The organism is Streptomyces nogalater, from assembly GCF_039532885.1.
Lineage (GTDB): Bacteria > Actinomycetota > Actinomycetes > Streptomycetales > Streptomycetaceae > Streptomyces > Streptomyces nogalater.
Genome location: NZ_BAAASM010000037.1, coordinates 1 through 220,939 on the forward strand (window position 1 = coordinate 1; position 220,939 = coordinate 220,939).

Genomic DNA, 220,939 nt, shown 5'->3' on the forward strand with positions numbered 1-220,939 from the left:
GGACGCCGCCGAACAATTTTTAGGGAAAACCCCCGCATCGTATGGTGCGGGGGTTTTCTGCGTTACGGGCCCAGGGGATTGGTCTACGGTGGCCGCATGACCGCTGTCACCAGGAACGACTATGTCGTTCGCGCCATACGTCCCGACGACTGGGAACGGGTGAAGCAGCTGCGGCTGGACGCGCTCCGGGACCCCGTCGCGCACCTCGCCTTCCTGGAGACCTACGAGAACGCCGCGAGCAAGCCCGACTCCTTCTGGCGGGACCGGGCCGTCGGATCCGGTACGGGCTCCGACACCGCCCATCAGTTCATCGCCGAGGCACCCGACGGGACCTGGGGCGGCTCCGTCACCGTGCTCCTGGAGGAGCCCGGCACCCGGGACTGGGCCGGCAACCCGGTTGAACGGCGGCAAGGACACGCGGTGGGCGTCTTCGTACGGCCGGAGCACCGGGGCAACGGACTGATCGAGGCACTGTTCACGGCCGGCCTGGCCTGGGCGTGGCAGCAGGACGCCGAGCGGGTGCGGCTGTTCGTCCACGAGGACAACACCCGGGCCCAGGCCGCCTACCGCAGGATCGGGTTCGCGCCCAGCGGACTCATCGTGTCCTTCGCCCAGGACGAGACCGCGAACGAGCTGGAGTTCGTCCTGGAGCGGCCGTCCTAGACGGGCAGTTCCTGGTGCGGCCAGCGGGCGCGGGCCTGTTCGCGGGAGCGGAGCAGGGCGAGCGTCGGCAGGCCCTGGTCGGCTCCGGTGGCCAGCAGGCCGGGCAGCTCCGGGAGCGGAGCCACGGCCGCGATGTCGTCCAGGACCAGGGTCAGTGGTGGGTCGAGCCGACCGGAGGATGACCGTTCGGCCATGCGCCGGCCGCGCTCGACCACGCTGGAGACGAGGGCCGTCAGGAGCGGCATCGCGCCCGGATTGCTCCGTGGGTCCTCGATGGATGCACCGACCATATAAAGCGTGCCCCCTTCATGGACGAAGGAATCCAGGGCGAGGGCATCGGTTCGATGGGGCGTGCACGCCTCCCGGATGTTCACCGTGAAGAGCGCCGACAGGGCCCTGCTCGTCAGCTCCTGCGCGATGTCCCGGCGTTCGGGATGCGCGGTGAGTGCCGCCTCCAGTTCGCCGGCGGCGCCGGGCGCGGCCTTGGGATGGGTGCGCAGGGTGCGCACGGCGTCCTGGACCTGGGTGCCCTGCGACCAGCGGTGCACATGCCGGATGGTCCGGTTCTCCAGGGCGGCGGCGTGCAGGTAGCTGCGCAGGAGGATGGTCGCGGTGTCGGCCACCGCCTGATCGTTCCGGGCGGTGGGCCGTACGGGGGCGAGCAGTGCCGTCGCCCGGTGCAGTGCCGTCTGTCTGTCCTCGCAGCCAGCCGTGGGGGACCAGTGCAGGCGGGCCGGGGTGTCGCACAGGTGCGTGGGGTCGTAGAGCAGGGTGGGGCCCAGCTTGGCCCGGATGTCCTTGGTCTCCGCCCACAGCGCCGGGTTGGAGGTGACGAGGACGACGGGGCCCTCGGCGTCCCGTACGGCCTGGGCCGCGGCCGTCTGCCGGCCCTCCCTGGGCGCGAGGAGGACCTTGTCCCAGCCGCCCGCCCGGTCGCCGTCGGCGGGGAGGGGAAGGGGAGGAGGAGGCGGCGGCGCCGTCTGCCCCGCGGGCTCCACCGGGTGCGGCTCCGCGCGCGGCACGGGAACCTCGTGGCGGGGCTCCGGGACGTCGTAGCGGGGGTCCGGGGCCTCGTAGCGCGGCTGCTGGGCCTCGTACCGCGGCTCGGTGGGCGCGGGGTTCCGCAGGGCGTCCCGGGTCGCGGTGGCCCGTCGTGGCCTGGCCGCCCGCCACCGGGCCACCGTGCCCATCGCGAACACCGTGAGGACGAAGAGGATCATCAGCTGGCCGAGGAACAGGCCCCAGAACAGGCCCCAGCCGGGCAGCTGGGCGGGCGGGGTGTCCGGCCAGGCGCCGGGGAGGTCGTGCGGCCGGCCGATCAGGTGACGCATGGCCAGGGGAGTGCGGGTGAAGGTGACGCCGTCCGGCCAGGCGCCCTGGGCGAACCGGGCGGCCAGGCCGGTGGCCGTCCACACCAGGACGGTCATGCCGAGGAGGAACGCGAGGATGCCGATCAGCAGGCCGTCGGGGATGCCGCCCTGGCGCTCCCGGCGGATGTCACGGCGATCGTCCGGTCTCACGCTGTACTCCCTCTAGGCCACCGTCGACTCGGAGTCGCCCAGGTGCTGTTCCACGAAGGCCGCCGCCCGCTGCTCGGCCTCCAGCTCGGCCGCGCGCAGGGCGTCGTCGGCCGCCAGGTCGCTGGCCGACTCGGTCATGGCGCGGTCGGTGAAGACCAGCGGCCGTTCCGTCTCCGTGACCAGGTGTTTGACCACCTGGACATTGCCGTTGACGTCCCAGACCGCGATACCGGGCGTCAGCGTGGGGATGATCTCGACCGCCCAGCGGGGCAGGCCCAGGACCCGGCCGGTGGCTCTTGCCTCGTCCGCCTTCTGGGCGTAGATCGTCCTGGTCGAGGCCATCTTCAGGATGGCCGCCGCCTCCTTGGCCGCCGCCCCGTCGACCACGTCGGACAGATGGTGGACGACCGCGACGAAGGACAGGCCGAGCCGGCGCCCGAACTTCAGCAGCCGCTGGAACAGCTGGGCCACGAACGGGCTGTTGATGATGTGCCAGGCCTCCTCGACGAGGAAGATGCGCTTCTTCCGGTCGGGGCGGATCCAGGTGTGCTCCAGCCACACACCGACGATCGCCATGAGGATCGGCATGGCGATGGAGTTGCGGTCGATGTGGGAGAGGTCGAAGACGATCAGGGGTGCGTCGAGGTCGATGCCGACCGTGGTCGGGCCGTCGAACATGCCGCGCAGGTCGCCGTCGACCAGGCGGTCCAGGACCAGGGCGACGTCCAGGCCCCAGGCCCGTACGTCGTCTATGGCGACGTTCATCGCCTCCGCCGACTCCGGCTCGGGGTGCCGTAGCTGCTCCACGATGTCGGAGAGGACCGGCTGGCGGTCGGTGATCGTCTCGTTGACGAAGGAGTGCGCGACCTTCAGGGCGAAGCCGGCCCGCTCGTCCAGGCCGTGGCCCATGGCGACCTCGATAATGGTCCGCAACAGGGCGAGCTGCCCGGTCGTGGTGATCGCCGGGTCCAGCGGGTTGAGCCGGATGCCGTGATTGAGGGCGGCCGTCGGGTCGAGCCGGATGGGGGTTATCCCCAGCTCCTCGGCGATCAGGTTCCACTCGCCGACGCCGTCCTCGCCCTGCGCGTCCAGGACGACGACCTGGCGGTCCTTGAAGCGGAGCTGGCGCAGGACGTACGTCTTCTCCAGCGCCGACTTGCCGTTGCCGGACTCGCCGAGGACCAGCCAGTGCGGGGCCGGCAGCTGCTGGCCGTACAGCTGGAAGGGGTCGTAGATGTAGCCCTTCCCGGAGTACACCTCGCGGCCGATGATGACGCCGGAGTCGCCGAGGCCGGGCGCGGCCGTGGGCAGGTAGACCGCCTGGGCCTGGCCCGTGGAGGTGCGCACCGGCGGCCGGGTCGTCTCCACCTTCCCGAACAGGAAGGAGGTGAAGGCCTCGGTGAGGACGGACAGCGGATCCCGCATCGGAGAATCAGCCCCTACCTTCGGATGCCGGTGGCGAACGGAAGTGTGTTCACGAAGGCGCGGTGGTGCTCTCGGTCGCACCACTCCAGCTTGAGGTACGACTTGCCGGCGGAGGCCCTTATCGTGCGCTTGTCGCGGTTGAGGGCCTCCGGGGAGCGGGCGGAGACGGTGATGTAGCCGACCAGGTTGACGCCGGCGGCGCCGCTGGCGAGGTCCTCGCCGCGCTGGTCGAGCCGGTTGTGGGCGGCGATGTCCCGGGGGTCGACGGTCCGGTTCATCTTCGCGGCGCGGGACGCCTCGGCCTCGTCGTTGGTCTTCTCGGTCAGCATCCGCTCGATGGCGACCTCGGTGGGTTCCAGGTCCATGGTCACGGCGACCGTGCGGATGACGTCCGGGGTGTGGACGAGGAGCGGGGCGAGGAAGTTGACGCCGACGGGGGTCATCGGCCACTCCTTCACCCAGGCGGTGGCATGGCACCAGGGGGCGCGGGTGCTGGACTCGCGGGTCTTGGCCTGGAGATAGGTGGGCTCCACGGCGTCCAGCTCGGCCGGCCAGGCGTTGCGCTGGGTCATCGCCTGGATGTGGTCGATGGGGTGGTCCGGGTCGTACATGGAGTGGATCAGGGAGGCCAGCCGGCCCTGGCCGAGCGGCTGGCGGACCCGGATGTCGGCCTCCTGGAGCCGGGAGCAGATGTCGGTCAGCTCGCGGGCCATGACGACGGCGAGTCCGGCGTCCCGGTCCACCTTGCCGCGGGTGCGGGTCGCGCGGGCCATGGCGTGCGCCTCGGTGGCCAGTTCCCGGCTGTAGTGCATGCAGGCGACGAGGTAGGCGCGGTGCTGCTCGCTGCTGGTGGAGACCATGGACTGAAGCTGGTCGTAGGAGCTCTGGAGCCAGTCGGGGGAGCGGTCGTCGCCGCGCACGGCGACGTCCTTGGCGTGCGCGTCGGGGTCGGCGGGCAGGGTGCGGGCGAGCATCTGCAGCCGGGTGACGAAGCCGTCCCCGTTGGCGACGTGCTTGAGCAGCGTGCCGAAGCGGTCGACCAGGGCCTCCTGGTCCTCGGAGTCGCGCAGGCCGACGCCGGGGCCCTCGATCTCGATGGCGGCGGTGACCGTCTTGCGGTCGGCGTGCAGCAGGACGGCGATCTCGTCCGGACCGAAGGGCGCGGCGAGCCAGGTGATGCGGCCGATGCCGGGCGGCGGGCCGACCTCGATCTCCCGGCCGTCGAGCCGGGTGCCGGCCTCCATGGCGCCGGACCGGTAGACGGCCGCGCGCTTGACGGTCCGCTTGTACGAGCGGTTGATCTCGAACCACTTGTAGAAGGTGCGGTGCTTGTACGGCACGTAGACCGCGGCGAGCGCGAGCAGGGGGAACCCCGTCAGCAGCGCGATGCGCAGGGGCAGGACCGGTACGAGGAGGCCGCACATCATGCCGAGGAACGCGCCGGCGATGATCAGGGCGATCTCGCCGGATTCACGGTTCCGGCCGATGATCGCGTTCGGCCGGGCGCGGCCGATGAGATACGTACGGCGGGGCGTGACCGGATGGGACAGGTGGGACTCGGTCGTCAACGCCCTTCACCTCCCGAGCGGTTGTTGCGGGTGTTGCTGGCGTGCGGGGTGTTGACCGGGCTGGCCGCGCGGGGCGCGGGCGTGGCGGAGGGGACGGTTCCGCCGCCGTTCCCGGCCGGGGTACGGCTGCTGTGGGCGGCGACGCCGCCGGAGGCGGGGTTGGACTGGCGCGGGGTGCTGCTCGACTGGCCGGCCGCCGCGTTGCTGTCGGCGCGGGTGCTGTGGGTCTTGATGCCCTGCGCGACGAGGGTGGCGGGAGAGCTGATGACGGCGGCGGCCTTGCCCTCCGCGCCCCGCATGATGCGGTTGTTGCGGCCGCTGGCGATCTCGTCGCCGAAGCCGGGGACGAAGCGGTAGATCATCGCGCTGGCGAAGATGGCGAGCAGGATGATGGCGAGGCCGGAGACGACGGCGGAGAAGGCGTCGGGGCCGTTGTCGCCGGACAGGGCGCCGGCCAGGCCGAGGACGATCACGATGACGGGTTTGACGAGGATGACGGCGATCATGATGCCGGCCCAGCGGCGGACGTGGCCCCACAGGTTCTTGTCCACGAGGCCCGCGTAGACGACGGTGCCGAGGAGGGCGCCGACGTAGAGGAGAGCGGCGCGGATGACCAGTTCCAGCCAGAGGACGCCGGCGGCGAGGATGCTGACCAGGGAGACGACGATCAGCATGATGGGGCCGCCGCCGATGTCGTCGCCCTTCTTCAGGGCGCCGGAGAAGGTGCCGAAGAACGTGTCGGCCTGGTCGCCGGTGGCTTTGGCGAGGACGTCGGTGACGCCGTCCGTGGCCGAGACGACGGTGTACAGGATCAGCGGGGTGAAGGCGGAGGCCAGCACGGTGAGCCAGAGGAAGCCGACGGCTTCGGTGATCGCGGTGGTCAGCGGCACGCCGCGCACCGCGCGCTTGGCCACGGCGAGCAGCCACAGCAGGAGGGTCAGGATGGTGGAGGCGGCGAAGACGATGGCGTACTGCTTCAGGAACGCCTGATTGGTGAAGTCGACGGTAGCGGTCTCCTTGACGGCCTTACCGAGCTTGTCGACGGTCCAGGAGGCGGCCTCGGCGCAGCCCTTGGCCAGCGAGGAGAGGGGGTCGAGGGTGTCGGCGAGGGGGTTGTCGGGGCCGGAGGGGGAGGTGCCGGAGGAGCCGTTTTCCCTCTCGCACTGGTCCCGGGCGGCGCCAGGCACCAGGTCACAGGCGCCGGTGCTCTTCGTGGCCGTCGGGGTCGGCGTCGGGGACGGCGAGGACGGGTCCGTCGGCGTAGGCGTAGGGGCGGCGAAGGCACGCGCGGCCATGAGAACGGCGGCCGTCTGAACGGTCGCGACGGCGCCGGCCAGCGTGAGTACGCGGCGGTTAGCGCGCATAGGTGAACCCTCCGTACTCATCGACGGCCTTCGACATCTCATCTGAGCTGGAGGCCCTGTCATCGCCGGGGACGGGCGCTGGGCCCTCTTTCTGGGAGTGCGTGACGATCTTCCAGTCACCGGCGACCCAATCGAGCTTCATCGTGATGGTGAACCAGCTGTTGGTGACCGGGTTCGTGGACTTCTCGCCCGCGAGACCGAGTAGGCCGCTGCACCAGACCTCGACCGTCGCCGTGTTGTCGGTGGTCTCGGTGAGCTTCGTGCCGATGGGGCTCGTGCGTGACACGAACGTGTAGCCCTGCGGAGCGGTGCCGTCATCGTTCAGGCCGAGGGCCTTGGCGAAGGCGGGGGTGTACGCCTTGTCCAACGCCGCCTCGAATCCGGCTGCCTTGGACGGGGTCATCAGGGCCTGAATGATGGCGTCACGGCGGGGTTTGTTGAACATGTCGGCCGACCCCAGTGCCACCGCGTAGTTCGCCGCCGCGCTCTGGGCGCCCTGGGGGGTGTGGGGGAAGCCGGAGGGGATGGTGCCGGGGGGTGCGTTGACCGGCTTGGTTCCGGTGGGGGCGGTGGCGGCGGCCTTCGGCTGGTCGCTCTTCGTCGTCGGGTCCGGGTTTGTTTCTCCGTTGCCCCGGTTCGCGAAGGCGATGGCGGCGATGAGGAGGACCACCACGCCGACCACCGTGATCAGGCTCCTGGAGGAGGAGCGCTGGGGGCGGCGGGGGGCGCCGCCGTAGGGGTCGGGGTCGGGGAGGCGGGTCCGGGTCTGGCCCGGCGACGGGTGGTCGCCGTAGCCCTGGTAGTCGCGGTAACCCTGTTCGTCTCCGGGACTCATGCCGCGTACGCCCCCTCCACCTCGTAGACATACGACGGTAGCCGTGCTGGTTCCCGCGCGGGCGCGGTGTGGTGACTCGACATCAGGGAAACGCAACCTCAGCCGGTGGGCACGACGGACGGGTGGGGTGGAGGGGACAGCCGTGGCCGGGCGTGCCCGGGACGGGCGGGGCTACACCGCCATGCCGTACACGATGGTGAACAGTGTGCCGAGGGAGCCGATGATGAAGACCCCGGTGAGGCCGGCGATGATCAGGCCCTTGCCCTGCTCCGCGCTGAAGGTGTCCCGCAGGGCCGTGGCACCGATACGCTGCTTGGCCGCGCCCCATACCGCGATGCCGAGGCAGAGCAGGATGGCGACGGCCATGACCACCTCGATCATCACCTTGGCTTCGTTGCCCAGGCTGCCGAAGGGGCCCCAGTCCGGAGCGATCCCGCCGATGATGGTGTTGATGTCTCCCTTGTCGGCCGCAAAGAGCATGTAAGTCACCGCCCCTGGTGGGTAGTTCCGCGAGCCCCTGCGGGCGCAGAGGTCAGGCCTCATTGTCGCCGACAACCTCGCCAACGTATGTCGACTTGGCGTCATTCACTGGCAGGTTTCGTATGCGCGGCACCTACCGTCACTCTGTGTATCACGGCAGGTCACGCCGGGCAATGAGGTCGGAGCGGAACCTGGTGTGTGGTTCCGTCGTTGACCCCCTTACGACCTGCTCGGTGGTGACGGCCGGCCGGGTGAGCTGTCGTCTCGATGTTCTCACGGGCGCACTTTGGGGGGCCGCGCGGATTCACAGGGAAATCTCAGGGAACTCGTGGTCGCCTTCTCACCTTTGACGGTGAGACTGGAGACCGATGAAGCGCATCTCACGTGGCTCGGTCACCTCGCGTCCCGCGCTGCTCGGCGCCGTGGTGCTGCTCGCGCTGACCTCGGCCTCCGTGGCGTCCGCCGACGACGGGACGGGGCCGTTCGGGGTCACCGTGGACGCCGCCGCGAACCGGTGGAGCGCGCGGGTGGGCGCGCTGTTCGCCGCGGACGGGGCGGGCGGGCCGGCCGGCGGTCACTTCTGCACCGCGTCGGTGGCGCACAGCCCGCACGGCGATCTGATCGTCACCGCCGCCCATTGTCTGGACGACCCCGATCGCGGCCTGGTGTTCGTGCCGGGCTACCGCGGCGGGCGGGCGCCGTACGGGGTGTGGAAGGTGACGCGGCGGTTCCTGCCCGGCGGATGGGCCCGGGACCGGGACGAGGACAGCGACCTCGCCTTCGCCGCCGTGGCCGGGCGGGACGGGGGCCGGGTGGAGGACGTGGTGGGCGGCTACCGGTTCAGGCCCGGCGTGGCCACCGGCGCCACCGCGGTGACCGTCACCGGTTATCCGGGCTCCCGCGAGGTCCCCGTCACCTGCACCGACAAGCCGGTGCCGCACAGCCGTACCCAACAGCGCGTCGACTGCCCCGATTTCACCAGTGGCACCAGCGGCAGTCCCTGGGTGAACGGGGACCACGAGATCGTCGGTGTCCTCGGCGGTCACGAGGAGGGCGGCAGCACGCCCGGGACCTCGTACAGCGTGGTGCTGGGGTGCGCGGCGGCGGAGCTGTACGCGGAGGCGGCCGAAGGTTCCTGACCCGCCTCGCCGGTGCCGGTGCCCGGTGCCGTGGCGACCGCGGCGGCCTCATGTGCGCGGAGGCGGGCGCGAAATGACGCCACATCATGAGAAGGGGCTCCAGGATCTGGCCGGTATGGGGGAAAGTTGAACCGTGCGGAAGTCATGGGTGATCGGTGGGGCGGCCGTCGCGCTCGGCGTGAGCTTCGTGATGCTGCTGGTCGTCGGTGTGTACATGGTGGCCGGAAACCTGGTCAACGGGGTGACGTCGGGGAGCCGGGGGCTGGCGAAGGGGGCGGTGCCGGCCGCCTACAAGTCGTTGGTGCAGCGGTGGGGCAATCTGTGCCCGGCGCTCACGCCCGCGCTGCTCGCCGCGCAGCTGTACCAGGAGAGCGGGTGGAACCCGACCGTCGTCAGTCCGGCCGACGCGCGCGGTATCGCGCAGTTCATCCCCAGCACCTGGGCGACGCACGGCATCGACGGCGACGGCGACGGCAAGCGGGACATCTGGGACCCGGACGACGCCATTCCGTCGGCCGCCTCGTACGACTGCGAACTGGCGAAGTACGTCGAGGACGTGCCCGGCGACGTCACCGACAACATGCTCGCGGCCTACAACGCGGGCGCCTACCGGGTGATCCGGGCGGGCGGGGTGCCGGCCATCAGCGAGACGCGGAACTACGTCAAGCGGATCCGCAGCCTGGAGAAGAGCTTCGCCGCGCCGGTCAGCCGGCTCGACCCGTCCCGGCAGGCCGCCGGTGCCATCGCCTTCGCGCAGAGCCGGCTCGGCACGCCGTACCTGTGGGGCGGCAACGGCACCCCGGAGCAGGGCGGGCGCTTCGACTGCTCGGGGCTGACCAAGGCCGCGTACGAGAAGGTCGGGATTCCCCTGCCGCGTGTGGCCAACGACCAGTACAACGCCGGACCGCACCCCTCGCGGGACGAGCTGCTCCCCGGTGACCTGGTGTTCTTCTCCGACGACCTCACCAACTCGCGGGCCATCCGGCACGTGGGGATCTACGTCGGCGGCGGGTACATGATCGATGCCCCGCGCACCGGCGCCGTGATCCGCTTCGACCCGATCGACACCCCGGACTACTTCGGCGCGACACGGGTAACGGAGGAGGGCGCGCAAGCACTTCCCACGGCGGTGTGAACGATGCGTGAAGCTGTTCCCTGAGCTGCGGTGACGAGTCTCTCTTCGATAACGTCTGCGTGATCATTCAGTGGAGAGTGGAACGTATTCATGGTGCCCGTGCGTTCCTGTTGACGTAGCCGAGCGGACGTCAGTGCGGCAGTGCAGCGGAAGCGGATCTACGAACCACGGGGGGCTGGAGCGACGCACACCCGGTGCGTCCGGACGAACGACGAAGGGGCCGCAGCACCATGGCTGTACTCGCCGAATCCGGATCGAACCCCGACGTCGGCCTGCTGTACGACATTAACGGCCTGGCCAAGGACGCGCCGCACTGGTTCGACCGGGTCATGGAGTTCGTCGGCGAGTACGGACTGCTGCTCGCCATGGTGCTGCTGGTCCTGTGGTGCTGGTGGGGCGTGCGGCGCCGGGGTGGCGAGGAGGCGGCGCCGTCGGTGGCCGCGCTGGTGTGGGCGCCGCTCGCGGCGGGCATCGCGGTGCTGGTGAACATCCCGATACGGGGCTTCGTGGAGCGCCCCCGCCCCTTCCGGGACCATCAGGGCCTGGACGTCCTGGTCTCCGGCAAGGACGACTTCTCCTTCGTCAGCGATCACGCGACGCTCACGATGGCGCTCGGCGTCGGCCTCTTCGTCGCCAACCGCCGCTTCGGCCTCGCCGGCATCGGCCTGGCCCTGCTGGAGGGCTTCTGCCGGGTCTATATGGGCGTGCACTACCCGACGGACGTCGTGGGCGGTTTCGCGCTGGGCACGGCCGTCGTGCTGCTGCTGTCCCCGCTGGCCATGGCGCTGCTCACGCCGCTGATGCGGGCGGTGGAGCGCTCGCCCCGGGCGGGCCGGCTCATACGGCGGCGGACGGCGCCGGGTGTCCCGGTGCTGCCCGGTGCGCGCCGCTCGGCGGAATCCGGGGAACGCGACCTGGCCGCGTAGCCGGCGGCGGCCGGCCCCTCCTCGGCGAAGGGCCGGCCGTGACCGTTCCTACAGCCCCTGCGGGGACGAGAAGAACCTCGTGGGGTCGTACTGCTTCTTCACCTTGCCCAGCCGCGCGGCCGCGTCCCCGTAGTACGCCTTCTTCCAGTTCTTCAGCGTGGGGTCGGTGTAGTTCTGGTAGGCCGCGCCGGAGGCGTACGGCGCCATCGCCTTGTGCGCCGACGTCAGCCAGGACTGCGCCGTGGCACCGGTGGCTCCCGCGCCCCAGGAGGCGAGGTACTGGGCCAGCATCCGCGAGCGCCGGTGGACGAACGCGGTGGCGGTCGGGGAGACCCGGTTGACCGCGCCGCCGAGTGCCGTGAAGGCGATGCTGCCGCCACCGCCGCGCACCGCGGCGATCTGCTTCAGCACGGTCTGGATGCCGGCCGCGGACAGCGAGCGGTCGAAGAAGTCGGAGCGGGCGGCGTACGTCTCCCGGCCGAGCCGGCCCTGCGGGGAGCGGCCCGGGGTGGAGCCCGGCAGATGGCACTGGGCGTCGGTGGCGAAGGAGGAGCAGCCGGCGTAGATCTCCATGGCCTCCTCGTAGCCGCGGCGGCGCAGGGAGACGGAGCGGGCGTTGGCACCGGCCAGGTGGGCCAGGCGGTCCACGGCGTTCTGCAGCTCGCGGTAGGTGCCGAGGGAGAAGCAGGAGACGGAGACGGTGGGGGTGCGGCCCGGCGAGCAGGCCAGGTGCAGGGAGGACCAGATCTCGTCGGGCTGGGACGGTCCCCACTCCTGCCAGGCCTTGAGTACCTTGGCGGCCTTGGACCACGGCCAGGTCAGGTAGGCGGTGACGGCCTGCGGCGCGGTGTGGGTCCTGAAGTGCAGTTCGGTGACGATGCCGAAGTTGCCGTTGCCCGCGCCGCGCAGCGCCCAGAACAGGTCGGCGTGGTGGCGGGTGTCGGCGGTGAGCTGGGTGCCGTCGGCGGTGATCAGGGTGGCCTGGGTGAGGCTGTCGCAGGTCAGGCCGTAGGCGCGGGAGGCGACGCCGTGGCCGCCGCCGAGCACCAGGCCGGAGACGCCGACGCTGGGGCAGGAGCCGGCGGGTATGGTCACGCCCTTCGCGGCGAGCGCGCGGTAGACGTCGATCAGCTTGGCGCCGGCGCCGACGACGGCCTGGCCGCCGCTGACCCGGATCCGGTTCAGCCGGGACACGTCGACGATCAGCCGCTGGTCGCCGGAGGAGTAGCCGGCGTAGGAGTGGCCGCCGTTGCGGATGGCGACCTTGACGCCGTGCGCCCGGGCGTACGCCAGGGTGGTCCGGATGTCGGCGGGGTGCGCCACGTAGGCGACCGCGGCCGGTTTCAGGCTGTCGAAGCGGGTGTTGTAGAGCTGGTGGGCGGTCTTCCAGGAGGCGTCGCCGGGCCGTACGAGGGTGCCGTCCAGGTCCCGGGCGAGGGCCGTCCAGTTCGCGGCGGCCCTGGCCGAGCCGGTGGTCCGCAGGGCGCCGAGGGAGACCGCGCCCGTCAGCGGTGCCGTGGGCGTGGCGGAGCCGTCGCCCGCTCCGCACGCGGTCAGCGCGGTTGTCGCCAGGGCGGCCGCGCCGCCCGAGATGAACGTACGCCGTTCCATGTCCGTCGCCCTTTCGTCGGCCCTCGTGGAACGAGACGGTGCCCCGCGCCCTGGGGTTCCGCCGAACGGGTGAGGAACGGCGTACGCGTGTGCGGGTGACCGTCTCGTCGGAACCTCCATGTGCTCTCCCCGTGAGCATTCCGTGACCTAACCAGGCCGACGGCAGGGGTTCACTCTGCGTTCATTTCTGGCCATCGGCGGCTTCACCTGTTCTGCCTAATTTCGGCCGTACCCGGTGCGGAGTGCGGCATGGATTGCGTTCGCGCGCACCGCACTCGCTTATCTCGCGCGCCGCCCGATCGCGGCGGCTCCTGGAAGGAACTCCCGAAAGTGAAGCTTCAGCGCAAGAACCGGCTGCGCGCCCTCTCTCTCGGTGCTGTCGCCGTCTCCAGCGCCCTGGCCCTGACGGCGTGCGGCTCCGACGACAACGGCAGCGGCAACGCCTCGGGGGGCACGTCCGCCGCCGCGAACACCGGCTCCATCAAGTGCGGCGACGCCAAGGGCCAGCTGCTCGCGGACGGCTCCTCCGCGCAGAAGAACGCGATCGACGCCTGGGTCAAGGCCTTCTCCCAGGCCTGCAAGGTGCAGATCAACTACAAGGGCGCCGGCTCCGGCGCCGGTGTCACCTCCTTCACCCAGGGCCAGATCGCGTTCGCCGGTTCCGACTCCGCGCTGAAGCCGGAGGAAGTCACCGCCTCCCAGAAGATCTGCAAGGGCGGCCAGGGCATCGACCTGCCGATGGTCGGCGGCCCGATCGCCCTCGGCTACAACGTCCCCGGCGTGGACAACCTGGTCCTGGACGCCCCGACGATCGCCAAGATCTTCGACAGCGAGATCAAGAGCTGGAACGACCCGCAGATCAAGAAGCTCAACCCCGACGCGAAGCTTCCCGACCTGAAGATTCAGGCCTTCCACCGCTCCGAGGACTCCGGCACCACGGACAACTTCACCAAGTACCTGCTCGCCACCACGCCCGAGAACTGGAAGTACTCCGGTGGCAAGGCCTGGCAGGCGCAGGGCGGCCAGGCGGCCTCCGGTTCGGCCGGCGTGGCCCAGGGCGTCAAGCAGAACTCCGGCGCGATCGGCTACTTCGAGCTGTCCTACGCCAAGGGCATCGACACCGTCGCCATCGCCACCGGCGCCAAGACCCCGGTGAAGCCGTCCACCGAGTCGGCCACCGCGGGCATCGCCGCGGCCAAGGTCGTCGGCACCGGCAAGGACCTGGCGCTCCAGCTCGACTACAAGACCAAGGCCGAGGGCGCCTACCCGATCACCCTGGTCACCTACGAGATCGTCTGCGACAAGGGCAACAAGGCCGACACCCTGCCCGCCACCAAGGCGTTCCTGCGCTACATCGCCGGCGAGGACGGCCAGAAGGTGCTGACGCAGAACGACTACGCCCCGATCCCCGACGAGATCATCGCCAAGGTCCGCACCACCATCGAGGGCCTGAGCTGACCTGATCCGTGAGTGTGCGGCCCGGCGCCCGCCCGGGCCGGGCCGCACCGTCCGGTGCACCGCCGCCACGAGCCGCGCCCCCGGCGGGGGCCGTGGCTTAGCAGACCGGAGAACCCGATGGACATATCGACGACAACCGACGTTCCTCCCCCCGCCTCCCAGCCCTCGCTCGCCGAACGCAAGCGCGCGGCCCGCGGCGCCACCCGGCCCGGCGACCGCATCTTCCTCGGCCTGTCGCGCGGCTCCGGCATCCTGCTGCTGGTGATCATGGCCGCGATCGCGGTCTTCCTCACCTACCGCGCCTCCCTCGCGATCAGCAAGGACCACGGGAACTTCCTGACCACCTTCGAGTGGAACACCAACCTCAACCCGCCGGTCTTCGGCATCGCGGTGCTGGTCTTCGGCACCATCGTCTCCTCGGTGATCGCCATGGTCATCGCGGTCCCGATCGCCGTCGCGATCGCGCTCTTCCTCACCCACTACGCCCCGCGCCGGCTGAGCGGCCCGATCGCCTATGTGATCGACCTGCTCGCCGCCGTGCCGTCCATCGTCTACGGCCTGTGGGGCGCCCTGATCCTGGTGCCGCACCTGCGCGGCCTGTACGGCTGGCTGGACACCTACCTCGGCTGGACCGGGATCCTCGCCTGGGAGGAGGGCGCTCCCCGGACCATGCTCGCCGTCGGCATCCTGCTGGCGATCATGATCCTGCCGATCATCACCAACGTCAGCCGCGAGGTGTTCCGGCAGGTCCCGCGGATGCACGAGGAGGCCGCCCTGGCCCTCGGCGCCACCCGCTGGGAGGTCGTCCGGATGTCCGTCCTGCCCTTCGGCCGCTCCGGTGTGATCTCCGCGTCCATGCTCGGCCTCGGCCGCGCCCTCGGCGAGACGATGGCCGTGGCCACCGTGCTCTCCCCGGACTACGACATCCACGCCAGCCTGCTGAACCCCGGCGGCGGCACCTTCGCCCAGAACATCGCCAGCAAGTTCGGCGAGGCCACCGAGCAGGGCCGGGACGCGCTGATCGCCTCCGGTCTGGTCCTCTTCGTTATCACGCTGCTGGTCAACGGCGCGGCCCGCGCGATCATCGCCCGCCGCAAGGAGTACTCGGGGGCCAACGCATGAGCACCGCAGCCGTCACCGACAAGCGTCCCGGGTCGCTGAGCGGCGCCCGCCTGCCCAAGTGGTCCCCGTGGGCCATCGCCGCCGGGTCCGTCGCCGTGGCGGTGGGCATCGGCCTCGGCGCGGGCCTGGACAGCGAGATCCAGTGGGGCCTGCTCGCCGCGATCCTGTTCATCCTCGGCACCTACGGCATCGCCGCCCGGGTGGAGGGCCGCCGGCAGGCCAAGGACCGGATCGCCACCTCGCTGGTCTGGGTCGCCTTCCTGCTCGCCGTCGTCCCGCTGGTCTCCCTGGTGTGGACGACCGTCTCTCGCGGCGTGAAGGTGCTCGACGTCCACTTCCTCACCCACTCCATGGGCATCGTCGCCGACACCGAGACCGGCGGCGGCATCTACCACGCCCTCATCGGCAGCCTGGAGCAGGTCGGCCTCGCCACCCTCATCGGCGCCCCGATCGGCGTGCTCACCGCCATCTACCTGGTGGAGTACGGGCGCGGCCGGCTCGCCCAGGCGGTGACCTTCTTCGTCGACGTCATGACGGGCATCCCGTCGATCGTCGCGGGCCTGTTCATCCTCAGCCTGATGCTCATCCTCGACCTGGAGCCGTTCGGCTTCGCCGGGTCGCTGGCCCTGGCCATCCTGATGATGCCGGTCGTCGTCCGCTCCACCGAGGAGATGCTCAAGCTCGTCCCGAACGAGCTGCGCGAGGCCTCCCTGGCGCTCGGCGTGCCCAAGTGGCGGACCATCCTGAAGGTGGTCCTGCCGACCTCCATCGGCGGCATCACCACCGGTGTCATGCTCGCCGTCGCCCGGATCGCGGGCGAGACCGCGCCGGTACTGCTGCTGGTGTTCGGCAACCCCTTCATCAACAACAACCCGTTCGAGGGCGCCCAGGCGTCGCTGCCGCTGTACATCTACCAGCAGTACGCGGCGGGCAACGACGCGGCGTACGACCGCGCCTGGGCGGCGTCCCTCACGCTGATCGCCTTCGTGATGATCCTCAACCTGGTGGCCCGCGGCATCGCCCGCTGGAAGGCCCCGCGCTGATTCCGTGCGGCCACCGCCGCCTGGCCGGCCGCCGACGCGGCCCCACAGCGACCGAGCTTGAATTCCTGGAAGTGAAGCAGACATGGCCAAGCGAATCGACGTAAGCGGGCTCACCGCCTACTACGGCTCCCACAAGGCGATCGAGGACATCTCGATGACGGTCGAGCCGCGCTCGGTGACGGCGTTCATCGGCCCCTCCGGCTGCGGCAAGTCGACGTTCCTGCGCACCCTGAACCGGATGCACGAGGTCACCCCCGGCGGGCGCGTCGAGGGAAAGGTGCTCCTGGACGCCGAGGACCTGTACGGCGCCGGGGTCGACCCGGTGTCCGTGCGCCGCGAGGTGGGCATGGTCTTCCAGCGCCCCAACCCGTTCCCCACGATGTCGATCTTCGACAACGTGGCGGCGGGCCTGCGGCTGAACGGCGATTACAAGAAGAGCGAGCTGAACGACATCGTCGAGAAGTCGCTCAAGGGCGCGAACCTCTGGAACGAGGTCAAGGACCGGCTGAACAAGCCCGGCTCCGGGCTCTCCGGCGGTCAGCAGCAGCGCCTGTGCATCGCGCGGGCCATCGCGGTCGAGCCGAAGGTGCTGCTCATGGACGAGCCGTGCTCGGCCCTGGACCCGATCTCCACGCTCGCCATCGAGGACCTGATCGGCGAGCTGAAGGAGCGGTTCACGATCGTCATCGTGACCCACAACATGCAGCAGGCGGCGCGGGTCTCGGACCGTACGGCGTTCTTCAACCTGGCCGCCGTGGGTCAGCCGGGCCGGCTGGTGGAGATCGACGACACCGAGCGGATCTTCTCCAACCCCTCGGTCCAGGCCACGGAGGACTACATCTCCGGCCGCTTCGGCTGACCGGCTCCCCGCCCCGGCCCGGTCCGGGGCGGGAGGGACCCCTCGCGGTGCTGCATGGCGGTGCCACCGCGAGGACGCAGAAGGGCCCGCCCCAGCTCCCGGGGGCGGGCCCGTCGCGTTACGCGGGGCGGGGTCCTACAGGGCCACCAGCTTCACGATGCCGAAGGCCAGGGCCGCGACCAGGGCCGCCGCCGGCATGGTGATGAACCAGCCCAGGACGATGTTCTTGGCCACGCCCCAGCGGACCGCGTTGACCCGCTTGGTCGCGCCCACGCCCATGATCGCCGAGGTGATGACATGGGTGGTGGAGATCGGTGCCTTGAAGATGAACGCGGTGGTGAACATGATCGACGCGCCGGTGGCCTCGGCCGCGAACCCCTGAGGCGGGTCCAGCTCGATGATCTTGCGGCCCAGGGTGCGCATGATCCGCCAGCCGCCGGCGTACGTGCCCAGGGACAGCATCACCGCGCAGACGATCTTCACCCAGACCGGGATCGGGTCGCCGAACGTCTCGTGGCCGGAAATGACCAGGGCCAGCACCACGACACCCATCGTCTTCTGGGCGTCCTGGAGACCGTGGCCGAGGGCCATGCCGGCGGCGGAGACGGTCTGGGCGATGCGGAAGCCGCGCTTGGCCTTGTGCGGGTTGGACCGCCGGAACAGCCACATGATCGCCGTCATGACCAGATAGCCGACGATCAGGCCGACGAACGGGGAGACGAACATCGGGATGACGACCTTCTCCAGCACCCCGCTCCAGAGCACGTCGGTGCCGCCCGCCAGCGCCGCTCCCACCATGCCGCCGAACAGGGCGTGCGAGGAGGACGACGGCAGGCCGAAGTACCAGGTGACCAGGTTCCAGACGATCGCGCCGACCAGGGCCGCGAAGAGGATGCCCATCCCCGTCGAGCCGCGGGGCGTCTCGATCAGGCCCTCGCTGACCGTCTTGGCGACGCCGGAGCCCAGGAAGGCGCCGGCCAGGTTCATCACGGCCGCCATGGCGAGCGCCGCCCGCGGGGTCAGCGCCCGCGTCGACACCGAGGTGGCGATGGCGTTCGCCGAGTCGTGGAAGCCGTTCGTGTACGTGAAGAAGAGCGCGACCGCGACGGTCGCGATCAGGGCGAAGGTGTCCATCGACGCCTCAGGACTCCTTGACGGCGATGGTCTCCACCGTGTTCGCCACGTGCTCGAACGCGTCCGCCGCCTCTTCGAGGACGTCCACGATCTGCTTGAGCTTCAGCACCTCGATGGCGTCGTACTTGCCGTTGAAGAGGTGGGCGAGCAGCTTGCGGTGGATCTGGTCGGCCTGGTTCTCCAGCCGGTTGACCTCGATCCAGTACTCGGTGAGGTTGTCCATGGTGCGGAGGTTCGGCATGGCCTCGGCCGTCAGCTCCGCCGCGCGGGCCAGGACCTCGATCTGCTGCTCGACGCCCTTGGGCAGTTCCTCGACGTTGTAGAGGACGACCAGGTCGACGGCTTCCTCCATGAAGTCCATGATGTCGTCCAGGGAACCGGCGAGGGCGTAGATGTCCTCCCGGTCGAACGGCGTGATGAACGAGGAGTTCAGCTGGTGGAAGATCGCATGCGTGGCGTCGTCACCTGCGTGTTCCGCGGCCCGCATACGCTCTGCGATCTCGGCCCGGGCGGAGGAGTCCGCCCCGAGCAGTTCCATCAGGAGTTTCGAGCCCGTGACGATGTTGTCCGCGGACGCGGCGAACATGTCGTAGAAGCTCGTCTCCCTGGGGGTCAGACGAAAGCGCACGTGGGGTCCTCGGGGTGCTTCGGTTTCGGTCAGGCTGATGCTAGGCGCATCATCCGGCCACGGCTAACGGGCCGCATCCCAGTGTCGCCCATCGACCGCGGTGATGAGCACAGGGGCGTACGAAGGCCCCCTTACCCCGCAAAGTTCGTTACCATATACCCAGTAGGGGTATGTGTCCCTTTTGTCCGCAGCTCGTCCCGAGACGGAGGCCCGCGATGACGACGACGACCGAGGCCGGCGCCACGCACGGCTACCACAAGCAGAAGGACGAGCACCTCAAGCGGCTGCGCCGCATCGAGGGGCAGATCCGCGGCCTGCAGCGGATGGTGGACGAGGACACCTACTGCATCGACATACTCACGCAGGTCTCCGCCTCCACCAAGGCCCTGCAGTCCTTCGCCCTCCAGCTGCTGGAGGAGCACCTGCGGCACTGCGTGGCGGACGCGGCCGTCAAGGGCGGCGACGAGATCGACGCGAAGGTGGACGAGGCGACGAAGGCGATCGGCCGCCTGCTGCGCACCTGAGCGGTCCGGCGGCGCGGGCCGCGCTCAGTCCGGATCCCGCTCCTCGGCGACGCGCAGCACGGCGTCGATGCTCTCCAGGCTGAGCCGGTCCTCGGCGGCCGAGGCCGCGATGATCAGCTCTCCGCAGAGTTCGATCTCGGCGAGGGCCACGTGGTCCTGAACCGCCGTGCCGCCGACCGGAGCCACCCGCCTCACCTCTTCCCTGCCGTCACCGCCTCCTAGGGTAGGCAGTGGTCTACACACCGCGCATGGCACGGACGGGCTACTTACTCAAGGACGTCTGGGACTAGTGACTGGCCGGAATCAGCCGCTCTCGCCGGTCTCGTCCCCGGAGACCCGGCCCGTATAGATGTCCGCCGGGGCCGGCAGCCGGATGTCCGCGGGCGCGCCGAAGCCGTACAGCAGCAGGGTGGAGGCGACCGCGACGGTGGCCTTGGCGTGCCCGTTGGAGAAGCTGAAGCGCTGCCGGAGCTTGCGGATGCGGCCCTCGTCGTCCAGGTAGGCGTCGAACGGCACCCGGGCCGTGGCGAACCCTTTCGCCGCCGCGGCCAGCGCCGCCCGGTTCTCGGCCGAGGCGTACCGGGCCGCGTGGCCCAGGTCGGCGGTGCCCCGGTAGTGGCGTACGGCCGTCCCCGCCACCTCGGTGTGGCCCACGAAGACCGCCTCGCGGGTCCCGCGCAGCAGCTCGGCCGCCACGTACGGGTCGGTGGCGCCGCCGGTGACCAGATTGCCGTCGGACAGCGTCGCGGTCTCCACCCGCACCCACTTGTCGGCGGGCACGCCCGCGCCCCGGTTCTTCATGTACAGCGCGCCCGGGGTGAGGAGTTCGGTGATGGGCCGGTGTCCGGCGGCGCCGGTGGGGTCCGCGGGGAGCATCACGGTGAGCCGGCCGAGGCGCCGACGGTAGTCGTAGACGCCCCGGCCCCGGATGGTGACGCGGGTGCCGCCGGTGGCCATCTCCATGGCGGTGCCGGCCTTGGAGCTGCCCGCGTCCCGCAGCGCCCGCGCGGCCCGGTGCAGCGCGCCGACGGGGTCGCCCGCGCCCTTGACGTCGTCGGCGGCGGCCCCGCCGCCCAAGTGGCCGCAGGCGCCCGCCGCGAGGCCGAGGAGGATGACCGTCGCGGCGACCGTCCCGCCCGCGCGTCTGTGCTGCCGCCGATCCATCGCCTGCCTACCCCCAGCCGGTGTGTCCGTCACGGGCCCCCCGTCGTCCGGATAACGACGGCTGGGGAGCACCGTCACGCGCCGCCGGGCGCGCTGGGTACGGTGGTCGGTGTGGCAGTCACCTCGGGGCAGCAGGACGGGCCGGAGCACCGCACCACGACGACCGAACAGGGCCGCTTCTGCGTGGCCCGCTGCACCTGCGGCTGGCGCGGCCCCGCCCGCCGCGCCCGCAGCCAGGCCCGTACGGACGCGGAGACGCACACGGCGGCCGGCTGACCGCCGGGGCCCCGGTGTCTTCCGGCGGCCGCCCCGGTGTCTTCTCGGGTGAGCGGCGGCCGGACAGGGCGGGAGCGACCTGGCCCCGCCGGTCCGCCCCGGCCGGGCGGCCGTGGGCCGCCGTCCGTCTCGGCCGCATCGTCCCACCGGGAGGGCTCGGGGTCAGGTGCGCCGTTCCCCGTGGCCGGACGGCAAGCCGAGTGCGTCCACCAGGTCCCGGTCGCGAGGCTGGGTCAGGCGGGCCCGGGCCGCGTCCGGGGTGAGCCACAGGATGCGGTCCACCTCGCTGTTCGGGGTGAAGTGGCCGGAAACCGCCTCGGCGGCCCAGTACCGCACCCGCTTGAACCTGCCGTCGGCCGCGTAGCAGACGGCGGGCAGCTCCCCGCCGGGCTCGGCGGTGTACCCGGTCTCCTCCGCGACCTCGCGCAGCGCCCCGGCGAGGGGGTCCTCACCCCGCTTCAGCTTGCCTTTGGGGTGCGACCAGTCGTCGTACTTGGGCCGGTGCACCAGACAGATCTCCAGGGCACCGGTGAGCGGCGAGCGGCGCCACAGGACGCAGCCGGCCGCCTGGACCACGGTGTCTCCCACGCCGTCTCCTTCCGGCTCAGGGCGCGTTGACGGTCTGCTTCTGCCAGGCCTGCTGGAACGCGAACCGGGCCGCCTCCACCTCGTGCCGCTGGTCGGCGTGGAGCACGCCGAGGGCGTAGGCGGTGGCCGGGGTGATCCGGGGCGTACGGGCCGCCTGGGCCGCCGCCGCTGCCGCCTCCGCGGCGTCCCGGTGCCGGTTCAGCGCCTGCCCGGCCGTCAGCAGCCGTACGTCCAGCGGGGCGTTGCCGCCGTGCAGCACCTCGCGGGCGTACCGGTACAGCCGAAGCAGCAGCCGGACCTGGTGCCAGGGGCCGTCCTGGGGGTGCGGGGACGGCTCCGGGGACAGTCCGTGGACCAGCGCCTCCGCGTTGTACGGGTGGCCCGCGGTGACCAGGGGCAGCGCGGTGACGGCGTCCGTGAGACGTTCCTCGGCGGCGGCGGCCAGCGGGCCCAGCCCGGTGCCGGCCGCGGCCGGGGTGAGGGGGACCTCGCTGGCCAGCACGGCGACCTTGTCGGCCACCGCGTGGAAGCGGGAGGAGCCGAGGGCCTGGAGCGCCGTGGAGTGGGCCCGGGTCCGGGCCAGGGTGAGCTGGCGTTCCAGCAGGGCACCGGCCTTGGCCGCGCCGACGGTGAGCGTGCCGCGCTCCGGCGGTGCCGTGGCGTACGCCGGCCCGCCGGCCGCCTTCCCGGGCAGACCACGGCCGCCGGCCGTCATCGCGTCGACCGTCGGCACGGGCAGCGCCGTCACCCCGGACAGGCGGTGCAGCGCCAGCAGCAGCCGCTCCAGACGGGCCTGGCAGGCGTGCTCCAGGCCCAGCGTGCCGGACAGCCAGGCCAGTTCGGGGCGGATCTCCTCGGACCAGTCGGGGTCGAGGAGCGGGCGGAAGGTGTGCAGGCTGCCGCTGATGCGGCGGGCCGAGCGGCGCAGGGCGCGCGCCGCGTCGACGGACTCCTCCGGGCCACCGCCCGCCACGCCCGTACCCGCGCGCGGGAGAGCGCTCCCGTTGCCGCCGGTCTCCCGGTGCAGGCGCAGGGCGCGGAGGAACTCCGTGGCCTGGGCGCGCAGGTAGTCCGCGAGGACGTCACCCGCCGCCGCCTCGGCCGTGGAGTCGGTCTGGTCAAGGTGTTGCTGTGCCACGCCGGCGCCTCCGGGCGTCTATGAGCATCTCCTGGACGTTGCGCAGGGGCCCGCCGTCCCCGTCGGTCGCGTGCCGCGTCCACTCGCCGTCCGGGCCGAGGTGCCAGGAGGCGGTGGAGTCGGACATGCCGGTGTCCAGCAGCCGGTTGAGGGCTGCGCGGTGGCCGGGGTCGACGACCCGGACCAGGGCCTCTATCCGGCGGTCGAGATTGCGGTGCATCATGTCGGCGCTGCCGATCCACACCTCCGGCTCGCCTCCGTTGCCGAAGGCGAACACCCGGGAGTGTTCCAGGAAGCGGCCGAGGATCGAGCGGACCCGGACGTTCTCCGACAGGCCGGTGACGCCGGGGCGGATCGCGCAGATGCCGCGCACCCACACGTCCACCGGCACGCCCGCCTGGGAGGCGCGGTAGAGGGCGTCGATGACCGCCTCGTCCACCATCGAGTTGACCTTGATCCGGATGAAGGCCGGCCGGCCCGCGCGGTGGTGCTGGATCTCCTTGTGGATACGGGAGACCAGACCGTCACGCAGTGACTTGGGCGCCACCAGCAGCCGGCGGTAGGTCTCCCGGCGGGAGTAGCCGGACAGCCGGTTGAACAGGTCCGAGAGGTCCGCGCCGACCTGTGGGTCCGCGGTGAGCAGGCCGAGGTCCTCGTAGAGGCGGGCCGTCTTCGGGTGGTAGTTGCCGGTGCCGACATGGCTGTAGCGGCGCAGGGTCTCGCCCTCCTGGCGGACCACCAGGGACAGCTTGCAGTGGGTCTTCAGCCCGACCAGGCCGTAGACGACGTGGCAGCCGGCCTCCTCCAGCTTGCGCGCCCACTTGATGTTGGCGTGCTCGTCGAAGCGGGCCTTGATCTCGACCAGGACGAGGACCTGCTTGCCGGACTCGGCGGCGTCGATGAGGGCGTCCACTATGGGGGAGTCGCCGGAGGTCCGGTACAGGGTCTGCTTGATGGCGAGGACGTCCGGGTCGGCGGCGGCCTGCTCCAGGAAGGCCTGCACGGAGGTGGAGAAGCTGTCGTAGGGGTGGTGCAGGAGCACGTCCCGGGCGCGCAGCGCGGCGAATATGTCGGGCGGGGACGCCGACTCGACCTCGGCGAGGTCGCGGTGGGTGCCGGCGATGAACTTCGGGTACTTCAGCTCCGGCCGGTCCAGCGAGTGGATCCGGAACAGGCCGGTGAGGTCCAGGGGGCCCGGCAGCGGGTACACCTCGGCCTCGGAGATCTTCAGCTCGCGCACCAGCAGGTCCAGCACCTCGCGGTCGATGGACTCCTCGACCTCCAGGCGCACCGGCGGGCCGAAGCGGCGCCGCATGAGTTCCTTCTCCAGGGCCTGGAGCAGGTTCTCGGCGTCGTCCTCCTCGACCTCCAGGTCCTCGTTGCGGGTGATCCGGAAGGCGTGGTGCTCCAGGATCTCCATGCCCGGGAACAGCTCTTCCAGGTGGGTGGGGGCGGCGATGACGTCCTCGATGGGGACGTACCGGCCCGGGGAGGCCTCCAGGAAGCGGGACAGCAGCGGGGGCACCTTCACCCGGGCGAAGTGCCTGTGGCCGCTGACCGGGTTGCGTACGACGACGGCCAGGTTCAGCGAGAGGCCGGAGATGTACGGGAAGGGGTGCGCGGGGTCGACGGCCAGCGGGGTGAGGACGGGGAAGATCTGGTTCCGGAACAGCGTGAAGAGGCGGGCCTGCTCCTTCTCGGTCAGCTCCTGCCAGCGGACCAGGTGGATGCCCTCCCCGGCGAGCGCCGGGGCGACGTCCTCGTGGTAGCAGGCGGCGTGCCGGGCCATCAGCTCGCGGGAGCGGGCCCAGATCATCTCCAGCACCTCGCGCGGCTGGAGGCCGGAGGCGGAGCGGGTGGCGACGCCGGTGGCGATGCGGCGCTTGAGACCGGCCACCCGGACCATGAAGAACTCGTCCAGGTTGCTGGCGAAGATGGCGAGGAAGTTCGCCCGCTCCAGCAGGGGGGTGTCCGGGTCCTCGGCCAGTTCCAGGACCCGCTCGTTGAAGGCGAGCCAGCTGCGCTCACGGTCGAGAAAACGTCCCTGGGGCAGGGGCGCGCCGTCGGCCTGGGCCTCCTCGTACGCGTCGAGGTCCGCGTCGAGGTCGGGCGCCAGACCGGAGACGGCGGGGGCCACGGCGCGCTGCCGGTGCGCGGCGATGGAGCCCACGGGGGGCTGCGGCGTGTGCGGGGCCTCGGCCTGGGTCTCGTGCTGCCTCATGGACCCATTCTTCCCCGTCGCGGGTGACACGGGCGCGTCGGAACGCGCGGGCGGGAGCCGCACGGTTCCGCTCTCCGTGGCGGACCCCTCCGGGGGCGGCGAAGGCTCTGGCACGACGGGTGTCATTGGCCGAGCGTCGCAAGCCAGGCTGAATCAATGGTTACGGCGACATGACGTGTGGGATAGCGGGGGGAGGCCCGAAGGAGACCCGGACGGGGCCGGACGGCCGCGTCCGGGGGCCGGGCCGGACCCGTCGCTCCTCGGTCCGGCCCCGGCTCGTTGCCCCGCCGTATCCGGTCCCGGCCCGTTGCCCCCTGCATCCGGTCCCGGCCCGCGCCCCTCAGTATCGGTTCCGGCCCCTCGGGCCGCCGTGACCCGGCAGGCGTGGCCCGGGGCCTGTCTGCTCTGCTGGGTGGTCCGTGTCTGCTGGGTGGTCCGCGCGGGGTGCGAGGGGATTCCCGGAAACCGACCGTGACCGGTGTGAACCATTCGGCCGGTCCCGTCCGATGAGGAGATGTGAGCGAGACGAGAAGCGACGCGGAGCTGCTGCGGGCCATCGCGGCGGACCGCGACCGGCACGCCTTCGAGGAGCTGTTCCGGCGGTACGCGCCCTGGCTGACCGCACGGCTGCGCGGGCGCTGCGCGGACGCCGGGGTCGTGGACGACATCGTCCAGGAGACCTTCCTCGCGATCTGGCGGGGCAAGGCCCGCTACCGCGAGGAGGGCGACGTGGCCGGCTGGCTGTGGCGCATCGGCTCCCGCCGGCTCGTGGACGCCCAGCGCGGCGACGGGGCCCGCGGCCGGCTGCGGCAGGCGCTGGCCCGGCTGCGCCACCGGGACGAGGTGTCCGCCGAGGACCGGGTGCTGGCGGGCGTGGAGCACGGGGACCTGGCCGGCGCGCTCGTCCGGCTCTCCCCGGAGCTGCGCGCGGTGCTCCAGGCGACGGTCATCGACGGGCTGACCACCCGGGAGGCGGCCGTCCTGCTCGGGATTCCGCCCGGCACGGTCAAGACACGGGCGATGCGGGCCCGGAAGCAACTGCGGGAGGCACTGGCATGACGGAACGAGGACCGGCGGGGGTGTCGGCATGAGCTGGCACGTCACCGAGGAAGACCTGCGGGCCTACGCCCGCGGGGAGCTTCAGCCGCCGCTGCTGTGGTCCGCCGACACGCACCTGGCCGGCTGTGCCGAGTGCCGGGCGGTGCTGGCCTCGGCCTGGGACGCCGGGACGCTGGACGCGGCCTGGACGCGGCTGGACGCCGAGCTGGACGCGCCCCGGCCCCGCCCGTTCGAGCGGCTGCTGCTGCGGCTCGGAGTGGCCGACCACACCGCGCGGCTGCTGGCCGCGACCCCGGTGCTGCGCCGCTCGTGGCTGACGGCCGTGGCACTGGTGCTGGTGATGTCCGTGCTGACCGCCCGGGCCGGCCACTCGACCACCCTGTTCCTGGCGCTCACCCCCCTGCTGCCGCTCGCCGGGGTCGCCCTGTCGTACGGGCCGGTGGTCGACCCGACGTACGAGATGACGGTCGTCTCCCCGCTGCACGGCTTCCGCCTGCTGATGATCCGCACGGTCGCCGTGCTGTCCGCCGCCCTCGCCCTGACCGGTCTGGCGGGCCTGGCCCTGCCCGGGTTCGGGCTGAGCGCGTTCGCCTGGTTGCTGCCCGCGCTGGCGCTCACCGCGACCGGGCTCGCGCTGACCCCCCGGCTGGGGCCGGTCACCGGGCCCGCCCTGGCCGGCGGCGGCTGGGTCGTGCTGCTGCTCCTCGCCCAGGCGTTCCGCAACGGCGGCGACCGCGTGCTCGCCCCGTTCACCGCCGCCGGGCAGGGCGTGGCCGCCGGGGTCGCCGCCCTCGCCGCCGGCCTGCTCTTCCTCGCCCGGGACCGCTTCGACCAGTCCACCGGGGGCGTCCGGTGAGACCCGTGTCCGGTGAGCCCCGTGTCCCACGGAGGCGCCCGACGAGCCCCCTGCCCCCGCCCTCCCACAGGAGCCCCGCATGACCACCACCGTCTCCGCCGCCGGACTCACCCTCCGCTACGGCGGCACCCGCGCCCTGGACGACGTATCGCTGCGGCTCGGCCGGGGTGTGACCGGGCTCCTGGGGCCGAACGGTGCCGGGAAGACCACGCTGCTGCGGGTGCTGGCCACCGCCGTACCGGCCGACCGGGGCGCCTTCACGGTGCTCGGGCACGACCCGGCGACCGCGCGGGGCCGTCAGGAACTGCGCCGGCACCTGGGCTATCTCCCGCAGACCCCCGGCTTCCACCCCGACTTCACGCCCTTCGAGTTCGTGGACTACGTCGCGATCCTGAAGGAGCTGACCGACCGCGCCGCCCGGCACCGGGAGGTGCGCCGCGTCCTGGCCGAGGCCGACCTGGAGGACGTGCGCGGCAAGCGCATCAAGAAGCTGTCCGGCGGCATGCGGCAGCGCGTCGCACTGGCCGCCGCCCTCGTCGGCGACCCGGGCTTCCTGGTGCTGGACGAGCCGACCGTCGGCCTCGACCCGGAACAGCGGATGCGCTTCCGGGAGGTGATCGCCCGCGCCGGAGAGGACCGCACGGTGCTGCTGTCCACCCACCAGACCGAGGACGTGGCGATGCTCTGCAACCGCGTCCTGGTGATGGCGGGCGGCCGGATCCGGTTCGCCGGCACCCCCGCCGAACTGACCGCGCGGGCCGCCGGCCGGGTGTGGAGCAGCGGCGGACGCGATCCCGGGGCGAAGGCGGGCTGGCGCACCGGTACGGGCACCTTCCGCAACGTGGGCGATCCGCCGCCCGGCGCCGAACTGCTCGAACCCACCCTGGAAGACGGCTACCTGCTCACCCTCGACGGCGAGCCGGCGGAGGTGACGGCATGACCACGTCCGTACGGGAGAAGGAAGCGCAGGCCGCCCCGGCCGCGCCCGGCACCCCCTCGGCGGCCGTGCTCGCGCTCGCCCTCTTCGAGGCGCGCCGGCTGCTGCGGCGCCTGCCCGTCCTGCTCGCCCTCGCCGGTTACACGGCCTGGCTGGTGTGGCACAACCTCCAGCCCTGGGACGAGTTCCCGGCGCTCCAGGACGCCGACCGCGCCACCCAGGGCGGTCCGCTGTTCGTCGGTCTCGCCGCGCTGCTGTGCGCGAACCAGGCCGTGCTGCGCTCGCGCCGCCGGGACACCGAGCGCCATTTCGCGGTGCTGGCGCTGTCCCCGGGGCAGCGCACGGTGGCGCACGCGCTGTCCGTCGTACCGCTCGCGCTGCTGGTCGCCGTGGGGGTGACCGCCCAGTTCACCTGGGAGGCGGTCAAGCCCGGTGCGGTCGGGCACGGTTCGGTGTTCGAACTGCTGGTCGGACCGCTGACGGTGCTGCTGTTCGGGGCGCTCGGTGTGCTGCTGGCCCGGCTGGTGCCGTCGACCGTCGCGGCGCCGCTGCTGGTCGTGGTGTTCTTCCTGATGTTCGTCGGGGCCGCGTTCCCGTTCGGCGGCGAGACCGGCACCGCCTGGCTGGCCCCGGTGGTGGGCACGGCCAACAAGTACCCCTTCCCGTCCGGTCTGCTGGGCCGCCCCGCCGCCTGGCACGCCCTCTACCTCGCCGGGCTCGCCGTGACGGCCGCGCTGCTCGCCGTCCTGCTCTCCGGCTCCCGCGGCCGGAGAGTCCAGGCGGCCGTCGCCGCCGCGCTGGCCGTGACCGTGCTGGGCGGCGCCGCCCAGACCCGCGATGTCCCGGAGACGACGGCGGCGGCCCGGCAGCGGGCCTCGCTCACCCCGGAGAAGGAGCAGACGTGCGTGCGGCGGGGCACCTCGGAGTACTGCGCGTTCCCCGAGTGGGCGCCGCGGACCGCCGAATGGGAGCGGGTCGTGCGCGGGGTGCAGTCGCTGGCGGGCGGCCCCGCGCAGGGGCAGCGACTGCTGGTCCGGCAGCGGCTGGAGGCCCGCTACGGCCTCGACACCGACTCGGCGCTGCCTCCGTCCGCCACTCCCCACCAGGTCACCGTGGGCACCGCCTGGGGCGGCAACCGGGTCCCGGAGTTCTCCACGGCCGTGGCCGCCGTGCTGGTCGCGGGCGACGAGAAGTCGGCGGCCAGGCTGTGCGACGGCCGGATGGTGACCGTCATGTGGCTGTCCCTCGCCTGGCAGGACGACCCCGAGTCGCAGCTCAGGCACGTCCGGCTCGACGACAGCCTCAGCGGTGAGGCGGTCGTCCTCTCCCCGACCGACCCGCTCACCATGACGGCCGGACAGACCGAGGTCGTCCGCGCCCTGCTGGACCGGCCGCTGCCCTCGGTCGTCGGCCGGGTCAAGGCGCACTGGGCGGAGCTGACCTCGCCGAAGCTGACCACCGCCCGCGCGGCCGAAGTGCTGGGCGTGCCCGTCAAGGTGGGGCCGGACCGGTGCGGGGAGTGATCCCGGCGCTGGCCGTCCCGGTCTGGCGGGCGCTGCCGTGGCGGACGCTGGGCGCGGCCGGCGCGGTCGGCCTGCTGATCCCGGGGCTGCCCCGGCTGTCCGGCGCCGAGCCGGCCGAGTGGGTCACGCTGTTACTGCTGCGCGCCGCCGCTCTCGTCCTCGCGCTGGGCCTGGCCTTCCTGCTGGACGATCCCGCCCGGCACGGCACCACCCCGGTGCCGACCGGGCGGGCGGTGCGGACCGCGCTGCGGGTGGCGCTGGTGGCGCCGTTCGCCGCCGCGTGGTGGACGGCCGTACTGCTGCTGGCGCCCGGCGCGCACCGCCCGCCGGCCGGGGACGTCACCCTGGAGGCCGGGGCGGTCTGCGCGCTGGCTCTGGCCCTGGCCGCGCTCGCCGCGCGCCACTCGGACGACCCGCACCCGGGCCGGCCGGCGGCCACGGCGCTGCTGGCCGCCGCCCTGCTCGCCCCGCTGCTGCTGCCGGACGACTGGCCCCTGTTCGTGCCCGCCCAGGACCCCCGCTGGGACACGGCCCACGACCACTGGGCCTGGCTGCTGGCGGCGGCGGGCGCGATATGGCTGCTGACCCTCCGCGAGCCCCTGCGACGCCCCTTCCGGCGCAGGGCACCCAGGCCCCGGCGCTCGGGCTGAAGCCGTGCTCAGGTCTCCGTGCGGTACATCAGGTCCGTCTCGTGGACGGTGAAGCCCAGCCGCTCGTACACCGTCACCGCGGCCTTGTTGTCGGCGTCGACGTAGAGCATCGCGGTCGGCAGCTGCTGGGCGGCCAGGTGACGCAGCCCGATCGTGGTGAGGGCCTTGCCGAGGCCGCCGCCCTGCTCGCCGGGGCGCACCCCGAGGACGTAGACCTCGCCGAGGCCCTCCTCGGCGTGCGTCTTGGTCCAGTGGAAGCCGATCAGCTCCCCGCGCCGCTCGGCGAGGAAGAACCCGGCGGGGTCGAACCACGGCTCGGCCTTGCGGTCGTCCAGGTCCCGCTGGGTCAGGGAGCCCTGCTCCGGGTGGTGGGCGAAGGCGGCGGCGTTCACCGCGAGCCAGGCCGCGTCGTCCTTGCCGGGCACGAAGGGGCGCACGCTCACGCCCTCCGGCAGTACCGGCTCGGGCAGCTCCAGATCGGTCAACGACCGCCGCATCTGGCGCAGTTCCCGGAACAGGGTCAGACCCAGCACCTGGGCCAGGTGCCGGGCGGCGGGGTGCCCGCCGTGCGCCCACACCCGCAGCCGCTTGCCGGAGGCGGCGAGCAGGGCCGAGCCGAGCGCCCGCCCGTGCCCGTGCCCGCGCTGCCCGGGGTGGACGACGAGTTCGGCGGCCGGCGGCTCCACCGGGTCGGTGTCCTCCAGCTGGGCGTAGCCGACGAGTTCGCCGCCGACCGTCAGCAGCAGGTGTGAGACGCCTTCGCGGGAGCCGCCGCGCAGGTGCAGCCGGCCCTGCTCGGACACCGGCTGCTGCCCGTCGGCCCGGGCGGCCTCGCCGAGCAGGCGCAGCACGGCCTCGCCCTGGTCCGGGGTGAGCGCGGAGTAGGTCTCGATGGAGCGGGCGGGAAAGCCCCGTACGGTGTCGTCGCTGCTCATGCGTACGAGGGTACGGGGCGCCCGGGGCGAAGTCCCGGCACACCGGCGGCGGAGGCACCGGTTCGGACATCCCTGAAGGGAGACCAGGATGTGATCTGAACCCTCTGTCGCGCTACGCGCGTTGACTTTAGGCTGCGCCGAGCACCACAGCCGACCCACAGGGGGGTTTTCATGCCATCCGCACCCCGGCGCACCAGACGCCGTACCTACGCCTTCCTCGCGTCCGCGGCCGGTCTCGCCACGGCGGCGGCGCTGGCCACCGCGCTGCCGGCGGACGCGCGCGAGAACCACCACCCCCACCGCCCGGGCCGCTACCAGGACGTCCAGCTGCTGTCCTTCAACGACCTGCACGGCAACCTGGAGCCCCCGTCCGGCTCCTCGGGCCGCGTCACCGAACTCCAGCCGGACGGTACGACGAAGACGGTCGACGCGGGCGGCGTCGAGTACCTCGCGACGCACCTCCGCAACGCCCGCGAGGGCCACCCGTACTCGGTGACGGCGGCCGGCGGCGACCTGGTCGGCGCCTCCCCGCTGCTGTCCGGCCTGTTCCACGACGAGCCCACCATCGAGGCGCTGAACAAGCTGGACCTGGACGTCACCTCGGTCGGCAACCACGAGTTCGACGAGGGCGCGCGGGAACTGGCCCGCCTCCAGAACGGCGGCTGCCACCCGAAGGACGGCTGCTACACGGACAAGGAGTTCGAGGGCGCCGGCTTCCCGTACCTGGCCGCGAACGTCCAGGACGACACGACCGGCAAGCCGATCCTGAAGCCCTACTGGGTCTGGCAGAAGAACGGCGTCAAGATCGGCTTCATCGGCGTCACGTTGGAGGGCACCCCGGGCATCGTCTCCGCCGAGGGCGTCAAGGGCCTGACCTTCAAGGACGAGACCGAGACCATCAACAAGTACGCGAAGGCGCTCCAGCGCCAGGGCGTGCAGTCCATCGTGGCCCTGATCCACGAGGGCGGTTACCCGGCCTCCGGCTCCTACAACTACGACTGCGACTCCCCGGGCGCGGGCGACGGCATCTCCGGCCCGATCGTGGACATCGCCAAGAGCGTGACCCCGGCGGTGGACGCGCTGGTCACCGGCCACACCCACCAGGCGTACGTCTGCACGGTCCCCGACCCCTCGGGCCGCCCCCGCATGGTCACCTCGGCGTCCTCCTTCGGCCGCCTGTACACCGACACCACACTCACCTACGACCGCCGGACGGGCGACATCGTGCGGACGGCGGTGAACTCCGCCAACCACGTGGTCACCCGGGACGTGCCCAAGGCGGCGGACATCACCGACCTGATCGGCAAATGGAACACCCTGGCCGCGCCCATCGGCAACCGCCCCGTCGGCTACATCTCCGGCGACATCGGCAACACCGGCACGGAGTCCCCGATGGGCGACCTGGTCGCCGACGCGCAGCTCGCCTACGGCCGTGAGCTGGACCCGAGGACCAGCCTGGCGCTGATGAACCCCGGCGGCGTCCGGGCGGGCCTGACCTACGCGGCGAAGGGCGCCGAGGGCGACGGCGTCGTCACCTTCGCCGAGGCCTTCACGGTCCAGCCGTTCGCCAACACGGTCAACCTCGTGGACCTCACCGGCGCCCAGCTCATCCAGGCGCTCAAGGAGCAGGTCAGCGGCCCCAACGAGGCGGCCCCGCGCATCCTCCAGCCCTCGGCCGGCCTCACCTACACCCTGGACCTCACCAAGTCCGGCGCGGACCGCGTGCTCACCGACTCCATCCGCCTGAACGGAACGCCCGTCGACCCGACGGCCACCTACCGCGTCGCCCTGAACGCCTTCCTCGCGGGCGGCGGCGACGGCTTCCCGTCTCTGGGCCAGGGCAGGAACACGGTGGTCGGCACGGACGACCTGGCGGCCCTGGAGAAGTACCTGACGGCGAACTCCACGCCGACCTCCCCGCTCGCGCCTCCGGCGGCGAACCGCGTCACGATCATCAAGTAGGCCTTGTGGACTGCTCCTCTGGCCTTGTCCACAGCTGTGGACAAGGCCAGAGGTTCGCGTCCGCGTGGTCGTGGGTCACGGGGGTGTCAGCGCTCGTACGCGGGGATGCGGGCGCCCCTGCTGTGGGCGATGCGGAGGACCTCCTCCAGGGACTCGCCGGCCCGCGTCAGCGCGAAGCGCACGGCGCGTTCGCCCGCCGCCCGGTCCGCGAGCACGGCCCTCGCCCCGGCCAGCACCTGCTCCCCCGACCGCAGCTGCGCCGCCTCCACGTCGTCCGCGAGGCGGGACAGGCGGCTGTCGTCGTGGTCGGCACTCAGATAGCAGGGCTTGCCCTCGGGGCTCGTCCAGGGCAGCAGGCGCAACTCGGCCATGCGAAGTCTCCGTTGTGGCTCGTGATGATTACGGTTCGTGCCCCGATCGTCACGTACGGCGAGAACGCTGCGGAAGAGCTGCTGTGTTGTCCGTGAGCGGGGACAACAGGGAGGGGTTACGTGGGCGAGAGCGTTGACCCGGGGCCGGTGTCCGGACGGGCCATCCTCGGACAGACCCTGAAGGTACTGCGCGACAAGGCCGGCAAGTCCCTGGGCCAACTGGCCGAGGACACCGGCTACGACAAGAGCTACCTGAGCCGTCTGGAGTCCGGCGAGCGCCTGTCCAAGGTCACGGTGATGGAGGACCTGGACAGCTACTACGGCACGGGCTCCTTGCTGGTCGGCCACTGGAAGGCCGCGCGCCTGGACGCCTTCAAGGACCAGTACAAGGAGTTCATGAAGCTGGAGGCTACGGCGCGGATCATGTGGAAGTTCTCGCCGGGAGTGCCTGGGCTTCTTCAGACTGAGGACTTCGCCAGGGAGGTGCTGTCCGGTCCCCAGACGATGCTGGAGGGGGACGACTGGATCGAGGAGCAGGTCGCGGCACGCGTCGGACGGCAGTACCTGTTGTGGCAGAAGCCAGAGCCCAGCGTCCGCATCATCATGGATGAGTACGCGTTCCGGCGCCCTGCGGCCGTTCAGAAGACCTGGAAAGAGCAGCTGATCCGCATAGAGTCCGTCGCGATGCTGCCGAACGTGACGCTTCAGGTGCTGCCCTTCGCCGCCGGGCTCCATCACCACATGCACGCGTCGCTGACCTTGTTGTGGCAGAAGGACGCCAGTGGTGTTGCCTACGTAGAAGGCAGCACACGGGGCGAGTTGACCGAGGAACCAGACGGTGTTCTGCGACACAGACTGTCCTACGATCGCCTCCGAGACATGGCGTTGTCCCCGTCGGACTCGCTCGCCTTCATCAGGGACGTACTGGAGGAGCACGGATCATGAACCGCACCCTCGACCTCAGCACCGCGACCTGGCGCAAGTCGAGCTATAGCGACGGCGGGGACAACAACTGCGTTGAGGTGGCCGACGGTTACCTGGAGGGCGTCCCGGTCCGCGACAGCAAGGTCCCCGCAGGCACCACCCTGATCTTCGGCACCGCGTCCTGGTCGGCGTTCGTAGCGGGCGTGAAGGAGTCCCTGTGACCCCCGACCTGTCCACCGCCTCCTGGCGGAAGTCGAGTTACAGCGACGGCGGGGCCAACAACTGCGTAGAAGTCGCAGACGGCTACCCCCACCTGGTCCCCGTCCGCGACAGCAAAACCCCCGCCTCCCCGCCCTTGGTCCTCTCGGCCGCTTCCTGGGCCGGGTTCGTGGACGGGATCAAGCGCGGGAGGGGCGAGCACACGTTCGGGTGATGTGGGGCGGAAGCCCTGCGTGTCGGGTCGGGCATGCCCGCATGGTTGGTCTCCCGGTCGAATGGACGGCCGGGCACGAACTACCGATGCGGAAGGTACCCAGGCGGTTATGGTCGTAGACACGACGCGTCGAAGGAGGACATCGATCATGGCCACCCATGCCAGCGACCTCGATCCGATCATCCCTCCCATGCCCGAGCGGAACCCCAAGGCGCTGCGCCAGGCCATCGCCCAGCACACGCCCGACCTCCTTCCCGACTTCGAGGAGCACTGGAAGTGGGCGATCGCTGACGCGTATGACCCGACTCCTGCGGAAGCGTTCATGGTTCGCTGGTGGAGTGCGTACGCCATCGCCCGTGACCCCAAGCTGGACGCGCACGTACGGGAACTTGAGCACCGGGCAGCCTACGAGTGCACCGATATCAACGAGGCCAAGGCTCTTCTCGAAGAGGCATCGAAGATCTACTACCGGGTGCGAGAGCTGGAGCCCGGGGAGTGACCGAAGGTTTCATGGGGCCGCCCTGGCAGATGGACTGGCGGCTCAGTGCTCTTGCCGAGCTCGAAGCGCTGCCTGCGGACGTGCGGGACATCGTCTACGTCGTCCGTAGTGAACTGATCACTGCCAAGGATCCCTATTTCCGTGGGATCGACACCGATAAGTGCCTTCCCGACGGCATGAAGGTACTGCCGGACCGGTCCTCCGATCCGAAGGGGCGCCACATCTGCTTCTTCGACGATGGGAACGGCTGGCTCAGGTACGTCTTCGTACGGCGGATGGAAGAGCCCCAGATCGTGGTGGAGGAACTCTTCTGGATGGGTGCCGAACCGGACGAGGCGCCGCCAACGGAGGAGTAGGAAACCGGCCGCCGCTCCGCAGGACGAGGCGGCGGCCGGAGTGCCCCAAGCTCAGGAAGCCGAAGGAGTCCAGTCGCCCAACCAGTCACCGATCTCCTGGCCGGAGGCCTGCGCGTCGGTCAGGTGGGGGCGGTCCGGGCTCGCCGCACCCGCGCCCGCGCCCGTGTTCTTGTACTCGGCGAAGCGGTCGTCCTTCCAGGAGAAGCCGCTCATGTCGGTCCAGGGGGTTGTCTTGATCGCGGCGCTCAGGGTCGTGTTGCGGACCGTGGTCTGCGGGTCCAGCGTGGCGTCGCCGCCGGCGTGCCAGGGTCGGCCCAGGTAGAAGGTGCGGTCGGAGACGTCACCGTTGATCGTGGAGTTGGCGATCAGGATGCCCTTGCGGTTCGCCGCCGTGGACGGGGCCGTGACGTAACCCGCCGACGTGCCGTTCCACCGCTTCTTCAGGGTGATGACCGACTTGTCGATCACCGCCGTGGCCCGGCCGAAGATGAAGTCGACGTTCCCGATCACGTACGAGTTGGTCATGTAGACCCGGCCGAGGCGGTCCTTCGACGCCGTGTCCAGGAGCAGGGTGTCCTGGTCGCCGGACACGATCACCCCGTCCAGGAAGACCTTGTCGGACGCCGTGCGCAGGGCCACCGCCTGCTGGGCGATGTCCTGGTGGGCGGCCTCGTCGAAGTCGTTCGTGATGCTGAGGTTGCGCGCCTGGAAGTCGTCGGCCTCCACGGCCACGGTGGCGCTGCCCCCGGTGCCGTACGTGCCCGAGCCGTCGGGCTTGGGCGTGCCGGACGCGTTGTTGTAGACGATCACCGTGTCCTTGCGGCCGGCGCCCGTGCCCTGGAGGGTGACGTGCGGTTTGTTCGACGGGATCTTGACCGTCTCCCGGTACGTGCCGGGCTTGACCGCGATGACCACCCGGGACGGGTTGTTCGCCGGGACCGCGTTCACGGCCGCCTGGACGGACGTGTACTGGCCCGAGCCGTCCTTGGCGACCGTGAGCGTGGTCGCGGCCGCCGCCTTGGCGGACGTAGTGGTCGTGCCCAGGGAACTCCTCGGGCCCGCGCCCGACTTCACCACCGACGGGACGTCCGCCGCCTTGTCCGGCGTGTACGCGTAGTAGCTCCTCGGGTCCCACGACCCGCCCGCGCCGCCGCTCTCGTTGCGGCCGCTGGTGCCCGAGAAGAGGTTGCCGCGCTGGACGAGGGTGGCCGTCGCGTCCCTGATCACCGGGTTGGCCAGGCCCTGGAAGTACGAGTTCTCCAGCAGCATGTTCGTCCTGCCGCGCGCGTAGTTGCCGTAGGACGCCGTGATGGCCGTGCCCGGCTCGTCCACCAGGTAGTTGTTGTACAGGTGGGCGTGGGCCACGTTGTCCGTGGACGGGTTGCGCTGCTCGGTCTCGCGGATCCAGTTGTGGTGGATCGTGATGTCCGCCGTGGTGTTCTCGGTCCAGCCGATGCCGAACGCCTTGTTCTCCTGGCCGAGCCGGTTCCAGGAGACGGTCAGGTACGTGGTGTCCTTGCGGCTGTCGATCAGCCCGTCCGCCATGTGCCGGATATCGTTGTGGTCGATCCAGACGTGGTGGGCGCCGTCCATCTGGATGCCGTCGTAGTCGTGCTCCTTGTCGTTCCAGACGCCCTGGTAGGCGTCCCGGATGGTCAGGTTCCGGATGATCACGTTGTGGACGCCCTGGCCGAGGAAGAAGCCTCCGCCGACGATCTGGCCCGAGGTGCCCGCGCCGATGATGGTCTTGTCGGACCGGACCTTGATCTCTTTCCCGACGGGGTCCATTTTGATCGCGGCGGCCACGACGATGATGTACGGCTTGTCGGCGGTGGCGTACTTCTCCAGGTCCGCAAGGGTCTTCACGGTGACGATCTCGCCGCCGCGCCCGCCGTACGTGCCGTTCTGCCCGAGCGCGTTCACCGAGGCGAACCCGTCGGCGGCCTGCGTGGCCCACGCCGGTACGGCGGTCGCGGCCGACGCGTGCGACGAACCGCCGGGGCCGAGCAGGCCGTAGCCGAGTCCGCCCGCCGCCGCGAGCGCGAGCGGCAGCCCGGCCGCGATCGCGGTACGGCTCCTGCGGTGACGGGGAGTGCGAGTGCTCATGAGCGACTCCAGGTGTGGTCCGTGTGGGGATGCCACACCAAAGTCGCCGCGGGACGCGGAAAGGTTGCCGGGCGGTCAGCCGGCGATGTGCAGGCCGAAGCCCGAGCGGCCCGGGAGTTCCAGGCCCTCGCGCAGCCGCATCGACGGCATCTCGTAGTCGCCGTAATTCTGGGGGCGGTACGGGACCGGGTCGGTGTCCTCCAGGGTCAGCAGCCGCTTCTTCCACTGCTCGGCCGCGTCCGCGAAGGCCTCGGCGGACATCCGTACCGTCCGGTGCAGGACGAACGGCGGCAGCACGTCCATGCCGGGGTGGAAGAGGATGCCGTGCTGGATCGGGAACAGCAGGTCGTCGATGGGGCCGTTGATGCCGCGGTCGGAGTACTGGGACTCGGGGCCGCCGATCGTCACCGACAGCATCGCGCGCCTGCCCTTGAGGGTGCCGTCGCCGAAACGGTCGCCGTACCGGGTCTCGTTGTGCTCGCCGACGCCGTACCCGAAGCCGTAGGTGTACACCCGGTCCACCCAGCCCTTGAGGATCGCGGGCATCGAGTACCACCACAGCGGGAACTGGAGGATCACGGTGTCCGCCCACAGCAGCTTCTCCTGCTCGGCGCGGATGTCGGCGGACAGCGCGCCGGACGCGAAGGCCCGCCCGGAGTCGTGGACCACGTCCAGCGGGCTGGAGGCGTCGCCGCCGAAGTCGTCCGCGTCGACGGTGGGCTTCCAGCCCATCGCGTACAGGTCGCTGACCCGCACCTCGTGCCCCGCGCCGGTCAGCGTCTCCACCGCGATGTCGGTGAGCGCGCCGTTCAGCGACCGCCGCTCGGGGTGGGCGTGCACGATGAAGACCTTCATGTCTGCTCCTGCTCCTTGGGTCGAGGTGCCTTCGATCCTGGTGGGATCCGGCGGTGCGATTCAGGGGCGCCTCCTCCGCAGGACCGGACTTCCTGGTACTGGCGGGGCCACCCAACCGGAGGGCCTGGCACGGATACTGGAGCGATGGACGATCTGGCTGACTTCCTGCGCACCCGCCGAGCCCGGGTCCGCCCGGAGAGCGTCGGCATCCGCGCCGACTCGCGGCGCCGGGTGACCGGGCTGCGGCGCGAGGAGGTCGCGCACCTGTCGGGCGTGAGCGTCGACTACTACGTCCGGCTGGAGCAGGGGCGGGCGCGGCAGCCCTCGGTACAGGTGCTCGACGCGCTCGCGCGGGTCCTCGGCCTGGACGAGGTGGAACGCGAGCATCTGCACCGGCTCGCCCGGCGGACGGTGGGCGAGCCCCGGCGGGCCACCGCGGCATGGCCGCGCCCCGAACTGCTGCGGGTGCTGGAGCTGATCGCCGACGCCCCGGCGTTCCTCATCGACCACCGGCTGACCGTGCTGGCCGCGAACCGCCTCGGCGACCTGCTCTACGGGCGGCCGGTGGAGGGCCTGAACATCGCCCGGCACGTCTTTTTGACCGAGGAGGGGCGGGCGCTGTTCGGCGACTGGGAGAACTGCACCCTCGACATCGTGGGCCATCTGCGGCTGGCCGCCGGCCGCTGCCCCGGCGACCGGGAGCTGGCCTCCCTCATCGGCGAACTCGCCATGCACAGCGAGCGCTTCCGGCAGCTGTGGGCGCGTGCGGACGTCCGCACCCGCACCCACGGCCCCAAGGCGTACCACCACCCGGTGGTCGGCCACCTGGAGCTGCACCAGGAGAACTTCGCCCTCCCGGACGTCACCGGCGCGGAGCTGATCGTCCAGTCGGCCGCCCCCGGCACCGCCGCCCACGACAGCCTGCGCCTGCTGGCCAGCCTCGGCGCGACGGACCGGCGAGCCCCGGTCGCAGGCCTGCCCGAGCGGGCGGGGGACGGCGCCTGACCCAGCCGGTCGCGGCGCCGCCGCCTGCGGCAGTCTGCGCCTGCTGGCCGGCCTCGGCGCGACGGACCGGGTGGCCCCGGCCGCCGGCCTGCCCGAGCGGGTGGGGGCGGCGTCTGGCTCGGCGGGTCGGTCTCGGCGCGACGGACCGGCAGGCCCCGGTCGCCGGCCTGCCCGAGCAGGCGGCGGGCGGGGCCTGACTCAGCCGGCCGCCGTCTGCGGGGCCTCCGGCGGCGGGGTCGGGGCCCCCGGCAGGCGGACCGTGGCGACCGTGCCGGTGCCCTCGGCGCGGGCCAGGGTGACCTCGCCGCCCGCCTGCTGGACCGTACGGGCCACGATGGACAGGCCGAGACCCGAGCCGGGCAGCGCGCGGGCGTCGGGGGAGCGCCAGAACCGGTCGAAGACGTGCGGGAGTTCGTGCTCGGGGATGCCGGGACCGTGGTCGCGGACGGTCAGCACGCCCTCGTGCAGCCCCACCTCGATCGTGCCGCCCTCGGGACTGAACTTCACCGCGTTGTCCAGGATGTTGACCACGGCCCGCTCCAGCGCGGACGGCTCCGCCCGCACGTACCAGGGCTCCAGGTCGGCGGTGATCGACAGCTCCGGGCCGCGCAGCCGGGCCCGGCGCAGGGCCGCCTCCACGGTGTCCCGGAACGAGACGACCTGCACCCGCTCACCGCGCTGCCCCTCCGAACGGGACAGCTCCTGGAGGTCGCCGATCAGCGCGGCCAGCTCCGTCATCTGCGCCTTCACCGAGGCGAGCAGCGCCTTGCGGTCCTCGGGCGGCAGCGGCCGGCCCGTCTCCTCGCTGCGGGTCAGCAGTTCGATGTTGGTCCGCAACGACGTCAGCGGCGTCCGCAGTTCGTGGCCGGCGTCCGCGATCAGCTGCTGCTGGAGGTCCCGGGAGCTGGCCAGCGAGGCGGTCATCGAGTTGAACGACCGGGACAGCCGGGCCACCTCGTCCTCGCTGTCCTCCTCCACCGGGATGCGCACGCTCAAATCCTCGGTGCGGGCGACGTGCTCCACGGCCTCCGTGAGCCGGTCCACCGGCCGCAGCCCGACCCGCGCCACCGCGAGCCCCGCCGCGCCGGCGCCGAGGACCCCGACGGCCGACACCAGCAGCAGGATCAGCGCCAGGTCGTTGAGGTTCTGCTGGGTGCTCTTGAGCGGCATGGCGACGAGCACGCCGACGTTGGGCCCGCGCTCGCCGGTCGACGACGCGGTGGCCAGCAGAGGCCGGGTGAGCACCCGTACGTCGTTGCCCTCGCTGTCGGTGCCGTTGCGGAAGTACAGCGTGCCGACGTCCAGGTTCCGGATCTCCGACTTGTCGGCCTCCGTGACATTGATCTTCACGGAGGCGCCCCCGAACAGACAGACCTTGCCGTCCTCCGTGACCACCTGGGAGTACCGGTCACGGAAGGGGTTGTCGGAGGGCGGGGTGTCCGTGCAGCGGGCGAGGGCCAGCAGCACCTGGTCGGGCTGCGTGGTGTTCTTCAGCGACTTGCGCAGGTCGTCGTCCACCTGGTCGTACAGTTTGCGTTCCACGATGAACCAGCAGGTCATCGACACCGCCGCCACCGCGAACGCCACCGCCGCGGCGACCAGCATCGCCAGCCGTGCCCGGATCGGCAGCGCCCGGTACCGGCGCAGCAGACGTTTCACTCGGCGCCGCCCTGCCTGAGGACGTAGCCCACGCCCCGCACGGTGTGCACCAGGCGCGGCTCGCCGCCCGCCTCGGTCTTGCGGCGCAGGTACATCACGTACACGTCCAGCGAGTTGGAGGACGGCTCGAAGTCGAAGCCCCACACCGCCTTCAGGATCTGCTCCCGGGTGAGCACCTGACGCGGATGGGCCATGAACATCTCCAGCAGGGTGAACTCGGTGCGGGTCAGCTCCACCGGCCGGCCGCCCCGGGTCACCTCCCGGGTGGCCAGGTTCATCCGCAGGTCGGCGAAGGCGAGCGCCTCGTCCTGCCGGGCCTCGGCGGACACCCCGGCCGCGTAGGAGCTGCGGCGCAGCAGCGCCCGGATCCGGGCGAACAACTCGTCCAGCTCGAACGGCTTGACCAGGTAGTCGTCGGCGCCCGCGTCCAGGCCGGTGACCCGGTCGCCGACCGTGTCGCGGGCGGTGAGCATCAGGATCGGGGTGGTGTCCCCCGCGCCCCGGATGCGGCGGGCCGCCGTCAGGCCGTCCATGCGGGGCATCTGGATGTCCAGCACGACCAGGTCCGGCCGGTAGGCGCCCGCCTTCTCCAGGGCGTCCGCCCCGTCGACGGCGACCTCGGTGGCGTACCCCTCGAAGGCGAGGCTGCGCTGCAGCGCCTCGCGCACGGCCGGCTCGTCGTCGACGATCAGGATGCGCTGGGGGTCACGGTCGCCTTCGGCGGGGCTCATCGCTCGCGGTTCCTCGGGGTGCGGTGGGGCGGGATGCGGACGTCTCTCAGCGTGCCACGTCACGCGGGCCGGCGAGGGACGCGCGGGCCGGTCAGGCCCGGACCGTGCTCAGCCGGTGCAGCGGAACCTTGCGGCGGTGCCGGCGGACGGCGGAGGTGCGCAGGCCCATCAGCTGCGGAACCGGGTTCACGGCCCGGGGAGCCACCTCCGGGGCGCGAGGCGCCGGAACATCGGGCACATGATGCAGCTCGGACACGATGGACAGGGCCAGGGTGAGGCCGGCGGGGCCGCGTTCGGCCATGCGGTGGGGAACGTGCTTGATCATGACCTGCTCCTTGCTGACTCGTGCGCCGGCTGGGCGCGTGAGTGGTCTAGCTGGTGCCGCCGGACCGCAGTGCGGCCAGGTCGGACTTGACGGTGTTGACCGGGATGGCGAAGCCGAGGCCGATGCTGCCCGCCGCCGAGGACGACGCCTGCGTACCGGACGAGTACATCGCGGAGTTGATGCCGATGACCCGGCCGTTCGCGTCGAACAGCGCGCCGCCGGAGTTGCCGGGGTTCAGGGACGCGTCGGTCTGTATCGCCTTGTAGGTGGTGGTGGACGAGCCGGTGTCGCCGTTGAACTCGCGGCCGCCGAAGCGGAACGGCCAGTCGCCGTCCTGGTCCTGGCTGTCGTCGGTGGAGACGGTGACGTCCCGGTCGAGGGCGGAGACGATGCCGCTGGTCACCGTGCCGGTCAGGCCTTCGGGGGAGCCGATGGCCACGACCGGGTCGCCGACCTGTATGGCGTCGGAGTCGCCGAGCGCCGCCGCCTTCAGTCCCTTGGCGCCCCGCACCTTGATCAGCGCGAGGTCCTTGGAGCTGTCGGTGCCGAGCACCTCGGCGGTGTAGCTCTTTCCGTCGCTGGTGCGCACCCTCACCGAGGAGGCGCCGGAGACGACGTGGTTGTTGGTGACGATCTCGCCGTCCGCGTCGACGATCACGCCGGAGCCGGTGGAGGAGCCGCCCGGGAGGGTCGCGTTGATCTCGACCACGCTCGGGCTGACCGCGGCGGCGATGGCGGCGACGTCGCCGCGCTTGCCGGTCGGTACCGCGGGGGCGCCGACGGCGGTGGTGGCGTCCTTGCCGGTCAGCTCCTGGACGGTGTAGGCGGTACCGCCGCCGACCGCCGCCGCGACGATGGCGACGGCCGCGAGGAGGGCCAGCGGTCCGCGGGTCCGCTTCTTCCCCGGCTCCGGCTCCGGCTCCGGGGCGGGCCCCGGCCGGTACGGCGGCGGGGGCGGCCACTCGGGGTGGACGGAGGAGGCGGGGGAGGAAGGGTACGGCTGCTGGTGAGTGCCCTGGCTCTCGGTCATGACAAAAGAGTCCCCCGCGACCATGAGAGCTTCCTGAGTGCACGCTGAGAAGCCCGGCAGAACCGTGTTTGCCCCATATAAAGACGGGGACCGGCGCCCTGCGGAGGGGGACCGGCGCGGTGTCGGGGCGCTACACGCACCCGCAGCTCGTGCGCACCACCAGCCGGGACGGGAACGTCTTCAGCCGCTCCCGGCGCGAGCCCGCCACCCGCAGCCCGTCGTCCAGGACCAGGTCGACCGCCGCCCGGGCCATCGCCGACCGGTCGGAGGCCACCGTGGTCAGCGGCGGATCGGCCAGCGCGGCCTCCTTGATGTCGTCGAACCCGGCCACCCCCAGCTCGCCCGGCACGTCGATGCGCAGCTCGCGCGCGGCCCGCAGCAGGCCGATCGCCTGGTCGTCGGTGGAGCAGAAGATCGCCGGGGGGCGCCGGGGCCCGGAGAGGATGTCCAGGGCGACGCGGTAGGCGTCGTAGCGGTTGTACGGCGCCTCGAACAGCCGGCCCTCGATGGGCAGCCCGGCCTCGGCCATGGCCCGCTTCCAGCCCTCGACGTGATCGGAGACCGGGTCGCCGACGGCCGGGGTCTCGGCCGTGCCGCCCATGCAGGCCACGTACTCGTAGCCGTGCTCCAGCAGGTGCCGCACCGCGAGCTGGGCGCCGCCGAGGTCGTCCGTCACCACGGCCACGTCGTCGATGGCCTCCGGCCGCTCGTGCAGCAGCACCACCCGGGCGTCCCAGGCGTCGATCTCGGCGGCGGCGAGGTCGTTCAGCGCGTGGGAGACGAGGATCAGGCCCGAGACGCGCATCCCGAGGAACGCGCGCAGATAGTGCACCTCGCGCTCGCCGATGTAGTCGGTGTTGCCGACCAGCACCATCTTCCCGCGCTCGGACGCGGCCTGTTCCACCGCGTGCGCCATCTCGCCGAAGAACGGCTGACGGGCGTCCGGGATGATCAGCCCTATGAGGTCGGTGCGCCGGGACGCCATGGCCTGCGCCACCCGGTCGGGCCGGTACCCCAGTTCCTTGATCGCGGCGAGGACGCGCTCGCGCGTGGCCGGGGCGACCGGCCGGGGTCCGTTGTTGATGACATAACTGACGACGGCGGTGGAGGTCCCAGCCAGCCGTGCCACGTCATCCCGAGTCACCTTGGCCACGCGCGGAGTCTACGCGGATGGACCCCTCCTGGGCAGGGCGTATCACCGGGCATCCCGGGCCGGAGAGCGCGGTGCCGGGGCCGGTCAGGCCTCGGCGTGCACCTCCGCGCCGGCCGGCACGGCGGTTGCGTCCGCATCTTCCGCCTTTGCCCGGGCGGCCTTGCCCTTGGCCTCGTCGGCGGACCGGTCGGTCTTCTCGGGCGTAACGAATCGATAACCCACGTTCCGGACGGTGCCGATCAGCGACTCGTGCTCCGGGCCGAGCTTGGCCCGCAGCCGCCGCACGTGCACGTCGACGGTCCGGGTGCCGCCGAAGTAGTCGTAGCCCCACACCTCCTGGAGCAGCTGGGCGCGGGTGAAGACCCGGCCGGGGTGCTGCGCGAGGTATTTGAGCAGCTCGAACTCCTTGAAGGTCAGGTCCAGGACCCGGCCCTTGAGCTTGGCGGAGTAGGTGGCCTCGTCCACGGACAGGTCGCCGTTGCGGATCTCCATCGGCGAGTCGTCGTTGACGATCTGCTGGCGGCCCATGGCGAGGCGCAGCCGGGCCTCGACCTCCGCGGGACCGGCGGTGTCGAGCAGGACGTCGTCGATGCCCCAGTCCGCGGTGACGGCGGCGAGGCCGCCCTCGGTGACGACGAGGACCAGCGGACAGCCGGGGCCGGTGGAGCGCAGCAGCTGGCACAGGCTGCGCACCTGGGGCAGGTCGCGGCGGCCGTCGACGAGGATGACGTCGGCGCCCGGCGTGTCGACCAGCGCGGGGCCCTCCGCCGGGGCCACCCGCACGTTGTGCAGGAGCAGGCCGAGGGCGGGCAGTACTTCTGTCGACGGCTGGAGGGCGTTGGTCAGGAGCAGCAGAGAACTCATATGTCTGGTTCCTCCTCGGTCCCTGCGAGGACGCTGTGCGGACGGGCACTGCTCTGCGATCCCGAAGGCCCCGTACACCCGCGGTCACCTGAGGTTTCCCGCTTCGTATACAACGCTTCCGAAAGCACAAAAGGACCCGGGGGCTACGCTGCCCGAGTCCTCTGCCCAGCAGAATAGCCCACATGAGCAAGCGACCGGCAGGTGATGTGGCACGATCCACCGTCCGTCCGAAGGGTGAGATGGGCGGAGGCGGTCCTATGCGGACTTTTCTGCGCACGGCCGACGGTGTTCCGGTCGAATCCGTATACGATCCGGGCGCCGCCGTATACGAAGGCTTTGCCGACCCTTTGGCAGCCTCTTCTTCGCCCTGTCGTGACCTGGTGTTCGTGATCGCCCACGGCTTCACCGGGGACGTGGACCGGCCGCACGTGCGCCGGGTGGCCGGCGTGCTGCGCCACCACGGCGCGGTCCTCACCTTCTCCTTCCGCGGCCACGGACGCTCCGGCGGCCGGTCCACCGTCGGCGACAAGGAGGTGCTGGACCTCGCCGCCGCCGTGGAGCGGGCCCGCCGCCTCGGGCACGCGCGCGTGGTGACCGTCGGCTTCTCCATGGGCGGCTCGGTGGTCCTGCGGCACGCGGCGCTGCGCCCCGGCTCGGTGGACGCCGTGGTCTCGGTGAGCGCGCCCGCCCGCTGGTACTACCGCGGCACGGCCCCGATGCGCCGGCTGCACTGGCTGGTCACCCGCCCCGAGGGCCGCCTGGTCGGCCGCTACGGCCTGCGCACCCGCATCCACCACCGCGACTGGGACCCGGTCCCGCTCTCCCCGGTGCGGGCCGTCCCGCGGATCGCCCCGACCCCGCTGCTCATCGTCCACGGCGACCGCGACGGCTACTTCCCGCTCGACCACCCCCGGACGCTCGCCGAGGCGGCCGGCGGCCACGCCGACCTGTGGATCGAGGCGGGCATGGGCCACGCCGAGCATGCGGCGGACGACGCCCTGGTGGCGCGGATCGCGGACTGGGCGGTGTCGGCGGCGGGCTAGCCTGACTCACACTGTCTTTGACTTTTCTTGTTCTTGCCGTCGATTGAGGATTCAGATGCCCAAGGTCACGGTGCGCTACTGGGCCGCCGCCAAGGCCGCGGCCCGGGTCGCCGAGGAGCCGTACGAGGCGGACACGCTGGCCGGCGCGCTGGCCGCCGTCCGTGAGCGCCACCCCGGTGAACTCACCCGCGTGCTCCAGCGTTGCTCCTTCCTCGTCGACGGCGACCCCGTCGGGACCCGCGCGCATGAGACGGTACGGCTGGCCGAGGGCGGCACGGTCGAGGTGCTCCCGCCGTTCGCAGGAGGGTGAGCATGACCGACCAGCCGTACCAGGGCGGCCCCCACCAGGGCTACGACCCCTATCAGCAGCCTCAGCAGCAGTGGCCCGGACACGAGGAGCAGTACGGCCACGACCCCGAGCTGACCCAGCAGTGGCAGGGCCAGACCTGGGAGACCCAGACGCACCCGGCGGTGCCGGCGGAGGAGACGTCGTACCCGCCGCGGCAGGAGCAGCAGCAGGCGTATCAGCAGCCGCAGGCGTACTACCAGCAGGCGCAGCCGCAGTACCGGCAGCAGCCCGAGTACCAGCAGCCGCAGTACCAGCAGCCTCATCCGCAGTACCAGGAGCCGGGGTACCGGCAGGGGCAGCAGCCTCGGCAGCCTCAGCAGTACGCCGATCCGTACGCGGGAGCGTATGAAGGGGCGCACGCCGGGAACCCCGGCGGTTCCTACCCCGGGGTGTACACGCCGGCTCAGGAACCCGAACCGGCCCCCGCTCCCGCCCCGGTCCCTGCCCCGGCGCCGACCCCGGCCGGCCCCGCGGACTCCGGCGGCTCCGGCGACTCCGGTGACGAGCCCGCCTACGGCCCCGCCACCCTCGCCGGCAACGCGCGGATCACCGACGCCCAGCGGGCCCGCCTGGAGGGCCGGTCGCCGATCATCGAGCCCGGCATGCAGCCGGCGGCGCTCACCGCGCTGCTGGGCCTGCTGCTGGCCGCGGCGGCGCCCATCGCGTCGTACGCCCTGGTCGTGCCGCTGGTGGTGCTCCAGGCGGTGACGGCCGCGGGCTGGTTCCGGCTGAACGGCATGTGGCCCGCCCGGCAGGGCATCGCGCTGGCCTTCGCGGGCGCGCTGACGTCCGACGTGGCGGTCCTGGCGGCCGGGCCCGACCACGCCCTGGTGGCCATCCTCGGACCGCTCGGCCTGTGGGTCCTGCTCTCCCTCGTACTCCAGCTGCGCTCGCACGCCTCGCCGGACGAGCGGATGTACGGCCTGATGGCGACGGTGGTCTCGGCGGCCCTCGCGGTGCTGGCCACCGGCTATCTGGCCGCCGGCTCCCACGAGGTGTCGGTGGGCGCGGCGGCCGTCGCGGTGGCGGTCGTGGCCCGCGCCCTGCCGCTGCCGGGCCCGGCCCGGGTCGTGGTCGCGCTGCTCGCCGCGGCGGGCGCGGGCGTCGTGGTGGGCGGCATGACCGGCTTCGGCACCAAGGGCGCCGTCCTCGGTGCGGCGGCCGGGGTGTGCGCGCTGATCGGCCACCGGGTGGCGAGCTACGACTACCCCTCCCGCTTCGTGCACTTCACGGCGGGCGTCGCCCTGCCGCTGTCGGCGGCGGCCCCGGTGGTGTGGGTGCTGGGCCGCGCGCTGGGCTAGCCCCGCCCGCCTTGCCGAGGGCATATGGGGGCCGGACGCATCGGGCCAATCAACCCGGTCACACGGCCCCCTTCCGCCCCACGAGTACCGACTGTTCGGTCGGGCCGGCCCTCCGTGAGAACTTCCCCGGTGCTCCCTGTCCCCGCCGTCGGCCCGCCGGCCTGCGCTTTTCCCGGTCACCGGGGTTCGTGCCGACGCTCTTGGCCATAAAACGCGCTCTTGGGATCACCACCCGTTGATCAGGCTCTGGGCCGTATCTAGCCTCTTCAGGAGTCTTCACCGGGCCCAGACGCGCGTCGTCTTCGCCGAACACGAAAATCCCCAGCCGAGCATGGGAGATCACCGTGAGCAGCAATGGGCAGGAAAGCACTGTCGTCAATCCCCTGGAGCAGAGCGCACTGCGCCGTATGGCGCATCACTACCACCGGTACGGCATCGTCACCGTCACCGATCTGATTCGGGAAGACGTCCGCAAAAACGTGCGGGCCGAGGCGGACCGGCTGCTGGAGAAATACGCCGAGCGGCGTGACCTCCGCCTCCAGACCACCGGATACACCCGCCGCTCGATGTCCGTGGTGCCGAGCGAGACGATCGCCGGCAACAGCGAGCTGGTCACCTCGATCTACGCGAATCCGGAACTCCTCGGCGCGCTGGAGCGCATAGCCGGCGAGAAACTGCACCCCTGCCCCAAGGCCGACGAGGAATTCCTCATCACCCGGCAGGAACGGAGCGGGGACACGCACGGCTGGCACTGGGGCGATTTCAGCTTCGCCCTCATCTGGGTCCTCCAGGCCCCGCCCATCGAAATCGGCGGCATGCTCCAGTGCGTCCCGCACACGGAATGGGACAAGTCCGATCCGAGGATCCACCAGTATCTCGTCGACAACCCCATCCACACCTACCACTTCCTGTCGGGCGACGTGTACTTCCTGCGCACCGACACCACGCTCCACCGCACCGTTCCGCTGCGCGAGGACACCACCCGCATCATCCTGAACATGACCTGGGCGGGCGACCGGGACCTGCGGCGCGAGCTGGCGGGCGACGACCGCTGGTGGGAGGACGCCGACGTGCCGGCGGCCGCCGCGCTGGACGACTGACCGGCCACCGCACCCGCGCCCGGCAAGGGCCCGACGCACGACTGCCCCCGCTCTCCTCCGCTTTCTCCCGCGACGAGGGATCACCATGACCGATCTGAACACCCCGGAAACCAAGCCGCTGACGGACCACTTCGACCACGTGGAGCCGGGAATCCGCCGGCGGATCGCCGTACAGGACCCGGAGGTCAAGGAGTACCTGGACGGCGTGCTCACGAAGATCGCCACGCACCGCGGCGTCGAGCACCCGTACCTGAACGCCTACCGCACCACGGCGCTCACCCCCGAGCAGGAGCGCCTGATGTACAGCGAGTGCTACTACTTCTTCCGCTACCTCCCCTTCTACATCACGGGGATGGCGGTCAAGACGCGGGACGAGGCGATCCTGCGGGAGATCATCCTGAACGTCGCGGACGAGGTCGGCGGCGAGGTCACGCACTCCACGCTCTTCGCCGACTTCCTCGCCCGGATCGGCATCGACAAGGAGCACCTCGAAGCCTACGAACCGCTGGAGGTCACCAAGCGGCTCAACGACGGCATCCGGATCCTGTACACCGAGTCGCCGATCCACAAGGCCCTGGGCGCGCTGTACGCCGACGAGACCATGTCGTCCATCATGGTGTCGAAGATCAACGACGGGCTGCGCAACCAGGGGTACGACGCGGACCTGCGCCATTTCTGGCAGCTGCACATCGACGTCGAGGTGGGGCACAGCAACTCCGTCTTCAACGCCATCGCCCCCTATGTCCACTCGCCGGCCACCCGCGCCGAGTTCGAGGCGGGCGCCTACGAGTTCCTCGGGCTGGTGGAGGACTACTGGGACGGCGTGCAACGGCTCGTGGGCCTCGACGCATGAGCCAAGCGGTATCCGGCACCACCGGGCCGGCCGGCGGCCCGCGGCACATCGCCGCCGGCCGGCCCGTGCCCGGCTCCGTGCACTCGGTGTCCGTCTCGATCCCCGACGTGGCGTCGGTCATCGGGTACGAGTCGGGCGACGCGGCCACCCTGAGCCGTATCTCCTGGGGCTATCCGCGCTTCCGCCCCCACCCGTACGTGGTCCGGGTGGCGGAGCTGGCCGCCCGGGAGGACCCGGGCAAGGAGCGGGACGGGGTGCTGCTGCCGACCCGCTCGGCGCGGGCCGCGCGGGCCGCCGCGGCCTTCGCCGGGCTGCCGCCCGACGCGGCGCGCGACCTCACCGTCGGCGGACACGTCCTGTCCGGGGTGCGGCTGCCCGCCCAGGGGCCGCGGGCCGCGCGGGCGCGCGCCCACGTCACGCACACCGGCGGCCACCTGTCCTCGCGGCAGGCGGAGGATGTGCTGTGGGACGCGGGCCTGCTCGACGCCCGGCAGCCCGAGGAGACGGCGGACGCCTCGCCCGCCCAGGCCGTCACGGCGGCCCTCGCCGAGGCCTACGGCGTGCCCGGACCGCGGTACGTGGCGCTGCGCAACAGCGGCATGAACGCGGTGACGGCGGCCATCGAGGCGGTCACGCGGATCCAGCGGGACAGCGGCCGGAACCGCTGGCTCCAGCTCGGCTGGATCTTCTTCGACACCATGCACCTGTTCGGGAAGAAGGTCGTGGACGCCGAGCACACCACCGTGCCCGACCCCTTCGACCTGGCGGAGGTCGCCCGGGTGGCCGCCGCGCACGCGGGCGAACTCGCCGGCATCATCGCGGAGATCCCCGGCAACCCGGGGATGGGCGTCCCCGACCTGCCGGCGCTGCGCGAGATCGCCGACCGGGCCGGCTGCGCGCTGGTCGTCGACGCCACGATCGCCACCCCGCACAACGTCGACGTGGTGCCGTACGCCGACGTGGTCTGCGAGAGCCTGACCAAGTACGCCACCGGGTCGGCGGACGTGCTGACGGGCGCGGTGGTGGTCGCTCCCGGTTCGCCGTTCGCCGAGGACCTGCTGACCCTGCTGCCGCGGTACGGCGACGAGCCCTACCGCCGCGACACCGCCCGGGTGGCCGCCCGTATCCGCGGCTACGCGGAGCGGATGGCGCGGGTCAACGCGAACGCCCTGGCCCTCGCCGAGTGCCTGGACCGGCACCCGGACGTCGTCCGGGACACCGGCTGGGCGTACGACGTCCGGTCCGCCGCCAACTACCGCAAGGTGGCGCGGGATTCCGGCGGCCCCGGCGGGGTGCTCCTGGTGGATCTCAAGGTCCCCCTGGAGCTGGTCTACGACCGGCTCGCGGTGGCCAAGGGGCCCAGCTTCGGCGCGGAGTTCACCATGGCCTCCCCGCAGATCTTCATCGCGCACTACGACCTGCTCACCACCCCCCGGGGGCGGGCCGCGCTGCGCGAGCGGGGGCTGCACCGGGACATGCTGCGGGTCTCCGTCGGCACCGAGCCGCCGGAGCTGATCGTGGAGACCTTCGAGCGGGCCCTGCGCCCCGACTGACCGGCGCCAGGGGAAGAGGGCGGGCCGGGACCCCCGGACATCCGGGGCCCGGCCCGCCGTCACCCGGCGGCGGGCCGCAGCAGCGCCGTCCGGGCGGCCTCGCTGTAGCGCTCGGCCGCCCCGAACGTCGGCGCCAGCGCGGTGAGTTCCACGAAGCCGCAGGTCTTCAGCGCGCCCAGGACGTGCAGCGCGACGCCCTCGCCCCGGTCGCGGCGGTAGAGCAGGTCCTCGGCGCGCAGCCGCGCCACCGCGGTCTCCGGGTCGAGCCGGCCCAGCGCCCCGGGGTCGAGGATCCGCCCGTGCACGTAGCACATGGCCTGCCCGTCCGGCCGGCGCAGCCGGCCGTCGGGGCCGACGTCCCGGCCGATCAGGGCCTCGGCGTAGCGCAGCACATGGCTGGGGCCGACCTTGCGCAGATTGATCTCCACGGCGAGCGGCCCGCGGCCTTCGGAGATCACGAAGTCCACGCCGTAGCTGCCCCGATGGCCGAGCGAGGCGAGCACCGCGCCCGTCCGGGCCACCGCGTCCATGATGGCGGGCCGCCACCGCTCCGCGGCCGGGTACCGGCAGCCCCAGTACTGGCCCCCGGAGAGCACCTGGTCGTGGCAGGCGAGCACCTTCACGGCGCCGTCGGCGCCCACGCGCCCCTGGCCGCTGGGGGAGGAGGCCACGTCGTGCAGGAACTCCTCCACGATCACGCCCTCGTCGGCCAGCTCCCGGTGGAACTCCTCGGCGGACATCCGCAGGACCTCGGCCGAACCGAGCAGGTCACCGGTTTCGGCGTACTTCGCGCAGTCGATCAGCACATTGCCGACGGAGGCCGCCCAGGTGCTGGCGCTGACCTTCACCAGCACGTGCCGCGGCCGGTCCGGGCCGCCGGCCAGCCGCCGGATCGCGGCGGCCACCTCCTCCGCGCGGCGCAGCGCCTCGGCCCCGCCGCCGGGCACCGGCACGCCGGCCCGCAGCAGGAGCTCCTTGCTGCCCGCCTTGCTGCCCCAGCGGGCGGCCAGGGAGGCGTGCCCCTCGTCCAGGCCGGCCCCGGTCCTGCGGGACAGCTCGTCCAGCGCCTCGGACGCCATGAAGTGCACGATGTCGGCCCGCGCGGTCTTGCCGACGGCGTCCCGCAGCGCGGCCACGAGGCCGTCGTCGCCGAGGACCAGGTCGTCCAGCGGGCGCGGCCGGCGGGTACCGGGGGTGAGCAGGGTCAGCCGGTCGCGGGCGCTTTCGATCATCCGGTCGTCAAAACCGAAAACATCCCGGAAATGATATTCGAGGGTGTAGGGGTCGACGGGTTCCGAGGTCACGACGACGGCTCTTTGCTCCGGATCACGCAGGCTCCACAGAAAACCCAGGCTCCGCTCGGCGGAGTAACGCAGATACGGCACCTCTTCCAGCATGCGATCGGCGTAGTTGAGCGCGTAGATCAAGATCTGCGTGTAACCGGAATCTGCCATACGGGGAGATTAGGGGCGACGTCTGGGAAGTGGTAGTGGAATAGCCCGTTCCGGTGGTCCTGGAATTCACCCTCGTCATCGCGTATTCAATTTGACGCTTTCTTCTGGCACATGCCGAAGGGCCGCACCCCCGTCGGCGTCCAACCCCGGGGATGCGGCCCTTCAGCCGTCACAGTGAGCCCTGTCGGTACGAGCCCGGTACGAGCCGGTACGGCCCGGTCCGCTCAGACCGCGATGGCGACCTCCGCGAGCCCGCCCTTCTGGGCGACGACCGTACGGTCCGCGGTCGCCCCCGGCACCAGGGCGCGCACGGTCCACGTGCCCTCGGCCGCGTAGAAGCGGAACTGGCCGGTCGCGGAGGTGGGCACCTCCGCGGTGAACTCGCCGGTCGAGTCCAGCAGTCGGACGTAACCGGTCACCGGCTCGCCGTCGCGGGTCACCTGACCCTGGATCGTGGTCTCACCGGGCTTGATCGCCGAGGCGTCCGGGCCGCCGGCCTTCGCTCCGCACATGTCGTACTCCTGAGGGGTTGAGGGGGCGGAATTACTTGTTGGCGCCGAGCTCGATCGGCACGCCGACGAGGGAGCCGTACTCGGTCCAGGAGCCGTCGTAGTTCTTGACGTTCTCCACGCCCAGCAGCTCGTGCAGCACGAACCAGGTCAGGGCCGAGCGCTCACCGATGCGGCAGTAGGCGATCGTGTCCTTGGCGAGGTCGACGTTCTCCTCGGCGTAGAGGGCCTTCAGCTCCTCGTCCGACTTGAATGTGCCGTCGTCGTTGGCGTTCTTCGACCACGGGATGTTCCTCGCGGACGGCACGTGGCCCGGACGCTGCGACTGCTCCTGCGGCAGGTGGGCCGGGGCGAGCAGCTTGCCGGAGAACTCGTCGGGCGAGCGGACGTCGACCAGGTTCTGCGCGCCGATGGCCGCCACGACGTCGTCGCGGAAGGCCCGGATCGAGGTGTCCTGCGGCTTGGCCTTGTACGCGGTCCTCGGGCGCTGCGGCACCTCGTCGCCGGCCACCAGCTCGCGGGCGTCCAGCTCCCACTTCTTGCGGCCGCCGTCGAGGAGCTTGACGTTCTCGTGGCCGTAGAGCTTGAAGTACCAGTAGGCGTACGACGCGAACCAGTTGTTGTTGCCGCCGTAGAGGATCACCGTGTGGTCGTTGGCGATGCCCTTCTCCGACAGGAGCTTCTCGAAGCCCTCCTGGTCGACGAAGTCGCGGCGGACCGGGTCCTGGAGGTCCTTGGTCCAGTCGATGCGGATCGCGTTCTTGATGTGGTTCTTGTCGTAGGCGGACGTGTCCTCGTCCACTTCCACGATGGCGATGGTCGGGTCGTCCAGGTGCTCCTGGAGCCAGTCGGCGTCGACCAGGACGTCGCTGCGGCTCATGCTTTTTCCTCCGGGGCAGTCGCGGCGGGGCGTGCGGGTGGAAAGGGGTGCGCTCGGCGCCCGAGCGGCACACGGATGCCCTGACCGGCAGGGCGGATGAGGATGCGGGAGCCGGGGGCTTCCGCTCAGAAGGGGCGACAGAGCATGGCGGCCACGCGGCACAGGTCCACTGCCCGCCGCTTGGTGAGATCCGCCTGTCCCCGCGGCCGGAGGACGCTCGTCGAATACCGCATGGGGCCGATCGTAGGGACGACGAGGCGGGCGTGTCACCGGTGTGTCATATCGCGAGACGCGATCGTCCGGATGGCGGGACGACAAGAGCGTCCGGCCGCCCCCCGAGGGCTCGCCGGACGCTCCTGTGCGGTACCGCGGCTACGCTGCGGACGCGCGCGTCTCGCCCATCGGACGATCGCTGTCCATCACGGGATTCCGGGCCCCTACCCCGCCAGCCGGACGTCCGAACCCTTCACGCTGATCTCCACGCCCTTGGGGGCCGCCTGCACCTTGTCCAGCTTGATGCCGCCGGGCAGTTGGTCGATGGCCTGCTGGAAGTCGGTGATCGTGCGGATGCGGTCCTCGGCGATCACGGCGCCGGCCAGGCTGGGCAGCGAGTCCGCGTGCACCTCGACCCGGCCGTCCACCACGCTCACCGAACTCAGCACGGACACCGTCTGCTTGATCCCGAGCGCGGGCGCGGACAGCTCCACCGCCACCTTGATCTTCCCGTTGCCGCCGTCGGAGAGCCCGGTGACCCGGGCGCTGGCCCCCGGGGCGACCTGGGTCGGCTCCGACTTGGCGGTCTTCAGCAGCTCGGCGTAGGAGACCGTCCCGGTGCCGGTCGCGGTGGCCGCGGTGGCGGAGCTGTAGTCGCCGGAGAACTCCACACCCTTCATATGGGCCTTCAGGTCCTCGACCCGGATCGTCCGGCCGGCCTTGCCGGTGGCCGCGTCGTACTCCCCGATCCCGACCTCGACGTCGTCCAGGGAGCCGCCCGCGAGCTGGGTGAGGAACGGGAACCCCTTGATGTCCACGTCCGGGGTCTCGGCCAGGCTCTCGGTCGTCTTCAGCTTGTCCGCGGCCTCGCCCTCGGCGAAGTGGACGGCGACCCGGTCCGCGATCACGAACAGCACGCCCAGGATCACGACGACGATCAGCAGTATGCGCAGGCCTCGCATGGGGTTCCCCCGGGTCGGTGGTGGTGGCGGTGGTGACGGGCGTCCGGTACGGATACGCCACGGTAACCCCGCCGGGCCCGGCCGCCGGGGAATTGTGGATCAGTTGTGACAGGGCCGGCCGGTCCTACTCTGGAGGCATGTACACCCGGCGACGGCACCTCTACTTCGCCATGATGGGGACGTGCATCGGCCTCTTCGTCCTGGCCTGGTCGGTCGTACGCCTCTGGTCCGTGCCCGCGGCCGTGGGCCTGTGCGTCGTGGCCATGGTCATCCCGCCGGTCGCCGCGATGGTCGCCAACCGGCGTGGCCCGGAGGACCGCTGGTGGGACGACCCCTCGGGCGACCCGGAGTCGGACGAGTGGTGGGACGAACTGGACGGCAGGAAACGCCCGCGCCCCTGACGGATGCCCCGCCTCAGTAGACGAGCGCCTGGGTGTCGTCGCCCAGGGCCTCCTGCACGAACACCTGCGCGCCCGCGATCCGCACGCCCTCGATGACGTCCTTCTCGGTGATCTCCCGGCGCGCGGCGCACTGCGTGCACAGCGTGATCCGCCCGGCCGCGAGGACCGACTCGATCAGGTCGGGCAGCGGCGCGGCGTGCGGCAGCTCGAACTCGGCCGCCCGCCCCGGCAGCGCGAACCACGACGACTCCCCGGTCAGCCACAGCGAGACATCGACCCCGCTGGCCACGGCCACGGCGGCGACCGTGAACGCCTGAGAACACCGTTCGGGGGCGTCCGCCCCGGCCGTCACCTTGATAACGAGCTTCTTGGTCATGCCGGAAGCGTAGTCGCGAGGACGATCGTCACGACCAGCACGGCGAGACACAGCAGGCAGAGCGCGCCGCTCACCCGGGCCCCGTCGACCCGGTGCCGCCCGCGCCGGTGCCGGGCACGGGTGCCCGGGTGGAACGGCGGGATGGCGTAGGCGGGGTCGAGGGGCTCGCGGTACCGGGGCACCAGCCCCTGGTCCTGCCGCCGCCAGCACTCCTCGTAGGGCAGCCCGTCGCGGTTCATGCGCCGTGCTCCTTCCGCAGGTGCCGGCGGAGCAGCACGTTCGCGTCGGTCTCCGCGCTGCGGTCGCACTCCGTCCGTGCCGCGTCCCGCCGCTCGGCCAGCCTCAGGCAGACGGGGCAGCCGGGCACCGGCGTGGGCGGTCGGCTGAGATCGCGGAGGGACGGGGGCAGGGTCGGCAGGATTGGTGCGGGACGGCCCTCCCACTCCGGGTGCGTCGTCATCATGACCTGCTCCTTTCCAGAACGCCTGTGCGCAGCGCACCTGTCGGGCTACGCTGCGTGTTCGGACGCCTACGAGCATGGCGCGTGCAAAGGGCGTTCGGGCTGTTGAGCGGCCCAACTTCCATGAGGGGCCGGGCAAATTCAACAAATTCAACAGGAGCGCGATGCCACAGCGTTTGGCGGTCACCGGACGGAGCCAGGAGCCGAGGATGCGGTTCGCCGAGGAACTGCGCCGCCTGCGGACCGAGCGCGGCCTGAGCCTGCGGGACCTCGCGAAGGCGGTCGGCTGGGACGCGTCCCAGTTCAGCAAGATGGAGAGCGGCCAGACCCTGGGCGGCCCCGAGATCGTCCAGGCGCTGGACCAGTACTACGGGACACCGGGCCTGCTGGTGACCTTGTGGGAACTGGCGGTGGCGGATCCCACGCAGTTCAAGGAGCAGTACCGGCGGTACATGATGCTGGAGGCCGAGGCGGTGAGTTTGTGGCAGTACTCCGTGAGCAGGCCGCCGGGGTTACTTCAGACAGCCGGGTACGCCCGCGAAGCGCTCGCTGCGGGTGGTCTCAAGGGCGACGAGCTGGAGCAGCAGGTAGACGCTCGCACCGGACGGCGGAAGGTGCTGGAGGGGGACGATCCGCCACCGTTCCGCGTCCTCCTGTCCGAAGCCGTTCTGCGGAACTCGCTACGCGACCCTCGGGAGTGGAGAGGGCAATTGGAGCACTTGGCGGAGGCTGCGGCACAGCCGAACATCAGCCTCCACGTGCTGCCGTTCGGTTCCGGCCTGCACGGCCTGGACAGCACCGACGTCATGTTCCTGAGGCTGCCGGGTGGCCGTACCGTGGCCTACGTAGAGACCGACGTGCACGGCGAACTGATCGAAGATGTAAGCAAGGTTGAGCGATTCCACCGCACATATGATGCGGTGCGCGACCTGGCCCTCTCTCCCGCCAAGTCGCAGAAGTTCATCCTGAGGATGTTGGAGGAAGTGCCGTGCGAGCCACTGACCTGAGCCACGCGACATGGCGCAAGAGCAGCTACAGCAACTCGGACGGCGGTAACTGCGTAGAGGTCGCCGACGGCATCCCCTCCGTCGTCCCCGTCCGCGACAGCAAGGCCCCCGCTCGCGGCACGCTCCTCTTCCGGGCGGACGCCTGGGCCGCCTTCGTGGACGGGATCAAGCCGGAGCGCTAACCGGCGCGAGGGGCTCTGCGACTATGCGCCGTTGATGCTCCGTCCCTCCTCGGACGACGCTCCGAGCGTCTGTGGAGCCCACTCTGTGGAGGAGCGAGCGATGGCACTCAGGTTCCTTGGGATCTGGCCCAACACCCCGGACGACGGGTCGCCGACGATCTGGCTGGACGACACCTCGGGCGACCTGATCATCCAGTCCTGGAAGGCCGATGAGGCGACCGTCCGTGAGGCGCAGGAAGTCGGGTCCGTACCTGGTCACTCGACGGACATCCCGGAGCATGAGACGGTGATCCTCAGCGGTGCACCTTGAGATGCGGGACAGCTACATGCGGGACGATCCTGAGTTCATCCGTTGGCAGCACGGGCACCGCTACGACCCGGCCGACCGCGAGTCGTGGTGGCGGCCCTGGCTGGACGTGGTGGCCGAGGCGACGGGCCGGGGCGTGGTCATGCGACGTCTGCGCGTGGTCTCCGAGCCGCTGAGCGACTATGTCCGGTACGAGTACGACGGCACCTTCACGAACGTAGCGGCCGGTGAAGACGTGCGCTGGCTGCCCCGGTCGCGAGCGCGTGATCTTCTCTTGCCCGCGTTGGACGGCTGGGTCATGGGTGGGGAGACCGTGATCCTGCACCACTTCAGCGGTGACGGTCAGTGGACCGGCCCACGGATGGAGGTCTGTCACGATCCGGGGCTGGCCCACCAGTACGTACGGGCGTACGAAGCGGCGTGGGAACGCGCCGTTCCGCACGCGGAGTACCAGCCCGCCTGACGGTCGCACGCCATGGCCGTTTCTCCGTCGTCCAGCGCCCGGCAAGCCCGGCAGGCTCTCGCGTCCCGGCTTGCGGATCTCTGCCTGGATGCCGGCCTGACCGGGGCCGAACTTGCCGAGCGCTGCGGGTGGAGCCGGTCGAAGACCTCTCGGATCAAGAACGGTCGTACGCCGCCGTCCGCCGACGACGTCCGGGCGTGGTGCCGGGCGTGCGGGGCGGAGGAACAGGCAGAGGACCTGATCGCGTCCCTGCGGACGGCCGAGGGCATGTGGGTGACCTGGCGGCGGATGGAACGTGCCGGACTGAACCAGGCCCAAGAGGCTCGCCTGCCCCTCTACCAGCGGACCCGCCGTTTCCGGTCGTACTCCTCCTGGCTGGTGCCCGGCGTGATCCAGACGTGGCAGTACACGACGGCGGTGCTCCGGGTGATCCAGCGACGGCGGGGGCTGGTGGATGACGTGGACGCCGCGGTGACCGCCCGCATGGAGCGTCAGCGCGTCCTCTGTGAGGGCGACCGGCGGTTCGCCTTCCTCCTGGAGGAGTCGGTGATCCGCTCCGGAATCGGTGGCTCGGACGTCATGACCGAACAACTGCGGCACCTCGTCACCGTGGCCTCGCGCCCCAACGTCAGTCTGGGCGTCGTCCCCATGCGGCCGGACCGGGAACGCTGGCCGGTCGAAGGGTTCTGGATCTACGACACCGCACAAGTCAACGTCGAATTGATCTCCGGCTATCTCACGATCACGCAACCCGGTGAGGTGGCCATGTACGCCGATACGTTCGCCGAGCTGGCGGGACTGGCCGTCTACGGAGCCGAGGCCCGGGCCCTGATCGGCGACGCCATCGAGCGGCTGAGCCGACTCGCGTGCAACTCGGTGCAACCCGGTGGGTGTCCAGCCCCCGCTGCTTCTACCGTCTGATCCAGGCGGTTACTCACGGTGAGTATCCCCATACTTGCCAGAATGAAGGAGAGACGGCGATGAGGGTAGGAACTGTTGCGCACACCGGGTCGGGCGACGGGGGCGACACGGTGCCCGGCCAGCCCTGGCAGCCTCCGCAGGATCCGCCGAGCCCCGACGGCGGCAGCCCGGAGGGGGACGGAAAGCACCGCAAGTGACAGCCGGCGCACCGCGTACGGACCGCCCCGGCCGCAAGGAGCTGGGGCGGCTCCTCATGGAATCGGGCGCGCTCTCCTCGGACTGGGCGCCGACGTTCGCCGCCGTCGACCGGGCCGCGTTCCTTCCGGATCTGATGTGGCCCTACGACATGGCGACCCGTGTGAGCACGCCTGTCGACAGGCGGGAGGACCCGGACACCTGGTACGCCGCCGTCGACAGCGACGTCCCCATCGTCACGCAGTGGGACGACGATTCGCACCGGGGCCCCGCTCCCGGGAAGCTGGCCACCAGTTCCTCGTCCATGCCGTCCGTGGTCTACTCCCTGCTCCAGAACCTGGACGTGGAGGACGGCATGCGCGTCCTGGACGTGGGCACGGGCACCGGCGAGACGGCCGGCGCGCTGACCCACCGGCTGGGACCGGGCAAGGTGACGACTGTCGAGGTCGATGCGGCGGTCTCGGCGAGGGCCCGGGAGCGCCTGTGCGGGCACGGTCTCTACCCGGACGTGATCGTGGGCGACGGGTTCCAGGGCCACCCCGGCGCGGCACCGTACGACCGCCTCCTGGCGACCGTCGGCATCCGCCGGGTGCCCCCGGCATGGATCCGGCAGGTCCGACCCGGCGGCGTGATCCTCGCACCCTGGGGCACCTCCTACGGCAACGAGGACGCCGTACTCCGCCTGGAGGTCGACGGCCGGGTGGCCGTCGGGCCCTTCACCCGGTCCGTGGAGTTCATGAAGCTTCGCGCGCAGCGGGGCGCCGCCGTCGTCCACGGCGACTATCTGGCGGCGGGGCCGCTGGAGGACGCGGAGCGGTCCACGACCCCGCTCACCGAGGAGGAGTTTCTGACGGGGCGGTTCACCGACCTGCCGTTCGTGCTCGGCCTGCGGGTGTTCCAGTGCCGTCAGGCCGTGGCGGAGAAGCGCGACGGGACCCGGCCCGTGTGGTTCTACGGCCTGACGGACAAGTCGTGGGCCTGTGTGATGTTCCGGGACGGCGAGCGACACGCCTCCGTATGGCAGTCGGGGCCCCGACGGCTCTGGGACGAGGTGACCGACGCCTACCTGTGGTGGAAGGGCCGGGGGTCCCCTGGCGTGACCCGGTTCGGTCTCACGGCCGACGCGTGCGGACAGCGTGCCTGGCTGGACGATCCGGCGAACGAGACCTGGCCCGTGACGTAGGTCTGACCTGCTACGGCGCACCTCGCACAGAGGGCCGGGGCCCGGCCGCGTAAGCTGGGCCCCGGCTCTGTCGTATGCCCACCCTCGCTCAAGGAGCACCCGTGGAGATCTTCTTCGAAATTCTGCTGGTCCTGGTCTGCGTCGGCGTACTCGCCTTCGCCGGTCTGACCGTGAAGAAGCTGTACCAGGGCCAGCGCTGACCCCCCTCTAGGAAAGCCTCCGCTCATGATCGAGATCCCGTCCGACCTGCACAAGGACCTTGTCCCGCTCGCCTTCCTGCTCGGCAACTGGGCCGGCGCGGGCGTGCACGACTTCCCCGGCTCGCAGAAGTGCAACTTCGGCCAGGAGGTCAGCTTCACCCACGACGGCCGGGACTTCCTGGAGTACCACTCCCACACCTGGGTGCTGGACAAGGACGGCAACAAGGTCCGCCCGCTGGAGTCGGAGTCCGGCTTCTGGCGGATCGACGCGGACCGCAAGGTCGAGGTCACGATGACCCGTGACGACGGTGTCATCGAGATCTGGTACGGCGAGATGGCCGACAAGAAGCCGCAGATCGACCTGGTGACGGACGCCGTCGCCCGCACCCCGGGCTCTCCCGCGTACAGCGGTGGCAAGCGGCTGTACGGCTATGTGAAGAGCGACCTGATGTGGGTGGGCGAGAAGCAGACCCCCGAGGTTCCGCTGCGCCCCTACATGTCGGCCCAGCTGAAGAAGGTCGTCACCCCCGAGGACGTCGAACGCTGGGCCAAGGCCCTCCCGGACGACCTGCCGGACAACGGCATCGCTTTCTTCAAGTAGTCCTAGACTCGTCGGTGTGGTGAGCACCGACTGGAAGAGTGATCTCAGGCAGCGCGGCTATCGGCTGACGCCGCAGCGGCAGCTCGTGCTCGAAGCCGTCGACACCCTTGAGCACGCGACCCCCGACGACATCCTCGTGGAAGTGAGGAAGACGGCGTCGGGGGTCAACATTTCCACCGTCTACCGGACGCTGGAGCTGCTGGAGGAGCTGGGCCTGGTCAGCCATGCCCATCTGGGGCACGGCGCGCCCACCTACCACCTCGCCGACCGGCATCACCATCTGCATCTGGTGTGCCGGGACTGCGAGGACGTCATCGAGGCGGACGTGGAGGTGGCCGCTGAGTTCACGGCCAAGCTGCGGCAGCAGTTCGGGTTCGACACCGACATGAAGCACTTCGCGATCTTCGGCCGGTGCCGGGACTGCTCGCCGAAGGGTTCAAGTCCCACGTCGTAGGCTTGCGTTATGAAGAGCCCCCTGCTGTCCCTGCCCGGCGCAGTCCCCGCCGAGGGTGTGGACGAAGGTGTCGCCGCCCACTACGGCGACCTGTTCCGCGAGCAGCGTGCCCTCGCCGACGGCACCGGTTTCGTCGACCTGTCGCACCGCGGTGTCGTCACCGTCAGCGGTGACGACCGGCTGAGCTGGCTGCATCTGCTGCTCACCCAGCACGTCAGCGAACTGCCCGCGGGCGAGGCCACCGAGGCCCTGATCCTCTCCGCGCACGGGCACATCGAACACGCGCTGTACCTGGTGGACGACGGTACGACCGTCTGGGCGCACGTGGAGCCCGGCACCCAGGACGCGCTGATCGCCTACCTGGAGTCGATGAAGTTCTTCTACCGGGTCGAGGTCGCCGACCGCACCGCCGACATCGCCGTCGTCCACCTGCCGGCCGGCTCCATCGCCGAGGTGCCGGACGGGGTCGTCGTACGCGAGACGGCGTACGGCCGTGATCTGTTCCTGCCGCGCGCGGAGCTGGAGTCCTTCGCCGCGTCGCACGGTCCCGCCGCGGGGCTGCTCGCCTACGAGGCGCTGCGGGTCGAGCAGCACCGGCCCCGGCTCGGGTTCGAGACGGACCACCGGACCATCCCGCACGAACTGGGCTGGATCGGTACGGCCGTGCACCTCCAGAAGGGCTGCTACCGGGGCCAGGAGACGGTCGCCCGCGTGCAGAACCTGGGCAAGCCGCCGCGCCGGCTGGTCTTCCTGCACCTGGACGGCAGCGAGGTGCACCTGCCGGCGCCGGGGACCGGGCTCCGCGTCGCGGACGACGGTCCCGAGGGCCGGAAGGTCGGGTTCGTGACGACGTCCGTACGCCATCACGAGCTGGGGCCGGTGGCGCTGGCCCTGGTGAAGCGGAACGTACCGGTCGACGCGAGGCTCCTGGCCGGAGAGACGGCGGCCGCCCAGGAGGTCGTGGTCGAGCCTTAGCCCTGTGGCCGGAGGCGCTTCACATCTCCAGCAGCACCGTGAACGGACCGTCGTTCGTCAGGTTCACCCGCATCCGCGCGCCGAAGCGGCCCGTGGCCACCGTCGCGCCCAGGGTGCGCAACTGGGCCACGACCTCGTCGACCAGGGGTTCGGCGAGGTCGCCGGGGGCCGCCGCGTTCCAGGTGGGGCGGCGGCCCTTGCGGGCGTCGCCGTAGAGGGTGAACTGGCTGATCACCAGCAGCGGTGCCCCGGTGTCGCTGCACGAGCGCTCGTCCTGGAGCATCCGGATCGTCCACAGCTTGCGCGCCAGCCGGGCCGCCTTCTCCTTGGTGTCCTCGTGGGTCACCCCCACCAGGACGCACAGCCCCTCGCCCTCGATCGCGCCGACCGTCTCGCCGTCCACGACGACGCTCGCGCCGTCCACCCTCTGTACCACCGCACGCATGCCGACCATCATGCCCGGTGTCCCGCCCCCGCCCGCACGGGGACCGATATGGATCCGTTACCGCCCATCTGGGGCCGTTCGGGGGCTCTCGGTCACAAAGCGGCCGGATGGGGTGGCACGATGCTTCCCACACGCCGGTCGAGGGGACGGTCACGCAGATGAGCACACCGAGCACGAGCTGGCGGCTGGGGACACAGGGACCGCACCGGCCGCCCGCGCAGCGCGCCGACGGCCCCCCAGGCCCCGGGTCCGCCGAGCCCGACCTGGCCCGGCTGAGCCTGCCCGAGCTGCGCGCCCTGCGCCGCGACGCCCAGCGGGACGAGGCGGACCTCAGCTATGTGCGGCGGCTGCTCCAGGGCCGTATCGACATCCTGCGCGCCGAGCTGGGGCGGCGCGGCCGGGCGTCCGTGCCGGCGCCGGCCGACGGCTCCGTGGTCGACCGGCTCGCGGAGATCCTCAAGGACGCCCCGGCCCGGCAGCGGTCCTCGGCCCGTCATGTCACGCTCGGCACCCCGCACAACGAGGAGTACGGGCGGCTGGCCGCGGAGATGCTCGCCGAGGTGGAGCTGTCGGACCTGACCGCGCGGACCGACCCGGAGCTGACCGCCGCCATGGGCCGCCTGGTCCGCTACGAGCAGGAGGTGTCCCGCTGCCGCCAGCGGCTCCAGCGCACCGCCGACGACTGCAGCGGGGAGATCGCCCGCCGGTACCGGGTGGGCGAGGCCCAGGTGGACGACCTGCTGACCTGAGCGCGGCCCGCGACCCGGCTGCGTAGGCTCCCCCTCATGGGTGAGATGGGTCTGCGCGAGCGCAAGAAGCGGCGGATGTACCAGGACGTGTCCGACATCGCCGTACGGCTGTTCCTGGAGCGCGGCTTCGACGCGGTGTCCGTGGCGGAGGTCGCCGCCGCGGCCGGGATCTCCAAGCCGACCCTCTTCCGGTACTTCCCGGCCAAGGAGGACCTGGTCCTGCACCGGATCGCGGACCACGAGACGGAGGCCGCCCGGGTGGTCGCCGGGGCCGCCGACCCGGTGGCCGCGCTGCGCGGGCACTTCCTGGCCGGGCTGGACCGGCGCGACCCGGTGACCGGCCTGAACGACCACCCCGAGGTGCTCGCCTTCCACCGGCTGCTCTACGGCACCCCGTCCCTGGCGGCGCGGGTCTACGCCCATCAGGAGCGGTCGGAGGCGGCGCTCGCCGAGGCGCTCGGCGGCGATCTGGACGCGCGGCTGGCCGCCGGGCAGATCATCGCCGTCCAGCGGGTCCTGGCCCAGGAGAACTGGCGGCGGATCGCGGCGGGGGAGCCGGTCGGGAAGGTGGCGCCGGATGCCGTACGGGCGGCCGAGCGGGCGTTCGCCCGGCTGGCGAAGGGGCTCCCGGAGACGGGCCCGGCCGCTGAGACTCGGTAAAAAATTTAACTCGGTAACGTTTTGTCGTACGCTGGCGGCATGACGTCGACCGATCCCGCCCTCACGGAAGCCCTGCACACCGAGCGCGCCTACCACGACGCCTGCCGCGCGGCCCTCGCCGCGATGGTCGACGGCGCCGCCGGACAGGTCGTCGTCGGCGAGGACGTCTCCGCCTCCGGAGCCGACGCCGAAGTCCTCGGCTACCGGCTGCGCAGCCAGGCCAAGGCCCTGCGCGAACTGCCGCCCGGGCCGCTGTTCTTCGGCCGGCTGGACTTCGCCGGCGGCCACCCCGAGCACGGCGGGCAGAGCTACCACGTGGGCCGGGTACGCATCACCGAGGACCCGGCCGCCCCGCCGCTCGTCGTCGACTGGCGGGCCCCCGTCTCCCGCGCCTTCTACCAGGCGAGCGCCACCGACCCGCAGGGCGTCGAGGTGCGCCGCCGGTTCGGCTGGGCCCCCGGCAGCCGGGGCGACGCCGCCGACCTCACCGCGCTGGAGGACGAGCACCTGGGCCGGGGCGAGTCGCGGACCAGCGACATCGTGGCCCGCGAGATCGAGCGGCCCCGTGTCGGCCCCATGCGGGACATCGCCGCCACCATCCAGCCCGAGCAGGACGACCTCGTCCGCGCCCCCCTCACCGACTCGGTGTGCGTGCAGGGCGCGCCCGGCACCGGGAAGACCGCCGTCGGCCTGCACCGGGCCGCGTACCTGCTCTACACCCACCCCAGGCGGCTCCAGCGCTCCGGCCTGCTCATCCTCGGCCCCAACCCGACCTTCCTCCGGTACATCGCCGAGGTGCTGCCCTCGCTCGGCGAGACCGCCCGGCACGGCACGGCCGACAAGGGTTACCGCCAGAGCACCCTGCTGGACGAGATCGCCCGCCACCCGGCCACCGGCACCGACCCGCTGTCCACGGCCACCGTCAAACACGACCCGCGCATGGCCGAGGTGCTGCGCCGGGCCCTGTACGCGCGGGTCACCGCCGACCGCGTGACCGACCTCGCCGTGCCGGACGGCTCCTACCGCTGGCGGGTCTCCGCCGGCGAACTGGCCGAGCTGGTGGCGGAGGTCCGCGCCGAGGAACCCCCGTACGCCATCGGCCGGGAACGGGTGCGCACCCGGGTGGTACGACGCCTGCGCGAGCAGGCCGAACGGCGCTCCGGGGTGCTGCCCGCCTCCTGGGTCCGCCGGATCGAGCGGTGCCGGCCGCTGACCGCGCAGCTGGACGCGGTGTGGCCGAAGGTCCGCCCCGAGGAGGTCCTCGCCGGGCTCCTCACCGACGCCGGGGAACTGGCGCGCGCCGCCGACGGCCTGCTGGACCCCGAGGAGCGGGCGGCGCTGCTGTGGCCGCGCCCGCCCCGCTCGTACAAGTCCGCCCGCTGGTCGGCCGCCGACCTGGTCCTGCTGGACGAGCTGGCCGGGCTGATCGAACACCCCGAGGGCTACGGCCACATCGTCGTGGACGAGGCGCAGGACCTCTCCCCGATGGAGTGCCGGGCCATCGCCCGCCGGGCCGCGTTCGGCTCGCTCACCGTCCTCGGCGACCTCGCCCAGGGCACCACCCCGTGGGCCGCCCGGGACTGGTCCGTCCAGCTGCGCCACCTGGGCCGGCCCGACGCGGCCGTGGTGCCGCTGACCACCGGGTTCCGGGTGCCGGCCGCCGTGCTGGAGCTCGCCAACCGGCTGCTCGCCCGGCTCGGCGTGGCCGTACCCCCCGCCACCTCGCTGCGCACCGACGGCGAGCTGACCCTCAGGCCGGCCGGGGACGTGCTCGCCGCCACCGTGACCGCCGTCCGCGACGCCCTGGCCCGGGAGGGCTCGGTCGGCGTGATCACGGCCGACGCGGACACCGACCGGGTACGGGCGGCCCTGACCGGCGCCGGCCTGGACGCGGCCGGACCCGAGGCGCTCGGCGCCCGGCTGGCCGTCGTCCCCGCGAGCCTGGTCAAAGGCCTGGAGTACGACCACGTCATCGCCGTGGAACCGGCGGCCGTGGCGGAGGCGGAGGAGCGGGGCGCGCACCGGCTGTACGTGGTGCTGACCCGGGCGGTCTCCCGCCTGGACGTGGTGCACGCCCGCCCGCTGCCGTTCTGAGACCCCGGCGGGCCTCAGCGGCCGACGTACTCCGCCAGGTGCTCGCCGGTGATCGTGGAGCGGGCCGCGACCAGCTCCGCGGGGGTGCCCTCGAAGACGATCCGGCCGCCGTCGTGGCCGGCGCCGGGGCCCAGGTCGATGATCCGGTCCGCGTGCGCCATGACCGCCTGGTGGTGCTCGATGACGATCACCGACTTGCCCGCGTCGACCAGCCGGTCCAGCAGGCCGAGCAGATGCTCCACATCGGCCGGGTGCAGACCGGTGGTCGGCTCGTCCAGGACGTAGATCCCGCCCTTGTCGCTCATGTGCGTGGCCAGCTTCAGCCGCTGCCGCTCGCCGCCGGACAGCGTGGTGAGCGGCTGGCCGAGGGTGAGGTAGCCGAGGCCCACGTCGGCCAGGTTCCGCAGGATCCGGTGCGCCGCCGGGGTGCGGCCGTCCCCGCCGGCGAAGAACTCCTCGGCCTGCTCCACCGTCATCGCCAGCACCTCGCTGATGTCCCGGCCGCCGAGCCGGTACTCCAGCACCGAGGCGTCGAACCGCCGGCCCTCGCACTCCTCGCAGGTGGTGGCCACCCCGGCCATGACGGCCAGGTCGGTGTAGACGACCCCGGCGCCGTTGCAGGCCGGGCAGGCGCCCTCGGAGTTCGCGCTGAACAGCGCCGGCTTCACCCCGTTGGCCTTGGCGAACGCCTTGCGGATCGGGTCCAGCAGCCCGGTGTACGTCGCCGGGTTGCTGCGCCGCGAGCCGCGGATGGGGGCCTGGTCGACGAAGACGACGCCCGCGCCGGCCGGTACCGACCCGTGCACCAGCGAACTCTTTCCGGACCCGGCCACCCCGGTGACGACCGTCAGCACGCCGAGCGGGATGTCGACGTCGACGCCCTTCAGGTTGTGGGTGGCGGCGCCGCGGATCTCCAGAGCGCCGGACGGCTCGCGCACCGAGTCCTTCAGCGCGGCCCGGTCGTCCAGATGGCGGCCGGTGAGCGTACGGGCGGCGCGCAGCCCGGCGACGGTGCCCTCGAAGCAGACGGTGCCGCCGGCCGTACCGGCGCCCGGACCGAGGTCCACCACATGGTCGGCGATCGCGATGACCTCCGGCTTGTGCTCCACGACGAGCACCGTGTTGCCCTTGTCCCGCAGCCGCAGCAACAGGTCGTTCATCCGCCGGATGTCGTGCGGGTGCAGACCGGCGGTCGGCTCGTCGAAGACATAGGTGACGTCGGTCAGCGAGGAGCCGAGGTGGCGGATCATCTTCGTACGCTGCGCCTCGCCGCCCGAGAGGGTGCCCGCGGGCCGGTCCAGGGAGAGATAGCCGAGGCCGATCTCCACGAACGAGTCGAGCGTGTCGCGCAGCGAGGCGAGCAGCGGCGCCACGGACGGCTCGTCCAGGCCGCGCACCCACTCGGCCAGGTCGCTGATCTGCATCGCGCAGGCGTCGGCGATGCTGATGCCCTTGATCTTCGAGGAGCGGGCGGCCTCGCCGAGCCGGGTGCCGGCGCAGTCCGGGCAGGTGGTGAAGGTGACCGCGCGGTCCACGAACTCCCGGATGTGCGGCTGCATCGCCTCCCGGTCCTTGGCGAGCATGGACTTCTGGATGCGCGGGACCAGACCCTCGTACGTCATGTTGATGCCGGCGATCTTCATCCGGGTCGGCTCGCGGTACAGGAAGTCGTCCAGCTGCGCCTGGGTGAAGGTGCGGATCGGCTTGTCCGGGGCGTAGAGGCCGGACTCGGTGTAGAGGCGGTGGTTCCAGCCGCCGGGCTTGTAACCGGGGATGGTGAGCGCGCCCTCGTCGAGGGACTTGTCGGAGTCGTAGAGCTGGGACAGGTCGATGTCGGTGACCGTGCCGCGGCCCTCGCAGCGCGGGCACATGCCGCCGGTGATGCTGAACTCGCGGCGCTCCTTCACCTGCTTCCCGCCGCGTTCCACGGTGACCGCGCCGGCCCCGCTGATGGAGGCGACGTTGAAGGAGAACGCCTTGGGCGAGCCGATGTGCGGGGTGCCGAGCCGGCTGAAGAGGATGCGCAGCATCGCGTGGGCGTCGGTGGCGGTGCCGACCGTGGAGCGCGGGTCGGCGCCCATCCGCTGCTGGTCCACGATGATGGCGGTGGTCAGCCCCTCCAGCACGTCCACGTCGGGCCGCGCCAGGGTGGGCATGAAGCCCTGGACGAACGCGCTGTACGTCTCGTTGATCAGCCGCCGCGACTCCGCGGCGATGGTGTCGAACACCAGGGAGCTCTTGCCCGAGCCGGACACGCCCGTGAACACCGTCAGCCGGCGCTTGGGTATCTCCACGCTGACGTTCCTGAGGTTGTTCTCCCGCGCTCCGTGCACCCGGATCAGCTCGTGGCTGTCGGCGGTGTGCGACGCGGTCACCGGCGCGTCGTCCGTCCTCGTGGTCATGCTCATCGCCTCTCCGTCCGTGAAACCCCCGCCACGCTAGCGGCGCACCCAGCCCACCCGCTTCTCCATTCCTGACCTCGTCACGGGCCCGTCCCCCGCGGGGGACGGCGGGCGCCGTGGACGACGGCCGGGAGGTGCCCGCGCACGCCACCGGCACGCCGGTCCGGCCCGGACGGGCGGAGCGGGTTTGGGGCGCGGCTCGCGGCGGAAGTCTCCGGCATGCGCCCCGACGACTGGCACCTCACCGGAGACATCGACGCCTTCCTCGCCCGCGCCGGGGGTTTCCTGCGGTCGCGGCCGGACCTGCACACCATGGCGCTGACGGTGACCGAGACCCTGCGCACCGGCGGTCCGGAGGCCTACGGCGCCGGGGCCCCGCTCCTCGGGTACCTGGAGGAGGCGGGCGAGGTCCGTGCCGCCTTCCACCGCGGGAGGCGGGGGCTGCTGAGCCCCACCGTCCTCACCCCGGAGCAGGCCGGCGCCCTCGCCGCCCGGCTGGCCGGCCTCGGCCACGTCCTGCCCGGGGTCAGCGCCGAGCAGCACACCGCCGCGGCCTTCGCCGAGGCGTGGCGGCGGCGCACGGGCGCCACGCCGGTCCTGCGCGCGCAGCGGGTACGCCTGTACCGGCTCGGCACCCCGGCCCCGCCCGACCCGCACCCGGAGGGCCGGGCCCGGGCCGTCGGCGAGCGGGACCACGAGCGGCTCGTGCGCTGGTGCCGCGCGTTCGCCGCGGACGTACGGGAGGACTTCCCCGCGGACGCGGGGGCCTGGTCCGGCACCCGGTTCGCCGCCAAGCGCTTCACGTTCTGGCAGACCCCGGACGGCACGCCCGTCTCCATGGCCGGCGCGACCCCGGCGGTCGCCGGCCACGTCCGGGTGGACCCCGTCTACACCCCCGCCCCCCTGCGCGGTCGCGGTTACGCGGGCGCGGTGACGGCGGCGGTGGGCCGGGCCGCGCTGGCCGCGGGCGCCCGCACGGTCGTCCTGTTCGCGGACCCGGCCAACCCCACCAGCACCGCCCTCTACCAGCGCATCGGATACGACCCGGTCGCCGAGTTCACGGTGTACGACTTCACGTGAGGCGGCCGTGGGCCCCGGCTCGCTCGGCCGGCGCCGGGGCCCTCGCTCAGCCGGTGTGGAGGACCCGGAAGCGGCCGGGGTCCGCCGGGTCCCGGTCGACGACCTGGACCGGCGGCCAGACCCACTGCCGGACACCGATGCCCGGCGCCCGGGAGAAACGGATGCGTCCGCGGGTGCCTTCGGTCTCGACGCCCGCCCAGGACGCGGCGACGCGCGCCCGGTCCGTGCCGTGGGCGCGCAGCACGTCGGCGAGGACGGCGATCGTGTCGTAGCCCTCGAAGGCGACGAAGGAGGGCGCTCGGGCCGGCCGCTCGCGCAGGGCCGCCTCGACGCGGACGCCGAGCGGGGTGAGGCGCTCGGGCAGGTAGCGCAGGAACGGGATCCCGGCGCCGTCACCGCCCAGCAGCGTCGCCCACCCGGCGAACTCCGGCTGCCCGGCCGGGGCGCCGATCAGGACGCCGGCGAGGCGCGGGTCGCGCCGCACGGCCCTGACGACCGACGCGGCCGGCTCCGGGTGGCCGGCCAGCAGCAGGAGGGCCGTCGCGCCGTGGGCGGCGAGCGCGTCGCACAGGGCGGCGGTGCCGAGCGCGTCCACGTCGAGTTCCACGACGCCGCCGCCATGCGCCGCGAGGTGGTCGCGCAGGATGCCGGTCCCGGACGCCCAGTAGACGCTCGGCTGGGCCGCCACGGCGATCCGGCGGTGGCCCGCGCCGAGCAGGAAGTCCGCGTAGACGCGCCAGCCGTGGGACTGTGCCGGGGCGATCCGCGCGACCCACTCCGTCGGCTGCCCGGTGAGCGCGTCGAGAACCGCGGACGAGCACAGGAACGGCAGGCCGAGGGCGTCCGCCCGGGCGGCGGCGGCGCGGGCGACGACGCTGTGGTACTCGCCCGCCACGGCGGCCACGTCCAGCCGGGCCAGTTCCTCCACGGCCGCCGCGGCCCGCTGCGGATCGGCGGCGGTGTCCCGCACCACCAGCTCCAGCGGCCGCCCGCCGACCCCGCCGGCGTCGTTGACGTCACGGACGCCCAGCTCCAGCCCGGCGAGCAGCTGCCGCCCCGCCTCGACCCAGCCGGGCGGCGTCAACGGCACGAGGGCCCCGATCCGGACGGCCGTCCCGCCGGCCCCGCCCACCCCCGGCGACGTACTCATACGGCGACGCCCCCGCCCCTCTCGTCCCGCTCCGGCGGGTCCACCCGGCTGATCACGCGGGCCATTGCACCCACGGCCCGCACCGGCGGGCAACCGGTCGTCCACCCCTCGGACACCAGGGGAGGCTCAGCCGGTGATCTCCCGGAGCAGGTCGCCGCTGTCGTCGTACAGCTCCAGAACGAAGCCCACCCCGAACCGCCGGAGCAGCGAGGCGAGCACATCGAGCCTGTCGGCGACCTCCAGCCCGCCCTGACGGACAACTCGGCCACCGCCGAAATGCTGCGTTCAGGATGAGGTGTCCGGCCTCGGGGATGATGAAGCCGTCGCGTTCCAGTGCCCGGAGGGACTGTGTGAGCACCTTGGACGTGATGTTCCGCAGAGGGACCCGGAGCTCGGAGAACCGGCGGGGGCCGTCTTCGAGACACTGGACGATCATCGCCCCAACACCACCGCACGCATGTCGGTGTCGAAGGGGCCTGATCCAGCGGATGCCCCGGCCCCACGAGCCGGACACACTATTGCAAGCAGGTGCTTGCAATAGTTAGCGAAGGTGGGGCAAGGTGGAGGCATGGCATCGCTGAACGTCGGCAATCTCGGTGAGTACCTGCGCGAGCAGCGGCGCAACGCCCAGCTGTCGCTGCGGCAGCTCGCCGACGCCGCCGGGGTGTCCAACCCGTACCTGAGCCAGATCGAGCGCGGGCTGCGCAAGCCCAGCGCGGAGGTGCTCCAGCAGGTCGCCAAGGCCCTGCGCATCTCCGCCGAGACGCTGTACGTCCGCGCCGGCATCCTCGACGCCGAGCGGGACCGGGACGAGGTCGAGACGCGCGCCGTCCTCCTCGCCGACCCCTCGCTCAACGAGCGGCAGAAGCAGGTGCTGCTACAGATCTACGAGTCCTTCCGCAAGGAGAACGGATTCGGGACCGGCGAGCCCGCCGGTCCGGCCCGGGACGGGGACGGCGCCACGGACCAGGGAACCGGTGGCGGCAGTACGGCCGGCGGAGGCGATGCCGCCGGAAGCGACACCGACGCCGGTCGGCGGCGGACGGCCGGATAACGCCGGACCAGGGCTCGGACGCCCGCCGCGGACCTCGTCAACCCAGCCGAACGCGAATTCGATCCGGGAGGATCCCCACCATGGCCATCACCGACGACCTGCGCAAGACCCTCAGCGACCCGACCCCGCTCTACTTCGCCGCCGGCACCGCCGATCTGGCGCTTCAGCAGGCCAAGAAGGTGCCGGCCCTGGTCGAGCAGCTGCGCGCCGAGGCCCCGGCCCGCATCGACGCCGTACGCAACACCGACCCCAAGGCCGTGCAGGAGAAGGCCGCCGCCCGCGCCAAGGAGGCGCAGGAGACCCTTCAGGCCAAGGTCGGCGAGCTCATCGGCTCCCTCGACGTGAAGAAGCTCGGCGAGACCGCCCAGGACCTCGCCCTGCGCGGGGTCGGCGTCGCCGCCGAGTACGCCGTCAAGGCCCGCGAGACCTACGAGAAGGTCGCCGAGCACGGCGAACAGGCCGTGAAGACCTGGCGCGGCGAGGCCGCCGAGGAGATCGAGGACCTGGCGATCGCCGTCGAGGGCAAGCCCGAGCCGGTCCAGGTCCGCGACGACGAGCCCGAGCCGGCCGGGGCGAAGGCCGAGCCCGCCGCGGACAGGAAGCCCGCGGCGAAGAAGGCGCCGGCCGCCCGCAAGTCCACCACCGCGAAGAACACCGCCCCGTCGGCCAAGGGAGAGTGACCGGTCCCGCGGGCACGGGCCGGGCACCTCTGGGGTGTCCGGCCCGTTCTATGGGTACGGTGGCGGCGTAGCAGGGGTTCGCGAATCGACGGATGGTGGGCGACATGCTGATGTTGGGCTTCGCGGGGTTCATGGGCATCTTGAAGATCGTCCTCATGGCCCTGGCCGCGGTCGGACTGTTCGACGCCGCGTTCCGGCGGGAGGACGCCTTCCGCGCCGCCGACAAGCAGAACAAGGTGTTCTGGCTGATCATCCTCGGCATCGCGCTCGTGGTCAGCTATCTGTTCTCGATCCTGTCCATCCTGCCGATCGCCGGCGCGGTCGCCAGCATCGTCTACCTCGTCGACGTCCGCCCCGCCCTCCAGCAGGTGGGCGGCGGCCGCGGCCGCGGCCGCCGGGGCAGCAGCAGCGACGGTCCGTACGGGCCGTGGAACGGCGGCCGCTAGTCGCATCCCGCGAGCGGGCGCCTGCCGAGTGCCGGGTGGGCCGGGTGCGGGCCGTAGCGCTGCGCGGCTCCGCCGCGCGGGCGCGAACGGCCCCCACGCACCCGCGCCCGGCGACGGCGCGCCGGCCCTACGGCGGAACCCCCTACGCCGCCCGGTCCAGCAGCACCACGGCCACGTCGTCCGTCAGCTCGCCCCCGTTCAGCTCGCGGACCTCGTGCACCGCCGCCCGCAGCAGTTCCTCCCCGCGCAGCCCCTCGGCCAGCTGCCGGCGGATCATCTCCACCATGCCGTCCTGCCCCAGCCGCTCCCCGGACGCGCCGACCCGGCCCTCGATCAGGCCGTCGGTGTAGAGCATCAGGCTCCACTCCGAGCCCAGCTCCACCTGCATCCGGGGCCAGCGGGCGCCGGGCAGCAGGCCCAGGGCGGGGCCGTTGTTGTCGTAGGGCAGCAGCCGCGGCGCCCGGCCCGGGCGGGCGATCAGCGGGGCCGGATGGCCCGCCAGGCACAGGCCCGCGCGGCGGCCGTCGGGGGCGATGTCCACCGTGCACAGCGTCGCGAAGATCTCCTCGTCGGAGCGCTCGTGCTCGAGCACCTGCTGGAGGGTGTTCAGCAGCTCGTCCCCGCACAGCCCGGCCAGGGTCAGCGCCCGCCAGGCGATGCGCAGCTCCACGCCCAGCGCGGCCTCGTCCGGACCGTGCCCGCAGACGTCGCCGATCATGGCGTGCACGGTGCCGTCCGGGGTGCGGACGGCGTCGTAGAAGTCACCGCCGAGCAGGGCCCGGGAGCGGCCCGGCCGGTAGCGGGCGGCGAACCGCAGCGAGGAGCCGTCCAGCAGCGGGGTGGGCAGCAGACCGCGCTCCAGGCGGCGGTTCTCCTGCGCGCGCAGCCGGCCCTCGGCGAGCCGCCGCTCGGCCGTCTCGGACCGCTTGCGCTCCACGGCGTAGCGGATGGCGCGGCTGAGCAGCCGGCCGTCCAGCTCGTCGCGGAACAGATAGTCCTGGGCGCCCACGCGCACGGCCTCGGCGCCGCGCTCGGCGTCGCCGGAGGCGGTCAGCGCGAGCACGGCGTGCCGGGGCGCGAGCCGCAGCACGTGCCGGAGCACGGCCAGCTCGTCGTCGGTGTCGTCGCCGCCCGGCGCCGGGAGTGCCAGGTCCAGCAGGATGCAGTGGACGTCGTCGGTGAGCAGCCGCTCGGCCTCGGTGAGGTTGCGGGCGGTGCGCACGCGGATCGGCTTGCCGGCCGAGTCCAGCAGGTCGGGCACGATCGGCGAGCCGGCCGGATCGTCCTCGATCAGCAGCAGGGTGAGAGTGGCGCCGGTGCCGTGCGCGGGCGTGGCGTCGCGGTGCGCCTCTTCCTTGAGGGGGCCGCCGGCGGTCTGCGGGGCCTGCGCGTGACCACTCTCCACGGCCGGGATCGCTCTCTGCCGCGGTACGGGTACGGGCATCGTCTTGGGTTCCTTCCCTCCCCCCGAGGGCACGGCGGCATCGAGGGTCTCGACCCACCGACCGGTGACCATAGCGGCTGGGACCGCCCCGACGGAATGGTGTGAGCCGGGTCGCCGCGCCGGCCGCCGCCGTCATATGCCGCGTTCCGTACCGCAGTTGGACACGGTGACGGCCCGCGCGGGATGACGAAGCTCACGTCCGGCCAGAGCCGGCCGTGCGGTGGGTCACGTGACCCGGGTCACCGGTGGGGGGCCTGCGCGGCGCCCGTCACGCGTCCGGTCGTACGACGCCCAGGATCGGCATCGAGCCGGCGCCCGCCTCCGTCACCGTGCGGCCGGGGCGCGGGGCGTGGATGACCGTGCCGTCGCCGATGTACAGCGCGACATGGCTGGCGTCGTCGAAGTAGATGACGAGGTCGCCGGGGCGCATGTCCTCGACGTCCACGTGCGGCAGCTGCCGCCACTGCTCCTGCGAGGTGCGCGGGACGGGGTGCCCGGCGGCGGCCCAGGCCTGGGAGGTCAGGCCCGAGCAGTCGAAGGAGTCCGGACCCTCGGCGCCCCACACATACGGCTTGCCGAGCTGCGCGGCGGCGTACTTCACGGCCTTCTCGCCCGGCGCGGAGGCCTGGCCGGGGGCGTCCTTGAGGACACCGGTGTCCAGCCAGGCGGTCTGTGCCTTCCGCGCGGCCTCCCGCTCCAGCTGGGCGAGCCGCTCCTTCTCCTTCTCCTCCAGCCGGGACTGGAGCTTCTCCGCCGCGTCGATCCGCTGCTCGATCTTCCTCTTGGCGGCGGCCTTGGCCTTGCGGTTGCTCTCCAGCCGCTTCCACTGCGCGGAGGCGTCGTCGGAGTACGCCCGCAACTCCTTCTGGGCGCGGGTCATCTCGGACATCAGCCCGGAGGCCGCCCGCTGGCCCTGGAGCACCCGGCCGGCGCCGTCCAGGAACCGGCCGGGGTCGTCGGTGAGCAGGAACCGGGCGGTGGAGGACAGGCCGTTGGTGCGGTACTGGTCCCGGGCCGCCGCGCCCGCCTGGTCCTTCAGTCCGTCCAGCCGCCGCTGCCCCTGGTCGATCTTCCGGGCCAGTTCCGCGATCTCGGCGGACTGCTTCTTCGCCTTCTCCTCGGCCGCGTTGTAGGCGTCGGTGGCCACGGAGGCGTCGTGGTAGAGCTTGTCGAGCCGGACGCGGACGGCCTCAAGGTCCTTGTCCGGCAGGGGAGTCACCGCGGGTGCGGGCGTGGGGGCGGGCGCGGGTATGGGGGCGGGGGCCGCGAACGCCGTGCCGGGTGCCGCGAGGACGGTCACCGCGCAGACCACGGTCAGGGCGGCCGTGAGCAGGCCGCGCTTACCCGAACCCATACTTATTCCCCCAAACTGATTTACCGTCAGTAACTTACGGTCGTCTGAGGGATCGTGCCACGCTCGCGAGCAAAGCGACAGAGGCCGTCGGACACCGGATGCCCCCGCCCGGCCGCCGGGTACGGGTAGTCACCTCGCCGGTGTGGCGAACGGGACGCGCGAAGCGTTCCCCCGCGCGCGGGTCCGGACCGGCCGGCGCTCAGCCCGTCGGCGCCAACGCCGCCCAGGCCACGGTGACTTCGCCCTGCCGCCAGCGGGCCGGGGCGTCCGTCACCGGCCAGTCGGCGGTCAGGTCCCGCACCGCGCGCATCCAGCGCTGGCGGGCGCCGTAGGAGGCGTAGGGCGCGGCGGCGGCCCAGGCGCGGTCGAAATCGCGCAGGAAGGCGTGGACCGGCTCGCCCGGGACGTTGCGGTGGATCAGCGCCTTCGGCAGCCGCTCGGCGAGATCGGAGGGGCGCTCCAGGGAGCCCAGCCGGGTGGCGAAGGTGACCGTACGGGGGCCCTCGGGGCCGAGCGCCACCCACACGTGCCGGCGGCCGATCTCGTCACAGGTGCCCTCCACCAGCAGCCCGCCCGGGGCGAGCCGCGCGCACAGCTGCCGCCACACCGGGGCGACCTCGGCCTCGTCGTACTGGCGCAGCACGTTCGCGGCCCGGATCAGCACCGGGCGCCCGGGCACCGGCACCTCGAAGCCCCCGTGCCGGAAGACGAGGCCCTCGCGCTCGTACGGCCGCGCCGCCGCGACCCGGACCGGTTCGATCTCGATGCCGACCACGCGGGTGCGGGGCGCCGCCGTACGCAGCCGGGTGAGCAGCTCCACGGCCGTCCAGGGCGCGGCGCCGTAGCCCAGGTCGACGGCCACGGGGTCGCTCGCGCGGCGCAGCGCGGCGCCGTGCGTGGCCGCGATCCAGCGGTCCATGCGGCGCAGCCGGTTGGGGTTGGTCGTCCCGCGCGTCACCGTGCCCACAGGCCGGGACGCCGCGGGGGTTCTCATGGATACGAGGGTAAAGGGCCCGTGCGGCCCGCAAGCGGGGCGGGGAACCGCCCGACCGGCCACGACGCGCGACCGCCTCGACGCGTCCGCGGCGCCCCGGCCACGGCGAGGCCGACCACAGATCGAACAATTGGCCGACTTTGGGTAATGATTCGGTAAAGCCGCTTGATCGGGAAATGGCAGGGCACCCACCCGCTGTTGGAGCCCTAGGGAGGGCGCCGGTGGGCCCTTCCACGGCATGCCCGCACCAAGGAGGTCCGCCACGTGAGCCAGTACGTCAGCAGGCTCGGGCGACGCTCCCCGTCGGCCTCCCGGCTCCGGCTGCACCGCAGACCCCGGCGCGTCGCCATGCTCTCCGTGCACACCTCCCCGCTCCACCAGCCCGGCACCGGTGACGCGGGCGGCATGAACGTCTACATCGTGGAGCTGGCCCAGCGCCTCGCCGAGATCGACATCGAGGTGGAGATCTTCACCCGGGCCACGACCGGCGGCCTGCCCCCCGCCGTCGAGCTGGCGCCCGGCGTGCTCGTCCGGCACGTCGACGCGGGCCCCTACGAGGGCCTGGCCAAGGAGGACCTCCCGGCCCAGCTGTGCGCCTTCACCCACGGCGTGATGCAGGCGTGGGCCGGTCACCGCCCCGGCCACTACGACCTGGTCCACTCCCACTACTGGCTCTCCGGCCACGTCGGCTGGCTCGCCGCCCAGCGCTGGGGCGTGCCCCTGGTGCACGCCATGCACACCATGGCCAAGGTCAAGAACGCCAACCTGGCCGAGGGCGACACCCCCGAGCCCGCCGCCCGGGTGATCGGCGAGACCCAGATCGTGGCCGCCGCCGACCGGCTCATAGCCAACACCGCCGAGGAGGCCGGCGAGCTGGTCCGGCACTACGCGGCCGACCCCGCGAAGGTCGCCGTGGTCCACCCCGGCGTCAACCTCGGCCGCTTCCGTGCCGCCGACGGCCGTGCCGCCGCCCGCGCCCGCCTCGGCCTGCCCCAGGACGCCCTGATCCCGCTCTTCGCCGGCCGCATACAGCCGCTGAAGGCGCCCGACGTGCTGCTGCGCGCCGTGGCCGTGCTGCTGGAGTGGCGCCCCGAGCTGCGCTCCCGCCTGGTCGTCCCGGTCGTCGGCGGCCCCAGCGGCAGCGGGCTCGCCAAACCGGAGGGGTTGCAGAAGCTCGCGGCCCGGCTGGGCATCGCGGACGTGGTGCGCTTCCGGCCGCCGGTCGGGCAGGAGCAGCTGGCCGACTGGTTCCGGGCCGCGTCCGTCCTGGTCATGCCGTCGCACAGCGAGTCCTTCGGCCTGGTCGCCATCGAGGCGCAGGCGACCGGCACCCCGGTGCTCGCGGCCGCGGTCGGCGGACTGCCGGTGGCCGTGCGCGACGGCGAGACCGGCTTCCTCGTCCAGGGCCACGACCCGGCCGACTACGCGCGCGTGCTGGGCCGCTTCGCCGACCACCCGGACCTCACGGAGCGCATGGGCCAGGCCGCCGCCCGGCACGCCCAGTCCTTCGGCTGGGACACGGCCGCCGCCACCACCGCCGACGTCTACACGGCCGCGACCCAGTACCACCGCCGTCGCGTACGCTCCCACCATGGCTGATGTCGAGAAGGCCGGGCAGGTCCTGGAGGGCGTCTTCGAGGACGCGGAGCTGGAGTGGGAGAGCCCCGGGCCCGGGAACTACGTGGTCCAGCTCCCCGGCACCCGCAAGCTGTCCACGACGGTCTCCTTCCTCGTCGGCCGCCACTCCCTGTCGCTGAACGCCTTCGTCGTCCGCCACCCCGACGAGAACGAGCCCGGCGTCCACCGCTGGCTGCTGGAGCGCAACCTCAGGCTCTACGGCGTGAGTTACGCCGTGGACCGCCTCGGCGACATCTACGTCACCGCCCGCCTCCCGCTCGCCTCCGTCACCCCGGACGAGGTCGACCGGCTCCTCGGCCAGGTCCTGGAAGCGGCCGACGGCGCCTTCAACACGCTGCTGGAGCTGGGCTTCGCCTCCTCGATCCGCAAGGAGTACGCCTGGCGGGTGGCCCGCGGCGAGTCCACCAGGAACCTGGAGGCGTTCACCCACCTGCTCGAACGCCCGGCGGACTGAGGCGGGCGGCGCGGACCCGGGGTCAGGACGGCTCCGGCCGGGGCGTCTCCGTACCGGCCCCGTGGTCGAGTTCGTCGGCGAACGCCCGCAGGGCATCGGCCAGTTCCTTCTTGGTCGGCAGCTGGCCGACCTTCCTGTCCAGCTCGGTGACGCGCCGGTTCAGCTCCTCCAGGCTCGCCGTCCCGGTGGGCTCGTCCGTGGGGCCGGGGCCGTCCGGGCCGGGTTCGGTGCCGCCGTCGGCGCCCGCGGTGCCGCTTGCCTCGCCGCTGCCTCCGCCGAAGAAACCACCGGTGCTGCCGGAGCCGGCGACGTCACTCTCCTGCGGGATGCCGTCGGTCGCGCCTCCGCTGCCGGACCCACCGCCATCGGCCGTACCGCCATCGGCCGTACCGCCGTCGGTGGTGCCGCCGACGGACGTGCCCGCGGTGTCCGGGGCCGGCTCCGAGTCCGACTGGACGGTGGCCGCGGGGCCGCTCCCGTGGCGGGGGGCGTCGTCCGAGGGAGCCGCGAGCGCCACGCCGACGCCTACGGCGACCAGGGCCGCGGCACCCGCGACGGCGAGCGAGAGGCGTCTGAGCGGCAACGCCCGGGCGGGGCCGGACGAGTCGCCGGAGGTCTGTGCTTCTGGTGCTTCGGATGTGTCAGCCATGCGGGGAGGCTAACCAGCGGTGATCGGCGGACGGGCGGCTTCCGCCGAACCCCTCGCACACCATCGCCGTACGGCCCCGCGGCCACCGCTAGGGACGGCGGGCACTGTCGCGGTAGCGGCCCGGCGTGACGCCGACCAACTTCCGGAAGTGCCGGGTGAGATGAGCCTGGTCGTAGAACCCGGTGGCCGACGCGACCTCGCCCGGCGGCACCCCGTCGAGCAGCAGCCGCCGGGCCCGCCCGACCCGCCGGGACATCAGGTACTGGTGCGGCGCGATGCCGTACGCCCCGCTGAACGCCCGTACCAGATGCGCCGGATGGGCGTGCAGCGACCGCGCGGCCTCCTCCAGCGAGACACCGGCAACGACCCGGGCGTCCAGCAACTCCCGCAGCCGGCGGGCCAGTACCGGGTCCCGGAACCGGCGCGGCGCACCGGCGCGCGGCCGCAGATGCCGGCGCAGCCGCTCCGCGACCAGCGTCAGCCTGCTCTCCGCCTCCAGCTCGTCGCCGGGCCGGGCGAGGGCGGAGTGCAGCCGGGCGACGCGCACCCGGAGCACGGGGTCCCGCAGATCGGGGGAGTCCACGGCCGGACCGATCAGCTCCTCCCCGAGCCGGCCGGCGTCGAGATACACGACCCGCTTGCGGAAACCCCCCGGTGTGGCGGGGGAGCCGTTGTGCGGCACGTGCGGCGGCAGCAGTGTCACGGTGTCGTGCGGGGTGCCGTGCTCGTGCCGGCCGAGGTCGTACCGTACGGCCCCGTCGTCCACGATCAGCAGCGTCCACGCGTCGTGGACGTGCATCGGATAGGCGTACTCGGTGAAGCGGGCGTGGAAGACCTCGGTGACGCCCGGCACCACGGGGCGCCACGCGGTGACGAGTTCCTGCCCGGCGGCCATGCAAAAAACGTACAAGACCCGGCCGTGTCCCGGAGGGGAGTCTCGGTGCATGAACACCGAACCCCTCCGCTTCGACACGAAGATCGCCGTACTGCTGCGCGAGGACCTGGAGCCCTGGCAGCGTCTGAACGTCACCGCCTTCCTGGTCAGCGGCCTGGGTACCGCGTCCCCCGAGGTGATCGGGGAGCCGTACGAGGACGCGGACGCCGTGCCGTACCTGCCGATGTTCCGCCAGCCCGTGCTGGTCTTCGAGGGCGCCAAGGAGACCCTGAAGGCGGCCCACGGCAGGGCGCTCGGCCGCGCCCTGCCGCGCGCGGTGTTCACCTCGGACCTGTTCGCCACGGGCAACGACCGCGACAACCGCGCGGCGGTCCGGGCCGTCCCGACCGGCGACCTGGACCTGGTCGGGCTGGCGGTGTACGGCCCGAAGAACGCCGTGGACAAGGTCCTCAAGGGCGCGCGGATGCACCCGTGAGCGTGCTCAGCCGAACATGCCGGGCACGTAGTCGCCGGCGGGCTGCCGGACGAGCACGTTCGCGCGGTTGTAGGCGTTGATCAGGGCGATGAGCGCGACCAGGGCGCCGAGCTGCTCCTCGTCGTAGTACCGGGCGGCGTTCGCCCACGCCTCGTCCGGGACCCCGCCGGAGCCGTCGGCGATCCGGGTGCCCTGCTCCGCCAGCTCCAGCGCGGCCCGCTCGGCCTCGGTGAAGACGGTGGCCTCCCGCCAGACCGCGACCAGGTGCAGCCGGGTGGCGCTCTCCCCGGCCGCCGCCGCGTCCTTGGTGTGCATGTCGGTGCAGAACCCGCAGCCGTTGATCTGGCTGGCGCGGATCTTCACCAGTTCCTGCGTGGCGGCCGGCAGCGAGGACTCCGCGAGCGCCTGGCCGGCGGCGTTGAAGTGCCGGATGACCTTGCCGATGACCGGGTTGGTGAACAGGTTGAGACGAGCGTCCATGGTGTCCTCCTGGTGGGGTGCGGCTGCTTCCACCTCACTGACGGACACGAACGCGGGAATGTGACACGGGTAGGTGTGAGCTGGGTCTCACGGGTCTCACTACGGGCGGGCCGGGCGGGTACGGCTCTTCGCCTGTGCGCCGACGGGTGCGGGCGTGGGCCTGGGCCTGGGTGTGGGTGTGGGCAAGGGCGCCGGTGCCGGGGTGGGGCCGGGCGGTACGACGATCTCTCTCCCCTCCCCCCGCGCCGACGGGCGCCGGGGGGGGGGGCTCAGGCGGCAGGGATTTCAGCCCCCGCCCCCGCTCCTGCCCCCGCCCCCTTGTCGGCCGGGGCCGGAGCCGCGGCGCCGGCGGGCTCCTCCGGCGGCAGCCGGCGCATCAGCACGCCGTACCCGACACCGGCGCCCGTCCCCACCACCGCGCACATGCCCCACAGCCAGCCCGCGCCGAGGCGGTCGATGACCGCGCCCGACATCAGCGGGGCGACCAGCGCGGCGACGGACCAGGACAGGGTGTACACGCCCTGGTAGCGCCCGCGGCCGTGCACCGGCGAGAGCCGGACCACCAGGCCGGTCTGGGTCGGGGCGTTGACGATCTCGGCCAGGGTCCACACGCACACGGTGAGCATGAAGACGCCGACCGACCCGGCGAAGGCGGTCAGCCCGAAGCCGTATCCGGCGAGCACCGAGGAGACGACCAGCAGGGTGCGCGGATCGCGGTGCTCGATGAACCGGGTGACGGGGATCTGGAGGGCGACGATCAGGACGCCGTTGACGGCGATGACCAGGCCGTAGTCGGCGGGGGAGAACCCGGCGCGCCCCATGGCCACGGGCAGTGCGACCGAGCCCTGCTGGAAGATCAGCGCGACGAGGAAGGACAGCCCGACGACGGCCATGTACCGCCCGTCGCGCAGCACCGTGCCGAGGCCGACTTCCGTTTCCGCCTGCCGGGAGGTGGGCGCGGGCCGCGACTCGGGCACCTTCGCGAAGACCACGACCGCGCAGGCCAGGGTCATCCCGGCCTCGATCAGGAACCCGGCGAGGTAGCTGAACTCGGCGATGAACCCGGCCGCCATGGAGGAGACGGCGAAGCCGAGGTTGATCGCCCAGTAGTTGAGGGAGAAGGCGCGCACCCGGTCCTCTGGGCGCACGATGTCGGCCATCATCGCCTGGACGGCGGGCCGGGAGGCGTTGGAGGCCATGCCGACGAGGAAGGCGACGCCGGCGATGGCCACCGGGTCGGTCATGAACCCGAGCAGGGCCACGGAGCCGGCGGTGGCGCTCTGCGCGATCAGCAGCGTGGGCCGCCGGCCCAGCCGGTCGGCCATCACCCCGCCGCCCAGCGAGGAGACGACCCCGCCGAGCCCGTGCAGGGAGGCGACGAGACCGGCGTACGAGGCGGAGTAGCCGCGGTCGAGTGTGAGGTAGAGCGCCATGAACGTGGCCACGAAGGCGCCGAGCCGGTTGACGAGCGTGCTCGTCCACAGCCACCAGAACTCGCGTGGCAGTCCGGAGACGGACTCCCGGACGGCACGTCTGACACGGGCTGGCGACATCGAGGTTCCCCCACGGCGGTAAGCGGCTCAAGCAGCGGTCATACCTTACGAAGGGGGTGCCCGGCGTCGCCATTCAATTAGCGGAACGTGTCAGTCGACGCGGGTTGCCGGTACGCCTCCGGCGCCCGACCGAGTCCCGTCCGGGATGTCTCATCCGGGATTTTCCTTAGGTAGGCTCAGGACCATGGCCGACGCACCGTACAAGCTGATCCTCCTCCGCCACGGCGAGAGCGAGTGGAACGCGAAGAACCTGTTCACCGGCTGGGTGGACGTGAACCTGAACGAGAAGGGCGAGAAGGAGGCAGTCCGCGGTGGCGAGCTTCTGAAGGACGCCGGTCTCCTGCCCGACGTGGTCCACACGTCCCTCCAGAAGCGCGCGATCCGCACGGCCCAGCTGGCGCTGGAGGCCGCGGACCGCCACTGGATCCCGGTCCACCGCTCCTGGCGCCTGAACGAGCGCCACTACGGCGCCCTCCAGGGCAAGGACAAGGCCGCGACGCTCGCCGAGTTCGGCGAGGAGCAGTTCATGCTCTGGCGCCGCTCCTACGACACCCCGCCCCCGCCGCTGTCGGACGACTCCGAGTTCTCCCAGGCCCACGACGCGCGCTACGCGACGATCCCGCCGGAGCTGCGCCCGCGCACGGAGTGCCTGAAGGACGTCGTCATCCGGATGCTCCCCTACTGGTACGACGCCATCGTCCCCGACCTCCTGACCGGCCGCACGGTCCTGGTCGCCGCCCACGGCAACAGCCTGCGCGCCCTGGTCAAGCACCTGGACGGCATCTCCGACGCCGACATCGCCGGCCTGAACATCCCGACGGGCATCCCCCTGGCCTACGACCTGGACACCGACTTCAAGCCGGTCACCCCCGGCGGCAAGTACCTGGACCCCGAGGCGGCCGCGGCAGCCATCGAGGCGGTCAAGAACCAGGGCAAGAAGAAGTAAGCGCCCACGCGTCAGCCCCCTGCCTGCGGGTTCTCCGCCGGGAGGGGGCTTTTCTCTCGCCCTGGGCCGTCTCTGGGCCATGGAAGGGATTCCGGGCCGCTGTCAAGGGTTCCCGCATGCCTCGGTGATCAGGCACGTGACCGGTATGCTTGTCGCGCCTTACCTGATCCTTCCCTGAACTCCGCCTGCTTGTGCGTGAGTTCCAAGGCTCCGACCCGAGAAGCGGGTCGGTTGGAGGAGAAGGGAGGCGGTAGAGGTGAGCCTAGAGAAAGACGAGCCTCGTAGGTGGAGCAGCGCCGAGAGGTGGCAGGTCTGGCTTACGGGGGCGGGTCTCGTGGTGGCCATCGCTACCGGCGTGCTGCAGTTCGCTCGATGAGCGAAGCACGTGCGAGGACGGTCGCGACCGGGAGCTGCACATGCAGCGAGCCCGGTCTGCTGGTAGGCGACCGGGCTCGTTGACTGCGAGAGGGCCTGGGTCTGGTTGCCGCCGGATCCAGGTCCTCGGTCGTCCGAGAGGGCTCTACGGCACTAGGTCTGCCGTCTGGAGCGCTCAGACATTGCAATGCAATGTCTCACGACGTAGCCAATTCCATCAAGTTTTGTGACCTTGTGCTTGAGCTGAGGTTGACCGCCTTGGCCCGGTACCAACCGTCGGCTCCGGCCTTCGAGGAGGGCCAGTCATCTGCGGTCGAAGATGGAGGCCACGGCCTTCCGCGTGCGCTCTTGACTGGACGGCATGAGATGAGCGTAGACACGGAGGGTCAGGCCCGGGTCCGAGTGGCCGAGGTACTCAGCGAGGGCCTTGATGTTCTCTCCCGCGTCCAGGAGCACCGACGCGTAGAAGTGACGTAGGGCGTGCATGCCGTTTTCGCGGGACTCGACGTACGACCCGCCCGGCTTCCGCTCGGGGATCACGCCGGCCGAGGCGAGGGCACGCTTCCACACTTCCTCGTTGAGCGACGTACGCCAGACGTGCCCGCCGCGCGGCCCGGTGAAGATCAGCCGCTGGGTCACCGGAGGCCCGTCCGCCGCCTTCCACGGCAAGGTGATCTCGACCGGCGGGAACCGCTTCATGTGGGCGCGGAGGGCGTCAGCGACCGGGCCGGGGAGCGGTACGTCCCGGAGCTTGCCGCTCTTCGGCGGGGCGAAGACCGGCTTGCTGCGGCTCAGCTTGAGCTGCTGGACCACGTGGAGGGTGTCCGACTCGAAGTCGATCGCGTCGATGGCCACGCCCAGGATCTCCCCTTGCCGAAGGCCGCAGCCGCCACCCAGGTCGACCATGGCTCGGTAGCGCTCGGGCATGCCGGCCCGGACGGCGAAGACCCGTTCCGGCGTCCAGGGCACGACGTGCTTGTTGTCCACAATCGGTGGACGGACTGAGCGAGCGGCGCACGGGTCCGGGGAAGATGCCCGTCGTCCACGGCCGCGCTCAGGGCGGCACGCACGTGGGAGTAGATCGTCCGGGCATACGAGCCACGGACGCCGTTCTCCTGGAGCTGCCGCACCCAATCGCGGATGGGAGCGGGCTGGAAGGAGCCGAGCGGACGCGACCCCAGGTAGGGGTAGGCGTGCAACCGGAACTGCGCTTCCATCGAAGCCTGGGTGTTCGGGTCCGGAGCGTGAGTCACCCACTTCTCGGCGTACTGCTGGAAGGTGATCCGGGCCGCGCGCGGGTCGATGTACTGCCCCCGCGCCATGTCCACCTCGGTCTGGGAGAGCCACTGTTCGGCCAGCCGCTTCTGCCGGTCGGGGAAGCTCTTGGACTACTGGACGGGCCGGATGGGGCTGGTTCTGGTCATGTGACGCTCGGCCTTCTGCTCAGGCACCGCAGGTGGGCATACCCCAAGTTGAAGCCCTCGCTCCCCTCCCAGCGCACGGGAGCAACCAGCTCCGTCCCCAGCAGCGGGGCGGGGCAGGAGAGGCACACGGGCCGCTTGTCGATCGGGGGCATGGTCTTCTCGTGCAGGAGGCGCCGGCCGTGGCCGACGAGGCAGGTCTGGTGCTGCCGGCACGGGGTGCAGGCGGAGAAGTGGCGGTGCCAGTCGTACCAGGTGATGTACCAGGCGAGCTGGGCCGCGTAACAGCGCATGCAGGCCCGACGCGGGAGCCCGGCCGACGGTGCCGGCTCCACCGCGGTGGCGTCCGCCGGGCTGGCGCACCAGACGCAGACGTTGCCGTCCCGGGCTGCTTCGGGCAGCCAGCGGGGCTGTTCGTACCAGGAGACGAACCGGTGCAGCCGCGCCAGCTCCTCGGGGACTTGTACGGTCATCGGCGCAGCTCCAGCAGGAGTTCGTGCAGGGCCTGGCGGGTGTCGCACAGCGCGGTGGGGCCCTTGCAGTCGGTGCACCGGGCCGGGTGCGTGTCGCGGGCGGCCCGTACGGCGCTCCGTGTGCAGCGCCGGCAGGCGCGGGGGAACCAGTTGAAGCCGTTGTCGGTGTGCACGCCGAGGTCGATGGCGGTCTCGCCGGTCAATCGTTCGCCGCCCCAGACGCACTCGGCGCCCCGCGTCCGGGCGTCGGACAGCAGCTCCAGGCGGGGGAGCACGATGTGCGGCACCAGCGCGGCGGGGGTGGCCATCACGCGTGTGCACGGAGCAGCCAACTCAGGCATCCTTGGCCACCTCCAAGTCGGCCCAGACGTATTTCTCCCAGGGCCAACGGGTGCAGCCCCAGCCCTTGGTGATTGCGTCCACCACAGCTAGGCCGCGCCCGGCGGTGTCGAAGGGGCCTGCGGTCCGGAGAGCGGGCCAGGCGTCAGGGCTCTTGTCGATGACGATGAGCCGGACGACATCCGACGGCAGCCGGCGCACGATGATCCGGATGGTCGGCGTCTCGGTGTGCCGCATCGCGTTGGTCACCAGCTCGGTCACGACGGTCGCGGCATCGTCCAGTACGCCGAGCAGGCCCCAGTCCTTGAGGACGTCGACCACGAAGTGCCGCGCGTCCGGCGCGGCACACGTCTGCCGGGGCACTACGCGGACCTGCGGCAACTGCCTGCGTTCCATGTCCATCACCACCCCTGCCGGATCCGGACGGGCACGCCGACGAACCACGCCCGGATCACACCGGGCGGCTCCGGCCTCCATCTGCGGGCCGACGAGATGCGCGCGGTCTCGCTGGGCATGCGTTAGGCCTCCACGATCAGCATGTTCCGTGTCACACGCTTGACCGTAGAAGCCCTGAAAGAAAGTCAGGGGTACAGTCTGTACCCCCTCGTTCACGCAGCGAGAAGCCCGACCTTCACCGCGAGCGCTGACGCACGCTGCCGGCGAGCCGGGCTCTTCGCCTCGGTCTCCTCCAACACAATTCGCTTGGCGTACCCGTTGTACCGAATCGTCTCCGGGGCGGCCTCGAACGCCTTGTCCAGCGTGGCCAGCGCGACGTCCGGCTGCCCGTCGAGCTGGTAGCCACGGGCCTCCTCGATCCGGTGCCGGGCTCGGCGCGGCCGGGACGGGATCGTGACCGCGTCGGCGGCCGCAGCCTGCCGCACGGACTCGCCGCCCTGGTGCAGCTCGACCGCGATGGTGACGGCGTGCGCACCCATGATGGCCCTGCTGAAGCTGGTGATCGGGTGGTAGTAGTCCGCAGGCAGCCGCTCGGCCATCTCCCGCGCCTGGTCCCAGTACCGCCACGCCGTGCCCGTCTCTCCGCGGCGCGCGGCCGTGTATCCCGCCTCGAAGGTGAGCGCGCCCGCGATGGCCAGGACATCGTCCGAGGCGTCCGGGAGCTGCGGCTCCAGGTAGGCGAGAGTCTGCTGATTCACCTCGTCCGCGGCATCGAAGTGCGCCGGCCCCGAGTCGCGATGAGCCTGCGCAGCGAGCCACGCAGCGACGCCGATGGCGTGCGGGTCCTCGGACTCCTGCGCGGCGATGAGTCCGCGCTCGGCAACTCGCCAGAGTAGGGCAGCGTCGGGCTGGTAGGCGACGAAGAACTGGCTGAGGCTGTACACCTCGGCGAGTACGGCGTGTGCGGCCCGGCGTTCCTCGCCGGTGTCGGCCTGGAGGACAGCGGCCTGTGCGTCGCGGATAAGGTCCGGCAGCAGGCCACCCACGACGTCCCGATGATTCGGTGCCGAATGCCGGGCGGCCCACGCACGCGCGAGCCGGGCCTGAAGGTGCGCGGCCGGCGGGGCCTCGTCTCGCGCGCCGAGCGGGAAGGCGTCTACTGCGGCCTTCACGGCGGGGAGGCGGGGGTGGCCAGGGCCGGTGAAGAGATCGACGTGCACGGATTGATCCCCTGTGAGGTCGGCCAGGTCCCGGACGCGCAGGATCTCGGCGAGACGCAGGATGACCTCAAGGCGGGGTGTCTTCAGCCGGCCAGTCTCGACGGCTTTGACCCACTGTCCGGACCGGCCCACAAGTCCGCCGAGTTGGTCGCGGGTGAGACCGCGTCGTGTGCGAAGAACCTGGAGCCTCTGGCCGAATGCCAGGGGGTCGGCGTACGGGTGCGGGGTAGCGTCAGATGGCACGGTCTCGCCCTCCACTCTGAGCAGGTCGCACTGCCAGAGTAAGGGGCGAGACCTTTCTCCTGTCACTGAAGTGCGTCCGTCCCGGCATGACGACACGGCCCCGCACTCCTCAAGCGGGTGTCGCAGGTTCGAGTCCTGCCGTCCCTACCGAACCCGCAGCGGTTCAGTGGATGGTTGTCGCCGCCCGACGTACGTATGGGGCAGGGAAAGACTCACGACACCGATCAAGGGTTGTGCATGCCGGTCCAACTCGACGCGTGAGAAGCGACATGCGTGCAACCTGTGACGTCTGGGCTTCCGTTGAGCGCTGAGTGCATGTAGGGAGGTGTCCTCGAAGTTCGCCTCCACTCGCATTTCTCTGTCCACACGTTCCAGGGGGACCCTTGAACCTTCGCGTGTCCAACCGCGCCTTCACCCGAGTTGCCACCGCGCTCGCGCTCACTCTGGCCTTCGCCGGTGCGAGCACCGGCCTGCTGCAGGGGCCCGAAGCCCAGGCACTGCCCGTATCGTCCGGCTCGATGAGCTTCAGCGGCGACGCGGGCGACTACATCAGCGGTGGCCGGTCGTACTCCTACTCGCCGGCCGCCGGCGATACCCTCAACGTCAACGGTTCGAGCGACGGCAACCACATCTCCGTCAGCGTCGACGGCGCCAACGGTGACTGGTGGTACCTCGATCTCGCTGCCCCCGCCGGGCACCAGCTCGCGCCCGGTGACTACACCGGCGCCACCCGCTATCCGTTCAACGAAGCCGCGCAGCCCGGCCTTTCCATCGACGGCAACGGACGCGGGTGCAACACGCTGACCGGATCGTTCTCCGTCGCAGACGTGGTCTTCGGCCCGAACGGCTATGTGCAGAAACTCGACGCCACCTACGAGCAGCACTGTGAGGGCGGCACCGCCGCGCTGCGCGGCGAGATCCACATCGACAACCCGGCGCCGCCGGCTGCGCTCGACCTGGGCGTCACCATCGACCTCAAGGGCACGGCGAGCTACCTGAACGGCAAGGCCACCATCGGCGGCACCGTCAGCTGCAACGAGCCGGCCCAGGTGGACGTCTCCGGCACTGTCACCCAGGTCGCCCACCGCAATCTCATCAAGGGCTCCTACGCCACCAAGGTGGCCTGCGAGCCCGGCGCCCCGGTCACCTGGACCGCGACGGCCGCGCCCACCGGAACCACCCCGTTCCAGAAGGGCAACGTCGAGGTGCAGGCCCAGGCTCAGGCCCAGGACCCGCACTACGGCCAGACCGTGACGGTGACGCAGACCGCCGTGGTCGCGCTGAGCAAGGGCTGATCAGCCGCACACCGTGGCAATGGGCTGGTCCGGGTGAACCTCACCTTGTCATGTCCTGGTTCTCAGGAGTTGCGTACGGTGATCGAGGACAGCGTGGTCGTCGGCGCACCCACCGTCGTGGCTGGCTGTCGTCGGCTGAGGTTCAGACGGGGCACATCGAGGGTGCCGGTCGCCAAGCGAGTGCGGCGGAGTTGGGCCGCCTCTGGCCGTCCGAGGACGCTCAACAGTGGCTGACAACGGCTAACGACCACCACCAGGTGGACGAGTCCGCAGCCCCTGAGAAGGGAAAACCCAACTCACCAAGATCCCCGGCAAGACCCAGGGGAAGAAGAAGTAAGCCCGAGTGTTCGAGCCCTCTGCCCGCGGATCCTGTCTGCGGGCGGGGGGCTTGCGCGTACCGGTGGCTGCCTATGGAGTCGTCACTCCGCGCTTCTCCGTTTCGCCCCGGCTGGCCAGACGACGTCCACGGGGATGCCCGCGACCCGCGCCTCCACGACGGTGTCGGCGGTGCCGCCGCCCTTGCCGCTGGGCGGGTTGCCGTCCCATACGGCCACGAGCCGGTCGGCGCGCTGGAGGAGTACGGCGTTGGCGGCTTCGTAGGCCTGCCGGTCGGCGGTGTCGTGGGAGAGGACGAGAACCTCGTCGGCCGCTTCGGTGAGCCGGTCGAAGAGGGTGGCGTGGTCGGCCTTGACCTTCTTCCGGCGGTAGTCCCGTGAGGGGATGACGGCGGTGAGGCGTCCGCCGGCGGCGAGGACGGCTTCGGCGAAGAGGGAGTCGGCGCCCTTGGCGATGCAGGAGACCCCGACGAGGTCACCGTCGCCGGCGTACTGCTTGAGCAGGTCGTCCAGGGCGTCACGGACCAGGGGGACGGTGTCCTCGGTGAGGTCCATGTGCCCGGTCACCGCGATGGTCGTCACGGTCGTCGCCCTCCTTATCCGGCCCGTGTCCTCGGTGGTGCATCAGGTCTCGTTGCTTTCCTCCTCGAAAACGAGCGTGCGTTCCGCGCTGTCCAGCAGGTCGGCGTAGGTCAGGACTTCGATCCGGGACAGATGCGAGTTGTATGCGCGGATGGCCCGGTCGATCTGCTGACGAGATGGCCGGCCCTTCTTCACCTCGACGTGTGCCGGATGACCGATCACCACCGAGGACCGAACACGCCGGAGGTCGACCTCGAATCCCAGCTCTTCCTCCAGCTCCGTCTGCAAAGCCGTACGTTGGTCATCCATGGCCCGCAGATAGTTGACGGTTTGCGACACTGCTTCGTGTACGTCTTTTCCGACGATGTAGTGCTCGCGGTGGTGCGTCACCAAGGAGGAGATGCGCGGCCCTTTCAGCTCCACGATATGCATTGAGCCATCGGAACAGAGCAAGGGGATGTCATACTCATCGAGGAACGTGAATTTCCGCCTGGGTGCAACGCCGATGTAACGTCCGCCGAACAGCCAGTACTTGTCCCCGATTGCTCGCTGGAGGTCTGTTTCCGTTGTGCCGGGAGTTTCCGCGAGTTGTTGAAGTTGCTGGACCGTCCTCCGTCGTCGCCGCAGGACAGCGGATTCGACCTCGCTCAAGCCGCGATCGGTCTGCGTAACGGCCGACAGCACGACCGGAAGACTGGCATCACCCTCAAGGGCGTGTCCAATGGCGTCCGGGCTGAACCCCACGACGGAAAAGAGTTGCGCCTGGGTCAGCTGGATATCGAAGTCTCCGAGCTGTTCCTGCAATTTTCGGAGCACGGCCAGCGATTTCTCGTCGCCCGCGGAGGCCAGTCCGAGCATCGGCTGCCAAGACTCTTCACCGCCGGTTATGGTCTGCACTAGCAGCACGAGCGTGCGTCCGTATTCTTCGGAGAATTTACGCGCGGCATTGATGAGGTGGGCGCTGTATTTTCCGTCCAGAATAACTGCAATCGAAAGATCGGCCCCCCGGGCCATCTTGGATTGCCCCAAACGCACCTCAAGGTTGTCGGGCTTGCTTACATGGCTCGCGTATACGGCAGTGCTGGGGAGATCGACCAGCTCTGCCATCATGGCCATCAAGCGGCCGTACTTGTATTTACTGTTCGACGGGGCGGTGTGGTCGATGCCATGCAGGGCCTCGGCAACCTTCGCCAGGTTCTCTTCGACAGACACGGGCCGACATTAACCCCAGTGATCAACGCTCGCATGCCTTTTTGCCGTTCCTGCCGAGTGCGGAGGCTGCCCGGCCACGGGGCGGCCAGGGGGTGGTGAGGGATGGAGGAGGGGAGCGTCACCGGACAGTGGCGGGCTGCCCCCGTCGACCCAGTCCGTTCACGGCCGCTCATTACCTCGTCGGTAATCGACCCGTCCCCACTTCCCTGACAAGGTCGAGCCCATCGACGGAACCCCCCCGCCGAGGCCCGGTCCCGCAGTCGTGAGGAGAGCTTCATGTCCGACAAGTCCAGCGTCACCACGGTGAGTTCAGATGCCGTCTCCGAGGCCACCCGGGCCGTCGTGAACGAGTTCCTCGCCGCCCGGCTGGCCGGGGACACCAAGCGGCTCGTGGAGATCTTCGCCGACGAAGTCGACTGGGTGCTAGCCGAGAACCCGGTCGTCCCGTGGATCCGCCCGAGGTCCACCGGTGCCGAATGTGCCGCTCAGTTCACGGAGTTGGCGGAGCACACCGTGCCCGAGGACGCGCGTGCCTCCGTCGACGCCTTTCTCGTCGACGGCGCCGACGCCGTGTTGACGGGGCATGTGGCGGGGACCGTACGCGCCACGGGCAAGTCCTTCGAGGGGCCGTTCGCGCTGCGGCTCACCGTCGAGGACGGCCGGATCATCCGGCACCACCTCTACGAGAACAGCCTGTCGATCGCCGAGGCCTGCACGCCCTGAGGGCACCATCCGGCCGGGCCAACGGGCCAACGGGCCAACGGGCCACGGGCACGGGTGGCGGCAGGCCGGCGTGAAGCGTGTTCACACCGGCCCCGGTCGTCGGTCAGCCGCACTGGCAGGGGTTGCCCGACTGGCACCCGCAGCCGCAGCCCGAGCCGCAGCCGCACGCGGCGACCAGCGGAAGGCTCCTGATCTCGGCGGGCTGTTCGGTCTCGCGCTCCTGCGTGGGGTCGGGCGTGGTGCTGCCAAGGGATTCGGCCATGGGTCCCCTCCTAATACCTCGGGGCAGGGATGCCCTCACCCATTTCATGCCCATTCGGCCGGGCGCATCAACGGCGCACGGAGGCGTCCGGCCACCGCCAAGCCTCCGGTTCCCTCCAGGTCTCCGGCCACCCCAGGTGTCCAGCCACCCACAGCATCCGGCCCCCCAACCCCCGGAGGGCTACGCCCCCTCCACCCCCCCAACCCCCTGGATGTCCGACTGGAGCTCATCCGCGTGCTCCCCGGTCACCAGGTACACCACCCGCTTGGCCACGGCCACCGCGTGGTCGGCGTAGCGCTCGTAGTAGCGGCCCAGCAGCGTGACGTCGACCGCGGTCTCGATGCCGTGCTTCCAGCGGTCGTCGATCAGGTGCTGGAAGAGGGTGCGGTGCAGCAGGTCCATCTCGTCGTCGTCCTGCTCCAGCTGGAGCGCGAGGTCGACGTCCTTGGTCACGATGACCTCGGCGGCCTTCGCCATCAGGCGCTGCGCGAGCTGGCCCATCTCCAGGATGGTGGCGTGCAGGTCGTGCGGGACCGCCCGCTCCGGGAACCGCAGCCGCGCCAGCTTCGCCACGTGCTGGGCGAGGTCGCCGGAGCGCTCCAGGTCGGCGGACATCCGCAGCGACGTGACGACTATCCGCAGGTCCGTGGCCACCGGCTGCTGCCGGGCCAGCAGGGCTATCGCCCGGGCCTCCAGGTCGTGCTGGAGCTCGTCCACCTTCTGGTCGGCCTCGATCACGCTCTCGGCCAGCTTCAGATCCGCGTCGAGCATGGCGGTCGTGGCGCGTCCGATGGCCGACCCGACCAGCCGGGCCATCTCCACCAGTCCGTCGCCGATCGAGTCCAGTTCCTCGTGGTACGCGTCCCGCATTGTGGGTTCCCTCTCGTGCGTCGTCGTCCGGGGATCGGGGGCCGTCACATCACACGTGCGCCCCTGGCGAAACCGGCGGTACGTGCCCCACGTTCCACGCTGTGCCCCGTACGCGTCCTTTTCCGCCATCCCAAATGAACCAATGCTGGCTCCAAGGTGAACTCTGGGCGACGAGTGTTCGAGGTCGCACCCGGACGGCTGTGGGCATGTCGTACCCCATGCCTAACCTGGAGCCATGGACGTGAACGCGGCGGTCGCCGCAGCGGCAGCGATCGCCGGGGTGCTCACCGGCGTCATCGCCATGCTGGCGTTCCGCTGGAGCGAACGCGACCAGAAGCGACCGACCAGGACTTCCTTGCACACCGATCCCGTACTCCCGCCCGGCGTGGACACCGTTCTGTCGGTGCTGCGCTCCTCCGCCGTCGTCCTCGACGAGGCCGACGCCGTCGTCAAGGCCAGCTCCGCCGCCTACGCCCTCGGGCTGGTGCGCGGCGGCAAGCTCTCCGTGGAGCCCATGCTCCAGATGGCCCGCGACACCCGCAGGGACGGGGAGATACGCCAGGTCGAACTGGACCTCCCCCGGCGCGGCACCGGACGCGGAGAGGCCCTCGCGGTCTCCGCGCGCGTGGCCCCGCTCGGCTCCCGCCTGGTCCTGCTGCTGGTCGAGGACCTGACGGAGGCCCGCAGAATCGAGGCGGTACGACGCGACTTCGTGGCGAACGTCAGCCATGAGCTGAAGACGCCCGTCGGCGCGCTCTCCCTCCTCTCCGAGGCCGTCATGGACGCCTCCGACGACCCCGAGGCCGTACAGCGCTTCGCCGGCCGGATGCAGATCGAGGCGACCCGCCTGACCAACCTGGTCCAGGAGCTGATCGACCTCTCCCGGGTGCAGAACGACGACCCGCTGGAGGACGCCGAGCCCGTCCGCGTGGACGAGCTGGTCGCCGAGGCCATCGACCGCTGCCGCCACCAGGCGGGCACCAAGCAGATCACCATGGCCGCCGGAGGCACCGCCGACCTGCACGTGTGGGGCAACCGCGGACAGCTGGCCGCCGCCCTCGGCAACCTGGTCGAGAACGCCGTCAACTACTCCCCGGCCCGCACCCGCGTCGGCATAGCCGCCCGCAGGATCTCCGCGCCCGGCGGCGACATGATCGAGCTGGCCGTCACCGACCAGGGCATCGGCATCTCCGACAAGGACAAGGAGCGCATCTTCGAGCGCTTCTACCGCGTCGACCCGGCCCGCTCCCGCGCCACCGGCGGCACCGGTCTCGGTCTCGCGATCGTCAAGCACGTGGTCGCCTCGCACGGCGGGGAGGTCACGGTCTGGAGCGCCGAGGGCCAGGGCTCCACCTTCACCCTCAGGCTGCCGGAGGCGGGCGCGGCCCGCGACCGCGCACAGCAGCACCCCGGCTTCGAAGACGAGGCCGGATCCCCCGAATCATCCCCGTACGCTTCGCTTCCCGCTCCGGAGGTCCTTCCGTGACCCGTGTGCTCGTCGTCGAGGACGAGGAGTCCTTCTCCGACGCCCTGTCGTACATGCTCCGCAAGGAGGGCTTCGAGGTCGCCGTCGCGGCGACCGGTCCCGACGGACTGGACGAGTTCGAGCGCAACGGCGCCGATCTGGTCCTCCTCGACCTGATGCTGCCGGGCCTGCCCGGCACCGAGGTCTGCCGTCAGCTGCGCGGTCGCTCCAACGTCCCCGTGATCATGGTGACCGCGAAGGACAGCGAGATCGACAAGGTCGTCGGTCTCGAAATAGGAGCCGACGACTACGTCACCAAGCCGTTCTCCTCCCGCGAGCTGGTCGCCCGCATCCGCGCGGTGCTGCGCCGGCGCGGCGAGCCGGAGGAGGTCGCCCCGGCCGCGCTGGAGGCGGGCCCGGTCCGCATGGACGTCGACCGCCACGTGGTCACCGTCGCCGGCTCCAAGGTCGACCTGCCGCTGAAGGAGTTCGACCTGCTGGAGATGCTGCTGCGCAACGCGGGCCGGGTGCTCACCCGCATGCAGCTCATCGACCGCGTCTGGGGCGCCGACTACGTGGGCGACACCAAGACCCTGGACGTCCACGTCAAGCGCCTGCGCGCCAAGATCGAGCCGGACCCGGGCGCGCCGCGCTACCTGGTGACGGTCCGCGGGCTGGGCTACAAGTTCGAGCCGTAGGCCGCGGCGGGCCGGACGTGCGGCGAAGGGCGGCACCCGCGATACGGGGTGCCGCCCTTCGGCGTTACGACGACCGGCCGGCGGTCTGCGGCGGTCAGTGACCGGCGGCCGACTGCGAGGCCGAGTCGCTCGGGGCGGCGGGGGTACCGGAGGCGCCGCCCGACGGGGTCGCCTCGCCGCCGTGCTCCGGCGCGCCGCCGTGCTCGGGGTTGCCGCTCGCCGACGGGTTCGCGCCCGGCGCTCCGGTCTTGGTCGCCTTGGCGGAGGGGATCTCCGAGGGGCCCCACTTGTCGAAGTAGCTGGTGGCCGGGACCACGAAGGCGGCCAGGCTCACCTTGCCGGTCTTGCTGAAGGTGAAGGTGATCTTCTGGGCGTCGCCGTCCTTGACGGCCTCGCGGCCGTCGGGCAGCGTCGCGGTGGCGTTGCCCTTGCCGCCGATGACCAGCGAGCCGCCCGCGGGGATGGTCATGTCCTTGCCCTTGGCGGGCTTCAGCTGGGCGGACGTGCCGCCCTCCAGGGTCACGGACTCCAGGGTCTCGGCGGTGCCGCCCGAGTTGAACAGGGTCGCGGAGATCACCGCGGGGCCCGTCGACTTCAGGTCGGGCTGGGTGATGACCACGGCGTTCTGGATCTTGATGGCGCCGACGCTGGTCGCCGCGTTGTCCGGCTTGATCTCCAGGGTCTGCGAGTCATTGCCGGCGCCGCATGCGGCGAGCGAGGCAATCGAGAAGACGATGGCGGAGGCGGCGAGGGCGCCGCGTCGAAGGCTGCTGCTCACGGCGGCGGCAACTCCTTGAACGCGCGGGCGGCTCCCCTTATAAAGCCGCCCTAAGTGTCTGTCAGCGGCCTTAGGCTACCGAGCCGTTCCCAGGCCACCGCACCCGACCCTCCCCCAAGCGCCGCCCATCCCTCCAGGTGGGGGTACCGGGCGGGGCCCAAGCGACGTGCCGGTCACATTGCGGAGGCACTCGTCTGCCATTCGTATAACGCGACGGTGCGCGCCTCTCGGCGACCCCCGCGAAATTTCGTGAAGGAATGCGCCGCGGTCTCCGGAATTGATCACGGCGCATCCGCCCGGGAGCCCGTGATCAATTTCGGATTCGGCTCACATCCGCCTGTGGGCACCGAACGGAGTAGCGGAAGTCGCACTCCTGGAGCCGGACAAAACGGGATGTTTCGCCACTTGGAGCGCCCTCCCCAGGCGAGTAACGTACCCGTTTCCCCTTGCCCGAAGAGCCCCTCCCACCTGCGAATACCCGCTTCCGCGAGGCCCTCGCAGCACGTCCCGGTTGCTGTTGTCAAGCCCCGAGATATGCCCTGACCTGCGAAAACGCCATTCAGAAGACGCCGTATCCGTGTTACCCTGGATAGCCACGGAAGGGGTACCTGTCACATGACGTTCAAGGTTGGCGACACCGTGGTCTATCCCCATCACGGGGCCGCGCTGATCGAGGCCATCGAAACTCGCCAGATCAAAGGCGTGGACAAGACCTACTTGGTGCTGAAGGTCGCCCAGGGTGACCTGACGGTACGTGTGCCAGCGGACAATGCGGAGTTCGTCGGCGTGCGTGATGTGGTCGGTCAGGACGGGCTGGACCGGGTCTTCGAGGTGCTGCGCGCGCCGTATGCCGAGGAGCCCACGAACTGGTCGCGTCGCTACAAGGCAAACCTGGAGAAGCTCGCCTCCGGCGATGTCATCAAGGTCGCGGAAGTCGTGCGCGACCTGTGGCGTCGCGAGCGCGAGCGCGGTCTCTCCGCCGGTGAGAAGCGCATGCTCGCCAAGGCCCGCCAGATCCTGGTGAGCGAGCTGGCGCTCGCGGAGAACACGAACGAGGACAAGGCCGAGGCCCTGCTCGACGAGGTGCTCGCCTCCTGACGCGCAGCGGCAGCGAACCATCGCTTCCGGCACGCCCAGCACAGCAGTGAAATGCCGCGGTGCCCGATGACACTGACCCTGTCGCCGGGCGCTGCGGCATGTTCGTCCCCGCTGGGGCGTACCCGGGAAGCCTGTGGTTCAACCCCCCGATACCCGGCGTGCCGGGCCCGGGCGGATGGCTCGACCAGGGTCACGGAAAGGGTCCGGTCAAGGCGTCGCGCCCGGCACTCCTGAAGGCCATACCCACGTAGGTCGAGCACACAAACCTGACAGGAACCGATGTCTGACGAATCGCGCCCCACGCCCGCGCAGACCCCCGTCGCCGCCGTGATTCCCGCCGCCGGCCGGGGCGTGCGCCTCGGTCCGGGCGCCCCCAAGGCGCTCCGCGCGCTGAACGGCACACCGATGCTCATCCACGCGGTCCGCGCCCTCGCCGCGTCCCGCCATGTCTCCCTGGTGATCGTCGTGGCCCCGCCGGACGGCACCGCCGAGGTCAAGTCCCTGCTCGACGCGCACGCGCTGCCCGAGAGGACGGATTTCCTGGTCGTTCCCGGCGGGGAGTCCCGCCAGGAGTCGGTCCGGCTCGGCCTGGACGCCCTGCCGCCGCAGTACGGGATCGTCCTGGTCCACGACGCGGCCCGCCCGCTGGTCCCGGTCGAGACCGTCGACGCGGTCGTGGAGGCCGTACGCGACGGCGCCCCCGCCGTGGTGCCCGCCCTGCCGCTGGCCGACACGGTCAAGGAGGTCGAGCCCGCCGCCGTGGCCGGCGACCCCGAGCCGGTCGTCGCCACCCCCGAACGGGCCCGGCTGCGCGCCGTCCAGACCCCGCAGGGCTTCGACCGGGCGACGCTGGTCCGCGCCCACGAGACCGTCACCGAGAACGTCACCGACGACGCGAGCATGGTCGAGCAGCTGGGGCTCACGGTCGTGGCCGTGCCCGGTCACGAGGAGGCCTTCAAGGTCACCCGCCCGCTGGACCTGGTCCTCGCCGAGGCGGTACTGGCCCGCAGGAGGCTCACCGATGGCTTCTGAGGCACCGCCGCTTCCCCGGGTCGGCATCGGCACCGACATCCACGCCTTCGAGGAGGGCCGCGAGCTGTGGTGCGCCGGCCTGAAGTGGGAGGGCGAGGGACCCGGACTGGCCGGTCACTCCGACGCCGACGTGGTCGCCCACGCGGCCTGCAACGCGCTGTTCTCCGCCGCCGGACTCGGTGACCTGGGGCAGCACTTCGGCACCGGCCGTCCCGAGTGGTCCGGCGCCTCCGGCGTCACGCTGCTCACCGAGGCCGCCCGGATCGTGCGCGCGGCCGGCTTCGCCGTCGGCAACGTCGCCGTGCAGGTGATCGGGCCCCGCCCGAAGATCGGCAAGCGCCGCGACGAGGCGGAGAAGATCCTCTCCGAGGCGGCCGGCGCCCCCGTGTCCGTCTCCGGCGCCACCACCGACGGCCTGGGCTTTCCCGGCCGCGACGAGGGGCTGATGGCGGTGGCCACGGCACTGGTGGTGCGGGTGGCCTGACGGCGTGCGAGGGTACCCTCACGACCACCAGTCATCCCTGGACTCCGGAGGGTACCCATGTCCGCCGCCCTGTCCGACCGCCTGAAGTCCGTGCTCGACGGCAAGGTGTTCATCGTCGTCGGCACCGTCCAGCCCGACGGCAGCCCCCAGCTGTCGCCGGTCTGGGTGAAACGCGACGGCGACGACCTCCTCTTCTCCACCACGGTCGACCGCCGCAAGTACCGGAACCTGAAGCGCGACCCCCGGGTGACGGTCGTCGTCCTGAACCCCGAGTCCCCGTACGAGTACGCCGAGATCCGCGGCACCGCCGAGACGACGACCGAGGGCGGCTCCGAACTCATCGACGAACTCAGCCGCAAGTACACCGGCAAGGACTACAAGGACTTCAACCCGGCGTCGGCGGGCGACGCCCAGCGGGTCGTCGTACGGATCCGGCCACGGAAGGTCGTCGGAGCGCTGTGAGGGAGAGTTCCTCCGGGGAAGGCGCATGGCATCGCCATGCGCCCACTACTCTGGAGTGGTGACTATTCGCCTGTACGACACCAGCGCCCGGCAGATCCGTGACTTCATCCCGCTCAAGCCGGGCTGTGTCTCGATCTACCTGTGTGGTGCCACCGTGCAGGCGGCCCCTCATATCGGCCACATCCGCTCGGGCCTCAACTTCGACATCATGCGCCGCTGGTTCGCCTACCGCGGCTACGAGGTGACGTTCATCCGCAACGTCACCGACATCGACGACAAGATCATCACCAAGAGCCACGAGCAGCACCGGCCCTGGTGGTCGATCGGGTACGAGAACGAGCGCGCGTTCAACGACGGCTACACCGCCCTCGGCTGCCTCCCGCCGACCTACGAGCCCCGTGCCACCGGCCACATCACCGAGATGGTCGAGATGATGCGGGGCCTCATCGACCGCGGGCACGCCTACGCGGCCGACGGCAACGTCTACTTCGACGTCCGCTCCTTCCCCCGCTACCTGGAGCTGTCCCGGCAGGAGCTGGACAACCTGCTCCAGCCGTCCGGCGAGGGCGAGACGGGCAAGCGGGACCCGCGCGACTTCGCCCTGTGGAAGGCGGTCAAGCCCGGCGAGCCGAGCTGGCCGACCCCGTGGGGACCGGGCCGCCCCGGCTGGCACCTGGAGTGCTCGGCGATGGCCCACAAGTACCTGGGCAGCGCCTTCGACATCCACGGCGGCGGCCTGGACCTGATCTTCCCGCACCACGAGAACGAGATCGCCCAGGCCAAGGCCTACGGCGACGAGTTCGCCCGGTACTGGGTGCACAATGCCTGGGTCACCATGGCCGGCGACAAGATGTCCAAGTCGCTCGGCAACAGCGTCCTGGTCGGCGAGATGGTCAAGCAGTGGCGCCCGATCGTGCTGCGCTACTACCTGGGCACCCCGCACTACCGCTCGATGATCGAGTACAGCGAGGAGTCCCTGCGCGAGGCCGAGTCCGCGTTCGCGCGGATCGAGGGCTTCGTCCAGCGCGTCACCGAGCTGGCCGGCAAGACCGTCGAGCCGGCCGCCGAGGTCCCGCCGGCCTTCGCCGAGGCGATGGACGACGACCTGGGCGTCCCGCAGGCCCTCGCCGTCGTGCACACCACCGTCCGGCAGGGCAACAGCGCCCTCGCCGCCGACGACAAGGACGCCGCCGTCGCCCGGCTCGCCGAGGTGCGGGCCATGCTCGGCGTCCTCGGACTCGACCCGCTCGACGCGCACTGGGCCGGCGAGAGCGGCGACCGGGGCGAGGACCTCCAGGGCGTGGTCGACAGCCTCGTCCGCCTGGTCCTCGACCAGCGCGAGTCCGCCCGCGCCCGCAAGGACTGGGCCACCGCCGACGCCATCCGCGACCAGCTCAAGGAGTCCGGACTGGTCATCGAGGACAGCCCCCAGGGCCCGCGCTGGAGCCTCGGCGGGCGCTGACCCGCCACTGATCGACTGTGCCGCCCGGCCCTCCGGGCGGCACACTGCATAAGACGTACGTACGACGCCTCACGGAGACAGGTAACTCATGGCCGCGAACAACCGCCGCATGTCCGGCAAGAAGGGCGCGCAGGTCGGCAGCGGCGGCAAGCGGCGCCGGGGCCTGGAAGGGAAGGGCCCGACCCCGCCCGCCGAGATGCGCAAGGGACACGTCAAGCAGCGCGTCGCCGCTGCCAAGGCCCGCCGCGCGCAGGGCCGCACGCAGCAGCGCCGGGGCGGCGGCCGGTCTGCCTCCGAACTGGTGGTGGGCCGCAACCCGGTGGTGGAGGCGCTCCGCGGGGGCGTCCCCGCCTCCACGCTCTACGTCCAGCAGTTCATCGACAACGACGAGCGCGTCCGCGAGGCCCTCCAGCTCGCCGCCGAGCGCGGCGGCATCAACCTCATGGAGGCCCCGCGCCCCGAGCTGGACCGCATGACCAACGGCCTCAACCACCAGGGCCTGGTCCTCCAGGTCCCGCCGTACGAGTACGCGCACCCGGAGGACCTGCTCGACGCCGCCGCCGAGGAGGGCGAGGACCCGCTGGTGGTCGCCCTGGACGGGGTCACCGACCCGCGCAACCTCGGCGCCGTCGTCCGTTCGGTCTCCGCCTTCGGCGGCCACGGCGTGGTCGTCCCCGAGCGCCGCTCGGCCGGCATGACCGCGGGCGCCTGGAAGACCTCCGCCGGTACGGCGGCCCGGACGCCGGTCGCCCGCGCCACCAACCTCACCCGGACCCTGGAGGCCTACAAGAAGGCCGGTCTCACGGTGGTCGGCCTGGCGGCGGACGGCGAGGTCGAACTCGGCGAGCTGGAGGCCCTGCGCGGCCCGGTGGCCATCGTGGTCGGCAGTGAGGGCAAGGGCCTGTCCCGCCTGGTCGGCGAGACCTGCGACTTCCGGGTGCGCATCCCGATGCCCGGCGGCGCGGAGTCGCTCAACGCGGGCGTGGCGGCCGGCATCGTGCTCTACGAGGCCGCGCGCAGGCGAAGCTGACCGACGGCCCGGGCGGGCTGAACACCCGTCCAGGGCCTCACCCGTGCGGGGTGATTCGGGTGGCCGTACGGCGTTGGGCACGGCCTTGACGGGGTCCGGACACATCCGGGCGGTCAAAGCAGTGTCCTAACACCACGTCACTCGGTTAGATGAGTGTGGACACCAGAACACCCCGCACATCCACGGGGGACCGCTCGTCGGGTCTCGACGACGCTCCCGCGCTGAGCATGGTGAAGGTGCCGAGCGATCCGGCGCAGGTCATCGTCAATCACGCCAGTTTCCGCGTGCAGTTGGGCGCGGCGGCCAAGGGCATGCAGTCCCCCCGGATCACCCGGCATCTGAACGCCACCGGCCAGGAGGCCGCCCGCAGGTCGGTCCTGGGCACGGCGGGCCGGGCGGCCGAGACCACCGGCCGCCGCCGCCCCGTCGTCTGGAGCGGCCGGTCGGCCCCCGACGACACCGGCGCCCACCGGCTCCTCCAGGCCGTGCGGGGCAGCAGCGTCCGCCACGCCGACGAGCCCGAGGCCGGCGCCACCCAGGTCATCCCGCGCGTCCAGACCGGCTACGCCGACACCGGCACCGAACTCGACCAGACCGTCGAGACCCCGGTCGTGGGCCACCAGCGCACCGCTCCCGACGCCGCCGGCGCCCCCCGTCTGCTGACGCACATGCGCACGGTCACCGGCGCCTACGACCCCCCGTCCCACCCCGGGGACGACGCCGAGCCGTACGAGACGTACCCGGAGGACGCCGACTACGACGAGGACGACGAGGACGACGACGGCCGGCGCCCCACCCGGCGCCAGGGCGACGATCCGTCCCGGCACGCCTACTACCCGGGCCGCCGGATGAACCTGGGCGTGGTCCTGCTCCCGCTGCGGATCTTCCTGGGCTTCATCTCCATCTACGCCGGCATGGGCAAGCTGTGCGACCCCGTCTACTTCGACGGCGGTGAGCGCGGCTCCATGGTGAAGTGGCTCAACACCCTGCACCCGTGGGACGTGGCCGAGCCGCTGCGCCAGTTCGCCCTGCAGCACCCGGTCGGCTCCGGCCTGGTCATCGCCTTCCTCCAGGTCGTCGTCGGCGTGCTGACCATCCTGGGCTGCTGGCAGCGCGTGGCCGCGGTCGTCGGCGCGCTGCTCTCGGCCGCCCTGATCGTCACCGTCAGCTGGAAGACGGTCCCGGCCTACGACGCCCCGGACATCATCTACCTGGCCGCCTGGTCCCCGCTGATCATCGCGGGCGCCCCCGTGTACTCCGTGGACGGCCGGCTCGCGGGCAGCGCCTGGCGGCGGCTCGGTCCCCGCTCCGACATCTGGGAGCTGCGCCGCTACGTGCTGCGCCGGGGGGCGCTGATCACGGCCGTCACCGTCGGCCTGACCCTGCTGATCGGCTCCCTGCTGGGCGGCGCGGTCCGCGACTCCGGGCGCGTGGTCGTCCCCGGCCCCGGCGAGGCCCCCCGCAACCACCTGCCCGGCTCCCCGCTCCCGCAGGAGCCCGGCAAGCGGCACAAGAAGAGCGCGTCATCGCCCTCCGCCGCGCCGACGGAGGGCGCCACGGCCGGCGCGAGCCCGTCCGGGGCGGCGACCCCGCCCGGCACCAGCCGTGCCACCGCCGGTGCCACCACCGCGGCCCCGACCCAGACCGCGGGCACCACGGGCCAGGTCGCGCCCCGCCGGACCGCGCCGACGGGCGGCGGCGCCCCCAGCACCACGGCGGGCCCCACCGGCACGGGAGGTACGGCGGCCACCGGCGGCACCACGTCGACCGGCGGCGCCACCGGCACCACCGGCACCACCTCGGGCGGCGGCTCGACGGCCACGGGCGATCCGGGCCTGGTGGGCGGCCTGCTGGGCTGACGGAACGCACAACGCGAGGGGCCCTGTACCTTCCCGGTACAGGGCCCCTTCGTCGTACGGGTCTACCGGCGCGGTCCGGCCAGCTCCTTGGCCGCCTCGGTCAGGTCCTTCGCCGTGTCGATGGCCCGCCAGTACGCCCCCTGCGGGATGGGGAACCCGGCCAGCTTGTGCTCCCGGGCCAGGCGGGGGAAGGTCGTCCGCTCGTGGTCCCCGTGCTCCGGCAGCAGCGCGGCGAACTCCGGGGAGAACACGTACACGCCCGCGTTGATCTCGAACGTGGACGGCGGCGCCTCGATGAAGTCGGTGATGTGCCCGAACCCGTCGGTCTGCACCGCGCCCCAGGGAATGCGCGGCCGGGCCAGCGCGAGGGTGGCGACGGCATCGCGCTCGGTGTGGAAGTCGGCCATGTCCCGCAGCGAGAACCGGGTCCAGATGTCACCGTTGGTGGCGTACCAGGGCCGGTCGGGGTGGGGCAGGTGCGCGGCGGCGTAGCGCAGGCCGCCGCCGCGGCCGAGGGGCTCGCTCTCCACGACGGTGGTGACGGAGACGGGCAGGTCGGCCGAGTCCAGCCACTTCTGCAGGACGTCGGCGAGGTGGCCGCACGAGACGACCACGTCCGTGACGCCCTCCTCGGCGAGCCAGTTGAGCTGGTGGCCGATGATCGGCGTGCCCGTGCCGGGGATCTCGACCATCGGCTTGGGCCGGTCGTCGGTGTACGGACGCAGCCGCGAGCCCTGGCCACCGGCCAGGACCACGGCTTGAGTGGGGCGCGACGCGGCGCTCGGATGGGTCATGACCGCACTGTACGTGGCGCCCCACCGCGGTGTGACGGCGGCAACGGTCCGCGCGGCCCGCCGCGGTGGGGCGACGGCGACCGTCCGTGGGGTGTCGCCGTGGTGGAGCCGCGGTGAACGGCCCGTGCGGGGCGCCGTGGGGGAGCGACGGCAGGGACCCTCGTGGCGGGCGGCGCGGGGACCGCGTGCGGCGGCGCGGGGACCTCGTGTGGCGGCCTGGGGGAGCGGCGGCGCACGGTCCGGGTGGGGGTGGGTCGCCGCCGCCCGGCGTCCGCGTCAGCTGTGCGCGGCCAGGACGCCCGAGGCGAAGGACGTGTCGCACACGGGCCGGGCGTAGGACTGGGCGCGCGAGGCACCGTAGATGCGCACCGCGGCCGTGCCGAGGGCGCGGGCGAGGGAGGAGCAGTGCCGGGCGAGCGAGGGACGTCCGTTGACGGCCCGCTGGAGGTGGGTGAGCGCCACGCCGGGGTCCTTGTCCTGGAGTTCGCTCATGAGCTGCTCGCGGAGCACGTCCTCGGGCGCGCGGGGGGCCGTCCGGGCGGGGATCGCCGCCGACGTCACGTCGGAGGCGGCCAGCACCGAATCGGCGGGGCTGCCCGTCCAGTTGACCCGGGTGACCGCGAGGGTCCCGGAGAGCACCATGAAGACGGGCAGGACGAGGGCGAGAGTGCGGCCGATCCGGCGGGCAGGGCCGCCCCGGTGGCCGCGTCGCGTCTGTGGGGTGGTGGAGTGCTTCACGCGTGTGAGGGTATCGCCCGGTAATGGCGAGGGGACACTGCGTCACCCCTTCGGGGGATGAGATGGCAAGGATTTCCGGGTAACGGGGTTGACGAACCACCCGCACACGAAGGGCCCCGCACGCCGAGCGCGCGGGGCCCTTTCCGGTGCCGTGGGCCGTCAGTCGGACAGCCGCTCGCCGGTGGTCGTGGAGAACACGTGGATCTCGCCCGGCCGGGGCACGACGTGCAGCGTGGAGCCCTTGTCCGGGATCTGCCGGCCGTTGACGCGGACGACCAGGTCCTTGACCTCGCCACCGACCTCCGCGGAGCCGTACACGTAGCCGTCGGCGCCCAGCTCCTCGACGACGTTGACCGACACGGCGAGGCCGGCCGGGGCGTCGGCGGCGTCCTTCGACAGGGACGCGGCGGCGCCGCCGTTCAGCTCGACCACGTCGAAGTGCTCGGGACGGACGCCGACGGTGACCGTACGGTCGCCCCTGTCGGCGGCGGCCGTCAGGGCCTCCCGGTTGACCGGGACGACGCTGTTGCCGAACTTCACGCCGCCGTCGGTGATCGGGACCTCGACCAGGTTCATGGCGGGGGAACCGATGAAGCCGGCGACGAAGAGGTTCGCGGGCTTGTCGTACATGTTCCGCGGCGAGTCGACCTGCTGGAGCAGACCGTCCTTGAGGACCGCCACCCGGTCGCCCATCGTCATGGCCTCGACCTGGTCGTGGGTGACGTAGACGGTGGTGATGCCGAGGCGGCGCTGGAGCGAGGCGATCTGCGTACGGGTGGAGACGCGGAGCTTGGCGTCCAGGTTGGACAGCGGCTCGTCCATGAGGAAGACCTGGGGCTCGCGCACGATCGCGCGGCCCATGGCGACACGCTGGCGCTGACCGCCGGAGAGCGCCTTCGGCTTGCGGTCCAGGTACTGGGTCAGGTCGAGGATCTTCGCGGCCTCCTCGACCTTCTGCCGGATCTCCGCCTTCGGCACGCCGGCGATCTTGAGCGCGAAGCCCATGTTGTCGGCGACCGTCATGTGCGGGTAGAGGGCGTAGTTCTGGAACACCATGGCGATGTCCCGGTCCTTGGGCGGCAGGTGCGTGACGTCGCGGTCACCGATACGGATGGCACCGCCGTTGACGTCCTCCAGGCCCGCGAGCATCCGCAGGGAGGTGGACTTGCCGCAACCGGACGGGCCGACCAGGACGAGGAACTCGCCGTCCTCGATCGCGATGTCGAGTGCGTCGACGGCGGGCTTGTCGGAACCCGGGTAGATCCGGGTCGCCTTGTCGAACGTGACTGTGGCCATGGTGAGCAGGCCCCCTTCTACCGGCAGGAACGTGCCGGACGATCCGTTGTAGGAAGGTGGTTGGTGTAGTCCACCGGGGTGAACTGGACCGAGACGCTACCTGGCGATCACCGGCCCTGTCAGTACCCCGGCCCCGGTGAACTTCGCGGAAATTTTCGACAGGCCCACCGCCAGACCTGGGTACACTGCACGAGCACCCAGGTGCGCGCCTCCTTAGCTCAGCTGGTCAGAGCGCCGCTCTTGTAAAGCGAAGGTCGTCGGTTCGAATCCGACAGGGGGCTCCGCAGGCCCGGGTGGGACCGGCTCCCACCCGGGCTTTCTCATGCCAGCAGGCGGGCGATCCCCAGTTGGCGGGGGTCGATGGGGCGGCCGTCCTCCACGTCCCACAGGGCGTTCTGCAGCAGCCGGCCGAAGGTCCAGGCGCGGGCCCGGGCGCGGTCCAGGCCGAGGACGTCGGTCATCGCGTCGAAGCGCCAGCGGACCTCGGCCGCGTCGAACCGGTTGTCCAGGGCGGGCCACAGCTCGAAGCCGGGGTCGCCGGCCAGCGGCTTGGGGTCGATGGCGAGCCAGTCGGCGCGCTCGGCGGCCAGCACGTTCTCGTCGTGCAGGTCCCAGTGCAGCAGCCGGTCGCCGGGCTCGCCGGCGACCTCGCGGACGGCGGCGGCGCAGTCGGCGACGATGCGGCGGGCCTCGGGGTCGGGGATGCGGTCCAGCGCCCAAGGGGTCCGCTCCAGCATGCCCGCGGCGATGTCGCCGAGGCGGCGCAGTCCGGGCGGGGCCGGGAAGGACGTCAGATGGGCCAGCAGCCGGGCGATGACCAGGACCGCCTCGCGGGTGTCGGCGAGGTGGGCCAGCATCCGGTTCTCGTCCAGGCGCTCCAGGAGCATGGTGCCGGTGGCCGGGTCGTGGTCGAGGAGTCGTACGGCCCCGTCGCCGTCCCAGGCGCGCAGCGCGACCGGCTCGCCCTCGCTCTCCTGGTCGAGCAGCTGGAGCTTGAGGACCGCGCGCAGGCCGTCGGCGCGGACCACCGGCAGCACCAGGGCGCTGACGCCGTTCATCGACGGCCCGTCGAGCCGGAGCCCCCAGCGGTCCAGGAACCCGGCCGCGAGGTCGGGCAGCGCGGCGATGAACGCCTTGCCCGCCGCGCCGTTGTACATCTCCTGCGCCTCGGCCAGCTCCCCGGGGATGTCGATCACGAGCCGGACGATACCGGCGTGCGTCAATCGGTTCATGCGAATTAACCGGGGCCTGAGCGCGGTGTGGGCGTACATCCGCGGTGCTCCCGGCACCCATCTGTGGCTGGCGGTCCTGTTCGCCACCACCGTCGCACTGCACTCCATGCCGCCCGAGTTCGAGGAGAACTTCCTGCGGCACCGGTCGACGAACCTGCACGAGCTGTCGCGCAACCCGGTGCGGGTGCTGGTGGCGAGCGCCATGTGGATCGAGAGCGGGCACTGGCTGCCGTACGCCTTCCTGTACACGGTGTTCCACGCGCCGGCCGAGCGCTGGCTGGGCACGGCCCGCTGGCTGGCGGTGTGCGCGCTGACCCATGTGCTCGCGTCGCTGGCGAGCGAGGCCGCGCTGCTGGCGGCGATCCGCACCGGCCGGGCCCCGCTCACGGCCGTCGACACCCTGGACATCGGGGTCAGTTACGCGCTGGCCGGGGTGATCGCGGTGCTTGGCCACCGGATCGCGGCGCCCTGGCGGTACGGGTATCTGGCGGCCGTGCTCGCCGTGTTCACGCTGCCGCTGGCCGCCGGGCCGACCTTCACGGACGTCGGCCACCTCCTCGCGGCGCTGCTCGGGCTGGCCTGCCGTCCGCTGGTCAGGGGGGCGGGGAAAAGCACGGAATCCGAAGGAGACACCGGCCGGACCCGGGGGTTAACGTCCCGGCCATGAACAGCTCGGCAAGCAGTGCCGTCAACGGCGGCGTCTCGTTCTGGTACGCGGACGACGGGCTCCCGGCGGTGCGTGAGCCGCTGACCGGGGACGCGTCCGCGGACGTCGTCATCGTCGGCGGCGGGTACACCGGCCTGTGGACGGCGTACTACCTGAAGAAGGCGGCGCCCTTCCTGCGGATCACCGTGCTGGAGCAGAAGTTCTGCGGATACGGCGCCTCCGGGCGCAACGGCGGCTGGCTGTACAACGGCATCGCGGGCCGGGACCGGTACGCCCGGCTGCACGGCCACGAGGCCGCCGTACGGTTGCAGAAGGCGATGAACGACACGGTCGCCGAGGTCGTCGCGGTCGCCCGCGCGGAGGGCATCGACGCCGACATCCACCACGGTGGCGTCCTGGAAGTGGCCACCACCCCGGCGCAGTTGGCACGGCTGAAGGCCTTCCACGCGCACGAGCTGGCCTACGGCGAGACGGACCGGGAGCTGTACGGCGCCCGGGAGACCGCCGAACGGATCCGGGTCGCGGACGCGGTCGGCTCCACCTGGACCCCGCACGGCGCCCGGCTGCACCCGGTGAAACTGGTGAAGGGGCTCGCGGCGGCCGTGGCGGCGCTCGGGGTGACCATCCACGAGTCGACGCCGGTGACGGAGATCCGCCCCAAGCACGCGGTCACCCCCTACGGCACGGTCCGCGCGCCGTACATCCTGCGCTGTACCGAGGGCTTCACCGCCGCCCTCAAGGGCCAGCGCCGGACCTGGCTGCCGATGAACTCCTCGATGATCGCGACCGAGCCGCTGACCGAGGAGCAGTGGGCGTCGATCGGCTGGGCGGGCCGGGAGACCCTGGGTGACATGGCGCACGCCTACATGTACGCGCAGCGCACGGCCGACGGCCGGATCGCGCTCGGCGGGCGCGGGGTGCCGTACCGGTTCGGCTCGCGCACCGACAACGACGGCCGCACCCAGGAGGCGACCGTCGCGGCGCTGCGCGAGATCCTGACCCGCTTCTTCCCGTCCCTGGCGGGCGTGCGGATCGAGCACGCCTGGTCGGGAGTGCTCGGCGTGCCGCGCGACTGGTGCGCCACCGTCACGCTGGACCGCTCCACCGGACTCGGCTGGGCGGGCGGCTACGTCGGCTCCGGCGTCGCCACCGCCAACCTGGCCGCCCGCACCCTGCGCGACCTGGTCCGGCAGGACTCCGGCCAGGGCGGGCGGACCGGGCTGACGGAGCTGCCCTGGGTGGGCCACCGGGTCCGCAAGTGGGAGCCGGAACCCTTCCGCTGGCTGGGCGTGCAGGGCATGTACGCCACCTACCGCGCGGCCGACCGGCGCGAACGCCGATACCCCGACACCCGGTCCTCGCGACTGGCCCGACTGGCGGACCGGGTGGCGGGCCGCCACTGACCTGGGGCGGTGACCCGGGCCACTGACTCGGGCCGGTGCCCCAGGCCCGCCCGCCTCGGTTCGGTGGTTCAGGCTCGTGCGCGGTCGAGGGCGGGGTGGCCCAGGATCAGGGACACGGCGGTGACCGCGCTGGTGAAGGACACCTCGGCGAGCACGCCGGGGGCCGCCACCTGGTCCCCGGCGAGATACACCCCGTCGCCGCGGTCCACGGCCGGCCGGTCCCGCCAGCTGCGGCCGGGCAGGTCCACGGCCCCGGTACGGCCGTCCGCCAGGGCCTCCCGCCGCCAGGTCACCCGCTCCCGCCAGCCCCGGAACCCGAGGTCGAGCAGCTGTTCGGCGCGGGCCACGCCGTCGGTCCGTGACTCGCCCGGCCCGACCGGGAACTGGCCCTGGACCAGCTGCTCCCCGGCCGGGGCGAGGGACGGGTCCTGTGCGGTGAACCGCTCGATCCAGCCCGGCGCGTCCAGGTCGGAGACGGCGAAGGCGTCCCCGCGCCGGGTGCGTACGGCGAGGTCGACGAGGACGGTACGGCCGCCCGGCCAGGTCAGCGAGTCGTCGCCGAGCAGCCGCCGGGCGGCGGGCAGGGCGGTGGCGACGACGACCGGGGTGCGCTCGGGCAGGGTGTCCACCCGGGCCCCCGTCTCGATCCGCACGCCCATGTTCCACGCCCGCGCGGCCATCCGGTCGATGACCGCGCTCCAGCCGCCGCGCGGGTAGTGCGCCTCCGGCGGCAGCTTGGCGGCGCGGCGCAGCCGCTCCTGCACGAAGGCGGCGGACAGGCTGCCCGGGTCGTGGTGGAAGAGGGCCACGGCCGCGTAATGGGCCGCCGCGCGGGCGCCCTCCTCGCCGGCGATGCCCGTCGCCCAGCTCAGGAAGTCGGCGTCGACGGGGGCCGGGCCGAGCCGGGGCCGCAGGAGCTTGAGCATGGCGAAGGGCGGGGTGCGGCGCAGCACGCCGTGGTGGCGCAGCCGCAGCCGGGCGGCCTCCAGCGGCGGCAGCGGGGCGAGCGGGCCCAGCAGGTCCCGCTGCCGGAGCCAGGTCCAGTGCGGGCCGCCGGAGTAGACCGCGTGCGGCCCCTCGTTGGTGCGGTACGGCCCTTGCGCCGTCCGGGCCCGCCCGCCCAGGGTGCGGTGGGCCTCGTACACGGTGACCTTGGCCCCGGCCTCGGCGGCGGTGATCGCGGCGGTGAGTCCGGCGAAGCCGCCGCCGATGACGGTGATGTGGCGCATGGAGTCTCCTGAGGTCGGTCCGTCTCCTGCGCGGATACGACGGCCGGCGCCCCGCCGTCTGTGACATCCGGGCGTTTGCGCAGCTCAGACGGATTGTCAGTGGCGGGGTGCAGCATGGGTGCATGGTGAGGCGAGCGATGGAGGGCCGGCCCGGGGGCCGGCCGGCGGCGCGGGGCGCGCGGCGGCCGGAGCTGCGGCTGCCGGCCCTGGATCCCTGGGACGGCGGCGCACTGGAGCCGGACGGGGACTACGACGGGCTGGAGTTCCGGGAGCTGGACCTGGCCGGGCAGGACGCGCGGGGCGCCCGGTTCATGGACTGCGCGCTGACGGGCTGCGCGCTGGACGAGACGGCGCTGGGCAGAGCCCGGGTGCTGGACTCGGTCCTGACCGGCCTGCGCGGGGTCGGCACCCGGCTCGCGGAGTCCACGTTCCGCGATGTCGAGCTGGTCGACGCGCGGTTGGGCGGCACCCAGTTGCACGGGGCGGTGCTGGAGCGGGTCGTGGTCCGGGGCGGCAAGATCGACTTCCTGAATCTGCGCGAGGCCCGCCTGAAGGACGTCGTGTTCGAGTCCTGCGTGCTGGTCGAGCCGGACTTCGCGGGGGCGCGGCTGGAGCGGGTGGAGTTCACCGACTGCGCCTTGAGGGGGGCGGACTTCGGCAATGCGACGCTGGTGGACGTCGATCTGCGCGGGGCCGCGCCGCTGGAGATCGTCCGGGGCCTGGACCGCCTGTCCGGCGCGGTGATCGGCACCGGGCAACTGCTGGACCTGGCGCCGGTGCTGGCGGCGGAGCTGGGCATCCGGGTGATGGACTGAGGCCCGGCGGCGGGGCCGGGCACCGGGCCGGGGAGATCGGACCTCAGGCGTGGGCGGGCTTGCCGTCCCCGTACAGCCAGTCCTTCCAGACCGTGCGGAAGTCCTTGCCCGGGGCCTTCCTCTCCACGTAGCGGACGAAGCCGGCGGTGTCGGCCGTGCCGTGGCGGTGGGCGGCGGCCCAGCCCTGGACGATGTCGTGGAAGGTGCCGTCGCCGACCGTCCGGCGGATCTTGTGCACGACCATCGCGCCGCGCTGGTAGACGGGGGCGCCGGAGATGTGCGCGGCGCTCGACGGCCTGGCCGGCGGGAAGGCCCACAGGGCGTCGGGGCCGTCCTCGTAGAGGCCGGTGAAGGTCTGCTGGGCGGTGGGCCCGCCGTTGTCCTCGTCGTAGAGCCACTCCGCGTACGTCGCGAAGCCCTCGTTGAGCCACATGTCCCGCCAGGACGCGGGGCCGACCGAGTCGCCGTACCACTGGTGGGCGAGTTCGTGCACCAGGGTGGAGACGTCGGGCGGGCCGGGGAAGACGGGGCGGGTCTGGGTCTCCAGGGCGTAACCGGCGTCCCCCGGGCGGGCCACGATCGCGCCGGCGGAGGAGAAGGGGTACGGCCCGAAGTGGGTCTCCGCCCAGCCGAGGATCTCCGGGATCTTCGCGAGCACCCCGGCGCTCGCCCGGGCCTGGCCGGGGTCGACGGCGGTGACGATCGGCAGGCCGTGCGGGCCGGTGGTGCGGGTGATGTCGAAGCGGCCGATGGCGACGGTGGCGAGATAGCTCGCCATGGGCTGGGCCGACCGCCAGCGGTAGGTCGTGCGGCCGTCCTTCGTGGTCTGGTCGGTCTGCTCACCGCCGGAGACGGCCTTGAGGCCTTCGGGGACGGTGACCGCGATGTCGTAGGAGGCCTTGTCGGAGGGGTGGTGGTTGCCGGGGAACCAGGTCATGGAGCCGACGGGCTCACCCAGGGCGAGAGCGCCGTCGGCGGTGGGCAGCCAGCCTTCCTTCGAGCCGTCGGGGTCGGTGAGGGTGCGGGGGGTGCCCGAGTAGCGGACGGTCACGCGGAAGGTCTCGCCCTTGCCGAGGCCGGTGTGCGGGCGGACGGTGAGTTCCTGCCCGGTGCGGTTCCAGCGGGCCCTCTCGCCCTCCACGCGGACGGAGTCGACGCGCAGTCCGGCGAGGTCGAGATCGAAGGCGGACAGGTCGCGGGTGGCCCGGGCGGTGATGTCCGCGGTGCCGGTGAGCCGTCGGGTGGCCGGGGTGTAGTCCAGGGCGAGGCCGTAGTGCCCGACGTCGTAGCCGCCGTTGCCGGCCTTCGGGAAGTACGGGTCGCCCACGCCGGAACCGCCCGGGACGCCCCGGACACCGGCGTCGCACGCGGTGCCGGTCAGGACGAGGACCAGCAGCGCCGCGACGGCCGGGACAAGGCGTACCGATCTGGACATGTCAGTGATCTTACGGGTGCTCGTGACGGCCAGGGCGGTGTCCGACCCGCGCGGCCCACAGGGCGATGCGGCATCGACCGGAAGGTGTGCGGCGGTGCAGGGGCGCAGGGCGTGGCCCTGTCGAGGCCCGTGTCGTCAGGCGGCGGAGACGGCCGTGAGCTGGTCCATGATGTCGGCCAGGTTGTAGTGGGCCCGCTTCTCGACGATCTTCCCGTCCTTGAACGTGAACAGGTTGAACATGGAAAAACGTACGTGCGCTCCGCGTGGGGGGATGCCGTAGTAGTCGCCGCCCTGGTCTCCTTCGAACACGACGTAGGCGCCGACCTTGTCGGCTTCGGCGACGGTGTCGAGGACCGTCAGGCGGATGTCGGAAAAGGCGTCGACGTGCTTCTTCTCCGCGTCGATGAACCCTGCGGCACCGGGCCGGGGACTGTCGATCCGAGGGTAGAAGACGAAGTCCGGGTGGAACATGCCGGTGAGCGTGTCGTAGTCGCCCTGCTCAAGGGCCTGGTAGAAGCGGTGCACGAGGCCGGCGTTGGTTCCGGTGGACATGTGATCGGATCCTTCTCTGTCGTTCCGGCACGGCGCAGGGGATGCCGCGCGGGGTCGCTCCCAGGGTCGGGGCTCGGCGTGGGGGGAGCCCCGCCCCTGGCACGAGGTCTCGGTTCCTGAGCTGTGGTCCGGGCTCAGGCGCGCTGCGCCCAGTCCAGGTCCAGGCGGTCGGTCAGGCCCGCGGCGGCGAAGGCTGCCTCCAGCTCGTCGCGGCCCTCGGTGAAGTGGGCCCAGCTGTCGTGGTGGACCGGGACGACACGGCGGGCGTCAAGAATCCGGGTGGCTTCGGCCGCCTGGGCGCTGTCCAGGACGATCAGGTTGCCGTCGAAGACCATGGGGAAACGGGGGGCGCCGGCGAACAGGAGGGCGGTGTCGATCGGGGCGAAGCGCTCGGCGATCTCCCTGACCGCGTCGAGCGAGGCGTTGTCGCCGCTGACGTAGACCGTCGGCAGGCCCTCGCCCGTCAGGACAAAGCCGACGACCTGGCCGGCGATGGGCTCGACCTCCTCACGCGCGCCGGGACCGTGGATGGCCGGGACCCCGGTCACCGTGATCGTGCCGCCGCCCGGACGCTCCAGCTCGATCGACTCCCAGTCGGCCAGGCCCTTGGCCTTCGCCCCGAGGCGCTCGCCACCGCCGGGGGTGGTGAGGGTGAGGGGGACGTCGGCGAGCAGGGCGCGGCCGGAGGTGTCGAGGTTGTCGGCGTGCTCGTCGTGGGAGAGCAGGACCACGTCGATGGGGCCGAGCGCGGCGGGTGCGGTGGTGGAGGGGGCGGTCTTGGTCAGGGTCGGGCCACCGGGCGAGGCGTAGTCGCCGGGGCCGTCGAAGGTCGGGTCGGTCAGGAAGCGCAGACCGCCGTACTTGAACAGGGCGGTCGGACCGCCGAACGTGCGGACCGGGAACTGGTGGGCGTTGAGCTGGGACATCACGTCTCCGTTTCTCACGAAAAAAAGCTGCGGTTAACGTGATTTCAGGCTAGGCAGGCATCACGGAAAAATGCAAGCGCTACCATGAGAGACATGGACGACACCCTGGCCACCGACGTGGCACCGACCGCTCTGCCCCCGGCACCGGGTGCCGACCGGTACCGCTCCCTGGACTTCGCCGACACCGCTGCGACCCTGCCCGCCGGCCAGAGCTACGACCTGCTCGCCGCCCCGGAATCCGCCATGCGCTGGCTCGCCGCCCATGACCTGACCACCCCGGACGTGCAGCTGTACGAGGTGTGCGCGCAGCGGATGCGCACGCTGCGCGGCCACATCCGCGCCCTGTTCGCCGCCCGCGTCGACACCACCACCCCGCCCGAGGAGTCCCTGCGCGCGGTGAACGAGGCCCTCACGGCCGTGCCCACCGCCCCCCTCCTCGCCTGGGACGGGGCCCGAGGGCTGCGCCGCGTCCAGGCGCACCCCACCGACCAGGCCGTCAATCACGCACTGGCGACCCTCGCCGCCGACGCCGCCGACCTGCTCACCGGTCCCGACGCCGACATCCTCGCCGCCTGCGGATCAGCCCCCTGCGACCGGTTCCTCCTGCGCACCCACGGCCGGCGCCACTGGTGCTCCACACGCTGCGGCGACCGTGCTCGCGCCGCCCGCGCCTACGCCCGGCGCAGCGGCGCCTCGGGCTGACGCACCACCCCCAGGGCCCTCCTGCGGACCGCCCGGCGGCCACGCGAAACACCTCCAGCAGGCTGCTTCCGGTTGCCGGCCGGCAGCCGGGCACGTGATTACTGAAGATCACTCCTTCGGCTCCGCCGCCGCGCGGGCGGCGGAGTCCGTGGAATGGCGTCCAGCAGCGGCAGGAGCTGGGCAACGTCGTGCCGGTTGCCGCCGGTGAGTGTGACGGTGAGCGGGCGGCAGCAGCGGAGCCACCCGCTCCCACAGGTCGTCAGGAACAAGATCAGCACGCGCCTGGACGCCCTGCCGACCAAGATCGTCGGACGCGATCAGTCAGGCGGGCGGGGCGTACGGGGGCGGGGCGTACGGCCGGGCGGTGCGTACCGGGGTGGGGCGTGCGGCGGGCGGTTCCGGGGGCACGGGGCCGGACCGTCGGCGGCTCAGGGGCTACCGCTGAGGGTTCCGGACGGGCCGGCGTGACACCATCTCCCCGTGCTCGACATCGGCTATGCCCTCTCCAACCGGTTCCCGGATCCGCCGCAGACCGACTACCGGCGCGCGGACGCGCACGCGCTGCGGTACGACCTGTTCTGCGGGGACGTCTATCTCGCGGACACCGAGAGCGACCGGGAGCTGTCCACAGCCTGGGGATGGGTGCCGGTGCTGGACTTCGCGTGGGCGCTGTGCGACATCGCCGAGCAGCTGGACCGGGACCCGATGGGCTCGCGGGCCGCCCGGCCGCAGCGGGCGGAGCTGGACTTCACCGAGTCCACCGACCGGATGCTGTTCGAGCGCCGCTTCGGCTGGGTCGACATCACCTCGGACTGGTCCCCGGCCGAGGAGCCTCCGCTCTCCTTCTCCCACGCCGAACTGCGCCGGGAGGCCCGGGACTTCCTGCACGACCTGCTGGCGGACCTCACCGACATGCACGAGGACCTGGCGGAGAACCCGGTGATCTGGACCCTCCAGGCCCGTTTCCCCCGGGTGCCGTAGAGCGCCCCCTCCGGCTCACGGCGGACGGAGGGGGCTCAGGCTCTCAGACGCGCTGGGCGGCGGCGTACTCGATGAACGAGGTCCAGGTGCCGGTGGTGAAGTTCAGTACGGCGCCGTCGGTGTTCTTGGAGTCGCGGACGGGGACCACGTTGTGGGCGGCGGCGAGGTTGGTGGCGACCTCGATGCAGACGCCGCCGTTGTCGCTGTAGGAGGACTTGAACCAGCGGAGGGACTCGGTTGTCACGGGGTGCCCTTTCCGGACGGAGGAGGCGGTCGCGAGCGGGGTTTCAGACGCGCTGGGCGGCGGCGAACTCGATGAACGAGGACCAGGTGTCGGCGGTGAAGTTCAGTACGGCGCCGTCGGTGTTCTTGGAGTCGCGGACGGGGACCATGTCGTGGGCGGCGGCGAGATTGGTGGCGACCTCGATGCACTGGCCGCCGTTGCCGCTGTAGGAGGACTTGAACCAGCGGGGGGATTCGGTCGTCACGGGGAACCCTTTCGAAGCTCTTCGATCAAGGCCACGGATGCCGCTTGGGAGAGCGCTTCGGCCTGCAACTGATGGTAGGCCGTCAGTATGGGCAGTACCGAGGAGGTTTCCCGTTCGAGGTGACCCCGCTGCGCTGACTCGGCATAGGACATGATCGAGCGGTCCGGCATGGTCAGCACCGTTACAGGCAGGCTGAACGGGCGCCGCTCCCCCATGAGGAACGGGGCGATCTGCAAGACGGTGGTCGGCATCTCGGCGAACATCAGCAAGCGCTCGAACTGGGCCTCCATGATCGAGGTGGCGCCCATCGGCCGACGGATGCAGCTCTCGTCCAGCACTGCATGGATGAGAGGTGGCGAAGTGCGGGCGAGCGCTGCTTGCCTACGCGTCACCAGTTCCACCCGTTCATTGGCTTGGTCGGCGGTGATGGCTCCGCGTCGGACAGCGTCTGCTTCGAGAGTAGCTGCGTACTCCGGTGTCTGGAGCAGACCGGGGATGACTCCTACTTCGTAAAGTCGGATCTCAACGGCCCTGCCCTCGTACTTGACGTACTCGGTGAAGCCCTCCAGCAGACTGCCATGTTGGATGGCTCGGTATTGGTGCTCGAACGAGTCTGGAGCGCCCGTGGTGCCGAACGCCCTGTCTGCGCTGCGCGAGAAGCGCAAAGTTGGCATCTTGCGACCAGTTTCGACGGTCGAAATATGCGACGCGGAATATCCCATTCGCTCAGCGAGGTCTGCTTGCTTCCAGCCCTTCCGCTCCCGCTGCCTGCGGAGTTCGGCGCCGTAGGCCGCCCAGGCGCTGGCCTCCGGGTTCAATTCCTTGACGTTGGCCACTTCGAGCACCAACTTTGCTGTCGCTTCTGCCAAGTTGAAGTGCTCTCGACTGTAAGCCACGCTGAACTCGTTCGGTAGTCACAGTGCTACAGAGAGGAACAGCCATGCCTGGAGGGCTGAACGAACCGGCTCTGGTTGACGGCGAGAAGGGCCCGGAGAGGCCCGGTGACGAAGGCATCCCCAAGCTGGGAATCCGGCAGACGCTTGAGGTCGGCGAGATCACCTTCGCCCTGGACGCGGTGCTGGCGGAGGCCGGCGTCAGACTTCCGCAGTTCCACACCCGCCTGGCCCCCGCCGAGGACCGCCGCTGGGTGGTCCGGCTCGGCGACTGCAACGTGGTTCAGGCCCGCGGCCTCCTCGACCTCCTGAAGGACGGGCTGACCCTCCGCGAGCGGCACCCGGAGGAGGCGATCAATGGAACACCCGCCAAGGACAGTTAGGGCACGGGCGCACCTCGAAAAGGCCATCATGCGGGCCGGCGCCATCGTGGACGTGCTGATCGACCCCGCAGGCGGCTTCCTGGCCATCCAGTGCATCGGGATCGAGGCGGCAGAAGAACTGGCGCTCACCATCGAGGCCGGCGCGCAGGCAAGGGTGGTCAGGGGATGACCTTCCGCTGCACCAGCACCTGCGAAATCAAGGATCACACCTTCCGACGGGCTCAGCGACTGCCCTGCGCCGACCACGGTGAAGTCGACTGGGCGTTCCTGGACTACCTCCGGTGTGTGCTGAGTGAAGAAGCGCACGAGTTCCATGCCACGTGGCTGCGCAGCGGCTCGGAGCTGGAGAAGGACGTGTACCTGTGCTGGCTCGATGACCCGGAAATGCAGTGGATCGTCGATGCCGAGGTCTGCCTGAAGACCAGAACGCCCTTGGGATCGTCCTGCACGATCTACAAAGGCCACCCCGGGAAGTGCGAGTGGGATCACGTGGACCTCGAAGCATCGGCGCACTCGGCCGCCGCGGACCAGCTGATGAGGCGGGCGCGTGAGACAGGCGCGTTCCCGGACGACGGTCTCACCCGCCCATGAAGAAGACCCCCCAGGGAAAGCCGGGGGGTCTTCGGGTGTTTCAGCAGGTCAAGGACCTACTGTCACACGTTGACGCCGAAGTCCTGACCACCATATCGGAGCGCACATAGCACCGCAGGTAGGGAGCGTCAAACAGCGAGGTCACACGGATGCGGAGCTGTTCTCGTCTTCGAGCGTTCAGGCCCGTTTCGGCGCCGTTGTGGACACCGTGCTGACTTGGTGCTGACTTCTTGAGCCGTCCGGGCCACGTGTCCGCCCGGATGTAAACAGCCGGTCCAGACGAGACGGGGGAGCCGTCCACTCCCGACCGCCCCCTCTGGCCGGACGAACGCCATCGGCCGCGCTTTGCGCTGCCCCGGTACCTCCGCCGGGTCTTCCCAATCGCGGATGATGTCCTGGAGTATGCCGACGCGTTCGCCATCCGTAACGACCTTGCCGATCATGCGTTCGGTGACCACGGCGCACCCCCTTGGAACAGCGCCCGCACGTCCCTCTCCAGTTGGTCGGCCTGCGCCTCTACGGCCAAGCGGGGAGGGTCGATGTACGCCCAGTCACAGCGGCCCGGATGGTCACGGAAGATCGTGCAACCGGTGTCCGTCGAAGTTCCCTTTCGCTTGAGACAGACCTCAATGTCTTCAAGCCATTGCGTCGCCGTGCCGTCGAACCAGCAGAGGTACACATCAGTGCACGGTTCCAGGCTCGCCCCGGTGCGAAGGAACGCCGCGTGATGGTCGTGCGGCACGTCTTCCAACTTGCACTGAAGGGTGACGCCCGACGCCCACTCGATCCGGGCGACAGGGGATGAGATCTCCGCTGCTGCCGACCGCACTTCGTCACTCAGAACGGCTTGTGCGATACAGCGGTACATCACGCCTCCTCTCGACACCGACGGCACGGCCGGTCGACGCACAGTGCGTGGGGCGGGAGCTGGACCACTCCGGACACCGGGTCCAGCCGTCCGCCGTACTTGTCCCACCAGCCGTCTGGGGAGTTTCTGTACGGTCCCGCAGGATCGTCCAAGAGACTGATTAGTTCGGGAGCCGGTAAGCCGCCACCCCGGCCGTTCGCGCGCTTCACCGGGGGCCTCACCACCTCCGCTCCCGCGTCAGCTCCGCGTACAGCCGTTCCTGCGCCTCCACCTTTCTGACCAGCTCCTGTTCGGAAGCCGCCTCCAGACGCTTGCGCAGTCCGTCCGCCCGCGCCCCGTATACCGCTTGCAGCAACTGCACGGGGTAGTCGGAGAAGGTGACGTAGCGCGGAACGCCCTTGACCGTCTCCTTGAAGCACGGCCAGTTGTTGGGGAGGTAGTGCGCCGTCACGACTCGACACCCCCAGGCGGGCACTCGACGCACGCATACGGCCGGCCGTTGGGTTCCTCGCCGGACGGCTTCACCCGCCGGACGACTTCAAGGCTGCCGAACGTTTTGTGACACCGGCGGCACTTCTCGCCTCGGGGCGCGTACGTCGTGTACTCGCTCTGCTGCGCGTCGGTGCTGGCTCCCGTCCGCTCGCGACTCTCCGGCGGTTTCGCTGTAGCTTTGGGCACTGTCGTCAACCCCTTGCTGGTTGGTGGCCAGCCCCCGGACGTTCGCGCGTCGCGGGGGTCCACTCACTCAACCGACTCCGCGCATGGGAGGGGCAGTTGACCAGCGTTGACTACGATGGCAGTCAACAGTCAACGGGAGCTGCACCATGATCGATTTCGGGTCTGAGGTACGGACGGCACTCAAGGCGCAGGGAAAGAGCCTGAGAGGTGCAGCTAAGGAACTCCACTACGACGTTGCCTATCTGAGCCGGGTACTTAACGGGAAACAGGCTCCCTCTGCTGAGTTGATGCGAGCTTTTAACGAATACCTTGGCCTCTCCCTGGAAGCAGAAGGTAGCGGCTCCCATGACGATGAAATGGATGCTTGGGAGTTGGCGCGTCGCGTGCAGGCAAGCGACGTAGGGAACGCCACCCTTGAGCGTCTAGAGCGTGCATTTGATGAACTGGCCATGGCGTACCCCAAAGCCAAGCCCGAAGACTTGCTGAGGCAGGTCCGCAAGCACTCTTCCTATGTTGCAAAGTTGCTAGACGGCCGAAAGACCCTTTCGGAACATCGTCGATTGCTGGTCATCGGTGGTTGGCTTTCTCTGCTAGGGGCTACGGTCCATATCGACCTCATGCAAGACGATGCCGCTACGGCTCGACTGGAGACGGCCGCAACGCTAGCCAGGGAAGCTGGACATCGTGAGATCGAAGCCTGGTGTTATGAGACTGAGGCTTGGCGACTCCTCACCGACGGTGATTACATCCAAGCCGTTGACCTCTCCCGAGCTGCACAGGAGATAGCCCCCACTGGCGGCTCCGCAATCATTCAAGCGGCAGCGCAAGAGGGTCGAGCAAACGCACGGCTAGGAAATGGGAAAGAGACCTATTCCGCCATTGAACGGGTACAGGCTCTCTCTGCCGCTATCGGCGTCTCTGATACGCCCGAGCATCATTACCGCTATGACCCTGCAAAGTCTCTGTCATACACAGCGACGACACTTGCATGGCTCGGGGACTCAGCGGCAGAGCCATACGCTAGGGAAGTAATTAAGCGGTTGAGTCCGAGCGGCGATGTAAGCCAGTGGCCACGGCGTGTAGCCTCGGCGAATATCGACCTAGCCCTGGTCCTCCTTAAGGAGAACAGATTGGACGAAGCGTGCGATTCAGCCCAGAAAGCAATCCTTTCTGGAAGGGTGGTTCCATCAAATCATTGGCGCGCATTGGAAGTTGTTAAGGCTGCGGAAGCTCGACAACTCCCCGAGAGTGCAGACCTGCGGGAGGCATACCAGAGCCTAAAGGCGATCGAAAAGGGAAAGGATTAGCCCCGACCGGGTAGGCCGGGGCGAGTTCCATTTATTGCTTAGAGCAGGGCGAGGAAGGGGTTCGTGTCCCCGAGTGGTTCCGGCCGCTGCGGTTCGGGCGCAGGCGCCGGGGGCTGCTGGGGCTCCGGGCGGTAGGCGTCCAGGCTGACGACCGTTGCACGGGCCTGCTCACGCTCCGCGCTGGCCGGCATCGGCTCCGCGACCGTTTCTGTCGACGCACCGTTTTCGGAACTGTCACCGCGGACCGTGAAAACGGTGGCCGGCCGTCCCGTCTTCCCCGACCGTTCCACGGTCACGACGATTCCGGGCAGTTGCTTGACCTCTGCTGCGGTCGCTCCCACATACGGGAGCACCTGGGAGGAAGTGGCCCGGCCTCCGAGCAGCTCGATCCGGGCTCGCACCTTTTCCTCAAGGCTGAGCGCCTGGCGCTTCACCTTCGGCGAGGTCGCTCCCTTGGTGATCCGTACGGCGTCCTGCACCGACCGGCGGACCAAGCTGAAGGCGACGGACAGCATCTCTTCCGTGATCGTCTCCGAGCACTCGGACGCTGCCAGACAGGCCGCAACCCTGAGCGTCTGCTCTGCTGTCCGCTCGATGAACACTGCCTGCCCTTCGGGCAGGGTCTCACCCAGGATGCGGGCGTATCGGCGCACGATCCGCCAGAGCGGCCGGGCGTCTTCTGCAAGCGTGATCACACGCGGCCGGGCCGTGGCCCACCCGTAAGCGTCGGACAGGTCCCGTCCGTCCACCTCCGGGAGGCTCATCCGGTCATCATCCAAGAGCGGCACCGACCCGAGCAGGAAGGGAAGGATGCGGTTATACGAGCCTCCTGCCGCCTCGGACTCACCGACGTACTTGGACCAGTCAGAGGGCGTTACGTGACAGTGCAGAACCATTGCAGGGTCACGTACTTCCTGCGCCTCATCCTTGGTCGTGTTCCGCAGCGTCGACCCATCCCACGCGGTCCGCAGCTTGGTCGTGAACGACGCATCCCGCTTCACCCTGCGGAGCACTTCCGACCACTCTTCTTCGACCACGAGAGTCCGGACGTCGCGCCCGTGCTCGGTCTCGGCGGTCGCTTCCTGCTGCTCCCACAGGTGGTTCACCAGACTCGCCCCGGACGTGATCCCGCTCGTTGTGTGAGTGGCCAGGAAGCGCCCCAGAGCCTTGTCTACGACGTGATGAGCGGCCCGCAGTGCGGTTCCCTTACCGCGTCCGGTACCGGCCACCAGAGCGGACCACAGCAGCACGGGCCGGGGACCACGGGAAGAGACCTTGACCGTGCCACCGATTGCGGCCGACCACATCGAGAGGGCGGCCACATACACCCCCAAGGGGTCCGCTTCAACGAAGGGGGCGATCCGGCGAACCGCGCTTCCGATGGGACCGTACAGAACGGGGGTGCTCATGCTGCGTCCACTTCCTGGGGGTTGGTTTGGTTGCGGAGGGGCGTAACGGGGCGCCACCGCCCTCCGTCCTTGGTCTGAAAGTGAGGTTCCTTGGCTGTCTTTTGCAGCAGGGGGAGCGCGTCTCCCCCGTCCGAGGGAACGATCACTGAGTTACAGCGGCCCACCTTGTCCCACCGGACATGACGCCGGACGGCTTCAAGCGACAGAGGGTCACTGCTCACGATGCCGGTACGACGCTTGCCCTTTGGCGTTGTCCAGACGACCCAGGAACCAGGGGCGTAGACACGCCTGCATGGTTTGGAGTCCGCCCCGTATGCCTTGGCGTTCTTCCACACACTCAGGTCACGGGGCCGGGGGTGACGGCCGCCGACTGCGGCCGTCACCGAGGGCGCGGCGCTTAGGCCGCTGCCGCTTTTCCCTCCGACTCATCCCGGTGCTCCCACGCATGCCTCACGTGCATCGGAATTCGGCCCTTTGTGGGTACGGCGTAGCCGTGCTCTCGGGCCCATGCCCGGACGGCACGGTTGCGTTCGCGCTCGCTCATCCCGGAACGGTCGACCTTGGCAGGCTCCGGAAGGGGATCACCACCGACCAACTCACCCGCCCGAACAGCCGACTTGAAGCGTCCCGGTACGCGCACGTCCATCACAGGGATGCCACGCTCGGAAGCGTCCCGCAGCTTGGTGGCGTTACGGTCGCCACCCTCACCCAGGATCAGCAGAACCGTGCTGTCGTCGGCACGGCCAACTACCTCGAATCCAAGGTTGCGCACCGCTTCCCGCGCGTCGTCCCATTCGTACCCCGGCACTTCACCAGCGATCATCACGGACGGCACCGGGTGAGGGTCAGACTCCGCCACGGGAACCGCTTCCGGCTCCGGCTCCGGCTCCGGGGCGACCTCATCAACCGGCACCGACTCAGGCTCAGTAGGGGTGGCCACTCGCACAGACGGAGCGCCCAATGCATCGCAGAGCCAGCGACCGTATCGGACGTCATGCTCCAAACAAAGGTCCCAGGAATCGCGCCCGAGCGTCAGGGATGAAGTGGCTTCAACCTCAGAGCCATCTTTGGCCAGGTGAGCGTCGCACAGAACCTTTTCCACGGGCATGAGCACGGTCTTACGCATAGCGCTGCATTCCTTCGTTAGGGCGGAAGACTGAGTGAGGGTCCGGAGCGTTGCTCTACGGCTTCCCCGCCGACATCCATTCTTCCGCACCTCTATCACGGAATGATAACTAACGGATAACTGACACATTACTCTAATTCCATGAATACGGGGGGTAATGCATCATTAATTCTCTGTAGACCCCACCGGGGGTGCGACCCTCCGGCCACGTTCGCCAATGAAATCCCCAAGCCCCAGCGGTCACGTCTGGCGGCACACGTGGCACTTCTTCGGTTGGTGCTTCAGTTCGTCGCCCCACGGCCTCACTTTTCCGGTCAGTTGCCAACCGGTGTGGATGGCAAACTCCTCGACACATTCCGAGCACTGGGGTTCATCCCAGGGGCATTCGAAACCCGCCCGGTGTACACCGTCATGCATTCCTGCGGCCCCGGCCTTGGCTGCTCGTCTGCTCACTCGTCACCTTCAAATGTCCATCCCAGCCGCTTCATGCCATCGGCGGTCAGACCGAGGGCGGTAGCCAGTTGCCGGTATTCCGTCAGGTGGTCGCGGGTGGCAGATCCGTCAAGGATCTTGCCGTAGTAGGTCAGCATGACGGCAACAGTAGGCACGTAGGACTCATCCCAACGCGCGGCCTGGGGACTGTTCCACCATTGGTGCCACTGCTCGCTTTCGGCATCTGACCACTCCCTTACAGAAGGCAGCTCAGGAACCGGGAGGCCGTGATCATTCGGCAGCACATCCAGGCCCTTGTATCGGGAGTGTGGCGAGTTGGGGTTGCGCAATCTCGGCATGAATCCTCCGGGAAAAACGTACAGTCACGGCCGGCGAGGCCGTGTGATCGACGGGAGGTGAAAAGAACGGGCCCCCGCGGAGTGCAGGGGCCCGAATAAATCCAGGGTCAGGAGGTAGGCCAAGTAACGGCAGCCTTGACGATTCCCTTGGTCGGCTTAGTGTCATCCCACGTCTTATCCGGCTTCTGAGTGTCAAGACCGGGGTAGCGCAGGACGCGTCCACCGTACAAATGGAGGGTATCTGCGTAATTCGCGCGGTACTTTTCCGACTGCCCCTCGCGGAAGCCGGTCAGCTGACTAGCGTACGTGCTGAATTCCGAGTGGCCCGCCACGATATCGACGCCAGCAGGCATGGCCGTGGTCGTGAGGATGGTGAACCCGGCAAGACGAGCAACAACGCCATTGGCAGTAACACCGCCTTCGCCGTACGCGGCAGCGTTAGCCACGGATGGATGCTCGATGAGGTATCGCTTCACGCGTGGCGAGACGACCACGTAGCGGCCTGCCGGAATGTCGCTGGAGTCCAGCTCCAGCATCATGTCCAGGATCGCACTGTACAGGCTCTGAGGGATGTTCTCGGCGGTCGGCGTGATAGCCGGAAGCGCCGTTGCACTGTTGACGATGATGTTGCCCATGAAGGTGTCAGCCTTCCGGGCCAGGGCGCGAATCATCTGCTGATTGATGGGCGAGTCAAGTCCCCCAGCAAGCTGAACCCGTTCAGCATCCTCGATCAAGACCTGGATGTAGTCTGCCTCAGTAATAACCAGTTCCTGATCGACGGTTTCGGGCCGCTGGGCCGTCATACCGTCAGGGAGCTTGTACTCACCCACAGTCGGCCGAAGAAGGCTATTGACGTGGACGGTATCGCCCTTCTGTCGGATCTCGCCCTCGTACTTGTTGTTACTCACGAGCGGAGACGCCCAAACCAGAAGCGGATCGAACGCTGTGAGAAGCTCTGCGTCCCAAATCTCGGGAATGAAGGTGGTGCTACCAGGCTGCTGATAGGCAAGGCTCATATGTGCTCCTAGTTATCGCTTACGAACGTCGAGAGAGATGCGGGGGTGTGCTCGAAATGAGTCGCCCTCACGGTTATGGCCAGCGCCCCCAAGAGCAGGGAACTCTGGTTCCTTGGGCCTGAAAGGCGCTAGAACCTTGTCCATCGCCCCAGCCGAAGGCTTGCCGTCTTCACCAAGCAGCTTGGAACCATCCAGATAATCGGTGAATCCATCGGGGAGGGTAATCCCTGCCTGGGCTGCGTAGCCCTTGAGTTCAGCCCGAGCCAGCTTCGCGGAATACTCCCGCTCAACCTGGGCTCGAACAGGGTCGGAAGGGTCGGTCGGCATGGCCTCGGTAATCTGTTCTACGTCGCTCACGGCGACCTCCTAACTAATGGTTCGGGAACTAGGCAGCCCGGTCGGTCTCTGTCTCACTCATAAGCGAAGCCACAGGGATTTGGAGATGCCTGGCGGCCGGGGCAAGCGTGCGAAGACTCGGGCACGTCTCACCGGACTCCCAGCGACGCACTGTGGATGGGGCTACGCGCATTCGCTCAGCCAGGGCCTCTACGGAAAGCCCCAGAGCCACACGGCGGGCAGCGAAGAAGTGACGATCAAACATTGATGACTCCATTCCAGTCATGCAGGAATGCGCGACGGCAGGCAAAAATAAAACCCCGGCCGCGTAGGCCGGGGTCAATCAAGTCCCGTGAGGTTGACTCTCACTAATGATGTATGTGTCCTGTCGCGCAAATCCGCCCGGATGGTGGGGGAAGTGAGACGGACACCACAGGAGACCTACTCTCACTAATGATGTCGGTGTCAAAGCATCCGGTCTGGGACACTGCTGGCAGGAAGTGAGTTACAAATCACGCCGGGGACAGCGGGGACAAGTTGGCTCGGGTATGTACTCCCTCGGCAGGAGGTATGGGCTCCTCCTGTGTGTCGTTGGCAACCAGTTGCCTAACTCCACTCGCCTTGGCTGACTCAGGACTCCAAAGGTCCTGCATCTGAGAGGAAATGAGAGAGGGCCCCGGCGGAGGGGCCCCTACTCACTACTACCTACGCTCTATGAGCTACGTACTACCAACTACAAACTAAGTCCCCGGTTCAGCGGGGAAATGGGGCCCCACTACACCCTTTCCGGCGCCCAGGGCGGAAGTGAGTCGAACGGATCTCCGTACGGTGCGCTACCTGATGCGGAGGGCTCAGCCGGCCGTGACGCTCCGCTTTTGGGCGTTGCCCGTGGCTTAGTGTCTGTCACGGTCAGCACGTCGCCCACAGCCGATGCCGCCAAAGTCTCGGATTCCTCCAGGACGGCCACGGGAGCTGACAGGCGCAAGTTCGCCGCGCGTCCACGCTTGCCGTGCTGCGTAAAGAACCCGAACCGCGTTAGCGTCTCACGGCACCGCTGGCCGGGATGGTCCTTTGTGTTGTAGCCCAATCGCTGGGCCAGCTCGGTATCTCCGGTGAACATCTCTCCAGTGCGGCCGTTCACGCATCGGAGCTGGGCTAGGGCCCACAACAGGTGTTCCCGCCTGAAATCGGGAGCCTCCCGAGCGAGCACACCCCCAGGGCCGAACGCTTCGAATAGGGCACGACTCCACTCCTCCTTCACGTCGTACGTCGCAGCCAGCAACCGGCGCGGGTAGATGTCCCTCACTCCGCCCCCTGTTCGTCCAGCCAGCGATCCAGGTCCGCAGGACGGCAGCGGAGGGACTGACCCACCTTCTTGAAAGGGATGCCCTCCCGTTTATGGTTCGAGTACACCCACGAAACTGGCTTGTTCAGATAGTCGGCCACGTCACCAACCGTCATGAGCTTCACCAATATGACCTCCAGGAAAAGAAAAACCCCCGAGGGGCCTCGGGGGCGGTCGACCTACGAAGTCGGGCGCGTGCTAGTCGTCCGTGGCGGTTCTGGCGGCCAGGATGGCTTTGGCCTTGTCGGTCAGCTCTCCACCGGCCTTGCCCGCGATGGTGGTGAGCAGGCCGTCCCGGCGAGCCTGCTTCAAATGGCCTTTGACTGTCTCAGGGCTTCGCTTGATGCGCCGCGCCAGCCACTGGACGGGAGCGGCCTCGCCAGCGTCCGCAGCCGTCTTGTAGACGGCGGCCAGCACGGCTAGGTACGCCTCGGAAACGCCCTCATTTTCGAGCAACGCGCCGGCCGTTTCCCCAGCCTGCTGCATCGCTTCGGTGAGTTCCTGCATGACCTCCCGGCCCTTTGGGCCTGTCTCGGCCGCCATCTTCACCGCGCCGGGAAGGTCCAGCCGCCGGAGAACGGTCGTGGAGATGCCGCGTGCCACGTCACGAGCTGACGCACCCTCCGCGCCCTCAATGGTGATGCGCTGCGGTCCGCCGGTTACAGGACCGGTGGGCCACCACATGCGGATCACCCAGGCTCCCTGCTGCTGGGTGATCTCGAATCCGCTCTCGTTTGCTTTCACACCCTCACGGTACCACACAGGGTGGCCCACCCAGGGTTGACAACGCAGGGTGGGCCGTGATCACACTGAGGAGGCCGGAGCGCTCACGCCCGGCCCGACCCAGCCCCCCAGGCCGGTCGGTCCCTCGAAGAAAGAAATGACACCCAGTGGCGACCACGTTCCAGAAATGCAAGAAGGACAAGGACGACCCCTGCATCAAGAGCCGGTGCGGGCACCCGTGGACCGTCCGCTACCGCGAGCCGGGCGGGCGCTCCGGCCGTCAGCGGGAGAAGACGTTCCCCACCAAGAAGCAGGCCGAGGCGCATGGCAACCAGATGGAGGCGGACAAGCTCCAGGGCGTCTACCTCGATCCCGAGCGGGGGAAGATCACCGTTCGTGCATGGTGGGACGAGTGGCTTGGCGCCCAGGTGCTCAGGCCGAACACTATGCGGGACTACAAGGGGTTTGCGGCCAACTACCTAATCCCGACTCTGGGCCGGAAGACCCTCGCCGGAGTCACCCCGAACGACGCTCAATGCGTCGTTGCCGCGATGGCGGAAGCCGGACTGATGGCCTCCACCATAGAAACTCGCGTGATCCCGATGAAGGCCATGTTCAAAGCCGCTGTGGACAACGACCGAATAGGCAAGGACCCGTGCCGAACCCTGAAGCTGCCCCGGGTCGCCTCCACGGCCGTGGACCCGGATGAGATCCCGACCCTGGCGGAAATCGCGTTGATCGCTGCCGAGATGCCCGCCGAGTACCGGCTGAACGTGTGGCTGATGGCGGGTGCGGGACTGCGCCCGTCGGAGGCGTTCGGAGCCTCCGAGGACTGCCAGCGTGAGGACATGTACCGCGTCTACCGACAGGCAACCGACAAGGGAGACGGGAAGGGCAACAGGAAGGCACTTGTCCCCCTCAAGCATCGTGCAGAGGGTGACTACCGGGAAACGCCGCTCGCCGGTTGGCTGGCCGACGCGATCACCGAGCACAAGCAGAAGCACGGCACCCGAACCGTTGCCGGGGTGTCAGGGCTGCTGTTCGCCACTGCCACGGGGACGCTCTTCACTCATGAGAACTTCTTCCACTACTGGCAGAAGATCATGAAGAAGCTGGGGCTGAGCTACAAGCCGCACCACCTGCGGCACTTCTTCGCCTCCACCATGCTGGCCGCTGGTTGCTCGCTCTTGGAGGTGAGCCGCTGGCTCGGGCACAAGTCCATCCGGGTCACCGCCGACACGTACGGGCACCTCGTGCCCGACTCGTGGAACCGGGGTCGCAAGGCTATGGAAGACGCCATGAAGCCCCAGCTTCACGTCATCAAGGGCGGAGCCCCCGCCGGGCCGGAAGACGTCGCACAGGCCGCGTAGCGCCCACCTCGTCCACGCATGAAGAAGACCCCCCAAGGGTAAGTTGGGGGGTCTTCGTGCTGACCAGGGTATCCCGTGCTGATTCTGTGCTGACTCAGCACCGGCCCACAGGGTGTTTCAGCAGGTCAAAGCCCTACTGTCACACGTTGACGCCGAAGTCCTGGGCGATGCCCACCAGGCCCGACGCGTAGCCCTGGCCGACCGCGCGGAACTTCCACTCCGCGCCGTTGCGGTACAGCTCGCCGAAGACCATGGCCGTCTCGGTGGCCGCGTCCTCGGACAGGTCGTAGCGCGCGATCTCGGCGCCGCCGGCCTGGTTGACGATGCGGATGTAGGCGTTGCGGACCTGGCCGAAGTTCTGGCCGCGGTTCTCGGCGTCGTAGATGGACACCGGGAAGACGATCTTGTCGACGTCGGCCGGGAGCGCGGCCAGGTTGACGTTGATCGCCTCGTCGTCGCCGGCGCCCTCACCCGTGCGGTTGTCACCCGTGTGAACGATCGAGCTGTCCGGGGTCTGCTTGTTGTTGAAGAACACGAAGTGGGCGTCCGAGTAGACCTTGCCCTCCGTGTTCACCGCGATGGCGGAGGCGTCCAGGTCGAAGTCCGTGCCGGTGGTAGTGCGGACGTCCCAGCCGAGGCCCACGGTGACGGCGGTCAGGCCCGGAGCCTCCTTGGTGAGCGAGACGTTGCCACCCTTGGACAGGCTTACAGCCATGTTGGGAGTCCCTTCCTTGGATACCCGTGCACATGTGTGCACATCTGTGCCGACGAAGCTATGCCGACGAAGCTACCGTCACCCGGACAACGACGCGGGGTGTCCCGTCGGTTCCTGATGGCTTTACCTTTTTTACCGGCCCTGGGCCAGGGTGGTCCGCCGGGCCGGACCGGGGGCCGGAAATCCAGGTGACGTGCGCCGGGCCGGGCCGGGAACATGGGGGGCATGTCCGGGCCCTATCTCATCCGCGGCTCGGTCTCGTTGCCCGAGGCCGAGCTGACGTGGCGTTTCTCCAGGTCTTCCGGGCCCGGCGGACAGCACGTCAACACCAGCGACTCGCAGGTGGAGCTGCGCTTCGACCTCGCGCGCACCGAGGCGCTCCCGCCCGTGTGGAAGGAGCGGGCGCTGCAGCGGCTGTCCGGCCGCCTCGTGGACGGGGTGGTGACCGTACGGGCCTCGGAGCACCGCTCGCAGTGGCGCAACCGGGAGGCCGCCGCCGTACGCCTCGCCGCGCTCCTCGCGGAGGCCACCGCGCCCCCGCCCAGGCCCCGCAAGGCCACCCGCGTGCCGCGCGGCATCAACGAACGCCGGCTGCGTGAGAAGAAGCAGCGCTCGGAGACGAAGCGGGGCCGGACGGGCCGCGACTGGGGGTAGCGGGCGGGCTCCTGTCACACGCCGCGCTCCCGCCGTTCGCGGGGCGAGGAGCCGTCGGAGAGCCGGGGCCGCGACCGGGACCAACACCGGTCGGCCGCTCGCCGGCGTGCAGCCGGCGGCCGGCGCCGTCCGCGGAGCCGGATCCCGCGCGGAGCGCCCTGCCCGCCGGCTCGGCGGGGCTCGCCCCGCCGGTCGAGGAGCCGTGGCCCGGGGAGGGCCGGCAGAGGGCGAGCGGCTCGGGCGGACCCCCGTTCACAGGTTCAGCACCCCCACCACCTGGTCCCCGTCGCTCTCCCCGGTCGTGCGGAAGCCCAGGCGGGTGTAGAAGCCGGCGGGGCCGTGCGGGCCCGCGTGCCAGTCGACGTACATGCGGGTGCCGCCGCGGCGGCGGATCTCGGTGGCCACCGACTCCACGGCGAACCGGCCGTAGCCGCGGCCCTGTTCGCCGGCCGCGATGTTCAGCCGCCACAGCCCCGAGCGGTACAGGCTGCCGTCGCCGTGCCAGTCGATGTCGAAGAAGGCCATCAGGAAGCCGACCGCCCGGCCCTCGTCGACGATCAGCCGGGGCCAGGCGACGCCGTCCGGGTGGACGTACGCCTCGGCGAGCGAGCGCACCACCGGCGCGACGGCGTGCTCCTGGTCGGGGCGGACGCGCAGGGCGACGGCGGTCTCGAAGTTCCGTGGGGTCACTGCTTCCAGCCGGGGTGTCATCGGCGCACCGTAGGCACGCCCGCCCCGCCGGGGCCACGGAATTTCCCGGCTCAGCCCAGCCGGCGGTAGCGGCCGCGGAAGTACAGCAGCGGTCCGCCGTCGGCGCTGGGAACGCGCGCGGTGAGGACGCGGCCGATGACCAGGGTGTGGTCCCCGGCGGCCACCCGCTGCTCGGTACGGCACTCCAGGGTGGCCAGCGCGCCCCCGACCAGCGGGGCGCCGGTGACCTCGCCGCGGGCGTAGGGGATGTCCTCGAAGAGCAGCCGGTCGCTGATGCGGCCCTTCATGGCGAAGCGGCCCGCGATGTGCCGCTGGCTCTCGGCGAGGACCGACACCGCCCACAGCGGCTGTTCGGCGAGCAGGTCGTCCATGCGGGCGCCCTCGCGCAGGCTGACCAGCACCAGCGGCGGATCGAGGGAGACCGACAGGAACGCGGTGGCGGTCATGCCGACGTCCTCCACCCCCGGTGCCTGGGGGTCGTCCGGGTCCAGCGGCGGTTCCTGCGCGGTGACCAGGACCACGCCAGCGGCCAGCCGGGACATCGCGGCCCGGAACTCGTCGTCGCTCACCCCCTCAGCATGCCCGGTAGGCAGGGGGGTGGTGGGGGAGGGAGTCTTCAGCACGCCGGAAACGCTAGTCTTCGCCCGGCGCGGCGGGCATCGGGCCCTGGCCCGAACCGGGTCCTAGGTCGCGGGGACCAGGGGCGCGCCCGTCATGTGCGTCATGTGAACGAACGCGCACAGCGTGCCGCCGGGAGTCACAGGGGGCAAACGCAGAAACAGCACTCAATTGTTCACGTTTCCTTGTGACTTGAGTCACAAGAGGCGGGAATTGTTGACCCTGTGTACCGAGTGGGCAGCGCGCTGTGATTCAGTGGCGGGGAAGCCGCAAGGACAACGCGCACAGCATCACAAAGAGCCACCGCTGACACGCGGGAGAAGCGCCGAAGGCAACCCTTGATTCGCTGCGAGGTCTCGGGGGGAGGGCGAGCATGGAGACCGAGTCGGAGCCGTATGTCCGTCTTGCGTCCCTGCGACAGCTGCACCAGGTCATGGCCGACATGAACACGGCACGCAGCCTGGCGGACACACTGCAGACCGTCGCCGACGGCGTCGTGAACGCCCTCGGCTACGAGCTGGCGGCCGTCAACCTCGTCCGCCCCGACGGCGATCTCGTGGTCGCCGCCCTCTCCGGCAACTCCGCCGCCGAGGCCCTGATCACCGGCCGGGTCGGCTCCCGCGAGTCCTGGGACCGGCGGCTGGGCATGGGGGAGCGCTGGGGCGACCTGATCTTCATACCGCACACCGAGGGCTGGGTCCTGGACGACGACGACGTCCCCCAGTGGTTCACCGACGGCCCCGAGCCGCGCTTCGAGGACGAGTGGCACCCCTCCGACCGGCTCTTCGCGCCCATGTACACCCCCGGCGTCCAGGGCGGCTCCTGCGGCGAACTGCTCGGCGTCATATCCGTCGACCGGCCCCGTAACGGCCGCCGTCCCGGCGCCTGGGGCCGCGAGGCCCTCCAGATGTACGCCTTCCAGGCCGCCATCGCGATCAGCAACGCCCGCCTGCGCTCCAACATGCAGCGCGCCCTGGTCCGTCTGGAGCGCGAGCAGCAGGCCCTGCGCGCCAGCGAGGAATCCTTCCGCCAGGCGTTCGAATACGCCCCCTCGGGCATGGCCATCGCCGAGATGGGCGGCGACCAGCACGGCCGCATCCTGCGCACCAACGACGCGCTGTGCCGGCTGCTCGGCCGCCCCGCCTCCGCGATGCGCCGCTACTCCTTCGCCGACCTCGTCCACCCCGAGGACGTCGGCACCCTGCTGCGCACCTCCGCGGAGGGCGGGCGCGCCGAACTCCGCCTGGGCCGCCGCGACGGCAGCTACGTCTGGGTGTCGCTGCGCAACAGCGTGGTCGCGGACGCCGCCGACGGGCCGCGCTTCCTGCTCACCCACGTGGAGGACATAGAGGAGCGCAAGCGGCGCGAACTCCAGCTCGCGCACCGCGCCTCCCACGACTCGCTGACCGGCCTGCCGAACTCCGCCGAGCTGCGCTCGCGCCTCTCGGCCCGGCTGTGCCGGCGCCCCGCCCACGCCGGCACCCCCGACTCCCTGGACGCGGCCTACGGCCACCCCGCCTACGACATCCCGGCCGGCCACGGCTTCGACTTCGCCCCGGGCGCCGAGGCGTACGACGCCTACGACCACCATGAGCACACCGTCGCCCCCGCGGAGGGCCGCGACGACGGCACCAAGGGCCTCGCGGTCCTCTTCTGCGACCTCGACGGCTTCAAGTCGATCAACGACCGGTTCGGGCACAACGCGGGCGACGCGGTCCTCATCGAGGTCGCCCGGCGGCTGAGCAACGGCGTCCGGGACGGGGACACGGTGGCCCGGCTCGGCGGCGACGAGTTCGTGATCCTCGCCGACGGCCTCGGCCGCGCCGACGCCCAGGACCTCGCCGTACGGCTGCGCAACGAGATCATCCAGCCGATCCGGGCCGAGGGCCGGTCCGTCCGGGTGGGCGCGAGCTTCGGCATCGGGTGGGCCCACTGCGGCATGACGGCGGACGAGGTTCTCAAGTCCGCCGACGAGCGGATGTACGTAGAGAAACGATCTCGTCCCAAACAGCATCGCCGCGCGGGATGAACCGCAGGTCAGCGGGCTGACGCGATCCGGGTCACCCGTTTGGGGGGCGGAGAGCGGGTAGGCTCGCCATTCCAACCCGTACCCCATCCGCCCGCACCTGTTGAGGAGTACCAAGGGATGACGCCCGGCGACAACGGCGCGAGCACGCCCGAGGACGACGACCCGTTCGGCTACCTGTACGCAGACGGCCAGGCCCGAGGAGCCCAGCCGCCGTCCGGTGGCGGTTACGGCTACCCGAACTCGGTCAGCAGGGTGCGCACGGTCGGCGAGCGCCGGTACGGCCAGCAGCCGGGGCCCTCCGGCCAGCCGCCGCAGGGCACGTACGGCCAGGGCATCCCGCAGCAGGGTGCCTACGGCCAGCCCAACGCCCACTACCAGGCCCCGGAGACGCTGCCCGGCGGCGCGCCCCCGGCCGGCCGCCGGCCCGCCCCGCCCGCGCCCGGGCGCCGCGGCCCGAACACCAAGGGCCTGCTGATCGGCGCGATAGCCGTGGTCGCCGCGGTCGTCATAGGCATCGGCGTCGCGATGATCAACGACAACACCGACGACGACAAGGCCGGCAACCAGGCCACCCCGGCCCCGACCCAGTCCCAGAGCCAGTCCCCGAGCCCGTCGGGCAGCAGCTCGCCCACGGCGGGGGAGCTGCCGAAGACCGACGCCGCGAGCGGTTCGGTGCAGCTGTCGGGCGGCGCGGCCCCGGCCTCGGACGTCCAGGGCGCGCAGGCCGCCGGCGGCACCTACGTGGGCGGCCTGAACACGGCGGGCGCCTCGGTGACCTGGACGGTCGACAACATCCCCGAGGCGGGCGCGTACACCCTCTTCGCGCGGTACAGCGCGACCGGTGAGGACCAGTCGATGACGGTGTCCGTCAACGGCAAGGAGTTCGGCAGCAAGATCGGATTCCGCAACTGGCGCAGTGCCGCCAAGGGCGACTTCGCCAAGGGCTGGACGCACTCCTATGTGTGGCCCAGCCTCGACAAGGGCCGCAACACCATCTCGATCTCCTGCCAGCCCGGCGACAAGTGCGACGTCCTGCTGGACCAGATGTGGATCAAGAAGGGCCACGTCACCGGCTAGGCCGCGCTGGCCGCCCCCGTGACCCGGACCCGGCCGAGGAGTTCCGTGTACGCGGGGCGGTCGAACTCGCCCGCCGCCGCGGCCCGTACCGTCGCCGCCGACAGGGCCGCCGCGCGGATCAGACGGTCCGGCCAGGGGAGGTGCTCCACCAGGCCGGAGAGCAGGCCCGCCACCGCCGAGTCGCCGGCGCCCGTGGGGTTGCCGCGGACGGGGGCGGGCGGGGCGGCGCGCCAGCGGCCCTCCGGGGTGACGGCGAGCAGGCCCTCCGCGCCGAGGGAGGCGACCACCGCGTGGGCCCCCCGTCTGCGGGCGTCCTGCGTGGCGCGCAACGGCTCGTGCGAGCCGGTGAGTTCGGCGAGTTCGTCGGCGTTCGGCTTGATGACGTCCGGCCGGGCGGCGACCCCGCGGCGCAACGGCTCCCCGCTGGTGTCCAGCAGCACCGGCACGCCCGCGGAGCGGGCCGCGCGGACCAGGCCCGCGTACGCCCCCACCGGCACCCCCGGCGGCAGACTCCCGCACAGCGCCACCGCCGAGGCACCCGGCAGCAGCTCCTGGTAGCGGCCGAGGAAGGCCGCCCACTCGGCCGGGGAGATCTGCGGGCCCGGCTCGTTCAGCTGGGTGGTGTCACCGGTGCGCTCGTCCACCACCGCGACGGTGCGCCGGGTCGCCCCGGAGACCGTCACCAGCGCGTCCACCAGGGCACCGGGCGCGTCCGCGCCCTGTTCCCCGGGCAGCGCCCGGCCGGCCCGCGGGCCCGCCCCGGGCTCCGGCCCCGCCGGCGTCCCCGCCAGCATCGAGCGCAGGACCGTGCCGGTGTGGCCGCCCGCGAAGCCGGTGACCGTCACCTCGTGGCCGAGGGCGGCCAGCACCCGGGCCACGTTCACGCCCTTGCCGCCGGGGCGCTCGGTGACCTCCGAGACGCGGTGCGCGGCGTGCGGCCGCAGCGACCGTACGCGGTAGGTGATGTCGAGAGCGGTGTTCAGTGTGACCGTGAGGATCACCCGGGCCGACCTCCCTCGAAGTCCCTGCGGTGTCTTGGGTGTCCGGGGCCTCGATCATGCCAAAGAGACGGCCACCGGCCCAGTGCGCGGGCAGGCCGTCGTCTCCCCGACACGGTTACGGATCAGGGCAGTTGGGGCGCTACCACCCATTCGCCCCGCCGCATCACGCCCTTCAGCGCGAAGTCCGCGTCCAGCAGGACCAGGTCGGCGTCCTTGCCGGGCTCCAGCGAGCCGATCCGGTCGTCCAGGCCGAGCAGGCGCGCCGGGTTGGCCGACAGCGCGGTCACCACGTCCTCCACCGGCAGCTTGTCCACGGTCACCGCCCGCCGGAACGCCCGGTCCAGGGTGAGCGTGGAGCCCGCGATCGAACCGCCCTCCACCAGCCGGGCCACGCCCTCGCTGACCTCGACCTCCAGCGGGCCGAGCAGATAGCGGCCGTCGGCGCTGCCGGCCGCGTCCATCGCGTCGGTGATGAACGCGACCCGGTCCGCGCCCGCGTGCCGGAACGCCAGTTCCAGCGCGGCCGGGTGCAGGTGGACGCCGTCGTTGATCAGCTCGACGGTGACCCGCCCGTCCTGGAGCAGCGCGGCGATCGGGCCGGGCGCGCGGTGGCCCAGCGCGGGCATGGCGTTGAACAGGTGGGTGGCGACGGTGGCGCCCGCGTCGATGGCCTGGACCGTCTGCTCGTAGCTCGCGTCCGTGTGCCCGATCGCCGCGATCACCCCGTGCTCGGCGAGCAGTCGTACCGAGTCGATGCCGCCGGGCAGTTCGGTGGCGAGGGTGACCATCTTGGCGTGGCCGCGCGCCGCGTCGATCAGCTTGCGGACCTCGGCCGGGTCGGGGTCGCGCAGCAGCGCCTCGGAGTGCGCTCCCTTGCGGCACGGCGAGATGAACGGGCCCTCGAAGTGGATGCCCGCGATCTCGCCCTGCTCGGCCAGTTCGCTCAGCAGCCCGGCCTGGCGGACCAGCAGGTCCATCTCGTCGGTGACGGTGGAGGCGACGAGCGTGGTGGTGCCGTGCAGCCGGTGGGTGCGGACGGCCGTCATGGCCTGCTCCGCCGTACCGGCGAAGGACGCGCCGCCGCCGCCGTGGTTGTGGATGTCCACGAAGCCGGGGACCAGCCAGTGGCCGGTGACGTCGACGACCTCGGCGCCGGCCGGCGCCGAGGCGGCGATGCGGGTGCCGTCGACCACCACCCGGCCGTTCGTCACGGTCCCGGTGGGCAGCACCACGTGCGCGCCGGTGAGCACCTGCGGGCCCGTCGTGGCGGAGCGCGCGAGCGCGCGCGCCGCTGGTGGGGCGCCGTCCGGGTCCGGAGTTTCCCGCTCGGTTGCCATCAGGTGCTTACCTCCGGAGTCGTAGGAGTGGTCGTCAGCAGATCGCGGGCCAGCAGCCCCGCGCCCAGGCAGCCGGCGCTGTCGCCGAGGGCGGCGGGGACGAGGGCGGGCGCCTTCTGGAAGGTGATCCGGCGCCGGACGGCGTCGTCCAGCGGTCGGAACAACACTTCCCCCGCCTCGGCCAGCCCGCCACCGATGATCAGCGTGCACGGGTCCAGCAGGGTGACGGCGGTGAGCAGACCGTCGGCGAGCGCGTCCACCGCCTCTTGCCAGACCCGGACGGCGTTCGGGTCACCGGACGCGACGGCCCGCGCGCAGTCCGCCGCGTCCGCGTCCGGGTCGCCGCAGGCCGCCGCCCAGGCCGCGCCGACGGCTGCGGCGGAGGCGTACCGCTCCAGACAGCCGCGCTGCCCGCAGGGGCAGTCGGTGCCGCCGGGCCGTACGACGATGTGGCCGATCTCGCCCGCGAAGCCGTGCGCGCCCGCCTCCACCCGCCCGCCGATGCCGATCGCGCCGGCGATCCCGGTGCCCAGCGCCAGGAACAGGAACCGGTCGGTGCCCCGGCCCGCGCCGACCCGGCCCTCGGCGAGGCCGCCGGTGCGCACGTCGTGGCCGAGGGCGACCGGCATCCCGAGCCGGTCGGCGAGGAGCGCGCGCAGGGGGACGTCCCGCCAGCCGAGGTTGGCGGAGTAGACGGCGGTGCCGTCCGTCTCGTCGACGATGCCGGGGACGGCGATGCCGGCCGCGCCGGCGGGTTCGCCGTACCGCTCGGCGCCGTGGGCGCGCAGTTCGGTGGCGAAGTCGAGGATGCCCGCCACGACCGCCTCGGGGCCGTGTTCGCGGCCGGTGGAGCGGCGGGCGCGGTGCAGCAGCGTGCCGTCGGCGCCGACGAGGGCGGCCTTCATCCCGGTACCGCCCACGTCCAGGGCGATGACATGTCTCACCACGGGGCTAGTGTGACCCTCCCACCCGCGAGAGGTCTAGTCCACTCACGTGGTGTAGACCTTATGTGTCCATATGTTGAACGGTCAGACGGCAGGGTTGGGGCTTTGAGGGTGCGTCGGGGTACGGCAGGAACGATCGCGGTGGTGTCCGCACTGGGCATGACGGCGGTCCTCGGCGGCTGCGGGGCCACGGGGTCCTCCGACGTCACGCTCAGACTGGTCGCCGCCGACTACGGAGACTCGGCGGCACACAGCTCCAAGAAGTACTGGGACGACCTGGCCAAGGACTACGAGTCCACGCACCCGGACGTGAAGGTCGAGGTCAGCGTCTACTCCTGGAACGACGTCGACCGCAAGGTCAAGGAGATGGTCGACGCCGGGAACGCCCCCGACCTGGCCCAGATCGGCGCCTACGCCGACTACGCCGCCGCCGGCAAGCTCTACCCGGCCTCGGAACTGCTCTCCATCCGCACCCAGGCCAACTTCCTCTCCCAGCTCTCCGACGCCGGCCAGTGGAAGTTCACGCAGTACGGCATCCCGTTCGCCGCCTCCACACGGGTGCTCTTCTACAACAAGACCCTGTTCACCCAGGCCGGCATCACCCCGCCCACCACCTGGGCCGAACTGGCCGCCGACGCGCAGGCGCTCAAGGACAAGGGCGTGAAGTACCCCTTCGCGCTGCCGCTCGGCCCGGAGGAGGCGCAGGCCGAGACCATGCAGTGGCTGCTCACCGGCGGCAACGGCTACACCGACGACATCGGCACCTACACGATCGACTCCGCCACCAACATCTCCACCTTCACCTGGCTCAAGGACGAACTGGTCGGCAAGGGGCTCACCGGCCCGGTCGCCCCCGGCAAGCTCAACCGCGCCGACGCCTTCGCCGCCTTCGCCGACGGCCGGGTCGGCATGCTCAACGGGCATCCCACACTGATCCAGCAGGCCACCGCGAAGGGCGTGAAGTTCGGCACCGTGCCGATGCCGGGCCGCACCGGCAAGGCCAGGGCCGCCATGGGCGTCACCGACTGGATGATGGCCTTCAGGCAGAACGGCCACCGCGACCAGGTCGGCGACTTCCTCGACTTCGTCTACTCCGACAAGAACGTCCTCGACTTCTCCCGCACCTACGGGCTGCTGCCGGTCACCAGCTCCGCCTCCAACGCCATGAGCGCCTCGTCCCAGGCGACCGACAAGGCCCTGCGCCCCTTCCTGGAAGAGCTGCCCAGCACCGAGCTGTACCCCGTCGGCAAGACCTCCTGGGCGGCGGTCAGCGCGGCCGTGAAGCAGAACATCGGCCAGGCCGTCGCCCCGAACGGCAGCCCCTCCGGCGTGCTGACCCGGCTCCAGTCCACGGCCACGGCGGCCGACAGCAGCACCGCCGGCTGAGCACGCCGCCCCGCCGGCCGCTACGGTGGCCGGCATGGAACTGGGCAGCCGCGAACAAGCCATCCTCGCGCTGGAGCGCCGGGCCTTCCCCGGGCCCGGCGCGAAGGAACGCGCCATCCGCGAGGAACTGGACCTGTCCCCGGTCCGCTACTACCAGCTCCTCAACGCCCTCCTGGACGACGAGCGCGCCCTCGCCCACGACCCGGTGACGGTCAACCGCCTGCGCCGGATCAGACAGGCCCGGCGGGCGGAGCGCTGACCCCGGCTCCGGCTGAGGAGTGAGCCCGGCCTCGGCGGATACTGTCGCGGTATGGATCCTCTGCCCATCCCGCAGACCCAGCCCGGCCGCGACGGGCTCGCCGCGCTGCTCGCGCGGCCCCGCACCGCGCTGATCGGCCTGGACTTCGACGGCACCCTGGCCCCCATCGTCGCCGACCCCGAGCAGGCCCGCGCCCACCCCGACGCCGTGCCCGCGCTGGCCGCGCTCGCCCCGAAGATCGCCTCCGTCGCCGTGATCACCGGCCGCCCGCCCGAGGTCGCCGTCCGCTACGGCGGCTTCACCGGCGTCCCCGGCCTGGAGCACCTCACCGTCCTCGGCCACTACGGCGCCGAACGCTGGGACGCGGCCACCGGCACCGTCACCGCCCCGCCCCCGCACCCCGGCGTGGCCGCCGCCCGCGCGGAACTGCCCCGCCTGCTGGAGCGGGCCGGCGCCGGCGAGGGCACCTGGATCGAGGAGAAGGGCCGGGCGCTCGCGGTGCACACCCGCCGGGCCGCCGACCCGCAGGCCGCGTTCGCATCCCTGCGCGCCCCCCTCGCCGACCTCGCCGCCCGGCACGGACTGATCGTCGAGCCCGGCCGCCTGGTACTGGAGCTGCGCCCGCCCGGCATGGACAAGGGCGTGGCCCTCCTCGACCACGCCCGGGCCGTCGGCGCCGGCTGTGTCGTCTACGCCGGCGACGACCTCGGCGACCTGCCCGCCTTCGCCGCGATCGACGAACTCCGCGCCGACGGCGTCCCCGGCCTGCTGGTGTGCAGCGGCAGCACGGAGGTCACCGAACTGGCCCGGCGGGCCGACCTGGTGGTGGACGGCCCGGAGGGGGTCGTGGGACTGCTGCGGGCGCTGGCCGCTCAGCTCGGCTGAGCGGTCAGGGCCTGAAGCTGGTCCAGGAACCAACGGGCGGGCGGCAGCGCGGTCGCGGCGGCGGCCAGCCGCTTGGAGCGGGCCGCCCGCTCCTCCGCCGGCAGGGTCAGCGCCTCGTGCAGCGCCCGCGCCGTGCCCGTGATGTCGTACGGGTTCACCGTGAACGCGTCCTCGCCCAGCTCCTCGTGCGCCCCGGCCTCCCGGGACAGCACCAGCGCGCAGCCCTCGTCCGAGACCACCGGGATCTCCTTGGCGACCAGGTTCATGCCGTCCCGGATGGGGTTCACCAGCGCCACGTCGGCCATCCGGTAGGCGGCGAGCGAGCGCGCGAAGTCGTCCTTCACGTGCAGCACCACCGGGGTCCAGCCCGGGGTGCCGTACCGCTCGTTGATCCGGTCCGCCACCCGCCGCACCTCGGCGGTGTAGTCGCGGTACACGGCGAGGTCCTGGCGGGAGGGGTAGGCGAACGCCACGTGGACGACCCTCTCCCGCCACTCCGGGTGGTCGGTCAGCAGCTGCTCGTAGGCCAGCAGGCCCCGCACGATGTTCTTCGACAGCTCGGTGCGGTCCACCCGGACGACCGTCCGGCGGCCCTGGCCGATCTCCTCGCGCAGCGCCGCCATCCGCTCGGCCACGTCCTCCCGGTGCGCCCGCTCGCGCAGGAAGTCCGCGTCCGCGCCCAGCCCGTGCACCCCGATCCGGGTGCCGGAGGGGATGCCGGGCCCCAGCACCTCCCGGCAGCAGGCGGTGAAGGCGTCCGCCCAGCGCCGGGTGAGGAACCCCGCCCGGTCCGCGCCCAGGATGCCGCCGAGCAGCTCGGCCGCGATGTCGTCGGGCAGCAGCCGGAAGTAGTCCGGCGGGGCCCACGGGGTGTGCGAGAAGTGGCCGATGCGCAGGTCGGGCCGGAGCCGGCGGAGCATCCGGGGGGCCAGCGCCAGGTGGTAGTCCTGGATCAGCACCGCCGCGCCCTCGCCCGCCTCCTCGGCCAGCGCCTCGGCGAACGCCTGGTTGTAGGCCCGGTACGAGGCCCACTGCCGGCGGAACTCCGCGTCGAACACCGGTTCCAGCGGGGTCTGGTACAGCAGGTGGTGGACGAACCAGAGCACCGAGTTGGCGATGCCGTTGTACGCCTCGGCGTGCACGGACGCGTCGATGTCGAGCATCCGCACCCGCTGCCCGCCGGTGTCCTCCTCCGGCAGCAGCCCGCCGTCGGCGCGCCGCACGGCCGCCCGGTCGCCGTCGCCCAGCGCGGCGCACACCCACACCGAGTCCGCGTCCGGCCCGATGGCGGACAGTCCCGAGACCAGCCCGCCGCCGCCCCGCCGGGCGTCGAGCGAGCCGTCCTCGCGTACCTGATAGGAGACCGGGCCGCGGTTCGAGGCGACCAGTACCCGAGCTTTGCCGACAGCAGTGCGCGTGGAAGCCATACGCCTCAACCTAGCCCGGCCCGTAAACCCTCAAACGTGCGATCCACCTGCGAAAGCAGGTCGTATACGGACCGTTCACGCCACCTTCCGCTCCGCGTACTCCGCGATCTCCACCATGGGCGGGCGCTCCTCGGTGTCCACCGAGTAGGTGCGCGGCTCGAAGCCGTCCTCGCCCCGCTCGAACTGGGTCAGCGCGGGCCGCACCAGATGGCCCCGGGCCAGCCGGAGCTGGGCCGTGCGGTAGATCGCGGCGGCCATCCGGCCGAGGGCCTGGCCGTCCTGGTGGCGGTGTTTGCGCACCCCCACGTCGACCTGGGCCAGCGCGTCCAGGCCGACCAGGTGCAGCGCGTCCACCAGCATCCCCAGCTCCACGCCGTAGCCCACCGGGAACGGCAGCTGCTCCAGCAGCGAGCGGCGGGCCGCGTACTCGCCGCCCAGTGGCTGCACGAAACCGGCCAGCTGCGGCCAGTGCATGTTCAGCAGCGGCCGGGCCATCAGCTCGGTGACCCGCCCGCCCTGACCGGCCGACCCGGCGAGCGGCCGGTCGTACATCGCCTTGACCAGGTCCACGTCCGGCTCGGTGAGCAGCGGCCCGACGATGCCGAGGACGAAGTCGGAGGAGAACTCCCTGAGATCCGCGTCGACGAAGCAGACGATGTCCCCGCCGGTCACCAGCAGCGAGCGCCACAGCACCTCGCCCTTGCCGGGGACGGCCGGGACGCGGGGCAGGATCTCGTCGCGGTGGACGACCCGGGCGCCGGCCCGCGCGGCGACCTCGGAGGTGCGGTCGGTGGAGCCGGAGTCGACGACCACGATCTCGTCGACGAGCGGGAGCCGCTCGACGAGATCGCGGCGGATGGCGGTGACGATCTCGCCGACCGTCTCCTCCTCGTTGAGGGCGGGCAGTACGACGCTGATCGTCTGGCCCGTGCGCTGCTTGGCGGCCAGCACCTGGTGCGGCGGTCGGTCGGCCACGGACCAGGAGCGGCGGCTCAGCCAGCGCTCGACTTCTTCCAGCACGGTCGGCGGCTCCTCACTGTCACCACCACACGTCACCGTGTGATGCATCTCGCGGTTCGGACGACTATCTCAACTGTCCTGGCCTTCGGTTACAGTCTTGAACAACGCCGATGACCATCGCATGTCGGGGGGTCAAGCGGCGTTGACAACCACATACAGCTCATCCAGAGGGGCAGAGGGACACGGCCCGATGAAGCCCCGGCAACCCTCCAGCCGATTCTCGTCTTCTTCCGAGCGAGGCTCCCGGCTAGGGAAGGTGCCAAATCCGTCTCACGGCGAGATGCGTCGTGAGGAAGATGAGGAGAAAGGGCCTCGCCTCACATGGCTGTGCAGACAGTTGCCACCCCCAGCGACTCCACCGTGGACCTCGGTCCCGCCTCGGCCCTCAGCTGTCGCGAGTGCGGCCACCGGGTACCCCTCGGACCGGTCTTCGCCTGCGAGGAGTGCTTCGGCCCGCTGGAGATCGCCTACGACTTCTCCGCCTACGACACCGAGGAACTGCGCCGGCGCATCGAGGCCGGTCCCGCCAGCATCTGGCGCTACGCCCCGCTGCTGCCGGTCCCGGCCGACGTCGCCGGAAAGCCCAATCTCAACCCCGGCTGGACCAAGCTCGTCAAGGCCGACAACCTCGCCCGGGAACTGGGCGTGACCGGCGGCCTGTACGTCAAGGACGACTCCGGCAACCCGACCCACTCCTTCAAGGACCGGGTCGTCGCCCAGGCCCTGGAGGCCGCCCGCGCCTTCGGCTTCACCACCCTGTCCTGCTCCTCCACCGGCAACCTCGCCGGTGCCGTCGGCGCCGCCGCCGCCCGGGCCGGCTTCCGCTCCTGCGTGTTCATCCCGCACGACCTGGAGCAGGGCAAGGTCGTCATGGCCGCGGTCTACGGCGGAGAACTCGTCGGCATCGAGGGCAACTACGACGACGTGAACCGCTTCTGCTCCGAGCTGATCGGCGACCCGGCCGGCGAGGGCTGGGGCTTCGTCAACGTCAACCTGCGGCCCTACTACGCCGAGGGCTCCAAGACGCTGGCGTACGAGATCTGCGAGCAGCTCGGCTGGCGGCTGCCCGACCAGATCGTCATCCCGATCGCCTCCGGTTCCCAGCTGACGAAGATCGACAAGGGGCTCCAGGAGCTGATCAGGCTCGGTCTCGTCGAGGACAGGCCGTACAAGATCTTCGGCGCCCAGGCCGAGGGCTGCTCCCCGGTCTCCACCGCCTTCAAGGCCGGCCACGACGTCGTACGGCCGCAGAAGCCGGCCACCATCGCCAAGTCCCTGGCGATCGGCAACCCGGCCGACGGCCCCTACGTCCTGGACGTGGCCCGGCGCACCGGCGGTGCCGTGGAGGACGTCACGGACCCGGAGATCGTCGACGCCATCCGGCTGCTGGCGCGCACCGAGGGCATCTTCGCGGAGACGGCGGGCGGGGTGACCGTCGGCGTGACCCGCAAGCTGCTCAAGGAGGGCGTGCTGGACCCGGCCAAGACCACGGTCGTCCTCAACACCGGCGACGGCCTGAAGACCCTGGACGCGGTCGCCGGGACCGGCCTGACCGCCACCATCCGCCCGACCCTGGACTCCTTCCGAGAGGCTGGCCTCGCATGAGCGTGACCGTTCGCATCCCCACCATCCTGCGCACCTACACCGGCGGCAAGGCCGAGGTCCCGGCCGAGGGCGGCACGCTCGGCGAGGTCATCGCGGACCTGGAGAAGAACCACACCGGGATCGCCGCCCGTGTGCTGGACGACCAGGGCAAGCTGCGCCGGTTCGTCAACGTGTACGTCAACGACGACGACGTGCGCTTCGAGCAGGGCCTGGACACGGCGACCCCCGACGGCGCCGGGATCTCGATCATCCCCGCGGTCGCCGGCGGCTGACCCCTTACCGACGGCCGGGCCGGTCACTGACCGTCCACTCGATTGCCCCCTCCGTGAGAGAAACGGAGGGGGCAATTCTGCGTGATTGAACGCGGTAGAGTTGGGGAACACGGTCGCGGCCGGGTGGTCGCGAGCCCTGGAATCATGCCGCGCGCCCCGTTAAGAAGTAGCCAAGTTGTGCGGGTTCTGCGCGGCTTTTGTGGCTTTTATGGGGCCCGACTTGCCCTGGAGTCGGGTGAATTCTCGCCATATTCCGGACCCCTGACGTCCAGAATTCTCGTCCGATTGACCTGTTGCAGACGGCAGTTGGACAGATACATTCGGCCGCGGTCGACGCGTTCCGGCGCACGCCCCCGACCAGTTGGGGGGTGAGGTCTGACCCGGGTCCGCGAAGTGTGGATCTGTGCAAGGGCCAGTAATAGGGGAGTTAGGCATGGCTCAGGGCACCGTCAAGTGGTTCAACGCGGAGAAGGGGTACGGCTTCATCGCGGTCGACGGTGGTGCGGACGTCTTCGTCCACTACAGCGCGATTCAGATGGACGGCTACCGCACCCTGGAAGAGGGCCAGCGGGTCGAGTTCGAGATCTCGCAGGGCCAGAAGGGTCCGCAGGCCGACATGGTTCGCGTCACCGCCTGAATGTTTTTCGTGTGAAGGGCCCGCACCTCGCAGAGGGTGCGGGCCCTTCTCCGTGCGCCTCTCCGTGCGCCGTGCCGGGCCCCTCGCCGTGTTCCGGTTCCCGCGTTCGCGGGCGGCTGACGGCCACTCCCCACCCGGCCGGGCGCTTGCACTCGACCATGCCGAGTGCTAATCATTGCGTTAGCACTCTGAAGGTGAGAGTGACAGTGAAGGACCGGGTCGGTGAGGCCCGCAGGCCGGGTGGGGCAAGGAACCACGAGGCCGGCGAGCCGTCCGTCGCGGGCGCGGGCGCGGTCCGAAGGAATCACCCCCAGTCCTGGAGGGACCACTTCACATGGCCAAGATCATCGCGTTCGACGAGGAGGCGCGGCGCGGCCTCGAGCGCGGCATGAACCAGCTCGCGGACGCCGTGAAGGTGACGCTCGGCCCCAAGGGCCGCAACGTCGTCCTCGAGAAGAAGTGGGGCGCGCCCACGATCACCAACGATGGTGTCTCCATCGCCAAGGAGATCGAGCTGGAGGACCCGTACGAAAAGATCGGCGCCGAGCTGGTCAAGGAAGTCGCCAAGAAGACGGACGACGTCGCCGGTGACGGTACGACCACCGCGACCGTGCTCGCCCAGGCCCTGGTCAAGGAAGGCCTGCGCAACGTCGCCGCCGGCGCCAACCCGATGGCTCTGAAGCGCGGTATCGAGAAGGCCGTCGAGGCCGTCTCCGCCGCCCTGCTGGAGCAGGCGAAGGACGTCGAGACCAAGGAGCAGATCGCCTCCACCGCGTCCATCTCCGCCGCCGACACCCAGATCGGCGAGCTGATCGCCGAGGCCATGGACAAGGTCGGCAAGGAAGGCGTCATCACCGTCGAGGAGTCCAACACCTTCGGTCTCGAGCTGGAGCTCACCGAGGGTATGCGCTTCGACAAGGGCTACATCTCCGCCTACTTCGCGACCGACATGGAGCGCATGGAGGCGGTTCTCGAGGACCCGTACATCCTCATCGCCAACTCCAAGATCTCCGCGGTGAAGGACCTGCTCCCGCTGCTGGAGAAGGTCATGCAGTCGGGCAAGCCGCTGCTGATCATCGCCGAGGACGTCGAGGGCGAGGCCCTGTCGACCCTGGTCGTCAACAAGATCCGCGGCACCTTCAAGTCCGTCGCCGTCAAGGCCCCGGGCTTCGGCGACCGCCGCAAGGCCATGCTCGGCGACATCGCCATCCTCACGGGCGGCGAGGTCATCTCCGAGGAGGTCGGCCTCAAGCTGGAGAACGCGACCCTGGACCTCCTGGGCCGCGCCCGCAAGGTCGTCATCACCAAGGACGAGACCACCATCGTCGACGGTGCCGGCTCCTCCGAGCAGGTCAACGGCCGGGTCAACCAGATCCGCGCCGAGATCGAGAACAGCGACTCCGACTACGACCGCGAGAAGCTCCAGGAGCGCCTGGCCAAGCTCGCGGGCGGCGTGGCCGTCATCAAGGCCGGTGCCGCCACCGAGGTGGAGCTCAAGGAGCGCAAGCACCGCATCGAGGACGCCGTCCGCAACGCGAAGGCCGCCGTCGAGGAGGGCATCGTCGCCGGTGGTGGCGTGGCCCTGCTGCAGGCCTCCCAGGTCTTCGAGAAGCTGGAGCTGGAGGGTGACGAGGCGACCGGCGCCAACGCCGTGCGCATCGCCCTGGAGGCCCCGCTGAAGCAGATCGCCGTGAACGCCGGCCTTGAGGGCGGTGTCGTGGTGGAGAAGGTGCGCAACCTGACCCCGGGCCACGGCCTGAACGCCGCGACCGGCGAGTACGTCGACCTGGTCGCCGAGGGCATCATCGACCCGGCGAAGGTGACGCGTTCCGCGCTGCAGAACGCCGCGTCGATCGCCGCGCTGTTCCTCACCACCGAGGCCGTCATCGCCGACAAGCCGGAGAAGGCCGCGGCCCCGGCCGGCGGCGGCATGCCGGGCGGTGACATGGACTTCTGATCGACCCGAGGGTTGATCGCCTGTCCTGATCCGAGGGCGGCACTCCTGGCTTCCGGCCGGGGGTGCCGCCCTCGGGCGTTGCCAGGCGTTCAGCTCCGGGCGCTGCTGCCGCGACGGTGAGTCCTCGCAGGGGGGTGGGGTCGTTCTCGCCGGCCGTGGCGAGGCGGGTGGGTCGGTCCACCGAGGAAAGTGCGGGCAATTCACCCGGTTGTCGGCGGGCGGGGCTTATGGCGGGGTTCACACGGCCGGGTGGCGCGGTCCGGGAATGGGGTACCGGGGTTCCGGCATTGCTTAAGGTGCTGCAACAATGCGTCCGCACATACCAGCTGGTCGCCCTGCACTGCTAGGAGCCCCCCATGACCACCTCCGCGCCCGCCTCCTCCCGAGCGGCCCGCGTCCTGTCCCGCCCCGTCCGGCTGAACGGCCTCACCGTCCCGAACCGGATCGTGATGGCGCCGATGACCCGGAAGTTCTCCCCGGACGGCATCCCCGGCGCGGACGTGCGCTCGTACTACGCCCGCCGTGCCGCCGCCGGCGTCGGCCTCGTCATCACCGAGGGCACCTACGTGGGCCACGAGTCGGCCGGCGAGAGCGGCCGCGTCCCGCGGTTCCACGGCGAGGAGCAGCTGGCGGGCTGGGCCAAGGTCGCCGAGGAGGTGCACGCGGCGGGCGGCGCCATCGTCCCGCAGCTGTGGCACATCGGCATGGTCCGCAAGCAGGGCCAGCGGCCCTACCCGGACGCCCCCGCCATCGGCCCCTCCGGCCTGGTCACCGCGGGCGCCGAGCCCACCGGAGCGACGATGACGCGAAAGGACATCGACGACGTCGTCGGCGCCTTCGCGCGGGCCGCGGCCGACGCCGAGCGGATCGGCTTCGACGGCGTGGAGATCCACGGCGCCCACGGCTATCTGCTGGACCAGTTCCTGTGGGCGGGCACCAACCGCCGCACCGACGCCTACGGCGGCGACGCGGTGGCCCGCACCCGGTTCGCGGCGGAGGTCGTCGCCGCGGTCCGCGAGGCGGTCTCCCCGGAGTTCCCGGTGATCTTCCGCTACTCGCAGTGGAAGCAGCAGGACTACACCGCCCGTCTCGCCGAGACCCCCGGCGAGCTGGAGGCCGTCCTCACCCCGCTCGCCGAGGCCGGTGTCGACGTCTTCCACGCCTCCACCCGCCGCTACTGGCAGCCCGAGTTCGACGGCTCCGACCTGAACCTGGCCGGCTGGACCAAGAAGCTCACCGGCAAGCAGGTCATCACGGTCGGCTCGGTCGGCCTCGACGGCGACTTCATCAACGCCTTCCAGGGCGAGAGCTCCTCGGTCAAGGGCATCGACAACCTCCTGGACCGCCTGGAGGCCGACGAGTTCGACCTGGTGGCCGTCGGCCGCGCGCTGCTCCAGGACCCCGAGTGGGCGGCCAAGGTCCTCACCGACCGCTTCGACGAGCTGAAGCCCTACGACGCGTCGGCCCTCGCCACCCTGAGCTGAACCGCCGCTACAGGTTGCCCAGCGGTTCGATGTCGACCCGCATCGGCGTCCCCCACACCCGCAGCACCTCGTAGTCGGTGAACTCGTGGACGAGCCGGTACGCCATGGCGGGCCGGGAGCCGCGCCGCTGGGCCGCGAGATAGACCTCCGCCTCGTGCCGGTCCCGGCGGGGCGTGCCGCACAGCTGCCACTCCTGCCCGTTCCACAGCTCCGGCAGCCACCGCTGCTGGGGCTGTGGGCGGTCCCCGCGCACGCCGTACCGGGAGGGCGCGGTGGGAACGGGCTCCGCCGGGCGCGGCCGGGCGCCCTGGTACTCCGAGCGGCGCGCGGCCCGGCGCCGGGTCTCGCACAGCAGGCACAGGTCGGGGGCGCTCTCGTCCACGGGACCCTGCGGATGCTCGGGGCACCGGGTGGCGGGCGCCCCCGCGGTGACGCTGTCCTCCAGCAGGTCCAGGGCGCGCCGCAGGTCGTCCTTGATCTCGTGCAGCCGGGCGTCCGGCGTGTCGGCGGTCAGGGCCTCGCCGTGCTCCCCGAGCAGCCTGAGAGCCCGTCCGAGGGCGGTGAGCTGGGCGTGGTTCATATCGGTCGGTCGCCTCCTCCCCTCCATGGTGCCCTGGCCCGCGCCGGGGAGCGGACCGTGGTGGAGTGGGCTTCATGACGACGCGCCGCGCGGGCCGCCTGCCGGAGGCCCTCCACCGCTTCAACGCCGCCCACCCCTGGGACCACAACGCCCACTACCACCCCTGGCTGCTACGGCAGTTGCCCCGCCGGTTCCAGGCCGCGCTGGACGTGGGCTGCGGCAGCGGGGAACTGGCGCGGCTGCTCGCCCGGCGCGCCCGGGAGGTGCACGCCGTCGACTCCGACCCCGACATCCTGGACCGGGCCCGGCAGTCCACGCCCGGCACCGCGCCCGTCACCTACCACGTCGCCGACGCCTCCCGGCGACTCCCCGACGGGCCCTACGACGTGATCACCTGCGTCGCCGCGCTCCATCACCTCCCCCTCGCCGAGACCCTCACCCGGCTCCGGGACCGGCTCGCGCCCGGCGGGGTGCTGGCCGTCGTCGGCTGCGCGCGGGCGTCGGACCCCCTGGACCACGCGCTCGGGCTGGTGGCCGTACCGCTCAACGCGCTGACGGGCTGGGCGAAGAACCGCGGCCGGCCGGCCCCGCGACGGCCCCTGTCCATGACGGCTCCCACCCTGGAGCCGCGGGAGACCTACGCCGAGGTCTCCCGCACGGCCCGCCGCGTCCTGCCCGGCGCCCGGCTGCGCCGCCGGCTGTTCTGGCGCTACACGCTGGTGTGGCGGGCACCCGCGCCCTAGGCGTGCGGTGCGCAGAGGCGTGCGGTGCGCAGGGGCGGGCGCCGCGGCGGCCGGGGTGTCGCCGCAGGTGTGGTGCCGGTGTGGTGACGCGCCCGTGTCGCGGCCCGGGCGCGTGTCAGCCGGACGCGTGGGCCAGGGCGGCGCGCAGGTGGCCGCCGGATTCCTCCAGCAGCCGGGCCGCCGTGGGACCGTCGACGCCGGCGAGCAGGGTCAGGATCGCGTGCTTCACCTCGCCGCCGGTCTCCGTGAGGGCCTGGTCGATCTCGGTGTCACCCGCGCCCGTGGCCAGGGCGACGATCCGGTGCGAGCGGGCCCGGAGCTTGGCGTTGGAGGCCCGCACGTCGACCATCAGGTTCCCGTACGTCTTGCCCAGCCGGATCATCGTGATCGTCGACAGCATGTTCAGCACCAGCTTCTGGGCCGTGCCCGCCTTCAGCCGGGTGGAGCCGGTGATCAGCTCCGGACCGACGACCACCTCGATGCGGTGCTCGGCGGCGGCACCCAGCGCGCTGTGCTCGTTGCAGGCCAGGCCGACGGTCAGCGCGCCGAGTTCCCGGGCGTGCTCGACGGCGCCGACGGCGTAGGGGGTGCGGCCGGAGGCGGAGACGCCCACCACGCTGTCGTCCGGGGTGATCTTCAGCGCGTCCAGGTCCCGGCGGGCCAGCTCCGCGGAGTCCTCGGCGCCCTCCACGGAGGTGACCATCGCCGGAGGGCCGCCCGCGATCAGGCCGACGACCTGGTCCGGGTCGGTGTTGAAGGTGGGCGGGCACTCGGAGGCGTCCAGCACGCCCAGCCGGCCGGCGGTGCCGGCCCCGGCGTAGACGAGCCGGCCGCCGCGGGCCATGCGTGCGGCCACGGCGTCGACGGCGGCGGCGATCCGCGGCAACTGTCCGGCCACGGCGCCGGGCACGCCCGCGTCCTCGCCGTTCATCAGCCGGGCGATCTCCAGGGTGGGCAGCCGATCGATGCCGGCCAGCTCGGGCCGGAAGGCCTCGGTGGTCAGGGAGGCCAGCTGACTGCGCAGGTCGTGAGAGGTCATAAGGGGGGTGGCTCTCTCCGGTACGGGGACGTGCTGTCCCTACGGTCTATCGCGAAGCGCTCCGGTGCCGGTGCGCCAGCGCCTCGTAGGACGCGGCCAGCGCCGGTGCCGCCGTCTCGTACGTCCGCTGCGCCACCCCGACGAACAGACAGTCCACCACCAGCAACTGGCTTGTCCGGGAGGACATCGCGGCGGGCCGCAGCTCCGTCTCCCGCGAGGTCGACGTGGTCAGCACGAGATCGGCGTACTGGGTGACCGGCGAGTCGGGCCGTCCGGTGACGGCCACCGTCGTCGCCCCGTGCTCGAAGGCGACCCGCAGCGGCTCGATGACGTCCCCCGTCGTCCCGGAATGCGTGATCGCGATCGCCACATCACCCGAACGGAGCTGCACGGCGTTGGTCACCGCCAGATGCGGGTCGCTGTGCGCGTGGGCTATGAGGCCTATCCGCAGCAGCTTCTGGGTGAGGTCCTGGGCGACCAGCCCGGACGCCCCCACGCCGTACACATCGGTGCGCCGGGCCGCGACCAGCGCGGTGACGGCCGCGCCGAGCTGCCCGGTGTCGAGTCCGGCGGCCGTGTCGGCGAGGGTCTGCTGCTCCTCGTAGGCCAGCTTGGCGACGACGTCGTCCAGGGAGTCGTCCACCGCGATGTCGGTGGTGATCGCGGGTGCGCGGCCGGACTGCTGCTGGGCGGCGAGTCCGGCCAGGGCGAGCCGCAGGTCCCGGTAGCCCGGGTAGCCCAGCAGCCGCGCGGTGCGCACGACGGTGGCCTCGCTGGTGCCGGTGAGTTCGGCGAGGCCGGTGACCGTGAGGGCGGCGCAGCCGGCCGGGTCGTTGGCGACGGCCTCGGCGACCCGCTGCATGGACCGGGTCATGGAGGGGGCGAGCGTACGCACCTTCGCGGCGAGGGAGCCGACCGGACTGCCGAAAATTTCCTTCACGTCCTGGGTCACGAATGAAAGATATTTTCGGTTCGGTGTCCCGGTCAAGAGTGCGCACAATGGGGTGCATGGACCCCATCAGCCCCCTGGAACAGGCGTTGCACGCGGCCCGCGCCCTGGTGCTCGCGGACCTGGTCGCGCGCGAGGTCGCCGAGGCCGACGTGGTCTCGCTGGTGGAGGAGTCCATCGCCCAGCGGCGCTGGTGGGTCGAGCAGTGGCCGGACGGCGCCGCCTTCGTCGCCGGGCTGGTCGCCCAGGACGTCCAGGACGCGCTGCTGGAGCGGTACGGCCGCTGGCCGCTGTGCCCGGTGTGCGGCTCCGGCGACCCGCACGCGCTGGACGTGGAACCGGAACTGGGCCCCGACCCGCACTGGGTGTGCCACAAGGCGGGCGTGAAGGTCGCGTCGGTCGGCTCCCTCGGCTCGGCCACCGGCGGAACGGTCTCGTCGTGACCCTGTACGTCGACCCGCCCGCCTGGCCCGGCCACGGCCGCCTGTGGTCACACCTGGTCAGCGACGTGTCGTACGACGAACTGCACGCTTTCGCGGCCCGGTTGAGCCTGCCGAGGCGTGCCTTCGACGGCGACCACTACGACCTCCCGGAGCACCGGTACGCGGACGCGGTGGCGGCCGGCGCGGTGGAGGTCGGCAGCCGGGAAGTGGTCCGGCTGCTGCGGGAGTCGGGGCTGCGCCGGCCCAAGGGGCTGCGGGCGCGGCGCGGGTAGATCCGCGCAAGGCGGCGTCAGGAGCGGCGCAGATACAGCCCGAGCCCGGTTTCCATGCCGTGCTCGTCGTGGGCCGTGTGTTCCTCCTCCACGGTCGCCCGGACGAAGCCCGCGCGGGCCGCGACGCGCTGGGAGGCGGTGTTGCCGTGCTCGATGGCCAGCAGCACCAGGTCGACGTCCTCGCGGGCCAGTGCCCACTCGGTCAGCGCGCGCAGCGCCTCGGTGGCGTAGCCCTGGCCGCGGGCCTCCTCGACGAGGTCGTAGCCGATCTCCACCCGGCCCTCCTCGTCCGGGGCGCCGTGGAAGCCGATGCCGCCGAGGGCGCGGCCGTCCTCGTTGCGGACGAGGGCGAAGACCCCGAACTCCGGCCGGTGCACGCCCGCTTGGTACGCCTTCACCAGCAGGCCGGCGGCCTGCTGGGTGCCGGTGTACGGCTCGCCGCCGAGCCAGTCGAAGCCGCCGTCGCCGCCGAGGCGCAGATCGTGGGCGGCGGCCGGGCGGATGCCGGTGAGGGTGCACCGCTCGGTGGCGACGACGAGATTGTTGCGCCAGCGCCACTCGGTGACCGGGGCGCGGCCGGGCAGTTCGCCGCGGCCGGTGGCCCACAGCAGGGTCGGCCAGGGCTCGGGGCCCGGCTGGACGTGCGGGAAGATCCAGGCCAGGACGGATTCGGCGAGGTCCGCGGAGGGCTCGTAGGGCAGGCCGAGGCCGCGGGCCATGTCATGGGTGTGCAGCAGCACCTCGGCGACGCCCATCGCCGCGAAGCCCGCGCGGTCGGCGCTGCCGTACGGGTAGGGGTGGTAGGCGCGCACCCCGGGCGGGGCGGTGTCGACGGCCGCCGCCAGCAGGCCGCCGGTCGCCTCGACGACCTGGAGCAGGTCCGCGTTGCCGGTGCCCTTGTCGGGGGTCAGCGCGAAGGGCACGTAGCCGTCCTGGGCGCGTGCGACCAGGTTGGAGGCGTAGGCCACCAGGTCGTCGGCGACGTGCACGGCGGTGGTGCGGCAGTCCCACTCCAGCCCCCCGGCCGGGACGGCCGTCCAGTCGCGGTCCACCGCCGGGCGCAGGGCCGCGAGGCAGCCCGCGACGGCCTCGGTCACGTCATCGCCGTTCATCGATCGCATGGGCGAACCCTAGGCGGCGGCCTTCCTCAGGTCGACAGCATTTCCAGCTCGGAGGCGAGGTTGTAGCGGGCGGTGGCCTCCCAGTGCTCCCGGCCGTAGGGGGTGTGGAACAGGCGGGGCAGGCCGAGGAGTTGGCGCAGCACCGCCGAACGTCCTTCGCGGAAGGCGGCGCCGGGGACGAAGCGGTACTCCTCGCGGATCCCGGCGGTGTAGGCGGCGTACCCGGACGGGGGCGCGGCCAGGATCGCGAGGTCGGCGTCGCACAGCACCTGGCCGTCGGGGTCGTCGTCGGCCGGGTCGTGGCCGACGGTGAGCCGGACCAGGCGGGCCACCTCGGCCGTCTTCGCGTCCGGCAGGCCGGCCTCCGGCAGGGCGCGCTCGGCCAGCCGCGCGGACCGCTCCTCGTTCTCGGACCGCTCCGGCAGGTAGACGGCGTCGTGGAACCAGGCGGCCAGCCGCACCACGTCCGGGTTGGCCGCGTACCGCTCCAGCGTCTCGACGTGGTCGAGTACGGCGGTGAGGTGCGCCACGGTGTGGTAGTGGCGCTGCGGCTCCTGCCAGCGGGCGAGCAGGTTGTCGGCGTACGGGGCGGGGTCGGGGCCGCCGCCGGGGGCGCGGGCGACTTCCAGGGCGCGGGCGAAGCGGAGGCGCAGGGCGTCGAGGTCGGCCATGGCTCCATTGTTCCGTGCCCTGGAAGCCGCCCGTCGTCCGCCACGAGCCGTCCCCTTCGTACGGCTGGCCCCCGTTCGTACGGGTGGCGCTCGGGGACGGGCATACTCTTGAATTGGACTAGACCTGTAGTCGCCCGACGAATGCCCGACGAATGCCGATGAATGGGGTGCCATGAGCAAGCGTGCAGTCCTGGAGGTGATCGCCCTCGACCGTGAGGACGCGGTCGCCGCCCAGGCCGGAGGCGCGGACCGGCTGGAGCTGGTCACCGAGATGGCGGCCGACGGGCTCACCCCCGCGCCCGCCACCGTCGCCGCGATCCGCGCCGCCGTCGACATCGACCTGCGCGTGATGCTCCGCGTCGCGGACGGCTTCGCGGCCGGGGACCTGGACCGGCTGGTCGGCCTGGCCGGCGAGCTGCGGGAGGCCGGCGCCGACCAGTTCGTGCTCGGCTTCCTCGCCGAGGACGGCGGCGCCGACATGGCCGCCGTGGAGCGGGTCGTCGACGCGCTCCACGGCTGCCCGTGGACCTTCCACCGGGCGATCGACCGGGCCGCCGACCGGGACGCCCTGCGCAAGCAGCTCGCCGACCTGCCCGGCCTGGACACCTACCTCACCGCGGGCGCCGCCTCCGGCGTGGACGACGGCCTGCCCACGCTGCTCGCCGAGGCCGCGCAGGGCGGCGGCCCGGGCTACGAGCAGCAGATCATGGTCGGCGGCGGCCTGCGCCTCGACCACGTGCCCCGGCTCCGCGAGGGCGGGATCGAGGCGTTCCACATCGGCGGCGCGGCCCGCCCCGCCGGCTGGCAGGGGCCGGTCTCGGCGGACGTGGTCGCCCGGTGGCGCACCGCGCTGGACGGCGACGACGCGGCCTAGTCACGCACCGGGTGCAGGCACAGCGGGGTCGCGCCGTTCGCGCTGTACTGGAGGTAGGCGTAGTAGTCGCCGTCCGCGCAGTACCCGTTGTGCTGCTCGGTGACCAGGTACTGGGCGTCCGGCGAGTCGCAGGGCACGTTCCTGAGGTCCTGGTGGGGCCACTCGCGGTCGTTGTGCGCGCACGCCCCGACCGACAGCGGCTCGGTGTTCTTCCGGGGCTGGAAGCGCACCCGGGACGGCTCCTCGGTGCCGCCGGCCGCGATCAGGACGGGTACGGCGACCACCAGCGCGGCCAGGACGGCGAGCGGGAGCAGCACGGCCGGCCGCCGCAGCAGCGGGCGGCCGGGGTCCAGCGGCGGGCGCCAGGCGGCCGTGGCCGGTGCCGGCAGCTTCCGGATCCCGGCCAGCGCACCGAGGTTGCGCAGCAGGGTGACCGGCGTGACCAGCAGCGACAGCGGCCCCCACCAGCCCCGCACCAGGGTGTCCCGCTGCATCCGCCGGAACACGGCCAGCGCGCAGGTGCGGCACAGCGTCCCCCGCCTGCGCAGGAACCGCATGACCACCACCATGCCCTGGTGACCGCGCACCGTCACCGGCGCGGCGGGCAGCGCCCCGCACACCTCGCACGCCGGCCCGGCCACGGGCGGGTACGGCGCCCCGGGCTGCCGGTAGGGGTGGGCGGGATACGGGGAGTGCGAGGAGTGGGGATACGGCGTGCTCAACGGTGGCCTTTCCAGGGGGACATGCCGGAACGGCTCAGCACCCTACTCGGCGAGCTGCGCGGGCAGCGGCGCCGCGTGCGTCACGATCAGGCCCGACACGGCCCGGGTCAGCGCCACGTACAGCCGCCGCAGCCCGGTGCGTTCGTCCGGCTCGCCGTCCACCACGGCCCGCGGCTCGTCCAGCACCACGTAGTCGTACTCCAGACCCTTGGCGAGCGAGGCCGGGACCAGGGTCAGCCGGGTCTCGCGGGTGGTCTCCTCACCGGGCGCCAGATAGGCGATACCGGCCTTCTCCAGCGCCTCGGCCAGCACCGGGATCCGGGCGTCGGCGGCGATCAGGCCCGTCGAGCCCTCGTTGCGCAGCAACTGCGCGCAGGCGTCGACCACATCGGCCGCCCCGGTCGCCGCACGGACCTCGAAGAAGCCGGGGTTCTCCCGGACCGAGGCGACCGGGGTGAGGCCGGGCGCGATGTGCGGCAGCAGCCGGGAGGCGTACGCGATGACGTCCGTCGGCACGCGGAAACCGGCCGTCAGCTCCTCCACCGCCCCCTCGGGCTTACCCAGGTGCGCGAGCGCCTCCGCCCAGCTGCGGGTCGCCCACGGGGTCGTGCCCTGCGCCAGGTCGCCCAGCACGGTGGCGCTGCCGGTGGTGCAGCGGCGGCCGACGGCCCGGTACTGCATGGGGGACAGATCCTGCGCCTCGTCCAGCACCACGTGCCCCAGCGAGTGGGTGCGCTGGATCAGATCGGCCGCCTCGTCGATCAGCACCGCGTCCGCCGCCGACCACTTGGCCGACTTCACGCTGCGCGCCGGCCTGGCCCACAGGATCGTCTTCTGCTCGTCCTCGTCCAGGATCCCCGCGGCGTGCTCGGCGAGGTACTCCGCGTCCGACAGCAGCCGCAGCACCAGCTTCGCCGGGTCCACGGCCGGCCAGATCTCCTTGACGGCCGCCTTCACCGCGCTGTTGCGGGCCACCGCGTCCTGCACCCGGTCGTCCGGGGCCTCCCCGGCCTGCTCCATCCGGACCAGCACCGCGTGCGCGATCCGCTGCGGCAGCGCCTCCCGGGCCGCGCCGTACCGGATGTCCCGGGCCAGCAACTCGCCGACGATCTCCTCCAGTTCGTACGCGGGGATCCGCCACCGCCGGGAGCCGCGCACGACGACGACCGGCTCGGTGGGCGGGGTCACGTGCGCGTACAGGGCCCGCCGGAGCACCTCGGCCATCCGGGCGTCGCCCTTGACGATCGCGGCGGCGGCCTCGTCCGTGCCGCGCACCTCCACATGGGCGACCAGATCGTCCACCGTCGCCTGCCGCACGGTCAGCTCGCCCAGCGCGGGCAGCACCTGCTCGATGTAGTGCAGGAAGGACCGGTTCGGCCCGATGACCAGGGTGCCGGTGCGGGCCAGCCGCTCCCGGTGGGCGTAGAGCAGATACGCCACCCGGTGCAGGCCGACGGCGGTCTTCCCGGTGCCCGGACCGCCCTGCACACAGACCGTCCCGGCCAGGCCGGACCGGACGATCTCGTCCTGCTCCGGCTGGATGGTGGCGACGATGTCCCGCATCGGCCCCACGCGCGGCCGTTCGATCTCCTGCTGGAGCAGCTTGCTGGCGGTGGCGGCCTGAGCCGGGTCGGACAGGTGCTCGTCCTCGTACGCGGTCAGGTCGCCGCCGGTGTAGCCGAAGCGGCGGCGCAGCCCGACGTCCATGGGGTTCTTCTTCGACGCCCGGTAGAACGGCTGGGACACCGGTGCGCGCCAGTCGACGACCATGGGGTCGCCGCCGGCGTCGTGCACATGCCGCCGACCGATGTAGAACCGCTCGCCCTCGGCCCCCTCGGCCTGCTCGGCGCCCGGCGCGCGCAGGTAGTCCAGGCGGCCGAAGAACAGCGGGGTGTCGCTGAGGTCGGCCAGCGCCTTGATGCGCTCGTCGATCTGGCGGGTGAGGACTTGGGCGTTGACCCAGTTCGCGGCGACGTCGCGGATGTCGAGCGCCTCCACGTCCTCGCGCATGGCGCGCAGGGCGGCACGGGACGCGGCGAGGTGGGCGCGCTCCCGGGCCAGGGGGTCGTCGAGCGGGTCGTGGGCTGGCGTGGACAAGGGGGTGCCTCCGGTGGGCCTGCTGCTTGGGCTACGACGTTGCCGTCCGGTTCCCGTCCGGACGGCGGCACTCCGTGGAGGGAGGCGGGCAAGGGCGGAGATCTTAGGCGGGGCCCCGGAAAACGTCCAACGATTTACCGGACGCGGCCGCTGCCGACCCGCCCCCCGGCTTCCCCGACTGCCCCGGCCCTGTCATTCCGTCCCCGGGTCCCCTAGGGGATACGGGACGTCCGGCCTCGGGGGCGCGTCCACCCAGGGGCCTACGCGCGGCGGCCTGGTACCGGACCCGAGGCCGATGCGCCGGGGATGCCCGGCGATCCACCATGGAGGCATGAGCGCAGCGACCGTCACTCCCGCCCCCTTCCGGCCGCCGTCCGGCGCCACCGCCCTGGACGGCACCCGCCACCACCCGCCGGGCAACGCCCTGCGCGCCGTCAAGGTCTTCGCCGAGGCCGCGTTCGGCGTCGTCATCCTCGGCGAGTACGGCGAGGAGGCGGGCGTACACCGCAGATGACCACATAGGGTCGGCTCCGTGCGGAAACGGACGGCCCTGCTCCTGCTCGCCCTCTCCCTCGCCTCCCTCGGCACGCTCTGCGCCCTGCGCGGCGCGCCCATGGCCGACCTCCTCGTCTACCGCGCCGAGGGCGCCGCCGTGGCCCACGGCACCGACCTCTACGGCTTCACCGTCACCGAGTGGCGGCTGCCCGCGACCTACCCGCCCTTCGCGGCCATCCTGTTCGTGCCGGCGGCCTGGCTCCCCGTTCCCGTCCTGAAGACCGCGTTCCTCGCGGGCAACGTGCTCCTGCTCGCCGCCCTCGTCGTCCTGTCCGCCCGCCTGGCCCGGCGCACCCCGGCCCCGCCCCTGGTCTGCGCCGCCACCGCCCTCGCCCTCTGGCTCGAACCGGTCTTCCAGACCCTGCTGTTCGGCCAGGTCAACCTGGCCGTCGCCTGCCTGACCCTGTGGGACCTGACCCGGCCCCCGGGTGCCCGGTGGACGGGAGCGGCCCTCGGGATCGCCGCCGGGATCAAGCTCACCCCGGCCGTGTTCCTGGCCTGGCTGCTGCTGCGCGGCCGGATACGGGAGGCGGCGACCGCGCTCGCGGCCTTCACGGGGACGGTCGCGCTGGGCGCCGTACTGCTGCCCTCGGCGACCGTCTCCTTCTGGAGCCGGCGGCTGTGGGAGACCGGCCGGGTCGGCAAGGCCTGGATCGTGGACAACCAGTCCCTCCAGGGACTGATCGCACGGCTGCTCGGCGACCCCGCCCCGGGCCTCGCCTGGGTGCTGCCGGCGCTGGCCGCCGGTGCCGCCGGCCTGTGGCTCGCGGCCCGCGCCCGGCAGGAGCGGCACGGCATCCTGCTCACCGCGTGCACGGCCCTGCTGGTCTGCCCGATCAGCTGGTCCCACCACTGGGTGTGGTGCGTGCCGCTGCTCGCGGTGCTGCTCGGGGACGGCCGCCGGTGGGCGGCGGCCGCCACGGCGGCGGTCTTCACCGCCCGCACCCTGTGGCTCGTCCCGCACGCGGGCGAGCGGGACCTGCACCTGCCGTGGTGGCAGCAGCCGGCGGCGTCCCCGTACCCGCTGCTGGTGCTGGCCCTGCTGGCGGGGGCGGCTCTGGCGCGCCGCCCGCCGCGTCAGGCCGCGCCCTCCGCCAGGATCTCGTCGGCGTCCACGATCCGGTAGGCGTAGCCCTGCTCGGCCAGGAACCGCTGCCGGTGCGCGGCGAAGTCCTGGTCGAGGGTGTCGCGGGCGACCACCGAGTAGAAGTGCGCCTGATGGCCGTCGGCCTTGGGGCGCAGCACCCGGCCGAGCCGCTGGGCCTCCTCCTGCCGGGAACCGAAGGTGCCGGACACCTGGATGGCGACCGTGGCCTCGGGCAGGTCGATGGAGAAGTTCGCGACCTTCGACACCACCAGCACGCTGATCTCGCCCTCCCGGAAGGCGTCGAAGAGCTTCTCGCGCTGGGCGTTGGAGGTCTCACCCTTGATGACGGGAGCGTTCAGATGCTCGCCCAGCTCGTCCAGCTGGTCGATGTACTGGCCGATGACCAGGATCTGCTGCCCCGCGAACCGGCGGACGATCGCCTCGGTGACCTTCCGCTTGGTCGCGGTGGTCGCGCAGAAGCGGTACTTCTCCTCCGCCTCGGCCGTCGCGTACGCCAGCCGCTCGGAGTCGGTCAGGTTCACCCGGACCTCGACACAGTCGGCGGGCGCGATGTAGCCCTGCGCCTCGATCTCCTTCCACGGCGCGTCGAACCGCTTGGGACCGATGAGGGAGAACACGTCCGACTCCCGGCCGTCCTCGCGCACCAGGGTGGCCGTCAGCCCCAGCCGGCGGCGCGCCTGGAGGTCGGCGGTGAACTTGAAGACGGGCGCGGGCAGCAGGTGCACCTCGTCGTAGACGATCAGCCCCCAGTCCCGGGAGTCGAACAGCTCCAGGTGCGGGTAGACGCCCTTCCGCCTGGTCGTCAGCACCTGGTAGGTGGCGATGGTGACCGGCCGGATCTCCTTCCTGGTGCCGCTGTACTCGCCGATCTCCTCCTCGGTCAGCGAGGTCCGCTTCACCAGCTCGTGCTTCCACTGCCGGGCGGAGACGGTGTTGGTGACGAGGATCAGCGTGGTCGACTTCGCCTGGGCCATCGACCCGGCGCCGACCAGTGTCTTCCCGGCGCCGCAGGGCAGGACGACCACGCCGCTGCCGCCGTGCCAGAAGTTCTCCACGGCCTGCTTCTGGTAGGGGCGCAGCGCCCAGCCGTCCTCCAGCAGCTCGATCGGGTGCGCCTCGCCGTCGACGTACCCGGCGAGGTCCTCGGCGGGCCAGCCCAGCTTCAGCAGCGTCTGCTTGATCTGCCCGCGCTCGGAGGGGTGCACGGCGACCGTGTCCGGGTCGATGCGGGCGCCGACCAGCGGGGCGATCCGCTTGGACTTCAGCACCTCCTCCAGCACCGGCCGGTCGGTGGTGGTCAGGACGAGTCCGTGCGCGGGGTGCTTGGTGAGGGTGAGCCGGCCGTAGCGGTCCATCGTCTCGGCGATGTCCACGAGCAGCGCGTGCGGGACGGGGTAGCGGCTGAACTCCACCAGGGCGTCCACGACCTGCTCGGCGTCGTGTCCGGCGGCGCGCGCGTTCCACAGGCCGAGCGGGGTGACCCGGTAGGTGTGGATGTGCTCGGGCGCCCGCTCCAGCTCGGCGAAGGGCGCGATGGCCCGGCGGCAGGCGTCGGCCCGCTCGTGGTCGACTTCCAGCAGCAGGGTCTTGTCGGACTGGACGATCAGTGGACCATTCACGCGCGGCACACCCTTTCCACAACGGCCAAACGTCCAGTGTGCCTCATCGAGCGGGTTTGTCCGGAGGCCGTGCACTATGCAACCCCGCCCCGGGTCCGCGGGTCTACACCTGCGGCGGGGAACGAGGGGAGGGCGTGGGATGACGGCGGTCAGGTGGGTTACCGGCGCGGGGGCCGTGGTGGTGCTGGTGGGCAGCGGCGTCTGGGCCATGCGGCCGGGGCAGGTCGATGCCCGGCTGTGGGCGGAGGTCCGGCCGGTGATCGAGGCCCGGCTCGCGGCGGAGCAGCGGGGCAGCGGGTACGGCGAGGAGGTGCCCGCGCTGGACGCGCACTGGTTCTGCCGGGCCGAACCGGTCGGCCTGGAGCGGCACGGGGACGAGGTGCGGGCGGGCGTCGACACGCTGTGCGTCGAGTACGGGGTGCGCGACGGCGGCCTGGTGGAGTGCGGCGGCGGACACGTTCCGCAGGTGCTGCGGCTGGCGCGGGCCGCCGACGGCCGCTACCGGGTGGTCTCGCGCGAGCGGGCCCCCGACGGCGCGGGCAACGCGGCCTGGACCGAGTCCCACTTCGGCCGCCGCACCCTCGCCCTGCGCGACGAGATGTCGTCCACCCCCCTGGAGAACGCGGCCCGCGCCCGCTACGGCCTGCGAGCGGACGCCCCGGTCGGGGCCTGCTGAGCCGGGGGGACTGCCGGGTGCACCGGCCGCGGGATGCCGGCGCGGGCGGGCCGTCGGCCGGGGCCGGGGTCAGTCCTCCGCGAGTTCGGCCACCCCTGTGATCCGGTGCAGCGGGTAGGTGCGGATCTCGTCCGCCGTGTGGTCGTAGGCCGTGACGAAGCCGCCCTCCACCCGGACCGGGGAGACGACCCGCTGGCTGGCGGCACCCTCGGCGTTGACGTAGCCGATCCACAGCGAGTCGCCGGTCAGCACGGCGGCCTGCATGGTGGCCAGGGTCTCGGCGGAGGAGGTGCGGGGCAGCTCGCCGCTCGCCAGGGGCTCGCCGACGGGCTTGCGCGGGGTGGTGGCGGCCAGGTCACCGGCCCTGATCGCGCGGACCGCCGCCGCGAGCAGCGTGGCGTCGGGCGGCGGCGGCCCGTCCGGCACCGGCTCGGGCGCGGCGCGCGGCGGGGTCCGGTGCGCGTGGGCGCGGGCGATCAGCACATCACCCTCGGCGGACTCGGCGGCCGGCGCGTATCCCATCGCGCGCAGCCCCTCCAGCAGCGACGCCGGGTCGGTCGGCGCGGCCAGCACGGTCGGGGCGAGGCGGCGCAGCCGCAGGGCGGCGGCGCGCTTGTCGGCGAGGATCTCGTTCAGCAGCGCGTCGTCGTCGCAGCGGACGTACGCCGAGGCGGCGCCGACCCGCAGATGCCCGTGTCTGCGGGCCACGTCGTCGATCAGGTAGGCGAGCGGCTGCGGCACCGGGGTGCGGGAGTGCTCGGCGAGAAAGGCGTGCAGGTCGGCGGCGGTCCGGCCGGCGTCCAGGGCCCGGCGCACGGACGCCGGGGTGAACCGGTACACGGTCGCCCCGCCCTTGGACTCCACGTCCGCGAGCACGCCCAGCATGTCCGCGAGCGGGCGCCGCAGCGGGCCGGGGGCGACCGCCGTCAGGTCGGCCTGGAGCAGCACGTGGTCCAGGGGCTCGGGCAGCAGCGGCGCGAGCAGCCGCGCGGCGGCGGCCCCCGCGACGGCCTGCTCGGGCCCGGAGAGCGGCACGAGCCGGTCGGGGACCCGGTGGCGGTGCACGGGGAGCTTGTCCCCGGGACCACCGGCGGCGGGCAGGGCGGAGGCGGGCAGGGCGGGGGCGGGGGAGCCGGTCCCGGCCGTGGCCGCGGCGGCCGACGGGACGCCACCGGTCGTGCGGGTGCCCGCGGACCCGGGGGCCTCCGTGGTGCCGGGGGCCTCCGTGGCGCCGATGGCTTCGGTGGCGCCGATGGATTCGGTGGCGGCGGTGGCTTGTGCGGCGCCGGTGGCCTGGGGGACGGCGGTGGTCCCCCGTGCGCCGGGCCCCCGGCCGCCGACGGCGTCGGCCCGCGAGGCATCCGTGCCGTGTCCGCCGCCTGTCGAGGACCCCGTTCCCCGCGTCCCGGCCGTCGAGGGGCCGGAGCCGGCCGCGGGGGGCGCCCCCAGCAGGGCGCGCCCGTGGGAGGAGAGGGCGCCCCGGCCGGTCAGGCCCAGCAGTTCCGCCTCCGACAGGGTCCAGCGGGCCAGCCGGGACCGCAGGTCCTCCTCGCCGTCCCGTCGGCCGCCCCGCAGCGGACGCTCCCAGCGCAGCCGGGCCAGCACCGACTCGGCGTCCGGGGCGGCGCCCGGGACCAGCCCGGCCAGCAGGGACAGCACCCGGTGCCGTACCTCGGGCGCGGCGGACCGGTCGAGTCCCGGGCCGAGCGCCGACAGCGTCCGGTCCTTGGCGTCCCGGCCGCCGACCAGCCCCGGCGTCCGGGTGGCCGCCAGCCACGCCTGGGCGAGCCGGACCCAGCGCTCGGCCGGCGGCTGCTCCAGCCACTCGTCGTAGGCGGGGGTGGCCGCGTACCGTTCGTCGGCCTCGCCGTCGGAGGCGATCAGGCCGGCCGCGTACGCCAGTTCCACCCAGAAGGCGGCGACCGGCTCGGAGACGTCCAGGGCCACGGCCGTCCGCTTCAGGTCGCGGACGCTGAGCCCGCCCGCCCGCAGCACGGCCGGGCCGCCCTCGTCCCACTCCTTCAGCAGCTCCTCCACCGTGGCCAGCGCGGTGTACGCCTGCCCGGCCGCGGTGGCGTCCACCACCCGCGGGCCGTGTGTCGCGGCCGGCACCACGGCGGGCGGCAGCGGCTCGGGGGCCCGGTGGGCGCGGCCCTCGCGCAGGTGCAGCGCGACCTCGCGGGGGAGCACGACCGTGCCGGGCGTGGTCGGCAGCAGCAGGCCCCGGTCCAGCAGCCAGCGCAGATGCGCCGCCGGATCCGCGGTGACCTGCCCGTACGGCGGTCCCCACACCAGCCGGGACAGCACCTCGCGGGCGGCTTCCGGGGCCTGGGCGAGCAGCCTGGCCAGCTTCTTGCGGTGGGTGAACAGGTCGGTCAGCGCGGCCACGGCGGACACCGAGTCGTGCGTCGACGGCAGCCCGGCCGTCGTCACGATCTCCTGGATCCGTCCGGGGGACATGCCGGAGGTGGCCTCCTGCACGGTCGGCCCGAGCCCGGTCGGGGACGGGTGCTGCGGTGCGGGGGCCAGGACCTCGCGGGCGGTCCGCACCAGCCGCAGCCGGTCGTCCCCGCCCCACACCAGCGCCTGTTCGCGCAGGGTGCCCAGGGCCCGCGGCAGCGCGCCGGCCACGGCCGCATCGCCCGCGTCCCCGGCCATCAGCCCGAGCAGGGTGTCGTACGACGCCGGGTCCGGGGCGACGGCCAGCGCCTCCGCCGTCTGGAGCGCGAACCGGTCCAGCCGCTCCAGGGCGCGCAGCACCGACGCACGGGTGCCGGCGCGGGTGGCGAGCTGGGTGAGATCGCCGGGCACGGGGGTGACGAGGTCCGGGCGGCTGCGCAGCAGCGCGGCGAGGGAGGAGTCGTCCCGCGCGCGCAGTGCCTCCGCGAGGGACCGGGGGGCGGAGTGGGCCTCGGGGCTCATCCGGTCAACGGTAGCGGACAACCATATGCCGAGGGCATCCACCGGGAAGCGGTACCGTCCCTCCCGGGGTTTCAGTCGGCGCACCCCGGAGGGGTTTTCGTGGGGATCGAGAGCGATCAGGTCGTCTACGAGTATCTGAGCCGCGTCGGTGACATCGCCCAGCAGCGGCAGCTGCCGTCGGCGACGCGCATGCGGCTCGTTTCGGAGCTGCGCAACGAGATCGACCGGCACCGGGCGAAGGCGACGGTGGACTCGCCCGCCGCCGTCCGCCGCATCCTGGACCGCCTGGGCAGCCCGGAGGAGGTGGTCACGGCGGCGGGTACGACCACAGGCGCCCCGCAGCCGCCCGCCGCCGCCGTACCGGCCCAGCCCTCCGCCGAGGAGCGGGCACCGCGGGCCGAGCGGCCGAAGGGGCTGCGCCGGGCCGTACCGCGCCCGCGCCCCGCCGAGCCCGAGCCGACCGCGGCACCGGCCGCCCCGGCCCCGCCGCACCTCGCGCCCGCGCACGAACTCGGCGACGGCACGGCACCGCCGGACTGGTGGCGGGTGAGCGGTCCGGTGGCGGACGCCGACCCGGTGCCGGGGTTCGTCGGCGGGGTGGAGATCCCGGACCTGCTCAAGCGCCCCGCGCGGGAGGCCGGTCCGGGACGCGCCGGGACCGGGACCGACGCCGAGACCGAGACCGGGGACGGGCCCGGGACCGGTGCTCCGGTGGAGACCGAGCCGGCGCCCGCGCCGCGCCGCCGGCTGCGCGGGCTGCTCCCGGCCCGGGGCAAGGCCGCCCCGGCCGGGGCTCCCGCGCGCGGGCCGCTGTCCGGCTGGTCCAACCCCCTTCTGCTGCTGGCCGCCGCCGCGCTGGTCGCCGGCGCCGTCCTCGGCAACTGGTTCGCCCTGCTCCTCGGCTGGGCCATCGCCTACGGCTCGCGGCGGCTGACCCCGGCGGAGACCAAGTGGGCGGTGCTGATCCTGCCGGGCGCGGCGGTCGCGGCCGGCCTGCTGTGGCTGTGGGGCCGCACCGACGGCCGCTGGGGCACCCCGATTCCCCAGGGCCACATGAGCGACGCGATCGGCGACACCTGGCCGTGGGTGGTCCGGGGCGCGGCGGTGGCCTCGGCGCTGTACCTGGTGTGGCGCTCCCAGCGGAAGGGGTAGCGCCGCCGGCCGGGGCCGCGGCCGAGTCCGGGCACGGGCACCTCGTCCGGGCGCGGGCACGTCGTGGTCCTCCGCGCGGTTCCCCGCGCCCCCGGACCCGGACCCGCCCGGCCCCTCCTTCCGGACCCACCCGGCAGAATGTCCCCCATGGCCTCCACCCTGACCGTCGGTTTCGACCTGGACATGACCCTCATCGACTCCCGTCCGGGCATCCGCGCCTGCTACCGAGCCCTGGCGGAGCGCACCGGCACGTTCGTCGACGCCGATCTCGCGGTGACCCGGCTCGGCCCGCCGCTCGTGGAGGAGCTGGCCCACTGGTTCCCGCCGGAGCGGGTGCCCGAGGTGGCCGATCTGTACCGGGCGATGTACCCCTCCATAGCCATCGCCGCGACGCCCGCGATGCCCGGCGCCCGGGAGGCGGTCGACGCGGTGCGCGCGGCCGGCGGGCGGACGATGGTGGTGACGGCGAAGTACGAGCCGAACGCCAAGCTGCACCTGGCCCACCTCGGCATCGAGCCGGACGTGGTCGTCGGCGATCTGTGGGCCGAGCAGAAGGCGGAGGCGCTGCGCGAGTACGGCGCGTCCGTGTACGTCGGCGATCACATCGGAGACGTCCGCGGGGCCCGCGCCGCGGGGGCGTTCTCGGTCGCCGTCGCGACCGGACCGTGCCCGGCCGAGGAGCTGGCCGCGGCCGGCGCGGACGTCGTCCTGGCCGATCTGTACGCCTTCCCGGAATGGCTGAACGGCTACCGCGAGGCGCCCGGGGCCACCTCCCGCGCCTGACGCCGGCCGGCGGTGACCGAGCGCAGCACACCGGCACCGGCCATGAGGAATCCGACGGCCATGAGCATGCTCAGACCGAACATGTAGGTCGGAAAAGGCTTCGTCCCGAGGAAGAGCGGGGCCACCGTGACGAGGGTGGCCCCGGCCCCGAGGAAGAAGACGACGGCACCGGCGCGGATCAGTCGGTCACCGGGAGCGGCGGAATTCGCTTGGGTTTTGTCACGCACCGGACCAGGGTAGTTCCCTGCGCGAGAGAACAACCGGGGGACGTCTTGTCACCCGCCCGAAGACCATTAGCCTTGGTATCGGCGGGTCATGGTCGACCCGCTCTAGTGCTATCAAGAGCCGTTTCCGAAGTAGTTTTCCCAACGAGTACGAGGACGAGGACAGACGTGCCTACCGGCAAGGTCAAGTGGTTCAACAGCGAGAAGGGCTTCGGCTTTCTCTCCCGCGACGACGGCGGTGACGTCTTCGTCCATTCCTCGGTTCTCCCCGCCGGAGTCGATTCGCTCAAGCCGGGACAGCGCGTGGAGTTCGGGGTCGTCGCCGGTCAGCGCGGTGACCAGGCGCTGTCGGTGAACGTGCTCGACCCGACGCCGTCGGTCGCCGCCGCCCAGCGCAAGAAGCCGGACGAGCTGGCGTCGATCGTGCAGGATTTGACGACCCTTCTCGAGAACATCACGCCGATGCTGGAGAAGGGCCGTTACCCGGACAAGGCCTCCGGCAAGAAGATCGCCGGCCTGCTCCGCGCGGTCGCCGACCAGCTGGACGTCTGACCCGGTCCGGTCTTCCTCAGGGGAAGTCCAGGGCCTTCGGGCCGAGGGGCGGCAGCAGCCCCTCGGCCGCCGCCCGGGTGAGCAGCCCCCGGACCGCCGCGTAGCCGTCCTCGCCGAGGTCGGCCGTGAACTCGTTGACGTACAGCCCGATGTGCTGGTCGGCGACGGCCGGGTCCATCTCCTGGGCGTGCGCCATGACGTACGGCCGGGAGGCCTCCGGGTCGTCCCAGGCCATCCGCACGGACGTGCGGATCGATTCGGCCAGCCGGGTGAGCGTGTCCGCGCCCAGCGAGCGCCGGGCGATGATCGCGCCGAGCGGGATCGGCAGCCCGGTGGTCCGCTCCCAGTGCTCCCCCAGGTCGGCGAGCTTGTGCAGCCCGTAATTCCGATAAGTGAACCGGGCCTCGTGGATGACCAGGCCCGCGTCCACCTTGCCGTCGCGCACGGCCGGCATGATCTCGTGGAACGGCATGACCACGATCTCGCCGAGCCCGCCGGGCAGGGTGTCCGCCGCCCAGAGCCGGAACAGCAGGTAGGCGGTCGACTTCTCGCTCGGCACCGCGACCGTACGGCCCGTCAGCCCCCCGCTGCCGAAAGCGGGGGAGGTGCCCTGGGCCCCCGGCTCCCGGGTGAGCACCAGCGGGCCGCAGCCCCGCCCCAGCGCGCCGCCGCACGGCAGCAGCGCGTACTCGTCGAGGACGTACGGCAGCACGGCGTACGACACCTTCAGCACGTCCAGCTCGCCGCGCTCGGCCATGCCGTTGGTGATGTCGATGTCGGCGAACGTCACGTCCAGCGCGGGCGCGCCGGGCACCCGGCCGTGGGCGAGGGCGTCGAAGACGAAGGTGTCGTTCGGGCAGGGGGAGTACGCGATCGGCAGGGACCGCTGCTCACTGGTGGTCATGTGGGTTCCAACTCTCCAAAGCGGGCGCGAGCTTCCCGAAGCCCTCGGTGAGGGCGGCGAGGGCGTCGCCGATGCGCCAGGCGGCGCGGTCCCGGGGCCCCACCGGGTTGGAGACGGCGCGGATCTCCAAAACGGGCACCCCGTGCGCGGCGGCGGCCTCCGCCACCCCGAACCCCTCCATGCCCTCGGCGAGCGCGCCGGGATGCCGGGCCCGCAGGGCGGCGGCGCGGCCGGCGGTGCCGGTCACCGTGGAGACGGTCAGGACGGTGCCGGTGCGGGCGCCGAGGGCCTCGGCGGCGACTCGTACGGCTGATTCCGGCGGGCGGTGGGTGACGGTCCCGAAGCCGAGTTCGGTGACCGGGAGGAAGCCGTCGGCGGTCTCGGCGCCCAAGTCGGCCGCCGTGACCGCGTCGGCGACGACGAGCGAACCGACGGGCGCCTCCGGCTGGAAGCCGCCGCCGATCCCGGCCGAGACGACCAGGCCGTAGGGCCGGCCGGCCAGCGCGGCGGCGGTCAGGGCGGCGGCGGTGGAGGCGGCGGCGAGCGCCGGTCCGACACCGGCGGCGAGCAGGTCCCAGCCGGTACCGGTACGGCACAAGGCCGCGCCCGGCAGCCGTACCTCCCCGGCCGGCCCGGGCAGCGCCCTCGCCACCGCGTCCCGCTCTACGGGAACCGCGGTGGCGACGAGCACGCGCACGGGGGGCGTGGTCAGTCCTCGGCCTTCTTCTGCTCGTCGGCGTCCTTCAGCTTGAAGGACCACATGCCCTTGTTCTCCTTCTCGCCCATCTGGATCGTGAGCGTGTTGGTCGCGCCCTGCGTGCCGAACTGGGCGCTGAAGAAGGCGTTGCCCGTGATCGTGCGGTACGTGTGGGTGCTGACGTCGGTGACCGGACGGCCGTTGACCAGCATGATCCAGCCCTCGTCCGCGATCTTCGGGTCGACGCCGATGCGGACGGTGTCGTCCTGGCCGACCTCGATCGACTTCACGTCGTCGGAGTTCTTGACGCAGTCCTTCAGCGAGTCGGCGGACAGCTTGTCGCCGTCGTTGTAGCACAGGGCCTCGGAGGTGACCGAGTTCCCGCCGACGGTGATCGTCGCGACGGGAGTCGGCTTGTCACAGGCCGACAGGACGAGCAGTCCGGCGGAAACGGCGCCGGCAACGGCGACGGCGCGGCGGCGTCGCACAGCGGATTGCAGCGTGGTCATGGCCGAAGGCTATCGGGCGCCCGGAGCCGTCCGCCCACGTGGGGTACGGCGTGCCCGGTTCGTTACGCCACGTGTGCCGGCGGCCGGTTCGTCAGGTCGCGCGTGCCGGGCAGCCGTCGCCCCGGGCCGAGGCGAGCAGTCCGCGCAGGGTGGTCAGCCAGCCGGCGGCCACGAAGACGGCGCCGACCAGCAGCCCCGGCGTGCCGTCCAGCGGCATCACGATGCCGACCGCGCCGCCGAACACCCACGCCATCTGCAGCAGCGTCTCCGAGCGGGCGAACGCCGAGCTGCGCACCGCCTCCGGCACGTCCCGCTGGATCAGCGCGTCCAGCGCCAGCTTGCCCAGCGCCTGCGCGAACCCGGCGACCGCCGCGAGACAGGCCACCGGGAACGCCCCGAAGAACAGGCCGGCGACCACCGCCACGCCGAGCACCACCGCGACGACGGTCACGATGATGATCTCCGGGGCGCGGGACCTGAGCCAGGCGCCCACGGCCGTCCCCAGCGCGTTGCCCGTGCCCGCCGCGACGCCCACGATGCCCAGCGAGACCGCCGCGCTCTGCCCGGCCAGCGGATGCTCGCGCAGCAGGAAGGCCAGGAAGAAGATCAGGAAGCCGGACAGGCAGCGCAAGGAGGCGTTGGCGCCGAGGGCGTAGGTGACGGCGGGCCCGACCGAGCGCAGCCCCGGCCGCCTGGCCCGCCCCTCGGACGGGCGCCGGGGGCCGGACGCGAGCAGCGCCGTGTGCTCGCCCTTGGCCGAGTCCACCCCGGGCGGCAGGGAGAACGACAGAAACGTCCCCGCAGCGAAGATCACGAAGGCGCCGTACAGCGGCCACGGGTCGCCGAGCGCGTGCAGCCCGGCCGCCGCCGGCGCGGCGGCACCGGTGGCCAGCAGACCGGCGAGGGTGACCCGGGAGTTGGCCTTCACCAGCGAGAACCCCCGGGGCAGCAGTCTCGGCACGACGGCGCTGCGGACCACGCCGTACGCCTTGGACGCCACCAGCACGCCCAGCGCGGCCGGATACAGCTCCAGTCCGCCGCTCGCCACCGCCTCCGAGACGACCAGCGCGAGCAGCGCCCGCGCCAGCATCGCGCCCGCCATCGCGGCCCGCCGGCCGTGCGGCAACCGGTCCAGGAGTGGCCCGATGACGGGGGCGAGCACCGTGAACGGGGCCATGGTGATGGCGAGATACAGCGCGACCCGGCCGCGCGCCTCGTCGGTGGGCACGGAGAAGAACACGGTCGAGGCGAGCGCCACGGTGACCATGACGTCCCCGGCCCCGTTGACCGCGTGCAGCTCGATCAGCTTGCCGAGGCCCGACTCGCCCGCGCCGTGCGCGTGCGTGGCCCTGCGGATGCCGCGCGCCGTGCCGGTGACGGGGAAGTGCAGGGCACGGCCGACCGCGCGGACGGCCCCGCCCACCCGGCCCGAACCGCCGCCCCGCCCCCTCGCCTTGCCCGTGGCTGCCACGACGTTCATAGTGCCCCGGGACCGGGCCGGATAGTGCGGTACGGCACGGACGGCGGCGCACGGCGTGCGGGACCGGTGGACGGCGTGGGGGCCGTGTACGGCCCGGGTGGGAAAACGCACGAATCCCGCCCGGTGTAGCGTGCCTGTCTCAGCCATAACGCAGAATGGATGGCAGAGGTGCGCCCGGGCGCGCGGATGCAGACGTCGATGCGGTCCCCAGGTCCGCTCCGTAGGCGAAACCGCCGGAGGCAGCCGCACTCGACGAGACGGCGTAGGAGAGAAGCGATACCTGTGAGCGCAGCGACAACGCGAAGCCGCACCCCCGACCGCCTGTGCGCCGAGGCCGTCGACCTCGCCCGCGCCGCCGCCGAGGAGGCCGCCGCGCCCGGGGTGATCGGTGAGCACACGGGCCTGGTGTCGGAGGGTGACCGCGTTGTCACGCACTTCTTCGAGTGCAAGGAGCTGGGCTACCGGGGCTGGCGCTGGGCGGTGACGGTCGCCCGCGCCTCGCGCGCCAGGATCGTCACGCTCGACGAGGTGGTCCTCCTCCCCGGCCCCGACGCCCTCCTCGCCCCCGAATGGGTTCCCTGGAGCGAGCGCCTGCGCCCCGGCGACCTCGGCCCCGGCGACCTGCTCCCCACCGACCAGGACGACCTGCGCCTGGAGCCCGGCTACACCGGCGAGGAGGAGCCGCCGCCGAACTCGGTGGTCTCCGAGGAGATGCGGGAACTGGCCGAGGCGGAGGACGCCGACGTCACCCCCGGCACCCCCGCCGCGCAGCCGACGACGCCCTCCCGGGGCACGATCGCGTCCGTCGCCGAGGAGTTGGGCCTGCGCCGCGCGCGGGTGCTGTCCCGCTACGGCCTGCGCATCGCCGCCGACCGCTGGGAGGAGGCGTTCGGCCCCAAGTCCCCCATGGCCCAGGCGGCGCCCGCCACCTGCGTGTCCTGCGGCTTCCTCGCCCGCATCGGCGGCTCCCTCGGGCAGGCCTTCGGGGTCTGCGCCAACGAGTTCTCGCCGGCGGACGGCCGGGTGGTCTCCCTGTCCTACGGCTGCGGCGGCCACTCGGAGGCGGCGGTCATGCCCAGGCCTCCGCAGCCCGCCCCGCCGGTCGTCGACGAGACCCGGGTCGACCCCTTCCCGCTCCGCCCGGCCCGTGACTCCGGCTCGGTGCCGGAGACCGGCGACGACGAGACGGCGGAGCTGGGCCACTCCTGAACGGCGGCCTCCGCTGCCAGACTGTCCCGGTGATCATCGAAACGGCGCGGGAACAGGACCTTGCCGGCTTCCTCGGGCTGGCGGCCCAGGTGGAGCACTGGTTCGGGCCCATGGTGGCGGACCCCGGCTTCACCCGGGCCGTACGGCGGAGCATCGGCACGGGTACGGCGCTGGTGGCGACGGAGGAGTCCTCCGCCGGCCTCCTGGGCGGCCTCCTCTTCGGCGCCGCCCCGCCGGTCCACCACGTGCACTGGCTGGTCGTCTCGGACGGGGCGCGGGGGCGGGGCGTCGGGAGCGCGCTGCTGTCGGACGCGCTCCGCAGATGGGTCCGCGCTCCGGCCACCGTCGAGGTGGTCACGTTCGGCGCGGACCACCCCGGTGCGGTGGCCGGCGGAGCGCGTGTGTTCTACGAGCGCCTCGGCTTCACCCCGGCCGAGCCGGCGGGCCCCGGCCCGGAGGGCGGCTCCCGGCAGGTCTACCGCCGCCGCATCCTCTGAACCGACCCGCACCTCGGCCCACACGGTCTTGCGCGGCGCGGGCCCCGGCGCCGCGCCCCAGCGGTCCGCGAACGCGTCCACGAGCAGCAGCCCGCGTCCACAGTCGGCGTCCGGTGCGGGACGGACCGGCTCCGGCAGCCGGTCACCCCGGGTGTCGGTCACCTCGATCCGCAGCACGTTCCCCACGGGGTACAGCGTCAGCCGGAAGTCCCGGCCGGCCGCGCGGCCGTGGACGACGGCGTTGGCGGCCAGCTCCGCGACGATCAGGGCGGCGGGGTCCATGGGCAGCCCCCAGGAGCGGAGTTGCTCCGTGGCGAGCAGCCGGGCCAGACGGGCGCCTCGCGGGGTGGGGGACAGCTGTACCGAGAAGGCCGGGACAGGGGCGGGGGGTTCGCGGTTCACATACTCAGCGTGTCCGCCCCGGGCACTACTGAAGAGTGACGAAACGGTTGCGTAGAGTCACTATCCGCGCATGACCGGTGGTGTCCGGGAAGTCGTCGCAGGACCGCCCGACGCGGCGGCGCATCCCCGCCGGTCCCACCCTTCGGCCCCCGCCCCCCGCGCGCTGTACCTTCGTCCTCACGCGGAGGATGGAGAGTGATCGTGAGCAAGTTCGTGCGGCCGGCGATGGAGGGGGCCGATCCGTTCGGGACGGCCCGGCTGCGGCGCGGGGTCCTCGACGCCTGGGCGACCAGTGCCGCCCGGTTCCGGGAGGACGCCAACGCCGAGGAGGATCTCGTCCTCGGCGGTTACCGAGACCGGCTCGTCGTCGAGTTGGCGCAGAACGCCGCCGACGCCGCCGCGCGGGCCGGCGCGGCCGGGCGGTTGCGGCTCACCCTCCGCGACGGCGTCCTCGTGGCCGCGAACACCGGCGCCCCCCTGGACGCGGCCGGAGTCGAGTCGCTGTCCACGCTGCGCGCCTCCGCGAAACGGGACACCGAGGCCACCCACGGCGCCGTCGGCCGGTTCGGGGTCGGCTTCGCCGCCGTACTCGCCGTGACCGACGAGCCGGCGATCGTCGGCCGGCACGGCGGCGTGCGCTGGTCCCTCGCCGAGGCCCGGGAGCTGGCCGGCGACGTCGCCCGGCACAGCCCGGGACTGGGCGACGAGGTGCGCCGCCGGGAGGGCCATGTGCCCCTGCTGCGGCTGCCCTTCGCCGCCGAGGGCACCGCCCCCGAGCCGTACGACACCGCCGTCATCCTGCCCCTGCGCGACGCCGCCGCCGCCGATCTCGCCGAGCGGCTGCTCGCCGGGGTGGACGACGCCCTGCTGCTTGCCTTGCCGGGGCTGGCGGAGGTCGTCGTGGAGATCGAGGGGCAGCGGCCGCGTACCCTCGGCCGCCGCACCGACGGGCCGTTCACGATCGTGGAGGACTCCCGGGACGGCGTCACCCACTGGCGTACCGCGTCCGCGCACGGGCCGCTGACCCCCGACCTGCTCGCCGACCGGCCCGTGGAGGAGCGGCTGCGCCCCCACTGGTCGGTGACCTGGGCCGTACCCGTCGACGCCTACGGCGCCCCGGCCCGGCCCCGTACCAGCCCGGTCGTGCACGCGCCGACCCCGAGCGACGAGCCGCTGGGCGTGCCCGCGCTGCTCATCGCCTCCTTCCCGCTGGACACCACCCGCCGGCACGCGGCGCCCGGGCCGCTCACCGACTTCCTGGTGCAGCGCGCGGCCGACGCCTACGCCGCGCTGCTCGCCGAGTGGCGGCCGGTGGGGGAGGGGATCATCGACCTCGTGCCCGGGCCGCTCGGCAAGGGCGCGCTGGACGGGGCGTTGCGGCAGGCCGTGCTGGAGCGGCTGCCGCGTACCGCCTTCCTGCCGCCGGCCGTCGCGCCGAAGGGTGACGAGGAGCTGCCGGAGGCGCTGCGCCCCCGGGACGCCGAGGTCGTGGAGGGCGCCGGCGCCGACACCGTACGGGTGCTGGCCGAGGTGCTGCCCACCCTGCTGCCGGCGGGGCTGGAGCGCCGCTCGGAGCTGCGCACCCTCGGTGTCGCCCGGCTGCCGCTCGCCGACGCCGTCGACCGGCTCGCCGGGCTGGAGAAGGAGCCGCGGTGGTGGTGGCGGCTGTACGACAGCCTCGCCGGGGTCGATCCCGAGCGGCTGTCCGGGCTGCCGGTGCCGCTGGCCGACAACAGGACCACGATCGGGCCCCGGCAGGTGCTGCTGCCCACCCCGGACGCGGCCCGGCTCGACCCGGACGTGCTCGGACGGCTCGGGCTGAAGGTCGCCCACCCGGACGCCGCCCATCCGCTGCTGGAGAAGCTGGGCGCGCTGCCCGCGACCCCGCGCGCGGTGCTGACCACCCCGCAGGTACGGGCCGCCGTGGCGGGCTCCCTGGAGGAGGACGGCGGTCCGGTGTGGGAGGAGGACGCGCCGGACGCCGAGGAGCTGGCCGAGACCGTGCTCGCCCTGGTCCGGGACGCGGGACTGGAGCCGGGCGACGAGCCCTGGCTGGGCGCGCTCGCGCTGCCCGACGAGGACGGCGAACTCGCGCCCGCCGGTGAGCTGGTGTTCCCGGGCAGCCCCTTCGCCCGGGTCATCCGGGAGGGGGAACTCGCCGCCGTGGACGCCGAGATGGCCGAACGGTGGGGTGAGCAGCCGCTCACCGCCTGCGGTGTGCTGGCGGACTTCGCGCTGGTCCGCGCCACCGACGTGGTCCTGGACCCGGACGAACTGGAGCCGCGCGACGGCGACTTCGCCGAGCCCGACGACGCGGGGCTGCTGGACGCCGTGGACGTGTGGTGCGAGGACATCCTCGACCGGTTCCCGGACAGCCCGGTGCCGCCCGTCGCCACCGAACTCGTCGCCGTACGCGACCTGGAGCTGGTGGACGACGACCACTGGCCCGAGGCGCTCGCCCTGCTGGCCCGGCCGCCGCTGCGGGACGCCCTGACCCAGCCCGTGCGCATCCTGCTGCCCGACGGCACCCACGAGGCCGTACGGCCGTACACCGCGTGGTGGCTGCGCGGGCACCCGGTGCTCGACGGGCGGCGCCCGGCCGGTCTGCTCGCGGCGGGCGGGGACCCGCTGCTGCGCGGGCTGTACGACGAGGCGGACGCGACCGGGTTCGAGGACGAGCAGGTGCTGCGGGCGCTCGGGGTGCGCACCTTTGTCGGCGCGCTGCTGGACGAGCCCGGCGGCGCGGCCGAGCTGCTGGACCGGCTCGCCGACCCGGAACGCTCGGTCACCCCCGCCCAACTGCACGGGCTGTACAGCGCGTTGGCGGAACTGGATCCCGAGCGGGTGACCCTGCCGGACGAGCTGCGGGCCGTGGTCGACGGGCGGGTGGAGGTCGTGGACGCCGCCTCGGCCGTCGTGGTCGACTCCCCGGACCTGCTGCCGTTCACCTCCGGGGTGCCGCTGCTGCCGGTGCGGCCCGCGCGCGCCGCCGAGCTGGCCGAGCTGTTCCAGGTGCGCCGGCTGAGCGAGTCCGTCACCGGCGAGGTGCACTCCGAGGGGACCGAGCACGACGTGCCGGAGTCGGTGCGGGTGCTGCTCGGGCCGCGTACGCCCGCCTCCTATGTCGAGCACGGGGAACTCGTCGTGGACGGCGTGGGGATCGACTGGCGGCTGACCGACGACGGCGTGCTGCACGCGGCCACCCTGGAGGGGGTCGCGGCGGGACTGGCCTGGGCGGCCGGTCAGTGGCCGCGCCGGTTCGAGGTGGCCGCGCTGCTGGAGGACCCGTCGCGGACGGGGGAGCTGGCCCGGGACCGGTGGTTCGACTGATCCCGGGAGCGGCCCCGTCCATCGGGCCCACGAAAAATTCACATCAGTAGTACAACCTTTCACATCCACCCCGGGTCAGATCAGCGGAGTCATCCCGACTCCCTGATCTGAACGTGGGGAAACACATGCGCATCCGTGCCTCTGTCGCCGTCGTGAGCGGCGCTCTGGCCCTTTCCGCCCTCGCCGTGCCGGCCGCCCAGGCCGACGCCGCCGACGGCAACGTCAAGATCACCAAGGTGGTCGTGGACGGCGACAACAAGGTGCAGATCGGTACCTCCGGCGCGGTGACCGTCAAGGTCAGCGTGACCGCGACGGACAACTCGGGCATCAAGGGTGCCGATGACGACTTCTCCCTCTACGGCCCGGACCACGGCTTCGCCATGACCGGCAAGCCCACCTGCGCCAAGGTCAACGCCACCACCTCCACCTGCACCGCCTCGGTGAAGATCGACCCGAGGACGGACTACCTCACCAACAAGAGCGCCGGTACCTGGTACGTGGACGCGTGGATCGACGCCAAGGACGGCGACTACGTCTGGAAGCAGAAGGCCGGCGCCTTCTCCTTCCAGCGCGCCGCCAAGCTGACCGCCAACGCCACCCCGGAGCCGGTGAAGAAGGGCAAGACGATCACCGTCACCGGTGCCCTCACCCGCGCCGACTGGGAGTCGCTGAAGTACGCCGGTTACGGCTCGCAGTCCGTGAAGCTCCAGTACAGCAAGAAGAGCACCACCGGTTACACCACGGTCAAGACCATCAAGGCCGACGCCAAGGGCAACCTGAAGACGACGGTCAAGGCCTCGGCCGACGGCTACTACCGCTTCTCCTTCGCGGGCAACTCCGGCACCGCCGCGGTGAACTCCGCCGCCGACTTCATCGACGTGAAGTAAGCCCCTCCTCCGGCCGGACCGCGGCGCACCGCCCCGCGGTCCGGCCGTCGCCGTCCGCCGGGCCGGTCAGGAAGGGCGGGACCCTCACCGTCACCGGCAGACTGACCCGCGCCGACTGGCAGCACGGCACCTACGCCGGCTTCGGCGGCCAGGCCGTCCGGCTCCGGTTCCGCAAGGCGGGCGGCGGCCCTATACCACCGTCAGGACCCTCACGTGCCGGCCCTCCCCCCTGACAGGTGAATCCGGCGGGGAGACTTCCGGCCAGGGGCGATGGGAGGACCTAGACGGGGAAGCGGCGGCCGACCCATCTCCACAGGTACTCCAGGGCCCCCGACGCCACCGCGGCCACTCCCACCGCCGCCCACGGCATCGTCACGCCGACCAGCTTCAGCGCGAAGAAGTCCTGGAGCGCGGGCACGGCGAGGACCAGCAGGAAGGCCACGCCCATCGAGGCCACCAGGGCCACCCGCCACCAGGTGTAGGGGCGGGCGATGATCGCCAGGACCCACATGGAGATCAGGAACAGGGTCAGGGTGGCCGCGCTGGTCTCCGCGTCCAGCGCGCCCGGACCGGAGTAGTGGTGCCGGGCCAGCAGATACGTCAGGAAGGTGGCCGCTCCGGCCACCACCCCGCCGGGGACCGCGTACCGCATCACCCGGCGCACGAAGTGCGGTCTGGCCCGTTCCGTGTTGGGCGCGAGGGCCAGGAAGAAGGCCGGGACGCCGATGGTGAGCGTGGACAGCAGGGTCAGGTGCCGGGGCAGGAAGGGGTACTCCACCCGCGCGCACACCACCAGCACCGCCAGCAGCACCGAGTAGACGGTCTTCACCAGGAACAGCGTCGCCACCCGCGTGATGTTGCCGATCACCCGGCGGCCCTCGGCGACCACCGACGGCAGGCTCGCGAAGCTGTTGTCCAGCAGCACGATCTGCGCCACCGCCCGGGTGGCCTCGGAACCGGAGCCCATGGCGACCCCGATGTCCGCGCTCTTCAGGGCCAGCACGTCGTTCACGCCGTCCCCGGTCATCGCGACCGTACGGCCACGGGACTGCAGCGCGTCCACCATGTCCCGCTTCTGCTGCGGGGTGACCCGCCCGAACACCGTGCCCGCGTCCAGCGCCTCGGCCATCGCCGGCGGGTCGGCGGGCAGCCGCCGCGCGTCCACCGCCGTGCCCTCCAGGCCGAGCTTCGCGGCGACGGCCCCGACCGACACCGCGTTGTCCCCGGAGAGGACCTTGGCGCGCACGTTCTGCTCGGCGAAGTAGCGCAGGGTGTCGGAGGCGTCCGGCCGCAGCCGCTGTTCGAGGACGACCAGGGCGGTGGGGCGGGCGCCCCGGGCCGGTTCGGGGTCGTCCAGGTCCCGGTGCGCGCGGGCCAGCAGCAGCACCCGCAGCCCCCGCTCGTTGAGCCGCTCGGTCTCGGCCAGGGCGGGGTCGTCACAGGCGAGCAGCACGTCCGGGGCGCCCAGCAGCCAGGTGCTGGTCTCGCCGTCGCCCTCGCTGAACGCGGCCCCGCTGTACTTGCGGGCGGAGGAGAACGGCAGCGACTCCACGCAGCGCCATTCCTCGCTGTCCGGGCAGGCGTCGATGATCGCCCGGAGGGAGGCGTTCGGGCGGGGGTCGGACTCGCCGAGCGCGCCGAGCACCTTGCGTATGTACGTCTCGTCCGCCCCGTTGAGCGGCCGCAGCTCGGTGACGTCCATGCCGCCCTCGGTGAGGGTGCCGGTCTTGTCCAGGCAGACGGTGTCGACGCGGGCCAGGCCCTCGATGGCCGGCAGCTCCTGCACCAGGCACTGTCTGCGGCCCAGCCGGATCACGCCGATCGCGAAGGCCACGGAGGTGAGCAGCACCAGCCCCTCGGGGACCATCGGCACGATCCCGCCGACCGTGCGGGCCACGGCGTCCTTGAGGTCGTCGTTCTCGACGACGAGCTGGGTGACGACGAGCCCGACGGCCGCCGGGACCATCATCCAGGTGACGTACTTGAGGATGGTGGAGATGCCGGAGCGCAGCTCGGAGTGGACCAGCGTGAAGCGGGACGCCTCCTCGGCGAGCCGGGCGGCGTAGGCCTCGCGGCCGACCTTGGTGGCCTGGAAGGCGCCGCTCCCCGCGACCACGAAGCTGCCGGACATCACCGGGTCGCCGGGGCGTTTGACGACGGGGTCGGCCTCGCCGGTGAGCAGCGACTCGTCGATCTCCAGCCCGTCCGCCTCGGCGCACACCCCGTCGACCACGGCCTTGTCGCCGGGGCCGATCTCGATCAGGTCGTCCAGGACGATCTCATGGGTGGCCACCTGGGTGGCCACGCCGTCCCGCCGTACCGTCGGCCGGGCCTCTCCGATCACCGCGAGCGAGTCCAGGGTCTGCTTGGCCCGCCACTCCTGGACGATGCCGATGGCGGTGTTGGCGAGGATCACGAAGCCGAACAGGCTGTCCTGGATCGGGGCGACGACCAGCATGATCAGCCAGAGCACGCCGATGATCGCGTTGAACCGGGTGAGGACGTTCGCCCGGACGATCTCCCCCAGCGAGCGGCTGCTGCGCACCGGCACATCGTTGACCTGGCCGCGCGCGACGCGTTCCGCCACCTCGGCGGGGCCGAGCCCGGCCGGCCGGGTCCGCGGCGACGGCACCGCACGCACCGGATCGAGTTCCGTGCCCGCGCGTATGTGGCTCATGCATTCGACGGTACGTGCGGACGCGCCCGCCCGCCCACCGGCGCCGGCCGTTACCGGGTGGCCGGATCCGGCGCGGCGGCGGCCCGCTTGATCGCCGCGTCCCGCTTGCGGACGTACCAGACGCCGATCAGCCCCAGGCCGCCCCCGGCCAGGCAGGTCCACAGCCACCAGGTGTGGCCGTGCTCGTCGAACCAGCCGTAGAACGGCAGCTGGACCAGGAAGAGGACGAACCACACGATCGTGCCGCCGGTGATGGTGGCGACCACGGGGCCCTCCAGGGGCTCCGGCGCCTCGTGCTTGGGGGTCCACTTAGCCATGCGCACAGCTTATGCGCCGCCGCTGTCTACGCGCGGAGATAGCGATCTATGACTCATACGTTCATACTGGAGCCGTTTGTCTTTGGCCGTTTCCGCTCGTATGAAACTCCAACGGGGCTCGGGGGAACCCCGCTGGTGATGAGGTCACGCATGTCCACCTCGGCACCTGCCAAGGTCCCCACCCCCGAGAGGCCGGGCGGGGCTCCCGCCTTCGGCTTCCTCGACCGCTACTTCCGTATCTCCGAGCGCGGCAGCACCGTCGCCCGCGAGGTCCGCGGCGGTCTCGCCACCTTCTTCGCGATGGCGTACATCATCGTGCTGAACCCGATCGTCCTCGGCAGCGCGAAGGACATGTACGGGCACCACCTGGACAACGGCCAGCTGGTGACCGCCACGACGCTGTCGGCCGCGTTCACCACGCTGCTGATGGGCGTCATCGGCAACGTGCCGATCGCGCTCGCCGCCGGCCTCGGCGTGAACTCGGTCGTCGCGCTCCAGCTCGCGCCGCGCATGTCCTGGCCGGACGCCATGGGCATGGTGGTGCTGGCCGGTTTCGTGGTCATGCTGCTGGTGGCCACAGGGCTGCGCGAGCGGGTGATGAACGCCGTGCCGTTCGGGCTGCGCAAGGCGATCTCCATCGGTATCGGCCTGTTCATCATGCTGATCGGCCTGGTCGACTCCGGCTTCGTCACCCGCATGCCGGACGCCGCCCAGACCACCGTCCCGCTCCAGCTGGGCGTCGGCGGGCACCTCACCGGCTGGCCGGTGCTGATCTTCGTCCTCGGTGCGCTGCTCACCTTCGCACTGATCGTCCGCAAGGTGCCGGGCGCGATCCTGCTCTCCATCGTCGGCATGACCGTGGTCGCGATGATCATCAACGCGGTGGCCACCGTCCCGTCCTGGGGCCTGACGGTCCCGAAGTGGCCGGGCAACCCGGTCTCCACCCCCGATCTCGGCCTGATCGGCCAGGTCAGCCTGTTCGGCGGCTTCCACAAGGTCGGCATCCTCACCGGCGTCCTGTTCGTCTTCACGGTCCTGCTGTCGTGCTTCTTCGACGCGATGGGCACGATCATGGGCGTCGGCGACGAGGCCAAGCTGACCGACGCCGAGGGCTACATGCCGGGCATCAACAAGGTCCTCCTCGTGGACGGCTTCGCGGTCGCGGCGGGCGGCGCCAGCTCCGCCTCGGCCACCACCGCCTTCGTGGAGTCCACGGCGGGCGTCGGCGAGGGCGCCCGTACCGGGCTCGCGAACGTCGTCACGGGCGGCCTCTTCGCCGTCGCGCTGTTCCTCACGCCGATCGCCACGATGGTCCCGTCGCAGGCGGCCACCCCGGCGCTGCTCGCGGTGGGCTTCCTGATCCTGTCGAACTCCATCAAGGAGATCGACTGGGCGGACTACACCATCGCCATGCCGGCGTTCGTGACGATGCTGATGATGCCGTTCACCTACTCGATCACCAACGGCATCGGCATGGGCTTCATCACCTTCACGGTGCTGCGCCTGGTCGCCGGGCGGGCCCGGGAGATCCCGGTGGCGATGTACGCCGTCTCTGCCGTCTTCGCCTTCTACTACCTGATGCCGGCCCTGGGCCTCACCTGATCCCGCGGGGGAGACCGCCCCGAACGAGCGCCTGGGACGCGGTCCCGGGCGCTCGTTCCTTTTCCCCACCGGGCGGAGACGCAGTGGCGGGCGTCACGAGCGCCGAGACCCGCTCCGGTGGTCTTTAGTAAGAGTAATGAGTTACGCTAAAGAACATGCCGGATCTTACCCATGGCGACGACGCTGCCGCCGTGAACGCTCTCCGCTCCGCCGTGATGCGGCTGTCCCGTCGGCTCAAGCACCAGCGGGTGGACGAGTCGCTGAGCCCCACCGAGATGTCGGTGCTCGGCACCCTCGCCCGCTGCGGCTCGGCCACCCCGGGTGAACTGGCCCGCAAGGAGCACGTCCAGCCGCCGTCGATGACCCGCATCGTCGCGCTGCTCGAAGCCAAGGGGCTGGTCCGGCTGGAGCCGCACCCCGAGGACCGGCGCCAGAAGGTGGTCACCCAGACCGAACAGGCCGAGGCGATGCTCGAAGAGAGCCGCCGCAAGCGCAACGCCTTCCTGGCCGGCCTGGCCGAGGGCCTGGACGAGGACGAGTGGGCCGCCCTGCGCACCGCCGCCCCCGTGCTGGAGAAACTCGCACACCTGTAAGCGAACCATCCAAGGAGGCGAATCCTGTTGAGTACGGGATCCGGAATACCTTCCGCCCCCGCACCGACCCCTGCCCCCGCCACGCCCGCTTCCGGAAAGTCCTCGATGTTCAGCTCGTTGAGGATCCGGAACTACCGCCTCTTCTTCGCCGGTCAGGTCGTCTCCAACACCGGCACCTGGATGCAGCGCATCGCCCAGGACTGGCTGGTCCTCAGCCTCACCGGCTCCTCGGCCGCCGTCGGCATCACCACGGCCCTGCAGTTCCTGCCGATGCTGCTGTTCGGGCTGTACGGCGGGGTCCTCGTGGACCGCCTGCCCAAGCGGCCCACCCTGCTGGTCACCCAGGCCGCGATGGCCGTCACCGGGCTCGCGCTCGCCGTGCTGACCCTGACCGGGCAGGTCCAGGTCTGGCACGTCTACGTCGCCGCCTTCGCCGTCGGCCTCGCCACGGTGGTGGACAATCCGGCCCGCCAGTCCTTCGTCTCCGAGATGGTCGGCCCCGACCAGCTCCAGAACGCGGTCAGCCTGAACTCGGCGAACTTCCAGTCCGCCCGGCTCGTCGGCCCCGCCGTGGCCGGACTGATGATCACCGGTGTGGGCACCGGCTGGGCGTTCCTCGCCAACGGCCTGTCCTTCGCCGCGCCCATCACCGGCCTGCTGCTGATGCGCGCCCGCGAACTGCACGTGGTCGAGCGCGCGCCGCGTGGCAAGGGCCAGCTGCGCGAGGGCCTGAGCTACGTGGCCGGGCGGCCGGAGCTGATCTGGCCCATCGTCCTGGTCGGCTTCATCGGCACCTTCGGCTTCAACTTCCCGGTGTGGCTGACCGCCTACGCGGACGACATCTTCCACGCCGGCGCCGGCGCCTACAGCTTCTTCAACACCCTGATGGCCGTCGGCTCCCTGGTCGGCGCCCTGCTGGCCGCCCGGCGCGGCACGGCCCGGCTGCGCGTGCTGATCGCCGCCGCGCTGGCCTTCGGCGTGCTGGAGATCGTCGCTGCGGCCGCGCCGTCGTACTGGCTGTTCGCGCTGCTCATGGTCCCGATCGGGGTCTTCGGCCTGACGGTGAACGTCACCGCGAACACGGCCGTGCAGATGGGCACCGACCCGGCCATGCGCGGCCGGGTGATGGCCCTGTTCATGATGGTGTTCATGGGCGGTACGCCGCTGGGCGCGCCGGTGGTCGGCTGGATCACCGACACCTACGGCGCCCGGGCCGGCTTCGCCTCCGGCGGTGTGGTGTCGGCCCTCGCGGCCGGTGCCGTCGGCCTGGTCCTGGCCCGAGTCGGCGGCCTGCGGCTGGCGGTGGGCTGGCACCACGGCCACCCGAGCGTCCGCTTCGTCCCGCGCGAGCGGGAGCAGCTGGCCACGGCCGCGTGAGCGTCCGGTACGCGGGCCCCGGAGGGCGCTAGCCGACCCTCCGGGCCAGCACCTGTCCCGGCCAGGCGTCCGGGCCGTGGGTGTAGGCGTGCGTCGGGGTGAAGCCGTTGGCCTCGTAGTAGGCCACCAGCTTGCGGTCGTCACCGGCGTAGCAGTCCACCCGCAACAGGCCCACGCCCGCCCGCCGGGTCGCCTCGGCGGCGTGCGCGAGCAGCGCGGCGCCCGCGCCCCGGCCCTTGAAGCGGCGGTCGGAGGCGAGCCAGCGGATGTACCGCTCGCTCTCGCCGGGTGCCGGCAGCTGGGACAGGTGGGCGCCGGGCCCGTCGGTGAGGGTGAGGGTGGCCGCCGGCTCCCCGTCGATCTCGGCGATGTACGTCGTGCCCTCGGCCATGGCCCGCTCGACGGCCTCGGCGGCCCTGGTCCCCGACAGCGGCTCGGTGCCCCACTGGCGGGTGCGGCCCTGTGAGACCAGCCACTCCACGCTGCTGTCGAGCATGCGGAGTATCGCGGGCAGATCGTCCGGGCCGCCTTCTCGGATGGTGATCGTCATCGCCCCATCATGCCCGCCGGGGTCTGGGATCGTGAGGGCCATGAGACTCTTCGCCGCCGTACTGCCCCCGGAGCACATCGCGGACGAACTCGCCGCCGAGGTGGACCGGTTGCGGCAGCTGCCGGGGGCCGGCCGGCTGCGCTGGACGGGCCGCCCCGGCTGGCACTTCACGCTCGCCTTCTACGGTGAGGTCGCCGACGACGTCGTACCCGCCCTGGCGGACCGGCTGGCCCGCGCGGCCCGCCGGGCGGCGCCGTTCACCCTCGCCCTCGCGGGCGGCGGCCAGTTCGGCCAGGGCCGCGCGCTGTGGGCGGGCGCCCGGGGGGACGTGGCGGAGCTGCGGCTGCTGGCCGGGCGGGCGGAGGCGGCGGCGCGGAAGGAGGGGCTGCCGATGGGGGAACACCGGCCTTACAAGGCCCATCTCACGCTGGCCCGCAGCCGGCACGCGCTGGACGTACGGCCGTACGTCGCCGCGCTCGCGGAGTTCGCCGGTGGCAGCTGGACCGTGGCCGACCTGGTGCTGATGCGCAGCCGGCTGCCGGTGTCCGGGGTGCCGGGGGAGCAGCCGCGGTACGAGGTGGTCGGGCGGTGGGCGCTGGGAGGGGCCGGTTAGTCTCGAATACGTGGACCCGAAAACCCGGAACCGGATCATGGCCGGTGCGCTTGTGTTGATGTTCGTGGTGGTGGCTGTGGCGTCGGCCATGCGGTAGGAGTGCGCCGACGGAAGCTGCGGGCCGTTCTTCGGCTGCGGGCCGGTTGTGGCTGGATCGCGCGGTTCACCGCGGGCCCCTGCGGGGTGCCTTTGCCGGTGGGGGCTGTTGTTCGGGTGCGGGTCGTCTGTGGCTTGTCGCGCGGTTCCCCGCGCCCCTGACGGGGCGCCTTTGGCGGGCGTGCGGTGGAGAGGGGCGGGGAACTGCGGGGCCTGTTCTTCGGCTGCGGGCCGGTCGTGGCTGATCGCGCGGTTCCCCGCGCCCCTGGCGGGGCGCCGTCCCCTCGGTGGCTACCAGGCGAAGGCCTCCGGGGACGGGCCCGGGCCCGGGAAGATTTCGTCGAGGCCGGTCAGGAGGTCCTCGCTCAGTTCCAGTTCGACGGCGCGCAGGGCCGACTCCAGCTGGTCCGCGGTGCGCGGGCCGACGATCGGGCCGGTGATGCCGGGGCGGGTGAGCAGCCAGGCCAGGGCCACCTCGCCGGGCTCCAGTCCGTGCTTGTCGAGCAGGTCCTCGTAGGCCTGGATCCGCGCGCGGGCCGCCGGGTCCTTGAGTGTGTCGGCGGCCCGGCCGGAGGCGCGGCGACCGCCCTGGACCTCCTTCTTGATGATCCCGCCGAGCAGACCGCCGTGCAGCGGCGACCACGGGATGACCCCGAGGCCGTAGTCCCGCGCGGCCGGGATGACCTCCATCTCAGCGCGCCGCTCGGCCAGGTTGTAGAGGCACTGCTCGCTGACCAGCCCGATGGTGCCGGAGCGGCGGGCGGCGGCCTCGTTGGCCTGGGCGATCTTGTAGCCGGGGAAGTTGCTGGAGCCGACGTAGAGGATCTTGCCCTGCTGGACCAGGACGTCGATCGCCTGCCAGATCTCCTCGAACGGCGTGTCGCGGTCGATGTGGTGGAACTGGTACAGGTCGATGTAGTCGGTCCGGAGCCGCTTCAGGCTGGCGTCCACCGCGCGCCGGATGTTCAGCGCGGAGAGCTTGTCGTGGTTGGGCCACACCGTGGCGCCGTCCGGGTCCATGTTGCCGTACACCTTGGTGGCGATGACGGTCTTCTCACGCCGGCCGCCGCCCTGGGCGAACCAGTTGCCGATGATGGACTCGGTCCGGCCCTTGTTCTCGCCCCAGCCGTACACGTTGGCGGTGTCGAAGAAGTTGATGCCCGCGTCCAGCGCCGCGTCCATGATCGCGTGGCTGTCGGCTTCGTCGGTCTGCGGACCGAAGTTCATCGTCCCGAGGACGAGCCGGCTGACCTTGAGTCCTGTGCGTCCGAGCTGCGTGTATTCCATGGTCCATTAGCCAACGGCCTGGAGTGCGCTCTAGGCAAGGGCCTGCCGTCGCGCGCGCCCGGCAGCGGGGCGCGCGCGAGGGCTCGGTCAGTTCTGCAACCGGGCGATCATGCCGGGCTCGTAGGAGCCGCCCTGGTTGTGCGCGATCACGCTGAGCCGGTTGGCCGCGTTGATCACGGCGACGAGATAGACCAGCGCCGTGGTCTGCTCCTCGTCGTAGTGCTTGCGGACCTCCTGCCAGGTCGCGTCGGACACGCCCTCCTGTCCGTCGGCGAGCCGGGTGCCCTCCTCGGCGAGCGCCAGGGCGGCCCGCTCGGCCTCGGTGAACACGGTGGAGTGGCGCCAGGCGGCCACCAGGTGCAGGCGCGTCGCGGTCTCGCCGGCCGCCGTGGCCTCCTTGGTGTGCAGGTCGACGCAGAAACCGCAGCCGTTGATCTGGCTGACGCGCAGCATCACCAGTTCCTGGGTGCGGCGGGGCAGCGTCGACTGCATGACGCCGAAGCCGAGGGTGGCGAACCGCTTGGCGAGCCTGGCGCCGAGGTCGCCCCCGGTCACGTCGATACGGGGGGCCGTGGTCGTGGTGTCGGTCATGGTGTCGTCCTCACGGGCGAGTGGGGCCGCGCGGAGTGGGGCGCGGCGTCCTGTCACCCACGAGACGAGGACCGGTCCGCCGGTGTGACATGGCGGGAGTGTGTCCCGCGTCACCGGGTGCCCGTCAGGTCGGTGTCGTCGCCGAAGGCGGCAGGTGCGGCCGCGCAGCACCACACTGGGCACCGCGCCCGGGGAGCGCTGGATTCCAGCCGACCTGATCAGTCCTCGTACGGCTGTCCGACCCCCCACGCCTCCCACATCGCGTCCGCGAAGGTTCCCGCGATCCGGTGTTCTCCGCTCGCGTTGGGATGCGTGCCGTCGTAGGTGTCGGTGTGGATGTCCCACCCCTCGGGCAGCGGGGCCGCCAGCAGCGGCGAGCGTGCCTCGTCCAGGTCGGCGGCCGTCTTGGCGAGCAGGTCGTTGAACCGGTCCACCTGCTCGGCGAAGGGCGCGTCCGACGCGGCCCGGACGTTGGGTATGACCGGCAGCAGCACCATCCGTATCCGCGGGCCGGCCTCCCGCGCGGCCGCGATGAACGCCCGTACGTTTTCCGCCGTCTGCTCGGCGTTGGTGTAGAAACCCAGGTCGATCAGGCCGAGGGAGACCAGCAGCACGTCGGCCCGGTGGGCGCGTACCGCCTCGCCGATCAGCGGGGCCATGTGCAGCCAGCCCTCGCCCCAGCCCGCCAGATGGCCGCGGGGGAAGCCGGGTTCGGCGTAGGCGAGGGACGTCGGGGCCCCGGCCTGCTGGTCGTAGAGCGTCTCGCGCGGGCCGACGAAGGTGAACGGGCCGCCGTACGTCCCGCACAGGTGCCGCCACAGCCGGTAACGCCACGTGTGTTCGCCCGCGCTCCCGATCGTCATGGAGTCGCCCACGGGCATGAACCTAAGCATCGGCTCATCATGGACGATGGCCGGAACCCGTGGACCGCCGGGGGCTGTGAGGCCGACCACCTCACCTGGACCCCCTCGGGGAATGGCAGGCTTGGGGCATGCGTCGATCGTTCGCCGTTCTCGCCGGTGTGCTGCTCGCCGGTGCCTGCGCGCTGCCCGCCTCCGCCACCGGGACCGCCGAGGGCGCGGGGAACAAGGGGAACAAGGGGAACAAGGGGTTCACCATCAAGGACCCGCGGATAACCGAGTCCAGCGGGCTCGCCGCCTCCCGGCAGCACCCCGGCGTCTACTGGACGCACAACGACAGCGACGACGGGCCCTACCTGTACGCCGTGGACAGCGCCACCGGCCGTACCGTCGCCCGGATCACCCTGCGCGGCATCGGTTCGCCGCGCGATGTGGAGGCCGTCTCCATCGGGCCGGACAACCAGATCTACGTCGGCGACATCGGCGACAACTTCGGCGGGAAGTGGCCGTATGTGTGGATCTACCGGCTGCCCGAGCCGAAGCGGCTGACGGACCAGGCGATCACGGCCACGCAGTACGTGGTGAAGTACGCGGACGGCCCGCGCGACGCGGAGTCGCTGCTCGTCCACCCCAGGACGGGGCGCGTCTACATCATCGACAAGAACGAGGAGGGCGGGCACCTGTACGAGGGCCCGGCCGCCCTCTCCACGTCCGGCGCGAACGTCTTCCGCCAGGTCGCGCCCGTTGATCTGTGGGCCACCGACGCCGCGTTCTCCCCGGACGGCCAGCAGCTCGCCGTGCGCGGCTACTTCGGGGGCGCCTACTACGACTGGAACGACGGCCGGATCAAGCGCCGCGGGCGGCTGGACGTGCCGTTCCAGGGGCAGGGCGAGTCCGTGTCGTACTCCGCCGACGGTACGAAGCTGATGTACGGCAGCGAGGGCGCGGACAGCTCGGTACAGGCGGCCGACGCGCCCGAGCGCCCGGATGCCGGGTCGCCGTCGGGCGAGGGGGGTTCCGACGATACGGGGGACAAGGGCGGCACTCCGAGCCTGAAGGTGGGCGCCGTGATCCTCGCCGTCGGCGTGGCGGCGTTCCTGGGGCTGCGCCGGCTGCGGCGCAGCTGACCGGGCGAGCGGCGGCCGGGCGGTGTGCCGCAGCCGGTACGGCACCGGGCGCTCTCGTCATGTGCCGAGCGGGCAGGGCAGGTCCGGGCGGGCGCGATGGGGAGCACAGCCCACCAGGGCCACGGAGAGGAACACGGGCCGTTCCAGGTAGAACCCGAGCGAGATGTCACCGCCCGCCGCCAGCCGTTCGGCGGCCGAGGCGAGGAGGGCGGCCAGGCGGCCGGGGGCGCGGTGTGCTTCGGCGGCGAACCGGGGCGCGTACTCGGTGAGCCGCTCCCCGAGCCAGGCGGCGGCGGCCGACGGCTCGGACCAGGTGCCCTTGACGATCGAGCGGGGCTTGACCAGCCAGTACGCGGTCTCCAGCGGGGGCAGGTCGCAGGTGGTGAACTCGGCGGTGGCCAGGCGGTACCGCTGGATCAGTTCAGGGCTTCCGGTGGGCGGGGGCGGTTCGGGGTGGGGCGGGCGCCGGAAGGCTTCCTCGTCGAAGCGGGGTTTGGGGCCGGTCCAGAGGTAGGCGTGGTGGTGCACCGGGTCCTCTTCGGTGTGCTGTACGGGCCGGTTCCGGGCGGCGACGGCCCGGAACCGGCTGGATTCATCGGATCGGGGGAGCCTCAGCGGGCCAGGCCGAAGCGGGCGGGGTCGATACCGGCGGAGCTCAGCTCATCGGTGGTGAACCGCAGCGGCTCCAGGTCGGGCCGCTTGCTGTCACCGAGGGCCCAGGCGTCCTCGCCGATGCGGGCGAGGGTCACGCAGGACTCGCCGTCCGGGTGGGTGTTCCCGCCGCACGCCCTCAGGAACGAGGCGCCGCCGAGGTCGAGCGCGTACAGGTCACTTCCGTTCACCATCGCTGTACCTTCCTGCTCCGCTGTCACGGCCGTACCCGACCGCCGCCGCCCGGAGTGGGCGGGAGTCCTTGGGGGAAGAGGGGCGGACGTGCACGCCCGAGGGGTGGTCCCGGATCTCGGTGGCGTGGCACATGGCCTGGGTGATGTTCCCGGCCTGCTTGCAGGCGAGCAACTGCCGCCAGTTCGCTCCGCAGACGTCACAGCCGGCGACGGGGGCGCAGTCGAGCAGCCACGCGTCGAAGCCGGGGGGAAGCTGGGCCGGGGAGCGGGGTTGGGCATTGGTCGTGGGGGTCACCGGGTCTCCCGAGGTGGGGTGGGTGGCTTCGGCGACGACCGTAGGGGGCGGGTGGGGAGAAAGGGGGCGAATATTCTTCGTTATTCTCGCGCGGTCACTCTGGATGCATGGACATTCGCTGTGAGTCACCGAAATGCTTGGTGCACCAACATCGGTCAACACCCAGGGGGTGGTTGCGCGTGGCGCGTAGGTTGCGGTTCAACGGGACGGGGAGCAGCAGCGGTGGATGTCCCTCCGTGCATGAGGACTTGGACAGCGGGGAGGTCGTCGTGCACGGTCCTCCGCTCACGGATCCGGAAGACATCGCACAGCTCCAGCACCTCTCGGAGGGAGAGGTCGCGATCGTGGTCCCGAGGGATCTGCTGGTCGACTGGACTCCGAAGGAGCGGACGCGACAGGTGCGGACGATCGATCTTGACGAGTTCGGTGGCCTGTTCGAGAAGTTCGAGCACACGGCGTGGCGGTTGGAGACGCGCCGCCGATACGCCAGTGACGAAACCAACGACAACTGGCAGCAGTTCGTGGAGACGGGGCGAGCCGACTGGACGTTCGACAACCCGTACTGCGAGGCGATCCGCAAGCAGACCGGCCAGGGCAAGCGCGTCGAACGCGTGCGCATTGTGGACCAGCCACCGACCATTGGGCAGCTCTATCTGCTCGACAACGCCAAGCGGAACAGCGTCATGGGCGAGGACATCCGCAACCTGTGGCGTGCCGATGCGGACCGGCTCCGGCTCCCCGCCGAGGACTTCTGGCTGTTCGACAGCCGCCTCATCGCCCTCCTGCGGTTCGATGACGACGACCAGCTCACGCACGTGGACCTGATCACCGAGCCCGCGGAGGTGGTGCGCTGCTGCATGGTGCGGGATGCTGCTTGGCACCACGCCGTACCGTGGAAGCAGTTCACGGCGGATATGCACAGCGACGCGTAAGGACAAGCGCGGGTGACCGGTGAGTACGGACTATCAGAGGGCGCGTGAGGAACTGGGCCGCCGACTCAGGGAGTTGCGTGTAGAGGGCCCTGAAGGCCGGCTCACCGGTGTCCAGCTCGCGCAGCGGCTGGGATGGCGGCAGTCGAAGGTCAGCAAGCTGGAGAACGGCAGGCAGACCCCCACGGACGACGACCTGCGAGCATGGGCCGAGGCCGTCGGGCAGCCTGCCGTGTTCCCGGAACTGCGCTCCCGACTACGGGGCTTCGAGAGCCACATTCGATCGTGGCGACGTCAGCTCGCGGCAGGGCACGCTCCGGTCCAGGAAACCTGGAACACCCTCGTGTCCAACAGCACGACACAGCATGCGCTGAGCACCGCCGCCGTCAGCGGCATTCTCCAGACGGCCGACTACGCCCGGCACGTCTTCGAGCGGCACGCCAAACTCCAGCAGTCGCCGAGGGATACGGAAGCCGCGGTGCGGGCCCGCATGAAACGGCAGGAGTGGCTGTACCGGCCGGGCAAGCGGTTGAACCTGCTCATGTCGGAAAGCGTGCTGTGGGGTCGTATCTGCCCGCCGGACGTTCTGGCGGCCCAACTCGACCGACTGCTGGGTGTGGTGGGCATGGACACCGTCAACCTGGGGATCCTGCCGTTGGACGGCACGCTGCCCCTGACGATGGGGAACTCGTTCGATGTGCTGGACGAACGCCTGGTCGTGGTCGAGGACTGGCACGCCGAACTCTGGCTGGACGACGCCGAAACGATCGCTCTGTATCGCCGCGTGTGGGACACCTTCGCGGAGTCGGCGGTGTTCGGCGCCGAGGCGCAGCAGGTGATCGCCCGGGTGCGGCGGAGTCTCAAGGTCTGAGGACGTACGGCCGTACGACGTCATCCGAGGTCTCCCACAGGGGCGTTCGCGCGGGGGCCGGTGTCTGCCAGCACTCCTCGTCGCGGGGGAACGGGAGCCGGTGGCCGGCGGCGCGGAAGCGCTTGGCCCAGCGGCGCCAGCGGGCGTCGTGGGGGTTCGGCAGCCGCCAGGCGTGGGGTTGTGCCGACCCTGTTGTGTTACGGGTGGTCCAGAACATGGGGAGTCTCCGAGGGTGGGAGTGTGAAGCGGGCCCAGACGGTCTTGGTGGTCGGGCCCTGCCGGTGCCCCCACGCGTCGGCCAGCGCGTCCACCAGCGCCAGCCCGCGCCCACCCTCCTCCTCCGGGCTGGGGCAGCGGGGCAGGGGCAGCCGGTCCCGGTCCGGGTCTGAGACCTCCAGGACCAATTCGCAGCGGCAGAGGACGAGCGTGACCCGGACCCGGGCGTGGGAAACCCGGCAGTGGCTCACGGCGTTGGTGACGAGTTCGTTGGCCGACAGGGTGGCTCGGTCGGCGAGATCGTCGGTGATCCCCCAGTCGGCGAGGGCCTTGCGGACGTAGTGCCGAGCGGTCGGTACGTGCCGCCGGTGCGTGGGGATGCGGAATGTCTCGGTTGAGGGCATGGGGCTGAACGTAGAAATACATGCAGATCTCCGCAATGGAAACCGGGAAATATATGCATGGGTTTCACTCGATCGAGTTATGCACGCGCCTCGTAGTCGATCGGTGTGGCAGGGTTTCCGAAAGGAGAGGGGAGATCCCATGCCCGCAGGTGGACGACCGACCGTGCGCAGCAGGCGACTTGGTACGGCACTCAGGCAGTATCGACAGGCGGCCCGGCTCGACCAGCCCCAGGCCGCCGAGGTGATTGCCACAAGTCAGGCCAGGATCAGCCGCATCGAGAGCGGACATGCCACGCCGCGCGTAATCGAAGTGCGCCTGCTGCTGGACGCGTACGGCATCACTGATGCGGGAGTACGCGCGAAGTTGGAGGACTTGGCCAAGCACTCCAAGAACCGGGGCTGGTGGCTGGAACACGCGGAACATCTGCGGCCGGACTACGTGGACCACATCGCGCTGGAGGACGACGCGACGTACATCCGCGAGTGGCAGCCGGTCATGGTGCCGGGGCTTCTGCAGACTCCCGCTTACGCGGAAGCCGTCATCGCCGGTGGCCCGCACTACATCGATCCGGAACGTGCTGCCCAGCTCGTGAAGGTGCGGCTCGCACGGCAGGCGAAGATCGAGGAAGGCGGAGCGTCGTATACGGCCATCCTCTGGGAGTCGGTCATCACCCACCCCCTGATGAGCGTAGAGGTCCACCGGGAGCAGTTGTCCGCCATCCTTGAGATCGGAAAGCGGAAGAACGTCACTGTGCAGGTACTGCCGTTCAGCGCGGGAGCGCTGGCCGGCTACTCGGCGCCCTTCTATTCCTTCAGCTTCGACGACGAGCCGACGGTGGAAGCGGTCGCCATGGACAATCTGCGAGGCGCGTCGGTCCTTGAAGCGCCCGAGGATCTTGCCGTTTACGCCAATGCCTTCGACCTACTACGATCGGCGGCGTTGGCGCCGGAAGCGAGTGCGAAGCTCATCCGGGGCATACTGCGGAGCCTGAAGGAAGAGCCATCGTGTCCGAGGTCGTAAGCCCCTTCTGGAAGTCGTCGTACTCAGGTCAGGAGAACGCCTGCGTCGAGGTCGCCGACACCGCCCCCGGAGGCCGAGCCGTTCGCGACAGCAAGCAGGACAACGGCCCCCTTCTCACCGTCTCCCGCGACAGCTGGCAGGCCTTCATCCGGCAGTTCGCATAACGCATCGCACATACGAAGGGCGCCCGGTGAGTACCGGGCGCCCTTCGTCGTCGTAGACGGGAAAGTCAGAGCTTCTCGATCACGTAGTCCACGCACTTCGTCAGCGCCTCGACGTCCGCCGGGTCGATCGCCGGGAACATCGCGATACGCAGCTGGTTGCGGCCGAGCTTGCGGTACGGCTCGGTGTCCACGATGCCGTTCGCGCGCAGCACCTTGGCGACGGCGGCGGCGTCGATCTCGTCGGCGAAGTCGATCGTGCCGATGACCTGGGAGCGCTTGGCCGGGTCGGAGACGAACGGGGTGGCGTACTTGGACTCTTCGGCCCAGGTGTACAGGCGGGTCGAGGAGTCCTTCGTGCGGGCCGTGGACCAGGCGAGGCCGCCCTGGCCGTTGAGCCACTCCAGCTGCTCGCCCAGGAGGAACAGGGTGGCGAGGGCCGGGGTGTTGTACGTCTGGTTCTTGCGGGAGTTGTCGATCGCCGTGGGCAGCGAGAAGAACTCCGGGATGTGGCGGCCGGAGGCGTGGACGCGCTCGGCGCGCTCGATGGCGGCGGGGGAGAAGATTCCGATCCACAGGCCGCCGTCGGAGGCGAAGGACTTCTGCGGCGCGAAGTAGTAGACGTCGGTCTCGGCGATGTCGACCGGCAGGCCGCCCGCGCCGGAGGTGGCGTCCACCAGGACGAGGGCGCCCTCGTCGGCGCCGGCCACGCGCTTGATCGGCATGGCGACACCGGTGGAGGTCTCGTTGTGGGTGAAGGCGTAGACGTCGACGCCCGCCTCGGCCTTCGGCTCCGGGTGGGTGCCGGGGTCGGCGGCGACGACGGTCGGCTCGGCCAGCCAGGGCGCGAGCTTGGCCGCCTTGGCGAACTTGGAGGAGAACTCGCCGAAGCTGAGGTGCTGGGACTTGTTCTCGATCAGGCCGTGCGTGGCGATGTCCCAGAAGGCGGTGGAGCCGCCGTTGCCCAGGATGACCTCGTAGCCCTCGGGCAGGGAGAACAGCTCGGAGATGCCCTCGCGGACCTTGCCGACCAGGTTCTTGACCGGCGCCTGACGGTGGGAGGTGCCCAGCAGGGACGTGCCGGTGGCGGCGAGGGCGTCCAGCGCCTCGGTCCGCACCTTGGAGGGGCCCGCGCCGAAACGTCCGTCGGCGGGCTTGATGTCAGCGGGAATCTGGATGTCGGCCACGGAAGGAGGTTAGCCGCTGGAGGAAGCGCGGGTGGAGTTCTGTCCGTTCGATGAGACGAGATCACCAGGTCGTGGACTTGTGATGTCGTACGACTATTGGTGCGCGCCTGTGGAAAACTTTCGGTGACTGTGCGTGGCCGGATGCATGCTGGATCCATGACGGATCGTGGGGATGCCACAGGGAACACCCGGAGCACGGACGCCGGGGGTGCGGAGACCGGGGGCACGGACGCCGGATTCATCGATGCGGCCGCGCTCGCGGGGGCGCTGCGCAAGGCCGTCCGGGGCGAGGTCGGGTTCGATGTGACCGCGCGGGCGCTGGTCACCATGGACGCGTCGAACTACCGGCGGGTCCCGCTGGGCGTCGTGGCCCCGAGGGACGCCGACGACGTGGCCGCCGTGCTGGAGGTGTGCCGGGAGCGCGGGGTGCCGGTGGTGGCGCGCGGCGGCGGCACGTCCATCGCGGGGCAGGCGACCGGTACCGGCGTGGTGCTGGACTTCACCCGGCACATGACCGCCCTGGTGGAGCTGGACCCGGGCAGCCGTACGGCCGTCGTGCAGCCGGGGCTCGTCCTCGACCGGCTCCAGGAGGCCGCCGCGCCGCACGGGCTGCGGTTCGGCCCCGACCCCTCCACGCACAGCAGGTGCACGCTCGGCGGAATGATCGGCAACAACTCCTGCGGTTCCCACTCGGTGGCCTGGGGCACGACCGCGGACAGCGTGCGGGAGCTGTCCGTGATCACCGCGCGCGGGCGGCGGCTGCGGCTCGGTCGGGGGTGGGCGGGCGCCCCGGACGGGCTGCGCGAGCTGGCCGAGGGCGAACTGGCCCGGCTGCGGACGGGGTTCCCGGAGCTGCCCCGCCGGATCTCCGGGTACGCGCTGGACGCGCTGCTGCCCGAGAGGGGCGCGGATGTCGCCCGCTCCTTCTGCGGCTCCGAGGGCACCCTCGGCATCCTCACCGAGGCCGTGGTCGACCTGGTCGAGGGCCCCCGCGCGCGGGCGCTGGCCGTGCTGGCGTACGCCGACGAGAGCGCCGCGGCCGAGGCCGCGGCGGGTCTGCTGCCGCTCGGCCCGCTCACGGTGGAGGGCATGGCCGCCGACCTGGTGCCGGCCGGGGCGGGGCTGCCCGGGGGAGGCGCCTGGCTGTTCGTGGAGACCGGCGGGGAGACGGCGGCCGGGGCACGCGCGCGGGCGGAGGAGATCGTGCGCGCCGCCGATGTGGTGGACTCCCTGGTGGTCACCGACCCGGCCGCCCAGCGAAGTCTGTGGCGCATCCGCGAGGACGCGGCCGGCACCGCCACCCGCATGCCCGACGGCTCCGAGGCCTGGCCCGGCTGGGAGGACTGCGCGGTCCCGCCCGCGCGCCTCGGCGACTACCTCCGCGAGTTCCGCGCGCTGCTGGCCGCCCACGGACTGCGCGGCACGCCGTACGGCCACTTCGGCGACGGCTGCATCCACGTGCGCATCGACTTCGACCTGCTCACCGAGGCGGGCATCGGCCGCTTCCGCCGCTTCTCCGAGGAACTGGCCGACCTGGTCGTGGCCCACGGCGGTTCCCTGTCCGGGGAGCACGGCGACGGCCAGGCCCGCGCGGAACTGCTGCCGCGGATGTACGGCGCCGGGACGGTCGCGCTGTTCGAGCGGGCCAAGGCGGTGTGGGACCCGGACGACCTCCTCAACCCCGGCATGCTGGTCCGCCCCGCCCGGCTGGACGAGAACCTGCGCTTCCCGGTGCTGCCCCGCCGGCCGGTCGACGTGGCCTTCGCCTACCCGGCCGACGGCGGCGACTTCCGCGCGGCCGTCCGCCGCTGCGTCGGCGTGGCCAAGTGCCGTACGACGACCGTCTCCGGCCCGGCCGTGATGTGCCCCTCCTTCCGGGCGACCGGCGAGGAGGAGCACTCCACCCGGGGGCGGGCCCGGCTGCTGCACGAGATGCTCGCCGGCGACCTGGTCACCGACGGCTGGCGGTCCCCGGAGGTCCTGGGCGCCCTCGATCTGTGCCTGTCCTGCAAGGGCTGCCGCTCGGACTGCCCCGCCGGTGTCGACATGGCCACGTACAAGGCCGAGTTCCTGTACCACCACTACGCCGGCCGCCGCCGCCCGGCCGCCCACCACAGCATGGGCCGCCTCCCGGAATGGCTCCGCTGGACGTCCCGCACGCGCACGGCCCCGCTGCTCAACGCCCTGGCGGCCGTACGCCCCCTGGCCGGCCTCGGCAAACACCTGGCCGGAACAGCGCCGGAACGGGACATCCCCCGCCTGGCGCCCCGGACGTTCACGAGGTGGTGGCGCGAGCGGAAGCCGACGCCCACTCCCACTGCCGTCCCCACCTCCGGCGCCCTCGTCGTCCTCTGGCCCGACACCTTCACCGAGCACCTCTCCCCGTCCGTCGGGCAGGCCGCCGTCCGCGTGCTGGAGGCGGCCGGGCTGCGGGTGGCGCTCCCGCCGACGCTGCTGCCGCGCCACGGAGCGATCGGCGACGGCAGGACCCGGTCGGCGGCCGCGCTGCTCACCGCCCGCCGGGCCCGGGTCTGCTGCGGCCTGACCTACGTCTCCACGGGCCAGCTCGACCGCGCCCGCACGGTGCTGCGCCGCACCCTGGACCTGATGGAACCGGTGCTGCGGGCCGGGGTGCCGGTCGTCGTCCTGGAGCCGAGCTGCGCCGCCGCCCTGCGCACCGACCTTCCGGCACTCCTGCCCGACGACCCGCGGGCCGCCCGGCTGTCCGCCGCGGTCCTCACCTTCGCCGAAACCCTGGAGCGGCACGCCCCGCACTGGACCCCGCCCACCGTCGGCCGTCCGGTGGTCGGCCAGACCCACTGCCACCAGCACGCGGTGCTCGGCGACGACCCGGACCGGCGGCTGCGCGCCGCCGCCGGGCTCACCGGGGAACTGAGCGGAGGCTGCTGCGGCCTGGCGGGCGACTTCGGCTTCGGGAAAGGACACTTCGACGTCTCCCGGGCCTGCGCGGAGGAGCAGCTCCTGCCCTCGGTGCGGCAGGCGTCCGAGGACACGGTGGTTCTGGCCGACGGCTTCTCCTGCCGCACCCAGCTGGACCAGCTCGCCGGCGTCCGGGGCCGCCACCTGGCGGAGGTCCTGGCGGAGGCCCTGGACCGGGCGGACGGCACCCGCTGAACGGCGGTCCGGCCCCCCACGGCCAGAGAATCCTCGACTCCCTGGCGCCCGGCATCCGAGAGAGGGGTATCTCACCATCCAGGACAGTGCCATCAAGGGTTCACACTCCTGACGTCAGTCCATTACCCTGGACTTGGTAGTACATGGAGATGTACATGATCTGATTCGAGCCAGCACCGGGACCGCCGTGAGCACTGTCAACCGACCCAGCGCCGCGAACTCGACGTCACAGGCGTCCTCCACGTCACCGGGGGCGCCGGCTCCGCGCGCCCCCGGCCGGCTCGCCTCCCTCGGTCCGGTCGGGCTGGTGCTGGCCGGCGGTATCTCGGTGCAGTTCGGCGGCGCGCTGGCGGTCACCCTGATGCCCCGCGCGGGTGCGCTCGGCGTGGTGACCCTGCGCCTGCTCGCGGCGGCGGTCGTCCTCCTCCTGGTCTGCCGCCCCCGGCTGCGCGGCCACTCGCGCGCCGACTGGGGCACGGTGATCGTCTTCGGCATCACCATGGGCGCGATGAACGGCCTGTTCTACGAGGCGGTCGACCGCATCCCCCTGGGCCCGGCGGTCACCCTCGAAGTCCTCGGCCCGCTGACCCTGTCCGTCCTGGCCTCCCGCCGCGCGCTCAACGCGCTCTGGGCCGGCCTCGCGCTCGCGGGCGTGTTCCTGCTCGGCGGCGGAGGCTTCGGCAATCTGGACCCCGTAGGTGTCGCTTTCGCCCTGGGCGCCGGCGCCATGTGGGCGGCCTACATCGTCTTCAGCGCGCGCACGGGCCGCCGCTTCCCCCAGGCCGACGGCCTGGCCCTGGCCATGGCCGTGGCGGCCCTGCTCTTCCTCCCCCTCGGTATCGCCGAGGCCGGCACCCGCCTGCTGAACCCCACCACCATCGCCCTCGGCTCGGCGGTGGCCCTGCTCTCCTCGGTCCTGCCCTACACCCTCGAACTCCTCGCCCTGCGCCGCCTGCCGGCCTCCACCTTCGCCATCCTGATGAGCCTGGAGCCCGCCATCGCCGCCACGGCCGGCTTCCTCATCCTCGGCCAGGCCCTCGCCGCCACCGAGGCGGCGGCCATCGCCCTGGTCATCGCCGCGAGCATCGGCGCGGTCCGCACCCAGATAGGCCGCGGCAAGGCCGGCCTGCCGGCCGAGGGCCAGTAGACCCGGGCGTCACACCCGGTAGCCGTTCGCCCGCGCACCGGAACCCGCCCTGTGCAAACGACGACATCCAGGGCACCGGCGCCGTCAACCTCGCCGCCGTCCTGTCCGGGGTCCGCGCGACCGGCGTGCCGCTGCCCGGGCGCCGTCTCGTCGTCCTCGGCGCGGGCCGCCGGCATCGGCGTCGCCGACCGGCTGCGGGGCGCCCTGACCACCGAGGGCCTGTCCGGGACCGAGGGCCTGATGTCGGCGCGGCGGTACGCGCGGCCCGGTGGGAGCCGGTCCATCCGCCCCTGGAAGCGGTATGACAGCCCCCTAATAATGCAAGCACGCTTGATTGTTTCCGGTGCCGCTGCCATGCTCCCCTCCATGGCCGACCCGACGCCCGTCATCGACGACCTGCGTGCCGAGAGCGGTGAACTCGACCTGCTCGTGGCCGAGTTGACATCCGAGCAGTGGGAGCTGCCGACTCCCGCGGCCGGCTGGACCCTCGCCCACCAGATCGCGCACCTCGCCTGGACCGACCGCTCGGCACTGCTCGCCGTCACCGACCCCGGCGCCTTCCAGGCGCTGGTGGACCAGGCGCTCGCCGCCCCCGGCTCGTTCGTGGACGAGGGTGCCGAGGAGGGCGCCGCGCTGCCGCCCGCCGACCTGCTGGCCACCTGGCGCGCCGGACGCACCGCCCTCGAAGAGGCCCTGCTCGACGCCCCGCCCGGCGCCCGCTTCCCCTGGTACGGCCCGCCCATGTCGGCAGCCTCCATGGCCACGGCCCGGCTTATGGAGATCTGGGCCCATGGCCTGGACATCGCGGACGCCCTGGGGGTGGTGCGCCCGCCCACCGACCGGCTCCGGCATGTGGCCCGGCTCGGGGTGCGCACCCGCGACTTCGCCTACCGGGTACGCGGACTGACCCCGCCGGCCGAGGAGTTCCGCATCGAACTGCTCGCACCCACGGGCGGGATCTGGGCGTACGGCCCCGAGGGCGCCGCCCAACGCGTCACCGGCCCCGCCCTCGACTTCTGCCTGCTGGTCACCCAGCGCGCCCACCGCGCCGACCTCGCTCTGACGGCCACGGGCCCGGACGCCGACCGCTGGCTCGGCATCGCCCAGGCCTTCGCGGGCCCACCGGGCACCGGCCGCCCGCACCAGGGGACGGCCCGGCCGACGCGGGACACCGGCTGTCCGGCCGAGCGCGCCGGCCACTCGTCCGAGGGAGGCGGCCGGTGAGACCGCTGCGCATCGGGAACTTCTCCGGCTTCTACGGCGACCGCTCCGACGCCCTGCGCGAGATGCTCACCGGCGGCGAGGTCGACGTCCTCACCGGTGACTACCTCGCCGAACTCACCATGCTCATCCTCGCCCGCGACCGGCTGAAGGACCCGTCCGCCGGATACGCCCGCACCTTCCCGCGCCGGCTGGAGGACTGCCTGGGCCTCGCCCACGAACGCGGCGTGCGGATCGTCACCAACGCGGGCGGCCTCAACCCCGCCGGACTCGCCGGGGAGATACGGCGGCTGGCGGACCGGCTCGGCCTCCCGGTGCGGGTCGCGCACGTCGAGGGCGACGACCTGACCGCCGCCTACCCGGGCACCCTCGCCGCCCACGCCTACCTCGGGGGCTTCGGCATCGCCGAGTGCCTGCGGGCGGGCGCCGACGTGGTGGTCACCGGCCGGGTGACCGACGCGGCGCTGGTCACCGGGCCGGCCGCCGCCCACTTCGGCTGGGGGCCGACCGATTACGACCCACTCGCCGGTGCCGTCGTCGCCGGACACGTGCTGGAGTGCGGCACCCAGGCGACCGGCGGGAACTACGCCTTCTTCGGCGAGGGGGACGTACGCCGGCCCGGCTTCCCGCTCGCCGAGATCCACGCCGACGGCAGCAGCGTGATCACCAAGCACCCCGGCACGGGCGGCTTCGTGGACGTGGGCACGGTCACCGCCCAGTTGCTGTACGAGACCGGCGGCGCCCGCTACGCCGGCCCCGACGTCACGGCCCGGCTGGACACCGTACGGCTCGGCCGGCAGGGGGCGGACCGGGTGCGGATCGAGGGGGTGCGCGGGGAGGCGCCGCCGCCCGCGCTCAAGGTGGGGCTCAACCGGCTCGGCGGCTTCCGCAACGAGGTCGTCTTCGTCCTCACCGGGCTCGACATCGAGGCCAAGGCGGCGCTGGTGCGCGAGCAGCTCGCCGACGCGCTCGCCAAGTCGCCGCCCCGGGAGGTGCGGTGGGAGCTGGTGCGCACCGACCGGGCCGACGCGGACACCGAGGAGACGGCCAGCGCACTGCTGCGGCTCGTCGTACGCGACCCGGACCAGCAGGTCGTGGGGCGCGCGCTGAGCGGGGCAGCGGTGGAGCTGGCACTGGCCAGTTATCCCGGTTTCCATGTGCTGGCCCCACCCGGAAAGGGCGCACCTTATGGGGTCTTCGAAGATGTGTACGTGCCCTATGGGGGCGCCACACATGTGGCCGTCCTCCACGACGGCCGCCGTATCCCCGTACCCCCGCCCCGGGAGACGCGCCCCCTGGCCGCCGTACCGGACCCGCCCCTGCCGGAACCCCTCCCGCCCGGACCGACCCGGCGGGCGCCCCTCGGCCTGGTCGCCGGCGCCCGCAGCGGGGACAAGGGCGGGAACGCCAACGTCGGGGTGTGGGCCCGGTCCGAGGACGCCTGGCGGTGGCTCGCCCACACGCTGACGGCCGACACCTTCCGGCGGCTGATCCCCGAGAGCCGGGACCTGCCCGTCACCCGGCACCTGCTCCCGAACCTGCGTGCTGTCAACGTCGTGGTCGAGGGCATCCTCGGCGCCGGCGTCGCCGCGCAAGCCCGTTTCGACCCGCAGGCCAAGGCCCTCGGCGAATGGCTGCGCTCCCGCCACCTGGACATCCCGGAGGCCCTGCTGTGACGGTTCTGCGGACCGCTGTCGACCCCACCGCCCCCGACCACCGAGCCCACCGCGAGGCGATGCTCGCCAAGCTCGCCGACCTGACGGCCGAGCACGCCAAGGCGCTCGCCGGCGGCGGCGAGAAGTACGTCGCCCGGCACCGCGGCCGCGGCAAGCTGCTCGCCCGTGAGCGGATCGAGCTGCTGCTCGACCCCGACACCCCGTTCCTGGAACTGTCCCCGCTGGCCGCCTGGGGCAGCGAGTATCCCGTGGGCGCCTCCCTGGTCACCGGGATCGGCGTGGTCGAGGGCGTGGAGTGCCTGATCACCGCCAACGACCCGACCGTGCGCGGCGGCGCCAGCAACCCCTGGAGCCTGCGCAAGGCACTGCGCGCGAACGACATCGCCCTGGCCAACCGGCTGCCCTGCGTCAGTCTGGTGGAGTCGGGAGGCGCCGACCTGCCGTCCCAGAAGGAGATCTTCGTCCCCGGCGGGGCGATCTTCCGCGACCTCACCCGGCTGTCCGCCGCCGGTATCCCGACCATCGCCGTCGTCTTCGGCAACTCCACCGCCGGCGGCGCCTACATCCCCGGCATGTCCGACCACGTGATCATGGTCAAGGAGCGGGCGAAGGTGTTCCTCGGCGGGCCCCCGCTGGTGAAGATGGCCACCGGCGAGGAGAGCGACGACGAGTCGCTGGGCGGCGCCGAGATGCACGCGCGCGTGTCCGGCCTCGCCGACTACTTCGCCCTGGACGAATCGGACGCGCTGCGCCGGGCGCGCCGCGTCGTGGCCCGCCTCAACCACCGCAAGGCCCACCCCGACCCCGGTCCGGCGGAGCCGCCGAAGTACGACCCCGAGGAACTGCTGGGCATCGTCCCGGACGACCTGAAGATCCCGTTCGACCCGCGCGAGGTGATCGCCCGGATCGTGGACGGCTCCGACTTCGACGAGTTCAAACCGCTGTACGGCACGAGCCTGGTCACCGGCTGGGCCGCCCTGCACGGCTACCCGGTCGGCATCCTGGCCAACGCCCAGGGCGTCCTGTTCAGCGCCGAGTCGCAGAAGGCCGCCCAGTTCATCCAGCTCGCCAACCAGCGCGACATCCCGCTGCTGTTCCTGCACAACACCACCGGCTACATGGTCGGCAAGGAGTACGAGCAGGGCGGGATCATCAAGCACGGCTCGATGATGATCAACGCCGTCTCCAATTCGAGGGTGCCGCACCTCTCGGTGCTCATGGGCGCGTCGTACGGCGCCGGGCACTACGGCATGTGCGGCCGGGCCTACGACCCCCGGTTCCTGTTCGCCTGGCCCAGCGCGAAGTCCGCCGTCATGGGCCCGCAGCAGCTCGCCGGCGTGCTGTCGATCGTCGCCCGGCAGTCGGCGGCGGCCAAGGGGCAGCCGTACGACGAGGACGCGGACGCCGCCCTGCGCGCGATGGTGGAGCAGCAGATCGAGGCCGAGTCGCTGCCGATGTTCCTGTCCGGGCGGCTGTACGACGACGGCGTCATCGACCCGCGCGACACCCGCACCGTCCTCGGCCTGTGCCTGTCCGCCCTGCACACCGCGCCCTACGAGGGCGCGCGCGGCGGCTTCGGCGTCTTCCGGATGTGAGGGATCACGTGATTTCCAGTGTGCTCGTCGCCAACCGGGGCGAGATCGCCTGCCGGATCTTCCGTACCTGCCGTGAGCTGGGCATCGGGACGGTCGCGGTGCACTCCGACGCCGACGCGGACGCGCTGCACGCGCGCGTGGCCGACACGGCGGTACGGCTGCCGGGCGCGGCGCCCGCCGACACCTATCTGCGCGGCGACCTGGTGGTGAAGGCGGCCCTGGCCGCCGGGGCCGACGCCGTGCACCCGGGCTACGGCTTCCTCTCGGAGAACGCCGGCTTCGCCCGCGCCGTGCGGGACGCCGGGCTGGTGTGGATCGGCCCGCCGCCGGAGGCCATCGAGGCCATGGCGTCCAAGACCCGGGCCAAACGGCTGATGGGCCTGGCCCCGCTGGACCCGGCCGGGGTGACCGAGGCCGACCTGCCGGTCCTGGTGAAGGCGGCGGCGGGCGGCGGAGGGCGCGGGATGCGGATCGTGCGCCGCCTTCAGGAGCTGCGGGCCGCGCTGGACGGCGCGCGCGCCGAGGCCGCGAGCGCCTTCGGTGACGGCGAGGTGTTCGTGGAGCCGTACCTGGAACACGGCCGCCACGTGGAGGTGCAGATCCTCGCCGACACCCACGGCACCGTCTGGCCGCTCGGCACCCGCGACTGCTCCCTCCAGCGCCGTCACCAGAAGGTGATCGAGGAGGCCCCGGCGCCCGGACTCACCAAGGGGCTCGCCGAGGAGCTGCGGACGCTGGCCGTACGCGCCGCCCGCGCCGTGTCGTACACCGGCGCCGGCACGGTCGAGTTCCTGGTCGCCGACGGCCGCGCCCACTTCCTGGAGATGAACACCCGCCTCCAGGTGGAACACCCCGTCACGGAGGCCGTGTTCGGGCTGGACCTGGTCGCCGAGCAGATCCGCGTCGCCGAGGGCCACGCCCTGGGGACCGAGCCCCCGCACGCGCGCGGCCACGCCGTCGAGGCCCGCCTCTACGCCGAGGACCCGGCCCGCGACTGGGCCCCGCAGACCGGCACCCTGCACCGGCTCGCCGTACCCGACGGCGTCCGCCTGGACACCGGCTACACCGGCGGCGACACCATCGGCGTCCACTACGACGCCATGCTCGCCAAGGTCGTCGCCCACGCCCCCACCCGGGCCGAGGCGATCCGCCGGCTCGCCGGCGCGCTGGAGTCGGCCGTGATCCACGGCCCGGTCACCAACCGGGACCTGCTGGTGCGCTCGCTGCGGCACGAGGAGTTCACCGCGGCCCGCATGGACACCGGGTTCTACGACCGCCACCTCGGCGCGCTGACCACGCCCGGCCCCGACCCGTACGCCCCGCTGGCCGCCGCCCTCGCCGACGCCCACGGCCGCTCCCGGTTCGGCGGCTGGCGCAACGTCCCCTCGCAGCCGCAGGTGAAGCGGTACGAGATGGGCGGCGAGGAGCACGAGGTCCGCTACCGGCACACCCGGGACGGTCTCGCCGCCGACGGCGTGCGGGTCGTGCACGCCGACGCCCGCCTGGTCGTCCTGGAGACCGACGGCGTACGGCGGAGGTTCACCGTCGCCCGCTACGGCGACCAGGTCCACGTCAACACCACCCGCCTCACCGCCCTGCCCCGCTTCCCCGACCCCGTCGCCCGGCTCGCCCCCGGCTCCCTGGTGGCCCCCATGCCGGGCACGGTCGTCCGGATCGCCGAGGGCCTGGCGGAAGGGGCGACGGTCCAGGCCGGCCAGGGACTCGTATGGGTGGAGGCGATGAAGATGCAGCACCTGATCTCGGCACCGGCCGCCGGAACCCTCACCGCCCTGCACGCCAGGCCCGGACAGCAGGTCGAGCCGGGCACGGTCCTGGCAGTAGTGCAGGAAACCCCTTCCTAGGAGCCCCATGACCGCCGTCATCGAGTCCGAAGAGCACAAGGCCCTGCGCGCCGCGGTAGCCGCCCTCGGCAAGCGCTACGGCCGCGACTACGTCACCCGCACGGTCGCCGAGGGCAAACCCCCCGCCGAACTCTGGACCGACGCCGGCAGGCTCGGCTATCTCGGCGTCAACCTCCCCGAGGAGTACGGCGGCGGAGGCGGCGGCATAGCCGAACTCTCCATCGTCCTCGAAGAGCTGGGCGCCGCCGGCTCCCCGCTCCTCATGCTCGTCGTGTCGCCCGCCATCTGCGGCACGGTGATCGCCCGCTTCGGCACCGAGGAGCAGAAGCGGACATGGCTGCCCCAACTCGCCGACGGCACCCGTCTGATGGCCTTCGGCATCACCGAACCCGACGCCGGCTCCAACAGCCACCGCATCACCACCACGGCCCGCCGGGACGGCACCGACTGGCTGCTCACCGGCCGCAAGGTCTTCGTCTCCGGGGTCGACATCGCCGACGCCGTCCTCGTCGTCGGCCGCACCGAGGACGCCCGCACCGGCACCCTCAAGCCCTGCCTGTTCATCGTCCCCACGGACGCCGATGGCTTCCAAAAACACCCCATTCCCATGGAACTCAACGCGGCCGAGAAGCAGTTCGAGCTCGTCCTGGACGACGTCCGGCTGCCCGCGGAGGCACTCGTGGGCGACGAGGACGCCGGCCTGCTGCACCTGTTCGCCGGGCTGAACCCCGAACGGATCATGACGGCCGCGTTCGCGATCGGCATGGGCCGCTACGCCCTCGCCAGGGCCGTCGGGTACGCCCGTGAGCGCACCGTCTGGAAGGCCCCCATCGGCGCCCACCAGGCCATCGCCCACCCCCTGGCGCAGGCCCACATCGACCTGGAGCTGGCCCGGCTGATGATGCAGAAAGCGGCCCTTCTCTACGACTCCGGGGACGACATCGGCGCGGGCGAGGCCGCCAACATGGCCAAGTACGCGGCGGGCGAGGCCTGTGTGCGGGCCGTCGACCAGGCCGTGCACACCCTCGGCGGCAACGGCCTCACCCGGGAGTTCGGGCTCGCCTCGCTGATCACCGCCGCCCGCGTGGCACGCATCGCCCCGGTGAGCCGGGAAATGATCCTCAACTACGTCTCCCACCAGAGCCTGGGCCTGCCCAAGTCGTACTGAGCGGCCCCGCGTGAGGAGGAACCGTGTTCCGCAGCGAGTACGCAGACGTTTTGCCCGTGGAACTCCCCATCCACGAGGCCGTCCTGGGCCACGCCGCCGCCTTCGGCGACCGGCCCGCCCTGATCGACGGCACGGACGGCACCACCCTCACGTACGAGCAGGTGGACCGGTTCCACCGGCGTCTCGCCGCCGCCCTCGCCGGCACCGGCGTACGCAAAGGCGACGTCCTCGCCCTGCACAGCCCCAACACCATCGCCTTCCCCACCGCGTTCTACGCCGCCACCCGCGCCGGAGCCACCGTCACCACCGCGCACCCGCTCGCCACCGCCGAGGAACTCGCCCGGCAGCTGCGCGACAGCGCGGCCCGCTGGCTCGTCACCGTCTCCCCGCTGCTGCCCACCGCCCGCCGGGCCGCGGAACTGGCGGGCGGTGTCCGGGAGATCCTGGTGTGCGACAGCGCGCCCGGGCACCGCTCGCTGACCGATCTGCTCGCCACCACCGACCCCGAACCGCGGGTCGCCATCGACCCGGCCGAGGACATCGCCGTGCTGCCGTACTCCTCCGGCACCACCGGCACCCCCAAGGGCGTGATGCTCACCCACCGGCAGATCGCCACCAACCTCGCCCAGCTGGAGTCCGCCGTCCCGGCCGGCCCCGGTGACCGCATCCTCGCGGTCCTGCCGTTCTTCCACATCTACGGCCTCACCGCGCTGATGAACGGGCCCCTGCGCAAGGGTGCCACCGTCGTCGTCCTGCCCCGCTTCGAGCTGGAGACCTTCCTGGCCGCCATCGACAAGCACCGCATCACCGGCCTGTACGTGGCCCCGCCGATCGTCCTCGCCCTGGCCAAGCACCCGGCGGTCGGCCGCTACGACCTCTCCTGCCTGGAGTACGTCGTCAGCGCCGCCGCCCCGCTGGACGCCCGGCTCGCCCGCGCCTGCTCGAAACGGCTCGGCCTGCCCCCGATCGGCCAGGCGTACGGCATGACGGAGCTGTCGCCCGGCACCCACGTCGTCCCCCTGGACCGGCTGCGCGAGGCCCCCGCCGGCACGGTCGGCCGGCTCGTCGCCGGCACCGAGATGCGGATCGTCGCCCTGGACGGCACCGGCCGGGACCTCGGCCCCGGCGAGTCCGGCGAGATCCTGATCCGCGGCCCGCAGGTGATGAAGGGCTACCTGGGCCGCCCCGACGCCACCGCCGCCCTGATCGACCCCGACGGCTGGCTGCACACCGGGGACGTCGGATACGCCGACGCGGACGGCTGGCTGTTCGTCGTGGACCGGGTGAAGGAACTCATCAAGTACAAGGGCTACCAGGTGGCCCCCGCCGAACTGGAGGCCCTGCTGCTCACCCACCCCGGCATCGCCGACGCCGCCGTGATCGGTGCCCGCGACGAGGACGGCAACGAGATCCCGCACGCCTTCGTCGTCCGCCACCCCGGCGCCGACGGCCCGGCCGAGGACGAGGTGCTGGCATTCGTCGCCGAGCGCGTCGCCCCGTACAAACGCGTCCGCCGGATCACCTTCACCGACACCGTCCCCCGCGCCGCCTCCGGCAAGATCCTGCGCCGACAGCTCAGGGAGCGCCCATGACCGACCCCGCCGTGCCCATCGGCCGGACCCGCGCGCGTGCCGTTCAGACGCTCAGTCTCGACGCCACCGACACCCGCAACGCCCTGTCCGCGGCCCTCGTCACCGGCCTCGCCGACGCCCTGGCCGACTGCGGCGCGGACCCGACGGTGCGGGCCGTGGTCCTCACCCACACCGGTACGACGTTCTGCGCCGGCGCCGACCTGCGCGACCCGCCCGCCCCGGAGGACCTGGTGGCCCTGTTGCGGCGGATCGTGGAGCTGCCCAAACCGGTCGTCGCCCGGGTCACCGGCCATGTCCGCGCCGGCGGCCTCGGACTGCTCGCCGCCTGCGACATCACCGCCGCCTCCGCCGCGGCCACCTTCGCCTTCACCGAGGTGCGCATCGGCGTCGCCCCCGCCGTGATCTCCCTGCCGGTGCTCCCGCGCGCCGACCCCCGCGCCCTGGCCCGCTACTACCTCACCGGTGAGCGCTTCGGCCCGGCCGAAGCCGTGCGGCTGGGCCTGCTGACGGCGACGGCGGACGACGTGGACGACGCCCTCGCCCCCGTCCTGGACGGCCTGCGCCGGGCCTCCCCCGAGGCCCTGGCCGAGACGAAACGGCTGCTCACGGCTAGGGTGCTGGAGACATTCGACCGGGACGCGGCCGAGCTGACCGCGCTGACGGCCCGGCTGTTCTCCTCCGGCCAGGCCCGGGAGGGGATGACGGCCTTCCTGGAAAGACGTGAGGCGGCATGGGTGGTGTGAGTACGACCGAACGCGAGCGCGTGCCCAAGCAGGACCGCAGCCGGGCCACCCGGCAGCGGCTCCTGGAGGCCGCCGTGGCCTGCCTCGCCGAGCGCGGCTGGGCGGGTTCCACGGTCACCGTCGTCGCCGAACGCGCCGGCGTCTCCCGGGGCGCCGCCCAGCACCACTTCCCGACCCGGGAAGACCTCTTCACCGCGGCCGTCGAGTACGTCTCCGAGGAGCGCTCGCTGGCGCTGCGCGCCCTGTTCCCCGACGGCCCCGCCGACCGCCGGGCCGTCGTGTCCGCCCTCGTCGACCTCTACACCGGCCCGCTCTTCCGCGCCGCCCTGCACCTGTGGGTCGCCGCCTCCGACGAGGAGCAGCTGCGTCCGCGGGTGACCGAGCTGGAGGCCCGGGTGGGCCGCGAGACCCACCGCATAGCCGTCGAACTCCTCGGCGCCGACGAGTCCCGCCCCGGCGTCCGCGAGACCGTCCAGGGCCTCCTCGACATGGCCCGCGGCCTGGGCCTGGCCAACCTCCTCACCGACGACACCGCCCGCCGCGAACGGGTCGTCGCCCAGTGGGCGGCCCTGCTGGACGGGGCGCTGGGCTGAGAAGGCCGTACGGCGGCACCTCCCACGCGGCGCGTTACCCTTGGCCCATGCATCCGATGCTCGTCCGCCGCCGCCACGTGGACTACGTGCGCGTCACGAGCACGGGCTGTCGGCGCCTCTGCGCCTGACAGCCCCCTGCATCTCCTTTTCTTTCTCCCTTTTTCCGGCACCGGGGGCCGCCCGTACCCCTCGGCGGCCGCCGTGCCCCGTACACCCGCGGACGCACCATGACCACGCATACAGCGATGTCGTACGACCAGCTCCCGATCATCGACCTGTCGGCCGCCGACCGAGGCCCCCAGGCCCGTGCCCTGCTCCACGCCCAACTGCACAGCGCCGCCCACGACGTCGGCTTCTTCCAGCTCGTCGGACACGGCGTGACCGGGGCCGAGACGGAGGCGCTGCTCACCGCCATGCGCGCCTTCTTCGCCCTCCCCGAGGCCGACCGGCTCGCCCTCGACAACGTCAACTCCCCGCACTTCAGGGGCTACACCCGCACCGGCGACGAGCGCACCGGCGGCGCCCGCGACTGGCGCGACCAGCTCGACATCGGCGCCGAACGCCCCGCCCGGGTCCCCGGCCCCGGCGAGCCCCCGTACTGGTGGCTCCAGGGCCCCAACCAGTGGCCCGCCGCGCTGCCCGGGCTGCGCACCGCCGCCCTCGCCTGGATCGACCGGCTCAGCGCGGTCGCCCACCGCCTGCTGCGCGAGCTGCTGACCGCCATCGGCGCCCCGGCCGGCTTCTACGACCCGGTCTTCGGCGACCACGCCCACCCGCACCTCAAGCTGGTCCGCTACCCCGGCAGCGCGGCCGACGGCACCGGCCAGGGCGTGGGCGCCCACAAGGACTACGGCTTCCTCACCCTGCTCCTCCAGGACGCGGTCGGCGGCCTCCAGGTCCAGCGCGAGGACGGCCGCTTCCACGACGTACCGCCCATCGAGGGCGCCTTCGTCGTCAACCTCGGCGAACTGCTGGAGGTGGCGACCAACGGCTATCTGCTGGCCACCAACCACCGCGTCGTCAGCCCGCCCGGTGCCACCGAGCGCTACTCGGTGCCGTTCTTCTACAACCCCCGCCTGGACGCGCGGATCGACCCCCTGCCCTTCCCGCACGCCGCCGAGGCCCCCGGCGTCACCACCGACCCGGCCAACCCCCTGTACGCCGAGTACGGCTACAACGAACTCAAGGGCAAGCTGAGGGCGCACCCGCTGGTGGCGGAGCGGCATCACCAGGACTTGCTGACACCGGCCTGACCGTCTCCCCGGGCTCCCTCTCAGCGGGCGATGCCCCCGTACCCCTGGATGTCCCGGGGACTGCGCGGCCCCGGCCCCACATACCGCGCCGACGGACGCACCAGCCGCCCCGTGCGCTTCTGTTCGAGGATGTGGGCGGACCACCCCGCGGTGCGGGCGCACGTGAACATCGACGTGAACATGTGCGCCGGCACCTCGGCGAAGTCCAGCACGATCGCGGCCCAGAACTCCACGTTCGTGGCCAGCACCCGGTCCGGCCGCCGGTTGTGCAGCTCCTCCAGCGCGGCCTTCTCCAGCGCCTCGGCCACCTCGAACCGCGGCGCCCCCAGCTCCCGCGCCGTACGCCGCAGCACCCGGGCCCGCGGGTCCTCGGCCCGGTACACCCGGTGCCCGAAGCCCATCAGCCGCTCGCCCCGGTCCAGGGCCCCCTTGACGTAGGACTCCGCGTCGCCCGTGCGCTCGATCTCCTCGATCATGCCGAGCACCCGGGAGGGCGCGCCGCCGTGCAGCGGCCCGGACATAGCGCCCACCGCGCCCGACAGCGCGGCGGCGACATCGGCGCCCGTGGAGGCGATGACCCGGGCGGTGAAGGTGGAGGCGTTCATGCCGTGCTCGGCGGCGGACGTCCAGTACGCGTCGACGGCCGCGACGTGCTTGGGGTCCGGCTCGCCACGCCAGCGGATCATGAACCGCTCCACCACCGAGTGGGCCTTGTCGATCTCCCGCTGCGGCACCATCGGCAGGCCCTGCCCGCGCGCGGACTGGGCGACGTAGGACAGGGCCATGACCGCGGCCCGGGCCAGGTCGTCGCGGGCCTGGCGCTCGTCGATGTCGAGCAGCGGCCGCAGGCCCCACACGGGGGCGAGCATGGCGAGCGCCGACTGCACGTCCACCCGGATGTCACCGGAGTGCACCGGGATCGGGAACGGTTCGGCGGGCGGCAGACCGGGGTTGAAGGCGCCGTCGACCAGCAGCCCCCACACATTGCCGAACGAGACGTGACCGACCAGGTCCTCGATGTCGACGCCCCGGTAGCGCAGGGCGCCGCCCTCCTTGTCCGGTTCGGCGATCTCCGTCTCGAACGCGACGACTCCTTCGAGTCCGGGTACGAAGTCGGACATCAGGCGGCTCCTCGTGAAGTGTGGACGGCGGTCGTCCCGGTGACACCTCGATGTGCCGGCGGTCACCCATGGTCAACCCAACCGCAAAGGGAGCAGCACGATAACGCCCGGTGCCACGGTTGGGGAGACCACACGACACCCCGTGCCATACCCGTTCTATACGGCAAGATGACCGCGTGACCGATCGCGACCCGCTTCCGGACCCCGTTCTCGACCCCGCCGCCATGCGCAAGCAGTACCGGGCCGACGGCTTCGCCGAGGAGGACCTCGCCACCCATCCGATGGACCAGTTCGCCCGCTGGTTCGAGGACGCCGCCCGGGCCGCCCTGCACGGCACGCTCTACGAGCCCAACGCCATGGTCGTCTCCACGGTGGACGAGGCCGGCCGCCCCAGCTCCCGCACGGTCCTGTTGAAGCAGTACGACACCGAGGGCTTCGTCTTCTACACCAACTACGGCTCCCGCAAGGCCCTCGACCTCGCGCGGAACCCGCACGTCTCGCTGCTCTTCCCCTGGCACCCGCTGGCCCGCCAGGTCATCGTGTCCGGCACCGCCCGGCGCACCGGGCGCGACGAGACCGCCGCCTACTTCCGTACCCGCCCGCACGGCTCCCAGCTGGGCGCCTGGGCCAGCGCCCAGTCCACGGTGATCGCCTCCCGCTCGGAACTCGACGCGGCCTACGCCGAACTGGAGGCCCGCTACCCGGAGGACGAACAGGTCCCGGTGCCCCCGCACTGGGGCGGCTTCCGGATCGTCCCGGAGACCGTCGAGTTCTGGCAGGGCCGCGCCAACCGCCTCCACGACCGGCTGCGCTACACCGCCCGGCCGGACGGCACCTGGACTGTCGAACGCCTCAGCCCCTGACCCCCCGGGGCCACGTACACCCGGAGAACCCCGAGAACGCAGACGACCCGCGGGCTGGGTTCCTCAAACGAGGAGCCGGCCGGACGTACCGGCAGCCCGCGGGTCGGGTGACTGCTTGGGATTGGGCCGGCTGCGCGCATCTCTCACGCGCTGGTCCGGCACCGCACATGGTGTGGTGTCGGGCCGCTAGCCCGCAGCCACCTCACGCGTCCGGTTGTCATACATCTGCCGAACCACCTCCCTTCTCGTGTACCGACAGCGTAGGAAGCACCCGGGACGCACTCAACTGTTTTTTCTTACGGGAACAGGGTGTGTGCTGGGTCACGTTCCAGTTGAATGAAGGCCGGTGAGGGAACCGGGCGCCGTGTGAACGGGCGCGCAGGCAGTTTCCAGGGGGTCCAGGTGAGTGCTTCGCGGCGGAGTGGGATCACGGACGAGCTGGGGCCGGACGAGCCCGGTGAGCCGGGCTCCGACCTGCTGGCCGCACTGCTCGACGGGATGGACGCGGCGTTGTGCGCGTTCGACGCCGACGGGGTCGTCACGCACTGGAACCGGGAGGCCGAGCGGATCCTCGGCTGGACGGCCGCCGAGGCCGTCGGCCGGCAGGGGTTCGCCGGATGGGCGGTGCGCAGTGCCGACGCCGAGGAGGTGCAGGCCCGGCTGATGTCGGCGATGCACGCGCCGGGCCGTCAGGTGCACGAGTTCGCGCTGGTGACCAAGGACGGCGGGCGGATCCTCGTCCGCACCCAGTCGGCCGCCGTGCGCGGACCGGACGGGAAACCGGCGGGGGTGTACTGCGCGTTCAGCGAGGTGCACGCGCAGATCGACCTGGAGCGGTCCATCGCGCTGAGCGAGGCGCTGTTCGAGGACGCCGCCTGGGGGGTCGTCCTCGTCGACGCCGATCTGCGGCCCGCCGTGGTCAACGCCTACGCGGCGCGGTCCCTGGGCGTCGGGCGGACCTCGGCGCTGGGCCGGCCGCTCGGCGAACTGCTCGCGCAGGGCGCGCAGGAGCTGGAGGCCGCGCTGACCCACGTCCTGGCCGAAGGCGCGCCGCCCGCCCCCGCCGAGATGTGGGTGGTCGTGCGCACGCCCGAGGGCGAGCGGCGGCGCTGCTGGCGCAACGGGTTCCTGCGGCTGGCCTCGCCGCTCGCCGAGGAGCCGGTGCCGCTCGGCGTCGGCTGGATGTTCCAGGACGTCACCGAGGCGAGGCAGGACCAGCAGGAGGCGGCCCTGCTGCGGTTCCGGTCCAACCAGCTGCACCGGGCGGCCCGGGCCGCCGCCGAGTGCGAGGACCCGGCGGAGGCGGCCACCGTGCAGCTGGACTTCGCCCTCGCCGGGTTCGCCGACCACGCCCTGATCGACCGGCTGGCGGACGGCCCGCGGACGGAGGGCGAGGGCGAGGCGGGACCGGTCCGGCTGGTCCGGCTCGCCGCCACGCCACCCGGGGCGGGCCTGCTGACGGGCGCGGCCGGACTGCCCGTGCGCTACCCGGAGGGGCACCCGGCGCGGCAGTGCGTGCGGCGGGCCGGGGCGGTGCGCGCGGAGGCCGGTGAGGTGCCGGCCGAGCGGGCACGGGAGTGGGCGCTGGAACGGCAGTGGCCCGACGACGCGGTGTACGCGCTGTGCGCGGTGCTGCGCAGCCGGGGGCGGACGCTGGGCGTGCTGACCTTCCTGCGCGGCGCCGGCCGCAGCCGCTTCGAGCGGGCCGACACCGCCTACGCCGAGGACGTCGCCCTGCGGATCGCGGCGGCCCTGGACCTGGCGGACACCGCACGCGAGCGCAGGGCACCCGGCGCGCCGTAGGCCTCCGGGGGGTGACAGGCCCCCCCCGGTGCGTGGTGCGTGGTCAGCGGCGGTCAGCGGCGGTAGAAGATCCGGTCGCCGTACTGCGTCATCACCCGGCCGTTCCACTCGTGTCCGCCGTCGACGTTGCCGGAGCGCAGCAGCGGCGGCTCGATGCCGCGGTCGGCGAGAGTGGCGGCGGTGGTCGCCATGACGGCCTGGAGCAGGGCGGTGGTGACGACCGTGGAGGCGGGGGCGAAGGGCGCCGGGATGGTGTCCAGGGTGAGTTCCGCGTCCCCCACGGCGATCTTGGAGTCCAGGACGATGTCGCAGTGGTCCTTCAGGAAGGTGCCGGAGGCGTGCCGGGACGAGGTCTCGGCGGCGTACGCCACCGAGGTCACGCCGATGACCTTCAGGCCGCGGGCGCGGGCACCGAGGGCCATCTCCACGGGAAGGGCGTTGCGGCCGGAGAGGGAGATGATCACCAGGGTGTCCCCGGCGCGCACCGGCGAGGTGTCCAGGACGGCGCCGGCCAGGCCGTCGACCCGTTCGAGCGCGGAGCCGAGGGTGGCCGGGGTGACGTCGACGCCGACGACTCCGGGGACGGCGAGCAGGTTCATCAGCGCCAGGCCGCCCGCGCGGTAGACGACGTCCTGGGCGGCCAGCGAGGAGTGTCCGGCGCCGAACGCGAACAGGCGACCGCCGGCCGCGACGGTGTCGGCGAGCAGGGCACCGGCCGCGGTGATCGCCTCGGCCTCCTCGTCGCGGACCCGTTGCAGCAGGCCGATGGCGGCGTCGAAGAACAGGTCGGCAGGCGTGCCGTCGCTCATGCGTTGCCCCTTCGCAGCGTCTGTGTCGCGGATCACGGTGCGGTCTGGACCATCGCGGTGTCAATACGGCCGGGGCACACGTTGGCAGGGCACCGCACCGGCACCCGGCGACACCGCCCGCCGGCCGACGGCCGCCGGCGGCAGCCGCGCCCCGCGGCCGGGACCGGCACCGCGCTACGATCGCCCCGCGCGGGCGCGACCGCCCCGCGCACCCGTCTGGTGGTGACGGCCCGTACCCCCTCCCCAACGGCCCTGTTTCCCCGGTGCCGCCCGGTTGTCAGTGGCATCCGGCAGAATTGATGTACAGGGGGGCCGCGCACGCGCCGGGCTGCCGGCAGAGGTAATCGAGGGGCACGTATGTCCGGACTGATCGACACCACGGAGATGTATCTCCGCACCATCCTCGAACTCGAAGAGGAAGGCGTCGTCCCCATGCGCGCCCGCATCGCGGAGCGGCTGGACCAGAGCGGGCCGACGGTGAGCCAGACGGTGGCGCGCATGGAGCGTGACGGTCTGGTGTCCGTGGCCAGCGACCGGCACCTGGAGCTCACGGAGGAGGGGCGCCGGCTGGCGACGCGCGTGATGCGCAAGCACCGCCTGGCCGAGTGCCTGCTCGTCGACGTGATCGGGCTGGAGTGGGAGCAGGTGCACGCGGAGGCGTGCCGCTGGGAGCACGTGATGAGCGAGGCCGTGGAGCGGCGGGTGCTGGAGCTGCTGCGGCACCCCACCGAGTCGCCGTACGGCAACCCCATCCCGGGCCTGGAGGAGCTGGGCGAGAAGGACGGCGCCGACCCGTTCCTGGACGAGGGGATGGTCTCGCTGGCCGACCTGGCCGCGGGCACGGACGGCAAGACGGTCGTCGTGCGCCGTATCGGGGAGCCGATCCAGACGGACGCGCAACTGATGTACACCCTGCGGCGGGCGGGGGTGCAGCCCGGCTCGGTGGTGAGCGTGACCGAGTCGCCCGGCGGTGTGCTGGTGGGCAGCGGCGGTGAGGCGGCCGAGCTGGAGGCGGACGTCGCCTCCCATGTGTTCGTGGCCAAGCGCTGAACCGTGCCCGAGACGGGCAGGGGCCCCGGCGCCGTGCGGCGCCGGGGCCTGTCCTCCCCTGTGCTGACCCGGAGCCCCGAGCTCTCAGGGTCAATCCCCTCGGACCGGCTTTTCCCCGAGCGGTCCGCTCCCTGCCAGGAAGATCCCCTCACACACGGCGATCATTCATCGCGCGGTGTCACTCAAATGAGGGGTGTTGACCGCGGAAACGGAGCTTTAGGGCACGTGTTCGGCAGGGGAACCGGTCAGCGATCCCTTCCGCAGGCGTAGGCCAGCGGCGAGATCAGCTCCTCCACGTCCGGCAGCCAGCGGTTCGCCGGAGTCGGGCGGCGGGCCCACTGCACGGCGCCCCGGGACCCGAACCGGGTGGGCGGCGCCGCCACGTACGCGCCCTCGCCCAGTGCCACCAGGTCCAGTGACGGCAGCGACCAGCCCAGCCTCCGCACCAGCTCCGCCACCTTCGCCGAGGCCCCCGGAAGCACGAAGAACTGCATCCGCCGGTCGGGGGTCAGCGTGACCGGCCCGAGCGTCAGCTCCATCCGCTCCATCCGGGCGAGCGCCAGGAACCCGGCGCTCTCCGGGACGGACAACGCCTCGAACGTCCGGCCCGTCGGCAGCAGGATCGACGCCGCCGGCTGCTTCTGCCACATCCGGCGCGCGACGGTCGCACTGCCGGTCGCCTGGGTCGCCCAGTCGGGGCGCGCGGGGTGCGCACCCGGCGCAGGGCAGGCGGTCTCACCACAAGAGCAGCGCTGGGTGCCGTCGGCCGTCTCCAGCCAGGTGCCCGGCACCACGTCCCAGTGCCGCTCCTCGGCGTAGCGTACGGCGGTCTCCAGCAGCGATGCCCCGCGCTGCTGCGGGATCTGACCGGCCATCTGAGTGTTCTGGGCGCCCGCGATCGTCTCTTCCACGTCCTCTCAACTCCCGCGCCCACCTGGAGTTACGGCCCCGGGCGCGCGCGGGGGAGGAGCATCGGTCCGGCGGTCGGGGCGCATGGATGCACGGTCGGGGGCGCGCGCGAGGAAGCCGGGCGTGGACGGGGTAGCCAGGGAGTGGGCCGGCATCCTCCAGCACTTCCGGCAAACCGCATATGTCGCGCATTGACGGTATGTCTACTGGGCAGTGATCGTCCCGACCGGACCGACCGGCACGGAACCCAGGGCTCCGCGGGGTCGGACAACACGCTCCAGGGGATCGCAACGCAGGGGGTAAGCACATGGCCGCAAGGCCTCTCGTGGCGAGGCAGCCGAACGAACGGCTGCAGGCACTCATCCAGGAAGCGGGGTGCTCGAACGCCGGGCTGGCCCGGCGGGTCAACATGTGCGGCGCCGAGCACGGCCTCGACCTGCGCTACGACAAGACGTCCGTGGCCCGCTGGCTGCGCGGCCAGCAACCACGGGGCCGGGCCCCGGCGATCATCGCCGAGGCGCTCGGGCGCAAGCTCGGCCGGACGGTCACGATCGACGAGATCGGCATGGCCAACGGCAAGAACCTCGCCTCGGGGGTCGGCCTCCAGTTCTCGCCGACGGTACTGGGAGCCATCGAGCAGGTCTGCGAGCTGTGGCGCAGCGACGTGGGGCGCCGGGACTTCCTGTCCGGCTCCTCCGTCGCCGCCTCCGCGCTGGTCGAGCCCAGCCGGGACTGGCTGATCTCGGCACCGGACACCCAGGTCGCCCGGCAGGCCGGCCCGCGCGTGGGCCAGTCCGACGTGGCCGCCGTGCGGTCCATGACCCAGGCACTGGTGGACCTCGACCACCAGTACGGCAGCGGGCACGTCCGCCCGGTCGTCGTGCACTACCTCAACAGCG

At 71.9% G+C, this 220,939-nt stretch carries 230 protein-coding genes, 1 tRNA gene, 3 pseudogenes and 1 riboswitch (1 of these 235 cut by a window edge); of the genes and pseudogenes, 122 read left to right on the forward strand and 112 right to left on the reverse strand.

Annotated elements, in window-relative coordinates; translation table 11 throughout:
- Positions 1-96 precede the first annotated feature (96 nt).
- A complete protein-coding gene (locus tag ABD350_RS24915) occupies positions 97-663 on the forward strand; it encodes a GNAT family N-acetyltransferase (protein WP_344350560.1) in 567 nt (188 codons plus the stop codon).
- On the opposite strand, the gene ABD350_RS24920 is transcribed toward ABD350_RS24915, so the two are convergent.
- From ABD350_RS24920 to ABD350_RS24945, 6 genes are all read right to left on the reverse strand, one after another.
- On the reverse strand, positions 660-2,183 hold the full coding sequence (locus tag ABD350_RS24920; protein WP_344350561.1) for a type IV secretory system conjugative DNA transfer family protein: 1,524 nt from the start codon (positions 2,181-2,183) through the stop codon (positions 660-662). The two genes, ABD350_RS24915 and ABD350_RS24920, sit on opposite strands and share 4 nt — an antisense overlap.
- Positions 2,184-2,195: 12 nt before the next feature.
- The gene (locus ABD350_RS24925; RefSeq protein WP_344350562.1) at positions 2,196-3,608 is read right to left on the reverse strand and encodes an ATP-binding protein; all 1,413 of its coding nucleotides are present in this window, start codon (positions 3,606-3,608) and stop codon (positions 2,196-2,198) included.
- 14 nt (positions 3,609-3,622) lie between these two features.
- Complete coding sequence (locus ABD350_RS24930) at positions 3,623-5,176, reverse strand: SCO6880 family protein (RefSeq protein WP_344350563.1); 1,554 nt, start codon at positions 5,174-5,176, stop codon at positions 3,623-3,625.
- Positions 5,173-6,540: a hypothetical protein gene (locus ABD350_RS24935; RefSeq protein ID WP_344350565.1), complete on the reverse strand. Its 1,368-nt coding sequence runs from the start codon at positions 6,538-6,540 to the stop codon at positions 5,173-5,175. Before ABD350_RS24935 ends, ABD350_RS24930 begins: the two co-directional genes overlap by 4 nt.
- Entirely contained in the window at positions 6,530-7,375 is an 846-nt protein-coding gene (locus ABD350_RS24940) for a DUF8175 domain-containg protein (protein ID WP_344350567.1), read from the reverse strand. Before ABD350_RS24940 ends, ABD350_RS24935 begins: the two co-directional genes overlap by 11 nt.
- Positions 7,376-7,546: 171 nt before the next feature.
- Positions 7,547-7,855: a hypothetical protein gene (locus tag ABD350_RS24945; RefSeq protein WP_014673544.1), complete on the reverse strand. Its 309-nt coding sequence runs from the start codon at positions 7,853-7,855 to the stop codon at positions 7,547-7,549.
- Between the two features lie 368 nt (positions 7,856-8,223).
- On the opposite strand from ABD350_RS24945, the gene ABD350_RS24950 reads away from it, so the two are divergent.
- From ABD350_RS24950 to ABD350_RS24960, 3 genes are all read left to right on the forward strand, one after another.
- Positions 8,224-8,994, forward strand: a complete 771-nt coding sequence (locus ABD350_RS24950; protein WP_344350568.1) for a trypsin-like serine peptidase — start codon at positions 8,224-8,226, stop codon at positions 8,992-8,994.
- A gap of 133 nt (positions 8,995-9,127) precedes the next feature.
- The gene (locus tag ABD350_RS24955) at positions 9,128-10,129 is read left to right on the forward strand and encodes a C40 family peptidase (RefSeq protein WP_344350569.1); all 1,002 of its coding nucleotides are present in this window, start codon (positions 9,128-9,130) and stop codon (positions 10,127-10,129) included.
- 230 nt (positions 10,130-10,359) lie between these two features.
- The gene (locus tag ABD350_RS24960; protein WP_344350570.1) at positions 10,360-11,055 is read left to right on the forward strand and encodes a phosphatase PAP2 family protein; all 696 of its coding nucleotides are present in this window, start codon (positions 10,360-10,362) and stop codon (positions 11,053-11,055) included.
- A gap of 48 nt (positions 11,056-11,103) precedes the next feature.
- Here ABD350_RS24960 and ABD350_RS24965 read toward each other — a convergent pair whose 3' ends face one another.
- Positions 11,104-12,666, reverse strand: coding sequence for an FAD-binding oxidoreductase (locus ABD350_RS24965; protein ID WP_344350571.1), 1,563 nt, complete (start codon positions 12,664-12,666; stop codon positions 11,104-11,106).
- 330 nt (positions 12,667-12,996) lie between these two features.
- Between ABD350_RS24965 and pstS the strand changes: the two genes are divergently transcribed.
- The 4 genes from pstS to pstB all read left to right on the forward strand — a co-directional run bounded on the left by pstS (position 12,997) and on the right by pstB (position 17,148).
- On the forward strand, positions 12,997-14,124 hold the full coding sequence (gene pstS, locus ABD350_RS24970) for a phosphate ABC transporter substrate-binding protein PstS (protein ID WP_344350572.1): 1,128 nt from the start codon (positions 12,997-12,999) through the stop codon (positions 14,122-14,124).
- A 117-nt stretch (positions 14,125-14,241) separates the two neighbouring features.
- Entirely contained in the window at positions 14,242-15,246 is a 1,005-nt protein-coding gene (gene pstC / locus ABD350_RS24975) for a phosphate ABC transporter permease subunit PstC (protein WP_344350573.1), read from the forward strand.
- Positions 15,243-16,289 carry a phosphate ABC transporter permease PstA gene (gene pstA / locus ABD350_RS24980; protein WP_344350574.1) on the forward strand — a complete coding sequence of 349 codons (1,047 nt, stop codon included), beginning with the start codon at positions 15,243-15,245 and terminating at the stop codon, positions 16,287-16,289. The genes pstC and pstA overlap by 4 nt, the downstream gene beginning before the upstream one ends.
- An 82-nt stretch (positions 16,290-16,371) precedes the next feature.
- Entirely contained in the window at positions 16,372-17,148 is a 777-nt protein-coding gene (pstB, locus tag ABD350_RS24985) for a phosphate ABC transporter ATP-binding protein PstB (protein ID WP_344350576.1), read from the forward strand.
- 135 nt (positions 17,149-17,283) lie between these two features.
- Here the strand turns inward: pstB and ABD350_RS24990 are convergent, their stop codons facing one another.
- Positions 17,284-18,282, reverse strand: a complete 999-nt coding sequence (locus tag ABD350_RS24990; RefSeq protein ID WP_344350578.1) for an inorganic phosphate transporter — start codon at positions 18,280-18,282, stop codon at positions 17,284-17,286.
- 7 nt (positions 18,283-18,289) lie between these two features.
- Positions 18,290-18,910 carry a DUF47 domain-containing protein gene (locus ABD350_RS24995; protein ID WP_015493282.1) on the reverse strand — a complete coding sequence of 207 codons (621 nt, stop codon included), beginning with the start codon at positions 18,908-18,910 and terminating at the stop codon, positions 18,290-18,292.
- 215 nt (positions 18,911-19,125) lie between these two features.
- Between ABD350_RS24995 and ABD350_RS25000 the strand changes: the two genes are divergently transcribed.
- A complete protein-coding gene (locus ABD350_RS25000; protein ID WP_030744446.1) occupies positions 19,126-19,434 on the forward strand; it encodes a metal-sensitive transcriptional regulator in 309 nt (102 codons plus the stop codon).
- A gap of 24 nt (positions 19,435-19,458) precedes the next feature.
- Here ABD350_RS25000 and ABD350_RS25005 read toward each other — a convergent pair whose 3' ends face one another.
- Both ABD350_RS25005 and ABD350_RS25010 read right to left on the reverse strand, forming a co-directional pair.
- Positions 19,459-19,620, reverse strand: coding sequence for a hypothetical protein (locus ABD350_RS25005; RefSeq protein WP_189986689.1), 162 nt, complete (start codon positions 19,618-19,620; stop codon positions 19,459-19,461).
- Between the two features lie 117 nt (positions 19,621-19,737).
- Positions 19,738-20,598, reverse strand: coding sequence for an SCO4651 family lipoprotein (locus tag ABD350_RS25010; RefSeq protein ID WP_344350580.1), 861 nt, complete (start codon positions 20,596-20,598; stop codon positions 19,738-19,740).
- A gap of 111 nt (positions 20,599-20,709) precedes the next feature.
- Between ABD350_RS25010 and ABD350_RS25015 the strand changes: the two genes are divergently transcribed.
- Entirely contained in the window at positions 20,710-20,874 is a 165-nt protein-coding gene (locus ABD350_RS25015) for a hypothetical protein (RefSeq protein ID WP_344350581.1), read from the forward strand.
- A 162-nt stretch (positions 20,875-21,036) separates the two neighbouring features.
- Here ABD350_RS25015 and ABD350_RS25020 read toward each other — a convergent pair whose 3' ends face one another.
- The 3 genes from ABD350_RS25020 to ABD350_RS25030 are packed head-to-tail and all read right to left on the reverse strand — an operon-like array spanning position 21,037 to position 24,947.
- On the reverse strand, positions 21,037-21,462 hold the full coding sequence (locus tag ABD350_RS25020) for an NUDIX hydrolase (protein ID WP_344350582.1): 426 nt from the start codon (positions 21,460-21,462) through the stop codon (positions 21,037-21,039).
- Between the two features lie 16 nt (positions 21,463-21,478).
- Positions 21,479-22,600 carry a CHAD domain-containing protein gene (locus ABD350_RS25025; protein ID WP_344350583.1) on the reverse strand — a complete coding sequence of 374 codons (1,122 nt, stop codon included), beginning with the start codon at positions 22,598-22,600 and terminating at the stop codon, positions 21,479-21,481.
- Positions 22,581-24,947, reverse strand: coding sequence for an RNA degradosome polyphosphate kinase (locus ABD350_RS25030; protein ID WP_344350584.1), 2,367 nt, complete (start codon positions 24,945-24,947; stop codon positions 22,581-22,583). The genes ABD350_RS25025 and ABD350_RS25030 overlap by 20 nt, the downstream gene beginning before the upstream one ends.
- Before the next feature lie 390 nt (positions 24,948-25,337).
- Between ABD350_RS25030 and ABD350_RS25035 the strand changes: the two genes are divergently transcribed.
- From ABD350_RS25035 to ABD350_RS25055, 5 genes are all read left to right on the forward strand, one after another.
- Positions 25,338-25,880 (forward strand): RNA polymerase sigma factor, encoded by a 543-nt coding sequence (locus tag ABD350_RS25035; RefSeq protein WP_344350585.1) that lies wholly within the window; start codon positions 25,338-25,340, stop codon positions 25,878-25,880.
- 28 nt (positions 25,881-25,908) lie between these two features.
- Positions 25,909-26,736, forward strand: a complete 828-nt coding sequence (locus ABD350_RS25040) for a cupin domain-containing protein (RefSeq protein WP_344350587.1) — start codon at positions 25,909-25,911, stop codon at positions 26,734-26,736.
- Between the two features lie 79 nt (positions 26,737-26,815).
- On the forward strand, positions 26,816-27,676 hold the full coding sequence (locus tag ABD350_RS25045) for an ABC transporter ATP-binding protein (protein WP_344350588.1): 861 nt from the start codon (positions 26,816-26,818) through the stop codon (positions 27,674-27,676).
- A complete protein-coding gene (locus tag ABD350_RS25050; protein WP_344350589.1) occupies positions 27,673-29,196 on the forward strand; it encodes an ABC transporter permease in 1,524 nt (507 codons plus the stop codon). The genes ABD350_RS25045 and ABD350_RS25050 overlap by 4 nt, the downstream gene beginning before the upstream one ends.
- Entirely contained in the window at positions 29,184-29,846 is a 663-nt protein-coding gene (locus tag ABD350_RS25055) for an ABC transporter (protein WP_344350590.1), read from the forward strand. The genes ABD350_RS25050 and ABD350_RS25055 overlap by 13 nt, the downstream gene beginning before the upstream one ends.
- Positions 29,847-29,854: 8 nt before the next feature.
- On the opposite strand, the gene mshD is transcribed toward ABD350_RS25055, so the two are convergent.
- Positions 29,855-30,781, reverse strand: coding sequence for a mycothiol synthase (gene mshD / locus ABD350_RS25060; protein ID WP_344350592.1), 927 nt, complete (start codon positions 30,779-30,781; stop codon positions 29,855-29,857).
- A gap of 171 nt (positions 30,782-30,952) precedes the next feature.
- On the opposite strand from mshD, the gene ABD350_RS25065 reads away from it, so the two are divergent.
- Entirely contained in the window at positions 30,953-32,743 is a 1,791-nt protein-coding gene (locus ABD350_RS25065) for a bifunctional metallophosphatase/5'-nucleotidase (protein ID WP_344350593.1), read from the forward strand.
- Between the two features lie 86 nt (positions 32,744-32,829).
- Here the strand turns inward: ABD350_RS25065 and ABD350_RS25070 are convergent, their stop codons facing one another.
- The gene (locus ABD350_RS25070; RefSeq protein WP_344350595.1) at positions 32,830-33,114 is read right to left on the reverse strand and encodes a hypothetical protein; all 285 of its coding nucleotides are present in this window, start codon (positions 33,112-33,114) and stop codon (positions 32,830-32,832) included.
- Positions 33,115-33,234: 120 nt separating this feature from the next.
- Between ABD350_RS25070 and ABD350_RS25075 the strand changes: the two genes are divergently transcribed.
- The 5 genes from ABD350_RS25075 to ABD350_RS25095 all read left to right on the forward strand — a co-directional run bounded on the left by ABD350_RS25075 (position 33,235) and on the right by ABD350_RS25095 (position 35,326).
- Positions 33,235-34,059 carry a helix-turn-helix domain-containing protein gene (locus ABD350_RS25075; RefSeq protein ID WP_344350596.1) on the forward strand — a complete coding sequence of 275 codons (825 nt, stop codon included), beginning with the start codon at positions 33,235-33,237 and terminating at the stop codon, positions 34,057-34,059.
- Positions 34,056-34,259, forward strand: coding sequence for a DUF397 domain-containing protein (locus tag ABD350_RS25080; RefSeq protein ID WP_344350597.1), 204 nt, complete (start codon positions 34,056-34,058; stop codon positions 34,257-34,259). The genes ABD350_RS25075 and ABD350_RS25080 overlap by 4 nt, the downstream gene beginning before the upstream one ends.
- Positions 34,256-34,471 carry a DUF397 domain-containing protein gene (locus tag ABD350_RS25085; RefSeq protein WP_344350598.1) on the forward strand — a complete coding sequence of 72 codons (216 nt, stop codon included), beginning with the start codon at positions 34,256-34,258 and terminating at the stop codon, positions 34,469-34,471. The genes ABD350_RS25080 and ABD350_RS25085 overlap by 4 nt, the downstream gene beginning before the upstream one ends.
- Before the next feature lie 148 nt (positions 34,472-34,619).
- Positions 34,620-34,970: a hypothetical protein gene (locus tag ABD350_RS25090; RefSeq protein WP_344350599.1), complete on the forward strand. Its 351-nt coding sequence runs from the start codon at positions 34,620-34,622 to the stop codon at positions 34,968-34,970.
- Entirely contained in the window at positions 34,967-35,326 is a 360-nt protein-coding gene (locus tag ABD350_RS25095; protein WP_344350600.1) for a hypothetical protein, read from the forward strand. The genes ABD350_RS25090 and ABD350_RS25095 overlap by 4 nt, the downstream gene beginning before the upstream one ends.
- Positions 35,327-35,377: 51 nt before the next feature.
- On the opposite strand, the gene ABD350_RS25100 is transcribed toward ABD350_RS25095, so the two are convergent.
- Positions 35,378-37,432 (reverse strand): pectinesterase family protein, encoded by a 2,055-nt coding sequence (locus tag ABD350_RS25100; RefSeq protein ID WP_344350601.1) that lies wholly within the window; start codon positions 37,430-37,432, stop codon positions 35,378-35,380.
- A 75-nt stretch (positions 37,433-37,507) separates the two neighbouring features.
- Positions 37,508-38,287 carry an NAD(P)H-dependent oxidoreductase gene (locus ABD350_RS25105; protein WP_344350602.1) on the reverse strand — a complete coding sequence of 260 codons (780 nt, stop codon included), beginning with the start codon at positions 38,285-38,287 and terminating at the stop codon, positions 37,508-37,510.
- 144 nt (positions 38,288-38,431) lie between these two features.
- Here ABD350_RS25105 and ABD350_RS25110 point away from each other — a divergent pair, with 144 nt between their 5' ends.
- Positions 38,432-39,292, forward strand: coding sequence for a helix-turn-helix transcriptional regulator (locus ABD350_RS25110; protein ID WP_344350603.1), 861 nt, complete (start codon positions 38,432-38,434; stop codon positions 39,290-39,292).
- A gap of 198 nt (positions 39,293-39,490) precedes the next feature.
- On the opposite strand, the gene ABD350_RS25115 is transcribed toward ABD350_RS25110, so the two are convergent.
- The 6 genes from ABD350_RS25115 to ABD350_RS25140 form a co-directional block, all read right to left on the reverse strand.
- Positions 39,491-40,951, reverse strand: a complete 1,461-nt coding sequence (locus ABD350_RS25115) for a HAMP domain-containing sensor histidine kinase (RefSeq protein WP_344350604.1) — start codon at positions 40,949-40,951, stop codon at positions 39,491-39,493.
- The gene (locus ABD350_RS25120) at positions 40,948-41,682 is read right to left on the reverse strand and encodes a response regulator transcription factor (RefSeq protein WP_344350605.1); all 735 of its coding nucleotides are present in this window, start codon (positions 41,680-41,682) and stop codon (positions 40,948-40,950) included. The genes ABD350_RS25115 and ABD350_RS25120 overlap by 4 nt, the downstream gene beginning before the upstream one ends.
- A gap of 91 nt (positions 41,683-41,773) precedes the next feature.
- The gene (locus ABD350_RS25125) at positions 41,774-42,007 is read right to left on the reverse strand and encodes a hypothetical protein (RefSeq protein WP_344350606.1); all 234 of its coding nucleotides are present in this window, start codon (positions 42,005-42,007) and stop codon (positions 41,774-41,776) included.
- 46 nt (positions 42,008-42,053) lie between these two features.
- Complete coding sequence (locus tag ABD350_RS25130; protein ID WP_344350607.1) at positions 42,054-43,037, reverse strand: S1C family serine protease; 984 nt, start codon at positions 43,035-43,037, stop codon at positions 42,054-42,056.
- Between the two features lie 130 nt (positions 43,038-43,167).
- Positions 43,168-44,190, reverse strand: a complete 1,023-nt coding sequence (locus tag ABD350_RS25135) for a LacI family DNA-binding transcriptional regulator (protein WP_344350608.1) — start codon at positions 44,188-44,190, stop codon at positions 43,168-43,170.
- A gap of 84 nt (positions 44,191-44,274) precedes the next feature.
- Positions 44,275-45,054 carry a winged helix-turn-helix transcriptional regulator gene (locus ABD350_RS25140; protein ID WP_344350609.1) on the reverse strand — a complete coding sequence of 260 codons (780 nt, stop codon included), beginning with the start codon at positions 45,052-45,054 and terminating at the stop codon, positions 44,275-44,277.
- Positions 45,055-45,236: 182 nt separating this feature from the next.
- Between ABD350_RS25140 and ABD350_RS25145 the strand changes: the two genes are divergently transcribed.
- From ABD350_RS25145 to besB, 6 genes are all read left to right on the forward strand, one after another.
- The gene (locus tag ABD350_RS25145) at positions 45,237-46,097 is read left to right on the forward strand and encodes an alpha/beta hydrolase (RefSeq protein ID WP_344350610.1); all 861 of its coding nucleotides are present in this window, start codon (positions 45,237-45,239) and stop codon (positions 46,095-46,097) included.
- A gap of 55 nt (positions 46,098-46,152) precedes the next feature.
- Positions 46,153-46,407 carry a MoaD/ThiS family protein gene (locus ABD350_RS25150; protein WP_344350611.1) on the forward strand — a complete coding sequence of 85 codons (255 nt, stop codon included), beginning with the start codon at positions 46,153-46,155 and terminating at the stop codon, positions 46,405-46,407.
- A gap of 2 nt (positions 46,408-46,409) precedes the next feature.
- A complete protein-coding gene (locus ABD350_RS25155; protein WP_344350612.1) occupies positions 46,410-47,747 on the forward strand; it encodes a hypothetical protein in 1,338 nt (445 codons plus the stop codon).
- Positions 47,748-48,091: 344 nt separating this feature from the next.
- The gene (gene besD / locus ABD350_RS25160) at positions 48,092-48,847 is read left to right on the forward strand and encodes an L-lysine 4-chlorinase BesD (RefSeq protein ID WP_344350614.1); all 756 of its coding nucleotides are present in this window, start codon (positions 48,092-48,094) and stop codon (positions 48,845-48,847) included.
- A gap of 85 nt (positions 48,848-48,932) precedes the next feature.
- Entirely contained in the window at positions 48,933-49,700 is a 768-nt protein-coding gene (gene besC / locus ABD350_RS25165; protein ID WP_344350616.1) for a 4-chloro-allylglycine synthase BesC, read from the forward strand.
- Positions 49,697-51,253, forward strand: a complete 1,557-nt coding sequence (besB, locus tag ABD350_RS25170) for an L-2-amino-4-chloropent-4-enoate dechlorinase/desaturase BesB (protein WP_344350617.1) — start codon at positions 49,697-49,699, stop codon at positions 51,251-51,253. Before besC ends, besB begins: the two co-directional genes overlap by 4 nt.
- Positions 51,254-51,312: 59 nt before the next feature.
- On the opposite strand, the gene besA is transcribed toward besB, so the two are convergent.
- The 5 genes from besA to ABD350_RS25190 form a co-directional block, all read right to left on the reverse strand.
- Positions 51,313-52,707: an L-propargylglycine--L-glutamate ligase BesA gene (gene besA / locus ABD350_RS25175; protein WP_344350618.1), complete on the reverse strand. Its 1,395-nt coding sequence runs from the start codon at positions 52,705-52,707 to the stop codon at positions 51,313-51,315.
- A gap of 224 nt (positions 52,708-52,931) precedes the next feature.
- Positions 52,932-53,219: a DUF1416 domain-containing protein gene (locus ABD350_RS25180; protein WP_030792004.1), complete on the reverse strand. Its 288-nt coding sequence runs from the start codon at positions 53,217-53,219 to the stop codon at positions 52,932-52,934.
- A 31-nt stretch (positions 53,220-53,250) separates the two neighbouring features.
- Positions 53,251-54,096: a sulfurtransferase gene (locus tag ABD350_RS25185; RefSeq protein WP_344350620.1), complete on the reverse strand. Its 846-nt coding sequence runs from the start codon at positions 54,094-54,096 to the stop codon at positions 53,251-53,253.
- 125 nt (positions 54,097-54,221) lie between these two features.
- Complete coding sequence (locus ABD350_RS38010; RefSeq protein ID WP_351326910.1) at positions 54,222-54,329, reverse strand: Ms5788A family Cys-rich leader peptide; 108 nt, start codon at positions 54,327-54,329, stop codon at positions 54,222-54,224.
- 204 nt (positions 54,330-54,533) lie between these two features.
- On the reverse strand, positions 54,534-55,271 hold the full coding sequence (locus ABD350_RS25190) for an LmeA family phospholipid-binding protein (RefSeq protein ID WP_344350621.1): 738 nt from the start codon (positions 55,269-55,271) through the stop codon (positions 54,534-54,536).
- Positions 55,272-55,408: 137 nt separating this feature from the next.
- Between ABD350_RS25190 and ABD350_RS25195 the strand changes: the two genes are divergently transcribed.
- Entirely contained in the window at positions 55,409-55,672 is a 264-nt protein-coding gene (locus ABD350_RS25195) for a DUF3099 domain-containing protein (RefSeq protein WP_344350622.1), read from the forward strand.
- A 13-nt stretch (positions 55,673-55,685) separates the two neighbouring features.
- Here the strand turns inward: ABD350_RS25195 and ABD350_RS25200 are convergent, their stop codons facing one another.
- Genes ABD350_RS25200 through ABD350_RS25210 form a run of 3 tightly spaced genes read right to left on the reverse strand, consistent with a single transcriptional unit; the run spans position 55,686 to position 56,511 of the window.
- Positions 55,686-56,048 carry a DsrE family protein gene (locus ABD350_RS25200; protein ID WP_344350623.1) on the reverse strand — a complete coding sequence of 121 codons (363 nt, stop codon included), beginning with the start codon at positions 56,046-56,048 and terminating at the stop codon, positions 55,686-55,688.
- Positions 56,045-56,287, reverse strand: a complete 243-nt coding sequence (locus ABD350_RS25205) for a hypothetical protein (RefSeq protein WP_344350624.1) — start codon at positions 56,285-56,287, stop codon at positions 56,045-56,047. Before ABD350_RS25205 ends, ABD350_RS25200 begins: the two co-directional genes overlap by 4 nt.
- Positions 56,284-56,511, reverse strand: a complete 228-nt coding sequence (locus ABD350_RS25210; protein WP_344350626.1) for a hypothetical protein — start codon at positions 56,509-56,511, stop codon at positions 56,284-56,286. Before ABD350_RS25210 ends, ABD350_RS25205 begins: the two co-directional genes overlap by 4 nt.
- Before the next feature lie 161 nt (positions 56,512-56,672).
- On the opposite strand from ABD350_RS25210, the gene ABD350_RS25215 reads away from it, so the two are divergent.
- The 10 genes from ABD350_RS25215 (at position 56,673) to ygfZ (ending at position 62,996) form a co-directional block, all read left to right on the forward strand.
- Positions 56,673-57,515 carry a helix-turn-helix domain-containing protein gene (locus ABD350_RS25215; protein ID WP_344350960.1) on the forward strand — a complete coding sequence of 281 codons (843 nt, stop codon included), beginning with the start codon at positions 56,673-56,675 and terminating at the stop codon, positions 57,513-57,515.
- Entirely contained in the window at positions 57,497-57,697 is a 201-nt protein-coding gene (locus ABD350_RS25220; protein ID WP_344350628.1) for a DUF397 domain-containing protein, read from the forward strand. Before ABD350_RS25215 ends, ABD350_RS25220 begins: the two co-directional genes overlap by 19 nt.
- A 100-nt stretch (positions 57,698-57,797) precedes the next feature.
- Positions 57,798-58,007 carry a hypothetical protein gene (locus ABD350_RS25225; protein ID WP_344350629.1) on the forward strand — a complete coding sequence of 70 codons (210 nt, stop codon included), beginning with the start codon at positions 57,798-57,800 and terminating at the stop codon, positions 58,005-58,007.
- 16 nt (positions 58,008-58,023) lie between these two features.
- Positions 58,024-58,467 (forward strand): DUF6879 family protein, encoded by a 444-nt coding sequence (locus tag ABD350_RS25230; RefSeq protein WP_344350630.1) that lies wholly within the window; start codon positions 58,024-58,026, stop codon positions 58,465-58,467.
- 12 nt (positions 58,468-58,479) lie between these two features.
- Positions 58,480-59,388 (forward strand): helix-turn-helix domain-containing protein, encoded by a 909-nt coding sequence (locus tag ABD350_RS25235; protein ID WP_344350631.1) that lies wholly within the window; start codon positions 58,480-58,482, stop codon positions 59,386-59,388.
- Positions 59,389-59,447: 59 nt separating this feature from the next.
- A complete protein-coding gene (locus tag ABD350_RS25240) occupies positions 59,448-59,585 on the forward strand; it encodes a hypothetical protein (protein WP_344350632.1) in 138 nt (45 codons plus the stop codon).
- A complete protein-coding gene (locus ABD350_RS25245) occupies positions 59,582-60,766 on the forward strand; it encodes a methyltransferase domain-containing protein (RefSeq protein WP_417801511.1) in 1,185 nt (394 codons plus the stop codon). Before ABD350_RS25240 ends, ABD350_RS25245 begins: the two co-directional genes overlap by 4 nt.
- Positions 60,767-60,991: 225 nt before the next feature.
- Positions 60,992-61,567: a heme-binding beta-barrel domain-containing protein gene (locus tag ABD350_RS25250; RefSeq protein ID WP_344350633.1), complete on the forward strand. Its 576-nt coding sequence runs from the start codon at positions 60,992-60,994 to the stop codon at positions 61,565-61,567.
- 16 nt (positions 61,568-61,583) lie between these two features.
- Positions 61,584-62,021 carry a Fur family transcriptional regulator gene (locus ABD350_RS25255; RefSeq protein WP_344350634.1) on the forward strand — a complete coding sequence of 146 codons (438 nt, stop codon included), beginning with the start codon at positions 61,584-61,586 and terminating at the stop codon, positions 62,019-62,021.
- Positions 62,022-62,030: 9 nt separating this feature from the next.
- Complete coding sequence (gene ygfZ / locus ABD350_RS25260; protein WP_344350635.1) at positions 62,031-62,996, forward strand: CAF17-like 4Fe-4S cluster assembly/insertion protein YgfZ; 966 nt, start codon at positions 62,031-62,033, stop codon at positions 62,994-62,996.
- A 19-nt stretch (positions 62,997-63,015) separates the two neighbouring features.
- Here the strand turns inward: ygfZ and dtd are convergent, their stop codons facing one another.
- A complete protein-coding gene (dtd, locus tag ABD350_RS25265) occupies positions 63,016-63,441 on the reverse strand; it encodes a D-aminoacyl-tRNA deacylase (protein WP_344350636.1) in 426 nt (141 codons plus the stop codon).
- A 158-nt stretch (positions 63,442-63,599) separates the two neighbouring features.
- Between dtd and ABD350_RS25270 the strand changes: the two genes are divergently transcribed.
- From ABD350_RS25270 to ABD350_RS25280, 3 genes are read left to right on the forward strand one after another with little or no spacing between them, the layout of a single operon-like run.
- Positions 63,600-64,190, forward strand: coding sequence for an RsiG family protein (locus ABD350_RS25270; RefSeq protein WP_344350637.1), 591 nt, complete (start codon positions 63,600-63,602; stop codon positions 64,188-64,190).
- Between the two features lie 36 nt (positions 64,191-64,226).
- Positions 64,227-64,850, forward strand: coding sequence for a TetR family transcriptional regulator (locus ABD350_RS25275; protein ID WP_344350638.1), 624 nt, complete (start codon positions 64,227-64,229; stop codon positions 64,848-64,850).
- Positions 64,851-64,889: 39 nt separating this feature from the next.
- Positions 64,890-66,944: a HelD family protein gene (locus ABD350_RS25280; protein WP_344350640.1), complete on the forward strand. Its 2,055-nt coding sequence runs from the start codon at positions 64,890-64,892 to the stop codon at positions 66,942-66,944.
- Between the two features lie 14 nt (positions 66,945-66,958).
- On the opposite strand, the gene ABD350_RS25285 is transcribed toward ABD350_RS25280, so the two are convergent.
- Positions 66,959-69,352, reverse strand: coding sequence for an ATP-binding cassette domain-containing protein (locus tag ABD350_RS25285; RefSeq protein WP_382466688.1), 2,394 nt, complete (start codon positions 69,350-69,352; stop codon positions 66,959-66,961).
- A gap of 213 nt (positions 69,353-69,565) precedes the next feature.
- Between ABD350_RS25285 and ABD350_RS25290 the strand changes: the two genes are divergently transcribed.
- Entirely contained in the window at positions 69,566-70,426 is an 861-nt protein-coding gene (locus tag ABD350_RS25290) for a GNAT family N-acetyltransferase (protein ID WP_344350643.1), read from the forward strand.
- 46 nt (positions 70,427-70,472) lie between these two features.
- Here the strand turns inward: ABD350_RS25290 and ABD350_RS25295 are convergent, their stop codons facing one another.
- Positions 70,473-71,576, reverse strand: coding sequence for an ABC transporter substrate-binding protein (locus ABD350_RS25295; protein ID WP_344350644.1), 1,104 nt, complete (start codon positions 71,574-71,576; stop codon positions 70,473-70,475).
- Between the two features lie 310 nt (positions 71,577-71,886).
- A pseudogene (locus ABD350_RS25300) lies at positions 71,887-72,012 on the reverse strand (winged helix-turn-helix transcriptional regulator); the annotation flags it as partial.
- Between the two features lie 132 nt (positions 72,013-72,144).
- Between ABD350_RS25300 and ABD350_RS25305 the strand changes: the two are divergent.
- The 3 genes from ABD350_RS25305 (at position 72,145) to ABD350_RS25315 (ending at position 73,756) form a co-directional block, all read left to right on the forward strand.
- Positions 72,145-72,630, forward strand: a complete 486-nt coding sequence (locus ABD350_RS25305; RefSeq protein ID WP_344350645.1) for a helix-turn-helix domain-containing protein — start codon at positions 72,145-72,147, stop codon at positions 72,628-72,630.
- 80 nt (positions 72,631-72,710) lie between these two features.
- A complete protein-coding gene (locus tag ABD350_RS25310; RefSeq protein ID WP_344350646.1) occupies positions 72,711-73,310 on the forward strand; it encodes a hypothetical protein in 600 nt (199 codons plus the stop codon).
- Positions 73,311-73,414: 104 nt separating this feature from the next.
- The gene (locus tag ABD350_RS25315; protein ID WP_344350647.1) at positions 73,415-73,756 is read left to right on the forward strand and encodes a DUF2516 family protein; all 342 of its coding nucleotides are present in this window, start codon (positions 73,415-73,417) and stop codon (positions 73,754-73,756) included.
- 142 nt (positions 73,757-73,898) lie between these two features.
- Here ABD350_RS25315 and ABD350_RS25320 read toward each other — a convergent pair whose 3' ends face one another.
- The 3 genes from ABD350_RS25320 to ABD350_RS25330 form a co-directional block, all read right to left on the reverse strand.
- Entirely contained in the window at positions 73,899-75,200 is a 1,302-nt protein-coding gene (locus ABD350_RS25320; protein WP_344350648.1) for a PP2C family protein-serine/threonine phosphatase, read from the reverse strand.
- A gap of 268 nt (positions 75,201-75,468) precedes the next feature.
- On the reverse strand, positions 75,469-76,554 hold the full coding sequence (locus tag ABD350_RS25325) for a C40 family peptidase (RefSeq protein ID WP_344350650.1): 1,086 nt from the start codon (positions 76,552-76,554) through the stop codon (positions 75,469-75,471).
- Positions 76,555-76,753: 199 nt separating this feature from the next.
- The gene (locus ABD350_RS25330) at positions 76,754-77,548 is read right to left on the reverse strand and encodes a class I SAM-dependent methyltransferase (protein ID WP_344350651.1); all 795 of its coding nucleotides are present in this window, start codon (positions 77,546-77,548) and stop codon (positions 76,754-76,756) included.
- A 264-nt stretch (positions 77,549-77,812) separates the two neighbouring features.
- Here ABD350_RS25330 and mshA point away from each other — a divergent pair, with 264 nt between their 5' ends.
- Positions 77,813-79,147: a D-inositol-3-phosphate glycosyltransferase gene (gene mshA / locus ABD350_RS25335; RefSeq protein WP_344350653.1), complete on the forward strand. Its 1,335-nt coding sequence runs from the start codon at positions 77,813-77,815 to the stop codon at positions 79,145-79,147.
- Entirely contained in the window at positions 79,140-79,640 is a 501-nt protein-coding gene (locus ABD350_RS25340; protein WP_344350654.1) for a type III secretion system chaperone family protein, read from the forward strand. The genes mshA and ABD350_RS25340 overlap by 8 nt, the downstream gene beginning before the upstream one ends.
- A gap of 22 nt (positions 79,641-79,662) precedes the next feature.
- On the opposite strand, the gene ABD350_RS25345 is transcribed toward ABD350_RS25340, so the two are convergent.
- Both ABD350_RS25345 and ABD350_RS25350 read right to left on the reverse strand, forming a co-directional pair.
- Entirely contained in the window at positions 79,663-80,289 is a 627-nt protein-coding gene (locus ABD350_RS25345) for a hypothetical protein (protein ID WP_344350655.1), read from the reverse strand.
- A gap of 88 nt (positions 80,290-80,377) precedes the next feature.
- Positions 80,378-81,184: a helix-turn-helix transcriptional regulator gene (locus ABD350_RS25350; RefSeq protein WP_344350656.1), complete on the reverse strand. Its 807-nt coding sequence runs from the start codon at positions 81,182-81,184 to the stop codon at positions 80,378-80,380.
- 49 nt (positions 81,185-81,233) lie between these two features.
- Between ABD350_RS25350 and ABD350_RS25355 the strand changes: the two genes are divergently transcribed.
- Positions 81,234-81,659 carry a DUF2000 family protein gene (locus tag ABD350_RS25355; protein ID WP_344350657.1) on the forward strand — a complete coding sequence of 142 codons (426 nt, stop codon included), beginning with the start codon at positions 81,234-81,236 and terminating at the stop codon, positions 81,657-81,659.
- Positions 81,660-81,665: 6 nt separating this feature from the next.
- On the opposite strand, the gene ABD350_RS25360 is transcribed toward ABD350_RS25355, so the two are convergent.
- Both ABD350_RS25360 and ABD350_RS25365 read right to left on the reverse strand, forming a co-directional pair.
- Positions 81,666-82,139 carry a carboxymuconolactone decarboxylase family protein gene (locus tag ABD350_RS25360; protein ID WP_344350658.1) on the reverse strand — a complete coding sequence of 158 codons (474 nt, stop codon included), beginning with the start codon at positions 82,137-82,139 and terminating at the stop codon, positions 81,666-81,668.
- A gap of 269 nt (positions 82,140-82,408) precedes the next feature.
- Entirely contained in the window at positions 82,409-83,692 is a 1,284-nt protein-coding gene (locus ABD350_RS25365; protein ID WP_344350659.1) for an MDR family MFS transporter, read from the reverse strand.
- A gap of 184 nt (positions 83,693-83,876) precedes the next feature.
- On the opposite strand from ABD350_RS25365, the gene ABD350_RS25370 reads away from it, so the two are divergent.
- The gene (locus ABD350_RS25370) at positions 83,877-84,638 is read left to right on the forward strand and encodes a phosphoglyceromutase (RefSeq protein ID WP_289966440.1); all 762 of its coding nucleotides are present in this window, start codon (positions 83,877-83,879) and stop codon (positions 84,636-84,638) included.
- A 678-nt stretch (positions 84,639-85,316) separates the two neighbouring features.
- On the opposite strand, the pseudogene ABD350_RS25375 reads toward ABD350_RS25370, so the two are convergent.
- From ABD350_RS25375 to ABD350_RS25395, 5 genes and pseudogenes are all read right to left on the reverse strand, one after another.
- Positions 85,317-86,401, reverse strand: a pseudogene (locus ABD350_RS25375) (tyrosine-type recombinase/integrase); the annotation flags it as partial.
- Positions 86,402-86,433: 32 nt separating this feature from the next.
- Positions 86,434-86,907, reverse strand: a complete 474-nt coding sequence (locus tag ABD350_RS25380) for a hypothetical protein (protein ID WP_344350661.1) — start codon at positions 86,905-86,907, stop codon at positions 86,434-86,436.
- Positions 86,904-87,215, reverse strand: coding sequence for a hypothetical protein (locus tag ABD350_RS25385; RefSeq protein WP_344350662.1), 312 nt, complete (start codon positions 87,213-87,215; stop codon positions 86,904-86,906). Before ABD350_RS25385 ends, ABD350_RS25380 begins: the two co-directional genes overlap by 4 nt.
- Before the next feature lie 25 nt (positions 87,216-87,240).
- Entirely contained in the window at positions 87,241-87,642 is a 402-nt protein-coding gene (locus tag ABD350_RS25390) for an ATP-binding protein (protein ID WP_344350664.1), read from the reverse strand.
- Between the two features lie 212 nt (positions 87,643-87,854).
- Entirely contained in the window at positions 87,855-89,105 is a 1,251-nt protein-coding gene (locus tag ABD350_RS25395) for a helix-turn-helix domain-containing protein (protein WP_344350962.1), read from the reverse strand.
- Positions 89,106-89,488: 383 nt separating this feature from the next.
- Between ABD350_RS25395 and ABD350_RS25400 the strand changes: the two genes are divergently transcribed.
- Entirely contained in the window at positions 89,489-90,400 is a 912-nt protein-coding gene (locus ABD350_RS25400) for a hypothetical protein (RefSeq protein ID WP_344350665.1), read from the forward strand.
- A gap of 419 nt (positions 90,401-90,819) precedes the next feature.
- Here ABD350_RS25400 and ABD350_RS25405 read toward each other — a convergent pair whose 3' ends face one another.
- Positions 90,820-91,317: a hypothetical protein gene (locus ABD350_RS25405; RefSeq protein WP_344350666.1), complete on the reverse strand. Its 498-nt coding sequence runs from the start codon at positions 91,315-91,317 to the stop codon at positions 90,820-90,822.
- Positions 91,318-91,359: 42 nt separating this feature from the next.
- Entirely contained in the window at positions 91,360-92,529 is a 1,170-nt protein-coding gene (locus tag ABD350_RS25410) for a Shedu anti-phage system protein SduA domain-containing protein (protein ID WP_344350668.1), read from the reverse strand.
- A gap of 276 nt (positions 92,530-92,805) precedes the next feature.
- On the opposite strand from ABD350_RS25410, the gene ABD350_RS25415 reads away from it, so the two are divergent.
- Entirely contained in the window at positions 92,806-93,252 is a 447-nt protein-coding gene (locus tag ABD350_RS25415) for a nuclear transport factor 2 family protein (protein ID WP_344350669.1), read from the forward strand.
- 103 nt (positions 93,253-93,355) lie between these two features.
- On the opposite strand, the gene ABD350_RS25420 is transcribed toward ABD350_RS25415, so the two are convergent.
- Together ABD350_RS25420 and phoU are read right to left on the reverse strand one after the other, a co-directional pair.
- The gene (locus ABD350_RS25420) at positions 93,356-93,514 is read right to left on the reverse strand and encodes a hypothetical protein (RefSeq protein WP_167346036.1); all 159 of its coding nucleotides are present in this window, start codon (positions 93,512-93,514) and stop codon (positions 93,356-93,358) included.
- Between the two features lie 180 nt (positions 93,515-93,694).
- A complete protein-coding gene (gene phoU, locus ABD350_RS25425; RefSeq protein WP_344350670.1) occupies positions 93,695-94,384 on the reverse strand; it encodes a phosphate signaling complex protein PhoU in 690 nt (229 codons plus the stop codon).
- A gap of 235 nt (positions 94,385-94,619) precedes the next feature.
- Between phoU and phoR the strand changes: the two genes are divergently transcribed.
- Together phoR and phoP are read left to right on the forward strand one after the other, a co-directional pair.
- Positions 94,620-95,870, forward strand: a complete 1,251-nt coding sequence (phoR, locus tag ABD350_RS25430) for a two-component system sensor histidine kinase PhoR (RefSeq protein WP_344350671.1) — start codon at positions 94,620-94,622, stop codon at positions 95,868-95,870.
- 5 nt (positions 95,871-95,875) lie between these two features.
- Positions 95,876-96,547 (forward strand): two-component system response regulator PhoP, encoded by a 672-nt coding sequence (gene phoP, locus ABD350_RS25435; protein ID WP_465195177.1) that lies wholly within the window; start codon positions 95,876-95,878, stop codon positions 96,545-96,547.
- Positions 96,548-96,641: 94 nt separating this feature from the next.
- Here the strand turns inward: phoP and ABD350_RS25440 are convergent, their stop codons facing one another.
- Complete coding sequence (locus ABD350_RS25440; protein ID WP_344350672.1) at positions 96,642-97,325, reverse strand: copper chaperone PCu(A)C domain-containing protein; 684 nt, start codon at positions 97,323-97,325, stop codon at positions 96,642-96,644.
- A 615-nt stretch (positions 97,326-97,940) separates the two neighbouring features.
- On the opposite strand from ABD350_RS25440, the gene ABD350_RS25445 reads away from it, so the two are divergent.
- The 7 genes from ABD350_RS25445 to ABD350_RS25475 all read left to right on the forward strand — a co-directional run bounded on the left by ABD350_RS25445 (position 97,941) and on the right by ABD350_RS25475 (position 104,752).
- Positions 97,941-98,423: a CarD family transcriptional regulator gene (locus tag ABD350_RS25445; RefSeq protein ID WP_003953493.1), complete on the forward strand. Its 483-nt coding sequence runs from the start codon at positions 97,941-97,943 to the stop codon at positions 98,421-98,423.
- A 279-nt stretch (positions 98,424-98,702) separates the two neighbouring features.
- Positions 98,703-99,455, forward strand: a complete 753-nt coding sequence (ispD, locus tag ABD350_RS25450) for a 2-C-methyl-D-erythritol 4-phosphate cytidylyltransferase (protein WP_344350673.1) — start codon at positions 98,703-98,705, stop codon at positions 99,453-99,455.
- Positions 99,445-99,939: a 2-C-methyl-D-erythritol 2,4-cyclodiphosphate synthase gene (gene ispF, locus ABD350_RS25455; protein WP_344350674.1), complete on the forward strand. Its 495-nt coding sequence runs from the start codon at positions 99,445-99,447 to the stop codon at positions 99,937-99,939. Before ispD ends, ispF begins: the two co-directional genes overlap by 11 nt.
- Before the next feature lie 57 nt (positions 99,940-99,996).
- Positions 99,997-100,401, forward strand: coding sequence for a PPOX class F420-dependent oxidoreductase (locus ABD350_RS25460; RefSeq protein WP_344350675.1), 405 nt, complete (start codon positions 99,997-99,999; stop codon positions 100,399-100,401).
- A gap of 58 nt (positions 100,402-100,459) precedes the next feature.
- Positions 100,460-101,863, forward strand: coding sequence for a cysteine--tRNA ligase (gene cysS, locus ABD350_RS25465; RefSeq protein ID WP_344350676.1), 1,404 nt, complete (start codon positions 100,460-100,462; stop codon positions 101,861-101,863).
- A gap of 88 nt (positions 101,864-101,951) precedes the next feature.
- On the forward strand, positions 101,952-102,893 hold the full coding sequence (rlmB, locus tag ABD350_RS25470) for a 23S rRNA (guanosine(2251)-2'-O)-methyltransferase RlmB (RefSeq protein ID WP_344350678.1): 942 nt from the start codon (positions 101,952-101,954) through the stop codon (positions 102,891-102,893).
- Between the two features lie 149 nt (positions 102,894-103,042).
- Positions 103,043-104,752 (forward strand): DoxX family protein, encoded by a 1,710-nt coding sequence (locus ABD350_RS25475; RefSeq protein ID WP_344350679.1) that lies wholly within the window; start codon positions 103,043-103,045, stop codon positions 104,750-104,752.
- A gap of 62 nt (positions 104,753-104,814) precedes the next feature.
- On the opposite strand, the gene ABD350_RS25480 is transcribed toward ABD350_RS25475, so the two are convergent.
- From ABD350_RS25480 to ABD350_RS25490, 3 genes are all read right to left on the reverse strand, one after another.
- Entirely contained in the window at positions 104,815-105,546 is a 732-nt protein-coding gene (locus ABD350_RS25480; RefSeq protein WP_344350680.1) for a nucleotidyltransferase family protein, read from the reverse strand.
- 276 nt (positions 105,547-105,822) lie between these two features.
- Positions 105,823-106,284, reverse strand: coding sequence for a hypothetical protein (locus ABD350_RS25485; RefSeq protein ID WP_344350681.1), 462 nt, complete (start codon positions 106,282-106,284; stop codon positions 105,823-105,825).
- 159 nt (positions 106,285-106,443) lie between these two features.
- Positions 106,444-107,580, reverse strand: a complete 1,137-nt coding sequence (locus ABD350_RS25490) for an ABC transporter ATP-binding protein (RefSeq protein WP_344350682.1) — start codon at positions 107,578-107,580, stop codon at positions 106,444-106,446.
- Between the two features lie 207 nt (positions 107,581-107,787).
- Between ABD350_RS25490 and ABD350_RS25495 the strand changes: the two genes are divergently transcribed.
- Positions 107,788-107,861 (forward strand) — tRNA-Thr (locus tag ABD350_RS25495).
- Positions 107,862-107,900: 39 nt separating this feature from the next.
- Here ABD350_RS25495 and ABD350_RS25500 read toward each other — a convergent pair.
- On the reverse strand, positions 107,901-108,812 hold the full coding sequence (locus ABD350_RS25500; protein WP_344350683.1) for an aminoglycoside phosphotransferase family protein: 912 nt from the start codon (positions 108,810-108,812) through the stop codon (positions 107,901-107,903).
- Between ABD350_RS25500 and ABD350_RS25505 the strand changes: the two genes are divergently transcribed.
- Both ABD350_RS25505 and ABD350_RS25510 read left to right on the forward strand, forming a co-directional pair.
- Entirely contained in the window at positions 108,811-109,479 is a 669-nt protein-coding gene (locus tag ABD350_RS25505; protein WP_344350684.1) for a rhomboid-like protein, read from the forward strand. The genes ABD350_RS25500 and ABD350_RS25505 overlap by 2 nt on opposite strands.
- A complete protein-coding gene (locus ABD350_RS25510; RefSeq protein ID WP_344350686.1) occupies positions 109,476-110,882 on the forward strand; it encodes an NAD(P)/FAD-dependent oxidoreductase in 1,407 nt (468 codons plus the stop codon). The genes ABD350_RS25505 and ABD350_RS25510 overlap by 4 nt, the downstream gene beginning before the upstream one ends.
- Positions 110,883-110,950: 68 nt before the next feature.
- On the opposite strand, the gene ABD350_RS25515 is transcribed toward ABD350_RS25510, so the two are convergent.
- On the reverse strand, positions 110,951-112,111 hold the full coding sequence (locus ABD350_RS25515; RefSeq protein ID WP_344350687.1) for an FAD-dependent oxidoreductase: 1,161 nt from the start codon (positions 112,109-112,111) through the stop codon (positions 110,951-110,953).
- 122 nt (positions 112,112-112,233) lie between these two features.
- On the opposite strand from ABD350_RS25515, the gene ABD350_RS25520 reads away from it, so the two are divergent.
- Positions 112,234-112,926: a pentapeptide repeat-containing protein gene (locus ABD350_RS25520; RefSeq protein WP_344350689.1), complete on the forward strand. Its 693-nt coding sequence runs from the start codon at positions 112,234-112,236 to the stop codon at positions 112,924-112,926.
- Positions 112,927-112,969: 43 nt separating this feature from the next.
- On the opposite strand, the gene ABD350_RS25525 is transcribed toward ABD350_RS25520, so the two are convergent.
- The 3 genes from ABD350_RS25525 to ABD350_RS25535 form a co-directional block, all read right to left on the reverse strand.
- Positions 112,970-114,361 carry a M1 family metallopeptidase gene (locus ABD350_RS25525; protein ID WP_344350690.1) on the reverse strand — a complete coding sequence of 464 codons (1,392 nt, stop codon included), beginning with the start codon at positions 114,359-114,361 and terminating at the stop codon, positions 112,970-112,972.
- Positions 114,362-114,496: 135 nt separating this feature from the next.
- Positions 114,497-114,913 carry an ester cyclase gene (locus tag ABD350_RS25530; protein ID WP_344350691.1) on the reverse strand — a complete coding sequence of 139 codons (417 nt, stop codon included), beginning with the start codon at positions 114,911-114,913 and terminating at the stop codon, positions 114,497-114,499.
- Positions 114,914-115,047: 134 nt separating this feature from the next.
- Positions 115,048-115,839, reverse strand: coding sequence for an MBL fold metallo-hydrolase (locus ABD350_RS25535; RefSeq protein WP_344350692.1), 792 nt, complete (start codon positions 115,837-115,839; stop codon positions 115,048-115,050).
- 93 nt (positions 115,840-115,932) lie between these two features.
- On the opposite strand from ABD350_RS25535, the gene ABD350_RS25540 reads away from it, so the two are divergent.
- Both ABD350_RS25540 and ABD350_RS25550 read left to right on the forward strand, forming a co-directional pair.
- On the forward strand, positions 115,933-116,541 hold the full coding sequence (locus ABD350_RS25540) for an ABATE domain-containing protein (RefSeq protein ID WP_344350693.1): 609 nt from the start codon (positions 115,933-115,935) through the stop codon (positions 116,539-116,541).
- 480 nt (positions 116,542-117,021) lie between these two features.
- Complete coding sequence (locus tag ABD350_RS25550; protein ID WP_344350695.1) at positions 117,022-117,522, forward strand: hypothetical protein; 501 nt, start codon at positions 117,022-117,024, stop codon at positions 117,520-117,522.
- 43 nt (positions 117,523-117,565) lie between these two features.
- On the opposite strand, the gene ABD350_RS25555 is transcribed toward ABD350_RS25550, so the two are convergent.
- From ABD350_RS25555 to ABD350_RS25565, 3 genes are read right to left on the reverse strand one after another with little or no spacing between them, the layout of a single operon-like run.
- A complete protein-coding gene (locus tag ABD350_RS25555) occupies positions 117,566-117,766 on the reverse strand; it encodes a DUF397 domain-containing protein (RefSeq protein ID WP_344350697.1) in 201 nt (66 codons plus the stop codon).
- 43 nt (positions 117,767-117,809) lie between these two features.
- Positions 117,810-118,010, reverse strand: coding sequence for a DUF397 domain-containing protein (locus ABD350_RS25560; RefSeq protein ID WP_344350699.1), 201 nt, complete (start codon positions 118,008-118,010; stop codon positions 117,810-117,812).
- Positions 118,007-118,846, reverse strand: a complete 840-nt coding sequence (locus ABD350_RS25565) for a helix-turn-helix domain-containing protein (RefSeq protein ID WP_344350963.1) — start codon at positions 118,844-118,846, stop codon at positions 118,007-118,009. The genes ABD350_RS25560 and ABD350_RS25565 overlap by 4 nt, the downstream gene beginning before the upstream one ends.
- 104 nt (positions 118,847-118,950) lie before the next feature.
- Between ABD350_RS25565 and ABD350_RS25570 the strand changes: the two genes are divergently transcribed.
- From ABD350_RS25570 to ABD350_RS25580, 3 genes are read left to right on the forward strand one after another with little or no spacing between them, the layout of a single operon-like run.
- The gene (locus tag ABD350_RS25570; RefSeq protein WP_344350700.1) at positions 118,951-119,286 is read left to right on the forward strand and encodes a hypothetical protein; all 336 of its coding nucleotides are present in this window, start codon (positions 118,951-118,953) and stop codon (positions 119,284-119,286) included.
- Positions 119,261-119,455 carry a hypothetical protein gene (locus tag ABD350_RS25575; RefSeq protein WP_344350701.1) on the forward strand — a complete coding sequence of 65 codons (195 nt, stop codon included), beginning with the start codon at positions 119,261-119,263 and terminating at the stop codon, positions 119,453-119,455. The genes ABD350_RS25570 and ABD350_RS25575 overlap by 26 nt, the downstream gene beginning before the upstream one ends.
- A complete protein-coding gene (locus ABD350_RS25580) occupies positions 119,452-119,877 on the forward strand; it encodes a hypothetical protein (protein ID WP_344350702.1) in 426 nt (141 codons plus the stop codon). The genes ABD350_RS25575 and ABD350_RS25580 overlap by 4 nt, the downstream gene beginning before the upstream one ends.
- A 439-nt stretch (positions 119,878-120,316) precedes the next feature.
- Here ABD350_RS25580 and ABD350_RS25585 read toward each other — a convergent pair whose 3' ends face one another.
- Both ABD350_RS25585 and ABD350_RS25590 read right to left on the reverse strand, forming a co-directional pair.
- A complete protein-coding gene (locus tag ABD350_RS25585; protein WP_344350703.1) occupies positions 120,317-120,745 on the reverse strand; it encodes a hypothetical protein in 429 nt (142 codons plus the stop codon).
- A 217-nt stretch (positions 120,746-120,962) separates the two neighbouring features.
- Positions 120,963-121,196, reverse strand: coding sequence for a hypothetical protein (locus ABD350_RS25590; RefSeq protein ID WP_344350704.1), 234 nt, complete (start codon positions 121,194-121,196; stop codon positions 120,963-120,965).
- 373 nt (positions 121,197-121,569) lie between these two features.
- On the opposite strand from ABD350_RS25590, the gene ABD350_RS25595 reads away from it, so the two are divergent.
- The gene (locus ABD350_RS25595; protein ID WP_344350705.1) at positions 121,570-122,730 is read left to right on the forward strand and encodes a helix-turn-helix domain-containing protein; all 1,161 of its coding nucleotides are present in this window, start codon (positions 121,570-121,572) and stop codon (positions 122,728-122,730) included.
- 38 nt (positions 122,731-122,768) lie between these two features.
- Here the strand turns inward: ABD350_RS25595 and ABD350_RS25600 are convergent, their stop codons facing one another.
- From ABD350_RS25600 to ABD350_RS25635, 8 genes are all read right to left on the reverse strand, one after another.
- Positions 122,769-124,139, reverse strand: coding sequence for a DUF3987 domain-containing protein (locus tag ABD350_RS25600; RefSeq protein WP_344350707.1), 1,371 nt, complete (start codon positions 124,137-124,139; stop codon positions 122,769-122,771).
- 397 nt (positions 124,140-124,536) lie between these two features.
- A complete protein-coding gene (locus ABD350_RS25605; RefSeq protein ID WP_344350708.1) occupies positions 124,537-125,265 on the reverse strand; it encodes an Lsr2 family DNA-binding protein in 729 nt (242 codons plus the stop codon).
- Positions 125,266-125,714: 449 nt separating this feature from the next.
- Positions 125,715-126,056, reverse strand: a complete 342-nt coding sequence (locus ABD350_RS38160; protein ID WP_465270408.1) for a phage terminase small subunit — start codon at positions 126,054-126,056, stop codon at positions 125,715-125,717.
- A gap of 107 nt (positions 126,057-126,163) precedes the next feature.
- A complete protein-coding gene (locus ABD350_RS25615; protein WP_344350709.1) occupies positions 126,164-127,072 on the reverse strand; it encodes a phage major capsid protein in 909 nt (302 codons plus the stop codon).
- A 12-nt stretch (positions 127,073-127,084) separates the two neighbouring features.
- Positions 127,085-127,429 carry a hypothetical protein gene (locus ABD350_RS25620; RefSeq protein WP_344350710.1) on the reverse strand — a complete coding sequence of 115 codons (345 nt, stop codon included), beginning with the start codon at positions 127,427-127,429 and terminating at the stop codon, positions 127,085-127,087.
- A gap of 28 nt (positions 127,430-127,457) precedes the next feature.
- A complete protein-coding gene (locus ABD350_RS25625) occupies positions 127,458-127,694 on the reverse strand; it encodes a helix-turn-helix domain-containing protein (RefSeq protein WP_344350711.1) in 237 nt (78 codons plus the stop codon).
- Between the two features lie 1,016 nt (positions 127,695-128,710).
- A complete protein-coding gene (locus ABD350_RS25630; protein WP_344350964.1) occupies positions 128,711-128,869 on the reverse strand; it encodes a helix-turn-helix domain-containing protein in 159 nt (52 codons plus the stop codon).
- A gap of 82 nt (positions 128,870-128,951) precedes the next feature.
- Positions 128,952-129,497, reverse strand: a complete 546-nt coding sequence (locus ABD350_RS25635; protein ID WP_344350713.1) for a hypothetical protein — start codon at positions 129,495-129,497, stop codon at positions 128,952-128,954.
- 146 nt (positions 129,498-129,643) lie between these two features.
- Between ABD350_RS25635 and ABD350_RS25640 the strand changes: the two genes are divergently transcribed.
- A complete protein-coding gene (locus tag ABD350_RS25640; RefSeq protein ID WP_344350714.1) occupies positions 129,644-130,846 on the forward strand; it encodes a tyrosine-type recombinase/integrase in 1,203 nt (400 codons plus the stop codon).
- 139 nt (positions 130,847-130,985) lie between these two features.
- On the opposite strand, the gene ABD350_RS25645 is transcribed toward ABD350_RS25640, so the two are convergent.
- Positions 130,986-131,561, reverse strand: coding sequence for a TerD family protein (locus ABD350_RS25645; protein ID WP_344350715.1), 576 nt, complete (start codon positions 131,559-131,561; stop codon positions 130,986-130,988).
- 216 nt (positions 131,562-131,777) lie between these two features.
- Here ABD350_RS25645 and arfB point away from each other — a divergent pair, with 216 nt between their 5' ends.
- The gene (gene arfB / locus ABD350_RS25650) at positions 131,778-132,215 is read left to right on the forward strand and encodes an alternative ribosome rescue aminoacyl-tRNA hydrolase ArfB (RefSeq protein ID WP_344350717.1); all 438 of its coding nucleotides are present in this window, start codon (positions 131,778-131,780) and stop codon (positions 132,213-132,215) included.
- A gap of 252 nt (positions 132,216-132,467) precedes the next feature.
- On the opposite strand, the gene ABD350_RS25655 is transcribed toward arfB, so the two are convergent.
- Complete coding sequence (locus ABD350_RS25655; RefSeq protein ID WP_344350718.1) at positions 132,468-132,926, reverse strand: GNAT family N-acetyltransferase; 459 nt, start codon at positions 132,924-132,926, stop codon at positions 132,468-132,470.
- Between the two features lie 50 nt (positions 132,927-132,976).
- Positions 132,977-133,495 (reverse strand): flavin reductase family protein, encoded by a 519-nt coding sequence (locus tag ABD350_RS25660; RefSeq protein WP_382466690.1) that lies wholly within the window; start codon positions 133,493-133,495, stop codon positions 132,977-132,979.
- 422 nt (positions 133,496-133,917) lie between these two features.
- On the opposite strand from ABD350_RS25660, the gene cdgB reads away from it, so the two are divergent.
- Both cdgB and ABD350_RS25670 read left to right on the forward strand, forming a co-directional pair.
- On the forward strand, positions 133,918-135,573 hold the full coding sequence (cdgB, locus tag ABD350_RS25665) for a diguanylate cyclase CdgB (RefSeq protein WP_344350719.1): 1,656 nt from the start codon (positions 133,918-133,920) through the stop codon (positions 135,571-135,573).
- A 117-nt stretch (positions 135,574-135,690) separates the two neighbouring features.
- Positions 135,691-136,650, forward strand: coding sequence for a carbohydrate-binding protein (locus ABD350_RS25670; RefSeq protein WP_344350721.1), 960 nt, complete (start codon positions 135,691-135,693; stop codon positions 136,648-136,650).
- On the opposite strand, the gene ABD350_RS25675 is transcribed toward ABD350_RS25670, so the two are convergent.
- The 3 genes from ABD350_RS25675 to ABD350_RS25685 form a co-directional block, all read right to left on the reverse strand.
- A complete protein-coding gene (locus tag ABD350_RS25675) occupies positions 136,647-137,651 on the reverse strand; it encodes a 1-phosphofructokinase family hexose kinase (RefSeq protein ID WP_344350722.1) in 1,005 nt (334 codons plus the stop codon). The two genes, ABD350_RS25670 and ABD350_RS25675, sit on opposite strands and share 4 nt — an antisense overlap.
- 122 nt (positions 137,652-137,773) lie before the next feature.
- Entirely contained in the window at positions 137,774-138,901 is a 1,128-nt protein-coding gene (gene nagA, locus ABD350_RS25680; RefSeq protein WP_344350966.1) for an N-acetylglucosamine-6-phosphate deacetylase, read from the reverse strand.
- A gap of 86 nt (positions 138,902-138,987) precedes the next feature.
- On the reverse strand, positions 138,988-139,932 hold the full coding sequence (locus ABD350_RS25685) for an ROK family protein (protein WP_344350967.1): 945 nt from the start codon (positions 139,930-139,932) through the stop codon (positions 138,988-138,990).
- A 63-nt stretch (positions 139,933-139,995) separates the two neighbouring features.
- On the opposite strand from ABD350_RS25685, the gene ABD350_RS25690 reads away from it, so the two are divergent.
- From ABD350_RS25690 to otsB, 3 genes are read left to right on the forward strand one after another with little or no spacing between them, the layout of a single operon-like run.
- Positions 139,996-141,318: an ABC transporter substrate-binding protein gene (locus ABD350_RS25690; protein ID WP_465270409.1), complete on the forward strand. Its 1,323-nt coding sequence runs from the start codon at positions 139,996-139,998 to the stop codon at positions 141,316-141,318.
- 34 nt (positions 141,319-141,352) lie between these two features.
- Complete coding sequence (locus ABD350_RS25695; RefSeq protein WP_344350724.1) at positions 141,353-141,577, forward strand: DUF3263 domain-containing protein; 225 nt, start codon at positions 141,353-141,355, stop codon at positions 141,575-141,577.
- Between the two features lie 51 nt (positions 141,578-141,628).
- Positions 141,629-142,462, forward strand: a complete 834-nt coding sequence (gene otsB / locus ABD350_RS25700; protein WP_344350726.1) for a trehalose-phosphatase — start codon at positions 141,629-141,631, stop codon at positions 142,460-142,462.
- On the opposite strand, the gene ABD350_RS25705 is transcribed toward otsB, so the two are convergent.
- Together ABD350_RS25705 and ABD350_RS25710 are read right to left on the reverse strand one after the other, a co-directional pair.
- Positions 142,450-143,889 carry an alpha,alpha-trehalose-phosphate synthase (UDP-forming) gene (locus tag ABD350_RS25705; protein ID WP_344350727.1) on the reverse strand — a complete coding sequence of 480 codons (1,440 nt, stop codon included), beginning with the start codon at positions 143,887-143,889 and terminating at the stop codon, positions 142,450-142,452. The genes otsB and ABD350_RS25705 overlap by 13 nt on opposite strands.
- A 75-nt stretch (positions 143,890-143,964) precedes the next feature.
- The gene (locus ABD350_RS25710) at positions 143,965-144,909 is read right to left on the reverse strand and encodes a glucosyl-3-phosphoglycerate synthase (RefSeq protein WP_344350728.1); all 945 of its coding nucleotides are present in this window, start codon (positions 144,907-144,909) and stop codon (positions 143,965-143,967) included.
- Positions 144,910-145,066: 157 nt separating this feature from the next.
- Positions 145,067-145,212: riboswitch (SAM riboswitch) on the forward strand.
- Between the two features lie 18 nt (positions 145,213-145,230).
- Between ABD350_RS25710 and thrC the strand changes: the two genes are divergently transcribed.
- The 5 genes from thrC (at position 145,231) to ABD350_RS25735 (ending at position 150,864) form a co-directional block, all read left to right on the forward strand.
- Positions 145,231-146,514, forward strand: coding sequence for a threonine synthase (gene thrC, locus ABD350_RS25715; protein WP_344350729.1), 1,284 nt, complete (start codon positions 145,231-145,233; stop codon positions 146,512-146,514).
- Entirely contained in the window at positions 146,511-146,786 is a 276-nt protein-coding gene (locus tag ABD350_RS25720) for a MoaD/ThiS family protein (RefSeq protein ID WP_344350731.1), read from the forward strand. The genes thrC and ABD350_RS25720 overlap by 4 nt, the downstream gene beginning before the upstream one ends.
- A gap of 433 nt (positions 146,787-147,219) precedes the next feature.
- Positions 147,220-147,423 carry a cold-shock protein gene (locus ABD350_RS25725; protein WP_004986573.1) on the forward strand — a complete coding sequence of 68 codons (204 nt, stop codon included), beginning with the start codon at positions 147,220-147,222 and terminating at the stop codon, positions 147,421-147,423.
- Between the two features lie 334 nt (positions 147,424-147,757).
- Complete coding sequence (gene groL, locus ABD350_RS25730; protein WP_030779546.1) at positions 147,758-149,380, forward strand: chaperonin GroEL; 1,623 nt, start codon at positions 147,758-147,760, stop codon at positions 149,378-149,380.
- 356 nt (positions 149,381-149,736) lie between these two features.
- The gene (locus ABD350_RS25735) at positions 149,737-150,864 is read left to right on the forward strand and encodes an NADH:flavin oxidoreductase (RefSeq protein ID WP_344350734.1); all 1,128 of its coding nucleotides are present in this window, start codon (positions 149,737-149,739) and stop codon (positions 150,862-150,864) included.
- A 7-nt stretch (positions 150,865-150,871) separates the two neighbouring features.
- Here ABD350_RS25735 and ABD350_RS25740 read toward each other — a convergent pair whose 3' ends face one another.
- Positions 150,872-151,444: a hypothetical protein gene (locus ABD350_RS25740; RefSeq protein ID WP_344350736.1), complete on the reverse strand. Its 573-nt coding sequence runs from the start codon at positions 151,442-151,444 to the stop codon at positions 150,872-150,874.
- A 74-nt stretch (positions 151,445-151,518) separates the two neighbouring features.
- On the opposite strand from ABD350_RS25740, the gene ABD350_RS25745 reads away from it, so the two are divergent.
- Positions 151,519-152,187: a class I SAM-dependent methyltransferase gene (locus tag ABD350_RS25745; protein WP_344350737.1), complete on the forward strand. Its 669-nt coding sequence runs from the start codon at positions 151,519-151,521 to the stop codon at positions 152,185-152,187.
- A gap of 115 nt (positions 152,188-152,302) precedes the next feature.
- Here ABD350_RS25745 and murQ read toward each other — a convergent pair whose 3' ends face one another.
- Positions 152,303-153,226, reverse strand: coding sequence for an N-acetylmuramic acid 6-phosphate etherase (murQ, locus tag ABD350_RS25750; protein ID WP_344350738.1), 924 nt, complete (start codon positions 153,224-153,226; stop codon positions 152,303-152,305).
- Between the two features lie 46 nt (positions 153,227-153,272).
- The gene (locus tag ABD350_RS25755) at positions 153,273-154,178 is read right to left on the reverse strand and encodes a MurR/RpiR family transcriptional regulator (RefSeq protein ID WP_344350739.1); all 906 of its coding nucleotides are present in this window, start codon (positions 154,176-154,178) and stop codon (positions 153,273-153,275) included.
- 56 nt (positions 154,179-154,234) lie between these two features.
- Here ABD350_RS25755 and ABD350_RS25760 point away from each other — a divergent pair, with 56 nt between their 5' ends.
- Positions 154,235-154,618, forward strand: coding sequence for a hypothetical protein (locus ABD350_RS25760; RefSeq protein WP_030779518.1), 384 nt, complete (start codon positions 154,235-154,237; stop codon positions 154,616-154,618).
- Positions 154,615-154,890, forward strand: coding sequence for a DUF4031 domain-containing protein (locus ABD350_RS25765; protein ID WP_344350740.1), 276 nt, complete (start codon positions 154,615-154,617; stop codon positions 154,888-154,890). Before ABD350_RS25760 ends, ABD350_RS25765 begins: the two co-directional genes overlap by 4 nt.
- 17 nt (positions 154,891-154,907) lie before the next feature.
- Here the strand turns inward: ABD350_RS25765 and ABD350_RS25770 are convergent, their stop codons facing one another.
- Together ABD350_RS25770 and ABD350_RS25775 are read right to left on the reverse strand one after the other, a co-directional pair.
- A complete protein-coding gene (locus ABD350_RS25770) occupies positions 154,908-156,011 on the reverse strand; it encodes a GNAT family N-acetyltransferase (protein WP_344350741.1) in 1,104 nt (367 codons plus the stop codon).
- 26 nt (positions 156,012-156,037) lie between these two features.
- On the reverse strand, positions 156,038-156,682 hold the full coding sequence (locus ABD350_RS25775; RefSeq protein WP_344350742.1) for an HD domain-containing protein: 645 nt from the start codon (positions 156,680-156,682) through the stop codon (positions 156,038-156,040).
- 172 nt (positions 156,683-156,854) lie between these two features.
- On the opposite strand from ABD350_RS25775, the gene ABD350_RS25780 reads away from it, so the two are divergent.
- Positions 156,855-157,556 (forward strand): copper homeostasis protein CutC, encoded by a 702-nt coding sequence (locus tag ABD350_RS25780; RefSeq protein ID WP_344350743.1) that lies wholly within the window; start codon positions 156,855-156,857, stop codon positions 157,554-157,556.
- Here the strand turns inward: ABD350_RS25780 and ABD350_RS25785 are convergent.
- Positions 157,553-158,278: an LppU/SCO3897 family protein gene (locus ABD350_RS25785; protein ID WP_344350744.1), complete on the reverse strand. Its 726-nt coding sequence runs from the start codon at positions 158,276-158,278 to the stop codon at positions 157,553-157,555. The genes ABD350_RS25780 and ABD350_RS25785 overlap by 4 nt on opposite strands.
- A gap of 42 nt (positions 158,279-158,320) precedes the next feature.
- Entirely contained in the window at positions 158,321-160,375 is a 2,055-nt protein-coding gene (locus ABD350_RS25790; protein WP_344350745.1) for a HelD family protein, read from the reverse strand.
- Positions 160,376-160,706: 331 nt separating this feature from the next.
- On the opposite strand from ABD350_RS25790, the gene ABD350_RS25795 reads away from it, so the two are divergent.
- Both ABD350_RS25795 and ABD350_RS25800 read left to right on the forward strand, forming a co-directional pair.
- Complete coding sequence (locus ABD350_RS25795) at positions 160,707-160,889, forward strand: hypothetical protein (protein WP_344350747.1); 183 nt, start codon at positions 160,707-160,709, stop codon at positions 160,887-160,889.
- Between the two features lie 18 nt (positions 160,890-160,907).
- Positions 160,908-162,056 carry a glycosyltransferase 87 family protein gene (locus ABD350_RS25800; RefSeq protein ID WP_344350748.1) on the forward strand — a complete coding sequence of 383 codons (1,149 nt, stop codon included), beginning with the start codon at positions 160,908-160,910 and terminating at the stop codon, positions 162,054-162,056.
- On the opposite strand, the gene ABD350_RS25805 is transcribed toward ABD350_RS25800, so the two are convergent.
- Positions 162,008-163,657: a DNA repair helicase XPB gene (locus tag ABD350_RS25805; protein WP_344350749.1), complete on the reverse strand. Its 1,650-nt coding sequence runs from the start codon at positions 163,655-163,657 to the stop codon at positions 162,008-162,010. The two genes, ABD350_RS25800 and ABD350_RS25805, sit on opposite strands and share 49 nt — an antisense overlap.
- Positions 163,658-163,796: 139 nt before the next feature.
- Here ABD350_RS25805 and ABD350_RS25810 point away from each other — a divergent pair, with 139 nt between their 5' ends.
- The gene (locus ABD350_RS25810; RefSeq protein ID WP_344350751.1) at positions 163,797-164,333 is read left to right on the forward strand and encodes a hypothetical protein; all 537 of its coding nucleotides are present in this window, start codon (positions 163,797-163,799) and stop codon (positions 164,331-164,333) included.
- Positions 164,334-164,402: 69 nt separating this feature from the next.
- Here ABD350_RS25810 and ABD350_RS25815 read toward each other — a convergent pair whose 3' ends face one another.
- Positions 164,403-167,255 (reverse strand): helicase-associated domain-containing protein, encoded by a 2,853-nt coding sequence (locus ABD350_RS25815; protein ID WP_344350752.1) that lies wholly within the window; start codon positions 167,253-167,255, stop codon positions 164,403-164,405.
- A 99-nt stretch (positions 167,256-167,354) separates the two neighbouring features.
- Between ABD350_RS25815 and ABD350_RS25820 the strand changes: the two genes are divergently transcribed.
- The gene (locus tag ABD350_RS25820; RefSeq protein WP_344350753.1) at positions 167,355-168,407 is read left to right on the forward strand and encodes a hypothetical protein; all 1,053 of its coding nucleotides are present in this window, start codon (positions 167,355-167,357) and stop codon (positions 168,405-168,407) included.
- A 138-nt stretch (positions 168,408-168,545) separates the two neighbouring features.
- Positions 168,546-169,190 (forward strand): HAD family hydrolase, encoded by a 645-nt coding sequence (locus ABD350_RS25825; protein ID WP_344350754.1) that lies wholly within the window; start codon positions 168,546-168,548, stop codon positions 169,188-169,190.
- Here ABD350_RS25825 and ABD350_RS25830 read toward each other — a convergent pair.
- A complete protein-coding gene (locus ABD350_RS25830; protein ID WP_344350755.1) occupies positions 169,154-169,417 on the reverse strand; it encodes a hypothetical protein in 264 nt (87 codons plus the stop codon). The genes ABD350_RS25825 and ABD350_RS25830 overlap by 37 nt on opposite strands.
- A 165-nt stretch (positions 169,418-169,582) precedes the next feature.
- Between ABD350_RS25830 and ABD350_RS25835 the strand changes: the two genes are divergently transcribed.
- Positions 169,583-169,966: a cold-shock protein gene (locus tag ABD350_RS25835; protein ID WP_189992406.1), complete on the forward strand. Its 384-nt coding sequence runs from the start codon at positions 169,583-169,585 to the stop codon at positions 169,964-169,966.
- 16 nt (positions 169,967-169,982) lie between these two features.
- Here ABD350_RS25835 and ABD350_RS25840 read toward each other — a convergent pair whose 3' ends face one another.
- The 4 genes from ABD350_RS25840 to ABD350_RS25855 all read right to left on the reverse strand — a co-directional run bounded on the left by ABD350_RS25840 (position 169,983) and on the right by ABD350_RS25855 (position 173,556).
- Entirely contained in the window at positions 169,983-170,870 is an 888-nt protein-coding gene (locus ABD350_RS25840) for a 1,4-dihydroxy-6-naphtoate synthase (RefSeq protein ID WP_344350756.1), read from the reverse strand.
- The gene (locus ABD350_RS25845; RefSeq protein WP_344350757.1) at positions 170,857-171,567 is read right to left on the reverse strand and encodes a futalosine hydrolase; all 711 of its coding nucleotides are present in this window, start codon (positions 171,565-171,567) and stop codon (positions 170,857-170,859) included. Before ABD350_RS25845 ends, ABD350_RS25840 begins: the two co-directional genes overlap by 14 nt.
- Before the next feature lie 11 nt (positions 171,568-171,578).
- Complete coding sequence (locus tag ABD350_RS25850) at positions 171,579-172,076, reverse strand: DUF2771 domain-containing protein (RefSeq protein ID WP_344350758.1); 498 nt, start codon at positions 172,074-172,076, stop codon at positions 171,579-171,581.
- Positions 172,077-172,167: 91 nt separating this feature from the next.
- Complete coding sequence (locus ABD350_RS25855) at positions 172,168-173,556, reverse strand: MFS transporter (RefSeq protein ID WP_344350760.1); 1,389 nt, start codon at positions 173,554-173,556, stop codon at positions 172,168-172,170.
- 282 nt (positions 173,557-173,838) lie between these two features.
- Here ABD350_RS25855 and ABD350_RS25860 point away from each other — a divergent pair, with 282 nt between their 5' ends.
- On the forward strand, positions 173,839-174,765 hold the full coding sequence (locus tag ABD350_RS25860) for a DUF3027 domain-containing protein (protein ID WP_344350761.1): 927 nt from the start codon (positions 173,839-173,841) through the stop codon (positions 174,763-174,765).
- A gap of 29 nt (positions 174,766-174,794) precedes the next feature.
- Positions 174,795-175,262 (forward strand): GNAT family N-acetyltransferase, encoded by a 468-nt coding sequence (locus ABD350_RS25865; RefSeq protein WP_344350763.1) that lies wholly within the window; start codon positions 174,795-174,797, stop codon positions 175,260-175,262.
- 6 nt (positions 175,263-175,268) lie between these two features.
- On the opposite strand, the pseudogene ABD350_RS25870 reads toward ABD350_RS25865, so the two are convergent.
- Positions 175,269-175,664 (reverse strand): annotated as a pseudogene (locus ABD350_RS25870) (ATP-binding protein); the annotation flags it as partial.
- A 201-nt stretch (positions 175,665-175,865) separates the two neighbouring features.
- Between ABD350_RS25870 and ABD350_RS25875 the strand changes: the two are divergent.
- Positions 175,866-178,994 (forward strand): sacsin N-terminal ATP-binding-like domain-containing protein, encoded by a 3,129-nt coding sequence (locus tag ABD350_RS25875; RefSeq protein ID WP_344350764.1) that lies wholly within the window; start codon positions 175,866-175,868, stop codon positions 178,992-178,994.
- Between the two features lie 125 nt (positions 178,995-179,119).
- A complete protein-coding gene (locus ABD350_RS25880; RefSeq protein ID WP_344350765.1) occupies positions 179,120-179,881 on the forward strand; it encodes a calcium-binding protein in 762 nt (253 codons plus the stop codon).
- A gap of 280 nt (positions 179,882-180,161) precedes the next feature.
- Here ABD350_RS25880 and ABD350_RS25885 read toward each other — a convergent pair whose 3' ends face one another.
- Together ABD350_RS25885 and ABD350_RS25890 are read right to left on the reverse strand one after the other, a co-directional pair.
- Positions 180,162-182,558 (reverse strand): HAD-IC family P-type ATPase, encoded by a 2,397-nt coding sequence (locus ABD350_RS25885; RefSeq protein WP_344350766.1) that lies wholly within the window; start codon positions 182,556-182,558, stop codon positions 180,162-180,164.
- A 50-nt stretch (positions 182,559-182,608) separates the two neighbouring features.
- Entirely contained in the window at positions 182,609-182,875 is a 267-nt protein-coding gene (locus ABD350_RS25890; RefSeq protein WP_289972339.1) for a DUF2530 domain-containing protein, read from the reverse strand.
- A 150-nt stretch (positions 182,876-183,025) separates the two neighbouring features.
- Between ABD350_RS25890 and ABD350_RS25895 the strand changes: the two genes are divergently transcribed.
- From ABD350_RS25895 to ABD350_RS25905, 3 genes are all read left to right on the forward strand, one after another.
- Positions 183,026-184,477 carry an NCS2 family permease gene (locus ABD350_RS25895; protein WP_344350768.1) on the forward strand — a complete coding sequence of 484 codons (1,452 nt, stop codon included), beginning with the start codon at positions 183,026-183,028 and terminating at the stop codon, positions 184,475-184,477.
- Between the two features lie 155 nt (positions 184,478-184,632).
- Positions 184,633-185,070, forward strand: a complete 438-nt coding sequence (locus tag ABD350_RS25900; protein ID WP_189751892.1) for a MarR family winged helix-turn-helix transcriptional regulator — start codon at positions 184,633-184,635, stop codon at positions 185,068-185,070.
- 27 nt (positions 185,071-185,097) lie between these two features.
- Positions 185,098-186,447: an MFS transporter gene (locus ABD350_RS25905; RefSeq protein WP_382466830.1), complete on the forward strand. Its 1,350-nt coding sequence runs from the start codon at positions 185,098-185,100 to the stop codon at positions 186,445-186,447.
- 28 nt (positions 186,448-186,475) lie between these two features.
- Here the strand turns inward: ABD350_RS25905 and ABD350_RS25910 are convergent, their stop codons facing one another.
- Positions 186,476-186,997 (reverse strand): GNAT family N-acetyltransferase, encoded by a 522-nt coding sequence (locus ABD350_RS25910; RefSeq protein ID WP_344350771.1) that lies wholly within the window; start codon positions 186,995-186,997, stop codon positions 186,476-186,478.
- Between the two features lie 40 nt (positions 186,998-187,037).
- On the opposite strand from ABD350_RS25910, the gene thpR reads away from it, so the two are divergent.
- Complete coding sequence (thpR, locus tag ABD350_RS25915; protein ID WP_344350772.1) at positions 187,038-187,610, forward strand: RNA 2',3'-cyclic phosphodiesterase; 573 nt, start codon at positions 187,038-187,040, stop codon at positions 187,608-187,610.
- A gap of 387 nt (positions 187,611-187,997) precedes the next feature.
- On the opposite strand, the gene ABD350_RS25920 is transcribed toward thpR, so the two are convergent.
- The 3 genes from ABD350_RS25920 to ABD350_RS25930 all read right to left on the reverse strand — a co-directional run bounded on the left by ABD350_RS25920 (position 187,998) and on the right by ABD350_RS25930 (position 190,477).
- The gene (locus ABD350_RS25920; protein ID WP_344350774.1) at positions 187,998-188,993 is read right to left on the reverse strand and encodes an aldo/keto reductase; all 996 of its coding nucleotides are present in this window, start codon (positions 188,991-188,993) and stop codon (positions 187,998-188,000) included.
- A gap of 87 nt (positions 188,994-189,080) precedes the next feature.
- Positions 189,081-189,584, reverse strand: a complete 504-nt coding sequence (locus tag ABD350_RS25925; RefSeq protein ID WP_344350775.1) for a carboxymuconolactone decarboxylase family protein — start codon at positions 189,582-189,584, stop codon at positions 189,081-189,083.
- Positions 189,585-189,802: 218 nt separating this feature from the next.
- Entirely contained in the window at positions 189,803-190,477 is a 675-nt protein-coding gene (locus ABD350_RS25930; RefSeq protein WP_344350776.1) for an SGNH/GDSL hydrolase family protein, read from the reverse strand.
- A gap of 98 nt (positions 190,478-190,575) precedes the next feature.
- Here ABD350_RS25930 and ABD350_RS25935 point away from each other — a divergent pair, with 98 nt between their 5' ends.
- Positions 190,576-191,571, forward strand: a complete 996-nt coding sequence (locus tag ABD350_RS25935; protein ID WP_344350777.1) for a WD40 repeat domain-containing protein — start codon at positions 190,576-190,578, stop codon at positions 191,569-191,571.
- Between the two features lie 57 nt (positions 191,572-191,628).
- Here the strand turns inward: ABD350_RS25935 and ABD350_RS25940 are convergent, their stop codons facing one another.
- From ABD350_RS25940 to ABD350_RS25950, 3 genes are all read right to left on the reverse strand, one after another.
- The gene (locus ABD350_RS25940) at positions 191,629-192,099 is read right to left on the reverse strand and encodes a hypothetical protein (protein ID WP_344350778.1); all 471 of its coding nucleotides are present in this window, start codon (positions 192,097-192,099) and stop codon (positions 191,629-191,631) included.
- A gap of 83 nt (positions 192,100-192,182) precedes the next feature.
- Positions 192,183-192,416 carry a DUF397 domain-containing protein gene (locus ABD350_RS25945; protein WP_344350780.1) on the reverse strand — a complete coding sequence of 78 codons (234 nt, stop codon included), beginning with the start codon at positions 192,414-192,416 and terminating at the stop codon, positions 192,183-192,185.
- Complete coding sequence (locus ABD350_RS25950; protein WP_344350781.1) at positions 192,400-192,711, reverse strand: hypothetical protein; 312 nt, start codon at positions 192,709-192,711, stop codon at positions 192,400-192,402. Before ABD350_RS25950 ends, ABD350_RS25945 begins: the two co-directional genes overlap by 17 nt.
- Positions 192,712-192,890: 179 nt before the next feature.
- Here ABD350_RS25950 and ABD350_RS25955 point away from each other — a divergent pair, with 179 nt between their 5' ends.
- Positions 192,891-193,643 (forward strand): DUF6879 family protein, encoded by a 753-nt coding sequence (locus ABD350_RS25955; RefSeq protein ID WP_344350782.1) that lies wholly within the window; start codon positions 192,891-192,893, stop codon positions 193,641-193,643.
- 19 nt (positions 193,644-193,662) lie between these two features.
- A complete protein-coding gene (locus tag ABD350_RS25960) occupies positions 193,663-194,511 on the forward strand; it encodes a helix-turn-helix domain-containing protein (protein WP_344350783.1) in 849 nt (282 codons plus the stop codon).
- Here the strand turns inward: ABD350_RS25960 and ABD350_RS25965 are convergent.
- Both ABD350_RS25965 and ABD350_RS25970 read right to left on the reverse strand, forming a co-directional pair.
- Positions 194,501-194,728: a hypothetical protein gene (locus ABD350_RS25965; RefSeq protein ID WP_344350784.1), complete on the reverse strand. Its 228-nt coding sequence runs from the start codon at positions 194,726-194,728 to the stop codon at positions 194,501-194,503. The genes ABD350_RS25960 and ABD350_RS25965 overlap by 11 nt on opposite strands.
- On the reverse strand, positions 194,709-195,131 hold the full coding sequence (locus tag ABD350_RS25970; protein ID WP_344350785.1) for an ATP-binding protein: 423 nt from the start codon (positions 195,129-195,131) through the stop codon (positions 194,709-194,711). The genes ABD350_RS25965 and ABD350_RS25970 overlap by 20 nt, the downstream gene beginning before the upstream one ends.
- A gap of 139 nt (positions 195,132-195,270) precedes the next feature.
- On the opposite strand from ABD350_RS25970, the gene ABD350_RS25975 reads away from it, so the two are divergent.
- Positions 195,271-196,152: a helix-turn-helix domain-containing protein gene (locus ABD350_RS25975; RefSeq protein ID WP_344350786.1), complete on the forward strand. Its 882-nt coding sequence runs from the start codon at positions 195,271-195,273 to the stop codon at positions 196,150-196,152.
- The gene (locus tag ABD350_RS25980; RefSeq protein ID WP_344350787.1) at positions 196,137-196,316 is read left to right on the forward strand and encodes a DUF397 domain-containing protein; all 180 of its coding nucleotides are present in this window, start codon (positions 196,137-196,139) and stop codon (positions 196,314-196,316) included. The genes ABD350_RS25975 and ABD350_RS25980 overlap by 16 nt, the downstream gene beginning before the upstream one ends.
- Positions 196,317-196,381: 65 nt before the next feature.
- Here the strand turns inward: ABD350_RS25980 and serC are convergent, their stop codons facing one another.
- Positions 196,382-197,500: a phosphoserine transaminase gene (gene serC / locus ABD350_RS25985; protein WP_344350788.1), complete on the reverse strand. Its 1,119-nt coding sequence runs from the start codon at positions 197,498-197,500 to the stop codon at positions 196,382-196,384.
- A gap of 156 nt (positions 197,501-197,656) precedes the next feature.
- Between serC and ABD350_RS25990 the strand changes: the two genes are divergently transcribed.
- From ABD350_RS25990 to ABD350_RS26040, 12 genes are all read left to right on the forward strand, one after another.
- A complete protein-coding gene (locus tag ABD350_RS25990; protein ID WP_344350789.1) occupies positions 197,657-200,635 on the forward strand; it encodes an FAD-binding and (Fe-S)-binding domain-containing protein in 2,979 nt (992 codons plus the stop codon).
- A gap of 187 nt (positions 200,636-200,822) precedes the next feature.
- Entirely contained in the window at positions 200,823-201,782 is a 960-nt protein-coding gene (locus ABD350_RS25995) for an EamA family transporter (RefSeq protein ID WP_344350790.1), read from the forward strand.
- Between the two features lie 65 nt (positions 201,783-201,847).
- Positions 201,848-202,087: a malic enzyme-like NAD(P)-binding protein gene (locus tag ABD350_RS38015; protein ID WP_382466835.1), complete on the forward strand. Its 240-nt coding sequence runs from the start codon at positions 201,848-201,850 to the stop codon at positions 202,085-202,087.
- Between the two features lie 61 nt (positions 202,088-202,148).
- A complete protein-coding gene (locus tag ABD350_RS26000; RefSeq protein ID WP_344350791.1) occupies positions 202,149-203,006 on the forward strand; it encodes a TIGR03084 family metal-binding protein in 858 nt (285 codons plus the stop codon).
- Complete coding sequence (locus ABD350_RS26005) at positions 203,003-204,679, forward strand: acyclic terpene utilization AtuA family protein (protein ID WP_344350792.1); 1,677 nt, start codon at positions 203,003-203,005, stop codon at positions 204,677-204,679. Before ABD350_RS26000 ends, ABD350_RS26005 begins: the two co-directional genes overlap by 4 nt.
- Positions 204,676-206,274: an acyl-CoA carboxylase subunit beta gene (locus ABD350_RS26010; RefSeq protein ID WP_344350793.1), complete on the forward strand. Its 1,599-nt coding sequence runs from the start codon at positions 204,676-204,678 to the stop codon at positions 206,272-206,274. The genes ABD350_RS26005 and ABD350_RS26010 overlap by 4 nt, the downstream gene beginning before the upstream one ends.
- 8 nt (positions 206,275-206,282) lie before the next feature.
- The gene (locus tag ABD350_RS26015) at positions 206,283-208,136 is read left to right on the forward strand and encodes an acetyl/propionyl/methylcrotonyl-CoA carboxylase subunit alpha (RefSeq protein ID WP_344350795.1); all 1,854 of its coding nucleotides are present in this window, start codon (positions 206,283-206,285) and stop codon (positions 208,134-208,136) included.
- 7 nt (positions 208,137-208,143) lie between these two features.
- On the forward strand, positions 208,144-209,304 hold the full coding sequence (locus ABD350_RS26020) for an acyl-CoA dehydrogenase family protein (protein WP_344350796.1): 1,161 nt from the start codon (positions 208,144-208,146) through the stop codon (positions 209,302-209,304).
- 23 nt (positions 209,305-209,327) lie between these two features.
- Positions 209,328-210,896, forward strand: a complete 1,569-nt coding sequence (locus ABD350_RS26025) for a 4-coumarate--CoA ligase family protein (RefSeq protein WP_344350797.1) — start codon at positions 209,328-209,330, stop codon at positions 210,894-210,896.
- Positions 210,893-211,639 carry an enoyl-CoA hydratase family protein gene (locus ABD350_RS26030; RefSeq protein WP_344350798.1) on the forward strand — a complete coding sequence of 249 codons (747 nt, stop codon included), beginning with the start codon at positions 210,893-210,895 and terminating at the stop codon, positions 211,637-211,639. Before ABD350_RS26025 ends, ABD350_RS26030 begins: the two co-directional genes overlap by 4 nt.
- The gene (locus tag ABD350_RS26035) at positions 211,627-212,232 is read left to right on the forward strand and encodes a TetR/AcrR family transcriptional regulator (protein WP_344350799.1); all 606 of its coding nucleotides are present in this window, start codon (positions 211,627-211,629) and stop codon (positions 212,230-212,232) included. Before ABD350_RS26030 ends, ABD350_RS26035 begins: the two co-directional genes overlap by 13 nt.
- A 227-nt stretch (positions 212,233-212,459) precedes the next feature.
- Positions 212,460-213,485, forward strand: coding sequence for an isopenicillin N synthase family dioxygenase (locus tag ABD350_RS26040; RefSeq protein WP_344350801.1), 1,026 nt, complete (start codon positions 212,460-212,462; stop codon positions 213,483-213,485).
- Between the two features lie 20 nt (positions 213,486-213,505).
- On the opposite strand, the gene ABD350_RS26045 is transcribed toward ABD350_RS26040, so the two are convergent.
- Positions 213,506-214,606 carry a citrate synthase 2 gene (locus tag ABD350_RS26045; RefSeq protein ID WP_344350802.1) on the reverse strand — a complete coding sequence of 367 codons (1,101 nt, stop codon included), beginning with the start codon at positions 214,604-214,606 and terminating at the stop codon, positions 213,506-213,508.
- A gap of 176 nt (positions 214,607-214,782) precedes the next feature.
- On the opposite strand from ABD350_RS26045, the gene pdxH reads away from it, so the two are divergent.
- Together pdxH and ABD350_RS26055 are read left to right on the forward strand one after the other, a co-directional pair.
- A complete protein-coding gene (gene pdxH, locus ABD350_RS26050; RefSeq protein WP_344350803.1) occupies positions 214,783-215,469 on the forward strand; it encodes a pyridoxamine 5'-phosphate oxidase in 687 nt (228 codons plus the stop codon).
- Positions 215,470-215,871: 402 nt separating this feature from the next.
- The gene (locus ABD350_RS26055; RefSeq protein ID WP_344350804.1) at positions 215,872-217,272 is read left to right on the forward strand and encodes a PAS domain-containing protein; all 1,401 of its coding nucleotides are present in this window, start codon (positions 215,872-215,874) and stop codon (positions 217,270-217,272) included.
- 53 nt (positions 217,273-217,325) lie between these two features.
- On the opposite strand, the gene ABD350_RS26060 is transcribed toward ABD350_RS26055, so the two are convergent.
- A complete protein-coding gene (locus ABD350_RS26060) occupies positions 217,326-218,081 on the reverse strand; it encodes an SIS domain-containing protein (protein WP_344350806.1) in 756 nt (251 codons plus the stop codon).
- A gap of 357 nt (positions 218,082-218,438) precedes the next feature.
- On the opposite strand from ABD350_RS26060, the gene ABD350_RS26065 reads away from it, so the two are divergent.
- Complete coding sequence (locus tag ABD350_RS26065) at positions 218,439-219,131, forward strand: iron-dependent transcriptional repressor DtxR (protein WP_344350807.1); 693 nt, start codon at positions 218,439-218,441, stop codon at positions 219,129-219,131.
- Between the two features lie 245 nt (positions 219,132-219,376).
- Here the strand turns inward: ABD350_RS26065 and ABD350_RS26070 are convergent, their stop codons facing one another.
- Entirely contained in the window at positions 219,377-220,042 is a 666-nt protein-coding gene (locus tag ABD350_RS26070) for a bifunctional DNA primase/polymerase (protein ID WP_344350808.1), read from the reverse strand.
- Positions 220,043-220,347: 305 nt separating this feature from the next.
- Here ABD350_RS26070 and ABD350_RS26075 point away from each other — a divergent pair, with 305 nt between their 5' ends.
- A protein-coding gene (locus ABD350_RS26075) for an NsdA family TPR-like regulatory protein (RefSeq protein ID WP_344350809.1) crosses the window boundary here: on the forward strand, positions 220,348-220,939 show its 5' end (the start). 794 nt of this gene lie beyond the right edge of the window; 592 of the gene's 1,386 nt are visible here — the first part of the coding sequence; the start codon lies at positions 220,348-220,350; the stop codon falls past the right edge of the window.

Excerpts from the sequence above, each read along its gene's own strand:
- ABD350_RS24915 (WP_344350560.1), top strand. The coding sequence starts at position 97 with ATGACCGCTGTCACCAGGAACGACTATGTCGTTCGCGCCATACGTCCC.
- ABD350_RS24925 (WP_344350562.1), bottom strand. The coding sequence starts at position 3,608 with ATGCGGGATCCGCTGTCCGTCCTCACCGAGGCCTTCACCTCCTTCCTG.
- ABD350_RS24935 (WP_344350565.1), bottom strand. The coding sequence starts at position 6,540 with ATGCGCGCTAACCGCCGCGTACTCACGCTGGCCGGCGCCGTCGCGACC.
- ABD350_RS24940 (WP_344350567.1), bottom strand. The coding sequence starts at position 7,375 with ATGAGTCCCGGAGACGAACAGGGTTACCGCGACTACCAGGGCTACGGC.
- ABD350_RS24945 (WP_014673544.1), bottom strand. The coding sequence starts at position 7,855 with ATGCTCTTTGCGGCCGACAAGGGAGACATCAACACCATCATCGGCGGG.
- ABD350_RS24950 (WP_344350568.1), top strand. The coding sequence starts at position 8,224 with ATGAAGCGCATCTCACGTGGCTCGGTCACCTCGCGTCCCGCGCTGCTC.
- ABD350_RS24960 (WP_344350570.1), top strand. The coding sequence starts at position 10,360 with ATGGCTGTACTCGCCGAATCCGGATCGAACCCCGACGTCGGCCTGCTG.
- ABD350_RS24965 (WP_344350571.1), bottom strand. The coding sequence starts at position 12,666 with ATGGAACGGCGTACGTTCATCTCGGGCGGCGCGGCCGCCCTGGCGACA.
- pstC (WP_344350573.1), top strand. The coding sequence starts at position 14,242 with ATGGACATATCGACGACAACCGACGTTCCTCCCCCCGCCTCCCAGCCC.
- pstA (WP_344350574.1), top strand. The coding sequence starts at position 15,243 with ATGAGCACCGCAGCCGTCACCGACAAGCGTCCCGGGTCGCTGAGCGGC.
- pstB (WP_344350576.1), top strand. The coding sequence starts at position 16,372 with ATGGCCAAGCGAATCGACGTAAGCGGGCTCACCGCCTACTACGGCTCC.
- ABD350_RS24990 (WP_344350578.1), bottom strand. The coding sequence starts at position 18,282 with ATGGACACCTTCGCCCTGATCGCGACCGTCGCGGTCGCGCTCTTCTTC.
- ABD350_RS25000 (WP_030744446.1), top strand. The coding sequence starts at position 19,126 with ATGACGACGACGACCGAGGCCGGCGCCACGCACGGCTACCACAAGCAG.
- ABD350_RS25010 (WP_344350580.1), bottom strand. The coding sequence starts at position 20,598 with ATGGATCGGCGGCAGCACAGACGCGCGGGCGGGACGGTCGCCGCGACG.
- ABD350_RS25030 (WP_344350584.1), bottom strand. The coding sequence starts at position 24,947 with ATGACACCCGTCGTGCCAGAGCCTTCGCCGCCCCCGGAGGGGTCCGCC.
- ABD350_RS25040 (WP_344350587.1), top strand. The coding sequence starts at position 25,909 with ATGAGCTGGCACGTCACCGAGGAAGACCTGCGGGCCTACGCCCGCGGG.
- ABD350_RS25045 (WP_344350588.1), top strand. The coding sequence starts at position 26,816 with ATGACCACCACCGTCTCCGCCGCCGGACTCACCCTCCGCTACGGCGGC.
- ABD350_RS25050 (WP_344350589.1), top strand. The coding sequence starts at position 27,673 with ATGACCACGTCCGTACGGGAGAAGGAAGCGCAGGCCGCCCCGGCCGCG.
- mshD (WP_344350592.1), bottom strand. The coding sequence starts at position 30,781 with ATGAGCAGCGACGACACCGTACGGGGCTTTCCCGCCCGCTCCATCGAG.
- ABD350_RS25065 (WP_344350593.1), top strand. The coding sequence starts at position 30,953 with ATGCCATCCGCACCCCGGCGCACCAGACGCCGTACCTACGCCTTCCTC.
- ABD350_RS25070 (WP_344350595.1), bottom strand. The coding sequence starts at position 33,114 with ATGGCCGAGTTGCGCCTGCTGCCCTGGACGAGCCCCGAGGGCAAGCCC.
- ABD350_RS25080 (WP_344350597.1), top strand. The coding sequence starts at position 34,056 with ATGAACCGCACCCTCGACCTCAGCACCGCGACCTGGCGCAAGTCGAGC.
- ABD350_RS25090 (WP_344350599.1), top strand. The coding sequence starts at position 34,620 with ATGGCCACCCATGCCAGCGACCTCGATCCGATCATCCCTCCCATGCCC.
- ABD350_RS25100 (WP_344350601.1), bottom strand. The coding sequence starts at position 37,432 with ATGAGCACTCGCACTCCCCGTCACCGCAGGAGCCGTACCGCGATCGCG.
- ABD350_RS25105 (WP_344350602.1), bottom strand. The coding sequence starts at position 38,287 with ATGAAGGTCTTCATCGTGCACGCCCACCCCGAGCGGCGGTCGCTGAAC.
- ABD350_RS25110 (WP_344350603.1), top strand. The coding sequence starts at position 38,432 with ATGGACGATCTGGCTGACTTCCTGCGCACCCGCCGAGCCCGGGTCCGC.
- ABD350_RS25120 (WP_344350605.1), bottom strand. The coding sequence starts at position 41,682 with ATGAGCCCCGCCGAAGGCGACCGTGACCCCCAGCGCATCCTGATCGTC.
- ABD350_RS25125 (WP_344350606.1), bottom strand. The coding sequence starts at position 42,007 with ATGATCAAGCACGTTCCCCACCGCATGGCCGAACGCGGCCCCGCCGGC.
- ABD350_RS25130 (WP_344350607.1), bottom strand. The coding sequence starts at position 43,037 with ATGACCGAGAGCCAGGGCACTCACCAGCAGCCGTACCCTTCCTCCCCC.
- ABD350_RS25140 (WP_344350609.1), bottom strand. The coding sequence starts at position 45,054 with ATGAGTTCTCTGCTGCTCCTGACCAACGCCCTCCAGCCGTCGACAGAA.
- ABD350_RS25145 (WP_344350610.1), top strand. The coding sequence starts at position 45,237 with ATGAGCAAGCGACCGGCAGGTGATGTGGCACGATCCACCGTCCGTCCG.
- ABD350_RS25150 (WP_344350611.1), top strand. The coding sequence starts at position 46,153 with ATGCCCAAGGTCACGGTGCGCTACTGGGCCGCCGCCAAGGCCGCGGCC.
- ABD350_RS25155 (WP_344350612.1), top strand. The coding sequence starts at position 46,410 with ATGACCGACCAGCCGTACCAGGGCGGCCCCCACCAGGGCTACGACCCC.
- besC (WP_344350616.1), top strand. The coding sequence starts at position 48,933 with ATGACCGATCTGAACACCCCGGAAACCAAGCCGCTGACGGACCACTTC.
- besB (WP_344350617.1), top strand. The coding sequence starts at position 49,697 with ATGAGCCAAGCGGTATCCGGCACCACCGGGCCGGCCGGCGGCCCGCGG.
- besA (WP_344350618.1), bottom strand. The coding sequence starts at position 52,707 with ATGGCAGATTCCGGTTACACGCAGATCTTGATCTACGCGCTCAACTAC.
- ABD350_RS25180 (WP_030792004.1), bottom strand. The coding sequence starts at position 53,219 with ATGTGCGGAGCGAAGGCCGGCGGCCCGGACGCCTCGGCGATCAAGCCC.
- ABD350_RS25185 (WP_344350620.1), bottom strand. The coding sequence starts at position 54,096 with ATGAGCCGCAGCGACGTCCTGGTCGACGCCGACTGGCTCCAGGAGCAC.
- ABD350_RS38010 (WP_351326910.1), bottom strand. The coding sequence starts at position 54,329 with ATGCGGTATTCGACGAGCGTCCTCCGGCCGCGGGGACAGGCGGATCTC.
- ABD350_RS25190 (WP_344350621.1), bottom strand. The coding sequence starts at position 55,271 with ATGCGAGGCCTGCGCATACTGCTGATCGTCGTCGTGATCCTGGGCGTG.
- ABD350_RS25195 (WP_344350622.1), top strand. The coding sequence starts at position 55,409 with ATGTACACCCGGCGACGGCACCTCTACTTCGCCATGATGGGGACGTGC.
- ABD350_RS25200 (WP_344350623.1), bottom strand. The coding sequence starts at position 56,048 with ATGACCAAGAAGCTCGTTATCAAGGTGACGGCCGGGGCGGACGCCCCC.
- ABD350_RS25205 (WP_344350624.1), bottom strand. The coding sequence starts at position 56,287 with ATGAACCGCGACGGGCTGCCCTACGAGGAGTGCTGGCGGCGGCAGGAC.
- ABD350_RS25210 (WP_344350626.1), bottom strand. The coding sequence starts at position 56,511 with ATGATGACGACGCACCCGGAGTGGGAGGGCCGTCCCGCACCAATCCTG.
- ABD350_RS25215 (WP_344350960.1), top strand. The coding sequence starts at position 56,673 with ATGCCACAGCGTTTGGCGGTCACCGGACGGAGCCAGGAGCCGAGGATG.
- ABD350_RS25225 (WP_344350629.1), top strand. The coding sequence starts at position 57,798 with ATGGCACTCAGGTTCCTTGGGATCTGGCCCAACACCCCGGACGACGGG.
- ABD350_RS25230 (WP_344350630.1), top strand. The coding sequence starts at position 58,024 with ATGCGGGACGATCCTGAGTTCATCCGTTGGCAGCACGGGCACCGCTAC.
- ABD350_RS25235 (WP_344350631.1), top strand. The coding sequence starts at position 58,480 with ATGGCCGTTTCTCCGTCGTCCAGCGCCCGGCAAGCCCGGCAGGCTCTC.
- ABD350_RS25240 (WP_344350632.1), top strand. The coding sequence starts at position 59,448 with ATGAGGGTAGGAACTGTTGCGCACACCGGGTCGGGCGACGGGGGCGAC.
- ABD350_RS25250 (WP_344350633.1), top strand. The coding sequence starts at position 60,992 with ATGATCGAGATCCCGTCCGACCTGCACAAGGACCTTGTCCCGCTCGCC.
- ygfZ (WP_344350635.1), top strand. The coding sequence starts at position 62,031 with ATGAAGAGCCCCCTGCTGTCCCTGCCCGGCGCAGTCCCCGCCGAGGGT.
- dtd (WP_344350636.1), bottom strand. The coding sequence starts at position 63,441 with ATGCGTGCGGTGGTACAGAGGGTGGACGGCGCGAGCGTCGTCGTGGAC.
- ABD350_RS25270 (WP_344350637.1), top strand. The coding sequence starts at position 63,600 with ATGAGCACACCGAGCACGAGCTGGCGGCTGGGGACACAGGGACCGCAC.
- ABD350_RS25275 (WP_344350638.1), top strand. The coding sequence starts at position 64,227 with ATGGGTGAGATGGGTCTGCGCGAGCGCAAGAAGCGGCGGATGTACCAG.
- ABD350_RS25280 (WP_344350640.1), top strand. The coding sequence starts at position 64,890 with ATGACGTCGACCGATCCCGCCCTCACGGAAGCCCTGCACACCGAGCGC.
- ABD350_RS25285 (WP_382466688.1), bottom strand. The coding sequence starts at position 69,352 with ATGAGCATGACCACGAGGACGGACGACGCGCCGGTGACCGCGTCGCAC.
- ABD350_RS25290 (WP_344350643.1), top strand. The coding sequence starts at position 69,566 with ATGCGCCCCGACGACTGGCACCTCACCGGAGACATCGACGCCTTCCTC.
- ABD350_RS25295 (WP_344350644.1), bottom strand. The coding sequence starts at position 71,576 with ATGAGTACGTCGCCGGGGGTGGGCGGGGCCGGCGGGACGGCCGTCCGG.
- ABD350_RS25305 (WP_344350645.1), top strand. The coding sequence starts at position 72,145 with ATGGCATCGCTGAACGTCGGCAATCTCGGTGAGTACCTGCGCGAGCAG.
- ABD350_RS25310 (WP_344350646.1), top strand. The coding sequence starts at position 72,711 with ATGGCCATCACCGACGACCTGCGCAAGACCCTCAGCGACCCGACCCCG.
- ABD350_RS25315 (WP_344350647.1), top strand. The coding sequence starts at position 73,415 with ATGCTGATGTTGGGCTTCGCGGGGTTCATGGGCATCTTGAAGATCGTC.
- ABD350_RS25320 (WP_344350648.1), bottom strand. The coding sequence starts at position 75,200 with ATGCCCGTACCCGTACCGCGGCAGAGAGCGATCCCGGCCGTGGAGAGT.
- ABD350_RS25325 (WP_344350650.1), bottom strand. The coding sequence starts at position 76,554 with ATGGGTTCGGGTAAGCGCGGCCTGCTCACGGCCGCCCTGACCGTGGTC.
- ABD350_RS25330 (WP_344350651.1), bottom strand. The coding sequence starts at position 77,548 with ATGAGAACCCCCGCGGCGTCCCGGCCTGTGGGCACGGTGACGCGCGGG.
- ABD350_RS25340 (WP_344350654.1), top strand. The coding sequence starts at position 79,140 with ATGGCTGATGTCGAGAAGGCCGGGCAGGTCCTGGAGGGCGTCTTCGAG.
- ABD350_RS25345 (WP_344350655.1), bottom strand. The coding sequence starts at position 80,289 with ATGGCTGACACATCCGAAGCACCAGAAGCACAGACCTCCGGCGACTCG.
- ABD350_RS25350 (WP_344350656.1), bottom strand. The coding sequence starts at position 81,184 with ATGGCCGCCGGGCAGGAACTCGTCACCGCGTGGCGCCCCGTGGTGCCG.
- ABD350_RS25355 (WP_344350657.1), top strand. The coding sequence starts at position 81,234 with ATGAACACCGAACCCCTCCGCTTCGACACGAAGATCGCCGTACTGCTG.
- ABD350_RS25360 (WP_344350658.1), bottom strand. The coding sequence starts at position 82,139 with ATGGACGCTCGTCTCAACCTGTTCACCAACCCGGTCATCGGCAAGGTC.
- ABD350_RS25365 (WP_344350659.1), bottom strand. The coding sequence starts at position 83,692 with ATGTCGCCAGCCCGTGTCAGACGTGCCGTCCGGGAGTCCGTCTCCGGA.
- ABD350_RS25370 (WP_289966440.1), top strand. The coding sequence starts at position 83,877 with ATGGCCGACGCACCGTACAAGCTGATCCTCCTCCGCCACGGCGAGAGC.
- ABD350_RS25380 (WP_344350661.1), bottom strand. The coding sequence starts at position 86,907 with ATGACCGTACAAGTCCCCGAGGAGCTGGCGCGGCTGCACCGGTTCGTC.
- ABD350_RS25385 (WP_344350662.1), bottom strand. The coding sequence starts at position 87,215 with ATGGCCACCCCCGCCGCGCTGGTGCCGCACATCGTGCTCCCCCGCCTG.
- ABD350_RS25390 (WP_344350664.1), bottom strand. The coding sequence starts at position 87,642 with ATGGAACGCAGGCAGTTGCCGCAGGTCCGCGTAGTGCCCCGGCAGACG.
- ABD350_RS25415 (WP_344350669.1), top strand. The coding sequence starts at position 92,806 with ATGTCCGACAAGTCCAGCGTCACCACGGTGAGTTCAGATGCCGTCTCC.
- ABD350_RS25420 (WP_167346036.1), bottom strand. The coding sequence starts at position 93,514 with ATGGCCGAATCCCTTGGCAGCACCACGCCCGACCCCACGCAGGAGCGC.
- phoU (WP_344350670.1), bottom strand. The coding sequence starts at position 94,384 with ATGCGGGACGCGTACCACGAGGAACTGGACTCGATCGGCGACGGACTG.
- phoR (WP_344350671.1), top strand. The coding sequence starts at position 94,620 with ATGGACGTGAACGCGGCGGTCGCCGCAGCGGCAGCGATCGCCGGGGTG.
- ABD350_RS25445 (WP_003953493.1), top strand. The coding sequence starts at position 97,941 with ATGACGTTCAAGGTTGGCGACACCGTGGTCTATCCCCATCACGGGGCC.
- ispD (WP_344350673.1), top strand. The coding sequence starts at position 98,703 with ATGTCTGACGAATCGCGCCCCACGCCCGCGCAGACCCCCGTCGCCGCC.
- ispF (WP_344350674.1), top strand. The coding sequence starts at position 99,445 with ATGGCTTCTGAGGCACCGCCGCTTCCCCGGGTCGGCATCGGCACCGAC.
- ABD350_RS25460 (WP_344350675.1), top strand. The coding sequence starts at position 99,997 with ATGTCCGCCGCCCTGTCCGACCGCCTGAAGTCCGTGCTCGACGGCAAG.
- rlmB (WP_344350678.1), top strand. The coding sequence starts at position 101,952 with ATGGCCGCGAACAACCGCCGCATGTCCGGCAAGAAGGGCGCGCAGGTC.
- ABD350_RS25475 (WP_344350679.1), top strand. The coding sequence starts at position 103,043 with ATGAGTGTGGACACCAGAACACCCCGCACATCCACGGGGGACCGCTCG.
- ABD350_RS25480 (WP_344350680.1), bottom strand. The coding sequence starts at position 105,546 with ATGACCCATCCGAGCGCCGCGTCGCGCCCCACTCAAGCCGTGGTCCTG.
- ABD350_RS25490 (WP_344350682.1), bottom strand. The coding sequence starts at position 107,580 with ATGGCCACAGTCACGTTCGACAAGGCGACCCGGATCTACCCGGGTTCC.
- ABD350_RS25505 (WP_344350684.1), top strand. The coding sequence starts at position 108,811 with ATGCGAATTAACCGGGGCCTGAGCGCGGTGTGGGCGTACATCCGCGGT.
- ABD350_RS25500 (WP_344350683.1), bottom strand. The coding sequence starts at position 108,812 with ATGAACCGATTGACGCACGCCGGTATCGTCCGGCTCGTGATCGACATC.
- ABD350_RS25510 (WP_344350686.1), top strand. The coding sequence starts at position 109,476 with ATGAACAGCTCGGCAAGCAGTGCCGTCAACGGCGGCGTCTCGTTCTGG.
- ABD350_RS25515 (WP_344350687.1), bottom strand. The coding sequence starts at position 112,111 with ATGCGCCACATCACCGTCATCGGCGGCGGCTTCGCCGGACTCACCGCC.
- ABD350_RS25520 (WP_344350689.1), top strand. The coding sequence starts at position 112,234 with ATGGTGAGGCGAGCGATGGAGGGCCGGCCCGGGGGCCGGCCGGCGGCG.
- ABD350_RS25525 (WP_344350690.1), bottom strand. The coding sequence starts at position 114,361 with ATGTCCAGATCGGTACGCCTTGTCCCGGCCGTCGCGGCGCTGCTGGTC.
- ABD350_RS25530 (WP_344350691.1), bottom strand. The coding sequence starts at position 114,913 with ATGTCCACCGGAACCAACGCCGGCCTCGTGCACCGCTTCTACCAGGCC.
- ABD350_RS25535 (WP_344350692.1), bottom strand. The coding sequence starts at position 115,839 with ATGTCCCAGCTCAACGCCCACCAGTTCCCGGTCCGCACGTTCGGCGGT.
- ABD350_RS25540 (WP_344350693.1), top strand. The coding sequence starts at position 115,933 with ATGGACGACACCCTGGCCACCGACGTGGCACCGACCGCTCTGCCCCCG.
- ABD350_RS25570 (WP_344350700.1), top strand. The coding sequence starts at position 118,951 with ATGCCTGGAGGGCTGAACGAACCGGCTCTGGTTGACGGCGAGAAGGGC.
- ABD350_RS25575 (WP_344350701.1), top strand. The coding sequence starts at position 119,261 with ATGGAACACCCGCCAAGGACAGTTAGGGCACGGGCGCACCTCGAAAAG.
- ABD350_RS25580 (WP_344350702.1), top strand. The coding sequence starts at position 119,452 with ATGACCTTCCGCTGCACCAGCACCTGCGAAATCAAGGATCACACCTTC.
- ABD350_RS25585 (WP_344350703.1), bottom strand. The coding sequence starts at position 120,745 with ATGTACCGCTGTATCGCACAAGCCGTTCTGAGTGACGAAGTGCGGTCG.
- ABD350_RS25595 (WP_344350705.1), top strand. The coding sequence starts at position 121,570 with ATGATCGATTTCGGGTCTGAGGTACGGACGGCACTCAAGGCGCAGGGA.
- ABD350_RS25600 (WP_344350707.1), bottom strand. The coding sequence starts at position 124,139 with ATGAGCACCCCCGTTCTGTACGGTCCCATCGGAAGCGCGGTTCGCCGG.
- ABD350_RS25605 (WP_344350708.1), bottom strand. The coding sequence starts at position 125,265 with ATGCGTAAGACCGTGCTCATGCCCGTGGAAAAGGTTCTGTGCGACGCT.
- ABD350_RS38160 (WP_465270408.1), bottom strand. The coding sequence starts at position 126,056 with ATGCCGAGATTGCGCAACCCCAACTCGCCACACTCCCGATACAAGGGC.
- ABD350_RS25615 (WP_344350709.1), bottom strand. The coding sequence starts at position 127,072 with ATGAGCCTTGCCTATCAGCAGCCTGGTAGCACCACCTTCATTCCCGAG.
- ABD350_RS25625 (WP_344350711.1), bottom strand. The coding sequence starts at position 127,694 with ATGACTGGAATGGAGTCATCAATGTTTGATCGTCACTTCTTCGCTGCC.
- ABD350_RS25630 (WP_344350964.1), bottom strand. The coding sequence starts at position 128,869 with ATGACGGTTGGTGACGTGGCCGACTATCTGAACAAGCCAGTTTCGTGG.
- ABD350_RS25645 (WP_344350715.1), bottom strand. The coding sequence starts at position 131,561 with ATGGCTGTAAGCCTGTCCAAGGGTGGCAACGTCTCGCTCACCAAGGAG.
- arfB (WP_344350717.1), top strand. The coding sequence starts at position 131,778 with ATGGGGGGCATGTCCGGGCCCTATCTCATCCGCGGCTCGGTCTCGTTG.
- ABD350_RS25655 (WP_344350718.1), bottom strand. The coding sequence starts at position 132,926 with ATGACACCCCGGCTGGAAGCAGTGACCCCACGGAACTTCGAGACCGCC.
- cdgB (WP_344350719.1), top strand. The coding sequence starts at position 133,918 with ATGGAGACCGAGTCGGAGCCGTATGTCCGTCTTGCGTCCCTGCGACAG.
- ABD350_RS25670 (WP_344350721.1), top strand. The coding sequence starts at position 135,691 with ATGACGCCCGGCGACAACGGCGCGAGCACGCCCGAGGACGACGACCCG.
- ABD350_RS25690 (WP_465270409.1), top strand. The coding sequence starts at position 139,996 with ATGTGTCCATATGTTGAACGGTCAGACGGCAGGGTTGGGGCTTTGAGG.
- ABD350_RS25695 (WP_344350724.1), top strand. The coding sequence starts at position 141,353 with ATGGAACTGGGCAGCCGCGAACAAGCCATCCTCGCGCTGGAGCGCCGG.
- otsB (WP_344350726.1), top strand. The coding sequence starts at position 141,629 with ATGGATCCTCTGCCCATCCCGCAGACCCAGCCCGGCCGCGACGGGCTC.
- ABD350_RS25705 (WP_344350727.1), bottom strand. The coding sequence starts at position 143,889 with ATGGCTTCCACGCGCACTGCTGTCGGCAAAGCTCGGGTACTGGTCGCC.
- thrC (WP_344350729.1), top strand. The coding sequence starts at position 145,231 with ATGGCTGTGCAGACAGTTGCCACCCCCAGCGACTCCACCGTGGACCTC.
- ABD350_RS25720 (WP_344350731.1), top strand. The coding sequence starts at position 146,511 with ATGAGCGTGACCGTTCGCATCCCCACCATCCTGCGCACCTACACCGGC.
- ABD350_RS25725 (WP_004986573.1), top strand. The coding sequence starts at position 147,220 with ATGGCTCAGGGCACCGTCAAGTGGTTCAACGCGGAGAAGGGGTACGGC.
- groL (WP_030779546.1), top strand. The coding sequence starts at position 147,758 with ATGGCCAAGATCATCGCGTTCGACGAGGAGGCGCGGCGCGGCCTCGAG.
- ABD350_RS25735 (WP_344350734.1), top strand. The coding sequence starts at position 149,737 with ATGACCACCTCCGCGCCCGCCTCCTCCCGAGCGGCCCGCGTCCTGTCC.
- ABD350_RS25740 (WP_344350736.1), bottom strand. The coding sequence starts at position 151,444 with ATGAACCACGCCCAGCTCACCGCCCTCGGACGGGCTCTCAGGCTGCTC.
- ABD350_RS25745 (WP_344350737.1), top strand. The coding sequence starts at position 151,519 with ATGACGACGCGCCGCGCGGGCCGCCTGCCGGAGGCCCTCCACCGCTTC.
- murQ (WP_344350738.1), bottom strand. The coding sequence starts at position 153,226 with ATGACCTCTCACGACCTGCGCAGTCAGCTGGCCTCCCTGACCACCGAG.
- ABD350_RS25760 (WP_030779518.1), top strand. The coding sequence starts at position 154,235 with ATGGACCCCATCAGCCCCCTGGAACAGGCGTTGCACGCGGCCCGCGCC.
- ABD350_RS25770 (WP_344350741.1), bottom strand. The coding sequence starts at position 156,011 with ATGCGATCGATGAACGGCGATGACGTGACCGAGGCCGTCGCGGGCTGC.
- ABD350_RS25775 (WP_344350742.1), bottom strand. The coding sequence starts at position 156,682 with ATGGCCGACCTCGACGCCCTGCGCCTCCGCTTCGCCCGCGCCCTGGAA.
- ABD350_RS25780 (WP_344350743.1), top strand. The coding sequence starts at position 156,855 with ATGAGCAAGCGTGCAGTCCTGGAGGTGATCGCCCTCGACCGTGAGGAC.
- ABD350_RS25795 (WP_344350747.1), top strand. The coding sequence starts at position 160,707 with ATGAGCGCAGCGACCGTCACTCCCGCCCCCTTCCGGCCGCCGTCCGGC.
- ABD350_RS25810 (WP_344350751.1), top strand. The coding sequence starts at position 163,797 with ATGACGGCGGTCAGGTGGGTTACCGGCGCGGGGGCCGTGGTGGTGCTG.
- ABD350_RS25815 (WP_344350752.1), bottom strand. The coding sequence starts at position 167,255 with ATGAGCCCCGAGGCCCACTCCGCCCCCCGGTCCCTCGCGGAGGCACTG.
- ABD350_RS25825 (WP_344350754.1), top strand. The coding sequence starts at position 168,546 with ATGTCCCCCATGGCCTCCACCCTGACCGTCGGTTTCGACCTGGACATG.
- ABD350_RS25840 (WP_344350756.1), bottom strand. The coding sequence starts at position 170,870 with ATGACCACCAGTGAGCAGCGGTCCCTGCCGATCGCGTACTCCCCCTGC.
- ABD350_RS25850 (WP_344350758.1), bottom strand. The coding sequence starts at position 172,076 with ATGACCACGCTGCAATCCGCTGTGCGACGCCGCCGCGCCGTCGCCGTT.
- ABD350_RS25855 (WP_344350760.1), bottom strand. The coding sequence starts at position 173,556 with ATGAACGTCGTGGCAGCCACGGGCAAGGCGAGGGGGCGGGGCGGCGGT.
- ABD350_RS25880 (WP_344350765.1), top strand. The coding sequence starts at position 179,120 with ATGCGCATCCGTGCCTCTGTCGCCGTCGTGAGCGGCGCTCTGGCCCTT.
- ABD350_RS25885 (WP_344350766.1), bottom strand. The coding sequence starts at position 182,558 with ATGAGCCACATACGCGCGGGCACGGAACTCGATCCGGTGCGTGCGGTG.
- ABD350_RS25890 (WP_289972339.1), bottom strand. The coding sequence starts at position 182,875 with ATGGCTAAGTGGACCCCCAAGCACGAGGCGCCGGAGCCCCTGGAGGGC.
- ABD350_RS25895 (WP_344350768.1), top strand. The coding sequence starts at position 183,026 with ATGTCCACCTCGGCACCTGCCAAGGTCCCCACCCCCGAGAGGCCGGGC.
- ABD350_RS25900 (WP_189751892.1), top strand. The coding sequence starts at position 184,633 with ATGCCGGATCTTACCCATGGCGACGACGCTGCCGCCGTGAACGCTCTC.
- ABD350_RS25910 (WP_344350771.1), bottom strand. The coding sequence starts at position 186,997 with ATGACGATCACCATCCGAGAAGGCGGCCCGGACGATCTGCCCGCGATA.
- thpR (WP_344350772.1), top strand. The coding sequence starts at position 187,038 with ATGAGACTCTTCGCCGCCGTACTGCCCCCGGAGCACATCGCGGACGAA.
- ABD350_RS25920 (WP_344350774.1), bottom strand. The coding sequence starts at position 188,993 with ATGGAATACACGCAGCTCGGACGCACAGGACTCAAGGTCAGCCGGCTC.
- ABD350_RS25925 (WP_344350775.1), bottom strand. The coding sequence starts at position 189,584 with ATGACCGACACCACGACCACGGCCCCCCGTATCGACGTGACCGGGGGC.
- ABD350_RS25930 (WP_344350776.1), bottom strand. The coding sequence starts at position 190,477 with ATGCTTAGGTTCATGCCCGTGGGCGACTCCATGACGATCGGGAGCGCG.
- ABD350_RS25935 (WP_344350777.1), top strand. The coding sequence starts at position 190,576 with ATGCGTCGATCGTTCGCCGTTCTCGCCGGTGTGCTGCTCGCCGGTGCC.
- ABD350_RS25945 (WP_344350780.1), bottom strand. The coding sequence starts at position 192,416 with ATGGTGAACGGAAGTGACCTGTACGCGCTCGACCTCGGCGGCGCCTCG.
- ABD350_RS25965 (WP_344350784.1), bottom strand. The coding sequence starts at position 194,728 with ATGTTCTGGACCACCCGTAACACAACAGGGTCGGCACAACCCCACGCC.
- ABD350_RS25970 (WP_344350785.1), bottom strand. The coding sequence starts at position 195,131 with ATGCCCTCAACCGAGACATTCCGCATCCCCACGCACCGGCGGCACGTA.
- ABD350_RS25975 (WP_344350786.1), top strand. The coding sequence starts at position 195,271 with ATGCCCGCAGGTGGACGACCGACCGTGCGCAGCAGGCGACTTGGTACG.
- ABD350_RS25990 (WP_344350789.1), top strand. The coding sequence starts at position 197,657 with ATGACGGATCGTGGGGATGCCACAGGGAACACCCGGAGCACGGACGCC.
- ABD350_RS26000 (WP_344350791.1), top strand. The coding sequence starts at position 202,149 with ATGGCCGACCCGACGCCCGTCATCGACGACCTGCGTGCCGAGAGCGGT.
- ABD350_RS26020 (WP_344350796.1), top strand. The coding sequence starts at position 208,144 with ATGACCGCCGTCATCGAGTCCGAAGAGCACAAGGCCCTGCGCGCCGCG.
- ABD350_RS26030 (WP_344350798.1), top strand. The coding sequence starts at position 210,893 with ATGACCGACCCCGCCGTGCCCATCGGCCGGACCCGCGCGCGTGCCGTT.
- ABD350_RS26035 (WP_344350799.1), top strand. The coding sequence starts at position 211,627 with ATGGGTGGTGTGAGTACGACCGAACGCGAGCGCGTGCCCAAGCAGGAC.
- ABD350_RS26040 (WP_344350801.1), top strand. The coding sequence starts at position 212,460 with ATGACCACGCATACAGCGATGTCGTACGACCAGCTCCCGATCATCGAC.
- ABD350_RS26045 (WP_344350802.1), bottom strand. The coding sequence starts at position 214,606 with ATGTCCGACTTCGTACCCGGACTCGAAGGAGTCGTCGCGTTCGAGACG.
- ABD350_RS26060 (WP_344350806.1), bottom strand. The coding sequence starts at position 218,081 with ATGAGCGACGGCACGCCTGCCGACCTGTTCTTCGACGCCGCCATCGGC.
- ABD350_RS26065 (WP_344350807.1), top strand. The coding sequence starts at position 218,439 with ATGTCCGGACTGATCGACACCACGGAGATGTATCTCCGCACCATCCTC.